This window comes from Pseudomonas sp. NPDC086581 (assembly GCF_044746165.1).
GTDB lineage: Bacteria > Pseudomonadota > Gammaproteobacteria > Pseudomonadales > Pseudomonadaceae > Pseudomonas.
Map to the genome: position 1 here is coordinate 1 of NZ_JBIVBR010000012.1, position 223,028 is coordinate 223,028.

Annotated in this window: 201 protein-coding genes and 1 pseudogene (1 of these 202 running past the window's edge); 108 read left to right on the forward strand and 94 right to left on the reverse strand. The window is 65.5% G+C overall.

The features are described 5' to 3' along the window. Window positions 1–205 precede the first annotated feature (205 nt). Entirely contained in the window at window positions 206–1,591 is a 1,386-nt protein-coding gene (locus ACIPK7_RS22755) for an NAD-dependent succinate-semialdehyde dehydrogenase (RefSeq protein WP_401090351.1), read from the reverse strand. A 142-nt stretch (window positions 1,592–1,733) separates the two neighbouring features. On the opposite strand from ACIPK7_RS22755, the gene ACIPK7_RS22760 reads away from it, so the two are divergent. From ACIPK7_RS22760 to ACIPK7_RS22770, 3 genes are all read left to right on the forward strand, one after another. Next, window positions 1,734–2,612, forward strand: a complete 879-nt coding sequence (locus ACIPK7_RS22760) for a LysR substrate-binding domain-containing protein (protein ID WP_401090353.1) — start codon at window positions 1,734–1,736, stop codon at window positions 2,610–2,612. 223 nt (window positions 2,613–2,835) lie between these two features. Beyond that, the gene (locus ACIPK7_RS22765; RefSeq protein WP_401090355.1) at window positions 2,836–3,822 is read left to right on the forward strand and encodes a hypothetical protein; all 987 of its coding nucleotides are present in this window, start codon (window positions 2,836–2,838) and stop codon (window positions 3,820–3,822) included. Further along, window positions 3,819–4,628 carry an N-acetylmuramoyl-L-alanine amidase gene (locus ACIPK7_RS22770; protein WP_401090357.1) on the forward strand — a complete coding sequence of 270 codons (810 nt, stop codon included), beginning with the start codon at window positions 3,819–3,821 and terminating at the stop codon, window positions 4,626–4,628. The genes ACIPK7_RS22765 and ACIPK7_RS22770 overlap by 4 nt, the downstream gene beginning before the upstream one ends. 50 nt (window positions 4,629–4,678) lie before the next feature. Here the strand turns inward: ACIPK7_RS22770 and ACIPK7_RS22775 are convergent, their stop codons facing one another. Continuing rightward, window positions 4,679–6,226: a nucleobase:cation symporter-2 family protein gene (locus ACIPK7_RS22775; RefSeq protein WP_192210855.1), complete on the reverse strand. Its 1,548-nt coding sequence runs from the start codon at window positions 6,224–6,226 to the stop codon at window positions 4,679–4,681. A gap of 379 nt (window positions 6,227–6,605) precedes the next feature. On the opposite strand from ACIPK7_RS22775, the gene ACIPK7_RS22780 reads away from it, so the two are divergent. Continuing rightward, window positions 6,606–7,499, forward strand: coding sequence for a LysR substrate-binding domain-containing protein (locus ACIPK7_RS22780; protein ID WP_401090359.1), 894 nt, complete (start codon window positions 6,606–6,608; stop codon window positions 7,497–7,499). Here ACIPK7_RS22780 and ACIPK7_RS22785 read toward each other — a convergent pair. Further along, entirely contained in the window at window positions 7,493–8,401 is a 909-nt protein-coding gene (locus ACIPK7_RS22785) for an MBL fold metallo-hydrolase (protein ID WP_401090360.1), read from the reverse strand. The two genes, ACIPK7_RS22780 and ACIPK7_RS22785, sit on opposite strands and share 7 nt — an antisense overlap. Window positions 8,402–8,826: 425 nt before the next feature. Between ACIPK7_RS22785 and ACIPK7_RS22790 the strand changes: the two genes are divergently transcribed. Further along, a complete protein-coding gene (locus tag ACIPK7_RS22790; RefSeq protein WP_401090361.1) occupies window positions 8,827–9,519 on the forward strand; it encodes a B3/4 domain-containing protein in 693 nt (230 codons plus the stop codon). Window positions 9,520–9,523: 4 nt separating this feature from the next. Here the strand turns inward: ACIPK7_RS22790 and ACIPK7_RS22795 are convergent, their stop codons facing one another. After that, the gene (locus ACIPK7_RS22795) at window positions 9,524–10,153 is read right to left on the reverse strand and encodes a TetR family transcriptional regulator (protein WP_192434418.1); all 630 of its coding nucleotides are present in this window, start codon (window positions 10,151–10,153) and stop codon (window positions 9,524–9,526) included. Between the two features lie 95 nt (window positions 10,154–10,248). Here ACIPK7_RS22795 and ACIPK7_RS22800 point away from each other — a divergent pair, with 95 nt between their 5' ends. After that, entirely contained in the window at window positions 10,249–10,914 is a 666-nt protein-coding gene (locus ACIPK7_RS22800) for an O-methyltransferase (protein WP_401090363.1), read from the forward strand. Between the two features lie 11 nt (window positions 10,915–10,925). Here the strand turns inward: ACIPK7_RS22800 and ACIPK7_RS22805 are convergent, their stop codons facing one another. Further along, window positions 10,926–11,849: a LysR family transcriptional regulator gene (locus ACIPK7_RS22805; RefSeq protein WP_192434423.1), complete on the reverse strand. Its 924-nt coding sequence runs from the start codon at window positions 11,847–11,849 to the stop codon at window positions 10,926–10,928. A gap of 160 nt (window positions 11,850–12,009) precedes the next feature. Here ACIPK7_RS22805 and ACIPK7_RS22810 point away from each other — a divergent pair, with 160 nt between their 5' ends. After that, on the forward strand, window positions 12,010–12,405 hold the full coding sequence (locus ACIPK7_RS22810; protein ID WP_401090365.1) for a RidA family protein: 396 nt from the start codon (window positions 12,010–12,012) through the stop codon (window positions 12,403–12,405). 83 nt (window positions 12,406–12,488) lie between these two features. After that, window positions 12,489–12,989: a GNAT family N-acetyltransferase gene (locus tag ACIPK7_RS22815; RefSeq protein ID WP_192434428.1), complete on the forward strand. Its 501-nt coding sequence runs from the start codon at window positions 12,489–12,491 to the stop codon at window positions 12,987–12,989. 11 nt (window positions 12,990–13,000) lie between these two features. Here the strand turns inward: ACIPK7_RS22815 and ACIPK7_RS22820 are convergent, their stop codons facing one another. Next, complete coding sequence (locus ACIPK7_RS22820) at window positions 13,001–13,420, reverse strand: transcriptional regulator (RefSeq protein WP_401090367.1); 420 nt, start codon at window positions 13,418–13,420, stop codon at window positions 13,001–13,003. A 201-nt stretch (window positions 13,421–13,621) separates the two neighbouring features. Between ACIPK7_RS22820 and ACIPK7_RS22825 the strand changes: the two genes are divergently transcribed. After that, window positions 13,622–14,011, forward strand: coding sequence for a hypothetical protein (locus ACIPK7_RS22825; RefSeq protein WP_225614961.1), 390 nt, complete (start codon window positions 13,622–13,624; stop codon window positions 14,009–14,011). 434 nt (window positions 14,012–14,445) lie between these two features. Beyond that, complete coding sequence (locus ACIPK7_RS22830; protein WP_401090369.1) at window positions 14,446–16,140, forward strand: amidase; 1,695 nt, start codon at window positions 14,446–14,448, stop codon at window positions 16,138–16,140. A 226-nt stretch (window positions 16,141–16,366) separates the two neighbouring features. Here the strand turns inward: ACIPK7_RS22830 and ACIPK7_RS22835 are convergent, their stop codons facing one another. The 3 genes from ACIPK7_RS22835 to ACIPK7_RS22845 all read right to left on the reverse strand — a co-directional run bounded on the left by ACIPK7_RS22835 (window position 16,367) and on the right by ACIPK7_RS22845 (window position 18,350). After that, window positions 16,367–17,380: a GlxA family transcriptional regulator gene (locus ACIPK7_RS22835; protein WP_192434782.1), complete on the reverse strand. Its 1,014-nt coding sequence runs from the start codon at window positions 17,378–17,380 to the stop codon at window positions 16,367–16,369. A gap of 63 nt (window positions 17,381–17,443) precedes the next feature. Continuing rightward, entirely contained in the window at window positions 17,444–17,578 is a 135-nt protein-coding gene (locus ACIPK7_RS22840) for a hypothetical protein (protein WP_263866459.1), read from the reverse strand. Between the two features lie 274 nt (window positions 17,579–17,852). Next, complete coding sequence (locus ACIPK7_RS22845) at window positions 17,853–18,350, reverse strand: MarR family winged helix-turn-helix transcriptional regulator (RefSeq protein ID WP_401090371.1); 498 nt, start codon at window positions 18,348–18,350, stop codon at window positions 17,853–17,855. Between the two features lie 116 nt (window positions 18,351–18,466). Here ACIPK7_RS22845 and ACIPK7_RS22850 point away from each other — a divergent pair, with 116 nt between their 5' ends. Together ACIPK7_RS22850 and ACIPK7_RS22855 are read left to right on the forward strand one after the other, a co-directional pair. Continuing rightward, window positions 18,467–19,636 (forward strand): MFS transporter, encoded by a 1,170-nt coding sequence (locus ACIPK7_RS22850; RefSeq protein WP_401090373.1) that lies wholly within the window; start codon window positions 18,467–18,469, stop codon window positions 19,634–19,636. A 63-nt stretch (window positions 19,637–19,699) separates the two neighbouring features. Beyond that, the gene (locus ACIPK7_RS22855) at window positions 19,700–20,359 is read left to right on the forward strand and encodes a glutathione S-transferase family protein (RefSeq protein ID WP_401090375.1); all 660 of its coding nucleotides are present in this window, start codon (window positions 19,700–19,702) and stop codon (window positions 20,357–20,359) included. 350 nt (window positions 20,360–20,709) lie between these two features. Here the strand turns inward: ACIPK7_RS22855 and ACIPK7_RS22860 are convergent, their stop codons facing one another. Both ACIPK7_RS22860 and ACIPK7_RS22865 read right to left on the reverse strand, forming a co-directional pair. Continuing rightward, complete coding sequence (locus ACIPK7_RS22860; protein WP_401090377.1) at window positions 20,710–22,203, reverse strand: aldehyde dehydrogenase family protein; 1,494 nt, start codon at window positions 22,201–22,203, stop codon at window positions 20,710–20,712. A 186-nt stretch (window positions 22,204–22,389) separates the two neighbouring features. Then, window positions 22,390–24,066, reverse strand: a complete 1,677-nt coding sequence (locus tag ACIPK7_RS22865) for an MFS transporter (protein WP_192434442.1) — start codon at window positions 24,064–24,066, stop codon at window positions 22,390–22,392. Between the two features lie 490 nt (window positions 24,067–24,556). On the opposite strand from ACIPK7_RS22865, the gene ccsA reads away from it, so the two are divergent. The 5 genes from ccsA to peaD all read left to right on the forward strand — a co-directional run bounded on the left by ccsA (window position 24,557) and on the right by peaD (window position 31,520). Continuing rightward, window positions 24,557–26,740 carry a cytochrome c biogenesis protein CcsA gene (ccsA, locus tag ACIPK7_RS22870; RefSeq protein ID WP_401090584.1) on the forward strand — a complete coding sequence of 728 codons (2,184 nt, stop codon included), beginning with the start codon at window positions 24,557–24,559 and terminating at the stop codon, window positions 26,738–26,740. A 197-nt stretch (window positions 26,741–26,937) separates the two neighbouring features. Further along, the gene (gene peaA / locus ACIPK7_RS22875; RefSeq protein ID WP_401090379.1) at window positions 26,938–28,509 is read left to right on the forward strand and encodes a quinohemoprotein amine dehydrogenase subunit alpha; all 1,572 of its coding nucleotides are present in this window, start codon (window positions 26,938–26,940) and stop codon (window positions 28,507–28,509) included. 77 nt (window positions 28,510–28,586) lie between these two features. Continuing rightward, entirely contained in the window at window positions 28,587–30,017 is a 1,431-nt protein-coding gene (peaB, locus tag ACIPK7_RS22880) for a quinohemoprotein amine dehydrogenase maturation protein (protein ID WP_401090381.1), read from the forward strand. Between the two features lies 1 nt (window position 30,018). Beyond that, window positions 30,019–30,342, forward strand: a complete 324-nt coding sequence (gene qhpC / locus ACIPK7_RS22885; protein ID WP_015477047.1) for a quinohemoprotein amine dehydrogenase subunit gamma — start codon at window positions 30,019–30,021, stop codon at window positions 30,340–30,342. A gap of 44 nt (window positions 30,343–30,386) precedes the next feature. Continuing rightward, window positions 30,387–31,520, forward strand: coding sequence for a quinohemoprotein amine dehydrogenase subunit beta (gene peaD / locus ACIPK7_RS22890; protein WP_401090383.1), 1,134 nt, complete (start codon window positions 30,387–30,389; stop codon window positions 31,518–31,520). Between the two features lie 64 nt (window positions 31,521–31,584). Here peaD and ACIPK7_RS22895 read toward each other — a convergent pair whose 3' ends face one another. Next, entirely contained in the window at window positions 31,585–31,722 is a 138-nt protein-coding gene (locus tag ACIPK7_RS22895; protein ID WP_277873433.1) for a PSPA7_2676 family Cys-rich small protein, read from the reverse strand. 336 nt (window positions 31,723–32,058) lie between these two features. Between ACIPK7_RS22895 and ACIPK7_RS22900 the strand changes: the two genes are divergently transcribed. After that, entirely contained in the window at window positions 32,059–32,862 is an 804-nt protein-coding gene (locus ACIPK7_RS22900; protein ID WP_401090385.1) for an SDR family NAD(P)-dependent oxidoreductase, read from the forward strand. Between the two features lie 255 nt (window positions 32,863–33,117). Here the strand turns inward: ACIPK7_RS22900 and ACIPK7_RS22905 are convergent, their stop codons facing one another. The 4 genes from ACIPK7_RS22905 to pbpG form a co-directional block, all read right to left on the reverse strand. Next, the gene (locus ACIPK7_RS22905; RefSeq protein ID WP_401090387.1) at window positions 33,118–33,684 is read right to left on the reverse strand and encodes a TetR/AcrR family transcriptional regulator; all 567 of its coding nucleotides are present in this window, start codon (window positions 33,682–33,684) and stop codon (window positions 33,118–33,120) included. A gap of 317 nt (window positions 33,685–34,001) precedes the next feature. Then, entirely contained in the window at window positions 34,002–35,135 is a 1,134-nt protein-coding gene (locus ACIPK7_RS22910; RefSeq protein ID WP_401090389.1) for a thiolase family protein, read from the reverse strand. 18 nt (window positions 35,136–35,153) lie between these two features. Beyond that, window positions 35,154–35,693 (reverse strand): PaaI family thioesterase, encoded by a 540-nt coding sequence (locus ACIPK7_RS22915; RefSeq protein WP_401090391.1) that lies wholly within the window; start codon window positions 35,691–35,693, stop codon window positions 35,154–35,156. Window positions 35,694–35,858: 165 nt separating this feature from the next. Continuing rightward, the gene (gene pbpG / locus ACIPK7_RS22920; RefSeq protein WP_192434453.1) at window positions 35,859–36,791 is read right to left on the reverse strand and encodes a D-alanyl-D-alanine endopeptidase; all 933 of its coding nucleotides are present in this window, start codon (window positions 36,789–36,791) and stop codon (window positions 35,859–35,861) included. Window positions 36,792–37,303: 512 nt separating this feature from the next. Between pbpG and ACIPK7_RS22925 the strand changes: the two genes are divergently transcribed. The 8 genes and pseudogenes from ACIPK7_RS22925 to ACIPK7_RS22960 all read left to right on the forward strand — a co-directional run bounded on the left by ACIPK7_RS22925 (window position 37,304) and on the right by ACIPK7_RS22960 (window position 47,273). Then, window positions 37,304–38,983 (forward strand): AMP-binding protein, encoded by a 1,680-nt coding sequence (locus ACIPK7_RS22925; protein ID WP_192434455.1) that lies wholly within the window; start codon window positions 37,304–37,306, stop codon window positions 38,981–38,983. Between the two features lie 51 nt (window positions 38,984–39,034). Continuing rightward, window positions 39,035–40,051 (forward strand): AraC family transcriptional regulator, encoded by a 1,017-nt coding sequence (locus ACIPK7_RS22930; protein WP_401090393.1) that lies wholly within the window; start codon window positions 39,035–39,037, stop codon window positions 40,049–40,051. Window positions 40,052–40,303: 252 nt separating this feature from the next. Further along, window positions 40,304–41,422, forward strand: a pseudogene (locus ACIPK7_RS22935) (HAMP domain-containing protein); the annotation flags it as partial. Window positions 41,423–41,524: 102 nt separating this feature from the next. Continuing rightward, the gene (locus ACIPK7_RS22940; RefSeq protein WP_401090586.1) at window positions 41,525–42,280 is read left to right on the forward strand and encodes a methyl-accepting chemotaxis protein; all 756 of its coding nucleotides are present in this window, start codon (window positions 41,525–41,527) and stop codon (window positions 42,278–42,280) included. A 200-nt stretch (window positions 42,281–42,480) separates the two neighbouring features. Next, complete coding sequence (locus tag ACIPK7_RS22945; protein ID WP_401090395.1) at window positions 42,481–44,145, forward strand: acyl-CoA synthetase; 1,665 nt, start codon at window positions 42,481–42,483, stop codon at window positions 44,143–44,145. A gap of 18 nt (window positions 44,146–44,163) precedes the next feature. Next, window positions 44,164–44,934 carry a 3-hydroxyacyl-CoA dehydrogenase gene (locus ACIPK7_RS22950; RefSeq protein WP_401090397.1) on the forward strand — a complete coding sequence of 257 codons (771 nt, stop codon included), beginning with the start codon at window positions 44,164–44,166 and terminating at the stop codon, window positions 44,932–44,934. 16 nt (window positions 44,935–44,950) lie between these two features. Beyond that, window positions 44,951–46,135: an acetyl-CoA C-acyltransferase gene (locus ACIPK7_RS22955; protein ID WP_401090399.1), complete on the forward strand. Its 1,185-nt coding sequence runs from the start codon at window positions 44,951–44,953 to the stop codon at window positions 46,133–46,135. A gap of 10 nt (window positions 46,136–46,145) precedes the next feature. Then, window positions 46,146–47,273 carry an acyl-CoA dehydrogenase family protein gene (locus ACIPK7_RS22960; RefSeq protein WP_401090401.1) on the forward strand — a complete coding sequence of 376 codons (1,128 nt, stop codon included), beginning with the start codon at window positions 46,146–46,148 and terminating at the stop codon, window positions 47,271–47,273. A 156-nt stretch (window positions 47,274–47,429) separates the two neighbouring features. Here ACIPK7_RS22960 and ACIPK7_RS22965 read toward each other — a convergent pair whose 3' ends face one another. Next, entirely contained in the window at window positions 47,430–48,362 is a 933-nt protein-coding gene (locus tag ACIPK7_RS22965) for a LysR family transcriptional regulator (RefSeq protein WP_184593259.1), read from the reverse strand. A 167-nt stretch (window positions 48,363–48,529) separates the two neighbouring features. Here ACIPK7_RS22965 and ACIPK7_RS22970 point away from each other — a divergent pair, with 167 nt between their 5' ends. Then, a complete protein-coding gene (locus tag ACIPK7_RS22970) occupies window positions 48,530–49,759 on the forward strand; it encodes an acyl-CoA dehydrogenase (protein ID WP_301534993.1) in 1,230 nt (409 codons plus the stop codon). 328 nt (window positions 49,760–50,087) lie between these two features. On the opposite strand, the gene ACIPK7_RS22975 is transcribed toward ACIPK7_RS22970, so the two are convergent. The 3 genes from ACIPK7_RS22975 to ACIPK7_RS22985 form a co-directional block, all read right to left on the reverse strand. Beyond that, window positions 50,088–50,288 (reverse strand): hypothetical protein, encoded by a 201-nt coding sequence (locus tag ACIPK7_RS22975; RefSeq protein ID WP_192434471.1) that lies wholly within the window; start codon window positions 50,286–50,288, stop codon window positions 50,088–50,090. Next, window positions 50,254–51,297, reverse strand: a complete 1,044-nt coding sequence (locus ACIPK7_RS22980) for a TerC family protein (RefSeq protein WP_401090403.1) — start codon at window positions 51,295–51,297, stop codon at window positions 50,254–50,256. The genes ACIPK7_RS22975 and ACIPK7_RS22980 overlap by 35 nt, the downstream gene beginning before the upstream one ends. Before the next feature lie 220 nt (window positions 51,298–51,517). Next, window positions 51,518–52,900 carry a substrate-binding domain-containing protein gene (locus ACIPK7_RS22985; RefSeq protein WP_192434475.1) on the reverse strand — a complete coding sequence of 461 codons (1,383 nt, stop codon included), beginning with the start codon at window positions 52,898–52,900 and terminating at the stop codon, window positions 51,518–51,520. A 198-nt stretch (window positions 52,901–53,098) separates the two neighbouring features. On the opposite strand from ACIPK7_RS22985, the gene ACIPK7_RS22990 reads away from it, so the two are divergent. The 4 genes from ACIPK7_RS22990 to ACIPK7_RS23005 all read left to right on the forward strand — a co-directional run bounded on the left by ACIPK7_RS22990 (window position 53,099) and on the right by ACIPK7_RS23005 (window position 58,239). Further along, complete coding sequence (locus ACIPK7_RS22990; protein WP_192434477.1) at window positions 53,099–53,341, forward strand: hypothetical protein; 243 nt, start codon at window positions 53,099–53,101, stop codon at window positions 53,339–53,341. 146 nt (window positions 53,342–53,487) lie between these two features. Then, window positions 53,488–55,854, forward strand: a complete 2,367-nt coding sequence (locus ACIPK7_RS22995; protein WP_401090405.1) for a hypothetical protein — start codon at window positions 53,488–53,490, stop codon at window positions 55,852–55,854. Window positions 55,855–56,074: 220 nt separating this feature from the next. Next, on the forward strand, window positions 56,075–56,725 hold the full coding sequence (locus tag ACIPK7_RS23000) for a response regulator transcription factor (protein ID WP_192434481.1): 651 nt from the start codon (window positions 56,075–56,077) through the stop codon (window positions 56,723–56,725). A 212-nt stretch (window positions 56,726–56,937) separates the two neighbouring features. Beyond that, window positions 56,938–58,239, forward strand: coding sequence for a hypothetical protein (locus tag ACIPK7_RS23005; protein ID WP_401090408.1), 1,302 nt, complete (start codon window positions 56,938–56,940; stop codon window positions 58,237–58,239). 57 nt (window positions 58,240–58,296) lie between these two features. Here the strand turns inward: ACIPK7_RS23005 and xthA are convergent, their stop codons facing one another. Further along, window positions 58,297–59,109, reverse strand: a complete 813-nt coding sequence (gene xthA, locus ACIPK7_RS23010; RefSeq protein ID WP_401090410.1) for an exodeoxyribonuclease III — start codon at window positions 59,107–59,109, stop codon at window positions 58,297–58,299. 129 nt (window positions 59,110–59,238) lie between these two features. On the opposite strand from xthA, the gene ACIPK7_RS23015 reads away from it, so the two are divergent. From ACIPK7_RS23015 to ACIPK7_RS23035, 5 genes are all read left to right on the forward strand, one after another. Next, entirely contained in the window at window positions 59,239–59,886 is a 648-nt protein-coding gene (locus ACIPK7_RS23015) for a GNAT family N-acetyltransferase (RefSeq protein WP_401090412.1), read from the forward strand. An 81-nt stretch (window positions 59,887–59,967) separates the two neighbouring features. Beyond that, window positions 59,968–61,695 carry an autotransporter assembly complex family protein gene (locus ACIPK7_RS23020; protein ID WP_401090414.1) on the forward strand — a complete coding sequence of 576 codons (1,728 nt, stop codon included), beginning with the start codon at window positions 59,968–59,970 and terminating at the stop codon, window positions 61,693–61,695. Window positions 61,696–61,709: 14 nt separating this feature from the next. Continuing rightward, the gene (locus tag ACIPK7_RS23025; protein ID WP_401090588.1) at window positions 61,710–65,375 is read left to right on the forward strand and encodes a translocation/assembly module TamB domain-containing protein; all 3,666 of its coding nucleotides are present in this window, start codon (window positions 61,710–61,712) and stop codon (window positions 65,373–65,375) included. A 114-nt stretch (window positions 65,376–65,489) separates the two neighbouring features. Further along, window positions 65,490–68,207 carry a magnesium-translocating P-type ATPase gene (gene mgtA, locus ACIPK7_RS23030; protein WP_401090416.1) on the forward strand — a complete coding sequence of 906 codons (2,718 nt, stop codon included), beginning with the start codon at window positions 65,490–65,492 and terminating at the stop codon, window positions 68,205–68,207. A 95-nt stretch (window positions 68,208–68,302) separates the two neighbouring features. After that, on the forward strand, window positions 68,303–69,109 hold the full coding sequence (locus tag ACIPK7_RS23035) for an ABC transporter substrate-binding protein (protein ID WP_192434494.1): 807 nt from the start codon (window positions 68,303–68,305) through the stop codon (window positions 69,107–69,109). Between the two features lie 3 nt (window positions 69,110–69,112). Here the strand turns inward: ACIPK7_RS23035 and ACIPK7_RS23040 are convergent, their stop codons facing one another. After that, window positions 69,113–69,580: a thermonuclease family protein gene (locus ACIPK7_RS23040; RefSeq protein WP_401090418.1), complete on the reverse strand. Its 468-nt coding sequence runs from the start codon at window positions 69,578–69,580 to the stop codon at window positions 69,113–69,115. 67 nt (window positions 69,581–69,647) lie between these two features. Continuing rightward, on the reverse strand, window positions 69,648–70,640 hold the full coding sequence (locus tag ACIPK7_RS23045) for an aldo/keto reductase (protein WP_192434498.1): 993 nt from the start codon (window positions 70,638–70,640) through the stop codon (window positions 69,648–69,650). A gap of 115 nt (window positions 70,641–70,755) precedes the next feature. Here ACIPK7_RS23045 and ACIPK7_RS23050 point away from each other — a divergent pair, with 115 nt between their 5' ends. Then, window positions 70,756–71,655 carry a LysR family transcriptional regulator gene (locus ACIPK7_RS23050; RefSeq protein WP_192434500.1) on the forward strand — a complete coding sequence of 300 codons (900 nt, stop codon included), beginning with the start codon at window positions 70,756–70,758 and terminating at the stop codon, window positions 71,653–71,655. 138 nt (window positions 71,656–71,793) lie between these two features. Further along, a complete protein-coding gene (locus ACIPK7_RS23055) occupies window positions 71,794–72,615 on the forward strand; it encodes an alpha/beta fold hydrolase (protein WP_192434502.1) in 822 nt (273 codons plus the stop codon). Window positions 72,616–72,658: 43 nt separating this feature from the next. Here ACIPK7_RS23055 and ACIPK7_RS23060 read toward each other — a convergent pair whose 3' ends face one another. The 14 genes from ACIPK7_RS23060 to ACIPK7_RS23125 all read right to left on the reverse strand — a co-directional run bounded on the left by ACIPK7_RS23060 (window position 72,659) and on the right by ACIPK7_RS23125 (window position 87,535). After that, window positions 72,659–73,588, reverse strand: coding sequence for a hypothetical protein (locus ACIPK7_RS23060; protein ID WP_192434504.1), 930 nt, complete (start codon window positions 73,586–73,588; stop codon window positions 72,659–72,661). A 374-nt stretch (window positions 73,589–73,962) separates the two neighbouring features. Beyond that, window positions 73,963–74,526, reverse strand: a complete 564-nt coding sequence (locus tag ACIPK7_RS23065; protein WP_225614963.1) for a VOC family protein — start codon at window positions 74,524–74,526, stop codon at window positions 73,963–73,965. A 151-nt stretch (window positions 74,527–74,677) separates the two neighbouring features. Then, window positions 74,678–75,352: a methionine ABC transporter permease gene (locus tag ACIPK7_RS23070; RefSeq protein WP_156160322.1), complete on the reverse strand. Its 675-nt coding sequence runs from the start codon at window positions 75,350–75,352 to the stop codon at window positions 74,678–74,680. Then, window positions 75,315–76,376, reverse strand: a complete 1,062-nt coding sequence (locus ACIPK7_RS23075) for a methionine ABC transporter ATP-binding protein (RefSeq protein WP_192434506.1) — start codon at window positions 76,374–76,376, stop codon at window positions 75,315–75,317. The genes ACIPK7_RS23070 and ACIPK7_RS23075 overlap by 38 nt, the downstream gene beginning before the upstream one ends. Before the next feature lie 159 nt (window positions 76,377–76,535). Beyond that, window positions 76,536–77,333, reverse strand: coding sequence for a MetQ/NlpA family ABC transporter substrate-binding protein (locus ACIPK7_RS23080; RefSeq protein WP_192434508.1), 798 nt, complete (start codon window positions 77,331–77,333; stop codon window positions 76,536–76,538). A gap of 20 nt (window positions 77,334–77,353) precedes the next feature. After that, window positions 77,354–78,751 carry an LLM class flavin-dependent oxidoreductase gene (locus tag ACIPK7_RS23085; protein ID WP_401090422.1) on the reverse strand — a complete coding sequence of 466 codons (1,398 nt, stop codon included), beginning with the start codon at window positions 78,749–78,751 and terminating at the stop codon, window positions 77,354–77,356. Window positions 78,752–79,046: 295 nt separating this feature from the next. Then, a complete protein-coding gene (locus tag ACIPK7_RS23090) occupies window positions 79,047–80,264 on the reverse strand; it encodes an SfnB family sulfur acquisition oxidoreductase (protein WP_401090424.1) in 1,218 nt (405 codons plus the stop codon). 9 nt (window positions 80,265–80,273) lie between these two features. Further along, complete coding sequence (locus ACIPK7_RS23095; RefSeq protein WP_401090426.1) at window positions 80,274–81,509, reverse strand: SfnB family sulfur acquisition oxidoreductase; 1,236 nt, start codon at window positions 81,507–81,509, stop codon at window positions 80,274–80,276. 174 nt (window positions 81,510–81,683) lie between these two features. Then, complete coding sequence (locus ACIPK7_RS23100) at window positions 81,684–82,454, reverse strand: MetQ/NlpA family ABC transporter substrate-binding protein (protein WP_401090428.1); 771 nt, start codon at window positions 82,452–82,454, stop codon at window positions 81,684–81,686. A 128-nt stretch (window positions 82,455–82,582) separates the two neighbouring features. After that, the gene (locus tag ACIPK7_RS23105; RefSeq protein ID WP_192434518.1) at window positions 82,583–83,248 is read right to left on the reverse strand and encodes a methionine ABC transporter permease; all 666 of its coding nucleotides are present in this window, start codon (window positions 83,246–83,248) and stop codon (window positions 82,583–82,585) included. Then, a complete protein-coding gene (locus ACIPK7_RS23110; RefSeq protein WP_401090430.1) occupies window positions 83,248–84,618 on the reverse strand; it encodes an LLM class flavin-dependent oxidoreductase in 1,371 nt (456 codons plus the stop codon). Before ACIPK7_RS23110 ends, ACIPK7_RS23105 begins: the two co-directional genes overlap by 1 nt. A 151-nt stretch (window positions 84,619–84,769) precedes the next feature. Next, entirely contained in the window at window positions 84,770–85,993 is a 1,224-nt protein-coding gene (locus tag ACIPK7_RS23115) for an SfnB family sulfur acquisition oxidoreductase (protein ID WP_401090432.1), read from the reverse strand. Window positions 85,994–86,345: 352 nt separating this feature from the next. Then, a complete protein-coding gene (locus tag ACIPK7_RS23120; RefSeq protein ID WP_192434524.1) occupies window positions 86,346–86,813 on the reverse strand; it encodes a YbaK/EbsC family protein in 468 nt (155 codons plus the stop codon). A 35-nt stretch (window positions 86,814–86,848) separates the two neighbouring features. Beyond that, entirely contained in the window at window positions 86,849–87,535 is a 687-nt protein-coding gene (locus ACIPK7_RS23125; RefSeq protein WP_192434526.1) for a hypothetical protein, read from the reverse strand. A gap of 242 nt (window positions 87,536–87,777) precedes the next feature. Here ACIPK7_RS23125 and ACIPK7_RS23130 point away from each other — a divergent pair, with 242 nt between their 5' ends. Then, a complete protein-coding gene (locus tag ACIPK7_RS23130) occupies window positions 87,778–88,203 on the forward strand; it encodes a YciI family protein (protein WP_192434528.1) in 426 nt (141 codons plus the stop codon). A 17-nt stretch (window positions 88,204–88,220) separates the two neighbouring features. Continuing rightward, window positions 88,221–88,637 carry a VOC family protein gene (locus ACIPK7_RS23135; protein ID WP_024765484.1) on the forward strand — a complete coding sequence of 139 codons (417 nt, stop codon included), beginning with the start codon at window positions 88,221–88,223 and terminating at the stop codon, window positions 88,635–88,637. A 189-nt stretch (window positions 88,638–88,826) separates the two neighbouring features. Here ACIPK7_RS23135 and ACIPK7_RS23140 read toward each other — a convergent pair whose 3' ends face one another. Next, entirely contained in the window at window positions 88,827–89,873 is a 1,047-nt protein-coding gene (locus tag ACIPK7_RS23140) for an AraC family transcriptional regulator (protein WP_192434530.1), read from the reverse strand. 111 nt (window positions 89,874–89,984) lie between these two features. Between ACIPK7_RS23140 and ACIPK7_RS23145 the strand changes: the two genes are divergently transcribed. Continuing rightward, window positions 89,985–91,733, forward strand: coding sequence for an amidohydrolase (locus ACIPK7_RS23145; RefSeq protein WP_401090435.1), 1,749 nt, complete (start codon window positions 89,985–89,987; stop codon window positions 91,731–91,733). Next, window positions 91,730–92,647: a GTP-binding protein gene (locus ACIPK7_RS23150; RefSeq protein ID WP_192434534.1), complete on the forward strand. Its 918-nt coding sequence runs from the start codon at window positions 91,730–91,732 to the stop codon at window positions 92,645–92,647. Before ACIPK7_RS23145 ends, ACIPK7_RS23150 begins: the two co-directional genes overlap by 4 nt. A 156-nt stretch (window positions 92,648–92,803) precedes the next feature. On the opposite strand, the gene ACIPK7_RS23155 is transcribed toward ACIPK7_RS23150, so the two are convergent. Next, complete coding sequence (locus ACIPK7_RS23155) at window positions 92,804–93,085, reverse strand: pyrimidine/purine nucleoside phosphorylase (RefSeq protein ID WP_192434536.1); 282 nt, start codon at window positions 93,083–93,085, stop codon at window positions 92,804–92,806. Between the two features lie 130 nt (window positions 93,086–93,215). Next, window positions 93,216–93,767 carry an exonuclease domain-containing protein gene (locus ACIPK7_RS23160; RefSeq protein WP_192434538.1) on the reverse strand — a complete coding sequence of 184 codons (552 nt, stop codon included), beginning with the start codon at window positions 93,765–93,767 and terminating at the stop codon, window positions 93,216–93,218. Between the two features lie 103 nt (window positions 93,768–93,870). On the opposite strand from ACIPK7_RS23160, the gene ACIPK7_RS23165 reads away from it, so the two are divergent. Then, window positions 93,871–94,749, forward strand: a complete 879-nt coding sequence (locus ACIPK7_RS23165) for an NAD(P)-dependent oxidoreductase (RefSeq protein WP_401090438.1) — start codon at window positions 93,871–93,873, stop codon at window positions 94,747–94,749. Between the two features lie 54 nt (window positions 94,750–94,803). Here ACIPK7_RS23165 and ACIPK7_RS23170 read toward each other — a convergent pair whose 3' ends face one another. Further along, on the reverse strand, window positions 94,804–95,145 hold the full coding sequence (locus ACIPK7_RS23170; protein ID WP_045208042.1) for a DMT family protein: 342 nt from the start codon (window positions 95,143–95,145) through the stop codon (window positions 94,804–94,806). Between the two features lie 111 nt (window positions 95,146–95,256). Between ACIPK7_RS23170 and ACIPK7_RS23175 the strand changes: the two genes are divergently transcribed. The 3 genes from ACIPK7_RS23175 to ACIPK7_RS23185 all read left to right on the forward strand — a co-directional run bounded on the left by ACIPK7_RS23175 (window position 95,257) and on the right by ACIPK7_RS23185 (window position 96,713). After that, window positions 95,257–95,520 carry a hypothetical protein gene (locus tag ACIPK7_RS23175; RefSeq protein ID WP_401090440.1) on the forward strand — a complete coding sequence of 88 codons (264 nt, stop codon included), beginning with the start codon at window positions 95,257–95,259 and terminating at the stop codon, window positions 95,518–95,520. A 208-nt stretch (window positions 95,521–95,728) separates the two neighbouring features. After that, a complete protein-coding gene (locus tag ACIPK7_RS23180; RefSeq protein ID WP_138216628.1) occupies window positions 95,729–95,983 on the forward strand; it encodes a YkgJ family cysteine cluster protein in 255 nt (84 codons plus the stop codon). Window positions 95,984–96,107: 124 nt separating this feature from the next. Beyond that, complete coding sequence (locus tag ACIPK7_RS23185) at window positions 96,108–96,713, forward strand: START domain-containing protein (RefSeq protein ID WP_192434543.1); 606 nt, start codon at window positions 96,108–96,110, stop codon at window positions 96,711–96,713. A gap of 162 nt (window positions 96,714–96,875) precedes the next feature. Here the strand turns inward: ACIPK7_RS23185 and gltA are convergent, their stop codons facing one another. Beyond that, window positions 96,876–98,159 carry a citrate synthase gene (gene gltA / locus ACIPK7_RS23190; protein ID WP_401090442.1) on the reverse strand — a complete coding sequence of 428 codons (1,284 nt, stop codon included), beginning with the start codon at window positions 98,157–98,159 and terminating at the stop codon, window positions 96,876–96,878. Window positions 98,160–98,513: 354 nt separating this feature from the next. On the opposite strand from gltA, the gene sdhC reads away from it, so the two are divergent. The 10 genes from sdhC (at window position 98,514) to brnQ (ending at window position 111,636) form a co-directional block, all read left to right on the forward strand. Further along, complete coding sequence (gene sdhC, locus ACIPK7_RS23195; protein ID WP_167523168.1) at window positions 98,514–98,900, forward strand: succinate dehydrogenase, cytochrome b556 subunit; 387 nt, start codon at window positions 98,514–98,516, stop codon at window positions 98,898–98,900. Next, window positions 98,894–99,262: a succinate dehydrogenase, hydrophobic membrane anchor protein gene (sdhD, locus tag ACIPK7_RS23200; protein ID WP_192434547.1), complete on the forward strand. Its 369-nt coding sequence runs from the start codon at window positions 98,894–98,896 to the stop codon at window positions 99,260–99,262. The genes sdhC and sdhD overlap by 7 nt, the downstream gene beginning before the upstream one ends. Before the next feature lie 3 nt (window positions 99,263–99,265). Then, window positions 99,266–101,038: a succinate dehydrogenase flavoprotein subunit gene (gene sdhA / locus ACIPK7_RS23205; RefSeq protein WP_192434548.1), complete on the forward strand. Its 1,773-nt coding sequence runs from the start codon at window positions 99,266–99,268 to the stop codon at window positions 101,036–101,038. 11 nt (window positions 101,039–101,049) lie between these two features. After that, window positions 101,050–101,757, forward strand: a complete 708-nt coding sequence (locus tag ACIPK7_RS23210; RefSeq protein ID WP_045208028.1) for a succinate dehydrogenase iron-sulfur subunit — start codon at window positions 101,050–101,052, stop codon at window positions 101,755–101,757. A gap of 250 nt (window positions 101,758–102,007) precedes the next feature. After that, complete coding sequence (locus tag ACIPK7_RS23215; RefSeq protein ID WP_192434550.1) at window positions 102,008–104,839, forward strand: 2-oxoglutarate dehydrogenase E1 component; 2,832 nt, start codon at window positions 102,008–102,010, stop codon at window positions 104,837–104,839. 42 nt (window positions 104,840–104,881) lie between these two features. After that, window positions 104,882–106,114, forward strand: coding sequence for a 2-oxoglutarate dehydrogenase complex dihydrolipoyllysine-residue succinyltransferase (gene odhB / locus ACIPK7_RS23220; protein ID WP_401090445.1), 1,233 nt, complete (start codon window positions 104,882–104,884; stop codon window positions 106,112–106,114). A gap of 81 nt (window positions 106,115–106,195) precedes the next feature. Continuing rightward, window positions 106,196–107,632 carry a dihydrolipoyl dehydrogenase gene (gene lpdA, locus ACIPK7_RS23225; RefSeq protein WP_192434553.1) on the forward strand — a complete coding sequence of 479 codons (1,437 nt, stop codon included), beginning with the start codon at window positions 106,196–106,198 and terminating at the stop codon, window positions 107,630–107,632. 160 nt (window positions 107,633–107,792) lie between these two features. After that, complete coding sequence (gene sucC, locus ACIPK7_RS23230) at window positions 107,793–108,959, forward strand: ADP-forming succinate--CoA ligase subunit beta (protein ID WP_015477516.1); 1,167 nt, start codon at window positions 107,793–107,795, stop codon at window positions 108,957–108,959. Continuing rightward, entirely contained in the window at window positions 108,959–109,840 is an 882-nt protein-coding gene (gene sucD / locus ACIPK7_RS23235; RefSeq protein ID WP_038803160.1) for a succinate--CoA ligase subunit alpha, read from the forward strand. Before sucC ends, sucD begins: the two co-directional genes overlap by 1 nt. 482 nt (window positions 109,841–110,322) lie before the next feature. Beyond that, on the forward strand, window positions 110,323–111,636 hold the full coding sequence (gene brnQ / locus ACIPK7_RS23240; RefSeq protein WP_401090447.1) for a branched-chain amino acid transport system II carrier protein: 1,314 nt from the start codon (window positions 110,323–110,325) through the stop codon (window positions 111,634–111,636). Between the two features lie 77 nt (window positions 111,637–111,713). On the opposite strand, the gene ACIPK7_RS23245 is transcribed toward brnQ, so the two are convergent. The 7 genes from ACIPK7_RS23245 to ACIPK7_RS23275 all read right to left on the reverse strand — a co-directional run bounded on the left by ACIPK7_RS23245 (window position 111,714) and on the right by ACIPK7_RS23275 (window position 120,853). Continuing rightward, window positions 111,714–113,069 (reverse strand): DUF1329 domain-containing protein, encoded by a 1,356-nt coding sequence (locus ACIPK7_RS23245; protein ID WP_401090449.1) that lies wholly within the window; start codon window positions 113,067–113,069, stop codon window positions 111,714–111,716. A gap of 14 nt (window positions 113,070–113,083) precedes the next feature. Continuing rightward, complete coding sequence (locus ACIPK7_RS23250) at window positions 113,084–114,934, reverse strand: DUF1302 domain-containing protein (RefSeq protein WP_401090451.1); 1,851 nt, start codon at window positions 114,932–114,934, stop codon at window positions 113,084–113,086. A gap of 114 nt (window positions 114,935–115,048) precedes the next feature. Further along, window positions 115,049–116,065 carry an MBL fold metallo-hydrolase gene (locus tag ACIPK7_RS23255; protein WP_401090453.1) on the reverse strand — a complete coding sequence of 339 codons (1,017 nt, stop codon included), beginning with the start codon at window positions 116,063–116,065 and terminating at the stop codon, window positions 115,049–115,051. A 59-nt stretch (window positions 116,066–116,124) separates the two neighbouring features. Next, entirely contained in the window at window positions 116,125–118,026 is a 1,902-nt protein-coding gene (locus ACIPK7_RS23260; protein ID WP_401090455.1) for an acyl-CoA synthetase, read from the reverse strand. Then, window positions 118,026–118,979, reverse strand: coding sequence for a fumarylacetoacetate hydrolase family protein (locus tag ACIPK7_RS23265; protein WP_401090457.1), 954 nt, complete (start codon window positions 118,977–118,979; stop codon window positions 118,026–118,028). Before ACIPK7_RS23265 ends, ACIPK7_RS23260 begins: the two co-directional genes overlap by 1 nt. Window positions 118,980–119,055: 76 nt before the next feature. Continuing rightward, window positions 119,056–120,159, reverse strand: a complete 1,104-nt coding sequence (locus ACIPK7_RS23270; protein WP_401090459.1) for a VOC family protein — start codon at window positions 120,157–120,159, stop codon at window positions 119,056–119,058. A gap of 79 nt (window positions 120,160–120,238) precedes the next feature. After that, the gene (locus tag ACIPK7_RS23275; RefSeq protein ID WP_401090461.1) at window positions 120,239–120,853 is read right to left on the reverse strand and encodes a TetR/AcrR family transcriptional regulator; all 615 of its coding nucleotides are present in this window, start codon (window positions 120,851–120,853) and stop codon (window positions 120,239–120,241) included. Window positions 120,854–121,116: 263 nt separating this feature from the next. Here ACIPK7_RS23275 and ACIPK7_RS23280 point away from each other — a divergent pair, with 263 nt between their 5' ends. The 5 genes from ACIPK7_RS23280 to ACIPK7_RS23300 are packed head-to-tail and all read left to right on the forward strand — an operon-like array spanning window position 121,117 to window position 127,129. Beyond that, window positions 121,117–122,742, forward strand: a complete 1,626-nt coding sequence (locus ACIPK7_RS23280) for a bifunctional 3-(3-hydroxy-phenyl)propionate/3-hydroxycinnamic acid hydroxylase (RefSeq protein ID WP_401090463.1) — start codon at window positions 121,117–121,119, stop codon at window positions 122,740–122,742. Next, entirely contained in the window at window positions 122,739–124,385 is a 1,647-nt protein-coding gene (locus ACIPK7_RS23285) for an FAD-dependent monooxygenase (RefSeq protein ID WP_401090465.1), read from the forward strand. Before ACIPK7_RS23280 ends, ACIPK7_RS23285 begins: the two co-directional genes overlap by 4 nt. A 2-nt stretch (window positions 124,386–124,387) precedes the next feature. Further along, entirely contained in the window at window positions 124,388–124,768 is a 381-nt protein-coding gene (locus ACIPK7_RS23290) for a hypothetical protein (protein ID WP_192295144.1), read from the forward strand. Window positions 124,769–124,796: 28 nt separating this feature from the next. Beyond that, complete coding sequence (locus ACIPK7_RS23295) at window positions 124,797–125,870, forward strand: amidohydrolase family protein (protein ID WP_401090467.1); 1,074 nt, start codon at window positions 124,797–124,799, stop codon at window positions 125,868–125,870. A gap of 29 nt (window positions 125,871–125,899) precedes the next feature. Then, window positions 125,900–127,129 carry an NADH:flavin oxidoreductase/NADH oxidase family protein gene (locus tag ACIPK7_RS23300; RefSeq protein WP_401090469.1) on the forward strand — a complete coding sequence of 410 codons (1,230 nt, stop codon included), beginning with the start codon at window positions 125,900–125,902 and terminating at the stop codon, window positions 127,127–127,129. Between the two features lie 7 nt (window positions 127,130–127,136). Here ACIPK7_RS23300 and ACIPK7_RS23305 read toward each other — a convergent pair whose 3' ends face one another. Together ACIPK7_RS23305 and ACIPK7_RS23310 are read right to left on the reverse strand one after the other, a co-directional pair. Continuing rightward, window positions 127,137–127,784 (reverse strand): TetR/AcrR family transcriptional regulator, encoded by a 648-nt coding sequence (locus ACIPK7_RS23305; RefSeq protein WP_192434583.1) that lies wholly within the window; start codon window positions 127,782–127,784, stop codon window positions 127,137–127,139. Window positions 127,785–127,848: 64 nt separating this feature from the next. Continuing rightward, window positions 127,849–129,429 carry a bifunctional 3-(3-hydroxy-phenyl)propionate/3-hydroxycinnamic acid hydroxylase gene (locus ACIPK7_RS23310; protein ID WP_192434585.1) on the reverse strand — a complete coding sequence of 527 codons (1,581 nt, stop codon included), beginning with the start codon at window positions 129,427–129,429 and terminating at the stop codon, window positions 127,849–127,851. Between the two features lie 264 nt (window positions 129,430–129,693). Between ACIPK7_RS23310 and ACIPK7_RS23315 the strand changes: the two genes are divergently transcribed. Then, window positions 129,694–130,455, forward strand: coding sequence for a DUF599 domain-containing protein (locus tag ACIPK7_RS23315; protein WP_192434587.1), 762 nt, complete (start codon window positions 129,694–129,696; stop codon window positions 130,453–130,455). Window positions 130,456–130,521: 66 nt separating this feature from the next. On the opposite strand, the gene ACIPK7_RS23320 is transcribed toward ACIPK7_RS23315, so the two are convergent. Continuing rightward, window positions 130,522–130,743 (reverse strand): hypothetical protein, encoded by a 222-nt coding sequence (locus ACIPK7_RS23320; protein WP_138216606.1) that lies wholly within the window; start codon window positions 130,741–130,743, stop codon window positions 130,522–130,524. A gap of 160 nt (window positions 130,744–130,903) precedes the next feature. On the opposite strand from ACIPK7_RS23320, the gene ACIPK7_RS23325 reads away from it, so the two are divergent. The 5 genes from ACIPK7_RS23325 to ACIPK7_RS23345 all read left to right on the forward strand — a co-directional run bounded on the left by ACIPK7_RS23325 (window position 130,904) and on the right by ACIPK7_RS23345 (window position 135,929). Continuing rightward, window positions 130,904–131,377 carry a PaaI family thioesterase gene (locus ACIPK7_RS23325; RefSeq protein WP_192434589.1) on the forward strand — a complete coding sequence of 158 codons (474 nt, stop codon included), beginning with the start codon at window positions 130,904–130,906 and terminating at the stop codon, window positions 131,375–131,377. Then, window positions 131,374–131,820: a PaaI family thioesterase gene (locus ACIPK7_RS23330; protein ID WP_401090472.1), complete on the forward strand. Its 447-nt coding sequence runs from the start codon at window positions 131,374–131,376 to the stop codon at window positions 131,818–131,820. Before ACIPK7_RS23325 ends, ACIPK7_RS23330 begins: the two co-directional genes overlap by 4 nt. Further along, window positions 131,821–133,065, forward strand: coding sequence for an MFS transporter (locus tag ACIPK7_RS23335; RefSeq protein ID WP_401090474.1), 1,245 nt, complete (start codon window positions 131,821–131,823; stop codon window positions 133,063–133,065). Window positions 133,066–133,207: 142 nt separating this feature from the next. Further along, window positions 133,208–135,106 (forward strand): molecular chaperone HtpG, encoded by a 1,899-nt coding sequence (gene htpG, locus ACIPK7_RS23340; RefSeq protein ID WP_192434593.1) that lies wholly within the window; start codon window positions 133,208–133,210, stop codon window positions 135,104–135,106. Window positions 135,107–135,197: 91 nt separating this feature from the next. Continuing rightward, entirely contained in the window at window positions 135,198–135,929 is a 732-nt protein-coding gene (locus tag ACIPK7_RS23345) for a dienelactone hydrolase family protein (protein ID WP_401090476.1), read from the forward strand. A 42-nt stretch (window positions 135,930–135,971) separates the two neighbouring features. On the opposite strand, the gene ACIPK7_RS23350 is transcribed toward ACIPK7_RS23345, so the two are convergent. From ACIPK7_RS23350 to ACIPK7_RS23370, 5 genes are all read right to left on the reverse strand, one after another. After that, window positions 135,972–137,252: a cytochrome c gene (locus ACIPK7_RS23350; RefSeq protein ID WP_401090478.1), complete on the reverse strand. Its 1,281-nt coding sequence runs from the start codon at window positions 137,250–137,252 to the stop codon at window positions 135,972–135,974. Further along, complete coding sequence (locus tag ACIPK7_RS23355; protein WP_401090480.1) at window positions 137,249–139,486, reverse strand: molybdopterin cofactor-binding domain-containing protein; 2,238 nt, start codon at window positions 139,484–139,486, stop codon at window positions 137,249–137,251. The genes ACIPK7_RS23350 and ACIPK7_RS23355 overlap by 4 nt, the downstream gene beginning before the upstream one ends. Continuing rightward, window positions 139,483–139,983 (reverse strand): (2Fe-2S)-binding protein, encoded by a 501-nt coding sequence (locus tag ACIPK7_RS23360; RefSeq protein WP_401090482.1) that lies wholly within the window; start codon window positions 139,981–139,983, stop codon window positions 139,483–139,485. Before ACIPK7_RS23360 ends, ACIPK7_RS23355 begins: the two co-directional genes overlap by 4 nt. Window positions 139,984–140,157: 174 nt before the next feature. Then, complete coding sequence (locus ACIPK7_RS23365; RefSeq protein WP_401090484.1) at window positions 140,158–141,411, reverse strand: sugar MFS transporter; 1,254 nt, start codon at window positions 141,409–141,411, stop codon at window positions 140,158–140,160. 146 nt (window positions 141,412–141,557) lie between these two features. Next, entirely contained in the window at window positions 141,558–142,424 is an 867-nt protein-coding gene (locus ACIPK7_RS23370) for a pirin family protein (RefSeq protein ID WP_401090486.1), read from the reverse strand. Window positions 142,425–142,554: 130 nt separating this feature from the next. On the opposite strand from ACIPK7_RS23370, the gene ACIPK7_RS23375 reads away from it, so the two are divergent. The 4 genes from ACIPK7_RS23375 to ACIPK7_RS23390 all read left to right on the forward strand — a co-directional run bounded on the left by ACIPK7_RS23375 (window position 142,555) and on the right by ACIPK7_RS23390 (window position 147,068). After that, window positions 142,555–143,028: a DUF3859 domain-containing protein gene (locus ACIPK7_RS23375; protein ID WP_151186696.1), complete on the forward strand. Its 474-nt coding sequence runs from the start codon at window positions 142,555–142,557 to the stop codon at window positions 143,026–143,028. A gap of 320 nt (window positions 143,029–143,348) precedes the next feature. Continuing rightward, window positions 143,349–145,310: a DUF1302 domain-containing protein gene (locus ACIPK7_RS23380; RefSeq protein ID WP_401090488.1), complete on the forward strand. Its 1,962-nt coding sequence runs from the start codon at window positions 143,349–143,351 to the stop codon at window positions 145,308–145,310. Window positions 145,311–145,323: 13 nt separating this feature from the next. Next, the gene (locus ACIPK7_RS23385; RefSeq protein WP_401090490.1) at window positions 145,324–146,694 is read left to right on the forward strand and encodes a DUF1329 domain-containing protein; all 1,371 of its coding nucleotides are present in this window, start codon (window positions 145,324–145,326) and stop codon (window positions 146,692–146,694) included. 74 nt (window positions 146,695–146,768) lie between these two features. Further along, the gene (locus ACIPK7_RS23390) at window positions 146,769–147,068 is read left to right on the forward strand and encodes a hypothetical protein (RefSeq protein ID WP_192434613.1); all 300 of its coding nucleotides are present in this window, start codon (window positions 146,769–146,771) and stop codon (window positions 147,066–147,068) included. Window positions 147,069–147,250: 182 nt separating this feature from the next. Here the strand turns inward: ACIPK7_RS23390 and ACIPK7_RS23395 are convergent, their stop codons facing one another. Then, window positions 147,251–147,688, reverse strand: a complete 438-nt coding sequence (locus ACIPK7_RS23395; protein ID WP_138216592.1) for an Lrp/AsnC family transcriptional regulator — start codon at window positions 147,686–147,688, stop codon at window positions 147,251–147,253. Window positions 147,689–147,818: 130 nt separating this feature from the next. Here ACIPK7_RS23395 and ACIPK7_RS23400 point away from each other — a divergent pair, with 130 nt between their 5' ends. Continuing rightward, a complete protein-coding gene (locus tag ACIPK7_RS23400; protein WP_401090492.1) occupies window positions 147,819–148,712 on the forward strand; it encodes a DMT family transporter in 894 nt (297 codons plus the stop codon). An 86-nt stretch (window positions 148,713–148,798) separates the two neighbouring features. Further along, window positions 148,799–149,935: a DUF1615 domain-containing protein gene (locus ACIPK7_RS23405; RefSeq protein WP_401090494.1), complete on the forward strand. Its 1,137-nt coding sequence runs from the start codon at window positions 148,799–148,801 to the stop codon at window positions 149,933–149,935. A 7-nt stretch (window positions 149,936–149,942) separates the two neighbouring features. Here the strand turns inward: ACIPK7_RS23405 and ACIPK7_RS23410 are convergent, their stop codons facing one another. Continuing rightward, complete coding sequence (locus ACIPK7_RS23410) at window positions 149,943–150,236, reverse strand: hypothetical protein (protein ID WP_192434617.1); 294 nt, start codon at window positions 150,234–150,236, stop codon at window positions 149,943–149,945. Between the two features lie 194 nt (window positions 150,237–150,430). Here ACIPK7_RS23410 and ACIPK7_RS23415 point away from each other — a divergent pair, with 194 nt between their 5' ends. The 3 genes from ACIPK7_RS23415 to ACIPK7_RS23425 all read left to right on the forward strand — a co-directional run bounded on the left by ACIPK7_RS23415 (window position 150,431) and on the right by ACIPK7_RS23425 (window position 152,756). Further along, window positions 150,431–150,922 carry a DUF1543 domain-containing protein gene (locus tag ACIPK7_RS23415; RefSeq protein ID WP_138216588.1) on the forward strand — a complete coding sequence of 164 codons (492 nt, stop codon included), beginning with the start codon at window positions 150,431–150,433 and terminating at the stop codon, window positions 150,920–150,922. Window positions 150,923–151,003: 81 nt separating this feature from the next. Beyond that, window positions 151,004–151,417: an arsenate reductase ArsC gene (locus ACIPK7_RS23420; RefSeq protein WP_401090496.1), complete on the forward strand. Its 414-nt coding sequence runs from the start codon at window positions 151,004–151,006 to the stop codon at window positions 151,415–151,417. Window positions 151,418–151,760: 343 nt separating this feature from the next. Further along, on the forward strand, window positions 151,761–152,756 hold the full coding sequence (locus tag ACIPK7_RS23425; protein ID WP_401090498.1) for an LLM class flavin-dependent oxidoreductase: 996 nt from the start codon (window positions 151,761–151,763) through the stop codon (window positions 152,754–152,756). Between the two features lie 244 nt (window positions 152,757–153,000). On the opposite strand, the gene ACIPK7_RS23430 is transcribed toward ACIPK7_RS23425, so the two are convergent. The 7 genes from ACIPK7_RS23430 to ACIPK7_RS23460 form a co-directional block, all read right to left on the reverse strand. Further along, window positions 153,001–153,369, reverse strand: coding sequence for a YajD family HNH nuclease (locus ACIPK7_RS23430; protein WP_192434623.1), 369 nt, complete (start codon window positions 153,367–153,369; stop codon window positions 153,001–153,003). Between the two features lie 59 nt (window positions 153,370–153,428). Further along, on the reverse strand, window positions 153,429–153,878 hold the full coding sequence (locus tag ACIPK7_RS23435; protein ID WP_318652910.1) for a YbaN family protein: 450 nt from the start codon (window positions 153,876–153,878) through the stop codon (window positions 153,429–153,431). Then, window positions 153,859–154,458: a biliverdin-producing heme oxygenase gene (locus ACIPK7_RS23440; RefSeq protein ID WP_192434625.1), complete on the reverse strand. Its 600-nt coding sequence runs from the start codon at window positions 154,456–154,458 to the stop codon at window positions 153,859–153,861. The genes ACIPK7_RS23435 and ACIPK7_RS23440 overlap by 20 nt, the downstream gene beginning before the upstream one ends. Window positions 154,459–154,650: 192 nt before the next feature. Further along, window positions 154,651–157,254 (reverse strand): TonB-dependent receptor, encoded by a 2,604-nt coding sequence (locus tag ACIPK7_RS23445; RefSeq protein WP_401090501.1) that lies wholly within the window; start codon window positions 157,252–157,254, stop codon window positions 154,651–154,653. 123 nt (window positions 157,255–157,377) lie between these two features. Then, window positions 157,378–158,301, reverse strand: coding sequence for a FecR family protein (locus ACIPK7_RS23450; protein ID WP_401090590.1), 924 nt, complete (start codon window positions 158,299–158,301; stop codon window positions 157,378–157,380). A gap of 107 nt (window positions 158,302–158,408) precedes the next feature. Further along, entirely contained in the window at window positions 158,409–158,930 is a 522-nt protein-coding gene (locus ACIPK7_RS23455) for an RNA polymerase sigma factor (protein ID WP_081516743.1), read from the reverse strand. 170 nt (window positions 158,931–159,100) lie between these two features. Continuing rightward, a complete protein-coding gene (locus tag ACIPK7_RS23460; protein WP_401090503.1) occupies window positions 159,101–160,459 on the reverse strand; it encodes an MFS transporter in 1,359 nt (452 codons plus the stop codon). A 333-nt stretch (window positions 160,460–160,792) separates the two neighbouring features. Between ACIPK7_RS23460 and ACIPK7_RS23465 the strand changes: the two genes are divergently transcribed. Beyond that, window positions 160,793–161,671, forward strand: coding sequence for a LysR substrate-binding domain-containing protein (locus ACIPK7_RS23465; protein ID WP_192434632.1), 879 nt, complete (start codon window positions 160,793–160,795; stop codon window positions 161,669–161,671). Between the two features lie 182 nt (window positions 161,672–161,853). On the opposite strand, the gene ACIPK7_RS23470 is transcribed toward ACIPK7_RS23465, so the two are convergent. Further along, window positions 161,854–162,714: a LysR substrate-binding domain-containing protein gene (locus ACIPK7_RS23470; RefSeq protein ID WP_401090505.1), complete on the reverse strand. Its 861-nt coding sequence runs from the start codon at window positions 162,712–162,714 to the stop codon at window positions 161,854–161,856. 149 nt (window positions 162,715–162,863) lie between these two features. Between ACIPK7_RS23470 and ACIPK7_RS23475 the strand changes: the two genes are divergently transcribed. Next, window positions 162,864–163,979 carry a 2-aminoethylphosphonate--pyruvate transaminase gene (locus tag ACIPK7_RS23475; RefSeq protein WP_401090507.1) on the forward strand — a complete coding sequence of 372 codons (1,116 nt, stop codon included), beginning with the start codon at window positions 162,864–162,866 and terminating at the stop codon, window positions 163,977–163,979. Between the two features lie 32 nt (window positions 163,980–164,011). Continuing rightward, window positions 164,012–164,839 carry a phosphonoacetaldehyde hydrolase gene (gene phnX, locus ACIPK7_RS23480; RefSeq protein ID WP_401090509.1) on the forward strand — a complete coding sequence of 276 codons (828 nt, stop codon included), beginning with the start codon at window positions 164,012–164,014 and terminating at the stop codon, window positions 164,837–164,839. Window positions 164,840–164,955: 116 nt separating this feature from the next. Here phnX and ACIPK7_RS23485 read toward each other — a convergent pair whose 3' ends face one another. Beyond that, window positions 164,956–165,558, reverse strand: coding sequence for a helix-turn-helix domain-containing protein (locus ACIPK7_RS23485; RefSeq protein ID WP_081516749.1), 603 nt, complete (start codon window positions 165,556–165,558; stop codon window positions 164,956–164,958). 52 nt (window positions 165,559–165,610) lie between these two features. Between ACIPK7_RS23485 and rhtA the strand changes: the two genes are divergently transcribed. Next, window positions 165,611–166,486, forward strand: coding sequence for a threonine/homoserine exporter RhtA (gene rhtA, locus ACIPK7_RS23490; RefSeq protein ID WP_081516750.1), 876 nt, complete (start codon window positions 165,611–165,613; stop codon window positions 166,484–166,486). Between the two features lie 133 nt (window positions 166,487–166,619). Here rhtA and ACIPK7_RS23495 read toward each other — a convergent pair whose 3' ends face one another. Continuing rightward, complete coding sequence (locus tag ACIPK7_RS23495) at window positions 166,620–168,023, reverse strand: MATE family efflux transporter (protein WP_081516751.1); 1,404 nt, start codon at window positions 168,021–168,023, stop codon at window positions 166,620–166,622. A 143-nt stretch (window positions 168,024–168,166) separates the two neighbouring features. On the opposite strand from ACIPK7_RS23495, the gene pdxB reads away from it, so the two are divergent. Then, on the forward strand, window positions 168,167–169,315 hold the full coding sequence (gene pdxB, locus ACIPK7_RS23500; protein ID WP_401090512.1) for a 4-phosphoerythronate dehydrogenase PdxB: 1,149 nt from the start codon (window positions 168,167–168,169) through the stop codon (window positions 169,313–169,315). 21 nt (window positions 169,316–169,336) lie between these two features. On the opposite strand, the gene ACIPK7_RS23505 is transcribed toward pdxB, so the two are convergent. Continuing rightward, window positions 169,337–169,519 carry a PA1571 family protein gene (locus ACIPK7_RS23505; RefSeq protein ID WP_045207896.1) on the reverse strand — a complete coding sequence of 61 codons (183 nt, stop codon included), beginning with the start codon at window positions 169,517–169,519 and terminating at the stop codon, window positions 169,337–169,339. Window positions 169,520–169,766: 247 nt separating this feature from the next. On the opposite strand from ACIPK7_RS23505, the gene ACIPK7_RS23510 reads away from it, so the two are divergent. The 8 genes from ACIPK7_RS23510 (at window position 169,767) to ubiM (ending at window position 178,201) form a co-directional block, all read left to right on the forward strand. Further along, window positions 169,767–170,906: an ATP-NAD kinase family protein gene (locus ACIPK7_RS23510; RefSeq protein WP_192211237.1), complete on the forward strand. Its 1,140-nt coding sequence runs from the start codon at window positions 169,767–169,769 to the stop codon at window positions 170,904–170,906. Window positions 170,907–171,086: 180 nt separating this feature from the next. Further along, window positions 171,087–171,488: a GFA family protein gene (locus ACIPK7_RS23515; RefSeq protein WP_192434646.1), complete on the forward strand. Its 402-nt coding sequence runs from the start codon at window positions 171,087–171,089 to the stop codon at window positions 171,486–171,488. Window positions 171,489–171,537: 49 nt separating this feature from the next. Further along, window positions 171,538–172,653, forward strand: coding sequence for a saccharopine dehydrogenase family protein (locus tag ACIPK7_RS23520; RefSeq protein WP_401090515.1), 1,116 nt, complete (start codon window positions 171,538–171,540; stop codon window positions 172,651–172,653). Window positions 172,654–172,818: 165 nt separating this feature from the next. After that, window positions 172,819–173,376, forward strand: coding sequence for an FMN reductase (msuE, locus tag ACIPK7_RS23525; RefSeq protein ID WP_192434650.1), 558 nt, complete (start codon window positions 172,819–172,821; stop codon window positions 173,374–173,376). 10 nt (window positions 173,377–173,386) lie between these two features. Further along, on the forward strand, window positions 173,387–174,532 hold the full coding sequence (ssuD, locus tag ACIPK7_RS23530; protein WP_192434652.1) for an FMNH2-dependent alkanesulfonate monooxygenase: 1,146 nt from the start codon (window positions 173,387–173,389) through the stop codon (window positions 174,530–174,532). 72 nt (window positions 174,533–174,604) lie between these two features. Beyond that, complete coding sequence (locus ACIPK7_RS23535; RefSeq protein ID WP_401090517.1) at window positions 174,605–175,789, forward strand: acyl-CoA dehydrogenase family protein; 1,185 nt, start codon at window positions 174,605–174,607, stop codon at window positions 175,787–175,789. After that, window positions 175,786–176,904 carry a sigma-54 interaction domain-containing protein gene (locus ACIPK7_RS23540; protein ID WP_401090519.1) on the forward strand — a complete coding sequence of 373 codons (1,119 nt, stop codon included), beginning with the start codon at window positions 175,786–175,788 and terminating at the stop codon, window positions 176,902–176,904. The genes ACIPK7_RS23535 and ACIPK7_RS23540 overlap by 4 nt, the downstream gene beginning before the upstream one ends. Before the next feature lie 124 nt (window positions 176,905–177,028). Beyond that, on the forward strand, window positions 177,029–178,201 hold the full coding sequence (ubiM, locus tag ACIPK7_RS23545) for a 5-demethoxyubiquinol-8 5-hydroxylase UbiM (RefSeq protein WP_192434658.1): 1,173 nt from the start codon (window positions 177,029–177,031) through the stop codon (window positions 178,199–178,201). Window positions 178,202–178,363: 162 nt separating this feature from the next. Here the strand turns inward: ubiM and sfnG are convergent, their stop codons facing one another. After that, entirely contained in the window at window positions 178,364–179,458 is a 1,095-nt protein-coding gene (sfnG, locus tag ACIPK7_RS23550) for a dimethylsulfone monooxygenase SfnG (protein WP_401090521.1), read from the reverse strand. A gap of 298 nt (window positions 179,459–179,756) precedes the next feature. Between sfnG and ACIPK7_RS23555 the strand changes: the two genes are divergently transcribed. Further along, the gene (locus ACIPK7_RS23555; protein WP_401090523.1) at window positions 179,757–180,077 is read left to right on the forward strand and encodes a DUF2025 family protein; all 321 of its coding nucleotides are present in this window, start codon (window positions 179,757–179,759) and stop codon (window positions 180,075–180,077) included. A 162-nt stretch (window positions 180,078–180,239) separates the two neighbouring features. Here ACIPK7_RS23555 and ACIPK7_RS23560 read toward each other — a convergent pair whose 3' ends face one another. The 4 genes from ACIPK7_RS23560 to ACIPK7_RS23575 all read right to left on the reverse strand — a co-directional run bounded on the left by ACIPK7_RS23560 (window position 180,240) and on the right by ACIPK7_RS23575 (window position 185,203). Continuing rightward, a complete protein-coding gene (locus ACIPK7_RS23560) occupies window positions 180,240–181,466 on the reverse strand; it encodes a c-type cytochrome (RefSeq protein WP_401090525.1) in 1,227 nt (408 codons plus the stop codon). Then, window positions 181,463–183,226, reverse strand: a complete 1,764-nt coding sequence (locus ACIPK7_RS23565; RefSeq protein WP_401090527.1) for a GMC family oxidoreductase — start codon at window positions 183,224–183,226, stop codon at window positions 181,463–181,465. Before ACIPK7_RS23565 ends, ACIPK7_RS23560 begins: the two co-directional genes overlap by 4 nt. A gap of 5 nt (window positions 183,227–183,231) precedes the next feature. Beyond that, window positions 183,232–183,975 carry a gluconate 2-dehydrogenase subunit 3 family protein gene (locus ACIPK7_RS23570; protein ID WP_192434666.1) on the reverse strand — a complete coding sequence of 248 codons (744 nt, stop codon included), beginning with the start codon at window positions 183,973–183,975 and terminating at the stop codon, window positions 183,232–183,234. Window positions 183,976–184,444: 469 nt separating this feature from the next. Then, window positions 184,445–185,203, reverse strand: a complete 759-nt coding sequence (locus ACIPK7_RS23575; protein ID WP_401090529.1) for an SDR family NAD(P)-dependent oxidoreductase — start codon at window positions 185,201–185,203, stop codon at window positions 184,445–184,447. Between the two features lie 128 nt (window positions 185,204–185,331). Here ACIPK7_RS23575 and ACIPK7_RS23580 point away from each other — a divergent pair, with 128 nt between their 5' ends. Next, complete coding sequence (locus ACIPK7_RS23580; RefSeq protein WP_192434670.1) at window positions 185,332–186,255, forward strand: LysR family transcriptional regulator; 924 nt, start codon at window positions 185,332–185,334, stop codon at window positions 186,253–186,255. On the opposite strand, the gene ACIPK7_RS23585 is transcribed toward ACIPK7_RS23580, so the two are convergent. Further along, window positions 186,252–186,893 (reverse strand): HD domain-containing protein, encoded by a 642-nt coding sequence (locus tag ACIPK7_RS23585; RefSeq protein ID WP_192434672.1) that lies wholly within the window; start codon window positions 186,891–186,893, stop codon window positions 186,252–186,254. The genes ACIPK7_RS23580 and ACIPK7_RS23585 overlap by 4 nt on opposite strands. A gap of 305 nt (window positions 186,894–187,198) precedes the next feature. Beyond that, window positions 187,199–188,434: an NAD(P)/FAD-dependent oxidoreductase gene (locus ACIPK7_RS23590; RefSeq protein WP_401090531.1), complete on the reverse strand. Its 1,236-nt coding sequence runs from the start codon at window positions 188,432–188,434 to the stop codon at window positions 187,199–187,201. A gap of 187 nt (window positions 188,435–188,621) precedes the next feature. Here ACIPK7_RS23590 and ACIPK7_RS23595 point away from each other — a divergent pair, with 187 nt between their 5' ends. The 3 genes from ACIPK7_RS23595 to ACIPK7_RS23605 all read left to right on the forward strand — a co-directional run bounded on the left by ACIPK7_RS23595 (window position 188,622) and on the right by ACIPK7_RS23605 (window position 191,932). Further along, window positions 188,622–190,820, forward strand: coding sequence for an OsmC domain/YcaO domain-containing protein (locus ACIPK7_RS23595; protein ID WP_192434676.1), 2,199 nt, complete (start codon window positions 188,622–188,624; stop codon window positions 190,818–190,820). Between the two features lie 195 nt (window positions 190,821–191,015). Next, window positions 191,016–191,516: a VOC family protein gene (locus ACIPK7_RS23600; RefSeq protein ID WP_192434678.1), complete on the forward strand. Its 501-nt coding sequence runs from the start codon at window positions 191,016–191,018 to the stop codon at window positions 191,514–191,516. Window positions 191,517–191,542: 26 nt separating this feature from the next. Further along, window positions 191,543–191,932: a VOC family protein gene (locus ACIPK7_RS23605; protein WP_401090533.1), complete on the forward strand. Its 390-nt coding sequence runs from the start codon at window positions 191,543–191,545 to the stop codon at window positions 191,930–191,932. A gap of 71 nt (window positions 191,933–192,003) precedes the next feature. Here the strand turns inward: ACIPK7_RS23605 and ACIPK7_RS23610 are convergent, their stop codons facing one another. Continuing rightward, on the reverse strand, window positions 192,004–192,570 hold the full coding sequence (locus ACIPK7_RS23610; RefSeq protein WP_401090534.1) for a hypothetical protein: 567 nt from the start codon (window positions 192,568–192,570) through the stop codon (window positions 192,004–192,006). A 321-nt stretch (window positions 192,571–192,891) separates the two neighbouring features. On the opposite strand from ACIPK7_RS23610, the gene ACIPK7_RS23615 reads away from it, so the two are divergent. The 6 genes from ACIPK7_RS23615 to ACIPK7_RS23640 all read left to right on the forward strand — a co-directional run bounded on the left by ACIPK7_RS23615 (window position 192,892) and on the right by ACIPK7_RS23640 (window position 203,045). Next, the gene (locus tag ACIPK7_RS23615; protein WP_401090536.1) at window positions 192,892–193,176 is read left to right on the forward strand and encodes a hypothetical protein; all 285 of its coding nucleotides are present in this window, start codon (window positions 192,892–192,894) and stop codon (window positions 193,174–193,176) included. Window positions 193,177–193,321: 145 nt separating this feature from the next. Next, window positions 193,322–193,822 carry a thiol peroxidase gene (gene tpx, locus ACIPK7_RS23620; RefSeq protein WP_024762304.1) on the forward strand — a complete coding sequence of 167 codons (501 nt, stop codon included), beginning with the start codon at window positions 193,322–193,324 and terminating at the stop codon, window positions 193,820–193,822. A gap of 217 nt (window positions 193,823–194,039) precedes the next feature. Next, window positions 194,040–195,338, forward strand: a complete 1,299-nt coding sequence (locus tag ACIPK7_RS23625; RefSeq protein WP_401090538.1) for an MdtA/MuxA family multidrug efflux RND transporter periplasmic adaptor subunit — start codon at window positions 194,040–194,042, stop codon at window positions 195,336–195,338. Then, window positions 195,335–198,457, forward strand: coding sequence for an MdtB/MuxB family multidrug efflux RND transporter permease subunit (locus tag ACIPK7_RS23630; RefSeq protein WP_401090540.1), 3,123 nt, complete (start codon window positions 195,335–195,337; stop codon window positions 198,455–198,457). The genes ACIPK7_RS23625 and ACIPK7_RS23630 overlap by 4 nt, the downstream gene beginning before the upstream one ends. Next, window positions 198,457–201,573, forward strand: a complete 3,117-nt coding sequence (locus tag ACIPK7_RS23635) for a multidrug efflux RND transporter permease subunit (RefSeq protein ID WP_401090542.1) — start codon at window positions 198,457–198,459, stop codon at window positions 201,571–201,573. The genes ACIPK7_RS23630 and ACIPK7_RS23635 overlap by 1 nt, the downstream gene beginning before the upstream one ends. After that, window positions 201,570–203,045, forward strand: coding sequence for an efflux transporter outer membrane subunit (locus ACIPK7_RS23640; protein ID WP_401090544.1), 1,476 nt, complete (start codon window positions 201,570–201,572; stop codon window positions 203,043–203,045). The genes ACIPK7_RS23635 and ACIPK7_RS23640 overlap by 4 nt, the downstream gene beginning before the upstream one ends. A gap of 7 nt (window positions 203,046–203,052) precedes the next feature. Here the strand turns inward: ACIPK7_RS23640 and ACIPK7_RS23645 are convergent, their stop codons facing one another. The 7 genes from ACIPK7_RS23645 to ACIPK7_RS23675 all read right to left on the reverse strand — a co-directional run bounded on the left by ACIPK7_RS23645 (window position 203,053) and on the right by ACIPK7_RS23675 (window position 206,967). Further along, entirely contained in the window at window positions 203,053–203,346 is a 294-nt protein-coding gene (locus tag ACIPK7_RS23645; RefSeq protein ID WP_192434689.1) for a hypothetical protein, read from the reverse strand. Between the two features lie 23 nt (window positions 203,347–203,369). Beyond that, the gene (locus tag ACIPK7_RS23650) at window positions 203,370–203,963 is read right to left on the reverse strand and encodes a C40 family peptidase (protein WP_192434691.1); all 594 of its coding nucleotides are present in this window, start codon (window positions 203,961–203,963) and stop codon (window positions 203,370–203,372) included. 147 nt (window positions 203,964–204,110) lie between these two features. Continuing rightward, window positions 204,111–204,755, reverse strand: coding sequence for a C40 family peptidase (locus tag ACIPK7_RS23655; RefSeq protein WP_192434693.1), 645 nt, complete (start codon window positions 204,753–204,755; stop codon window positions 204,111–204,113). Between the two features lie 145 nt (window positions 204,756–204,900). Beyond that, window positions 204,901–205,326, reverse strand: coding sequence for a VOC family protein (locus ACIPK7_RS23660; RefSeq protein ID WP_192434695.1), 426 nt, complete (start codon window positions 205,324–205,326; stop codon window positions 204,901–204,903). 20 nt (window positions 205,327–205,346) lie between these two features. Further along, entirely contained in the window at window positions 205,347–205,808 is a 462-nt protein-coding gene (locus tag ACIPK7_RS23665; RefSeq protein WP_192434697.1) for a hypothetical protein, read from the reverse strand. A 92-nt stretch (window positions 205,809–205,900) separates the two neighbouring features. Continuing rightward, a complete protein-coding gene (locus ACIPK7_RS23670) occupies window positions 205,901–206,224 on the reverse strand; it encodes an antibiotic biosynthesis monooxygenase (protein WP_192434699.1) in 324 nt (107 codons plus the stop codon). Next, complete coding sequence (locus tag ACIPK7_RS23675) at window positions 206,221–206,967, reverse strand: CTP synthase (protein WP_401090548.1); 747 nt, start codon at window positions 206,965–206,967, stop codon at window positions 206,221–206,223. Before ACIPK7_RS23675 ends, ACIPK7_RS23670 begins: the two co-directional genes overlap by 4 nt. Before the next feature lie 108 nt (window positions 206,968–207,075). Here ACIPK7_RS23675 and ACIPK7_RS23680 point away from each other — a divergent pair, with 108 nt between their 5' ends. Further along, window positions 207,076–207,948: a LysR family transcriptional regulator gene (locus tag ACIPK7_RS23680; RefSeq protein ID WP_401090550.1), complete on the forward strand. Its 873-nt coding sequence runs from the start codon at window positions 207,076–207,078 to the stop codon at window positions 207,946–207,948. Between the two features lie 47 nt (window positions 207,949–207,995). On the opposite strand, the gene ACIPK7_RS23685 is transcribed toward ACIPK7_RS23680, so the two are convergent. Continuing rightward, window positions 207,996–208,382 (reverse strand): hypothetical protein, encoded by a 387-nt coding sequence (locus tag ACIPK7_RS23685; protein WP_081516786.1) that lies wholly within the window; start codon window positions 208,380–208,382, stop codon window positions 207,996–207,998. Between the two features lie 225 nt (window positions 208,383–208,607). Between ACIPK7_RS23685 and ACIPK7_RS23690 the strand changes: the two genes are divergently transcribed. Next, window positions 208,608–208,934 (forward strand): I78 family peptidase inhibitor, encoded by a 327-nt coding sequence (locus ACIPK7_RS23690; RefSeq protein ID WP_192434705.1) that lies wholly within the window; start codon window positions 208,608–208,610, stop codon window positions 208,932–208,934. A 67-nt stretch (window positions 208,935–209,001) separates the two neighbouring features. On the opposite strand, the gene ACIPK7_RS23695 is transcribed toward ACIPK7_RS23690, so the two are convergent. After that, window positions 209,002–209,259: a hypothetical protein gene (locus ACIPK7_RS23695; protein WP_192434707.1), complete on the reverse strand. Its 258-nt coding sequence runs from the start codon at window positions 209,257–209,259 to the stop codon at window positions 209,002–209,004. A gap of 122 nt (window positions 209,260–209,381) precedes the next feature. Then, entirely contained in the window at window positions 209,382–210,305 is a 924-nt protein-coding gene (locus ACIPK7_RS23700; protein ID WP_192434709.1) for a LysR family transcriptional regulator, read from the reverse strand. 123 nt (window positions 210,306–210,428) lie between these two features. Here ACIPK7_RS23700 and ACIPK7_RS23705 point away from each other — a divergent pair, with 123 nt between their 5' ends. Beyond that, window positions 210,429–211,187: a 3-oxoacyl-ACP reductase family protein gene (locus ACIPK7_RS23705; protein WP_401090553.1), complete on the forward strand. Its 759-nt coding sequence runs from the start codon at window positions 210,429–210,431 to the stop codon at window positions 211,185–211,187. A gap of 31 nt (window positions 211,188–211,218) precedes the next feature. Here the strand turns inward: ACIPK7_RS23705 and ACIPK7_RS23710 are convergent, their stop codons facing one another. Together ACIPK7_RS23710 and ACIPK7_RS23715 are read right to left on the reverse strand one after the other, a co-directional pair. Further along, a complete protein-coding gene (locus tag ACIPK7_RS23710; RefSeq protein ID WP_192434713.1) occupies window positions 211,219–212,307 on the reverse strand; it encodes an FUSC family protein in 1,089 nt (362 codons plus the stop codon). Window positions 212,308–212,392: 85 nt separating this feature from the next. Next, window positions 212,393–213,823, reverse strand: a complete 1,431-nt coding sequence (locus ACIPK7_RS23715; RefSeq protein ID WP_192434715.1) for a glycosyltransferase family 39 protein — start codon at window positions 213,821–213,823, stop codon at window positions 212,393–212,395. Between the two features lie 115 nt (window positions 213,824–213,938). Here ACIPK7_RS23715 and ACIPK7_RS23720 point away from each other — a divergent pair, with 115 nt between their 5' ends. After that, a complete protein-coding gene (locus tag ACIPK7_RS23720; RefSeq protein WP_225614967.1) occupies window positions 213,939–215,009 on the forward strand; it encodes a metallophosphoesterase in 1,071 nt (356 codons plus the stop codon). A 75-nt stretch (window positions 215,010–215,084) separates the two neighbouring features. Beyond that, entirely contained in the window at window positions 215,085–217,148 is a 2,064-nt protein-coding gene (locus ACIPK7_RS23725) for a putative bifunctional diguanylate cyclase/phosphodiesterase (protein ID WP_401090555.1), read from the forward strand. Here the strand turns inward: ACIPK7_RS23725 and ACIPK7_RS23730 are convergent. After that, window positions 217,132–217,998 (reverse strand): LysR family transcriptional regulator, encoded by an 867-nt coding sequence (locus ACIPK7_RS23730; protein WP_401090557.1) that lies wholly within the window; start codon window positions 217,996–217,998, stop codon window positions 217,132–217,134. The two genes, ACIPK7_RS23725 and ACIPK7_RS23730, sit on opposite strands and share 17 nt — an antisense overlap. Before the next feature lie 109 nt (window positions 217,999–218,107). Here ACIPK7_RS23730 and ACIPK7_RS23735 point away from each other — a divergent pair, with 109 nt between their 5' ends. The 3 genes from ACIPK7_RS23735 to ACIPK7_RS23745 are packed head-to-tail and all read left to right on the forward strand — an operon-like array spanning window position 218,108 to window position 220,441. Then, window positions 218,108–218,743, forward strand: coding sequence for an ankyrin repeat domain-containing protein (locus ACIPK7_RS23735; protein ID WP_192434720.1), 636 nt, complete (start codon window positions 218,108–218,110; stop codon window positions 218,741–218,743). A 25-nt stretch (window positions 218,744–218,768) separates the two neighbouring features. Further along, on the forward strand, window positions 218,769–219,224 hold the full coding sequence (locus ACIPK7_RS23740) for a nucleoside deaminase (RefSeq protein ID WP_401090559.1): 456 nt from the start codon (window positions 218,769–218,771) through the stop codon (window positions 219,222–219,224). Window positions 219,225–219,232: 8 nt separating this feature from the next. Continuing rightward, entirely contained in the window at window positions 219,233–220,441 is a 1,209-nt protein-coding gene (locus ACIPK7_RS23745) for a CynX/NimT family MFS transporter (RefSeq protein WP_401090592.1), read from the forward strand. A gap of 54 nt (window positions 220,442–220,495) precedes the next feature. Here ACIPK7_RS23745 and ACIPK7_RS23750 read toward each other — a convergent pair whose 3' ends face one another. From ACIPK7_RS23750 to ACIPK7_RS23760, 3 genes are all read right to left on the reverse strand, one after another. Then, complete coding sequence (locus ACIPK7_RS23750; RefSeq protein WP_192434813.1) at window positions 220,496–220,696, reverse strand: hypothetical protein; 201 nt, start codon at window positions 220,694–220,696, stop codon at window positions 220,496–220,498. A 578-nt stretch (window positions 220,697–221,274) separates the two neighbouring features. Continuing rightward, complete coding sequence (locus ACIPK7_RS23755; protein WP_401090561.1) at window positions 221,275–222,702, reverse strand: efflux transporter outer membrane subunit; 1,428 nt, start codon at window positions 222,700–222,702, stop codon at window positions 221,275–221,277. Window positions 222,703–222,707: 5 nt separating this feature from the next. Then, window positions 222,708–223,028, reverse strand: the 3' end of a protein-coding gene (locus tag ACIPK7_RS23760; RefSeq protein ID WP_401090563.1) for an efflux RND transporter permease subunit. The gene runs 2,883 nt beyond the window's last position; the window shows 321 of its 3,204 coding nt (coding positions 2,884–3,204); its start codon lies beyond the right edge, outside the window; it ends in the stop codon at window positions 222,708–222,710.

Sequence of the window (223,028 nt, forward strand, 5' to 3'; positions counted from 1 at the left end):
TTGGGCTCCTACTCGTGCGACCAACACCGCGGACCTGCAGCTTGCCTCCCGTCGCTCTCACCTTCGAGCTTATCGAGCTTTGCAGACACAAGCGGACTCCGTCCGCGATGGGTCCGCATCGCGCCGCGGACCACCGCGGACAACGTCCGCCCCTACAAAAGCAAAGGCCCCTGCCGCGAACGGCAGGGGCCTTTTTGTGGGGCGCTTACTTGCGGTCGATCCACACGGTCTGCGGGTTGGTGAACTCGCGCAGGCCGAAGTGCGACAGCTCGCGACCGAAGCCGCTCTTCTTCACGCCGCCGATCGGTACGCGGGGGTCGGAGGCGGAGAAGCCGTTGATGAACACGCCACCGCTGACCAGGCGACGGGCCATGTGCTGGGCCTTGGTCTTGTCGGCGCTCCAGATCGCGCCGGAGAGGCCGAACTCGCTGTCGTTGGCCAGCTCCAGGGCGTGCTCGGCGTCGCGGGCGACGATCAGCGAAGCGACGGGGCCGAAGATTTCCTTCTTGAACGCAGTGTTGCCCGGCTTCACGTCGGCCAGCACGGTCGGTGCGTAGTAGTTGCCTTCGCCTTCGAGCTTGTGGCCGCCCAGCAGCAGGGTGGCGCCGTCGGCGATGGCCTGCTGTACCTGGCCGTCCAGTTCGTCACGCAGGTCGAAGCGGGCCATCGGGCCGACGAAGGTGTCGTCCGCCAGCGGGTCGCCGATCTTCAGCGCCTTGACGGCGGCCAGCAGCTTCTCGGTGAAGGCCGGGGCGATGGATTCTTCAAGGATCATGCGCTTGGCGGCAATACAAACCTGGCCGCAATTGCCGAAGCGGCTGGCGACGGCGGCTTTCACGGCGGCGTCGAGGTCGGCGTCGGCGAGCACGATGAAGGCGTCGGAACCGCCCAGCTCCAGCACGCACTTCTTCAGCGCGGCACCGGCCTGGGAGGCGATGGCGGCGCCGGCGCCGACACTGCCGGTCACGGCGATGGAGGCAATGCGGTCATCGGCGATGGCCTTGGAAACCAACGGCGGCTCGACGTTCAGTACCTCGAACACGCCTTCGGGCAGGCCGGCTTGCAGCCAGGCGTCGCGCAGCTGATAGGCGCAGCCCATGACGTTCGGGGCGTGCTTGAGGACGTAGGTGTTGCCGCCCAGGATGATGCTCACCGCGCCACGCATGACCTGCCAGGTGGGGAAGTTCCACGGCATCACGGCCAGCACCGGGCCAAGCGGCAGGTAGGAGATGTAAGCGCCTTCGATGCTGGTCTTCTCGTCTTCGAGCATGGCCGGGCCGTTGTCGGCGTACCACTCGCAGAGGTTGGCGCACTTGTTGATTTCGCCACGGGCCTGGGTGACCGGCATGCCCATTTCCTGGGCTTCCATGCGGGCCATCGGCTCGACGTTGGCACGCAGGACTTCGGCCATCTTGCGCAGTACGGCGACACGTTCCGCGATGCTGGTGTCGCGCCATTGGCGGAACGCGGCATCGGTGCGGGCCAGGGAGATTTCCAGCTGGGCGGCATCTTCGAAGGTGTAGCGAGCCAGTTCCTGGCCGGTGGCGGGGCTGCGGGAGATGGCAGCGGGGATGGCGGCGATCTGGTTCATGGTGAGTCCTGCTTGTTCTGTTTGAGGCGCAAGGCCGGTCATTCGTCCGGGCGGGTGGCTCCGGGATGGCGCAGAAATTAAGATGCGCAACTATTCATGTAAAATGAATAATCAAGAAAGACTCTTTCTCTCGGAGAGAATCATGGACCTCACCCAGCTGGAAATCGTCCGCGCCGTCGCCAATGAGGGCAGCATCACTGCCGCTGCGGCCCGTCTACATCGCGTGCCGTCGAACCTGACCACGCGGATCAAGCAGCTGGAAGCGGAGCTGGGCACTGAGCTGTTCATCCGCGAGAAGCTGCGCCTCCGTCTGTCGCCGACCGGCCGCAGCTTCCTCGAATATGCCGAGCGCATCCTCGATCTGGTGGAGGAGGCCCGGCAGGTGGCGGTGGGCGCCGAGCCTCACGGTGGCTTCTCTCTCGGCTCGATGGAGAGCACGGCGGCGGTGCGCATTCCCGAGATGCTGGCGCGCTATCACCAGCAGTGCCCGAAGGTGCAGCTGGACCTGTCTACCGGCCCCTCGGGCGAGATGATCGACGGCGTGCTCTCCGGCCGTTTCATCGCCGCCTTCGCCGACGGCCCGGCCAACCACCCACAGCTGGACGGCAAACCGGTATACCGCGAGGAGTTGGTGCTGATGAGCGCCAAGCACCATGCCCCGGTGCATGACGCGCGGGACGTGGCGGGGGAGACGGTGTTCGCCTTTCGCGACACCTGCTCCTACCGCAAACGCCTGGAGGGTTGGTTCGCCGAGCACCGCGTGGTGCCGGGAAAAATCATGGAGATGGAGTCCTACCACGGCATGCTCGCCTGCATCGCGGCGGGCGGCGGCGTGGCGATCATTCCGCGGGCGATGTTCGAGAGCCTGGCGGGCGGGCGCAACGTAGCGATCCACCGCCTGGCGCCGCAGCATGCCGACGCGATGACCTGGCTGTTCTGGCGACGCGGCACCGATACGCCGGCGCTGCGGGCCTTCATCGGTCTGCTGAACACACCGGGGGCGGAGACCGAAGCGGCTTGATTGCAGTGCTGGAACGGCACCTGTTTCAGCATTGCAACGTAACGTTGGCGAGAAGCGCGAATTTATCTGCAAAGCCCCCTTGCAGAGACTTGGCGCTGCGCTAACGTGAGCTGGACTGTCAGCCGTGCGAATGCGCGGAAGGCGCCCATGGTTGAGGCTTCGGGCGCATGCCGTGGCGCTTCGCGACAGGGATTGTTCCCATCCCTCGTTGCCCGGAGCCGTCATGGACACACGCACCCGGACTCGTCGCGCGAATCGTCTGCAGATATGGACGATGGGCGCCGGCCTGATCCTGCTTTCCCTCTTGCTGGCCTGGCTGCTGGTGTCGCTCTGGCCGCAGCATTATCCGAAGTTCCCGCTGGCCGGCGTCGAAGGCGATGTCGGCGCGCAGTGCCTGCTTGGCTGGTGCCCTGGCCCTGATGCCCGGCTGCTGGTGATGGTCATGGTCGCAGGCGGCCTGGGCAGCTTCGTGCATATCGCCAAGTCGTTCGGCGACTTCGTCGGTAACGACCGCTTCATGGCCAGCTGGATCTGGTGGTACATCCTCAAGCCCTTCATCGGCATGATCCTCGCGCTGATGCTCTATCTGGTCATCCGTGGCGGGTTCCTCACCGTCGGCACCACGGCGGCGGCCGATGATGGCGTGGTCAACGTCAATCTCTACGGCCTGGTCGGCATGGCCTGCCTCGCCGGCATGTTCGCCAAACAGGCCACCGACAAGCTGGGCGAGCTGTTCGACACCTTGTTCCGGACCCGCGAGGGTGACAAGCGCCGCGACGGCCTGGGCAACCCGGTGCCGACCCTCACCGACGCTCAGCCTGGCGCCGTGGATGCCCAGTCGCTCTACGTTTGCCTGCTGGGTAGCGGCTTCGTGCGCGGGGCCGTCGTTCAGGTCAACGGCGTGAGCCGTGAAACCACCGTCAGCGACAGTACCCGCCTGGCGGTCCAGCTCCTGGAGGAAGACCTGGAGACGGATCGCCCACTGAGTCTGGTGGTGGTCAATCCGCCGCCGGGCGGAGGTGCCTCAGCCCCGCTCATGCTGCCGCTGCTGGAGCACGCCGTGGCGCCACTCGCTGCCTCGGTGGGGTTGTCGGCGCCCGGCGTCGTCGTGCTGCACCCGGAGACTGAAATCGACGGCTGCGATTGCCCCATCGAGGAGGAAACCGCGGACGAGGACCTGCCCGCCGCCACCGGAGGAGTCCAAGCATGAGCTATGCATTGACCTGGTTGCCGGACGTGCTCGAAGCCGCCGGCCTGAAAGTCGCCCGCGTGGACGGCTGGAGCAGTCGCGGAGTAGGTGAAATGGGGCATGTACACGGCGTGATCTGCCACCACACCGCCGGTCCGTTGCGCGGCAACATGCCCAGCCTGAAGACCCTCATCGAGGGGCGCCGTGATCTGAGCGGACCCCTGGCGCAACTGGGCCTCGGGCGGGATGGCACCTACTACGTGATCGCCGCCGGCCGCTGCAATCATGCTGGCAAGGGCAGTTGGGAAGGCATCAGTTCGGGCAACAGCAGTTTCATCGGCATCGAAGCGGAAAACACCGGTCTTGATGAAGCCTGGAGCGACGTGCAGATGGACAGCTACCAGCGTGGTGTCGCGGCCATTCTCAGGTACCTGCAGCAGGACGAGCAGGCCTGTGCCGGCCACAAGGAGTACGCCTTGCCACCAGGGCGCAAGAACGATCCGACCTTCGATATGGACGGATTTCGCGTGCGGGTACGCGAGATCCTCGATGGCAAGGCGATCCTCCGGCCGATGATCCCGGCCCTGGAGCCGGACACCGCGCCTGGCCAGCTGCCGCGACCGACCTTGCGGCGCGGTGCGGTAGGCGATCTGGTTCGGTTGCTCCAGCGCGCCTGCGGGGCCGAAGAGGACGGCCATTTCGGCGTGAAGACCGAGGCCATGGTGCGGGAATTCCAGCGCCGCCACGAATTGGTGGCCGATGGCATAGTCGGACCGAAGACCTGGCGGCTGATCGATCAGACCATGCTGCAGGAGCAGGCACCCTGAACGGAAAAAGGCCCCGGAAGGGGCCTTTTTCATGGGCGTCTGACTGAGCGTCAGGCGCTGCTGTTCACCGTTTCGCGCTTCACCGTTCTGGCGGTTGGCGCGTGATGCTCGTCGTGGTCATGATCGTCGCCGACCACTTGGACTTCGTTGCCTTCGGCGTCGTACAGCTTGCCATTCTGGAAGTAGTCGCCCTCGTTCAGCGCGGCGATGTCGCGGTAGCGCAGGGTGCGCTCCTCAGCGGCGACGAACACCGACTGCTGGTTGGAGTTGCCGGTCTTGAGGTGGTTGAACAGCAGGTTCAGGCCGATGGCCATGATCGCCGCCGAGCTGATGCCGGAGTGGAAGATGGTGGCGAACCAGCTGGGGAAGTGCTCGTAGAAGCTGGGCGCGGCGATCGGGATCATGCCGAAGCCGATGGAGGTGGCGACGATGATCAGGTTCATGTTGTTGCGGTAGTCCACCTTGGACAGGGTGCGGATACCGCTGGCCGCCACGGTGCCGAACAGCACCACGCCGGCACCGCCGAGGACGGAGGAGGGCACTGCGGCGATCACCCGGCCCATCACCGGCAGCAGGCCGAGGGTCACCAGGATCAGGCCGCCGGTGGCGACCACGTAGCGGCTCTTCACGCCGGTCACGGCCACCAGGCCGACGTTCTGGGCAAATGCGCTCTGGGTGAAGGAGCCGAAGATCGGCGCCAGGATGCTCGACGCCATGTCCGCGCGCAGGCCGTTGCCCAGGCGTTTGGAGTCGACCTTGGTGCCGATGATCTCGCCGACGGCGAGGATGTCCGCCGAGGTTTCCACCAGGGTCACCATGATCACGATCAGCATCGAGATGATGGCGGCGATGTGGAAGGTCGGCAGACCGAAGTGGAAGATCGCCGGGAAGGCCACCATCGGGCCCTCGGCCACGCGGGAGAAATCGGTCATGCCCAGGGCGGCGGCAACGACGGTGCCGATCACCATGGCCAGCAGGATCGACAGCCGCGAGATGGACGCGTTGCCCAGCTTGCTCAGCAGCAGGACGAACACCAGGGTGAGGGCCGCCAGGCCGATGTTGGCCATGCTGCCGAAGTCCGGCGCCTTGGGGTTGCCGCCCATGGCCCAGCGCGCCGCTACCGGCATCAGCGTCAGGCCGATGGTGGTGATGACGATGCCGGTGACCATGGGGGGGAAGAACTTGGTGATGCGCGAGAACACCGGCGTGATCAGGAAGCCGATGAAGGAGGCTGCCATGACGGCGCCCAGGACAGCGGGCATGCCACCGCCTTCGTAGCCGCCGCCGAGGATGGCGATCATGGTCGCGACACCGGCGAAGGACACGCCCTGCACCAGTGGCATCTGCGAGCCGAAGAAGGGAAGACCGAGGGTTTGCAGCAAGGTGGCCAGGCCACCGGCGAACAGCGAGGCGGCAATCAGCAGGCCGATCTCGCTGGGGGAGAGCCCGGCCGCCTGGCCGAGGATCAGGGGCACGGCGACGATACCGCCGTACATGGTCAGAACGTGTTGCAGGCCGTACGCCAGGTTGGCGCCGATTCCGAGGTTCTCGTCTTCCGGGCGTGCTCCGGCGGACGCTACAGCTGAACGATCATTCATGGCTGAGGACTCGCTTGTTTTTGTTGTGGGGCCACTGTAGACAAAGTCCATGGTGAATATCCACTATTTTGTATACATGTTTTCGGCCGATGGTCCGGAATCTGACCGGTCGGTTATGTGATTGATCGGATTAGATTGCTCTGCAATAGGCGCTCTGCATGAAATCCTGACCCGAATTGTCTTGCACGAAATGTGTGCATGTTTGAATCCAAAAGCACCAGTTGGCTGCATGCAAAGCTCCGAAAGGTTCTTTCCGGCCCCCTGTATGCAGGTCATCGCAAATTGCGGGCCAGCGGTTTGCCGGACTCGCCGTTCTCCCCGGCGAAAGCAGCTCCTGCTATAACCATTCGCCTTGGTTTTCGTCGGATTTCGAAAAGACATGGCCCTCCCACCGCTGCACAGTTTCAGGGTGTTCGAAAGCGTGGCTCGCCTGGGCAGCCTGGCCGCGGCAGCCGTCGAGCTGCACGTCACCACGGGCGCGGTCAGCCAGCAGGTCAAGGCGCTGCAGGCCAGCCTGGGCGTGGAGCTGTTCGAGAAGCGCGGCCGCCAGTTGGTGCTGACCGACAGCGGCCGCCAGTTGCAGAAGCGCGTGGCCAGTGCCATGGGCGAGATCACCGAGGCCGTACTGGCGTTGCAGGCGGGGGCCCGGCCGGAAGCGGAAAGGGTGGATCTCTGCCTGTCGATCCCTCCAGCCGAAGGCGTGGAGTGGCTGACACGACCGCTGCTGCGCTTCATGGAGGAATCGCGTTCGGTGCGGGTGAGTGTGATCACCGCGCCGGGCATGCCGCAGGTCGACTGGCGCCGCGCCGACGTGGCGGTGATCTACGGCACGCCGCCGTGGCCGGGTGTCTGGTGGCGCCTGCTGCATGGCATCCGCATGACGCCGGTGTGCAGCCCGCAATATCTGCGCGGACCGCTGGCCATTGTCGAGGTCGCCGACCTGGCGCGACACCGGTTGCTGCACGAGGACGACGGCAGCCAGTGGCAGCAGTGGATGGCCGAGGCTGGATACAGTCGGGGTGGCGCCGAGGACATCCATTTCGAGGACTTCGGCATGATCCTGCAGGCGGCGCGCGATGGATTCGGCGTGGCGCTCAGCGATGAGACGGTGTCACAGCGCGATCTAGACGAAGGTCGGCTGGTTCGCCCGTTGGCTATCTCGGTGGCGGCGGTCCACAACTACTACGTCGTCTGCCCCGAGGCGAAACGCGAACGCCCGGAGGTCCGGGCGTTCATCGAGTGGTTGCTGTCGATCAGCGAGCCGGCTCAGTAACCGTAACCGCGCCCATCGGTGAACTGGATGTCGGTGAGGATGCTGATGCCCTTCTCGACCTTGTACAGCTCCGAGCTCCTGATCAGCTCCGGGTCGCTGAAGGCTTCGCCCTTGGCGCGGCCTGCCTGGATCTGCTGCATCTTGTCGCGCACCGCGACGACGTCGGCGTAGGTCATGGCCGGCACCTTGCTCGGGTCCTCGTCGGCGTGGGCGCCGTAGAGGGTGGTCTGCGGGTTGATCACCTTCAGCGTGGCGTCCAGCGAGGCGACGTAGTCCTTGAGATTCCCGGCCAGCAGCCAGGACGGGTAGAGGTGGTCGCCGGAGAGCAGGACGTTGTGCGCCTCATCGAACAGCGCCACTTCGTCCGGCGTGTGGCCGGGCATGCTCAGCAGGCGCAGCTTGAGGCCGCCCAGGTCGATCACCTCGTCGGGCTTCACCAGTCGCGCGACCTTGAAGGGCGCCAGGGTCATGTGGTCGATGTTGCCCAGGTAGACCGGCTCGGGCACCTGGTAGAGGCCGTCGGCACGGCGGAATTTCGCCGTGAAGGGCGTATCCACCAGATAGATGTTCTGGAAGTTGTGCAGCCCGCCCAGGTGGTCGAAGTGCAAGTGCGAGGGGAGCACCGCGAGTGGCTTGTCGGTGATCTGGCGGGCGACCTGGGTGATGTCTTCCTTCTGGTTGGCGCCGGAGTCGAACATCAGCGCCTGGTTCGCCCCCACCAGCAGGTACGAATAATTCTTCTGGTAGTAGTTCGGCTCGCCGATGGCGTAGAGGAAGTCCGTCAGCTTGTGTACCACGAAGGCCGGCTTTTCAGCCTTGGGTGCTTCGGCGGCGATCGCGGCGAAGGGCGCGCCGAGGAGGGTAGTTGAAGCCACGGCCAGGACTTTCATCAGTGTGCGCATGAGCGCGTACCTCTTTCTCGTTGTTGTCGGGGACGGCGGGTTGTCCGCCGGTCCATCTCACCGCTGGCGAGGGCGTACTTCAATGCACGATTTCTGCGGCCGACAGTTCAGCTCGGCTAAAGCCTGGCGGGATTAGCGACGCTGATTTTCGTGGTTGTGCATAAGCAGGGCTAATTGTTCATTCGGGGAATTCATGGCAGCGACGACGCTCTGCCGGTAGAACTGTGCGGGTCGGGCACGCTGTGCGCGCCCATTCCCCTGTTTGCGGAGCTATTCCAATGAAGTCCAGATGGACCGCTTTGCTGTGTGTGCTGAAAACCCTCTCCGTCGCCTGGGGCGACTACAACAAGCGCAACTTCGTCCGCCGCTGAGGCGGGCAACCTGAGAGTCCGAATCACCCCGTTTCACCGTACAAGGATTTCGCCATGCAACGTGTCACGCCACAGATCGATCCCGCCATCGCCGCCATCGCTCCCGGCTTTCGAGCCCTGAGCATCACGTTGGAAGCCGCACCGATCCTCCATCCGGAGGTGGCGGAGTTGGCGCTGCAGCGAGCTTGCGCGGCACTGGCGGCGGGCGAGCCGGCCTGGGGCGACGCGCACCTGGCGGCCTGGGCCGAGGTGTTCCGCCGCTTCGGCGCCAAGCCCCAGCGCACGCCCTGTTCGGCGGAAGCGCTGCGCAAACGCGCGCTGCGTGACGGCAGCCTGCCGAGCATCGATCCGGTAGTGGACCTCTACAACGCCATCAGCGTGCAGTTCGCCATTCCGGTCGGTGGGGAAAACCTCGCCGCCTACGCCGGTACTCCGCGCCTGGTGATCGCCGACGGCAGCGAAACCTTCGATACCCTGAAGGACGGTGCGCCGGCCCATGAATCACCCGATGCTGGCGAAGTCATCTGGCGCGACGACTTCGGCGTCACCTGCCGGCGCTGGAATTGGCGCCAGGGCGTGCGCACTCGCCTGGATGCAGAGGCGCAGCGCATGTGGTTCATCCTCGAATGCCTGCCGGAAATGCCGCTTGAGGCACTGCACCAAGCGGGCGACCAGCTGGTTGGCGGGTTGCAGGCGATGATGCCGGGAGCCAGGGCAGAAGTGCTGCTGGTGGAAGGCAGGGCGTGAGCCGTTACTTCACCCTGCTTTCCAGGTAAGCGCAGAACATATCCGCCATCGCTCCGCTGAAGGCTTCGGTCTCTTGCACGCTGCGCGGGGTCTCCGAGAACTGCTTGCCCACCGAGCCGAGGGTCGTGGTGATCAATTCGCGCGCCAGCGCACGCTGCTCATCGGATGCGAGAGGAAGAACTTCTGCGATGAAGGTCTGGAAGATGCCTTCGCCGGCAGCCTTGGCTTCCCTGGCCTCGGGGGCGTCGCGGTAAAGCGGGGCGGCGTCGCTCAGGGCGATGCGCATGCGCGCTTCCTCGCATTCGGAGCGGATGAACGCATGCACCAGATTGCGCAAACGTTGCAGCGGCGGCTGGCTTTCATCGACCAGCAGGCCGCGCAGCATTTCAGTGGTCTGTCGCCACTCATCACTCTGCAGGCGGAACAGGATCGCGGCCTTGTTCGGGAAGTACTGGTACAGCGAACCGACGCTGACGCCGGCGCGTTCGGCGACCCGTGCCGTGGTGAAACGCTGGGCGCCTTCCTTCTCCAGAACCTGAACAGCGGCGTCGAGAACGGCCGTCACCAGGTCGTTGGAGCGGGCCTGTTTCGGCTCCTTGCGCGTGGAAATACGCGGGCTGCGGCGTTCGCTCATGGCTGGCTCCGGCAATGCGAATAGTAAAACCTGACGAAAAGATCGCATTCTAGTCGGGCGTTATTCCGCACTCAAACTCCACACGGGAAACCACCATGACGACCCTCACTTCCGCCCCCGTGGCACCCCTTCTGCAGCAGCTTTTCGAGGAGGCCGACGCGGCTTCTCCGCAGGCCAGCCCGGCTTTCGCGAACCTCGATCAGGCCGCGCTGACCCGCCTGATGCAGAGCAAGACGCAGTACCGCGAGCTTTACGGCCAGCTCAAGGACCAGCCGCTGCCCGTCTCGCGGGAAACCGGTGCGCTGCTGTACATGCTGGCGCGCGGCATCGGCGCGAAAAACATCGTCGAGTTCGGCACCTCGTTCGGCATCTCTACCCTGCACCTGGCTGCCGCACTGCGCGACAACGGCGGCGGGCAGCTGATCACCAGCGAGTTCGAGCCTTCGAAAGTAGCGCGGGCGCAAGCCAACCTGGAGGCTGGCGGCTTGGCCGAACTCGTGGAAATCCGTCAGGGCGATGCGCTGCAGACCCTGGCCAGTGACCTGCCCGAGCACATCGACCTGCTGTTGCTCGACGGCGCCAAATCGCTTTACCCGGATATCCTTGCGCTGGTGGAAAACCGCTTGCGCCCCGGTGCGATGATCATCGCGGACAACGCCGACTATTGCCCCGAGTACCTGGCCGAGGTTCGCATGCCGGGCGGGCGCTACCTGTCGATTCCCTTCGCCGACGACGTGGAGCTGTCCATGCGCCTGGGCTGAGGCTGCGCGGGCTAGAGCGGCGGGTTAGACACTGGTGCATGCCGCGCCATCAGTTCGGCGACCCAGTCGATGAAGACCCGCAGCTTGGCGCTGACGTGGCGGTTGGGCGGATAGGCCAGGTAGAGCGGCATGCTCTGCATGCTCCAGTCGCCGAACAGTTCTACCAACTCGTTGCGCGCCAGGGCATCCACCGCCATGTAACGCGGCAGCCAGAGCACGCCCATGCCGGCGATCCCGGCGGCCAGGTAGGCGTTGCCATCGTCCACCGTGAGCACCGGGCGACCCTGGACCTGCACGGATTCGCCGTTCTTCTGCAGGGCGTACGAAAGCGGCTTGCCGGTCCGCGCCCAGAGGTAGCCGACGATGCGCTGCTGGCCGTCCTCCAGATCGCGCGGATGCCGGGGGACACCGGCGCGCCGCAGGTAGGCGGGAGCCGCGAAGACGCCCAGCGGCAGGTCGCCGACCTTGCGCGCCATCAGCGACAGGTCGGTGAGCTCACCGCCACGTACCACGCAGTCGACGTTCTCGTCGATCAGGTCGACCATGCGGTCGCTGACGCCCAGGTCGATCTGGATGTCCGGATAGCGCTCGTGGAAATCAGGCAGGGCAGGGATCAACAGCAGTCGCGCCAGCGGGGTGGGCACGTCGACCCGCAAGCGCCCGCGCGGCAGGGCTGCAGCACTGGAAAGGCTGGTCTCGGCGTCATCCATGTCCGCCAGCAGACGTGTCACCCGCTCGTAGTACGCCGCGCCATCGGCAGTGAGGTTCAGCTTGCGTGTGGTGCGGTTGAGCAGGCGCACGCGCAGCCGCGCTTCCAGCTGCTGGATCAGCTGGGTCACGCTGGTGCGGCTCATGTGCAGGGTGTCGGCGGCCTTGGTGAAACTGCCGGTTTCCACCACGCGGGCGAAGGCTTGCATCGCATCGAAACGGTCCATGGCGGCTCCGGCTGACGGCTGAAGAAGGCGGGAAAGGTCTGATTGTTTGGATTCTACAAACAATGCTGACCAGCGTTGCCCGATTATCGCGAGTGCCGTGCGCCGTAACCTGCCTCCATCGTTGAAACCGGGCCAGCGTGGCCCTCGATGGAGTAAGCAGATGAGTATCCGTGACGTGGTTTTCCCCGCTGGCCGCCAGGCCCTCTATGAACGCAATCGCTATTCCCCGGCGGTCCGCAGCGACGGCCTGCTGTTCGTCTCCGGCCAGGTTGGCAGCCGCGAGGACGGCTCGCCCGAGCCCGAGCTGGAAGCCCAGGTGCGCCGCGCCTTCGGCAACCTCAACGCGGTCCTGGTCGCCGCCGGTTGCACCTTTGAGGACGTTCTCGACGTCACCTTGTTCATGGTCGATCCGCAGGCGAACTTCGAGCGCGCCTGGCAGGTTGCCGCCGACTATTGGGGCGCGGCGCCTTATCCGACGGTAACGGCCGTGGGCGTGACCTGGCTGTACGGCTTCGACTTCGAGATCAAGGTCATCGCGCGCCTGCCGCAACCCTGAGGTGGCCGCAGGGCAGGGCGGCGAGACGGGATGGCCGGGTTTCTTTACCATGCCGTCCTGTTTCGTACCGCCAGGAATCCCCCATGACTGCTCCGACCTTCCGCACCGCCACCCTAGCCGACACCGACCGCTGCTTCGAGATCGAGATATCCGCTTACGAAGGCGACGAGGCCGCGACTCGGGAGAAGATCGCCACGCGCATCGCGCAGTATCCCGAGGGCTTCCTGATCATGGAGCTGGACGGCGAGATCATCGGCTTCATCAACTGCGGTTGCGCCTTCGAGGTGGAGATGTCCGACGAGGAGTTCAAGGAACTCATCGGCCATGACCCGGCGGCGCCCAACGTGGTGATTATGTCGGTGGTGATCGACCCGGCGCAGCAGGGCAAGAGTTACGCCACGCTGCTGATGCGCACCTTCATCGAACACATGGCCGGCCGGGGCAAGCGCACCATCCATCTGATGTGCAAAGACCGCCATGTACCACTCTACGAACGCTTCGGCTACCGCTACGTCAAGCCTTCGGCGTCCGACCACGGCGGCATGGCGTGGCACGAGATGGTGATGGAATTGCCCACAGCCTGACGCCGCAGTTCTCAGCGTTCCGGCCGGTCGTTCACCCGATCGCGGGTGGCGCGTTCGGCCAGCTGATCGAAGGTTTCCGGCAGCAGAGCGGCTTCGCCCTGTTCGTCGAGCAGCTGGCGGAACACCAGGTGATCCGGGAAGCTGCGGCTGATCAGCGTCAGCAGCTCGGTGCCGCGCTCGGTCAGCTCGAAGTTGTTGCCGGTGCCGCCGTGTTCGCGCGGGCGTTCCTGGATGTAGCCATTGGCGAACAGGTCGCCCTCCAGGTCGCCGGCGACCTTCTTCAGGTGATCGACGCTACCTTCCACCGGCTCGCCTTGCAGCCGGTGCTGCTCGGCCACTTCCTCACCGCATTCGCGGGCCTTGTAGGGTTCGTTGGCGCAATCCTGGGCGCGCAGCAACAGGCGTTCGATCAGGTCCCAGTCGTAGCTCATGGCGTGTCCTCCGGGTTGGGAAAGCAGGTGCTTCCTGATTTGCGACCCGGCGAGGCGGGGAGGGTTCGAACTTCCTGCGCGGCGGTGCGTGGCCATCGATGGCGTCGAGTTTCACTATCGATGCAATCGAGTGGTGCGCGGGCCCGGCGCGCCTGACTATCTGTCCCACGAGCTTGTCGAACCGAGCAAGGGACAGAATCGATGAACACTGCGCGCCTCACACCCAATCGCCTGACGACCCGTGTTGCCCTGGCTTCGCTGGTGTTGGCCGTGGCCAGCTTGAGCGGCTGCGCGGCGACCTCCGAAACCCGGCTGAGCTGGGACAGCCTGGGCGGCACCACCGCGCAGGACAGCAGCGCCTACCTGAGTTGTGTCGACGGCAGGCTCACCCCCGGTACCGCCACTTTCGTCAGCGACACCGGCGCCACCCGCCAGCTGCTCACCGGAAGCGCCGACCCGCTGCTGGCCAGCGGTATCGTCCAGGTGACTCCGATCGACGGCGGCAACCATTTCAGTGCCTACCAGCGCAGCGCCTGGCAGGACAAGGGTGAGCTGCTGGACGCCGCCTACCAGTGCGCGCAGCACAGTTGAATCCGCTTCGAGCGGGTCGCTCCCCCCAGCGACCCGCCCAGCGCCGGCAGGCGGCGAATAGCCTGCGTCAGTGTCTGCCATCGGGCCTACGCTGATTCACTCTCCAGGGGCGCTCCCCCCAGCGCCTCGCCTATCGCCTGTCGAGCCCCCACTCGATGGGCGTTTTTTTTAATTTACGACTGTTGTGTATTCTGATCGCGCATGCCAGTGTGTGCGCCCTGGCGGCTGTATTCGCCTTTCACAGCCTGTCGATGCGCATCCGGTTTGTCCGCCGGGCGCTGAACCTTGCCGCCGGCCGACGGTACACTCACTCCCGTCGCGTAACAGAAGTACAAGAGAATCGAGATGAACACGCATTTTCCGACTTGCGCCGTCTGGGTCCGTCGCGACGCAGACCTGCCCCTTCCCATCAACCTTCAGCCGACGGTGAAAGCATGATCGAGGTAACCGAAGTTTCCATTGCGCAGCTGCGTGAAGCCCTGGAGTCGGGCCGCACCACCGCGGTCGAACTGGTCAAGGCCTACCTCGCGCGCATCGACGCCTACGATGGCCCGACCAAGCTCAATGCCGTGGTCGTACGCAATCCCGAAGCCCTGAAGGAAGCCCAAGCCTCCGACGAGCGCCGCGCCCGTGGCGAGACCCTCGGCCCGCTGGACGGTATTCCCTACACCGCCAAGGACAGCTACCTGGTGAAGGGCCTGACCGCCGCCTCCGGCAGCCCGGCCTTCAAGGACCTGGTCGCCTACCGCGACGCCTTCACCGTCGAGCGCCTGCGCGCCGGTGGCGCCATCTGCCTGGGCAAGACCAACATGCCGCCCATGGCCAACGGCGGCATGCAGCGCGGCGTCTATGGCCGTGCGGAAAGCCCGTACAACCGCAAGTTCCTCACCGCGCCTTTCGCCTCCGGCTCCTCCAATGGTGCCGGCACCGCGACTGCCGCGAGCTTCTCGGCCTTCGGCCTGGCGGAAGAAACCTGGTCCAGCGGTCGGGGCCCGGCCTCGAACAACGGCCTGTGCGCCTATACGCCGTCCCGTGGCGTGATCTCGGTGCGCGGCAACTGGCCGCTGACTCCGACCATGGACGTGGTGGTGCCCTACGCGCGCACCATGGCCGACCTGCTGGAAGTGCTGGACGTAGTGGTTGCCGAGGACGCCGACAAGCGTGGTGACCTGTGGCGCCTGCAGCCGTGGGTACCGATCCCCGCCGTCGCGGAGGTGCGCCCGTCTTCTTACCTGGACCTCGCCGCCGGCCCTGAAGCCCTCAAGGGCAAACGCCTGGGCGTACCGCGCATGTACATCAACAAAGACGAACTGGCCGGCACCAGCGAGAAGCCCGGCATCGGTGGCCCGACCGGCCAGCGCATTCACACCCGCGCCTCTGTCATCGATCTCTGGGAGCAGGCCCGCAAGGCCCTGGAGGCCGCTGGCGCCGAAGTCATCGAAGTAGACTTCCCGCTGGTTTCCAACTGCGAGGGCGACCGCCCGGGCGCGCCGACCGTGTTCAATCGCGGCATCGTTTCCCCGGAATTCCTCCACGACGAGCTGTGGGAGCTGTCTGGCTGGGGCTTCGATGATTTCCTCCGTGCCAATGGCGATCCCAAGCTGAACAAGCTGGCCGACGTCGATGGGCTGAAGATCTTCCCGCACGACCCCGGCACCCTGCCGAACCGTGAAGACGACCTGGTCGCGGGCATGGACGAGTACGTCAATATGGCCAAGCGCGGCCTGAAGACCTGGGACCAGATCGAGACCCTGCCCGACGGCCTGCGCGGCCTTGAAAAGACCCGCAAGCTCGACCTGGAAGACTGGATGGACGGCCTGAAGCTGGACGCCGTGCTGTTCCCGACCGTGGCCGACGTTGGTCCGGCGGACGCCGACGTCAACCCGGAATCGGCCGACATCGCCTGGAGCAACGGTATCTGGGTCGCCAACGGCAACCTGGCGATCCGTCACCTGGGCGTGCCGACCGTCACCGTGCCGATGGGCGTGATGGCCGACATCGGCATGCCGGTGGGCCTGACCTTCGCCGGTCGCGCCTATGACGACTCCGCGCTGTTGCGCTTCGCCGCGGCCTTCGAAGCTACCGGCTCCAAGCGCCTGGTGCCGCCGAGCACGCCGCCGCTGGGCTGATTGGCTGCAGGATAAAAAACCGCGCCTCAGGGCGCGGTTTTTTTATGAGCGCGAAGAGGGGCGCGCGTTGTCGGTGCGGGTCCGTGGTTCGCGTTTACCCCCCCTAACCCTCTCCCAAGGGAAGAGGGTTAGGGTGAGGGGCGATCCGAACGCAGAGCTATCCGGTAGGAACGGGGTGTCCTGGCGATGCTCTTCTGCGAGCCGAACCATTTGCGGACAAGGTCCGCTACGGGAGCTGTGCTGACTTCGCCGACTTCACGTTGCCAAAGCGTGCTTCCTTCGAAGGCGAGTAGCCATAGAAGGACGTGTAGCACTTGCTGAAATGGCTGGGCGAGACGAAGCCGCAGGCCAGTCCGACCTCGTACATCGGCAGGCTGGAGTGCTGCAGCAGGCGGCGGCTTTCGGTGATGCGCAGCTCCAGGTAATAGCGCACCGGCGTGGTCCCCAACTGCTCCTGGAAAAGCCGTTCGATCTGCCGCTTGGATCGCCCGACATAGCTCGACAGCTGGTCCTGGCTCAGCGGCTCCTCGATGTTCGCGCTCATCAGGTTGATCGCCTCGCGCAGCGGCTCGCTGAGCTTCTCGTGCAGCGCCGGGCGGGTGCGGCGGAAACGCGATTCCTCGAAGGCGAGGATGTCGACGATGGCGTCCACCAGCTCGCGGCCGTGGTGGGCGTTGATCCACTCCAGCACCAGGTTGAAGGCGCCCGTGGGGCTGGCGGCGGTAAGGCGGTCGCGGTCGGCCTGGTAGCTCTCGCTGGTGACCTCGCTGTGCCGGGCAATCTCCGCCAGCGCCGCGCGGTTTTCCGGGTGGATGGCGCAACGGTAGCCGTCGAGCAGACCAGCCTGGCCGAGGAACCAGGCGCCGTTCCACAGGCCGGCGAGAGCGACGCCCTTGTCGGCGGCCATCTGCAGCAGACGCGTCAGTTCAGGTATAGCCCGCAGCTGTGTGCGCAGGCCGCCGCAGATGACCAGCAGGTCCAGCTCGGCGAGCTGCGCCGGGGCCAGCGCGGCGCCGGGGCAGATCACCAGGCCAAGGTCACTGGTGACGGATTCGCCGTTAAGGCTGAAGGTCTCGGTGGCGAAGGTCTGTGCGCGGATCAGGTTGGCGGTGACCAGCGTATCCAGCGCTTGGGTGAAGGCGGGCAGGGAAAAGTTCTCTAGCAGCAGGAAACCCACCCGCGCGAGGCGGGCCGGCTGCCGGGATTCACCGTCGAGGTAGCGCAGGTTGCGGCCCTGCATGGCCCCACTGAACTGGCGGCGTTCGACCAAGCGGCACCTCGTCTGCGTCTGTGGGTGACTGGCTCAGCCGCACATGGCGTGGCGGCCGATGAACGAACCTGCGCCGATGATTCCCGCGATGGAAAGCAGCGTGACCTCACGGGGCTTGGAGCCCTGCATCAGATCGCCATGGGCGCGTTTTGCGCTGGAAGCATTCATTTGTCGGCCTTTTATTGAAATTGTCGGCTCGGGCGCGGTGACGCAAGGTCGGGGGCGGCTCCCCGCCGCGCTGGGGTCTTCAACAGGAGCCGGGAAAACGGGGGGGCGCCGGTGCGTTTCACGCAGGTCTCAAGCTAAGGCAGTGGATGGGTAGCCGGTTGCTCGAAATCGCCATGGGCATGACCAAAAACGACATGGTCGGCCGGCGGAGGGCTCGCCAGGGGTAGCTCCGGGACCACGGTTCCTGTGCGCGGCTGCGCCGGAAAGGGACTGCTCAGCGGCCAGCTTCCGGCAGGCTGGCGAGGAGTTTTTCCAGCAGGGCGGAGAGCTTCTTCTGCTCGGCCACGCTCAGGCCACAGAGGACTCGGCGCTGGTTGTCGACATGGGCGCCGACGGCCTGGTCGATCAGCGCCAGGCCCGTCTCGCTCAGGCCGACCAGCGAACCGCGGCCGTCCTCGGGGTTGGGTGTGCGCTGGATCAGGCCCTGTTTTTCCAGGCGGTCGAGGCGGTTGGTCATGCTCCCGGAGGAGATCATCGCCGCCTCGTAGAGCACGGTGGGCGTGAGGCGAAAGGGTGGGCCACTGCGGCGCAGGGTGGCGAGCACGTCGAACTCGCCAGGTTGCAGGCCGTACTCGGCGAACAGCGGATTGAGGTGGTCTCGGGCGATGAGCTGCGCTGCTTCGCCGAGGCGGCCAAGCAGCAGCATGCCGTCGGTTTCCAGCTCGGGCAGTTGCTGGCGCCATTGCGCGACGGCGAACGCGGCTCTGTTCATGGGGGCTTCCTTTTTATCTTGATGTCGAGATACATTGGATTTGTCTTGATGCAGAGATATTCGCCTGCGCTGCCTTCGCGATCAAGTGCCGGCGCCCCACTGGAAGGATGTTTGTCATGTCTCGAACCCTCTCCCTTGCAGCCTGCCTGCTTGCCATCGTGCTGGCGGGCGTCAACCTGCGCCCGGCGCTGGCCTCCATTGGCCCGTTACTGGATGCTCTGCAGGCGCACGCACACTTGTCCGACAGCCTCGCCAGCCTGCTCACCAGTCTGCCGGTGCTGCTGATGGGCCTGGGTGCGCTGGGCGCTTCACGGTTGCTGCGCCACTTCGGCGTACTCCGTGGCGTGGCATTCGGCTTGTTGCTGATCGCGTGTGCCTGCGTGCTGCGTCTGTTGCCGGGGCCGTTCGGGTTGCTCGGCGGCGCGGTGCTGGCCGGTCTGGGGATCGCCGCCTGCCAGGCGCTGCTGCCGGTATTCATCCGCCAGCGTTTCGGGGCGCGGGTCGGCGGGGCGATGGGCGCCTATTCCACCGCGATCATGGGCGGCGCGGTGCTGGCCAGTGTCGCTTCACCCTGGCTGGCGCAAGCCTGGGGCGAACTGCCGGCGCTGGCCTTCTGGGCGTTGCCAGCTTTGTTCGCGCTGCCGGTCTGGAGCCGCGCGGCGCAGGGCGGGGTGCCCGTAAGTTATGCCGCTCCAGCCTTTGCCGGCATCGCCCGGCGCGCGGCGTGGCTGGCGCTGTTCTTCGGTCTGGGCACCGGCGCCTATGTGCTGGTGCTTGCCTGGCTCCCGCCGTACTACACGGCGCTGGGTTGGACGCCCGCCCAGGCCGGTGCGCTGCTCGGTGGCCTGACGTTGACCGAGGTGGTTGCCGGCCTCATGGTTTCCGCCTTCATCGATCGCCTGCCAGACCGCCGCCCAGCGTTGCTGCTGGCCATTACCCTGTTGCTCGGCGGGCTGATCGTACTGGTGATGTGGCCGCAGCAACTGGCGTTGGTGGCGATGGTCGGGCTCGGCCTGGGCATCGGTGCGCTGTTCCCGCTGTCGCTGATCGTCGCCATGGACCGTGCCCGCAGCCCGGCCGAGGCCGGTGCGCTGGTGGGCTTCGTGCAGGGTGTGGGTTACCTGATCGCCGCGCTGTTCCCGCTGCTGGCGGGATTGGCGCGGCAGTCCATGGCCAGCCTGGCACCGGCCTGGATCGGCATGGCGCTGGTATGCCTGGTGCTGCTCGCTCTCGCCAGCCGCTTTGCACCGCCGCGCCCGTTTGCAGGGCAGGCGCAGGTCGGCTGAGCAATCCATGGCGGGCTGATTCGAGGCTAGGCTGAGTACTTCCGTCTGCCCAGGTGACCCGCCATGTCCCTCGTCCTGTTCGGCCATCCGTTTTCCTCCTACACGCAGAAGGTGCTGATCGCCCTCTACGAGAACGCCACGCCGTTCGAATTCCGCAGTCTCGGCCCGGATCAGCCGGAGAACGGCGCGCACTGGCTGCGCCTTTGGCCGCTGGCGAAGTTCCCGGTGCTGCTGGACGGCGAGCACAGCGTGGCCGAGACCAGCATCATCATCGAGTACCTGCACCTCAAGCACTCTGGCCCGGTGCGCCTGCTGCCGGACGATCCGCTGAAGGCGCTGGACGTGCGCTTCCTCGATCGCTTCTTCGACTGGCACGTGATGACCCCGGTGCAGCATGCCGTTCTGGGCGCCATGAGCGGCGAAGCGGCCAAGCGCGCGGAAGGCCTGGCCCATGCGGTGAGCAAGCTCGAACTGGCCTATGCCTGGCTGGAAGAGGAACTGGCCGGGCGCACCTGGGCGACGGGCGACAGCTTCAGTCTCGCCGACTGCGCTGCGGCTCCGTCGCTGTTCTATGCGGACTGGACCCATCCCATCGGTGACCCGTACCCGACGCTGCGCGCCTACCGCTCGCGGCTGCTGGCGCGCCCCTCTTTTGCCCGCGCGGTGGAGGAGGCGCGGCCGCACCGGCCATTGTTCCCGCTGGGGGCGCCGGATCGGGATTGAGTTTTACAGAGCGCCGTTGCCTCCCGTTCTTGTAGGAGCTAGCTTGCTCGCGAATCCCTTGGCACGGCGCTCGGGATGTTCGCGAGCAAGCTCGCTCCTACAGGGGGCAATCGTTCGGCTATCGGACAGACCTCGCGCAACAGGCAAAAAAATCCCCCGTGCGCTGCCGCGACCGGGGGATGCAAGACCCACGCAGGGGGACCGCGCGGGGAGGTAGACAATCGAGTCCCTTGAAGATCAAGAGCTCCTCACCCCTAACCCTCTCCCGCAAGCGGGAGAGGGGACCGTTCGGCGCAGGACGAAGCCAAGACATCAGCCGGTGAGGGCGGCTCCTGCCCGGCCGTCGAGGCTTACAGGCGGATCAGCACCGACTTCAGTTCGGTGTAATGCTCGATCGCGGCGGCGCCCATCTCGCGGCCGACGCCAGACATCTTGAAGCCGCCGAAGGGCAGCGCCGGGTCCAGCGCGCTGTGGCAGTTGACCCAGACCGAGCCGGACTTGATGCGCGGCACCATGCGGTGCACCGCGCCCAGGTCGTTGGACCAGATGCTCGCGCCCAGGCCGTAGGGGCTGTCGTTGGCCAGGCGCAGGGCGTCCTCGATGTCGTCGAAGGGCATGGCGACCAGCACCGGGCCGAAGATCTCCTCCTGCACCAGTGGGTTCTTCTGGTCGACGTCGACGATCACCGTGGGTTTGACGAAGTAGCCGGGGCCGAACTGTTCGCCGCCGCAGGCGATGGTGGCGCCCTTGTCGCGGCCCAGTTCGATGTAGTCGAACACGCGCTTCTGCTGTTTGGCGGAGATCAGCGGGCCCATGTCGATGCTCGGGTCCAGGCCGTTGCCCAGCTTCATGCCGTTGGCGATGCCGGCAATGTCGGCGATCACGTTGTCGAAGTGCTTGCGCTGCACGTACAGGCGCGAGCCGGCGCAGCAGACCTGGCCCTGGTTGAAGAAGATCGCCTGGGCGGCGCCAGCGGCCGCGGTGGCGAGGTCGGCGTCGGCCATGACGATGGTCGGCGACTTGCCGCCCAGCTCCAGGGTCACGCGGGTCATGTTGTCCATGGCTGCCTTGCCGATTTCCTTGCCGACCGGGGTCGAGCCGGTGAAGGTCAGCTTGTCCACCAGCGGGTGGTGGGAGAGGGCGGCGCCCGCGGTGATGCCGGCGCCGGTGACGACGTTGAACACGCCGGCCGGGTAGCCTGCCTCCAGGACAAGCTCGGCGAGTTTCAGCGCGGACAGCGGGGTCTCGTCGGCGGGCTTGAGCACCACGCTGCAACCGGTGGCCAGCGCCGGGCCGAGCTTCCAGCAGGCCAGCAGCAGCGGGAAGTTCCAGGCGACGATGGCGCCGACCACGCCGACGGCTTCGCGGCGGATATAGCCGTGGAATTCGCCATCGGGCATCAGCGGCATGGACACGTCGACGGTGGTGCCTTCGATCTTGGTGGCGTAGCCGGCCATGTAGCGCAGGAAGTCGATGGCCAGTTGCACGTCCATCACGCGGGCGACGGCGGCGCTTTTGCCGTTGTTCAGGCATTCCAGCTCGGCCAGCAGGTCGGCGTCGCGTTCCATCAGGTCGGCGAGCTTCCACAGCAGGTTCTGCCGTTCGCGCGGGCGGGTACGGCTCCAGGCCGAGTCATCGAAGGCCTGGCGCGCGGCGCGCACGGCGCGGTCGACGTCGGCGGCGGTGCCGGCCGGCACCTGGCAGAGCACTTCGCCGGTAGCCGGGTTGCGCAGGTCCATCAGGGCGCCGTCGCTGGCGGAGGTCCAGTCGGCACCGATCAGCATCTTCGGGGCGCGCTGCAGGAAGGCGCGGGATTCGGGCTTGATGGGCAGGGAAGCGAGCATTGCGGTGGCCTCTTGTTGTCTGTTCGTGCTCCCGGTCTGGGAGTCGCTGAGGCGGAGCATCGCAACGGCTGTGCCAAGGCTGTCTGGTTGTTATAAATAATTGAATTAAAAGGATTTAATTTGATTTTTTGGCCAGCGGAAGAGAAGCCGCTGTCGCATTGTGCGACAGCGGCTGAGACGCAGGGCTCAGGTATTGGTGATATCCCGATCCTTGGTCTCCGGCAGGAAGAAGATGCCGAGGATGGCTGTCATCACGGCGATGACGATGGGGTACCAGAGGCCGTAATAGATGTCCCCGGTGGCGGCCACCATGGCGAAGGCGACGGTGGGCAGGAAGCCGCCGAACCAGCCGTTGCCGATGTGGTAGGGCAGCGACATGGAGGTGTAGCGGATGCGCGTCGGGAACAGCTCCACCAGCCACGCGGCAATCGGCCCGTAGACCATGGTCACGTAGATCACCAGGATGGTCAGCAGCACCAGCATCATCAGGTGGTTGATCTTCGCTGGGTCCGCTTTCTCCGGGTAGCCGGCTTCCTTCAGCGAGGCGGCGAGCTGCGCGGTGAAGACTTCGGACTGCACCTTGAACTCCGCCGCCGGCATGCCGGCCCCTTCGAAGCTGGCGATGACCTTGTCGCCGACGTGCACCTGGGCCAGTGCGCCGGTTTCCGCCTTGAGGTTCTCGTAGGGGATGGCGCGCTTGGCCAGCAGGCTCTTGGCCATGTCGCAGGAGCTGACGAATTTCGCCTTGCCCACTGGATCGAACTGGAAGGAGCAGGCGTTCGGGTCGGCGACCACCGTGACCGGGTTCTTCTCCTGGGCGGCGAACACGTCCGGGTTACCGAACTGGGTCAGGCCGTGGAAGATCGGGAAGTAGGTCAACGCGGCGAGGATGCAGCCGGCCATGATGATCTTCTTGCGGCCGATGCGGTCGGACAGGCTGCCGAAGAACACGAAGAACGGCGTGCCCAGCAGCAAGGAGCCGGCGATCAGCAGGTTGGCAGTCTGCGCGTCGATCTTCAGCGTCTGCAGCAGGAAGAACAGCGCGTAGAACTGCCCGGTGTACCAGACGACGGCCTGCCCGGCGGTGCCACCGAGCAGCGACATGATCACCACCTTGAGGTTCTCCCAGCGGCCGAAGGATTCGGTCAGCGGCGCCTTGGACGCCTTGCCTTCCTCCTTCATCTTCAGGAACACCGGCGACTCGGAGAGCTGCAGGCGGATGTACACCGAGACGATCAGCAGCAGGATCGACAGCAGGAAGGGGATTCGCCAGCCCCAGGCTTCGAACGCCTCGGTGCCGAGCACGGTGCGGCAGGCCATGATCACCAGCAGCGAGAGGAACAGGCCCAGGGTCGCGGTCGTCTGGATCCACGAGGTGAAGAAGCCGCGCTTGCCCTTGGGCGCGTGCTCCGCGACGTAGGTCGCCGCGCCGCCATACTCGCCGCCCAGTGCCAGGCCTTGCAGCAGCCGCAGGGTGATCAGGATGATCGGTGCGGCCACGCCGATGGTGGCGTAGGCGGGCAGCAGGCCGACCACGGCGGTGGACACGCCCATGATGATGATGGTGATGAGGAAGGTGTGTTTGCGCCCGATCATGTCGCCCAGGCGACCGAACACGATGGCGCCGAAGGGCCGCACCGCGAAGCCGGCGGCGAAGGCCAGCAGGGCGAAGATGAAGGCGGTGGTTTCATTGACCCCGGCGAAGAAGTGCTTGGCGATGATCGCCGCCAGGGAGCCATAGAGATAGAAGTCGTACCACTCGAACACCGTACCCAGGGACGAGGCAAAGATGACCTTGCGCTCCTCCTTGGTGATCCCGCTGTGAGGAGCGTTGCCCGCGGCCGGGCTGTATGTCTGCGCCATGTTCGTCTCCGTCTTGTTGTTGTTTTGGGCCGGAGTCCCTCGATTTTCCGTTACCGCACTCGAGCCCAGGGCTGATGTCAGGTCGTACGGATTGCGCAAAGCTTGAAAACAGGCGGCCCTGCGAAAGGCCGCAAGGTCATCTGAAAGCATAATCGTTCTCACGTATTCAGCCACCTGCCGGCCCCGGCAAAGCACCGGCTGGCGCGGATTGGTACCTGTTCCGGACAGGCCGGATAACGCGAGGCGTCTGGCTGGCGCCTCGTTGGTCGGCACTTCCTTGTGGTGAAGACGTGCAATTAGACCATCGTCTATAACGGCTGGGTCGTCTCAGACTGCTACAGCTGTCGCGATCTGCCACGTGCAGACGGGCTTGGGCCGCGCGCAGCCTGCTGTTTCGCAGGGATTTTTCCGCCTGGCACGCAACGTGAAACGCTCAGGGCTTCGCCCTGCGCCACGTCGGCGCTGCACAAGGAGGCCTGGCTTGAAGAGGATGCACCTATCGCTGCCGTGGATTGCGGGGCCGCTGGCTGCCGCGCTGACCGGCCTGTTGTTGTGGCTGCTGCCCGGCGCGGGCAATGGCTTGCTCTGGGCCCTGGCGGTTCTGATCGCCCTGGGCGCCATTCGCCCGGTGTGGCGCGGGCGCCTGTGGCCTGTTGCGCTGGGTGTGTTGTGCGGCGCCTGCCTGGCGCTTGGCCTGCACCTGGTGGCCGACCACTTCCAGTTGCGCTACGCGTGGCTCTACAGCAGCGCGGCGCTGCCGGACTACCTGAAGTTCTCCAACCTATGGGGCGGCGACGAAGGAACGGTGCTGCTGCTGGCGACCTTCTGCATGGCCATCGCCCTGAAAAGTTCGGCGCTGCCCGGCTGGGCGGGGCGCGGCATGGCGCTGATTGCCGCGTGGTACGCCGCCACTGCCGCCTGGCTTGGACCGTTCAGCGCGACGCCGGCGGACTGGCTGGCGGCGCAGCCGAGCCAGGGCATGAACGCCCACCTGCAGACCTTCTGGATGTCCCTGCACGCGCCGCTGATTCTCTGCGCCTACTCCTGGGTTCTGGCACCGGCCGGTGCCGCGCTGGAGGCGCTGGGGCGGGGCGGCCACGCCTACGCCTGGGTGATGCCGCGGTATAGCCGCCGTGCGTGGTTGATCCTCAGCGCGGGCATCGGCGTGGGCATGGCCTGGGCCATGGAGGACTTCACCTACGGCCAGTTGTGGCACTGGGACCCGGTGCAGACGTCGGCCTTCATCATCTGGGCGCTGCTCGGCGCGGTGCTGCACGGTGCCCGCCGCTGGCGCGCGGACGGCCCCTACACACGGCTGTTGCCAGTCCTCAGCCTGCTGGCCGCAGCCATGGCCTGCGGCGCCATGGCGGTGACACGCAGCACGGTGCTCGCCAGTTCGCACCGCTACATCGGCACCACCTCCTGGCTCAGCCACCTGGCGCTGGCGGCGATCCTCCTGGCGCTCGCGGCATTCCACCTGCTGGCCGGGTGGCGGGCGCGCAAAGGGGTAGGGCGGCGGCGCGGGGCCTCGGACTGGACGCTGGACGTGGCCATCTACCTGTTCGCCGGCACCGGGCTGCTGGCCCTCGGTGCGCTGCTTCAGGCGCACCTCTACGAATGGCTGGGGATGGAGCGGCCGAGCGAGCTGAAGCCCTTCTTCGAGACCCTGACCGCCTGGGCCACCACCGCCGAGATGGACAGCCTGCGCCGCGCCTTCGACCAGTGGGACGTCAATGGCTACGGCCTGGTGCACTGGGTAGTGCCGCTGCTGGCGGCACTCGGCCTGATGGGCGGCTACAGCTTCCTGCGCCGTTGCGGACGGCCCCGTCTGGCGCTGCTGGCGACCGTGTTGGTGGCCGCGCTGATGTTCTGGACCGGCTGGCGTGGCGGCTGGCTGAGCGACGGCTACAACGGCGACGGCATGCTCTCGCAGAACATCGTACAGGTGCTGCCGTGGCTGGATGCAGCGCTGCTCGGCGGTGCCTTCCTGATGTTCAGCTGCCTGCTCTGGGGCGTGCAAAGCCTGTGGCGCAGCCGGCGGGTGGGCAACCTGCGCTACAGCGGCGGGCTGGCGCTGGTGCACGGTGGCGCGGTGATCGCGCTGGTGGGCGGGCTGGCTGCCACGGCGCTGAACAGCTACCAGCAGATCAGCATCCCGCCGGGCACTTCCTTCGAGCAGTGGCACGCGGTGATCGGCGGCATGCAGCTGCGCGTCGCGCCGGAGGCCAGTCGCCCGGATTTCTCCGGCTACCACGCGGTGGCCAGGGTGGAGCTGCGCGACGGCGACGGCACGCTCGCCGGCCACGCGCTGTTCCAGGACAGCCGGGGCAGCACGCCGGCCTACCAGGGCCCGGTGCGCCAGCTCTGCGAGATCCTCGACTACCACTACGCACGCTTCGCCTCGGATCGCGGCTACGTGCTGCATCCCTTCATCGTCCGCGGCTGGAGCGGCGACCTGCAGATCTGGGTGCCCGCGTCGGCGCGGCTGCTCAAGCAGCCCGGTGACCACATCGAGAGCGTCGTGGTGGTAAGGCGCTTCCCGTTCCTCTCGCTGGTCTGGATCGGGCTGCTGACCATGCTGTTCGGCGCCTTGTTGCTGCCGGCGGGCGGCGCTTTGCGCAAGCCGGACCATACTGCTTCGCAGGCTGTCTCACCGGGCCTGTCTCAGAGTTAGACAGCAATCGCGAAATGTGACGACGCACCCCCGGCAGCCACTGCCGGGAGTGCCCGGAAATACCGCCGAAAGCCTGATTCGGCGGGGCATGCGTAGTAGTGGCACACAACCTGCAAAACCGATTTCAAGAGCTCGCTCTTTGCCCATCGGTGGGCGCCAATAACCAACAAGAATACCGAGGAGGCCTGACCTTGAAGATGACACGACTTCGGCACTATCTGGGTGCCGGAACCCTGGCCGCACTGGCCCTTGCGCTCCACCAGACGGCCCAGGCCGCACCCGAAGGCCAGGCGATCATCAACGCCAAGTGCCAGGCGTGCCACACGCCCGAAGGCAACAATTCCCTCAGCCGCATCAGCCACCAGCGCAAGACGCCCGAAGGCTGGCTGATGAGCATCGCCCGCATGCAGGTGATGTACGGCCTGAAGATTACCGACGACGAGCGCCGCTCGGTGGTCAAGTTCCTCGCCGACAAGCAGGGCCTGGCGCCCAGCGAGACCGAAGGCGTGCGCTACGCCCTCGAGCGCCGGCTGAACACCGTCGAGAAGTTCGATACGAACTTCGAGCAGATGTGTGCCCGTTGCCACTCGGGTGCGCGCATCGCCCTGCAGCGCCGCCCGGCGGCGGAGTGGGAGAAGCTGGTGAACTTCCACCTCGGCCGCTGGCCGTCGCTGGAATACCAGGCCCTGGCCCGCGATCGCGACTGGTTCGACCTGGCGAAAAAAGAGATGGTCCCGGAACTGGCCAAGCGCTACCCGCTGGACAGCAAAGCCTGGTCCGACTGGCAGAAGAACCGGCCCAAGGCCGAATCCCTGGCCGGTAACTGGAGCTTCGCCGGGCACATGCCGGGCAAGGGCGACCTGGCCGGCAGCATGAGCGTGAGCAAGGACGGCGACGATGCCTTCAAGGTCAGCGTGAAGGGCCAGTACGCCGACGGTTCGCCGTTCAGCGGCGAGGGCAGCGCGGTGCTCTACAACGGCTACGAGTGGCGCGGCGCAGTCAAGGTTGGCGACGTGACCCTGCGCCAGGTGTTCGCGACACTCAATGGCCAGATGCAGGGCCGCATGTTCGACAAGGCCCACGACGAGCGCGGCCTGGACTTCGTCGCGGCGAAGGATGGCACCAGCCATGTGCTGGGTGTGCAGCCGGCCTACATCAAGGCGGGCGCGGAGACCGAAGTCAGCGTGGTCGGCACCGGCCTGAAGGGCAAGCCGTCGTTCGGCAAGGGCGTGGAAGTGGTGTCGGTGGTTTCCGAGACGCCCGAGCGCGTGACCGTCAAGGTCAAGGCCAGCGATGTGGCCGCCGCCGGCGAGCGCGATGTCACCGTGGGCACCGCCAAAGGCGGCAGCCTCGCGGTGTACAAGGACATCGCCGAAGTGAAGGTGGTGCCGGAGTTTTCTATCTCCCGCATCGGCGGCAACGGCGGCTCCACGCCCAAGGTTCAGGGCAGCTTCGATGCCGAGGCCTGGGGCAAGGGCGCCGACGGCAAGCCGTTCCGCATCGGCGTGTTCCCGGCGCAGTGGTCGGTCGAGCCCTTCGATGACCGCGCCAAGGAAGACCAGGACGTGAAGTTCGCCGGCGCGATGGACGCCGCCACCGGCATCTTCACGCCGGGCGACGCCGGTCCGAATCCGGAACGCAAGATGATGACCAACAACGCCGGCAACCTGAAGGTGATCGCCGCGGTGGACGACGCCGGCCAGTCGCACAAGGGCGAAGGGCACATGATCGTCACCGTGCAGCGTTGGAACAACCCGCCGATCCCGTAATTGTCGGTATCGGATGAACTAAACCCCTGAACCCCGTCTGCGGACGGGGATTGGCAAGCAAGTTCCGGGAGGTCGCCATGGGCGCCATCTTGAATCTGGTCGAACGCAACCTGCACGAAGTGCAGGTCGACGCCGACCGCCTGTTGTTCCACATCCCCAGTTCTTCGCTGTTCGCCAGCGACGAGCTGACCGGCGGGATCATCGACGCGCTGCGCGGGCATGCCTGCTCGCCGGACGAGCTGACCCAACGCCTGGGCGGGCGTTTCGCCGCCGAAGAAATCGACGAGACCCTGCGCGAGCTGATCGCGCTGGAGCTGGTCAGCGACGGCTCGCCGCTGACCCCTGAGATTGGCATCAGGAAAGTCGATCGCACCGCGCTCAATACCGTGGTGCTGAACGTCAACACTGGCTGCAACCTCAGTTGCACCTACTGCTACAAGGAAGATCTGGACAAGCCCTCCGCCGGCAAGAAGATGGGCGCGGCGACCGCCGAGGCTTCGGTGGAAATGCTGATCCAGGAATCCCCCGACGAGCAGCGCTACACCGTGGTGTTCTTCGGCGGCGAACCGCTGTCCAACCGCCCGCTGATCGAGCACATGGTCGCCTACTGCGAGCGCCGTTTCGGCGAGCTGGGCAAGACCGTGGACTTCGTCATGACCACCAACGCCACGCTGCTCACCGAGGAAATCGTCGACTGGCTCAACGCCCATCGCTTCGGGCTGTCCATCAGCATCGACGGGCCGAAGACGGTGCACGACCGCAACCGCATCACCGTGGGCGGGCAGGGCACCTATGACGTGGTGCGGCGCAAGGCCGACATGCTGCTGTCGCGCTACACCGCGCGGCCGGTCGGCGCGCGGGTGACCCTGACCACCGGCGTCACCGACGTCGAGACCATCTGGAACCACCTGTTCAACGAGATGGGTTTTGCCGAAGTCGGTTTCGCGCCAGTCACCTCGGGCGACATCAGCAGCTACAACCTCACCGGGGATGAGCTGAAGGACGTCTTCGCCGGCATGAAGGCCCTCGGCCGCCGCTACCTGGACGAGGCGCTGCAGGGGCGCAACATCGGCTTCTCCAACCTGCACCAGCTGATCACCGACATCCATGAAGGACAGAAGAAGGCCCTGCCGTGCGGCGCCGGCCTGAAGATGCTGGCGGTGGACCACAAGGGCGAGCTGAACCTGTGCCATCGCTTCACCGGTTCTTCGCTGCCGACCTTCGGCAACGTGCATGAAGGGGTGAAGCAGGCCGAGCTGAACGAGTTCCTCTCGCAGCGCCTGGACCGCACCGACACCGGCTGCGCCAGCTGCCACATCCGCAACCTCTGCTCCGGCGGCTGCTACCACGAGAGCTACGCGCGCTACGGCGACCCGGCGCACCCCACCTACCACTACTGCGAACTGATGAGGGACTGGGTCGACTTCGGCATCGAGGTCTACAGCCGGATCATGGCTTCCAACCCCAGCTTCATCGACCGCCACATCACTCCGCGGAAGGCGCACTGACATGAAACATCTGAAAGCGATCAACACCAAAGCACAGAAGCTCGAACAGGCCGCCGCCGAGGATCGCATCGAGGACGTGGTGGCGATGAACTCCGTGGCCGGCTGCGCGGCGACCACCGATCCGGGCTGGGAAGTCGACGTGTTCGGCGGCGTGTCCTCGCTCTGCCAGCCGATGGAAGCGGACCTCTACGGCTGCTCCGACCCCTGCTGGTGGCCGGCCCAGGTGCCGGACATGATGAGCACCTACCCCGACTGGAACAAGGATGCGCAGGCCTCGGCCGAGAACTGGCGCAACCTCGGCACCGTATTCCCGGACGACAAATGATCGCCCTGAAACATATGGGACAGAAGAACAAGAGGAAAACCTGCATGTCCAGAAAAGCATTCGCCGCCGCCCTCGGCGGCCTCTCGCTGGCCTGTGCGCTGCAAACTGTAGCCGCCGACGCCGGCGCAGACGTGAGCAAAGCGCTGGAAAGTGGCCACGAGTACCTGATCAGCACCAACTACCCGAACAACCTGCACGTCATCGACATGCAGACCGACAAGCTGTTCAAGACCTGCACCATCCCCGGCGCCTACGGCCCGGGCATGACCCAGCTGTCGCCGGACCGCAAGACCGTCTACATCCTCAGCAACCACTACGCGGACATCTACGGCATCCAGCTCGATGATTGCAAACCGGTGTTCCACGCCACCATCGCGCAGAAACCGGGAGAGAACGCGCGGGCGATGTTCTCCATGACCGTCAGTCATGACGGCAAGGAGATCTACGCCATCGCCAACCCGACGCTGATCCTCGCCGAGCACTACGAGGTGCAGCAGCCGCGCCTGCAGGTGTATTCCGTCGCGGACGGCATGGACGCCAAGCCGGTGCGCACCTTCCCGGCACCGCGCCAGCTGACCATCATGCAGAGCGGCGACGACGGTACCCTCTATGTAGCGGGCCCGGACATCTACAAGGTGGACGTCAAAACCGGAAAGTTCGACGTGGTGATCCCCAGCCGCAACTGGAAGCGCCCCAACTATGCGCCGCCAGATGTGCTCTACGTGTGGAACCAGCAGACCTACCCGCGTGACTTCTCGCTGCTCTACACCACGGCGAAGTTCAAGGACGCCAAGCAGGACATGGCCACGGCCGACTTCCTCTACGGCTTCTTCAACATCGATCTGGCCACCGGCAAAACCGAGACCGTCGATTTCGGCCCGGTCACCGAGGTGTACTTCAGCGGTATCCGCTCGGCCAAGGACCGCAATATCGTCTACGGCGTGTTGAACCGCCTGGCCAAGTACGACATCAAGGAGCAGAAGCTGGTCAAGGCGGCGAACCTGGACCACTCCTACTACTGCCTGTCGACCAACAAGGCCGGCAACAAGCTGTACCTGACCGGCACCCTGAACGACGTGGCGATCTTCGACGCCGACAGCCTGGAGCGCATCGGCGATCTGAAGCTGCCCGGCGGCGACATGGCGATCACCACCAGCCAGGCGTTCGTGGCCAACTGAAAGCTGTCTGATTGACGAACTGCCCCGGAGCATTCGCGTGCTCCGGGGCAGTTTTGTTTCCGGCTCAGATTTCCGGTTCGGGGCTGAGGTACCTCTGTGCACCGCAGCGCGCACAGCGCTGGCACAGCATCGGTACGCGGCCGACTTCGGTCAGATTCCCTTCATCCCAAACACATCCCAGGAAAAAGCAGCGCAATCGCATGTGTCCTCCTCCGGATCGCTCCGGTGCGTAGGCAGGCAGCAGGGTGCAGGTGACGCTCCGGGATTGTTCTTGTGTGGAGACGCGGTGAGCCTCTCGCGAGCGCTCTGGAATGGGCAACCTAAACTGCCCAGCGGCGCGTGACGCCCATCGCACAAGGATTTCCACTGCCTACCTGGCCGTTCGTCAGCGCTGAACCTAAGACCTTGACAGATAATATTATGAGCATAATATTCACATTCAGATGACGGCCATCATTCAATTGGCCGGACATTCCAGACGGCCACCCGGCCCACTCAATCCTGCAAGCGAGGCGAATGCCTCCCTGGAGAAAGAACCATGAATGCCAAATCCGAACTGGGCCGCGCACTGATCACCGGTGCTTCCTCCGGCATCGGCGCCACCTACGCCCAGCGCCTCGCCGCCCAGGGCTACGACCTGCTGCTGGTGGCCCGCGACCAGCAACGCCTGGACGCCCTGGCCGCGCGCCTCGGTGAGGAATACGGCGTCTCGGTGGATGTGCTGAAGGCCGACCTGACCCGCCGCGAAGACCGCGCCCGAATCGAAGCTCGCCTGGCTGAGGACGCCAGCATCAGCTTGCTGCTGAACAACGCCGGCGTGGCGATCAACGGCACCCTGCTGGAAACCGACCTGGACCGCCTGGAAAGCATGATCGAGCTGAATGTCATCGCCACCGCGCGCCTGGCCGGCGCCGCCGCCAAGGCGTTCACCGGGCGTGGCCGCGGCACCATCATCAACGTGGCGTCCGTGCTGGCCCTGGCGCCGGAACTGTTCAACGGCAGCTACAGCGCCACCAAGGCCTTCGTGCTCAACCTGACCCAGTCAATGCAGCAGGAACTGGCGCCGCTGGGCCTGCGCATCCAGGCCGTGCTGCCGGGCGCCACCCGCACCGAAATCTGGGACCGTGCCGGTACCGATATCTCCGCACTGCCGGCGGAAATGCTGATGGACGTGAACCACATGGTCGACGCCGCGCTGGCCGGTCTCGCCCAGGGCGAAGTGGTGACCCTGCCGGCGCTGCCGGATGCGGGCGAATTCGAAGCCTTCACCGCCGCGCGCCTGAAGATGGCGCCGAACCTGTCGCGCAGCGCCCCGGCGCAGCGTTATGGCGTGGCGGTTTGATCGATTAACTGAGTGGCGAAAAGCTTGCCCCGGCCTTGCGCCGGGGCTTTTTTATGCACGGTTTTTGTAGGAGCGTGCCATGCGCGCGATCGCCGGCATGGCCCGCTCCTGCAGGTGTTGATCGGCGCTGAAATTGGTGCGTGGGAGCGTAGGACGAATAACCTGGAACAGGTTTTCCACCGGTCCTTGAACGGCGGATAACGCTGGTACGTTATCCGCCCTACAAAAGCGTCGCATGCGATTGCTGTGGGAGATTCACTCCGCCGCCCCAATCTCCCGCTTCAGATGCCGCCGCGTGCTCTCCAGGATACGGTCGGACATCTCGGGATCAGCCACGCTGCGAGCCAGCACCAGCGCACCGATCAGGGTGGCGAGCATTGCAACGCTCTCGTCCTCGGCATGCTCGCTGGGCAGCGCTTTCTCGATGGCGTCGATACGTGCCTGGACGATGGTGTCAGTGGTCGCGCTGGCATGGCCGCGCGCGCCCAACTCGGCGGATATGGTCGGCAGTGGGCAGCCCTTGCCGGGCGTATTGCGGTGGCCGGGGGAGAGGTACTGGTCTATGAAGCCGGGTAGCGGGTCGGCCTTCGCGAACTGCTGGTCGACGATGGGGCGCAGTTGTTCGGCGGCCTGCTGCAGGGCGATCTCCACCAGTTCGTCCTTGGACTTGAAGTGCGCGTAGAAGCCGCCGTGGGTCAGGCCCAGCGCCTTCATCAGCGTCTGCAGGCCAGTGGCGTCCACGCCTTCGCTGCGGAAGCGCTGCGCCGCTTCGTTGATGATGCGTTCGCGGGTTTGGGCCTTGTGGTCTTCGGAGTAACGCATGACCGGTCTCCTGCGGATCATGGAATGCTGGATGTCATTCTAACGCAGGGTGGGCGCGGGGAGGTGATTCAGGGCAGGCACGAAGGTGCAGTGGGCTGTAGGAGCGAGCTTGCTCGCGAACAGACTCCGTTGCGGGCTTTGGGTTCGCGAGCAATAACGACGGCGTCCCCCTCGCTCCTACAAGTTGGCTACGCGCCGGAGTCGTCCTGTACCACCGTAGGGCGGATAACCTGGAACAGGTTATCCGCCGGCTGGTTCGCGGCGGATAACGCTGGCGCGTTATGCGCCCTACGGGCTGCGGGTTACAGGTGTCGTCCTCAGCGAACGGCTTCGAGCAAGGTCGCCACGCCCTGCCCACCGCCGATGCACTGGGTGGCAATGGCATAGCGCCCGCCGGTTTCCTTCAGCAGCGCTGCCGCCTTACCAGTGATGCGAGCGCCGGTGGCGCCCAGCGGGTGGCCGATGGCCAGGGCACCGCCGTGCAGGTTGACCCGGTCGATATCCAGTTCCAGCCCGCGCAGGCAGGCCAGGGCCTGGCTGGAGAAGGCCTCGTTGATTTCCACCAGATCGATATCCGCCATTCGCAGCCCCGAGCGATCAAGCAGTTTGCGGGTCGCATATAGCGGGCCCATGCCCATGATTTCCGGCGGGCAGCCGACAACCGCGACGCTTTTCACCCGCGCCAGGATGTCCAGCCCGTTGGCGCGGGCGAAGTCCTCGCTGCATACCAGCACCGCCGCAGCGCCATCGGTCAGCGGCGAGGCGGTGCCGGCGGTGACGCTGCCGCCGAAGGCCGGTTTGAGCTGCGCCAACGCTTCCAGGTTGGTGCCGGGGCGGATGCAACCATCCTCGCTGACCACGCCACTGGGCGTATCGATGGGCACGATCTCCGCCGCCAGCAGGCCCTGCTCGCGGGCATGGGCGGCCTTGGCGTGGGAGTCCACGGCCATGGCTTCCTGGTCCGCGCGGGAGATGCCGAAGCGCTCGGCAACTATCTCGGCGGTCTGCCCCATGGGCATGTAGGCCTGGGGAAACTCCGCCAGCAGGCGTGGGTTGGGCGAGAGGTTGAAGCCGCCCATGGGCACGCGGGTCATGGACTCCACGCCCGCGCAAATGAAGGCGTCCCCGGCGCCGAGCTGGATCTGTCCGGCGGCGAAGTGAATGGAGGTCATCGATGAGCCGCAGAAGCGGTTCACCGTGGCGCCGGCCACCGTCTCCGGCAGTCCGGCGAGGAAGCCGGTGATGCGCGCCAGGTTCATGCCCTGTTCGGCCTCGGGGTAGGCGCAACCCATGATGAGGTCCTCGATCAGCCGGGCGTCGAGGCCGCTGCGCGCAACCAAGCCCTTGACCGTCTGCGCGGCGAGGTCGTCCGGGCGCACGTCGATCAGTGCGCCTTTTTTCGCGAAGTGGAACGGGGAGCGGGCATAACCCGCGATGACGACGGAAGTCATGGTCGTTCTCCTGAGAGATCAGCGCCCGAGGATCAGGCAAGTGGTGGAACCGGTGGCGTAGAGCCGGCCGTCCACGTCGTAGAGGCGGCCTTCGGCCAGGGCGGTGGAGCGGCCGATATGCACCAAGGTGCCTTCGGCGCGGATCGGCCCGGTGTCGCGGGTCAGCGCGCGGATGTAGCTGATGCGCAGGTCGGTGGTGGTGTAGCCCAGCCCCGGTTCGAGCATCGTGTGCACCGAGCAGCCCATGGCCGAGTCCAGCAGCGTGGCGGCATAGCCACCGTGCACGGTGCCCAGCGGGTTGTAGTGACGCATGTCCGGGGTGCCCTGGAAGATGAACCGGCCCTGGCCCCATTCCAGTGGGACGAAGCCGATCAGCGCATTGATCGGCGGGGCGGGCAGTTCGCCAGCGCCGATGCCGTCGAAGAATTCCTGGGGCGTCTTGCCGCGTAATTCCTCCAGCGAAACCACGCCGGGCTCGGCCAGACGCTGGCGCATGTCCGCCGCGGCGGCTTCCCAGGCAGCGATCTTCTGTTCACGGGTGAGGGTCAGGTCGGTCATCGCAAGGCTCCGGCAATCGAATATTACGATTATCATACTAGCATTGAATGACGACCAGCATATAAGTGACGGAAGCGCCATCCAGCAGGGCTGAAGCGACAGGGCGAGAAGACGGGAGCAGGAGAGGGTGGCTGGCGGAGCGGGCTCCGCCAGCGCGGGAGGAGTTTACTCGGCGGTGGCCGTGATGCTGGCCGCGCGCGCCTGGCTGCGCTGGGCCTTGTATTGCAGGGCAACGGCGGGCACCGGCGAGGCGACGCCGGTTTCCACCCAGCGGCGGATGCGCGCGGCGTCGGCCACGTGGGTGCGCTTGCCGAAGGCATCGAGCAGCGCCAGGGCGACTGGGCGGCCGTTCATCATGGTGACCATCACCAGGCAGTGGCCGGCATCGTTGGTGAAGCCGGTCTTGGTCAGGCGGATGTCCCACTTGCCGCTGCGCACCAGCGGGTTGGTGTTGAAGAAGCTCAGCGAGTAGCTGGGCTTGCTGAAGCGGGCGTCGCTGGTGGCGGTGGTGCTCATCGCGCGGATCTGCGGGTAGGTGTAGGCGGCCTTGGCCAGGCGGATCAGGTCGTTGGCGTCGGAGACGTTATGGATCGACAGGCCGGTGGGCTCGACGTAGTGGGTGCTGGTCATGCCCAGGGACTTCGCCTTTGCGTTCATCGCCGCGACGAAGGCCTTTGAGCCGCCCGGATAGTTGTGGGCGAGGCTGGCGGCGGCGCGGTTTTCCGAGGACATCAGCGCCAGCAGCAGCATGTTCTGGCGGCTGATCATGCTGCCCAGGTGGACGCGCGAGAACACGCCCTTCATCTCGGCGGTCTCGGAAATATCCACGGGGATCAGCTCGTTCATCGGAAGCCGGGCGTCCAGCGTGACCATGGCGGTCATCAGCTTGGTCACCGAGGCGATGGGCACCACCAGGTTGGGATTGCTGGAATAGAGGGTCTTGCCGCTCTCCAGGTCGATCACCAGGGCGCTGCCGGAAGCGAGCACCAGGTCCTTGGAAGAGGCCGCCTTGGCGGGGGAGGCGGCGAAGGTGTTCGATGAACAGACAACAGCGGCGCAGGCAAACAGCAGGCTCAGTATCGAACGACGGCTAGGCATGGATGTGATTCGCAAGCATGAGGTGGGAATGTGTCTACATCCATGTAGGCATTTTCGGCGAATTCTAATGCAAGGTCCGCCATAGCGCACGCGGCGTGAGGCGTCTCAGATTGCGACAGATTGAGACGTCGCGCCGCCCGCTGCGCAGAGGCCATGAACCGTGCTGGCAGTCGCGGCGCGGCCGCTTGTCCGAGCTGTTGCGAAATGCAACCGGAAGTGCTTCCCGCAGAGCGACTGAAAACCTTCTCAAAGCCCCGCCACATATGGCGTTCGGGCAGAGTGGCATGCTTTGTGAGTGGCTATCCTGAAATGAGCGGAGGCGCCCGGCCTGCTGCTTTGCCGATGGTCGGGGTTGCGTTTACCTTTACGTTAACGTAAACATGTTCCGCAGCCGCGACCGACCAGTCAGCCGCGCGGCTGCCGGTAAGCAAGCGCGGTTCCCGACGCTCTGCGTCGCTGCCCGAACCGATCGTTCAGTGTTGATCCCAGAACAAGCACAACAAGGGAAAGCCATGAACCACCTGAGTTACACCCGCGGCCCCCAGGACAAACCCCTGCTGGCCATGACCGTCGGCGCTGCCTTCGACGCCACCGTCGAACGTTTCGCCCCGCGCGAGGCGCTGGTCGTGCGTCACCAGAACCTACGCTACACCTGGGCGGAACTGGCCGAGGTGGTCGATGGCGTCGCCCGCGCTTTCCTCGCCCTCGGCCTGCGTCCCGGCGACCGCCTGGGCATCTGGGCGCCCAACTGCGCGCAGTGGTGCGTCACCCAGTTCGCCAGCGCCAAGGTCGGCGCCGTGCTGGTCAACATCAACCCGGCCTACCGGGTGAACGAACTTGAATACGCGCTCAAGCAGTCCGGCTGCCGCTGGCTGGTGTGCGCCGACGCCTTCAAGTCCTCCGACTATCACGGCATGCTCGCCGACCTGCTGCCCGAACTGGGGCAGGGGCGGCCGGGCGAGCTCTCCAGCGACCGCCTGCCGGAGCTGCGCGGGGTGATCAGCCTTTCCGATACCGCGCCCGCCGGGTTCCTGCGCTGGAGCCAGCTGGAGCCGCTGGGCCGGGGTATTGCCGCCGCCGAACTCACCGCGCGCCAGGCGCTGCTGCAGTTCGACGAGCCGATCAATATCCAGTACACCTCCGGCACTACCGGCTTTCCCAAGGGCGCCACGCTCAGCCACTACAACATCCTCAACAACGGCCTGATGGTCGGCGACAGCCTCGGCCTCACCGAGCACGACCGCCTGGTGATCCCGGTGCCGCTGTACCACTGCTTCGGCATGGTGATGGGCAACCTCGGCTGCCTGACCCACGGCTCCACCATGATCTACCCCGCGCCCAGCTTCGAGCCCGAGGCGACCCTGGCAGCAGTGGCGGAAGAGAAGGCGACCGCGCTGTACGGCGTGCCCACCATGTTCATCGCCGAACTGGACCACCCGACCCGCCGCGACTTCGATCTCTCCAGCCTGCGCACCGGCATCATGGCCGGCGCCACCTGCCCGATCGAAGTGATGCGCCGGGTCATCGACGAGATGCACATGGCCGAGGTGCAGATTGCCTACGGCATGACCGAGACCAGCCCGGTCTCGCTGCAGACTGGCCCGGAAGATGACCTGGAAACCCGCGTCACCACCGTCGGCCGCACCCAGCCGCACCTGGAAAGCAAGATCATCGACGCCGACGGCCGCATCGTCCCGCGCGGAACCATCGGCGAGCTGTGCACACGCGGCTACAGCGTGATGCTCGGCTACTGGAACAACCCGCAGGCGACTTCAGAGGCCATCAGCCCGGCACGCTGGATGCTCACCGGCGACCTCGCCGAGATGGACGAAGCCGGCAACGTGCGCATCGTTGGGCGCAGCAAGGACATGATCATTCGAGGTGGAGAGAACATCTATCCGCGTGAGATCGAGGAGTTCCTCTATACCCACCACGCAGTGGCCGACGCCCAGGTGATCGGCATACCCGACGAGAAGTACGGTGAGGAACTGGTGGCCTGGGTCAAGTTCCACCCCGGACACAGCGTCGTCGAAGACGAGCTGCGCGCCTTCTGCAAGAACGCCATCGCCCACTTCAAGGTGCCTCGCCACTTCCGCTTCTGCGACGAGTTCCCGATGACGGTGACCGGCAAGATCCAGAAGTTCCGCATGCGCGAGATCAGCATCGAAGAGGTGCGCAGCAAGCGTGGTTGACTGTTTCAGGCCTGCCCTCGCCCTGGCGCGTTTGCATAAAGCCGGGGCGCCATGGGCGTAGAGAAGGGCACCATCTCCATCCGCCTGGTCAGCGAAGCGCTGGCCGAGTTTCGTCGCGCCGGCCGCGACGACGGCCCGCTATTGGCCGCCGCCGGCATCGCCCCAGAGCTGTTCGGCAAGCCCTACGCTCGGGTGTCCTGCCAGGTCTATGCACGGCTCTGGTTGCGCCTGGCCAGGGAGATGGACGACGAATTCTTCGGCATGAACGCCCGGCGCATGAAGTCCGGCAGCTTCAACTTCATGGCGGCCGCAGCGGTGCGCGAACCGAACCTGGAGGCGGCAATGAACGCTGCGTTGCGCTTCATGGGCCTGGTGTTCGACGACTTCACCCCGCGCCTGACGCGCCAGGAAGGTTTGGCCGCCATCGTCCTCGACGAACCCGAGGGCCCGGCGCCGCGCGCCTTCTGCTATTTCACCCTGTGGCTGATGCTGCACGGCCTGGCCTGCTGGCTGGTGGGACGGCGGATTCCGATCCTGGCCATTGAGCTGCGCTGCCCGCAGCCGGACTTCATCGCCGACTACCGGGTGATGTTCACCGAGAACCTCAATTTCTCCCGCCGCCATTCGCGCCTGCTGTTCAACGCCGAGGCGCTTGATCTGCCGGTTCGCCGTGACGAGCGAGAGCTGCGCCGCTTCCTGAATGGCGCGCCGGCGAACATTCTGGTGCGCTATCGCGACCCGCAGAGCCTTGCCGCACGCACCAAGGCCTACCTGCGCAGCCTCAAGTTCGAACGCTGGCCGGACCTCGACGCCCTCGCCGGGCACTTCTACATGGCGCCCTCGACGTTGCGCCGCAAGCTCGCCGCCGAGGGGCAGTCCTACCAGGCACTCAAGGACCAGCTGCGCCGCGACCTCGCCATCGCGCGGCTGGACAGTGGCGACGGCAACTTCGCCGACCTGGCCGAGGAGCTGGGATTCGCCGACACCAGCGCGTTCTACAAGGCCTTCCGCAAATGGACCGGATCGACGCCCGGGCAATACCGCGCGCTGATCCGCCAGGAGCCCTGAAATTTAAGGGCCCGGCTCAAGTAGCCGCCTTACAAGCCGATAAAACCTCAAAGAATTGCTTGTTGCTCAAGGACGCCAACCATGCCCCTGTCCCGCCTCTCGATCCAGTGGAAGATCACGCTGCTGACCGGCCTCTGCCTGCTCTGCATCGTCTGCCTGCTGGTCGGCCTCTCGCTGTTCCGGATGAACCACGACGCGCAGCTGATCAAGGCGGCCAACGCGGACATGCTCAAGGACGCGGCCAAGTCGCGGATGCAAGCGCGCAGCGAGCAGCAGGCGGAGATCATCCAGCGCTTCTTCACCGACGTTTACCACTTCGGCAACCAGTTCTCCCGCCAGGTCGCCCAACTGCGCGAGCAATCGATCAAGCACGGTGCGGATGCCGGTGGCGTGCGCAAGGACCTCAACCAACTGGTACGCGACAGCCTGAAGAGCAACCCGAACCTGCTCAGCCTCTACGTGGTCTTCGAGCCCGATGCGCTGGACGGCCAGGACGCCGGCTTCCATGACCAGCCAGACGCCGGCAGCAACGAAAAGGGCCGCTTCGGCGCCTACTGGGCGCAGAAGACCTCCGGCGAGATGACCGGCCTGGCGGTGACCGAGGACATGATCGCCGACACCTCCGTCATGCTCGACGGCAGCCCATTCAACACCTGGCAATTGTGCCCGCTGCAGACCCGCAAGGCCTGCGTGCTCAACCCCTATTTCGACAGTGCCTCGGGCACCAAGGTGTTGATGACCACCGTGACCTTGCCGCTGATCGACCAGGGCAAGGTCATCGCCGTGATCGGCATCGATATCAGTCTCAGCCGCCTGCAGCAGCTCGCCGTCGACGGCGACCGTCAGCTCTACGATGGCGCCGGCAGCGTCAGCATCGTCAGCCCGGCCGGCCTGCTCGCCGGCTACAGCAGCGACGAAGCGCTGCTCGGCCAGCCGCTGGCCAAGGCCATTCCCGGCCAGGCCGCCGAGCTGTTGTCCCTGCAGGCCGGCGGTCGTCCGCAGGTGCTGGAGCAGGACGGCCAGCTGCGCGTACTGCAACCGCTGCTGCCGATCCCGGATGCCACCAAGCCCTGGGCCGTGGTGCTCGACGTCCCGCAGGACGTGCTGCTGGCTCCCGCGCTGGAGCTGCAAAAACAACTGGATGATCGCAACTCCAGCGGCGCACTGTGGCAGACCCTGTTCGGCCTCGCCGCTGCCGTCGTCGGGCTGCTGCTGGTCTGGCTCACCGCCCGCGGCGTGACCCGTCCGATCCTGGGCGTCGCCGCCATGCTGCGCAACATCGCCAGCGGCGAAGGCGACCTGACCAAGCGTCTGGACTACAGCGGCAAGGACGAACTGGGCGAATTGGCCGGCTGGTTCAACCGCTTCCTCGACAAGCTGCAGCCGATCATCCGCGACGTGAAATCCTCGGTGCAGGACGCCCGCGCCACTGCCGACCAGTCCTCGGAAATCGCCAGCCAGACCAGTGCCGGCATGCAGCAGCAGTTCCGCGAGGTCGACCAGGTCGCCACCGCTTCTCAGGAGATGAGCGCCACCGCCCACGACGTCGCCAACAGCGCCGCCATGGCTGCCGATGCCGCACGCGGCGCAGACGGCGCGACCCGCGATGGCCTGAGCGTGATCGACAACACCACCCGCCTGATCGACGAACTGGCCAGCGACATGAGCAGCGCCATGAGCCAGGTGGAAGGGTTAGCACAGAGCAGCGAGCAGATCGGCTCGGTGCTGGAAGTGATCCGCGGCATCGCCGAGCAGACCAACCTGCTGGCGCTCAACGCCGCCATCGAAGCGGCCCGCGCTGGTGAGGCCGGTCGCGGCTTCGCGGTGGTCGCCGACGAGGTGCGCAACCTCGCCAAGCGCACCCAGGATTCGGTGGAGGAAATCCGCCAGGTCATCGAAGGCCTGCAGAACGGCACCCGCGACGTGGTCGGCGCGATGAGCAACAGCCATCGCCAGGCGCAGGACAGCGTGAGTCAGGTCGAGCAGGCCGTGGCCGCGCTGAAGCGCATCGGTGACGCAGTGGGCGTGATCACCGACATGAACCTGCAGATCGCCAGCGCCGCCGAGGAACAGAGCGCGGTGGCCGAGGAGATCAACCGTAACGTCGCCGGCATCCGCGACGTCACCGAATCGCTGTCCAGCCAGGCGCAGGAATCGGCGCAGGTCAGCCAGTCGCTGAACAAGCTGGCGAATCATCAGCAGGGGTTGATGGATCAGTTCCGCGTCTGAGTTCCGGGCATGCCATCTACGGAAGGCAGTCCGGTTACACCGTAGGGCGAATAACCTGGAACAGGTTATCCGCCCTACAAACGTACTCACCGGGCTGTCCAATCCGCTCATCCAGATTGGCGGCTTTCGACATTGCCCGCGCGCCAGCGCGGCGGGAACATCAGGGGACTCCAGACAAGAACAAACCCAGGAGTTCCGCGATGCGTTCCCATACTGCCGCCACGGCCGAATTCGACTACCGCGCCACCGCCGACGCCGTCCTGGCCGGCAACCTCGATGCCCTCAATGCCTGCGTCGAATGCTGCGACCGCCACGCCATTCCCGGCCGCGTCGCGCTGTTCTGGGAGGGCAAGGACGGCGATAGCGCCTCCTACACCTTCACCCAGCTCAAGGAGCTTTCCGGCCGCTTCGCCAGCTTCCTGCACGGCCTCGGCGTGCGTCCCGGTGATGTCGTCTCCGGCATGCTGCCGCGTACCCCGGAGCTGCTGATCGCCGTGCTCGGCACCTGGCGCCTGGGTGCGGTCTACCAGCCGCTGTTCACCGCCTTCGGGCCCAAGGCCATCGAGCACCGTGTGAAGCTGGCCGGCAGCAAGGTGGTGGTCACCGACGGCGCCAACCGCGGCAAGCTCGACGAGGTGCCCGACGCGCCCACGCTGGTGACAGTCGGCGGGCCGAAGGGGCAGGGCATCCACCATGGCGATTACAGCTTCTGGGCCGAACTGGAACGCCACTCGCCGGACTTCGAACCGGTGCTGCGCAGCGGCGAAGACACCTTCCTGCTGATGTTCACCTCCGGCACCACCGGGCTGGCCAAGCCGCTGGCCGTCCCGCTGAAGGCCATCGTAGCCTTCGTCGGCTACATGCGCGATGCGGTCGGGCTGCGTGAGGAAGATTCGTTCTGGAACCTCGCCGATCCGGGCTGGGCCTACGGCCTCTATTACGGCGTTACCGGGCCGCTGGCCATGGGGCACCCGATCACCTTCTACGAAGGTGCGTTCACGGTGGAGAGCACCTGCCGCATCGTGCGCAAGTACGGCATCACCAACCTGGCCGGCTCGCCCACTGCCTACCGCCTGCTGATTGCTGCTGGCGAGGCGGTGTCCAAACCGCTCAAGGGCCGCCTGCGCGCGGTGAGCAGCGCCGGCGAGCCGCTGACCCCGGAAGTCATCCGCTGGTTCGCCAGCGAGCTGGGCGTGACCATCCACGACCACTACGGCCAGACCGAGCTGGGCATGGTGCTGGCCAACCACCACGAGCTGCAGCACCCGGTGCACATGGGCGCCGCCGGTTTCTCCATTCCCGGCCACCGCGTGGTGGTGCTGGATGAGCAGGGCAACGAGCTGCCCGCCGGCCAGCCCGGCGTGCTCGCCATGGATCGCCGCCAGTCGCCGCTGATGTGGTTCGCCGGCTACCAGGGCATGCAGACCAAATCCTTCGTCGGCGACTACTACCTCAGTGGCGACACCGTGGAGCTGAACGCCGACGGCAGCATCAGCTTCGTCGGCCGCGCCGACGACCTGATCACCACCTCCGGCTACCGCGTCGGCCCATTTGATGTGGAGAGCGCGCTGATCGAACACCCGGCGGTGATCGAGGCGGCGGTGATCGGCAAGCCGGACCCGGAGCGCACCGAACTGGTCAAGGCCTTCGTGGTGCTCTGTTCGTCCTACCGGCCGGGCGCGGAGCTGGCCGAGGAACTACAACAGTACGTGCGCAAGCGACTGTCGGCGCACAGCTACCCGCGGGAAGTGGAGTTCGTCGATGAACTGCCCAAGACCCCCAGCGGCAAGATCCAGCGCTTCCTCCTGCGCAACCAGGAGATCGCCAAACAACGCGAAGCGGCCGAGAAAGCGGCGGCTCACTAAGTACAGCGGAGAGACTTCATGCAGATCCAGGACAAGGTATTCCTCATCACCGGCGGCGGTTCCGGCCTCGGCGCGGCCACTGCGAAGCTGCTGGTGAGCGCTGGCGCCAAGGTGGTGCTGGCCGACATCAACGCCGAAGCCGGTGCGGCCCAGGCTGCCGAGCTGGGCGAGGCGAGTGCGCGCTTTATCCGCACCGATGTGTGCAGCGAGGCGGACGGCAAAGCCGCCGTGCAACTCGCGCTGGACAGCTTCGGCGCACTGCACGGCCTGGCCAACTGCGCTGGCGTGGCCCCGGCGGAAAAGGTCATCGGCCGCAACGGCCTGCACGGGCTGGAAAGCTTCACCCGCACGATCAACATCAACCTGATCGGCACCTTCAACATGCTGCGCCTGGCTGCCGAAGCCATGACGCAGAACGAGCCGGACGCCGGTGGCGAGCGCGGCATCATCATCAACACTGCCTCGGTCGCCGCCTTCGACGGGCAGATCGGCCAGGCCGCGTACTCCGCTTCCAAAAGCGCGGTGGTCGGCATGACCCTGCCGATCGCCCGTGAACTGGCGCGCTCGGGCATCCGCGTGATGACCATCGCCCCTGGCATCTTCGAGACGCCGATGATGGCCGCGATGCCCCAGGAAGTACGCGATTCCCTCGGCGCCAGCGTGCCGTTCCCGCCGCGCCTCGGCCGCCCGGACGAGTACGCTGCGCTGGCCCGCCACATCATTGAGAACACCATGCTCAACGGCGAGGTCATCCGCCTCGACGGCGCCATCCGCATGGCCGCGAAGTAAGCAGGAGGTCAGAGTCATGAACGATCCCATCGTCATCGTCAGCGCCACCCGTACTCCCATGGGCGGCTTCCTCGGCGACTTCAAGGACGTGACCGCAGCCACCCTTGGCGCGGCGGCGATCCGTGCTGCTGTCGAACGCGCCCGCCTGGGCGCCGAAGAAGTGGACGAAGCCGTGTTCGGCTGCGTGCTTGCCGCCGGGCAGGGCCAGGCGCCGGCGCGCCAGGCAGTGCTGGGCGCAGGCCTTGCGCGCGGCACGCCGTGCTCCACGGTGAACAAGATGTGCGGCTCGGGCATGAAGGCCGCGATGATGGCCCACGACGCCATCCTCGTCGGCAGCGCCAGCGTCGCCCTGGCCGGCGGCATGGAGAGTATGTCCAACGCGCCCTACCTGCTGGAGCGCGCCCGCAGCGGCTACCGCATGGGCCATGGCCGGGTGCTCGACCACATGTTCCTCGACGGCCTCGAAGACGCCTACGACAAGGGCCGCCTGATGGGCACTTTCGCCGAGGATTGCGCCGAGAAATACGGCTTCACCCGCGAGCAGCAGGACGACTACGCCATAACCTCGTTGACGCGCGCGCAAAAGGCCATGAGCGAGGGCCGCTTCAAGGACGAGATCGTCGCGGTGACGGTCAAGTCCGGCAAGGAACTGCGCGCCATCAGCGAAGACGAGCAGCCGCCGAAGGCCAAGCTGGACAAGATCCCCGCCCTGAAACCGGCGTTCCGCGACGGCGGCACGGTGACGGCGGCCAATGCCAGTTCCATCTCCGACGGCGCCGCCGCGCTGGTGCTGATGCGCCTATCCGAAGCTGAGAAGCGTGGCCTGACGCCGCTGGCGGCAATCCGTGGGCATTCGTCCTACGCCGACGCGCCGAACCTGTTCCCGACCGCCCCGGTGGGCGCAGTCGAGCGCCTGATGCAGCGCACCGGCTGGGCGCTGGGCGACGTCGACCTGTTCGAGGTCAACGAAGCCTTCGCCGTGGTTGCCATGGCCGCCATGCGCGACCTGGACATCCCCCATGACAAGCTCAACGTCCACGGCGGTGCCTGCGCCCTCGGCCACCCCATCGGCGCTTCCGGCGCGCGGGTGATCGTGACCCTGCTGTCGGCGCTCAAGCAGTACGACCTCAAGCGCGGCGTGGCCTCGGTGTGCATCGGTGGCGGCGAAGCCACGGCCATCGCGGTCGAGCGCCTGGCCTAAGGAGCGAGTGATGATTCCCAGCGAAGAAGACATCCAGATCCGCGACGTTGCCCGCCAGTTCGCCCAGGAGCAGCTGAAACCCTTCGCCGCCGACTGGGACCGCGAGCACCGCTTCCCGGCCGAAGCCATCAAGGAAATGGCCGACCTCGGTTTCCTCGGCATGCTGGTGGCGGAGCAGTGGGGTGGCGCGCAGACCGGTCACCTGGCCTACGCCATGGCCCTGGAGGAAATCGCCGCCGGCGACGGCGCCTGCTCGACCATTATGAGCGTGCACAACTCCGTGGGCTGCATGCCCATTGCCAAGTTCGGCAACGACGAGCAGAAGCGCCAGTTCCTGGTGCCGCTGGCCCGCGGCGAGATGATCGGCGCCTTCGCCCTGACCGAACCGCAGGCCGGCTCGGACGCCAGTTTCCTGAAGACCCGCGCGCGCCGCGACGGCGACCACTACGTGCTGAACGGCAGCAAGCAGTTCATCACCTCCGGCAAGCATGCCGGCCTGGTGATCGTCTTCGCGGTGACCGATGCGGCGGCGGGCAAGAAGGGCATCAGCGCGTTCATCGTGCCCACCGACACCACCGGCTACCGCGTGCTGCGCGTCGAGGACAAGCTCGGTCAGCACGCTTCCGATACCTGCCAGATAGCCTTCGATGACGTGCGCGTCCCGGCCAGATACCGGCTGGGTGAAGAGGGGCAGGGTTATGCCATTGCCCTGGCAAATCTCGAAGGCGGGCGCATTGGCATCGCCTCGCAGGCCGTCGGCATGGCCCGCGCGGCCTTCGAATACGCCCGCGACTACGCCCACGAGCGCGAGACCTTCGGCAAGCCGATCATCCAGCACCAGGCTGTGGCTTTCCGCCTCAGCGACATGGCGACCGAGATCGCCGTGGCCCGGCAGATGGTCCACCACGCCGCCAGCCTGCGCGAAGCCGGCCTGCCGTGCCTGACCGAAGCCTCCATGGCCAAGCTGTTCGCCTCGGAAATGGCCGAGCGCGTGTGCTCTGCGGCGATCCAGACCCTCGGCGGCTATGGCTATCTGCAGGACTACCCGGTGGAACGCATCTACCGCGACGTGCGCGTGTGCCAGATCTACGAAGGCACCAGCGACGTGCAGCGGCTGGTGATCGCGCGCAGTCTTTGAAGGGTTCGCCGGCAGACCCCGGCCTGTTCGTTGGACAGGCACTTCGGCAGGGCGGGGTCTGCGGGTGGCTTGTTTTTCCTACAGGGTTGGCTCGGGCATACCAATGTAGGATGGCGTGGAGCGAAGCGATACCCTCGATGGGTATCGCCGGAAGCATCAGGCGCGCTCTGCCGCCTCGCGCGCTTCCCGCGCCGTCACCTGCTGGCAAAGCTCGATGATCTGTTCGCGCATCCAGCGGTTGGCCGGGTCCTGGTCGGTGCTTTCGTGCCAGTACAAGTGGGTTTCCAACTTGGGCACGTCGTTCACCGGCAGGTCGACGAAATGTAGGCCGTGGTGGCGGGCGAAGCGCTCGGGCACGGTGACCACCATGTCGGTCTGCTGCACCACGGTCGAAGCCATCAGGTAGTGCTGCGAGCGCAGGGCGATCTTGCGCTGCAGACCCATCTTGCCCAGCGACAGGTCCACATAGCCCAGACCACTGCGGCGGCTGGAAATCTGAATGTGCGCCACCGATAGGTATTCTTCCAGGCTCAGCTTGTCCTTGGCCAGCGGGTGGCCCTGGCGCATGGCGCAAACGTAGCGGTCTTCCATCAGCTTGACGTGGCGCACCTGCGGGTCGGTGTTGAGTGGCGCGTCCACGGCGAAGTCCAGGCGACCGGCGGCCAGTTCCTTGGTGGTCTCGCGGCGCTTGGAGAGGAAGCTCTCGATGTGCACGTTCGGCGCCAGGCGGCGCAGTCGCTGAAACAGCGGCGGCAGGACGATGGCCTCGGTGAGGTCGGTCATGCTGATGCGGTAGGTCTTGCTCGCCTGGGTCGGCGTGAACGTGCGGCTCTCCTGCACCGAGACGCGCAGTAGCTGCAGCGCGTTGCGCACCGGCCCGATGATGTTCTGCGCCATCGGAGTGGGCACCATGCCCTGGGCGGTGCGCACGAAGAGCGGGTCATTGAAGGTTTCACGCAGGCGGGCGAGAGCGTTGGAAACGGCCGGCTGGGTGATGCCGACTATCTGTCCGGCGCGGGTCAGGTTGGCTTCGGTGTAGATCGCGTCGAAGACGATGAACAGGTTCAGATCGACCTTGCTGAGGTTCATTCCAGGGCTCCGCTTGTAGTTGTTCTGCGGTCGATCATACCCGAACGGACGCTCAGGTCCATACGGGTTATGAATGTTCATTGATTCGGATAATAGGCTGGGTAAATGGCTTTGGCTGTTCTAGCATCATCACCACATAAACAACCGCCGCCAGAAGGTTAGCCCCCATGGATTTCGCATATTCCGCCAAGGTTCAGGACCTGCGTGAACGCGTTACCGCGTTCATGGATGCCTATGTCTATCCCGCCGAGAAGGTCTTCGAGGAGCAAGTGGCGCAAGGCGACCGCTGGCAGCCCACGGCCATCATGGAAGAGCTCAAGGCCAAGGCCCGGGCGGAGGGCCTGTGGAACCTGTTCCTGCCCGAGTCCGAGCTGGGTGCCGGCCTGACCAACATGGAATATGCGCCGCTGGCGGAAATCATGGGTCGCTCGCTGATGGGCTCCGAGCCCTTCAACTGCTCCGCGCCGGACACCGGTAACATGGAAGTGCTGGTGCGCTACGGCACCGAAGAGCACAAGCGCACCTGGCTGGAGCCGCTGCTGCGCGGCGAGATCCGCTCCGCCTTTGCCATGACCGAACCGGGCGTGGCTTCTTCCGACGCCACCAACATGGAAGCCAACGCAGTACGCGACGGTGACGAATGGGTCATCAACGGCCGCAAGTGGTGGACCTCCGGTGCCTGCGACCCGCGCTGCAAGATCATGATCTTCATGGGCCTGACCAACCCGGACGCACCGCGTCATCAGCAGCACTCGATGATCCTGGTGCCCACCGACACTCCCGGCGTGAAAATCCTCCGTCCGCTGCCGGTGTTCGGCTACGACGACGCACCCCACGGCCACGCCGAAGTGCTCTTCGAGAACGTCCGCGTACCGTACGAGAACGTGCTGCTCGGCGAAGGCCGCGGCTTCGAGATCGCCCAGGGTCGCCTCGGCCCAGGCCGCATCCACCACTGCATGCGTTCCATCGGCATGGCCGAGCGCGCTCTGGAACTGATGTGTAAGCGCTCCGTCAGCCGTACCGCCTTCGGCAAGCCGCTGGCGCGCCTGGGTGGCAACATCGACCACATCGCCAACTCGCGCATCGAGATCAACCAGGCCCGCCTGCTGACCCTGCATGCCGCGTACATGATGGACACAGCCGGCAACAAGATTGCCCAGAGCGAGATCGCCCAGATCAAGGTCGTCGCGCCCAACGTCGCCCTGCAGGTGATCGACCGCGCCATCCAGATGCACGGCGGCGCCGGCGTCTCCAACGACACCCCGCTGGCGTACTTCTATGCCATGCAGCGCACCTTGCGCCTGGCCGACGGTCCGGACGAAGTGCACCGCGCCGCCATCGGCAAGTTCGAGATCGGCAAGTACGTGCCGCGTGACGCGCTGCGCAGCAGCCGCTGATCCCAGGCAACCATGAACAAGGCCCGCTGATGCGGGCCTTTTTCATGATCGCCCCTCACCCGCAGGGAAAGCGTACCGTTCGGTGCAGGATGAAAATATGACTTCAGCCGGCGCGCTCTGCCCCCTCTCCCTGAGGGAGAGGGCTGGGGTGAGGGGGAAACGTCGGCACAAACTTCCCGGAAAGAAGACAGAGGGTAGGGCGCATAACGCCTACGGCGTTATCCGCCATCGATGCCATCGGCGGATAACCCGTTCCGGGTTATGCGCCCTACGTGAGGTTCTTCGCCCCGCCCAATGAACAAGGCCAGCGCAAGCTGGCCTTGTTCGTTCATTGTTGCGGAGTGGGCTCCGGCCCGTCGCTCGTCGCCCGCTGCTCGATCAGCCACTCCCGCCGCGTGTGCAACTGGGCGGCGAAGGCGCGCGCGGCGGCCTCATGGGGGAAACGCAGCGCGCGACGACCGAGGCGGACCTGCCAATAGGCCCGGCCGCGAAACTCAACGGCTTCGATCCTCACCTCCAGCGCTTGCATGGGGCCTCTCCTGGCTGACGATTTCCAGCGGTTCCTCGCTGGTCCGGCGGGTCTTGAGCAAGGATAGCAGTATGCCACCTGCCAAAAGACCGAAGGTTACGCCAAGGGACAGGGCCGCGGGAACCTTGCCGATGAATCCATGCAGGAAAATCTTCGTGCCGATGAACACCAGCACCAGCGCCAGGGCGTACTTCAGGTAGACGAAGCGGTGGATCATCGCTGCCAGCGAGAAGTACAGGGCGCGCAGGCCGAGGATCGCGAAGATGTTCGAGGTGTAGACGATGAACGGGTCCTGGGTGATGGCGAAGATCGCCGGCACGCTGTCCACGGCGAACACCAGGTCAGCCAGTTCGATCAGGATCAGCGCCAGGAACAGCGGGGTGGCGTGGCGCACCAGCTTGCCCGAGGCATCCGGCATCTTCACAAAGAAGTGGTGCTCGTGAATGGTGTCGGTCATGCGGATGCGCTTGCGCAGGAATTTCAGCACCGGGTTGTTCGCCAGGTCCGGCTCGTCGTCATGCTTGCTGAACAGCATCTTCACGCCGCTGAACAGCAGGAAGGCGCCGAACACGTACATGATCCACTCGAATTCCTTCACCAGCGCAGCACCCAGGCCGATCATCAGCGCGCGCATGACAATGGCGCCGAGGATGCCCCAGAACAGCACCTGATGCTGGTAGCGGCGGGGGATGCCGAAGAAGCCGAAGATCATCGCCATGACGAACACGTTGTCCATGGAGAGCGACTGTTCGACGAGGAAACCGGTGTAGTACTCCACCGCGCTGGTGGCGCCGAACTCGTACCAGACCCAGCCACCGAAGGCCAGGCCGCAGGCGAAGTAGCCGGCGGAAAGCATCAGGCTCTCGCGCACACCGATTTCATGGTGGTCGCGTTGCAGGACGCCCAGGTCGAGTACGAGTAGAAGAATCACGATGGCCAGGAAGGCCAGCCAGAACCAGGTGGCGGTTCCGAGGAATGGTTCGGTCAAAAAGGCGTGCAGAGCTGTCATGTGGCCCCTCCCTTAGTGTCGTTGTCGAAAAGTGACTCCGACATGGCGGTTGGCAACCGTCAGAGGGGCCCGGCGTCACTGGCGGGAAAATAGCAGAGCGGACGCCTCAGGCAAGCGATGGAACGTAACAAGTTCCTACATGGATTCGAGACCGAGGAGTCAACGTCTGACGGAAAGTCTAGACGCTGATCCTCGGAAGGCTCGTTACTGGCAAGACGGCTCAGTACACCCAGACCTCGACGCGGCGGTTCTTCACCCGACCGTCGTTGTCGCTGTTGGCCGCCACCGGCAGGGCATCGCCCATGCCGCTGATCTCGCGGAACATCACGCCTTCCTTCGCCAGCTCGCGGCGCACGGCCATGGCGCGCAGCTTGGAGAGCAGTTCGGCGCGCGCCGGGTCCTGCTTCGGATCGCCGAAGCCGACCAGCACAGCCCGCTTGTTCATCTTGCCGTTCTGCTGCAGGTAAGCCAGCAGACGATCGATGTCGCGCTGGGCCTTGTTGTCCAGGGTGGCGCTGCCTTCGCGGAAGCGGAAGTTCACCGACAGGCGCTCGGCGTCGCGTGCCAGGGCCTGGTAGTTCTCCGGCATGCCGGCGCGCGGCGCCATCTTCACCGCCTGTACGCGTTGGCCGACGAAGCCGCTGGCGCTGACCAGCGCCTGACCTTTGTCGCCCTGAGCGAACTGCAGCAGGGCGCGGGCCCAGCGATTCGGCTCCTCGGGCTTCATGTAGAGGAACAGGCGGCGCGACAGCGGATAGTCCTCGGTGGCGATCAGCGTGGTCGACGGTGGCATCGCCTGGGAGTTGCCGTCTGCAATGCGCAGCGCCTTGGCCTTCTGGATGGAGGACAGGCCGACGAAGCCAATCCCCTGCGGGTCCTTGCTCACTTCGGCGGACAGCAGGTCACTTGATTCGAAACGCTGCGCGGCGCTGGCCAGTGCCTTACCGTTGCTGGCGAGCACCAGCTCCTTGAACGTATCGAAGGTGCCGGAGTTGTCGTCGCGGGAATACAAGTGGATGGCTCCGCCGCGTCCGCCGACTTCTTCCCAGGTCTTCACCTCGCCGGAGAAGATCTTCGCCAGTGTATCGGTGGTCAGTTCGTCCAGCGGATTGGCCACGTTGACGATGATCGCCAGGCCGTCGATGCCGATCACCTGTTCGGCCTTGGCGCTGCGCAGGTTGCCTGATGCCGACAGGCCCGCAACCTCGGCGTCCTTGATCGGGCGCGAAGCGGCGGCAAGCTCGGCACTGTTGTCCTTCAGGGCAACGAAACCGGTGCTGGAGCCGTGGGCAGCAAGGTCGATGATGGCCTCCTTGCCTTCCTTGCTGCGGCCGACGAGGCGCTGTTCATTCTCTGCCTTTCCCGGCTTGGCGCTGACGTCCGTGTAGCCCTCGCTGACCAACAGGCCCGTCACCAATTCCGGCAGCAGGTGGGCACCGATGGTGTTGGAGCCCTGGATACGCAGCACCGGCTCGCCGTCCTGGGATGAGGGCAGGGCGGCAAAGGCCGACCAGGGAAACGCGTAGCAGATAAATGCGATGGTGAGCCAGGCGATGGTGACGGGCCAGGGTTGCGCATCGCTGGGGCTCGACTTGTACTGCATGGGTCAACTTCCATTTGAGGCATCGTTGGCGCGGCAGATTAAGTCGGAATCATTGCATCGATATGACGCTTGGCTGCGGGGCAGGGCAGTTACCACTGCCTTCGGACATGACTGGTGGATTGGCGGAATTTTCTTATTTCTGCGCCGTCATGGCAGGGCTATACCTGTCGCCCGAATTTGGCTTTGCCGGAGTACCAAATGGACGAGATCCTCGATTTCGCGTCGGTTCTGATGAAGCTCGTGCTCATCCTGTTGGCCGTGCTGATGGCCGGATCGATGGCGGTCGCGCCGGACGGGACGCTCCCAGTGACGTCCTCTATGCTCATGCTGGTGGTGCCGATGTTTGTCCTGGTCACGGTGGTGGATCTCGCGGGCGTTGTGCAGAGCCTCTCTGCCAACAAACTTTCCCGAAAGAATTCGCACCATGTGGGCCACGACTGAGTCGATGCCAGCCGAGCGTTGCCGCCAACAAGAATCTTGATGAAGTGATAGGAAAAATCTCGGGGATCATCAGGAAAGCCTGATAACACCTGCATTCCGGCCAAGCGAAACTTGCGCCGTTTCAACGTTCCCGCCGGAAAGTGATCATGAACCAACCCCTCAGCGCACCAGTCCTGGCTGGCTCCGCGCATCGCGTGAAGCCTACCGCTCTAGCCCTGCACATCGCCTCTGCTCCTCACTGGGGGAGACCATGGCGGCGCCGTGCACTGAGCTTGCCATCTCCCCGGGACTTGTCCTTCCAGGGCGTCCAGTTGTCGTTTCAGCCTTTGCGCTCATGGCTGCATCTGCTGACCAACGCCGGAATGCTGAGTGCGCGGCCTTCGGCAGTTGCGGTTGGATCTGGCGCGCATTCGGCCATAAGCGTCCTGAGACGTCCGGAGGACGATGATGACGCTCCCGCCCGTATCGAGGAGCTTGGTTTCGAACTGACCACCGAGATGATTCTGGATTTCGCGAATTTCGCCCGACAGTCAAGGCTTCATGATGCATTGCAGCAGGTGCCGGTGGAGACCGAGGCAGAGGATTCCGGCGCCGAACTCGATGAGCTGCTCGCCGCGCGCGAGGCCGACGGTGCTCAGCCGGCACCGACGCTGAAGAGCCCCATCGAGGGTGGGGCTGCTTCGGAGCAAGGCATTTCCGAGGCGGCATCGATGCAGTCGCTCCAGGGCCAGGGCCCTCGAGAAGCCCCGTCCGCCGCGGAAGAGTCGCTGGACTCATTGACTACCGACGCTCTGCAATCCGTAACAGTTCTTGCAACGACATCGCCAGACAGGCCGGATACCTCGCTCCCATCGGAGACAAGTAAACACGACGAGGATGACTCCGCTGATGAAACACCTGAGAGCGTCGAAGTGTCGAAGGTTTCGCTGCCCCTAGCCGCAGCGTTAGTGCAGCTGTCCGAACTCGACGTGATGGAGGAGTCTTCGCCGTTCGCGGCAGAGTCCTCGGCGCAGTCGGCCTCAGTGGCAGATTCTGCGGAGCAGCTTGTTGAGCCACCATTACAGCGCGAGACCGTTCTCGACACTCCCGAACTGGCCGCGCCAGAGGCCAGCGCAGAAGCCGACCCCGAGAGTGCCTTCGAAGCAGTTGATGCAATGGATGGACAGGCGCGGGACGTTCCTGTACGCCATCCGCTGACAACGGTCGCCGACGAGCCTGCCCAAGCGGAAGGGGGTGGAATTCCTGAACTATCGGGGAGGACAGCCCCGGCATTTGTTGTCAGTGGCATTCGCGCCATCCGCAAGGTCGCGGCGAGGCCTCAACCGACTGCAGCGCCTGAGCCCGTTGTGCAACGTGTCGATGTGCCGGTTGCTGCGGAAGTGTGTGTGACCGCCACCGACGCCGCTATCGCGGAACCCTTGGCTATATCGGTGATCACGCCTGCTGCTCAGGGGGGCACCGAGTCGCTGAAGCCGGAGACTGCTGATGTCTGTATGGATCCTGGCCTGACTGGCGTGCACCTGGAAAACATGGGGTCGCCCCTGCAGCCCAATTTGCCCACTGGAAACAAGCTCGTGCTCGATCAGATTGGGGAGGACTTCGGTCCCGACGAGTTCAGTTTCGAACCAATGATCGCGAGTCTGGAGGATGCCCTGGCTGTTTTGTCTGCGGCCAGCGTCGATCACGATGCAGTGCCGACGGCTCAGGTCGACTCGGAGGCAGCGACTGGAGTTGCCGGCACTACTTCCGCGCCCCTTGTCGCCGAGGCCCGGCGGGCCGAATACCGTACCCCCGAAGCGGCGGCGCTTCAGGGAATCTTTATCCAGAAGGAAACTGAAATGACCGAAATGCGCGATGAGATATCCGAATCCGACGTACAGGGCTCCGCTCCCATAGCGTCTGTGGACCTGCTGGAGGTAGCGACCACACTGAGCGTGCCCCAGTTCGAGGCAGATTCGGACGATGTGCTGTCGGATGTCCAGAGCACCCTGAATTCTCTCGCGGGTATGGCCCAGGGGCTGACCCAGCAGAAGCAGGCAGCTGGTCGCCTGCAGGAAGAGCTGGAAGAGTGGGACGCGCAGCTTCAGGAGCGTGAGCGCCTGGCGGGAGACAAGGAAGAACGTCTTCTGCAACTGGAGACACATCTCAAGGAGGCCAAGACAAACCTCGATCGCATGGCCGCTGAGAACAACCGTCTGCTAAGCGAGCGCAGCGAAGCGCTCAAGGAGCTGGCTCAGACCGTCGATCTGCGCGACAAGAGCACCACCAAACGTGCTGAGTCGATCCAGTTGGAGCAGCAGCACATCGATGAACAGGTGGCTAGCTTGCGTATCCGAGCCAGTGAGTTGGATGAGCGGGAGAGCGCCCTCAAGCGCAAGAGTGAGGAACTGGGCGTACGGCTCAAGCAATTGCAGAGTGCCAAGGACAAGTTCAGTGCCATTGTGAAGAGCTTCAACGAAACAGTGCAGTTCAACAGCACCTTGTCCGCCATTTCCAAGGCGGTCAACGAGTGACCGAGGCGGTATAGCAGGCGCTGGCCGCAAGCACCTGTCGCAGAGAGGGATGGTCGAAACGGGGCGAGACATGGAACTGTCCGACCCCTTCGCTGCGCCAGCGATGCATTTAGCTGACATGGCCAGTCAGTGACATTCCTGCGGCATCGACCACTGCGCTAGGCCCATTCAACGCGCCATGCCGCACTCGACCCGCAGGGCTTTTGTTGCAAGGAAGATCATGGCCCGCATAGTACTCATCGAACCGTCTCGACGTGACTGCGTCACCATCCGCCGGTTTCTTCTGGAGCACGGCCACCAGTGCGACGTGTATTTCAGACTTGCACGGCAAGCCCTTAGTGATATGGACGCCAGCGACTGCGACCTATTGGTGGTTACGCTGGAGCTGCCGGACATTCATGGCATGCAGTTGGTCACCATGCTCCGGCGCGATGGCCGGCTCAAGCCCACCACACCTGTGCTGGTCTGCTCCAGCCTTGGTTCGCCGCTGAGCATTCAACGGGCGATTCGCACCGGCGTGTCTGGATTTTTGCTGATGAATGATCGACTGGCCTTGATCGGTCGGGCTGTCGATGCCGTTCTCGCTGGCGGCAAGGTGTATCCCGAGCATGGACGCTTGCCGCTGGATGGCGATCCCCGGCTGAAGTCGGCGCTGGTCCTCTCTGCCCACCTGGTCGCCATACTGCATGGCCTGCATCGTGGGCATTCAGTGGCCTCGCTTGCAGAAATTCTGGCGTTATCGGGCGAGAACATAGGTCAGCATAAGCGGCAGCTGATGCGAAAGCTGTCTGCTTCGACCCTGGAGGAACTGTTCACCATCTGTGAGGAAATCGGCCTGCTTCAGCGCCTGACAGCGCTTCCAGTTTTGTAGTGGGGCAGGTGGCCTTGGCAAAGTTGGATAGCCGTACGACTGAGTCGATTCGGCCTAATTGCCTTGCATAGTTTTCCTTCGTCTAAGCAGGAATTTACTGACATTCACAGTGGTTCCAAGTTGTAAGAATTCTCACTGCAACTTGCCCCTTACTTCCGCAGCTGAGAATTAGTGGGGCATTCCACCGGTTCTTTCAGTCGGCCTGATTGCGCTTGATCGCAACGGGCATCGAGCTTCCCGCCTCGTTCGCTATTGTCGAACTGTGCAATGGGGCGACGCGGCTGACCATCCTCAAGGTAGGACGATTCATGACTTCAGATACGAAGTGGTTCGAGGGACATCAGGATGAAGGATTGGCAGCCATGGCTGTCCCTCAGCCGTCCGATCAGGCGACTGCGCTTCGCTCTTCCGGTAACGAGGAAGAGTTGGCTGGCCAGATAACTCCCTCGTCCGAGCGCTCCGAGGGCATCGTTCGCCCGGTGTTATCGGCAGGCTATATCCCGATACAGGGCAATCTCTCATCGTCTTCCGGGCAACCTCAGGATCCGCAAACCTTCGAGGCCTTCGAAAACCTCGAAAGAGATCTCGCCGAACTGGCCTCGGCCTGTTCGGGACTGGACGCTGGCGAGCCCGACAGCTTCGAGTTTGTCGGGCCGCTGCCCAGAAATACTGGTGTTTCCACGGGTGTCAGCACGATTACCGAAGATGGCGCAGTCACCAACCTGCTCGATGCGCTTCTGTTACCGACACCAGTGCAGGGCATTGAATCCAATACGGCTGACGCGGCAACCATGCTGCTTGCCAGCCAGCCAAGCTCTCCTATTTCGAACGAGGCCCCTTTCGCCATGAACTCCCAAGCCCAACCCGCCAATTCCGAAACTGCGAGTTCCCAGGTGCCTGTGGAGTCCGCCGTTTCCGTGCGCCAATCTTCGGCCCTTGAAACCGATGGTGTACTTCACGATGTGCAGTCCACTCTCGACTCGTTGGCCGGCATGGCCCAGGGGCTGTCTCAGCAGAAGCTGGATATCACAAAGATGCGCGAGGCGCTGGAGGAGCGGCGTCTGGCGACGCAGGAGCGTGAGCGTCAGTTGGCCGAGCGAGAACAGCGCCTGAGTCAGCAGGAACAGCGCTTGCAGGAGGAAAAGCAGTGCATCGAGCGCGTAGCCGAACATAATGCTGCTGTGCTCGCCGAGCGTAGCAGTGCGCTGCAGGCCCTGGCCGAAACCGTCGATAGCCGCGACCGGGCGACCATCAAGCGCGCTGAGGTCCTGAGCCAGGAACAGCAGAGCATCGACCGCCAGCAGAACCAGCTGCGTGCGCGGGTTCAGGAGCTGGATGACCGTGAGGCCGGCCTGCAGCGCCAGAGCGGCGAGTTGGCGGACCGTTTCAAGCAGCTGCTCGATGCCAAGGAGCGCTTCGGTGCCATCGTCAAGGGTTTCAACGAGACCGTGCGCTTTAACACGACCTACAGCGCCATCAGCAAGACGGTCGCGACCGGCGCGGAAGACGCCTGATCGCTCACCGAGAAATGAAAAAGCCCGGCATTGGCCGGGCTTTTTCGTTCAGGGCGATTACTTCAACTGCAGCCAGATCGGCGCGTGGTCCGAGGGCTTTTCCATGCCGCGGATATCGTAGTCCACACCGGTCTCGGCGATGCGACCACGCAGCGCCTCGGAGGCAAGAATCACGTCGATGCGCAGGCCTCGCTTGGGCGTGTCCTCGAAACCACGGCTGCGGTAGTCGAACCAGCTGAAGCGGTCGTCCACGCTTGGGTTCTGCAGGCGGAAGCTGTCCACCAGGCCCCAGCCCTTCAGGCGCGCCAGCCATTCGCGTTCTTCCGGCAGGAAGCTGCACTTGCCGGTCTTCAGCCAGCGCTTGCGGTTCTCTTCGCCGATGCCGATGTCGCAGTCTTCCGGCGAAATGTTGATATCGCCCATCACCACTAGCGGCTGGTCGGGCTGGAAGCGGGTTTCCAGCAGGTCCTGCAGGTCGGCGTAGAAGCGCTGCTTGGCGGGAAACTTCACCGGATGGTCGCGGCTCTCGCCTTGGGGGAAGTAGCCGTTCATCACGGTGATCGGCTGGCCGTCGGCGTCCTGGAAGGTGCCCCAGATGAAGCGGCGCTGGGATTCCTCGCCGTCATTGGGGAAGCCGCGTTGCAATTCCAGCGGCTCCTGGCGGGAGAGCAGGGCAACGCCGTAGTGGCCTTTCTGCCCGTGATAATGCACGTGGTAGCCGAGGGCTTCGATCTCCTCGCGGGGGAACTGCTCGTCGGCGACCTTGGTTTCCTGCAGGCCGATCACGTCTGGCTGGTGGCGTTCGATGATCGCCTGGAGCTGGTGGGGACGTGCGCGCAAACCGTTGATATTGAAGGAGACGATTTTCATCCTGGGCGCCCTGGCAAAAGCACGATGCTAGCCCAGGTGGGCCGACCCTGGCGACCCCGGCGAGGCGCTGCTAGGGTTTTGTGGCTGGACTCATAACCATAAGAAGAACTCACCCGAAGAGGCGTCCGCATGCCTGATAACCTCGCCGAAGTCCGTCTGCTAGACGGCAACTACAGTCGTGAAGTCCGCTCGCTGCTTTATCACGCGTATCGCCACGAACCCACCTTCGCCTACCTGTTCGAATCCGACCGTGCCGGTTTCGACCAGCGCGTGCGGGCGACCGTCCGCGAATTGGTCAACCAGCACTTCCTCGAGGAACTGCCAGCCATCGGCCTGCTGATCGAGGGTCGCCTGGTGGGCGTGGCGCTGGTGGTGCCGCCGCAGCGTCGTCTGGACGTCACCGAGAGCTGGTTCTGGCGCATGCGCATGCTGCTCACCACCGGCCTGGGTTGCACCCGGCGCTATCTGGACTACCACGCCGCCGTGCTTGGCTGCCTGCCGCCGGGGCCTTATCACGTCCTGCCGCTGATCGGCGTGCATCCGGAGTTCCAGGGCAAGCACCTGGGCGAGCAGCTGCTCGATGCACTGCACGCCTGGTGCGCCGAGGATGGCGGCTCCCAGGGGCTGGTGCTGGATACGGGTAATGCCCGCTACCTGGAATTCTACCGGCGCCATGGTTACGAGGAGCTGGGGGAGGTGGCGCTGGGGCCGATTCGCGAGCACGTGCTGTTCCATCCCGTCCACGGGCGCGAGGCGGTGAAAGTGTCGGCGGGATAGCCGGTGCTTTGAATCCTCAGACGCGTCCTATGGCCTCTAAGAAAGGCAATACGGGGAAAACCCGTGCTAGCATTTCGCGCCATGAGAGTTGTCCAAGGATTGCTTGGGCTTCTGCTGGTACTGGCCTTCTGCTTGCAGAGGACACTGGCGGCCGAAGCCCATCTCGACGTTCGTATCACCCCCGCCAACGCTGCGCTCAAGGCCAATATCGAGGCCTATCTGGGCAGCCTTGGCGAGCGTGATCAGGCGGCCCTGCAAAGATTCCGGCGCAATGCCGTGGAGCAGGCGCAGAAGGCCGCCCAGGCTTTGGGTTACTACCAGGCGCGCATCCGTGGCCGGGTGACCGATGACAAGGTGCCCACCCTGCGCATCAACGTCCGGCCCGGCGAGCCCATTCATCTGCGTAACGTCACCGTGCGCGTCGAAGGCCCGGCCGCCCAGCTCAAGAGCTTCCGGGTGCCCGGTGGCGACGCCCTGAAGCCCGGCGCGCAGCTCAACCACGGCGCCTACGAGGACGCCAAGCGGCTGATCCAGAACCAGGCCTCACGCTTTGGCTTCTTCCGTGGCCAGTTTACCCAGCAGCAATTGCGCATCGACCCCGAAGCCGGCGTGGCGGACATCGAGCTGGTATACGCCAGCGGGCCGCGTTATCGCCTGGGCAAGGTCGAATTCGCTGGCGATTTCCCCTTCGACGAGGACCTGCTGCGGCGCATGGTGCCGTTCAAGGAAGGCGCCGACTACGACTCCGAACAGATCGCCGACCTCAACCAGGCGCTGCAGTCCAGCGGCTACTTCGATGGTGTGCGGGTGGATGCCGCGCCGACCAACGCCGATGGCGAAGTGGTGCCGGTGAACGTTCATCTGGAGGTGCGCAAGCCACGCACCATGGGCCTCGGCCTGGGCTTCTCGACCGATGTCGGCCCGCGCGCACGGGCGACCTGGACCCGCCACTGGGTCAACCCGCAGGGCCATAGCCTCGGCTTCGAGGCCGAGATTTCCGCGCCCCGCCAGAACGTCGGCGCCTGGTACGAGATTCCGCTGGACCCGCCGCTCACCGACAAGCTGCGCTTCACCAGCGGTTACCAGTACGAGGACCTGGTGGACACCGAAAGCAAGTTGCTGACCCTCGGCGGCGAGTGGCACCACAAACTCGACAGCGGCTGGCAGCGGGTCGTCTCGCTGAACTGGCAGCGCGAGGAGTACAAGCTCGGCGACGACAATGGCACCAGCAGCTTCCTGATGCCGGGTATCGGTTATTCGATCCTGGAGGCCGACAACAAGATCGATCCTGGGAAGGGCTATCGCCTGCAGTTCGAGGTGAAAGGTGCCAAGGAAGGGCTGCTGGCGGACGCCGACGTGGCCCATATCAACGCCATGGCCAAGGGCGTGACCAGTTTCTGGGGAGGACAGCGCTTGCTTGGGCGCATTCAGGTCGGCGCCATCGCCACCAATGACTACAGCGCGATCCCGCCGTCGCTGCGCTTCTTCGCTGGCGGCGACCAGAGCGTGCGCGGCTACGACTACCAGACACTGTCGCCGAAGAACTCAGACGGCGACCGCATCGGTGGCCGCTACATGGTCGCCGGCAGCGTCGAATACCAGTACCCCATCGCAGAGCGCTGGCGCATTGCAGCCTTCGTCGATCAGGGCAACTCGTTCAACTCGCTGGACTTCCCCTCGATCAAGACCGGCGTCGGTATCGGCATCCGCTGGATTTCCCCGGTCGGTCCGCTGCGTCTGGACCTCGCCGACGGCCTGGACGAAGACGGCGGCATCCGCCTGCACTTCTCCATGGGGCCTGAACTGTGACCCGCGCAGGCTGGATGCGCGCGCTGCGCTGGAGCCTGGGCGGCCTGCTCGGGCTGATCCTGCTGCTGGTCATCGTGGTGGCCGCCTTGCTCTGCACGCCTGCGGGCAGCCGCGCGGTGCTGAGCTGGGCGCCGGGCCTGAGCGTCGATGATTTTGACGGCCGCCTTGCCGGTGGTTTCAGCGCCAAACGTGTGGAGTGGACCGACGGAGCCACCCGCCTGGTGCTGGATCAGCCACAGATCGACTGGTCACCGGCCTGCCTGCTGCGCATGACCCTGTGCTTGCACAAGGTTGTGGCCAAGGAAGTGCTGCTGACCTTGCCGCCGAGCGAGCCGAGCGAATCGTCCGGCCCCATTGAGCTGCCCGATCTGAGCCTGCCGCTGTCGCTGGAGCTGGGCGATATCCGTATCGGTCGCTTCCTGCTCGATGGCCAGGAGCAACTGCGCGACGCCGAACTGGCCGCGCACTGGGACCACGAAGGCCTGCACATTGACTCGGTGAAGCTCGCCCGCGATGGTTTGAACCTGTCGCTCAAGGGCCTGCTGAAGCCGACCCAGGGCTGGCCGCTGGAGGCCGAGGGTACTCTTGGGCTGCCGGCGCCGGGCGAGAAGCCCTGGAACCTGCAACTGCAGGCCAAGGGCGAGCTGATGGGCCACCTCAAATTGCAGGCACAGAGCAGTGGCTACCTGAACGGCGACCTGGAAGGAGACCTGCAGCCACTGGCGGAGAACCTGCCGGCCACCGCGCTGGTCACCGCCGACGGCTTCAAGGCCGATGCGTCCTTACCCGACACGCTGACGCTGAACCAGTTGCGCCTGAATGCCAGCGGCAACCTCAAGGATGGCTACCAGCTGGCTGGTGCCGCTGTGCTGCCCGCCGAGGAAAGCCCGGTGGTGCTGACCCTGCGCGGCCGCGTCGACGCCGAGGGTGCGGATATCGCCGCACTCGACCTGAGCGCCGCCAAGGACCAGCGCGTGGCGGTCACCGGCCGTCTGGACTGGAAGGACGCATTTGCCGCCAACGCCCAGCTCGACTGGCTGGACTTCCCCTGGCGTCGCCTGTACCCGGAGATTGACGAGCCGCCAGTGAGCGTGCACACCTTCAAGGCCGAAGTGAGCTACAGCGACGGCGCCTACCTGGGCAATTTTGACGGGGCCTTCAAGGGGCCGGCCGGTGACTTCACCCTGGCCAGCCCGGTGTCGGGCAACCTCGTGGAAGTCTTCCTGCCGTCACTGAAACTGGTGGCGGGGCAGGGCAAGGCGGAAGGGCACCTGAAGGTCGGTTTCGCCGATGCAGTGACCTGGGACGCGGCGCTCGACCTGTCCGATCTCGACCCGGCCTACTGGCTCGCCGAGATGCCCGGCCGCCTCGGCGGGCCGCTGCGCAGCAAGGGCTCGTTCAAGGGCGAGGCGCTGAACCTCGATGCCAACCTTGACCTGCAGGGCCGTCTGCGCGGCCAACCCGCTGCCTTCAAAGCGAATGCCATGGCGGCGGGGCAGGCGTGGAAGCTCGACGGCCTGGTGCTGCAGTTGGGCGACAACCGCATCAGCGGACAGGCCGCGCTGGACCAGCGCCTTTCCGGCCGCCTGGACATCGCCTTGAATCGCCTCGGTCAACTGTGGCCACAGCTTTTTGGCCATGTGAGTGGCCGTCTTGACCTGGCTGGCACACTGCAGGCGCCGCAAGGCCAACTGAAACTCGATGGCCAGCGCGTCGCCTACGCCGACCAGGGCCTGCGCACGCTGGACCTGACGGCTGCCCTCGACGCCGCCCAGCGTGGTCGCATCAACCTGACAGCCCAGGGTCTGCACAGCGGTGAAACGGATTTCGGCGTGCTCAAGCTCGATGGCAGCGGCGACCTGAAGCGTCAGCAACTCGCCCTCAACCTGACGGGTAAGCCGGTGGCGCTCGACCTCGGCCTGGACGGCAACTGGAACGGCAAGGACTGGCGTGGACGACTGGCAAAAGGCGACATCCAGAGCGGTGGCCAGGACTGGCGCCTGCAACAGCCGGCACGCCTGGAGCGCCTGGCGGACGGTCGGATCAACCTCGGTGCCCATTGCTGGGCTTCCGGCCCCGCCAGCCTGTGCATGGAAGACCAGCGGCTGATGCCCGACCCACGCCTGCGCATGCACCTGCGCGAGTTCCCACTGGACAGCCTGGCGCGCTGGCTGCCCGAGGACTTCGCCTGGAAGGGCAAGCTCGACGGCGACGTGCAGCTCGACCTGCCCGCCAGCGGCCCCAACGGCTCCATCCTGATCAATGCCAACAACGGCACCCTGCGCATCAAGGAGCAGGAGGAGTGGGTCGACTTCCCCTACCAGCGCCTGCAGCTGGAGAGCCGCCTGACGCCCCGGCGCATCGACACCAGCCTGCAGTTCCAGGGCGACAAGCTCGGAAGCCTGCAGGCCCAGGTCCAGCTCGACCCGCGGCCGAGAGCCAAGCCGGTGAGCGGCACCTTCAACCTCAGTGGCCTGGACATCGCCGTGGCGCGGCCCTTTGCGCCCATGGTGGAAACCCTGAAAGGCCACCTCAACGGCAGTGGGCAGATTTCTGGCGGCCTGCTGGCACCACGGGTGGATGGCGAGCTGCACCTGAACGACGGGGAAATCTCCGGCGGCGACCTGCCGACCCGTTTCGAGCAGTTGCAGGTCACCGCGCGGATCGCCGGCGAGCAGGTCGACCTGAGCGGCGACTGGAAGGCTGGAGAGCATGGCAACGGCAGCCTTTCCGGACGTATCGCCTGGTTCAGTGGCTTGGATGTCGACGTGAAGCTGCGTGGCAGCCGCCTGCCGGTAACAGTGGAGCCCTACGCCAACCTCGAGGTGGAGCCTGATCTCACCGTGCAGATGGCGGGTGAAAGGCTCGCCGTTTCGGGCTCGGTGCAGGTGCCGCGCGGCGCCATCACTATTCGCCAGCTGCCGCCATCCACGGTCAAGGTATCCGACGACACCGTGATCGTCGGCGCGAAGCAGGAGCCGAAAAGCGCCCTGGCGGTGAACATGGATATCGACGTCAGGGTCGGCAGCGACAAGCTGACCTTCAGCGGCTTCGGCCTGAATGCGGAGCTGGCCGGCCAGGTGCACATCGGCGACAACATGGATACCCGTGGCGAACTGCGCCTGAACAACGGCCGCTACCGCGCCTACGGTCAGAAGCTGACCATCCGCCGCGCACGCCTGCTGTTCGCTGGGCCTATCGACCAGCCGTTCCTCGATGTCGAGGCGATCCGCAAAGTCGACGACGTGGTCGCCGGCCTGCGCCTGACCGGCAACGCAGAGCAGCCGCGCAGCGAGGTGTTCTCCGAGCCCGCCATGAGCCAGCAGCAGGCGCTGTCCTACCTGGTGCTGGGCCGACCGATGTCCAGCGGCGAGGACAGCAACATGCTCGGTGAGGCGGCCCTGGCGCTCGGCCTGGCAGGCAGCGCGCCGCTGACCGGTGAAGTCGCCCAGCGCCTGGGCATCCAGGACTTCCAACTGGACACCGAAGGCACCGGCAACAGCACCAGTGTGGTCGCCAGCGGCCAGCTTTCCGACCGCCTCAGCCTGCGTTACGGCGTGGGTGTGTTCGAGCCGGCCAACACCATCGCGCTGCGCTACCTGCTGAGCAAGAAGGTCTACCTGGAGGCCGCCAGCGGCCTGGCCAGTTCCCTGGACATCTTCTACAAGCGCGACTTCTGAGTGCTCGCTGTCAGCGGCGCATCCGCGCCGCTGACAGCCTTCATAGCCCCTTAAGGTACTCGGCACAGACTCCCCACCGCCGCCGGACGATGTGCGCACAAGGGGAACGTCATCATGCGCCTGGACCTCATCAGGACCCACCTGCTCGAATTCATCAACAAGGGCTTCCCGGCCCGTCAACTGCGCCGGTTGGCCGCTCGCGACCTGCTGCGTGGTTCGGCGGCCGGGAGGCAGGCGCCCAATGCACTGACCTCGGGGTTGCTGGAGTGGTCCGCGCTGGAACCGACATCGGTGCTGGAGCGCCTTGCAAGTCGACGTGACGGCCTCAACGAGACCGAGGCGGGCGAACGCCGCCAGCGCGACGGGCTCAACGAAGTGGACCAGGACCGCCCCATCGGCGCCTGGATGCACCTGTGGTACTGCTACTGCAATCCCTTCAACCTGCTGCTCACCGTACTGGCGACCATTTCCTGGCTCACCGAAGACGTCGAGGCCGCGGTGGTGATCGGCAGCATGGTGGGTATTTCCACGCTGCTGCGCTTCATCCAGGAGAAGCGCTCCAACCGTGCGGCCGAGAAGCTCAAGGCGATGGTCAGCAACACCGCCACGGTGTTCCGCAGTGCCGAAGGCGATGGCCCCGCGCTGCGGGTGGAAGTGCCGATCCGCGAGCTGGTTCCCGGCGACGTGCTGTGGTTGTCGGCGGGCGACATGGTCCCGGCAGACGTACGCCTGCTCAGCGCCAAGGACCTGTTCGTCGGCCAGGCCGCGCTCACCGGCGAATCGCTGCCGGTGGAGAAGTTCGCCCAACTGCGCGACGCCCGCCAGGGCAATCCGCTGGAGCGTGACAGCCTGTGCTTCATGGGCACCACGGTGGTCAGCGGCTCGGCCCTTGCGGTGGTGATCGGTACCGGCCCGCGCACCTATTTCGGTTCCCTCGCCGAGCGGGTGATCGCCAGCGATCCGACGCCGACGGCCTTCCAAACCGGCGTCAACCGGGTCAGCTGGCTGCTCATCCGCTTCATGCTGGTGATGGCGCCGGTGGTCCTGCTGATCAACGGCTTCACCAAGGGCGACTGGCTGGAGGCCGCGCTGTTCGCGCTGTCCATCGCCGTCGGCTTGACCCCGGAAATGCTCCCGATGATCGTCACCTCGACCCTGGCCAAGGGCGCGGTGGTGCTCAGCCGGCGCAAGGTGATCGTCAAGCGCCTGGACGCCATCCAGAACTTCGGTGCCATGGACATCCTCTGCACCGACAAAACCGGCACCCTGACCCAGGACCGCATCGTCCTCGAGCGCCACACCGACGCCTTTGGCCAGGTGCAGGACCGCGTGTTGCAGCTGGCCTTCCTCAACAGCCACTACCAGACCGGGCTGAAGAACCTGCTGGATGTCGCCGTCCTCGAGCACGTCGAACTGCGCCATGCGCTGAAGGTGGACAGCCGCTTCCGCAAGCTCGACGAGATTCCCTTCGACTTCGCCCGCCGGCGCATGTCGGTGGTGGTCAGCGAACGTGAGGACAACCACCTGCTGATCTGCAAGGGCGCGCTGGAGGAGGTGCTGTCGGTCTGCACCACGGTGGAGACCGCCGACGGCGTCGAGCCGCTCACCGGGGCGCGTCTGGAGAGCATCCGCGCGGTGGCCGATGGGCTTAACCAGGAAGGCCTGCGGGTGGTCGCCGTGGCCACCCGTGAGCTGCCGCCCACCCGCGATGTCTATGGCGTGGCCGACGAGAGTGATTTGTGCCTGGCCGGCTACATAGCCTTCCTCGACCCGCCCAAGGAAACCACCGCCCCGGCGCTCAGGGCGCTGGCGGAGAATGGCGTGGCGGTGAAAGTGCTGACCGGCGACAACGACCGCGTGAGCCTGAAGGTCTGCCGTGATGTGGGGCTGTTGGTCGAAGGCGTGCTGCTGGGCCCGCAACTGGACGAATTCGACGACGCCGAGCTGGGCGAACTGGCCGAGCGCACCACGCTGTTCGCCAAGCTCACTCCCAGCCACAAGGAGCGCCTGGTGCGGGTGCTGCGCGAGCGCGGCCACGTGGTCGGTTTCCTCGGCGACGGCATCAACGATGCGCCGGCCCTGCGCACGGCGGATATCGGCATCTCGGTGGATTCGGCGGTGGACATCGCCAAGGAAGCCGCCGACCTGATCCTCCTGGAAAAGAGCCTGATGGTCCTGGAGGAGGGCGTGATCGAAGGGCGCCGCACCTTCGCCAACATGCTCAAGTACATCCGCATGACCGCCAGTTCCAACTTCGGCAATGTGTTCAGCGTGCTGGTGGCCAGCGCCTTCATTCCGTTCCTGCCGATGCTCCCGCTGCAACTGCTGGTGCAGAACCTGCTCTACGACTTGTCGCAGATCGCCATTCCCTTCGACCATGTCGACGACGAACTGCTGCGCAAGCCGCAGCAGTGGAACCCGGATGGACTGGGGCGCTTCATGGTGTTCTTCGGGCCGATCAGCTCGATCTTCGACATCGCCACTTTCCTTGTGCTCTGGCACGTGTTCGGTGCGAATTCACCGGCGCACCAGACGCTGTTCCAGTCCGGCTGGTTCGTCGAAGGTCTGATCTCGCAATTGCTGGTCGTGCACATGATCCGCACCCGGCGCATCCCTTTCCTGCAGAGCCGCGCCGCCTGGCCGCTGCTGGGCATGACCCTGGTGATAGTCGCGGTGGCGATCTCCCTGCCCATGGGGCCGCTGGCGCATTCCTTCCGCATGGAGGCGTTGCCGCTGGGCTACTGGCCGTGGCTGGCAGCGATCCTGCTGGGCTACATGGCGCTGACCCAGACGGTGAAGGGCTGGTTCGCCCGGCGCTATGGCTGGCAGTGAGCGAAACGGAACCAACGTGCGAACCCGATCATCGCTGGTCACGCGAGTGCCGGGTTCACTACACTCACGGCATCCGTCTTCTCCTGCTGTGAGTCGTGATCTTGCCTTCGCAAGCCCATCGCCTGCCGTTGCCTCCGCATGCGCGCCTGAAGCGCCTGGTCCTGTTGGGTCTGGCACTGGCCAGCGTGCCGCTGGCCGCCTGCGAGAAGACCCTGCGCTGGGATGACGACCCGCCCTTCAGCATGCAACTGCCCGATGGCCGCGTCGGCGGGCTCTATGTCGATTTGAACCGTGCCGTGCTGGAGCGCCTGGGTTGCGAGGTGCGGATGATCAAGCTGCCCTGGGCGCGAGCGCTCAAGGAGCTGGAGCTGGGCCGCCTCGACGTGCTGCCCGGCGCCTTCCGCAAGCCCGAGCGCGAGGTCTACGCCTGGTTCTCCGGCACGGTGTTGCCACCCTCGCGCAACATCCTCTTCGTCCGTCGCGGTCTGCCCCAGCTCGACAGTCTGCGACAGCTTTCCGACCTGCCCGGCCGCGACTTTCGCCTCGGCGCGCAGATCGATGTGTCTTACGGCGAACCTTACCGTCAACTGATGGCCGACCCGGGCTACGCCGCGCGGGTGTTCTTCAACCCCAGCCGCAGCAACCTCTGGCACATGGTCGACAAGGGCCGCATCGACGGCATCATCGCCGACGAGCACAGTGGGCAGTACGAGCTGCAGCAGCTGGGGCTGGCCAGGCGTATCGAGCCCACCGGAGTGGTGGTGTCAGCGGAGTCGGCGGAAGTCGCTTTCAGCAAGCGCACCCAGGACGAGGACTTTGTCCGTCGCTATGCGCAGACGCTCAAGATGCTGGTGGAAGAGGGAGAGGACCGGCGCATCCTGCAGCACTACGTCAGCAATTGACGCTCAGGGCTTGCGCCAGAGATTGGTGCGTCGCGCCTTGGCCTCGTGTTCCTCGAATTGGTACTGACCGACTTCCTCAGGTGTCTGCGCGTCGCTTTGCCGCCAGCGTGCGAGGCCGATGCTTAGCTGTGCCCGGCCGATATCCAGGGTGTGGCCGCAGTTCGGGCATTCCGCCGGGGTGATCCAGACCGCCGCGCGCAGACTGCCGTCGGGCAACTGCTCGGCGTGCTTGAGCGTGGCGCTTTTGCCCAGTGCGAGCTGCACCAGGGCCGCGCGGGAGCGCTGGCCAAAGGGCTGCTCCAGTTCGGGAGCGGTGACGCCGCGCAGGTGGATGGTGGTATCGCCGCCGTCCGCACGCTGGCAGGTCAGTTGATCGCCGCTGAACACGGCCGTCACCTGGCATTCCTCATCCGCGTAGGCGGCGAGGGGAAGGAAGGAAAATACGAGCAGTGCGGCGGGAACGAATCGCATGGAGCCTCCGGTGGACCTCCCCAGCATAACCGCTGGGAGCGTCCATCGGAGCCCCGTTGCAGAGCTTTTACTGGATCAGCGCCAACACTTGTTCGCTGTAGCGACCGCCAGCGGCCGCACCGACCGGGAAGATCGCGTCCAGTTCCAGCAGTTCTGCCGGGGTCAGTGCCAGGTCCACGGCGGCGACGTTCTCTTCCAGGTACTTGCGCTGCTTGGTGCCGGGGATCGGTACCAGGTGCTCGCCCTGCGTCAGCACCCAGGCCAGCGCCAGTTGCGAGGGCCTCACCCCACGGGCGGCGGCCAGCTCGGCGACCTTGTCCACCAGCAGCAGATTCTTCGCGAAGTTCTCGCCAGTGAAACGCGGGCTGGAGCGGCGGTAGTCGTCCTCGGCGAAATCATCCGGGCTCTTCAGCGCTCCGGTGAGGAAGCCGCGGCCCAATGGGCTGTAGGGGACGAAACCAACACCCAGTCGTTCGCAGGCGGCCAGCACGCCGTTCTCTTCCGGGTCGCGGGTCCACAGCGAGTATTCGCTCTGCAGCGCGGTGATCGGGTGGATCTTGTACGCGCGCTCCAGCGTTTCTGCCGAGGCTTCGCTCAGGCCCAGATAGCGCACCTTGCCCGCCTTCACCAACTCCGCCATGGCACCGACGGTTTCCTCGATGGGCACCTTGGGGTCGACGCGGTGCTGGTAGTAGAGGTCGATATGGTCGGTGCCCAGGCGCTTCAGGCTGCCTTCAACGGCCTGGCGGATGTATTCCGGGCTGCCGTTGGCGCCGCGCACCTGCGGCTGGTCCGGGGTACGCACGATACCGAACTTGGTGGCGAGGAAGACCTGCTCGCGCTTGCCTTTCAGGGCTCGGCCGAGCAGCTCCTCATTGGTGTGCGGGCCATAGATGTCGGCGGTGTCGAGCAAGGTGACGCCCAGCTCCAGCGCGCGGTGCAGGGTGGCGATGGATTCGGCTTCATCGCTGCCGGTTGTGTAGAAGTCGGACATGCCCATGCAGCCGAGGCCGATGGCGGAGACGACGGGGCCTTGCGAGCCCAGGCGGCGGGTCTTCATGCGGGATTCTCCAGGGTGGGTCAGGGGTAGGACCATTCTTGTTGTTTGTCAGGCGTGGATAAACCGGCGGATTGCGGTTTAACTATTCGGCCTGGATGAATAATCGGAGTGCACCATGGACCGCTTGCAGGCCATGCAGGTCTACACCCGCATCGTCGAACTCAAGGCCTTCGGCAAGGCGGCGGACAGTCTGCAGATGCCGCGCGCCAGCGTGACCCAGCTGATCCAGCAACTGGAGACGCACCTGGGCGTGCAACTGCTGCGCCGCACCACGCGGCAGGTCAGCGTCACCGCCGATGGCCAGGCTTACTACGAGCGCTGCGTGCGTCTGCTGGAGGACCTGGAGGAGGCGGAAAACTGCTTCTCCAATTCGTCCGACAACCCGCGCGGCAAGCTGCGTATCGACCTGCCCAGCTCGTTGGGGCGGCTGGTGGTTATCCCGGCGCTACCGGGGTTCTGCCGGCGCTATCCGCAGATCGAGCTCGAACTGAGCCTCAATGACCGCCAGGTGGACCTGGTGCGCGAGGGCGTGGATTGCGTGCTGCGCGCCGGCGAGCTGCCGGACTCCAGCCTGGTCGGTCGGCGCATCGCCGAGCTGGAGCAACTGACCTGCGTGAGCCGCGCCTACGTGCAGGAGTTCGGTTTGCCCGAGCATCCGGACCGCCTCGAAGGACATCTCGCGGTCAATTACCAATCAGCCTCCAGCGGACGCATCTTCGACCTGGAGTTTCGCTTCGACGGCCGGTTGCGCACCCAGCGGTTGCCCAGTCGGATCGCGGTGAACAACGCCGATGCCTACATCGCCGCCTGCCGCGCCGGCTTCGGCCTGATCCAGGCGCCGCGCTATCACCTGAACGAGGGGTTGGCCAGCGGTGAGCTGGTGGAAGTGTTGCGCGCCTGGCAGCCGCCGCCGCTGCCGGTCAGCGTGCTGTACCCGGTGCGCCGGCAGATGTCGCGGCGTCTGCGGGTGTTCTCCGACTGGCTCGGCGGCTTGTTCGCGGCCGGCATCGGCTGAGCGGTCGCTCGTCGGAAAGCCGTCGGGCACAGCTGCCCGAGTCACTGCGCTGGCTATGCTAAAGGCCGCCGTAGAGCGGTCCGTAGTCGCTGAAATTGCGGCGTTTCTTTTCAACCATTCCCTGAAGGAAACGACCAAATGAGCTTCGTCAAAGCGAAAGATGGCACTGAGATCTTCTACAAGGATTGGGGCAGCGGGCAGCCGGTGGTGTTCTCCCACGGCTGGCCGCTCAACGCCGATGCCTGGGACGCGCAGATGCTGTTCCTGGTGCAGAAGGGTTACCGGGTCATCGCCCATGATCGCCGCGGTCACGGCCGCTCGGGCCAGCCTGCCAAGGGCAATGACATGGATACCTACGCCGACGACCTCGCGGCGGTGATCGAAGCGCTCGATCTGAAGTCTGCCACGCTGGTAGGCCATTCCACCGGCGGTGGCGAGGTAGCGCATTACATTGGCCGTCATGGTACCAAGCGGCTTTCCGGCGCCGTGCTGATCGGAGCGGTGCCGCCGCTGATGCTCAAGACCGCCGCCAACCCGGGCGGGCTGCCGATCGATGTGTTCGACGGCATCCGCAAGGGCGTGAAGGAAGACCGCTCACAGTTCTTCAAGGACCTGGCAATACCGTTCTATGGCTACAACCGGCCGGGTGCGAAGCAGTCCCAGGGTGTGATCGACAACTTCTGGCTGCAGGGCATGACGGGCGGGCACCTGGGCCTTTACCTGTGCATCCGCGAATTCTCCGAAGTGGACTACACCGAGGACCTGAAGAAGATCGACGTGCCGGCGCTGATCCTCCACGGCGACGACGACCAGATTGTCCCCATCGGCGCTGCTGGCCAGCGTTCGGTGGAGCTGGTGCAGAAGGGCGAGCTCAAGGTCTACAAGGGCGGTTCGCACGGCATGTGCGTCACGATGGCCGACCAGGTGAACGAGGACCTGCTGGGTTTCCTCAATCGCTGAAGCGAAGTCGCCGGGGCCGCCTGGCCCCGGCTTTCGCAAGGCTTCAGCGATCGCTGGACTGCCCGCCGACAGTCTTGTTGATGGCGCTCAACGCTGTGTTGAAGCGCACGGTCTCGTTGAAGCTGCGGACGATGGCGCTGAAGCGCTCCTTGGCGTCCACCAACTGCTTGAAGCGTTCGGTGAGCTCGTGGTCCTTCTGCTGCAGCATCGTCTCGCGACCATCGAGCTCGGTATGGCGGACACGCATCTGCGCCAGCTTCCTCTCCAGTTGCTCCTGCTCCGCCTGCAGTACCTCCGAACGCTTGGCGGTGGCGCGGTCGCGGCTGTCGACGGTCTCCGCCAGCGACTGCAGGGTGGCGCTGCGTTCGGCCAGCGTAGCGGCTTGTTGTTCGCCCAGTCGGGCCAGCGCGGCCTTCTCCTGCTGCAGGCGTTGCTCCCATTGGCGCAAGGCTTCCTCTCGCTCATTAAGCAGGCGCTCGCGCTCATCGGCCTGTTCGTGGCGCGCGTCCAGCGTCTCGCGCTCTTTGATGGAATCCAGCCGCTGCTGTGACAACCCCTGGGCCATGCCGGCCAGGGAATCCAGGGTGCTCTGCACGTCCAGCAGGACGTTCTCGGTGTCGCTGGCCTGCGGTGACAGGGCTTCTGCCAGCAAATGATCTGCCGAGCCCAGCGAGCTGACGGGCGCGGTAACGGGCTCGCTGCTGGTCCGGCTCGCCTCCTGATGCAGGGTCTCGTTCAACTGGTTGAGCTGATCCAGGGTGTGCTGCGCGCTTTGTTGCTGTTTCAGGGCGTAGTCGGTGACGCCTGGCGAATAGCCGGAGGACTGGTCGGGGGCGGCACCGGGGAAGTCCGGCAACTGGCCGGGAGGCAGGTCGTAGAGTTGCGACAGGTGATCATCCGGATTGGCGAATGGGCGCTGTGGATCGGGCTGGCCGGCGCCTTCAGCCGGTTCCTTGGAGTTGCGGATACTCATGGTGGTCTCCTGGGGCTGTTGCTTCGAGTCGCCCGGCTGTATCAGGGGAGATGGACTGGGCCGCGGTGCAAGCAGGCTGCCCAGACGCGCGGTGAACTGGCGAACCCGTGCCATGGCGGGCAGCCGCTGCGGCAGGGCCGGAGCCTGGGTATTCATCTGTGCCTGCAAGGACACGGACGGCGCGGAGGAGGAGAATTCGAGCGGCTCTGACATGGCGGTACTCACGCGGAATGCTTGCGCTGGCTCGGGCGTCGGACTGCCTGGCCCGCTCTCCCGTGGGTAGCTGACGAGCGCCCAGTAGCAGTTTAGGTCGTGGTCGATGTTTTGCTGGGCTGAGCGGATTTGTGGCGCCGTGGGTGACGAACGGTGGGCTGTCAGCGGTGTTCCAGCACGTTTACCAGCGTCCCCAGCGGATCACGCAGAAAGAACCGGCGCACGCCCCAGGGCTCGATAGTCAGCGGATAGGTGATTTCATGGCCGGCCACGACGGCGCGTTCGTGTACCTCCTCGAGATTGTCCACCTCGATGGACAGGTCCGGCACTGGTGCGCCGGAGCCGCCTTCGCTGGCCAGGCTCATTTGTGCGAGCGCACTGTCGGCGCTGGCAAGGGTGATCAGCCAGCCGTGGTCCATCACCACGTCCAGGTCGAACAGCTCGCGGTAGAAACGCGCGACGTCGGCAGGCTTGCCAGTGGCGAGGTTGGCGACGATGCGGCGGACGGTCATGGCAGAACTCCGTGGCTGGAGTCCGCCAGCATAGCCGCTCTGTGTGCCGGGCGTGCCGGTGGCATGCGCCGACGGTGGATGCGGTAGAACTGGTAGATCACGCCGACCACCAGTGCCAGCGACGCGACCATTGCTGCCATCTGCACTGGCGGCCAGTGGCACCAGGCTGATGGCGGCATGCACGATACCCTGGGTGGAGAGGGGATTGGCCATGGGCAACATCTGCGCGGTGAGCGGACACTCTCTTACGAGCAGGGACGCCACGCATCCACAAGCCGTGCCGGGGCATGGAGGGGCGGGTGTGTTGTCTGGTTAGACGCAACCCGCGTGGCAGCAGACTCGTGCGGATTTCAGCCGACGAACGTCACAGGCGCTTGTTGAGCCAGCGCGCCAGGCGGTCGCCGCCGAACTGGATCAGGGTCACCAGCGCTACCAACAGGATGATCACGGTGAGCATTACCTGGGTGTCGAAGCGCTGGTACCCATAGCGGTAGGCGAGGTCGCCGAGACCCCCGGCCCCGATAGCGCCTGCCATGGCGGAGGAGTTGATCATGGTCACCAGGGTGATGGTGAAGCCGGCGACGATGCCCGGCCGCGCCTCGGGCAACAGCACGTTCCAGATGATGTGCCGGGGCTGGCAGCCCATGGCCTGGGCTGCTTCGATCAGGCCGTGGTCGACCTCGCGCAGGCTGACTTCGGCGATGCGCGCGAAGAATGGCGTGGCAGCGATGGTCAGCGGCACTACCGCCGCCCACACGCCGTAGCTGGTGCCGACGATCAGCCGGGTGAAGGGGATCAATGCGACCATCAGGATCAGGAACGGGATCGAGCGCAGCACGTTGACCACGCTGCCCAGGCCCTGGTTGAGCAGGCGCGCCTGGAAGATCCCGCCGGGGCCGGTGGTGACCAACACCAGGGCCAGCGGGATGCCCACCAGCAGGACGATGGCCGAGGACGCGCCGATCATCAGCAGGGTATCGAGCAGGCCTTGCAGCAGGCGATCAGGCATGGGTGAGCACCTCCAGGCGATCGGCGACATCGCGGGCACGTTCGAGCAGTTGCGGGGCACTGGAGGCAGGCGCGGCGACGCTCAGCAGCAGGCGGCCGAGGGCGCGGCCCTGGATGCGCTCGATGCCGCCGTGCAGCAGGCTGATACGGCTGCCGAGGGCTTGGGCGATAGCCAGCAGGTCCGGCTCCTGTTCGCGCGCGCCGGTGTAGTGCAGGTCGAGGATGACTTCATTGTCCGAGGGATGCTCCAGCCGTGCCAGCAGGTCCGGCGGCAGGTGCTGTTGCAGCGAGCCGAGCAGGGTACGGCTGACCTCGTGCTGCGGGTTGCCGAAGACTTCCCAGACGTCGCCATGCTCGACGATGCGCCCGCGTTCGAGCACCACCACGCGGTCGCAGATTTCGCGGATCACCGCCATCTCGTGGGTGATCAGCACGATAGTCAGGCCGAGGCGGCGGTTGATGTCGCGCAGCAGGGCGAGGATGGCCTGGGTGCTCTCCGGGTCCAGCGCCGAGGTCGCCTCGTCGCAGAGCAGGATTTCCGGCTGGTGCACCAGCGCGCGGGCGATGCCGACGCGTTGCTTCTGCCCGCCGGAGAGTTGCGCCGGGTAGGCGTGGCGCTTGTCTTCCAGGCCCACGAGCTGCAGCAGCTCGTCCACTCGCTCGGCGATGCGCGCCTTGGGCACGCCGGCCACGCGCAGAGGCAGGGCGATGTTCTGCGCGACGGTCTTGGCCGACATCAGGTTGAAGTGCTGGAAGATCATGCCGACTCGGCGGCGCAGGCCGACCAGTTGCTGAGCGTCGAAGGCGCCGATGTCTTCGCCGTCGATCAGTACCTGGCCGACGCTGGGTTGCTCAAGGCGGTTGAGGGTGCGGATCAGCGAGCTCTTGCCGGCGCCGCTACGGCCGATGATGCCGAACACCTCGCCACGGCGGACGGAGAGTTCGATGTCGCTGAGTGCCTCCACCGGGCCGTGATGGCCGGCGTAGGTCTTGCCCAGCCCGCGCAGGGCGATGTGCTGGGTGGCGAGTTCGAGATTGCGGTTGAAGCTGACCATGGTGGGGGCCTGTTCTGTTGGTGCAAAGGTGCGGTCAGAACGTAGGGCGCATAACCTGGAACAGGTTATCCGCCGGCGGCTGCACGGCGGATAACGCTGGCGCGTTATGCGCCCTACGAATGGGCGCGCGACCGTTGAGGGGGCGGACGCCGGCAGTGGTTACTGCCAGCCCGGCTGGTAGAGCGAGCCGTGGGCCTTGTCCAGCGCGGCGCGCACCTGCGGCGAGTGCTGGTAGAGATCGACGAACTTCTTCAGCTTGCCGTCCGGGTCCTTGTAGTCGTCACGGGTGACGAACTGGATGACGTATTCCTTGTTCTCGATGCCGTCGAACAGCAGCGCGCTGTTCGGATCGATGGTCCCGGCCAGGCGGATGTAGTGCGGGTAGCCCTGGGCGAGGTCCACATCGTCCAGCGCGCGCACCAGTTGCACGGCCTCCAGCTCGATGATCTGGATGTGCTTCGGATTGGCCACGATGTCGTCCAGCGTCGCCTTGTAACCCACGCCATCCTTGAGCTTGAGCAGCCCGGCCTTCTGCAGCAGCTGCAGGCCGCGGCCGCCATTGATCGGGTCATTGGCGATGGCGACCTTGGCGCCATCGGGCAGGTCGGCGATGGCCTTGTACTTGGTTGAGTACAGGCCGACGTTGTTGATGATCCCCGGTGCGAACGCCTTCAGGTGCAGGCCGCCCTCGCGATTGGCGTTTTCCAGGAAGGGCGTGTGCTGGAAGTAGTTGGCGTCGATGTCACCGTGGTCGAGGGTGATGTTCGGCGCGTTCCAGTCGGTGAATTCCACCAACTCGACCTTCAGGCCCTGCTGGGCGGCTTCCTTCACCGCCACTTCCAGCGGCGGGGCGAAGGCGGCGGTGGTGCCCAGTCGCAGGGTGTCGGCGGCCTGGGCGAGGCCGGCGGCGAGGAGGCCCAGGGAGAGGCCGAGGGAAAGCTTGAAGCGTGCATGCATGGCAACGAATCCTTATGGGTTTAAACGGAGAAGGCTGGAGTCGCTCCAGTGGCGGTTGCCTGGCGGAAGCTCGCGCCGACGTGCCGCGCGGGCAGTCGGGCGCGGTCGGCGCCGAAGAGTTTTTCCCGCAGGGTGCCGTGGGCGTAGGCGGTCTTGTAGGCGCCGCGGTTCTGCAGTTCGGGCACTACGAGGTCGATGAAGTCGGCGTAGCTTTCCGGCTCCACGGTGCGGGTCAGGTTGAAGCCGTCGAGGCCGGCCTCGTTGATCCAGCCCAGCAGCTCATCGGCCACCTGCACGGAGTCGCCCACCAACGTGGTGTAGCGGCCGCCGAGGGTGAACTGCTCCAGCAGCTGGCGCACGGTGGCGTCGGTGCGGGCGACGGTCAGGGCCTTGGTAGCGGACTCGATGGCGTTGGTCTTCTCGTAGCGGATCGGCTCGTCCAGCGCGTAGCGCGAGAAGTCGATGCCGGTGGTGCTGGCGAAGTGCGCCAGACCCGCCTCGGCACTGGCGAAGCGGCGGTACTCGGCGAGCTTCTCGCGAGCCTCGGCCTCGGTCGGCGCGACGATGACGTTGATGCCCATGAACACCTTGATATCGTCCGCGCGGCGACCGGCATCCACGGCTGCCTGGCGGATGCGGTCCACCAGCACGCGGGTGGCTTCGCGGGTCTGTGCCGAGACGAACACGCACTCGGCGTGCCGCGCAGCGAAGGCCAGCCCGCGATTGGACGCGCCGGCCTGGAACAGCAACGGCGTGCGTTGCGGCGACGGCTGGCTGAGGTGGTAACCCTCGACATCGAAGAACTCGCCGTGGTGGCGGACCTTGTGCACCTTGCCTGGCTGCGCGTAGACGCGGCGCTGGCGGTCGGCGAGCACCGCATCGTCTTCCCAGCTGCCTTCCCAGAGCTTGTAGAGCACCTCCAGGTATTCGTCGGCGCGGTCGTAGCGGCGGTCGTGGTCGATCTGCCGCTCCTGGCCCATGGCGCGGGCGGTGCTTTCCAGGTAGCCGGTGACGATGTTCCAGCCGATGCGGCCATCGCTCAGGTGGTCCAGCGTGGAGAGCCGGCGGGCGAAGGGGTAGGGCGCCTCGTAGGTGAGGTTGGCGGTGACGCCGAAGCCCAGGTGCTGCGTGGCGCCGGCCATGGCCGAGACCAGCATCAGCGGGTCGTTCACCGGCAGCTGGATGGCCTCTTTCGCGGTGAGCTCGATGCCGTTCTGGTAGACGTCGTAGACGCCGAGGATGTCGGCGAGGAACAGGCCGTCGAACAGGCCCTTCTCCAGCAGGCGGGCGAGGTCGGTCCAGTGGCGGAGCTTGTTGAAGTCGCTGGAACGGTCGCGGGGGTGGGTCCACAGGCCGTGGTTGATGTGGCCGACGCAATTCATGCTGAAGGCGTTGAGGAGGATCTGCTTCTGGGTCATGGAAAATCCTTGCGCGCGCGGCTCGGAAACGGCTCGGTGGCAGCCGCAGAGCGAATAACCCGGAACGGGTTATCCGCCGCCTTGGCGGATAACGCCCTGGGCGTTATGCGCCCTACGGTGCTGATTCCGGGGACGACTGGAGCGAGCGTTTTCCCCTCACCCCAGCCCTCTCCCGGAGGGAGAGGGAGCAGGCCGTGCCGGCTGATGCTGTGGTTTCTCCCTGCACCGATCGGTCCCCTCTCCCTCCGGGAGAGGGTTAGGGTGAGGGGCTCTTGCTGGCGCAAGATGCGGGGCATCAGATCGTCCCCCGGCGCGGCGGCAACTGGTCGTTGAGGTAGTAGTTGCCCACCGCGAAGTACTTCCAGCGCGCGGGGTCGTGCAGGGTGTGCACGCGGGCATTGCGCCAGTGGCGGTCCAGGCCCAGTTCGGCGAGGCTGGCTCGGCTGCCGCCCAGTTCGATCAGCTTGGAGCCCGCCAGCAGCGAGACCTCGGTGGTGATCGCCCGCGCCTCGGCCACGGCGATGGACGCGGCGGCGATGCTCTCGGCGGTCGGCTCGGCGGTGGCGGCGTCGAGTACGCGGCCCGAGCGATCCAGCAGCGCTTCGGCAGCGTGCAGGCGGATCGCCAGGCGGCCGATTTCGTTGATCGCCAGTGGGTCGTCGCAGGCCTTGTCCACGCCCGAGTCGATCCACGGCCGCGCCTTTTCGCGCAGGAAAACCAGCGCATCTTCATAGGCGCCACGGGCGATGCCGACATCGATGGCGGCATGGAGAATCTGCGCGAAGGGGCCGACCGTGGTCGGGCGCTCGAAGGCGCTCTGGAACGGCACGATGTCGTCCTCGTTCACCGGCGCGCCATCGAACACCACGCTGCCGCTGCCGGTGGTGCGCTGGCCGAAGCCGGACCAGTCGTCGATCACCTCCACGCCCTGGTTGTCGCGCGCGATGAAGGCGAACTGATGGATACCGTCATCGTCGATCACCAGGGTCGGAATGCGTTGCGCGTAGAGCGCGCCGGTGCAGTAGAACTTGCGGCCGTGGATGCGCAGCTGGCCGTCCTCGCGCTTGAGGCGGGTGGTGCGGTCGTGAGCGGTGCGCGTGCCGATTTCCGCCAGTGCATTGCCGAAGCGCACACCGGCCAGCACCTCGGCGAACAGGCGGGCTTTCTGTTCTTCGTTACCATTCACCCGCAACAGTTCGACGGCGTAGAAGTGGTTCTGCGGAATCTGTCCCAGCGAGCCATCCGCGGCGGAGATGATCGCGATCACGCGGGCCACCGTGACGCGGGAAACCCCGGCGCCGCCGTACTCGCGGGGCACGGTGATGCCCCACAGGCCGGAGCGGCTGAAGCGTTCCAGTTCGTCCCAGGGCAGGCGACGTTCACGGTCGCGGGCGATGGCGCCTTCACGGAAGTCGGCGGCCAGGGCGCGGGCGACGTCCAGGGCTTCGTCGTCGCTGCGGATGGTGTGGATGGGGCTGCTCTTCTGCAGGGGAGATTGTACGAGGCTGTTCATCGGCGCTCCTCAAATCCAGGAATGACGCGCGGGGCGGGCGCCGTTGAGGTGGTAGGCGCCGACCGCCTGGACCTTCCAGCGGACCGGGTCGTGCAGGGTGTGCACGCGGGCGTTGCGCCAATGGCGGTCGAGGTTGAATTCGGCGAGGGTGGCGCGGCTGCCGGCCAGCTCGAAGAGCTTCTCGCTGGCGGCCAGGCTGATCTCGGTGGTCAGCACCTTGGCCTCGGCCACGGCGATGGACGCGCGGGCGGCGGACTCGTCGTCGATGGGCCGCGCGCTGACCTCGTCGAGCACGTGGCCAGCGCGCTCCAGCAGCGCCTCGGCGGCGTGGAGCTCGACCTGAAGGCGGCCGATCTCGGCGATGGTGAAGGGCTCTTCGCTGGCCTGCTCGACGTTGGCGTCGATGAAGGGGCGGGTGCGCGTGCGGATGAAGTCGATGGCGTCTTCCACGGCGTTCGCCGCGATGCCTGCATCGATGGCGGCCTGGATCAGTTGCGACACGGCGCCCTGGATATTCGGCACATCGGCGAGGCGGCCATTGTGGATCACCAGCGAAGCCGCGACGGGGGCGTTGTCCAACAGCACGGTGCCGCTGGCGGTCGTGCGCTGGCCAAAGCCGGACCAGTCGTCGACGATGCGCAGGCCTTCCACGCCGCGCTCGACGAAGCCCATCACCGCGCGGCCGTCCTCGTCGATAGCCTTCACCGCGACCCAGTGGGCGAACAGCGCGCCGGTGGAGTAGAACTTCTCGCCGCTCATGCGGAACTGCTCGCCATCGCGAACCAGCCGCGCCTTGAGTTCGAGGGTGTTGCGGGTGTTGCGTTCGGGGCCGGCATTGCCGATACGCCGGCCATTGAGCACGCCGCCGAACAGCACGCGTTTCTGCGCGTCGCAGGCGACGTTGTCGATCACGTTGAGCAGGCCGAACTGGTTCTGCGGAATCTGACCCAATGCCGGGTCGGCGGCGCAGATCACGCGGAAGACTTCCGCCACAGTGGCGTAGGAGACCTGCGCGCCGCCGTACTTGCGGGGAATGCTGATACCGCCCAGGCCGAGGGCGGTGAAATGCTCCAGCTCGCGCCAGGGCAGGGCGCGCTCGCGGTCGCGGGCGGCGGCTCCGGGTTTCGCCAGGCGGGCCACTTCGTGGGCGGCGTCGATGGCCTGGGCGTCATTGTCGATGCGGCGCGCCGGGAGTTGCCGGGGCGCCTGGTCACGAAGGTCCTTGGGTGCGGATTCGTAGGTCATGCGTTGCCTTCTGTTTTTGCTTTTGTTGCCACCTGTGAGACCAAGGTCTTGCGAGCTAGAGCCAGGCAAGGCGGGCAGGGACTCGGAAGCGCAGTTCACTCCAGTGAATGAGCATTACGAGTCCCTGCCCAACGCGGCATGGCCGACGCGCAGCAGACCGATTCCGGAACTCGATCAGAACGCCGGAGCAATCTCGCCCTTGTAACGGGTCAGGATGAACTGGCGAACTTCCGGCGAATTCAGCGCTTTGGCCAGCTTCTGGATGCCTGGGTCCTGGATGTTGTCCGGACGGGCGACGAGGAACTCGGCGTAGAGGTCCTTGCCTTTCTCCACGATCAGCGCGCTCTTGGTGTCGATGCCGGCCTCCAGCGCGTAGTTGGCGAAGATGAACGCCAGGTCTACCTGCTTCACCGCGCGGGCCAGCAGGGCGCCTTCCAGCTCGCGGATCTTCAGGTGCTTGGGGTTTTCGGTGATGTCGCGCTCGGTGGACTGCGGGTTGGTCGGGTCCTTGAGCTTGATCAGGCCGCTTTCGGCGAGCAGCACCAGGGCGCGGCCGGTGTTCACCGGGTCGTTGGGGATGGCCACGCTGGCGCCGTCGGGCAGGTCGGCGAGGGATTTGTACTTGGTGGAGTAGGCGCCGAACGGCTCGATGTGGATGCCCACGACCGGCACCAGGTCGGTGTGGCGGGTCTTGTTGAAGTCATCGAGGAAGGGGCGGTACTGGTAGTAGTTGGCGTCGAGGTTCTTCTGCGCGAGCTGCAGGTTGGGCTGGATGAAGTCGGTGAAGACCTTGATGTCAAGGTCGACGCCTTCCTTGGCCAGTTCCGGTTTGACGAATTCGAGGATCTCGGCGTGGGGCACCGGGGTGGCGCCGACCACGAGTTTCTCCCCCGCGTGGGCGGAGAAGGCGACGACGGCTGCCAGGATGGCGATGGCCTTTTTCATGGGTGTTGCTCCTTGAACAGTAGTGGGTGGGCCGTCGTGGGGTGGACGTGGGGCCTTGATGGCAGCGGGGCCGGCTGCCGGCGGCTGGATCGTAAGTGCCGCTCCCGGGCGGGGAGTGGGCGGGGAATTCAGCGCCTCGTGTAGCGCGCGACGAGGCGGTCGCCGCTCATCTGCAGGGCCTGCACCAGCAGAATCAGCAGAGCGACGGTGATGATCATCACGTCGGTCTGGAAGCGCTGGTAACCGAAGCGGATGGCCAGGTCGCCCAAGCCGCCGCCGCCGATCACGCCGGACATCGCGGTGTAGTCCACCAGCACGATGGCGGTGACGGTCACGGCGGCGATCAGCCCGGTGCGCGCTTCCGGCAGCAGGGTGTGCCAGATGATCTGCCAGGTGCTGGCGCCCATCGCCTGGGTAGCTTCCACCAGGCCGCGGTCGACTTCGCGCAGGGCGGTTTCCACCAGCCGCGCGAAGAACGGTGTGCAGCCCACCACCAGCGGCGGGATGGCCCCGGCGACGCCCAGCGACGTGCCAGTGATCAGCGTGGTGACCGGAATCAGCACGATCAGCAGGATGATGAACGGCAGCGAGCGCAGCATGTTCACTACCACAGACAGTGCGCGGTACAGGCCGGGTTTCGCGTGCAGCTGGCGCTTGCCGGTGAGGTACAGCAGCACGCCCAGCGGCAGACCCAGCAGCACGGTGAAGGCCAGCGCGCCGCCGAGCATGGCGAGGGTGTCCAGGCAAGCCTGGGCGAGGTCGTGCCAGTCGAGGTTGCGGAACCAACCGTCCATTACTGTTCACCTCGTCGCAGCTTCGCGGCGCGGTGCGGAGAGCGCAGGCGGTCGCCTTGGCCGAACAGCTTGTGGCGCAGGGTGCCTTGCTCGTACTCGCGCTTGAACAGCCCGCGCGCCTGCAGTTCGGGCACCAGCAGGTCGACGATGTCGACGAAGGTCTCCGGCGCCACCAGGCTGGAGAGGTTGAAGCCGTCGACGTCGGTCTCCTCGACCCAGGCCTGCAGTTGGTCCGCCACGGTCTGAGGCGAACCCACCAGCAGCGGGCCGTCGCCACCCAAGGCGCAGTAGTCGGCGATCTCGGCGGCGGTCCACTGGCGCTCCGGGTCGGCGGCGCTGAAGGCGTCCACCGCGGACTGGATGGCGTCGCTCTGTACGTGGCGCAGCACCTGGTCCGGCGCATACTGGCCGAAGTCGATGCCGGTCCAGCCGGAGACCAGTGCCAGGGCGCCTTCGCGGTCGCTGTAGCGGCGGTAGTCGTCCAGTTTGGCCAGGGCCTCTGCGTCGGTCGGCGCGACGATCACGGTGAGCTGGTTCAGCACCAGTACGTCGCTGGCCTGGCGCCCGGATTCCACGGCGAGGCGGCGCAGATCGGCGACCTGGTCGCGGAGGATGCGCTTGGTCGGCGCGGCGACGAACACACACTCAGCGTTACCGGCGGCGAACGCCTTGCCGCGACTCGATGCACCGGCCTGGTAGAGCACCGGGGTGCGCTGCGGCGACGGCTGGCTGAGGTGGAACCCGGGCACCTCGAAGTGTTCGCCCTTGTGCTCGATCGGATGCACCTTGCGCGGGTCGGCGTAGACGCCGGTTTTGCGATCAGCGACCACCGCGTCATCTTCCCAGCTGGCTTCCCAGAGCTTGTAGCAGACCTCCAGGTACTCCTCGGCCAGTGCATAGCGCTGCTGGTGGTTGAGCTGCTGCTTCAGCCCCAGGTTGCGCGCGCCGCTGTTGAGGTAGGAGGTAACGATGTTCCAGCCGGCGCGGCCGCCGGTCAGGTGGTCAAGCGTGGAGATGCGCCGGGCGAAGGGGAACGGGTGCTCGAAAGACACCGAGGCGGTGATGCCGAAGCCCAGGTGCTCGGTGGCCGCAGCCATGGCCGGGACCAGTTGCAGCGGATCGTTGGCCGGCACCTGCGCGCCGGCGCTCAGGGCTGCGTCGGCGTTGCCGTGATAGACGTCATAGACGCCCAGCACGTCGGCGAGGAACAGCCCGTCGATCTTGCCGCGTTCGAGGGTTTTCGCCAGCTCGATCCAGTAGTGGATGTCGGTGTAGCGCGCGGCCTGCTGGTCGCGCGGGTGGCGCCAGAGGCCGGGCGACAGGTGGCCGACGCAGTTCATGGCGAAGGCGTTGAGGCGGATTTCTTTCATAGCGGGTACCAAAACGGTGAATAGGCCGTCGCGAGCAATCCGAGAGCAAGGCAGACGGAGCGCAGCGACGAGACATATCGAGTTTGATAGGCGAGGAGCGAGCACCGCCCAACGCAGCTATCGGTTCGCGCAGCAGGCGTATTCACCGTTTTCAGTTCCAGTCGTGGCGCGGCGGACGCTTTTCGTTCAACAGCCAGTTGCCGACCAGGTGGTACTTCCAGCGCACCGGGTCGTGCAGGGTGTGCACGCGGGCGTTGCGCCAGTGACGGTCGAAGCCATGGCGGGCAAGGGTGGAGCGGGTGCCGCCGAGTTCGAACAGCTTGTTCGTGGCGTCGATGGCGACTTCGGTGGTCAGCACCTTGGCCTTGGCCACGGCGACCGAGGCGCGGGCGACGCTGTCTTCGTCCGGCGCCGGGCGGGCCGCGTCCATTACCTTGCCGGCGCGTTCCAGCAGGGCATCGGCTGCTTCGATGCGGATGCCCAGCTCACCGACCTGGATGATGGTCAGCGGGTCTTCGCTGGCCTTCTCCACGCCGGCGTCGATCCAGGGGCGCGCCTGCTCGCGGACGAAGGCGATGGTGTCGCGCAGCGCCGCGCGGGCGATGCCGGCATCGATGGCAGCGGTGGTGATCTGCGCGAACGGGCCGGCCAGGGTCGGCACGTCGTAGGAGCGGTGCGTGGGGAATACGTTGAACGCCGGCACGCGCAGGCCTTCCACCAGCACAGTGCCGCTGGAGGTGGTGCGCTGGCCGATGCTGGCCCAGTCGTCGACGATCACCAGCCCCGGCGTACCGCGCGGGACGAAGGCGAGCTGGGCGTTGTTCTGCTCGTCCAGGCCGAGCACGCCGATCCAGTGGGCGTAGAGCGAGCCGGTGCAGTAGCCCTTGCGGCCGTCGATGACAATGCTGTCGCCGTCCTGGCGCAGGCGGGTCTGGATGTCCTGGACGTTCTTGCCGCCGGTTTCCGAAAGCGCGTTGGCGAAGCGGTTGCCCTTGAGCGCGAGGTCGAAGAAGAAGCGCTTCTGCTCGTCGCTGCCCTGCAGGCGGATGTCTTCCAGCAGGCAGTAGTGGTTCTGCGGAATCTGCCCCAGCGACGGGTCGGCGGCGGAGATGATGGCGATGACTTCGGCGAGGGTGGCGTAGGACACCTCGGCGCCGCCGAATTCGCGGGGCACGGTGATGCCCCACAGGCCGCTGTTGGAGTAGACCTCGACAACCTCCGGGGGGACTTCGCGGTTGCGGTCGCGCTCGGCGGCGCCCTCGAGCAGGAAAGCGGCGACCTTGTGGGCGACGTCGATGGCCTCGGCGTCGGAGCCGATCCGGTGCGCGTTGGGTTCGCGGATGTCGTAATGGGCGGATTCGGGGAGTTGGGGCATGGCAGTACAGCGACCTCGGCAGATGAATCGACCCGGCGTTCGGGTCTGTCTGTTCAGGTCATTGCACAAGCTGTGCCGAAAATATAAATCCTTTTAAATCAGTGGTTTGAGAGTTTTGTCCAACAGTTGCGGCGCTGGGCAGACAGCAAAGTGTTGGGCGGGTGTTGCTGTAGCAACAGCGTTGGAGCAGGGGCGTAATCGACAGGTCATGGATGGTCCGGCGGGTTCGCGAGCAAGCTCGCTCCTACGAAGAGCGCGCCGTGGCTGACTTGTAGGAGCGAGCTTGCTCGCGAACCACACGGTTCGGCGGTTTTTGCAGACAGACTTTGTTCCCGCAGGTGGACCGGCGATCTCAGGCCAATTCCTGACAAACATCGATCCAATCGGCCGCCACCAGCTGCGCCATGCGCTTTGGCTCGATCCTTACCGCGCTGTGCACCGCGCCGGCCGCCGGCAGCACCTCGTCGAATGCCTGCAGCGAGACATCGCAATACACCGGCAACGGCGTCGCCAGGCCGAACGGGCAGACGCCCCCTACCGGGTGGCCGGTCAGGGCTACCACGTCCTCGGCGCCGAGCATCTTGGCCTTGCCGCCGAACGCTTCCTTGAGCTTGCGGTTGTCCAGCCGCGCATCGCCGCGCGCGACCACCAGCACAGTGCGTTCGCCGACGCGCAGGGACAGGGTCTTGGCGATGCGGCCCGGCTCAACGCCATGGGCCTCGGCGGCCAGGGCAACGGTGGCGGTGCTGGTTTCCAGCTCAATGATGGCGATGTCGGGGGCCTTTTCGGCGAAGAAGGCGCGAACCGATTCCAGGCTCATGGGCGATGCTCCGTGTCGTGCGAAAAGGATTGAATCTAGGGAGCGTGAGCGGAGCTGTCCAGAGCGGGCTTTCGGTGTCCGTGGATGAGCAGGGTCTCGATGTCAGGTATGCCCATAGCCTGGTTGGCGTTCAGCAGTTCCAGGCGGGCGGCGAAAATTCTCAGCTCGCGGTCGGCCGCCTGCACCGCGCGGGTCAGCGTGGACAGCGGCACCGTGACCGAGTGCAGGGGCGGCGGCGGTGTGAAGGCCTCGCCCGGTCCGTTGAAATCGAAGCTGGCAGATTGGTTGTGGTGGTTGATATCGGGCGAGGGATGGCCGCTGTACAGGTATGCCCCTTTGCCGGCGGCGATGCGCTTCCAGCTGTGCAGGTCGCCCAGGTCGCTGCAGCATTGCGGGAACAGGACGTCGAGATCGCCGACCCTTAACACATAGCCGCCCGATAGCGGAGGAACCTGGCGCCAGTCCCCGGAGCCGTCCATGCCCTCGGCGCAATGCAACTGGATCAACCGCGAAATATCCATGTCGCTCAGCTCGGCAATACGATGGAACGCACTGCCCGGTAGATACGGCCGAAGTCGTGTGCTGAAGCCGTTGGCCCGCAGATTGCGCTCATGGTAATCACGCCAGCCTGCCACGTGCTCCCAGTACGGCCCGTGGGACGGCAGGGGAACGGAGTCGACCAGGTAGAACATTTCGATGACGGGGATGAGCTGGACGTGCATGGGAATGCCGAGAATTTTCCGAGTGGCACGTTCTAAATGCGTGGGTTCTTGGCGTCCATTGCGAAATTTCCCATATCGCCGCCGATTAACCCCGACCCGACCTATGCTCAAAGCCCCCGTAAGTCCGCTCGAAAATTTTTTTCGCGAGGTCTGTCGATCTACCGTCACGCCTTTCGACTACTAGTCAGGAACCGGAAGTAACCGGCCGCCACGCTGAAAATGACAACAAGAGGAGAAAGACCATGCGTTTCATGGTGATCGTCAAAGCCACCGCCGACTCCGAAGCCGGTGTGATGCCCAAGGAAGAGCTGCTCGCTGCCATGGGAGCCTACAACGAGGAGTTGGTGAAAGCGGGTGTGATGCTGGCCGGCGAAGGCCTGCATCCCAGCGCGAAAGGCGCGCGCGTGCACTTCGATGGCGCGTCGCGGCAGGTGCTCGACGGCCCATTCGCCGAGACCAAGGAGCTGATCGCCGGCTTCTGGATCATGCAGACCGCGTCGCTGCAGGAGTGCGTCGACTGGGTCAAGCGCTGTCCCAACCCCTTCGACGGCGAGTCCGAGATCGAGATCCGGCAGATTTTCGAGGCCGAGGACTTCGGCGCCGAATTCACCCCTGAGCTGCGCGAGCAGGAAGAGCGCCTGCGCGCCGAAATCGCCAGCAAATCCTGAGCCTGGAGGGTACCGCCATGTTGATGAATGCTTATCTGGTCTTCGACGGCAACTGTGAAGAAGCCTTCCGTTACTACGCCGAAGTGTTGCGCGCCGAGTTGCCGGCACTGATGCGTTTCTCCGATGCGCCGGGCTGCGAGGACATGCCCGAAGCGCTGAAGAACCGTGTGATCCACGTGCGCTTGGAGGTGGACGGCCACGTGCTGATGGGCTCGGACGCCTCCCCGCAATGCGGTCAGTACGAAGGCGTGAAGGGCGTTTCGATCACCCTCAACGTTGACTCCAAGGCTGAGGCCCGGCGCCTCTTCGAGGCACTCGGCAAGGGCGGCAAAGTCACCATGCCGCTGGAGCAGACCTTCTGGGCCGAGCTGTTCGGTGCCGTAGAAGACCGCTTCGGGGTGCCGTGGATGATCAACTGCGAGAAAGAGGCCTGAGCGCGCTCCGGAGCTGATCGCGGACGTACTTCGATCCTGCGGAAGCCCATCCTGGCGTCGGAGCAGCTGTCTTTTTATGGATAGGTCTGTGTTTGTGCTTCCCCTCACCCCAACCCTCTCCCTAGGGAAAGGGTGAGGGGCGATCCGAGCGCAGAGCTATCCAATAAGCGGACTCTGTCCGTGATCGCTTCACTCAGACGAGATCCCACCCGCTACGCGAAACCGCTCCGGCGTCGTCCCGGTGAACCGCTGGAAAGCCCGGTGGAAACTGGTGACGTGTTCATAGCCAAGCAGGAAAGCGATCTCCTGCAGCGCCATCCGGCTGGCCAGCAGGTAACGCTGGGCCAGCGCCATCCGCACTTCCAGCACGATTCCCTTGAAGGTCAGCCCGTGCTCGCGCAGTCGGCGCTGCAGCGTATGCGGCGGCAGGCGCAACCAGGCGGCTGTCTGCTCCAGGTCCGGCAGTGGGATGCGCGCATTCTGCAGCAGGTAGTAGCGCACATCGTCCGGCAACGCCGGGCCACGCTCGAAGCTGGCCAGCGTGGCCGCCCCCTGGGCCTGGCACAGCCGGCTCACTGACGGGTTGGCCGTGGAGAAGGGCTGGTCATGGAAGGACTTCGGCATCCACAGCTCGGCCTGCCCGGCATTGAAGTGGCAGGGGCCGGGGAAGAGCTCGCCATACAAGGCCGCGTGGACCGGCGGCGGGTAGGGCAGGTGCAGTTGCATGCCGGCGCAGTTCTCCAGGTCCGGCAGGCGTTGGCACAACCAGCGCCAGGTGCTGCTCAGCCATTCCTCGCAGAGGGCGATGCGCTCCACCTCGCCGAAGGGCGGCAGCTGCAGCGTCAGACGGATGTGCTCGCCGACTTCCTCGCGGTGGGTGTGGATTGGGTGTGGCATCAGGCTCGACGGCTGGCCGAGGGAGATGTCCCAGGAGCGCCGCAGGTTGGCCGCGCTGATCAGCGCGTAGCCGATCACCCCCAGGTCGTAGAGGTTGTAGCGCTGGCCCAGGCGCAGGAAGAAGTCGCTCGGGCCGAGCAGCCCGGCGGCCTGCTGCAGCAGCCGGTAATAGCGGGCGAAGTTCATCTCGGCGGCTGCCGCTTCGCTGCCAGTGGGCAAGCCGAGGCCGCCTAGCAGCGGCGCCAGGGCCGGCAGGGCGGGGCGGGCGCGCCATTCGTCGAGGAAGTGGCGAAACAGCTGGCGGGCGGCGTAATCGATGTCGAAGGACGCTGTGGGCATGGGCGGACTCAAGCTGTCGTCTAGTGCTAGCTAGTTGTCATCTTATGCTAGTCAGTGGTTGGAAGCCGAGCCCTATACTGCCTTCACGGACAAGAACAACAAGGGCTTCCCATGACCGCTCCGGACCGCTTCCGCTCCACCCATTCCCCTGCCGATCGCTTCGCCGAACTGCTGCTGCACAACGGCCGTTTCTACACCCTTGACCCAGCCCAGTCCTGGGCCGAGGCCGTGGCCATCCGTGATGGCCGGCTGCTGGCGGTGGGCCGCCGGGAGGACATGGAGCAGCTGATCGGCCCGGATACCCTGGTGCGCGACCTCGAAGGCGCGTTCTGCATGCCCGGCCTGCACGATATGCACACCCACCCGGACCTGGCGCTGAACCCGCGCTACGCCGACGACCTCGATGTCGGCATCGAGGACCCGACCCCGGAGCAGCTTGCCAAAACCATCCGCGACTACGCTGACAGCCACCCCGGCGATGGCTGGGTCTACGGCCAGTACTGGGTGCGCTACACCTTCCGCGAAGCTGGGCTGAAGCCGGGCCGCGAGTGGCTCGACAGCATCCTGCCGGACCGCCCGGTGGCGCTGCTCGACCGCATGTGGGGCACCATGATGGTCAACTCCCGCGCGCTGGAGCTGGCCGGCATCGACGCCAGTACCCCTGACCCGCGCAACGGCTATCTGGAGCGCGACGAGCTGACCGGCGAGCCCAACGGCCTGATGATCGACGGCGCCTACGCGCTGATCCACGCCGCCATGCCGCCCACCCCGGCGAAGGTGCTGCGCCAGTCTTATCGCGAGGGCGTGCACTTCCAGAGCTCGCGCGGCGTCACTGCGGCCAAGTACCTGCACGTCTGCGAGAATCGCCTGGACGCGCTCAAGTACCTCGACGATGCCGGGCAACTGACCCTGCGCGTGGAAGCGGCGATCAGCTGGCAGGACGACATCTTCCCGGTGCGTCGCCGCTGGGAGCTGCTAAGCGGCGAGCGTCACTACTATCGCAGCGCACGGTTGTCGGCGAACGCTGTGAAGTTCCACTTCGACGGTACCGTCGAGCCGCGCTCCTCCTTCCTTATTACACCCTGGCCGGGCGAAGACGCCTGGCGCGGCAAGCTCAATCTGACCCCCGAGCACATCACCGACATGGTGGTGGACATGGACAACCGTGGCATCCGCGTCATCGCCCACTGCACTGGCGATGCGGCGTCCGACGTGTTCCTCGATGCGGTGGCCGAGGCGCGCCGGCGCAACGGTTTCAGTGGTGTGCGTCACCAGTGCGCGCACAGCACTATCCTGCATCCGGGCAATCTCAAGCGCTTCCGCGAGCTGGAAGTGATCGCCGAGTTCTCCCCGGCAGCCTGGTATCCGACGCCGTTTGCCAGCGGAGCGCGTTCGGGCTATGGCACGGATCGGCTGAAGCGCATCTACGATTTCAAGGGCGTGCTGGCCGCCGGCGGTATCGCAGTGTTCGGCACCGACTGGCCGGTGGCGTCCATCGACCCCTGGCTGGCGCTGGAAACCCTGGTCACCCGGCAAAACCCGTGGAATGACGACCCGGCCTGCTTCGGCGAGCCGATCAGCCTGGAGCAGGCGATCCGCGTGGCGACCCTCAATGGCGCCTATGCCATGGGCCTGGAGAAGCTCACCGGCAGCCTGGAGGCTGGCAAGTCGGCGGACTTCATCGTGCTCGACCGCAACCTGTTCGAGCAGCCGGCGCGCAACTTTATCCACCGCACCCAGGTGCAACTGACCTTCGTCGAAGGCCGCCCGGTGTACGACCGCCTCGGCCAGTTCAGCGATACCGCCCTGGCGGCGGTGTGGCAGGGCGAGCCGCCGCGCATCGAAGGCGTCAACGCATGAACGCCGCGAGCATCCCGGTGACGGTGGTCGCCGGCTTCCTCGGCGCGGGCAAGACCACGCTGCTGCGCAACCTGCTGGAGCGCTGCGAAGGCCGGCGCCTGGCGGTAATCGTCAATGACTTCGGCGAGCTGAATATCGATGCCGGGATGATCGCCGAGCAGACCGAGGCGGTGTACAGCCTGGAGAACGGCTGCATCTGTTGCAGCGTGCAGGACGACCTGCTGGCGCAGCTGGAGCGATTGGCGACTATGCACCCGCCGCTGGAACAGGTGGTGATCGAGTGCAGCGGGGTGTCCGACCCGCAGCGCATCGTGCAGACGCTGGGTTATCCGAAGCTGCGCAAGCGCCTGCATCTGGATGCGGTGCTCACCGTGGTCGATGCTGCCCGCCGGGAACCGCTGGAGGGCGAGTACGCGCGACTGGAGCGCATGCAGGCGGCAGCCGCCGATCTGCTGCTGCTGAACAAGTGCGACCTGCTGGCCGCTGACGAACGCGCCCGCCAGCGAGAGCGCTTTGGCCGCGGCGCGCGGGTACTGGAGACCATCCAGGCGCAGGTTCCCGATGAGCTGCTGCTCGGTGAACCGTCACGCAAGCTGCGGCCCCGCGGACAGGACGGTATCGACCATGGCGACCTGTTCGACAGCTGGAGCTGGCAGGGCGACGCGACCTTCGATGGCACGCGGCTGAAGCACTGGCTGGAGACGCTGCCGCGCGGCCTGCTGCGCCTGAAGGGGCTGATTCGCCTGGCGGGGCAGGGCGAGGCGGTCTGGCTGCAATATGTGGGCGGGCGTTATCAGTTACGCACAGCGACGGCAGGCGAGGCTGAGCAGGGTTCGCGGCTGGTGTTCATTGCGGAGAAGGATGCTGGGTTGCGGGCGGATCTCGAGGTCGGCCTGCGTAGCTGCTCTTCGTAGGATCGAGGGGGACGCCTAGTTCTTGCTCGCGAACCGCCCAGCGCCGGAGTTGCCTGTGAGGAGTTCGCGAGCTAGCTCGCTCCTACAAGGTCAGCTCCCAAGCAGCAGACAATAAAAAACCGGCCACTAGGGCCGGTTTCTCATCACGCCCCGAACTCAGCGGTATTCGCAGAGGTAGGCGGTATCCTGGGCGACTTTCAGCTGGAACTTGCTATTGGCCGGCACGGTGAAGTTGCTGCCGCCTTCGAAGGTTTCCCAGCTGTCGCTGCCCGGCAGCTTGACGGTCAGCGCGCCGGCGACGACGTGCATCACCTCCAGCTGGCTGGTGCCGAATTCGTATTCGCCGGGAGCCATCACGCCAATGGTGGCGGGGCCTGCGGCCATGTCGAAGGCGATGGATTTGACAGTGCCGTCGAAGTACTCGTTGACCTTGAACATGGGCTTCTCCTGCTAGAGGGGTGAAAAATGGCCCGCCAGTATGCCCAAGGCCGCAGGCCCCGTCACTAGAGCGGCGCAGGCGACCGTGCAGTCAGTGCCAGGTTGGTGCTGAATCGATGGATCGGTGCTTTCAGCCGGCAACGGGCAGGGTCAGCGGCAGTAGGCGGGCGGTATTGCGGGCGTCTTCCAAGGCACGGTGCGGCTGCCCCTGGAAATGCAGGCCGGCCAGATGCAGCGCGGCGTTCAGGCCCACCGGGCGCTTGAGTTGGCGGGCCTGGGCGAAGCGCTGCTTGAGGTTGACGTGGGGGACGCGGGACAGGTGGCTGTCCAGGTGCTGGCGGCGCCACTCCAATTCCAGCTGGTGGCGGTCGTAGTCGCCCCAGCTGGTCCAGCCGGCCAGGCGCGGGCTGTGCTGGGCGAGCCAGCGCTCAAACTGCGGCCAGACCTCGTGCAGCGGCGCGGCGGCATCGACGTTGGCCTGGGTGATGTGGGTGAGTTCGCGACAGAAGGTCGTCAGTAGCGGGCGCCGCTGCGGGCGGACGAAACGCTGGAAATGGTCCAGCTCGCGGCCGTCGGCCTCGGCCACCAGGCTTGCGCCGATCTCGATGATCTCCATTTCCTCGACCGGCCAGCCGCCTTCCTCGGTGGTGGCTTCCAGGTCGATCACCAGCCAGTGGGGCATAGTCGGTGCTCTTGGTTGGGTTCGAATCGAGTATGGAAGGCGTTTGCGGGACCGGCAAACCGCTGTGCTAGGCTGAGCGACTCGATCGGACAAGGGGACTGCGATGGCGAAAGTGGCTTTCATTGGCCTGGGCGTGATGGGTTATCCCATGGCCGGGCATCTGGCGCGTGAAGGACATGAGGTGTGCGTCTACAACCGCACCGCGAGCCGCGCCGCCCAGTGGGTCAAGCAGTTCGGCGGTCGCTCGGCCGAGACCCCGCGTGACGCCGCACAGTGGGCCGACTTTGTGATGTGCTGCGTGGGTAACGATGACGACCTGCGCAGTGTGGTGCTGGGCGAGGACGGCGCGCTGGCTGGCATGCAGCCCGGCGCGGTGCTGGTGGACCACACCACAGCCTCGGCCGAAGTCGCCCGCGAACTGGCGGTGGCGGCGGCCGAGCGCGAGCTGGGCTTCCTCGATGCGCCGGTGTCCGGCGGCCAGGCCGGCGCCGAGAATGGCGCACTGACGGTGATGGTTGGCGGTGACGCGAACCTCTACGCCCGCACCGAGCCGGTAATTGCCACCTATTCACGCATGGTGCGGCGCATGGGGCCGGTGGGCAGCGGCCAACTGACCAAGATGGTCAACCAGATCTGTGTCGGCGGCCTGCTTCAAGGTTTGTCCGAGGCGCTGCACTTCGCCCAGTGCGCCGGCCTCGATGGCATGGCCGCGATGGAGGTGATCAGCAAGGGCGCCGCGCAGTCCTGGCAGCTGGAGAATCGTCACCAGAGCATGCTGGAAGGGCGTTTCGACTTCGGCTTTGCGGTGGACTGGATGCGCAAGGACCTGGGCATCGTCCTCGACGAAGCCCGCCGCAACGGCGCGCAACTGCCGGTCACGGCGCTGGTCGACCAGTTCTACGCCGAAGTGCAGGCCGCCGGTGGCGGACGCTGGGACACCTCCAGCCTGATCACCCGCCTTCAGGACTCACCCAAGGCCTGATCCATTTTCCTCCCCTCAGGTGGCGCCATCGGTCGCGCGCCACTCCTGATCGCTTCAGGCGCGGAAGATAAAGTACACCGCGCCCAGCAGGCACAAGCCGGCCCATAGATAGTCGAGCTTCAGTGGCTGTTGCATGAAGTACACGCTGAATGGCACGAAGACCGCCAGCGTGATGACCTCCTGCATGATCTTCAGCTGCCCCACCGACATCACCGTGTACCCGATGCGGTTGGCCGGCACCTGCAGCAAATACTCGAACAGTGCGATGCCCCAGCTGACCAGCGCCGCGATGATCCATGGCTTGCTGCTCAGGGTTTTCAGGTGGCCGTACCAGGCGAAGGTCATGAACAGGTTTGAGAGCGACAGAAGAAACGCGGTTTGCAGCCAGACCGGCATGACAGCGACTCCAGTGAGGGACTGCGCCAGAGCCTAGTGGATGCGCGACGCGACAGCCAAGGGGGGAAATTGATCAGGTTCCTATTGCGGGGAGCAGCAATGGTACCGGTCATGGCGGCCGAGCAGACCTGGCGTCCGGGTGACTATCGCCTGGAGTGGGATAGTGCGTCCTTCGCTCTGCGCGCGTATCGCGTGCAGACGCTGTGGCAAACCCGTTGCGGCGCGATGTTTGTCCACGAACACCATGAGCTTCTGTGTCGTCAGCAACAGTTGGACTCCGTGTACGCTGATCCGGCCAGCTTGGCGGAATCGCCGACGAGCTATATGCTCGGCGACCAATTTCTGGTGGCCCCGGTGCTGGAACCCGGTGTCTAGCGCCTGAGCGCGACTTTGCCCGAGGACCGCTGGGTGTACCTTTGGGGCGGTAGCGCCTTCGAGGTGGCTTCCGGTGGTGCAGTCGAAGTCGCTGTACCCATTGGTGAGCCGGCGGTGTTCTACCGTGCTGGCTAGCACCTGGTAGCGGCGCTGCGCGAGCAGGGGCTGCTGCGCTCCAATCCTTGACGTCGAGTAGAGAATTCATCCCATGCAATGCCGTATCGGCTGTGGCGCCTGCTGCATAGCACCGTCGATTTCCTCGCCCATCCCCGGCATGCCTGACGGCAAGCCGGCGGGCGTACGCTGCGTGCAACTGGATGAGCGTAATCTGTGCAAACTATTCGGCGACTCGCGGCGTCCAAAGGTCTGTGCGGCCTTCGAGGCGGACGCGGACGCCTGCGGCAGCAGCAACGAGCAGGCCCTGCAGATCCTCACCGAGTGGGAACGCATCACCGCCGCCTGATGTGACTTGGAAGTCACGTTTTCGCGGTCCATACTGACGCCCCGACCCGCTCAAGACCGCGGATTGCGACAGGGCGGCGGCTTTTGCTGCCCCCACAAGATCAAGAATAAAGAGAGGTAAGACGATGCGTGGTGTATTGCGTATGACCCTGCTGGCCACTGCCGTGATGGGCTTTGCCGGTACTGTCCTGGCGGAAGACTGGAAGCTGGAGAAGGAAGACGACGGCGTGAAGGTCTTCCTCAGCCCTGTGGCAGGCTCCAAGTACAAGGCTTACCGTGGCGTCGTCGACATCAAGGCCGATGTGGCCAAGATCAACGCCCTGCAGGAAGACGTGACCGGGTCCTGCAAGTGGATCCACGCCTGCGCCGAAATGCGCCTGCTGAAAACCGAAGGCGACAATTCCTGGACCTACTCGAAGATCGACATGCCCTGGCCGGTGACCGGCCGCGACGTGGTGATCCACGTGACCACCGAGAAGACCGCAGACGGCGGCCTGATTCGTCATCTCAAGGCCGAGCCGACCTACATCCCGGAAGAGAAGGGCGAAATTCGCGTGCCGAAGCTGATCGGCGAGTGGAAGCTGGTGCCCAAGGGCGCCGGCGTGACCGAAGTGACCTACCAGGTACAGACCGAGCCGGGTGGCAGCATCCCATCCTGGCTGGCCAACAGCTTCGTGGTGGATGCGCCGATGAACACCCTGAAGGGCCTGCGCAGCGCTGCCGAGAAATAACAGGCGCTGACGTTCCCCCCTCATGAAAAGCCGCCTTCGGGCGGCTTTTTCGTTCATGTCGTGGCGCGTCGGTGAGGCTCGCTCCTGCTGGAAGGCGAAGCCTTGTCCATGGCAATAAAAAAAGGCCGCCCGAAGGCGGCCTTTTCTCGTACGCCGTAGCGCTTAGCGGGCCTTGAGGTCCATGAAGTCGCGCTGGGTGGCGCCGGTGTAGAGCTGACGCGGACGGCCGATCTTGTACGGACCGGAGAGCATTTCCTGCCAGTGCGAGATCCAGCCCACGGTACGTGCCAGGGCGAAGATCACGGTGAACATGCTGGTCGGAATGCCGATGGCTTTCAGGATGATGCCGGAGTAGAAGTCCACGTTCGGGTAGAGGTTGCGCTCCACGAAGTAGGGATCGTGGCGGGCGATTTCTTCCAGCTTCATGGCCAGTTCCAGTTGCGGGTCGTTGATGCCCAGTTCCTGGAGAACCTCGTCGCAGGTCTGTTTCATGACCTTGGCGCGCGGGTCGAAGTTCTTGTACACGCGGTGGCCGAAGCCCATCAGCTTGAACGGATCGTTCTTGTCCTTGGCCTTGGCCACGAACTTCTCGATGTTCGATACGTCGCCGATCTCGTCAAGCATGCGCAGAACGGCTTCGTTCGCGCCGCCGTGAGCCGGACCCCACAGGGCGGCGATGCCCGAGGCGATACAGGCGAACGGGTTGGCACCCGAGGAGCCCGCCAGACGCACGGTGGAGGTGGAGGCATTCTGCTCGTGGTCGGCGTGCAGGATGAAGATGCGGTCCATGGCCTTGGCCAGCACAGGGCTGATCGGCTTGGTCTCGCAAGGTGTGTTGAACATCATATGCAGGAAGTTTTCTGCATAGTTCAGATCGTTGCGCGGGTACATCATCGGCTCGCCCTTGGAGTACTTGTACACCATGGCGGCGATGGTCGGCATCTTGGCGATCAGACGATGCGCCGAGACTTCCCGGTGCTTCGGATTATTGATGTCCAGGGAGTCGTGATAGAAGGCGGAGAGGGCACCGATCACGCCGCACATCACGGCCATCGGGTGCGCATCACGGCGGAAGCCGTTAAAGAAGGTCTTCAGCTGTTCATGAACCATGGTGTGGTTCTTGATGGTGCCGACGAACTTTTCCTTCTGCTCGGCAGTGGGCAGTTCGCCGTTGAGCAGCAGGAAGCAGGTTTCCAGGTAGTCGGACTTCTCGGCGAGCTGTTCGATCGGGTAGCCGCGGTGCAGCAGTACGCCTTTATCACCATCGATGTAGGTGATCTTCGACTCGCAGGAGGCGGTGGACATGAAGCCGGGGTCGAAAGTGAAGTGACCCGTGGAGGTCAGGCCACGCACGTCGACTACATCGGGACCCAGCGTGCCGGAGAGGACAGGCAGTTCGACGGGGGCAGCGCCCTCGATGATCAACTGCGCTTTTTTGTCAGCCATGATGGCCTCCTATTTATGCTTGAAATCATCTGTACGACCCCCCACGCAGGGCCCGCACCACTATAGAGAGATAAATCCGAATGTCAATTTGCACAATCGGAGAAGTTTGGCTCCTCCAAGCCCCTGTTTTGCCGGAAAAATTTGCCTGTTTACGCCTTTTCGGGGGGTGCGGCAATTAGTCCTTAGGTGGAGGTCTTTCCGTTGTCATTAGGAGCCTAACTGTCTATACTCGGCGACCAGCCGCCAAGGGCCGTCCGGCCTAGCTTGATTGGTGGTTGTCACTCCCGAAGGTGATGGGTACCTGACAAGTGCACCTCCCGACAACTAGCCCCGATTCATAGAAGGGCTCTCAGTGTGAAAAAAGCCGTGAATAGCAAACGACCCGTAAACCTAGACCTAAGGACCATCCAACTCCCTATCACTGCTTACACGTCGATTCTCCACCGTATCTCTGGCGTCATTCTGTTCGTGGGCATCGCAGTGCTGCTGTTCGCACTGGATCGTTCCCTCGCTTCGGAAGAAAGCTTCGAGCAGGTGAAGGCGTGTCTGACCCATCCGTTGGTCAAGCTTGTGATCTGGGGCCTGCTGTCTGCGCTCCTGTACCACCTGGTAGCCGGTATTCGTCACCTCGTCATGGACGCAGGTATTGGCGAAACGCTGGAAGGCGGTAAGCGTGGTTCGAAAATCGTCATCGCTGTCGCAGTGGTGCTGATCGTTCTGGCGGGGGTATGGGTATGGTAACTAACGTCACAAACTTGTCGCGTTCGGGTCTCTATGACTGGATGGTCCAGCGCGTCTCCGCGGTCGTTCTCGCGGCTTATGTTCTCTTCCTGCTGGGCTTCCTGATCGCTCACCCGGGTGTTACCTACACCGAGTGGCATGGTCTGTTCTCCCACAGCCTGATGAAGATTTTCAGCCTGTTGACGCTGGTTTCCCTGAGCGTGCACGCGTGGGTTGGTATGTGGACCATCACTACTGACTACCTGACTCCGATGGCGCTGGGCAAGTCCGCGACCGTCGTGCGTTTCCTCGTCCAGGCGGTATGCGGCATGGCCATGTTCGCATTCTTCGTCTGGGGTGTGCAGATTCTCTGGGGTAACTGATCCATGGCTAGCATTCGTACTCTTTCCTTCGACGCCATCATCGTTGGTGGTGGCGGCGCCGGCATGCGCGCTGCGCTGCAACTGGCCCAAGGCGGTCACAAGACTGCCGTGGTGACCAAGGTCTTCCCGACCCGTTCGCACACCGTGTCCGCCCAGGGCGGCATCACCTGCGCCATCGCTTCGGCTGACCCGAACGACGATTGGCGCTGGCACATGTACGACACCGTCAAGGGCTCCGACTACATCGGTGACCAGGACGCTATCGAATACATGTGCTCCGTCGGCCCGGAAGCCGTGTTCGAGCTCGAACACATGGGGCTGCCGTTCTCCCGTACCGAGCAGGGCCGCATCTACCAGCGTCCATTCGGTGGCCAGTCCAAGGACTTCGGCAAGGGTGGCCAGGCTGCCCGTACCTGCGCCGCGGCTGACCGTACCGGTCACGCCCTGCTGCACACTCTCTATCAGGCCAACCTGAAGAGCGGTACTTCTTTCCTTAATGAGTGGTACGCGGTTGACCTGGTGAAGAACCAGGACGGTCATGTGGTTGGCGTCATCGCCATCGACATCGAAACCGGCGACACCGTTTATATCCGCTCCAAAGCCGTGGTCCTGGCCACTGGCGGTGCCGGCCGTATCTACGCCTCCACCACCAACGCCCTGATCAACACCGGTGACGGCATCGGTATGGCCCTGCGTGCTGGCGTGCCGGTGCAGGACATCGAGATGTGGCAGTTCCACCCGACCGGCATCGCCGGCGCAGGTGTACTGGTTACCGAAGGCTGCCGCGGTGAAGGTGGCTACCTGATCAACGCCCATGGCGAGCGTTTCATGGAGCGTTACGCTCCGAACGCGAAAGACCTGGCAGGCCGCGACGTGGTTGCCCGCTCCATGGTCAAGGAAGTGATCGCCGGCAACGGCGTTGGCCCGAACAAGGACCACGTACTGCTGAAGCTCGACCACCTCGGCGAAGAAGTTCTGCACAGCCGCCTGCCCGGCATCTGCGAACTGTCCAAGACCTTCGCCCATGTTGACCCGGTCGTCGCTCCGATCCCGGTTATCCCGACCTGCCATTACATGATGGGCGGCGTTGCCACCAACATCCATGGACAGGCCCTGACCATGGACTCCAACGGCAACGAGCAGATCATCGAAGGCCTGTTCGCCGTCGGCGAAGTGGCTTGCGTATCGGTTCACGGCGCCAACCGCCTGGGGGGCAACTCGCTGCTCGACCTGGTTGTGTTCGGTCGTGCCACCGGCCTGCACCTGGAGAAGGCGCTCAAGGATGGTATCGAGCACCGCCAGGCTTCCGAGTCCGACCTGGAATCCGCTTTCAAGCGTCTGAACGGCGTGAACGAGCGCACCAGTGGCGAAGAAGTCGCTCCGCTCAAGCGCGAACTGCAATCCTGCATGCAGAACTACTTCGGTGTATTCCGTACCGGCGAATACATGCAGAAAGGTATCGCTCAGCTGGCTGATCTGCGTGAGCGCATCGCTGCGGTCAAGATCAACGACAAGAGCCAGGCATTCAACACGGCGCGTATCGAAGCGCTGGAACTGCAGAACCTCCTCGAAGTGGCCGAAGCCACTGCGATTGCGGCTGAAGCCCGCAAAGAGTCCCGCGGCGCGCATGCCCGTGAAGATTTCGAGGAGCGCGACGACGAGAACTGGCTGTGCCACACCCTGTACTTCCCGGGTGAGAAGCGTGTAGCCAAGCGTGCCGTCAACTTCGCGCCGAAAACTGTTCCGGCATTCGAACCCAAGGTTCGTACTTACTAAGGGTGCCCGCCATGTTGCAAGTGAGTGTTTACCGCTACAACCCTGAGAAGGACGCTGCACCTTACATGCAGGACTTCCAGGTCGATACCGACGGCAAGGACATCATGGTCCTGGACGTGCTGGCGCTGATCAAGGAACAGGACGAGGGCTTCTCCTACCGTCGTTCCTGCCGTGAAGGCGTGTGCGGTTCCGATGGTATGAACATGAATGGCAAGAACGGCCTGGCCTGCATCACGCCTCTGTCGGCCGTTGGCCTGAAGGGCGGCAAGCTGGTCATTCGCCCGCTGCCCGGCCTGCCGGTCATCCGTGACCTGGTCGTCGACATGCGCATCTTCTACAAGCAGTACGAGAGCGTGAAGCCGTTCCTGCAGAACAAATATGCAGCGCCGGCCATCGAACGTCTGCAAAGCCCGGAAGAGCGCGAGAAGCTGGACGGTCTGTACGAGTGCATCCTGTGCGCCTGCTGCTCGACCTCCTGCCCGTCGTTCTGGTGGAACCCCGACAAGTTCCTGGGTCCCGCCGCACTGCTGCAAGCCTATCGCTTCCTGGCCGACAGCCGTGACACCGAAACTCAGGCGCGCCTGGCGAGCCTGGATGACCCGTTCAGCGTCTTCCGCTGCCGCGGGATCATGAACTGCGTGAACGTCTGCCCGAAGGGTCTGAACCCCACCAAGGCAATCGGTCACATCCGTAACATGCTGCTGCAGAGCGGCACTTGATCCGAGGGCCGCGCGCCCAAAGATCATTGCAAGAGCGACACCTGTACCGCCGGAACATTTTCCGGCGGTACAGTCCCTAGGACCCAAGCCCACAAAGCGGGGGTCCTGTTTTGAAAACGTATATATGACCAGCAGGGGCATCCGGGCTGGTACCCGGACTATCTGCGGGGATCGGTGGCTTGAAGTCGCTGTGTATGACTTCGCGCCAGAGATTCCACAGGTGGAGTCCCCTTACCGAGGGTGACCAAGCATGCACGAAAGCGTAATGCAGCGGATGTGGAACAGTGCCCATCTATCCGGTGGAAACGCTGCCTACGTCGAAGAGCTCTACGAGCTCTACCTGCACGACCCGAACGCTGTGCCAGAAGAGTGGCGCACGTACTTCCAGAAGCTCCCCGCCGACGGCAATCCTGCCCCCGACGTCTCGCATTCCTCTATCCGTGATCATTTCGTACTCCTGGCCAAGAATCAGCGCCGCGCCGCGCCTGTTTCCGCTGGCAGCGTAAGCACCGAGCACGAGAAAAAGCAGGTTGAAGTCCTGCGTCTGATCCTGGCATACCGTCTGCGTGGACATCAGGCAGCATCGCTCGATCCGCTGGGTCTCTGGGTGCGTACCGCTCCCTCCGATCTGTCGCTCGAACACTACGGGCTCACCGCTGCAGACCTCGACACTACTTTCCGTACCGGTGAGCTCTACATCGGCAAGGAAGAGGCGACCCTGCGTGAAATCATCGATGCGCTGAAGCAGACCTACTGCAGCACTATCGGCGCCGAATTCATGCACATCGTCGATTCCGAGCAACGCCACTGGTTCGCCCAGCGCCTGGAAAGCGTGCGCGGCCGTCCGACGTACTCTGTCGACGCCCGTTCCCACCTGCTCGAGCGCCTCACCGCCGCCGAAGGCCTGGAAAAGTACCTGGGCACCAAGTATCCAGGCACCAAGCGTTTCGGCCTGGAAGGTGGCGAGAGCCTCATCCCGATGGTTGACGAGATCATCCAGCGCTCCGGTTCCTACGGCGTCAAGGAAATCGTCATCGGTATGGCCCACCGTGGCCGTCTGAACGTCCTGGTCAACACCCTGGGCAAGAACCCGCGCGAGCTGTTCGACGAGTTCGAAGGCAAGAAGCTGGTAGAGATGGGCTCGGGTGACGTGAAGTACCATCAGGGCTTCTCCTCCAACGTCATGACCACCGGCGGCGAAGTCCACCTGGCACTGGCGTTCAACCCCTCGCACCTGGAAATCGTTTCCCCGGTGGTCGAGGGCTCGGTACGTGCCCGCCAGGACCGTCGTAAAGATGGCAGCGGCGACAAGGTCGTACCGATCTCCATCCACGGCGATGCTGCTTTCGCGGGGCAGGGCGTGGTCATGGAAACCTTCCAGATGTCGCAGACCCGTGCTTACAAGACGGGCGGCACCATCCACATCGTGATCAACAACCAGGTCGGCTTCACCACCAGCCGTCAGGACGATGCTCGTTCCACCGAGTACGCGACCGACGTGGCGAAGATGATCCAGGCGCCGATCTTCCATGTGAATGGCGACGATCCGGAAGCGGTCCTGTTCGTGACCCAGCTGGCCATAGATTACCGCATGCAGTTCAAGCGTGACGTGGTCATCGACCTGGTCTGCTACCGCCGTCGCGGCCACAACGAGGCCGACGAGCCGAGCGGCACCCAGCCGCTGATGTACCAGCAGATCGCCAAGCAGCGCACCACCCGCGAAATCTATGCCGATGCATTGATCGCCGCTGGCGTGCAGACTGCCGAGCAGGCCCAGGAGAAAGTCGACGAATACCGCGACGCTCTCGACAACGGCCTGCACGTGGTGAAAAGCCTGGTGAAGGAGCCCAACAAGGAGCTCTTCGTCGACTGGCGTCCGTACATCGGCCACGGCTGGACCGCGCGTCACGACACCCGTTGCGACCTGAAGACCCTGCAGGACCTGTCCAACAAGCTGCTGGAAACCCCGGACGGCTTCGTCATGCAGCGTCAGGTCCAGAAGATCTACGAAGACCGCGCCAAGATGGCTGCCGGTGGTTTCCCGATCAACTGGGGCTTCGCCGAGAACCTGGCCTACGCCACCCTGCTGTTCGAAGGTCACCCGGTCCGCATGACCGGTCAGGACGTCGGCCGCGGCACCTTCTCGCACCGCCATGCGGCGCTGCACAACCAGAAGGACGACTCGGTCTACATCCCGCTGGCCAACCTGTTCGACGGCCAGCCGCGCGTCAGCCTGTACGACTCCTACCTCTCGGAAGAAGCTGTACTGGCGTTCGAATACGGCTACGCCACCACCACCCCGGATGCACTCGTGGTGTGGGAAGCGCAGTTCGGTGACTTCGCCAACGGTGCGCAGGTCGTGATCGACCAGTTCATCACCAGCGGCGAAACCAAGTGGCAACGCCTGTGTGGTCTGACCATGCTGCTGCCGCACGGTTACGAAGGCCAGGGTCCGGAGCACTCCTCCGCGCGTCTGGAGCGTTACCTGCAGCTGTGCGCCGAGCAGAACATCCAGGTCTGCGTGCCGACTACCCCGGCCCAGGTCTACCACATGCTGCGCCGTCAGGTGATCCGACCCCTGCGCAAGCCGCTGATCGTGATGACTCCGAAGTCGCTGCTGCGTCACAAGCTGGCCATCTCGACCCTGGAAGATCTGGCCGACGGTTCGTTCCAGACTGTGATCAACGAGATCGACAGCCTGGATCCGAAGAAAGTCGACCGCATCGTGCTGTGTAGCGGCAAGGTCTACTACGACCTGCTGGAGAAGCGTCGTGCCGAAGGTCTCGAGAACATCGCGATCGTTCGTCTCGAGCAGCTGTATCCGTTCCCGGAAGACGATCTGGCGGAGGTCCTGTCGCAGTACAAGAACCTCAAGCACATCGTCTGGTGCCAGGAAGAGCCGATGAACCAGGGCGCCTGGTACTGCTCGCAGCACCACATGCGTCGTGTCATCGCCGCGCACAAGAAAGGTCTCAACCTGGAATACGCGGGCCGCGAAGGCTCGGCAGCTCCGGCTTGCGGCTACGCTTCGATGCACGCCGAGCAGCAGGAAAAACTGCTGCAGGACGCCTTCACCGTTTAACGCCAACGCGCAGTTGATACCGAATTTAAGGAAACACACATAATGGCTATCGAAATCAAAGCCCCAACCTTCCCGGAATCGGTTGCCGACGGTACCGTCGCAACCTGGCACAAGAAGGTCGGTGAAGCTGTCAAGCGTGACGAGCTGATCGTCGACATCGAAACCGACAAGGTCGTGATCGAAGTACTGGCCGAGGCCGACGGTGTCCTGGCTGAGATCGTCAAGAACGAAGGCGACACCGTTCTCTCCAACGAACTGCTGGGCAAGCTGAGTGAAGGCGGTGCTGCCGCTGCCGCTCCGGCTGCTGCCTCGGCTCCGGCTGCCGCGCCGGCCGCTGCTGCCCCGGCTGCCGCCGCTGGTGACGACAACATCCTCTCGCCGGCCGCCCGCAAGCTGGCCGAAGAGAACGGCATCGACCCGAACAGCCTGGCCGGCACCGGCAAGGGTGGTCGCGTGACCAAGGAAGACGTCGTAGCTGCTGTTGAAGCCAAGAAGAACGCCCCGGCTGCCGCTCCGGCCGCCAAGGCTGCCGCTCCGGCTGCTGCCGCCGCTCCCGTGTTCGCCGCTGGCGACCGCGTCGAGAAGCGCGTTCCGATGACCCGCCTGCGCGCCAAGGTTGCCGAGCGTCTGGTCGAAGCCCAGTCCTCCATGGCCATGCTGACTACCTTCAACGAAGTCAACATGAAGCCGATCATGGACCTGCGCAACAAGTACAAGGACCTGTTCGAGAAGAAGCACAACGGCGTTCGCCTGGGCTTCATGTCCTTCTTCGTCAAGGCCGCCACCGAAGCCCTGAAGCGCTTCCCTGGCGTCAACGCCTCGATCGACGCCAACGACATCGTCTACCACGGCTACCAGGACATCGGTGTGGCAGTTTCCAGCGACCGCGGTCTGGTCGTACCGGTACTGCGTAACGCCGAGTTCATGAGCCTGGCCGAGATCGAGAACGGCATCGCCACCTTCGGCAAGAAAGCCAAAGACGGCAAGCTGTCCATCGAAGACATGACCGGTGGTACTTTCACCATTTCCAACGGTGGCGTATTCGGTTCTCTTCTGTCGACTCCGATCGTCAACCCGCCGCAGACCGCGATCCTCGGCATGCACAAGATCCAGGAGCGCCCGATGGCCGTTAATGGCCAGGTCGTGATCCTGCCGATGATGTACCTGGCGCTGTCCTACGATCACCGCATGATCGATGGCAAGGAAGCGGTCAGCTTCCTGGTCACCATGAAGGATCTGCTGGAAGATCCGGCTCGCCTGCTGCTCGACGTCTGATACGTCAGTTCACACGACGGCCCCGTACTACACGACGGCCCCGAAAGGGGCCGTCCGCTTCACCGGAATAAGGATTGAGACATGAGCCAGAAATTCGACGTGGTTGTGATTGGTGCCGGCCCTGGCGGTTACGTAGCCGCCATCCGTGCCGCCCAACTCGGCCTGAAGACCGCTTGCATCGAGAAGTACATCGGTAAAGAGGGCAAGGTCGCTCTCGGCGGTACCTGCCTGAACGTAGGCTGCATTCCGTCCAAGGCGCTGCTGGACAGCTCCTGGAAGTACAAGGAAGCCAAAGAGAGCTTCGACGTTCACGGTATCTCCACTGGCGAAGTGAAGATGGACGTTCCGGCGATGATCGGCCGCAAGGCCAACATCGTGAAGAACCTGACTGGCGGCATCGCCACCCTGTTCAAGGCCAACGGCGTGACCTCCTTCGAAGGCCACGGCAAGGTCCTGGCCAACAAGCAGGTCGAAGTGACCGGCCTGGATGGCAAGACCCAGGTTCTGGAAGCCGACAACATCATCATCGCCTCGGGCTCGCGCCCGGTGGAAATCCCGCCGGCCCCGCTGACCGACGACGTCATCGTCGACTCCACCGGCGCCCTGGAATTCCAGAGCGTACCGAAGAAGCTGGGCGTGATCGGCGCCGGCGTCATCGGCCTGGAACTGGGTTCGGTCTGGGCTCGCCTGGGCGCTGAAGTCACCGTCCTTGAAGCCCTGGACAAGTTCCTCCCGGCCGCCGACGAGCAGATCGCCAAGGAAGCCCTGAAGACCCTGACCAAGCAAGGTCTGAACATCCGCCTGGGCGCTCGCGTCACCGGTTCGGACGTGAAGAAGAAGCAGGTCACCGTCACCTTCACCGACGCCAATGGCGAGCAGAAGGAAGTCTTCGACAAGCTGATCGTGGCCGTGGGCCGTCGCCCGGTGACTACCGATCTGCTGGCTGCCGACAGCGGCGTGACCCTGGACGAGCGTGGTTTCATCTTCGTCGACGACCAGTGCAAGACCAGCGTTCCGGGCGTCTACGCCATCGGTGACGTGGTCCGCGGCGCCATGCTGGCGCACAAGGCCTCGGAAGAGGGCGTGATGGTTGCCGAGCGCATCGCCGGCCACAAAGCCCAGATGAACTACGACCTGATTCCGTCGGTGATCTACACCCACCCGGAAATCGCATGGGTCGGCAAGACCGAGCAGCAGCTCAAGGGTGAAGGCGTCGAAGTCAACGTCGGTACCTTCCCGTTCGCTGCCAGCGGCCGCGCCATGGCTGCCAACGACACTGGCGGTCTGGTCAAGGTCATCGCCGATGCCAAGACCGACCGCGTACTGGGCGTCCACGTGATCGGCCCTAGCGCCGCCGAGCTGGTTCAGCAAGGTGCGATCGGCATGGAATTCGGCACCAGTGCCGAAGACCTGGGCATGATGGTCTTCTCCCACCCGACTCTGTCCGAAGCGCTGCACGAAGCGGCCCTGGCAGTGAATGGCCACGCCATCCACATCGCCAACCGCAAGAAGCGCTAAGGAACGGGACCACGGCGGGCAGGGCGGCAGTCTTTTGCGAGGGGCTGCCGTCCATCCCGCCGGATCGTTTCTCCCCCGAGGGGGATTCGGTCACAGGTGGCGTGGTGCCACGAGCGCCGCGCCGAATGCGCAATACCCAAGACGAAAACGGTAGACAAGCATGAATCTCCACGAATATCAGGGTAAGCAGCTGTTCGCTGAGTACGGCCTGCCCGTATCCAAGGGCTTCGCCGTCGACACACCCGAAGAGGCCGCAGAAGCCTGTGAAAAGATCGGTGGTACCGAGTGGGTCGTTAAAGCCCAGGTACACGCCGGTGGCCGCGGTAAAGCGGGCGGTGTGAAGCTGGTCAAGAGCAAAGAGGACGCCAAGGCGTTCGCTGCCAACTGGCTGGGCAAGCGTCTGGTGACTTACCAGACTGACGCCAATGGCCAGCCGGTCAGCAAGATCCTGGTGGAATCCTGCACCGACATCGACAAGGAGCTGTACCTCGGCGCCGTTGTCGACCGTTCCAGCCGTCGCATCGTCTTCATGGCCTCCACCGAAGGTGGCGTGGACATCGAGAAAGTTGCGCACGAGACTCCTGAGAAGATTCTGAAGGCCACCATCGATCCGCTGGTTGGCGCTCAGCCCTACCAGGGCCGCGAGCTGGCTTTCCAGCTGGGCCTGAAAGGCGACCAGATCAAGCAGTTCACCCACATCTTCGTTGGCCTGGCCAAGCTGTTCCAGGACTACGACCTGGCTCTGCTGGAAGTGAACCCGCTGGTGATCAAGAAAGACGGCAACCTGCACTGCCTGGACGCCAAGATCAACATCGACTCCAACGCCATGTACCGTCAGCCCAAGCTGCGCGCCATGCACGACCCGTCCCAGGACGACGCTCGTGAAGCCCATGCGCAGAAGTGGGAACTGAACTACGTTGCGCTGGAAGGCAACATCGGCTGCATGGTCAACGGCGCTGGCCTGGCCATGGGCACCATGGACATCGTCAACCTGCACGGCGGCAAGCCGGCCAACTTCCTCGACGTTGGCGGCGGTGCTACCAAAGAGCGCGTGACCGAAGCGTTCAAGATCATCCTGTCCGACAGCAACGTCGCTGCCGTTCTGGTGAACATCTTCGGCGGCATCGTTCGCTGCGACATGATTGCCGAAGGCATCATCGGCGCCGTGAAAGAAGTCGGCGTGAAAATCCCGGTTGTCGTTCGTCTGGAAGGCAACAACGCCGACCTCGGCGCCAAGGTCCTGGCCGAAAGCGGTCTGAACATCATCGCGGCGACCAGCCTGACCGACGCTGCCCAGCAAGTCGTCAAGGCCGCGGAGGGTAAGTAATGAGCGTCCTGATCAATAAAGACACCAAAGTCATCTGCCAGGGCTTCACCGGCTCGCAGGGTACCTTCCACTCCGAACAAGCCATCGCCTACGGCACCAAGATGGTTGGCGGCGTGACCCCCGGCAAGGGCGGCACCACCCACCTCGGCCTGCCGGTGTTCAACACCGTCAAGGAAGCCGTGGAAGCGACTGGCGCTGACGCTTCGGTCATCTACGTTCCGGCTCCGTTCTGCAAGGACTCGATCCTGGAAGCGGCCTTCGGCGGCATCAAGCTGATCGTCTGCATCACCGAAGGCATTCCGACCATCGACATGCTGGAAGCCAAGGTCAAGTGCGACGAGCTGGGCGTACGCCTGATCGGCCCGAACTGCCCGGGCGTGATTACTCCCGGCGAGTGCAAGATCGGCATCATGCCGGGTCACATCCACCTGCCGGGCAAGGTAGGCATCGTGTCGCGTTCCGGCACCCTGACCTACGAAGCCGTGAAGCAGACCACCGACGCCGGCTTCGGCCAGTCCACCTGCGTGGGCATCGGTGGTGACCCGATCCCGGGCTCCAACTTCATCGACATCCTGAAGCTGTTCCAGGAAGACCCGAAAACCGAAGCCATCGTCATGATCGGCGAAATCGGTGGTTCGGCCGAAGAAGAAGCGGCTGCCTACATCAAGGCCAACGTGACCAAGCCGGTGGTGTCCTACATCGCTGGTGTGACCGCACCGCCCGGCAAGCGCATGGGCCACGCCGGCGCCATCATCTCCGGTGGCAAGGGCACTGCGGACGAGAAGTTCGCCGCCCTGCAGGACGCTGGTGTGAAAACCGTGCGTTCCCTGGCTGACATCGGCAAGGCCCTGGCCGAGCTGACCGGCTGGCCGGTCAAGTAAGCGCCTCGCTTATTTAACCGCCCGTCAACAGAGGCCACCTTAGGGTGGCCTCTGTCGTTATGGCGGCGTCTACAAAGTGTCGTTCAGGCGACACCCGCTTTCATTCCGCGGACGATCTGACGTATGTCAGTGCAGTTCATCGGAATAGATCGTTAGGCTAGCAACTATATGAAGCGTCGCGTTCCCCACAAGGGAAGGCTCGCTCACCGTCCATTCCTACCCGGAAGCGACGGCGATTCCTGACCGGCACGGATGCCGGGATAACCAGAATGCAGGAGCAACCGGGCCACGAGCCCATGGAAAACCTCTGCTATCGGACTTCCAAGAACAAATCACCGTACCGATGACAGCAGCATCACAGGATGCGCAGGCTCACCCGCCGTGAGTTGGCCAATCCCGTTCGATGCGGCTTTGTCACGTCTGTACGGGCGAGGTGCCTTGGGAGACCACGAAACCGTTTCAGCACTGTGGTATTTCCCTTCATGAAAGTCTTGAAAGGCCAGGACATCCTGGCACTTGGTTTTATGACCTTCGCGCTGTTCGTCGGCGCGGGCAACATCATCTTCCCGCCGATCGTGGGCCTGCAGTCGGGGCCGCACGTGTGGATGGCCGCGCTGGGCTTCCTGATCACCGCAGTCGGCCTGCCGGTGATCACCGTCGTCGCGCTGGCCAAGGTTGGTGGTGCGATGGACACCCTCAGCCATCCTATCGGCAAGGTCGCCGGCGGGTTGCTGGCGGCTGTCTGCTACCTCTCGGTCGGGCCGCTGTTCGCCACCCCGCGTACCGCCACCGTCTCCTTCGAAGTCGGCATGGCGCCGCTGACCGGGGAGGGCGCGCTGCCGCTGTTCCTTTACAGCCTGGTGTACTTCGCGGTGGTGCTGGTGATCTCGCTGTATCCGGGCAAGCTGCTCGATACCGTCGGCCGCTTCCTCGCGCCGCTGAAGATCATCGCCCTGGCCGCACTGGGCATCGCTGCCTTCATGCTGCCGGCCGGTCCCATTGGTGTCGCCGAACCGGCCTACCAGGCCGCAGCGTTCTCCCAGGGCTTCGTCAATGGCTACCTGACCATGGATACCCTCGGCGCGCTGGTCTTCGGCATCGTCATCGTCAATGCGATCCGCTCGCGTGGCGTGCAGTCGCCGCGCCTGATCACCCGCTACGCCATCATCGCCGGCCTGATCGCCGGGGTCGGCCTGGCGCTGGTGTACATCAGTCTGTTCCGCCTGGGCGCTGGCAGCCACGACATCGCCGCTGGTGCCGCCAACGGCGCAGCCGTCCTGCACGCCTATGTGCAGCACACCTTCGGCTCGCTGGGCAGCACCTTCCTCGCCGTACTCATCGCGCTGGCCTGCCTGGTGACCGCCGTCGGCCTGACCTGCGCCTGCGCCGAGTACTTCTGCCGCATCCTGCCGCTGTCGTACCGCAGCCTGGTGGTCATCCTGGCCGGCTTCTCGCTGCTGGTATCGAACCTGGGCCTGACCAAGCTCATCCAGTTCTCGATCCCGGTGCTGACCGCCATCTACCCGCCGTGCATCGTGCTGGTGGCGCTGAGCTTCTGCGCCAGCCTGTGGCGTTCGCAGACCCGCATCGTCGCCCCGGTGATGGTGATCTCCTTCGTCTTCGGTCTCATCGATGCCCTGAAGGGCGCCAAGCTCGACGCCTGGATGCCGGCGTGGATGGAACACCTGCCGCTGGCCGAGCAGGGCCTCGCCTGGCTGATCCCCTCGGTGGTCATGCTGGCCGTGATGGTGGTCATCGACCGCCTGCTGGGCAAACCGCAGGAAGCGATGGCCTGATATCCCGCCATCGACGAAAAAGGCCGCCCACAAGGCGGCCTTTTTCATGCGCGGTCGGTTTATCCCGCTCGTTGAGATCAGCGGATTCCCTGGTTCCTCAGCGCCGTCGGGGTGTAGTCGACGCTACTGGCCTTGAGGCCGAACTCGACCTGGGACTTCTCCTGGTTGGTCAGGCCGGACACCAGGTAGCGACCATTGATGAGGTCATAGATGGCCTCCACGCCCAGCCAGGGAATCTGCTTGTCGTACAGCGGGGTCATGAAGCTCTCGCCGACGCGCCAGAGGGTGCCGCGGCCGTCATAGTGGTCGGCGAGCACGGCCTGCCAGGTGTCCTCGTCGAGGAACAGCACGCGGCGTGCATAGATGTGTCGCTCGCCGGCGCGCAGGGTGCCTTCGACCTGCCAGACGCGGTGCTTCTCGTAGCGGACCAGGTCCTGATTGAGATGGCCGGGTTTGACGAGGTCGTCATAGCGGTGGGCGGTGGAGTCGAGGGCGAAGCTGTTGTAGGGCACATAGATTTCCTTTTTGCCCACCAGCTTCCAGTCATAGCGGTCCGGCGCGCCGTTGAACATGTCCAGGTTGTCCGCCACGCGCAGGCCGTCGGAGGCTGGGTAGGGGCCGTCGTAGGCGATCTGCGGGGCGCGCCGCACGCGGCGCTGGCCGGCGTTGTAGACCCAGGCCATGCGCGGCTCGCGGACCTGGTCGAGCGTTTCGTGGACCAGCACCACATCGCCTGCCAGGCGCGCCGGCGCGGTGACCAGCTGCTTGTAGTAGAAGAGGACGTTGTTGTCCTTGTCCGGGCTGTAGTCGGTGAGCTGGTCGCGATAGCTGAACTGCTGCTGGAAGTAGGTGGGCGTGTAGGTGCCGCTGGCGGTGGGCGTCGCCTGCACGTGCAGGCGCTGGGCGCTGCCGCCGCGATAGCGGGTGATGTGGTTCCACAGCGCCTCGACGCCGCTCTGCGGAATGGGGAAGGGAATCGCCGTCTGGAAATCCTTCAGGCCATTGCCGCCCTCGACCAGGCTGGCATGCCGCGCATTGGCGGCCACGGCTTGTAGTACTACTGCCGGGTAGGTCGCCGAGCGATGCGCGGGATAGACGTTGAGGTGGTAATCCGGGTAGCGCTGCAGCATCGCCTGCTGGCCCGGCGTGAGGTTCGCCGCGTACTGCGCCATGTTCTTCGCGGTGATGGTGAACAGCGGTTTTTCCGCGGCGAAGGGGTCGCTCAGGCGGCCGTCGGCGCCGCGGCTGCCGGCGTTGCTCGGCAGGCCGCCGTCCCAGGCGGGAATGCTGCCGTCGGCATTGCCGGCACGCTCCGCACCCAGGGGCGTGAGCGCGTTGCCCAGTTTCGCCGCTTCCGTTTCGGGAACGGCGGCCTGGAGGTTGAAGGGCAGGGCCAGGAACAGCAGTGAAGCGCACGCAAGATTCTTGTTCATCGGGTTTTCTCCGCTTAGAACGACACGCCAAAGCTCAGGGCAAGGAAGTCCCGGTCGGTATTCACGTTGTACTTACCGCCGAAGAAGTTGGTGTAGGAAAGGCTCATGTTGTAGGTGTTGAGGTAGGTGCCATCGACGCCGACGCTGATCGCCCGCGCGCCCTGGTTGAAGCCCGGCTCCGGGGCGTAGCCGTGGACGTCGTGGGACCAGGCCAGGTTGGGCCGCACCGTGGCGCCGTCGATGAGGTCGGCGTATTCCCAGATCGCCCGCGTCTGGTAGCCCCAGGCGGTGCTGGTGACGAAGCCGGAGTCGTTGCAGTACTGCGGCGTGACGCTGCTGCCGCTGCACAGGCTGTTGTCGGGGTACAGCGCGCCCTGGCCGAACACCGGGCTGCGGCCATAGCGCAGCTCGTCATCGCCACCCAGGCCGCCGACGTGGGTGACGCCGATCTCGCCGATCAGGGTCAGGCGGTCGGCGCCCATCACCTGGTCGAAGAAGTGCGTGGCGGTGACCTGCGCCTGGGTTACTTCCTTGCGCCGGTAGCCCTTGAGGACTGCGTCGTTGGCCGGTGCCGGCGCATCGCCGTAGACCGGTGTGAGCGCCGGTATGCCCAGGGTCGAGGTGACCAGGTCGACCGGGTTGATCTGCACCGGCATGTTCGGCCGGTAGCTGATCTCGCCGGCCAGGGTGGTGCCGGTGGGCAGGCTGGTGCTGAAGCTCAGCCCGTAGAGCTGGATGTCCTCGGGGTAGTCGGCGAAGTATTGCGCGCTGCCCAGGCGGTAGGCCTGGGTGAGCTGCTGGCCAGCGCTGCTGCCGATCACTGCGCTGCAGAGCGTATTGGGGATGCCGAGGTTGCCGCACAGCTGCGGGGCGAAGCCCAGGTCGGCCGCGTGCGGGCCGCTGCGCACGCTGAGGTAGGGCTGGCGGCTGTGGTAGTTGATGAAGTAGCCGGCGAATTCGCTGTCCAGTTCCGGGGCGAACCAGCGCAGCGCCGCGCCCCACTGGCCGTTGTCGCGCGCTTCGTTGTCCTTGCCGCGAGGGATGACGATGCCTTCGTCGGTCAGGTTGATTCCGGCCGGCGCCAGGGCCTGTACCGCCAGCGGGTTCTGGTTGATTACCGGGCCGGCGGCGAGACCGTTGCAGCCGTCGGCCATCACGTCGGTGGTGGAGAAGAAGGTGCCGCAGTTGTCGATCACCGTCTTCTGCCACTGCAACTGGTAGAAGGCCTCGGCGGACAGGTGCTCGCTGAAGTTCTGCGAGACGTAGAACATGTTCACCGGGATCAGGCCTTCCTTGATCTCCGAGCCAGGCCGGCGGAAGGCGGCGACGTCGATCGGGTTGATGGCGTTGATGCCGCCCTGGATGAAGGTGCTCTCGCCCCAGCTCACCACCTGTTTGCCCAGACGCACGGTGCCGGGCAGGTCGCCGATGCTGTAGTTGTGGTAGAGGAAGGCATCGAGGAACTCGGCGCCCGACGCCTTGGCGCCTTCCTCGCGGCCGTGGTCGTCGATGTTCTTGAAGTGCAGGTCGTCGTCCTTGAGCTTGAAGTCGTACCAGTACTTGCCGCGGACGAAGGCGCCGGAGTCGCCGTACTTGAGTTCCAGGTCGTGGATGCCCTTGAACACCTTGGAGAAGGTGTCGCCCTCGCGGAAGTTGCGCTTGCCGTCATCCGAGCTGTGGCTGTGCAACAGTGCGGCGTCGGCGTTGCGCATGGCCCAGCTGGCGCCGACTGACAGGCTGGAGTCGAACTGCCCTTCGATTTCGCCAAGGGAGAAGGTGAAGGCCTGCGCGCCATTGCCGTAGAGGGCCAGGCCGATGGCGGTAGGTAGCGCGAGCAGGTGCAAGGCGGGTGATCTGCGGTTCATCTGAAACGACCTCTTGTTGTTGTTCTGTCGTTTGCCGGCCCTTTTTCGGGCGCAGCGGCTCCTCTCTGGCCCGCGATCTGCGGGTCAGTTGATGAAGGTGGGGAGGTGGAGGCGCTAGAGGTTCAGGTCGAGGGCATCCTCCCCGAGCGTGATCTCGCCCGAATACTCATCGGCCATGCCGCTGACGAATATTCGCCGCGCGACGAAGTTATCCGGGGCGGGGATCAGGTGGGTCAGCAGCAGGTGGCGGACGCCCGCGCGCTGCGCCATGCGCGCCAGCTCCAGGGTGTCGGCGTGGTAGTCGAGCACGCGCACGGCCTGCGCGCCGCGATCTGGCTGCCCGGTGCGTTCCAGCGCGGCGGCGCCTTCGCGTAACAGATGGACGTTGATCGCCTCGTGTACTACCAGGTCGGCATCGCGCATGGCTTCGAGGTAGCGCTCGCTGACGCGGGTGTCGCCGCTGATGAACAGCTTCTTGCCCTGGTAACGCAGCACATAGCCATAGGCGGGTTCCACCGGGTGGTGATCGACACGGTAGGCGTCGATGGTCACGCCGCCCTGGTCATAGACGCGCACCGACTCCTGCCCCTCGGTGATATCCACCCGGCGCGGCTCGGCGAACGCCAGCTGCCGGTTGGTCGGCGGCAGGGCGTGGGCGCTGCGGTAGCCGGCGTCCTGGGCGTAGGCCATGGCCAGACCCTCGACGACCTGCTCGACGCCGGGCGGGCCGTAAACCAGAAAGGGCGTCTGCCGGCCGTAGATCCAGCTGTGGTTGATCAGCGCGCCGAGCCCATTGAAATGATCGGAATGCCAGTGGGTGATGAACACCTGGTTCAGCGCCTGCACCGGCACGTGGTTGGTCTCCAGGTTGCGCATGGCATTCTCGCCGGCATCGAAGAGGAACAGTCGACCGCCGGCAGCCACCAGGGTGCAGGCCTGGCCACGGGTGGCGTTGACCTGCGGCGTGCCGGTGCCGCAGAGGATGACGCGGATGCCGTTGCCGCCCTGGATCAGGGACTGGTCGGTGTGGTCCTTGACCATCGTATCCAGGGCCGCGTGCTGGATGCGTTCGCAGCCGGGCAGGGCGAGGACGAGCAGCAGGGCAAGGGCTCGGGGCAGTCGGGGTCGCATGGCACTTCCTTCGTTTTATTGTTGTTTCGGGTGCGAGCGGGGCGGTGCTGCGGTCGGGCTCAGCCGTGCCAGTCCACCGCGAAGCTGTAGCGGCCCAGCGCGCGGGCCAGTTCATCGCGCCCCGTGCCGGCGCGCACCTGCGCCACCAGCCCGCGACGGGCGTCCTGCACCACTTCCACGGCGATGCCGGCCAGGCCCTGGTTGTCTGCTTCCTGATGGATTACCCGGGCGATCTCGCGTTGCTGCAGCGCGGGCTTGAAGATCTTGCCCACCGGTGTGACCGGCAGGGCGTCGAGAATCTCGATGCGCTTGGGCACCGCGGCGCGTTCGCTGATCCGCTGGTTGGCGAAATCCAGCAGCGCGGCGCTGTCGGCACGCTGGCCGGCGGCGAGTTGCACGTACGCCACGGGAATCTCGCCGGCATGCGGGTCGGGGCTGCCCACCGCGGCCACCAGGGCAACCGCCGGGTGGGCCTGCAGGGCTTCCTCGATCTGCTTCGGGTCGATGTTGTGGCCACCGCGGATGATCAGTTCCTTCTTGCGCCCGGTGAGCCAGAAGTAGCCCTGGGCGTCCTGTCGCCCGAGGTCGCCAGTGTTCAGCCAGCGCTGTCCGCCGATGTCGATCCACAGGCCCTTGTTGTGGCTGTGGTCGAGGTAGCCGAGGAACACGTTCGGGCCGTGGATGGCGATCACCCCGACTTCGTCGGCTTCGGCGTCGCGCAGATAGTCGCCGTGGTCATCGAGGATCACCGCGCGCATGCCCTGGTAGGCCAGGCGCAGGCCGATGGAGCCGATCGGGCGCTCGCCGGCGGGCGGGTTGCTCGATGAGACGCAGGCGCCTTCGGTGAGGCCGTAGCCTTCGAGGATGCGCACGCCTACCACGCGCTCGAACTCGCGGAACAGCTCCACCGGCATAGGCGCGGCGCCGCACAGCGCGTACTGCAGGCTGGACAGGTCATGCCCGGCAGTGGGTTGCTGCAGTAGCGCCGAATAGACGGTCGGCACGCCGGAAAAGAAGTTGATGCCAAAGTGCTGGACCATCGCCCAGAAGGACGCAATCACCCCCTCGCCGCGATAACCCTGGGGCGTGCCGATGATCACCCGGTCGCCGTGGGTCCAGGGCATAAGCCCGGTGACCAGCTGGCCGTTGACGTGGAACAGCGGCAGCCCGCAGAAGATCACTTGGCCGCTCTGGCGCGGCTGCAGGTTGGCTGCCATGGCCCAGGCGTTGAAGACTTCCGAGCCGTGGCTGCGCTTGGCGATCTTCGGCAGACCGGTGGTGCCGCCGGTGCAGAAATAGGAAGAGGGCTCCTCCGCGCGGATCAACCGGCCGCTGCTGAGCTGCTTGCCGTTCTCGCGGCGCATCAGGCGGCGCAGGTCGTGGATGCGCAGGCGCGGGTGGCGAGCGCGTTCGCGCCGGGCCATCCAGCGCAGCGCCAGGGACGCCACGCTGCCGACGTAGGGCGCCATGCTCACCCACAGCACATTGCGCACGCCGGGCAGGCTGTCGAGCTGGCTGGCTAGCTTGGGCCACAGGTCGCTGCCGGGTGTCGGCGCCAGGGTCACCACCAGCCGCGCGTTGGCGGCGCGCAACAGGTCGCCGATCTGCGCGGCCTCCAGCAGCGGGTTGATCGCCAGGACGATGCCCGCGGCCTCGCCGCCCCAGATCACGAAATGGGTCTCCGGCAGGTTCGGCAGGAGGAAGGCAACCACGTCCTTCGGCCCGATGCCGAGCCGGTGGAAGGCGTTGGCGGCGCGGGTGATGTCGGCGAACAGCTCGGCATAGGTCCAGTCGTGGGTGCGGCGGAAGTCCTTCGCTTCGAGAAAGAAGCTCAGTGCCGTCGCCTGGCCATGCTGCGCGGCGCAGCGCCGCAGCGCCTCATAGGTGCTGGCGGGCAGTTCGCGGCGGGCCAGCGGGACGCTTTCCAGTGCCTGGATGTCGGCGAGGGTCTGCACGGCCATCAGGCTTGCTCCACCACGCGGTTGCGCTGCACGCCTAGGTCTATCACTCCGTCGGTGCTGCGGATGCTGGCTTCCACCAGGTCACCGGCCTTGAGGTACTGGCCGCGTCCCGCCTGGGTCTTGAGGAAGGCCTTCCACTTGATGTGCTCGGGCAGCAGCGCGGCGATGCGCTGCTTGGCGGGCGACGGCACCGACAGCGCACAACCGGCCGGCGTACCGGTGGCGATCAGGTCGCCGGCGGCGAAGTCCTGCACGCCGGACAGCTCGCTCAGGGTCTCTGCCGGGCCGTGTACCAGGTTGGCGGTGCTGTCGCTCTGGCGCACTTCGCCGTTGACCGTCAGGCGCAGCTGCAGCTCCTTCAGGTAACGCATGTCGTTCTTCTGCAGCAGGCACAGGTACGGGCCGACCGGGCCGAAGGTGCGGAAGCTCTTCCCCTTGTAGAACTGCATCTGCGGAATCTGGATATCCCGCGCCGAGTAGTCGTTGACGATCACCACGCCGGCGATGAACTCGTGCAGGTTGGCGTCGCTCACCGCGACCTTGCCGGTGATGTCGCGGCGCAGCACCAGGCCCAGCTCGATCTCGTAGTCGAGGAAGCGCACCTGGCGCGGTTTGATCAGGTCGCTGTCGGCGGCGACGATGCAGCTCTGCGCCTTGGTGAAGATCATGTTGAAGTGCTTGGCGTCCGGGTCCATGCCCGACTCGATCATGTGTTGGCGGTAGTTGGCGCCCTGGCAGACGAACTGCTGGTCGCGGGTGATGGGCGAGAGCAGCTTCACCGAGTCCAGTGCCAGTTCATCACCTCGCAGCTCACTCAATTCCTCGGCCTGCACCTGACGGATCAGCTCGCCGGTGCTGGCGTAGCGGCCGGGCAGGGGGCTGATGCGGCCCTGGCGCAGCACGCCCCAGCAGGTTTCGTTCTGGTGTTCGAAGCGGACAAGGTGCACGGGCATGGGAGCGACTCCTGGTGCTGCTGTGGGCCGCCTTGGGGGCGGCAATTTTTGTTGTGCTTTCTGTGGTGCTGCGGGCCTAGCCGAACATCCGCGCCAGCGTGATCAGCTTGCGCAGCGTCAGGTCCGGGCTGTGCCGCAGGTTGTGCAGCAGGATGCGCAGCTTCTGCAGGTTCATTGCCGGCTTGGTGAAGCTTTTGGGCATGCGCTGGCCCCATTGCGACATGGCCTCGGGGCTGACGCCGTGCACGCCGGTGGGGCGCTCGGCGGTGAACAGGTCGCCGTCGCAGTAGTGCTCGTGCTTGTCGCCCCAGGGGTCCTGCCAGTAGTCGAAAATCTGGCTGCCGAGGATGTGTCGGCCCATGCCCCAGGCATGCTTCCAGCCGCGCTCGCGCAGCACCCGCTGGCCCATGCCGACGGCGTCGGCATCCACCACTTCATAGGCGCTGTGGCTGTAGGCGGCCATGAAGCCCTGGGCGAGTGCGAGGGTGTGGTGGTCGGCGGGCGTGTCGCCCAGGTCAAGGCGCAGGAAGGCCACTGCCGGGGAACCATCGGGCAGCACCTGCACGTCGCTGGGAATGAGACCGAAATGCTCGGTGTACCAGGCGCAGGTGGCCTGGTAGTCGGCCACTTCGAGCACCAGGTGGCCGAGCTTGATGATATCCGGCGGGGCCAAGGGTGGGCGCTGGGTGGCGTTGATCCGCGGTGCGTCGTCGACCTGGTTCAGCGGCAGGGCCGGGCGGTGCGCCAGTTTGCTGGCCGGCTGCTGGCCGTGGAGCGCCTCGACGACGAAGCCGGAAGGGTCGCGCAGGCTGATGAATTCGCCGCCGCCGGGAGTATTGAGCTTCTGGATCGGCGAGGCGCCCGGCAGGCGTGCCAGCCGTTGCAGGTCCTCGCGTGTCTCCACCGCCAGGCCGAAGCCGACAAAGCGCGCCTGTTCCGCCCGTTGTACCCGATAGCAGTAGGGCGCCGGGCCGGTGCCGCGCAGGTACAGGCAGTCGGCATCGCGGCGCGCCAGGTTCAGGCCGAAGTCGCCGAGAAAGCGCTCAGCCTGTTCCAGGTCCGGGCGCTCGAAGATCAGGTGCGTCAGTGCGCGGGCCTTGACCGTCGGCCGCGGGTGGCGGGCCGGCTGCGGCGTTGCCAGGGCAGTGGGCTGGCGGGTGGAAATGGGCTGACGGCTCATGTTTGTTGTTCTCCGTGGCTTTCGCCAGGCAAGGCTTCGCCATCGCCCCTGAATAGGAGCGTTGGCAGGTTCGGTTGGATCAGTCCGCGGGTGGCAGCGGTGGCAACTCACCGGTGGACAGGCTGCGCGCTTCTTCCGGTGCCACGCCGAGCGCGCGCAGGGTCAATTCCGCGGCGTCGCTGCCGGCCTGGCGCCAGGTGCGGTGGCCCTCCAGGACCAGGAAGATCGAACTGAGCACCGAGCCGGCAATCATCGAGATCACCGACGGCAGCTGCTCCTGGCGGAAGCTGTAGCGACCGCCGGCGAGCCCGCTGAGCAGGTCGGCGGTGGGCGGACCGAACCACATGCCGCGCAGCGATTCCTCGCTCATCGAGAAGCGGCTGATGAAGGCGCCCCAGTGCGGTTCCTCGTGGGCCCGGCGTATGAAGAAGCGGATGCCGTTGGCCAGGCGCAGGGCCGGGTCCGACGTCTCGCCGAAGCTCTTCACCACGCGCTGGTGCATCTCCGCCGACAGGTGGCTGGCCACATGCTGGAAGAGGTCGTCGATGGACTGCAGGTTGTTGTAGATGGTGCCCCGGGCCACACCGGCCTCCTGCGCCAGGTCGCTGATATTCACCTGGCTGGCGCCCTTCTCGGCGAACAGGCGCAGGGCGGCCTGGTGGATACGGCGTTGTACGGGGTTGAGGGTTTCCATGAAGAAATGGCTCCAAGGTCAAGCTTGAAGCGATTGAACACGTGCGTTCAAAATAAGTCAACAGGGTCTATTGATCGTTATTTTCTCAAATTTCTTCCCGGCTTCTCCCGTCTTTCGTGCCCTCCCGGCCCTTGGACGGTTCTTCGGAAAGGCTCTGGCTGGCGGCTTTGGCTAGGAAAATCGAAGCAAAATTGATCTCCAGTTGACTGAATTGAACACTGGTGTTCAAAATATTTCGGCGATGTCTTCCCCTGGAGCAAGCAATGCAACAGTCCACAACAACAACGACAACTTGTGACGTGATCATCGTCGGACTCGGCCCCACCGGGGCGGTGCTGGCCAACCTGCTGGGCCGCTATGGCTGGTCGGTGGTCGGCCTGGAGCGCGACGAGGACCTTTACTATGCCCCGCGTGCCGTGCATTTCGACGACGAGATCATGCGCATCTTCCAGTTCGCCGGCCTGGCCGACGACATCGGCCGCACCAGCGAATCCTTCACCGACATGGAGATCATTCTGCGTCCCGGACGCAAGCCGGTGACCCGCTCGCGCATCGGCAGCCAGGACCGGCGCTACGGCCATCCTGGCGCCTGGTGGTTCCATCAGCCGACCCTGGAGCGGCATTTCCACGACGGCCTCAAGCGCTACCCCAATATCACCCCGGTGTACGGCTGCCGTGTCACCGGCGTCGAGCAGGATGCCGAAGGCGTGCGCGCCACCGCCGTGCAGCGGGACGGCAGCGAACGGGTGTTCCAGGGGCGCTACCTGATCGGCTGTGATGGCGGCAAGAGTTTCGTCCGCCGCGAGGCTGGGCTGCGCCTGGAGTCAGCGGATTTCGACGAGGCCTGGGTGGTGGTCGATACCAAGACCCGCTCCGGTGAGAAGGATGCGCTGCTGCCGGCCAACCACTCGCAGGTGTGCAACCCGGCGCAGCCAGTGACTTACGTGCCGATGGCCGGCCCGTACTACGAATGGCAGTGCATGGTCACCGGCGGCAAGTCCGAGCGCGAGGCCACCGATCCCTACCTGGTGCGCCAGCAACTGCGCGACTTCGTCGACCTCGACAAGATCGAGATCACCCGCATCGCCTACTACAAGTTCCATGGCCTGTGGGCCAATGACTGGCGCAATGGCCGGATCATTCTCGCTGGCGACTCGGCGCACCAGATGCCGCCGTTCCTCGGCCAGGGCATGTGCTCGGGCGTGCGCGATGCCAACAGCCTGTGCTGGCGGCTGGACATGGTGCTGCGCGGCGCCGCGCGGGAGAAACTGTTCGACGACTATGAGGCCGAACGCTCGGCCCATGTGCGCGAAATCATCAATGGCGCGATGTTCCTCGGCAACGTTATCCAGACTCGCCACCGCGGCGTGGCCTTCCTGCGCGACTGGCTGCTGTTCCGTATCGCCGGGATGCTGCCTTTCGCCAACAAGGCGTTCGCCGACAAGGCCAACCGCAAGAAACCGTTGGCTGCCGGTTTCTGCGGCTGGGGGCACCGGCTGTCCGGTCACCTGGCCCTGCAGCCGAAAGTGCTGCGCGAGGAGGAGAGCGAGCGCGTGCTGCTCGACGAAGCCTTGGGCCACGGCTTTGCCTTGCTCGCCCGGCGCGGTTGCCTCGATAGCCAGCGCGCGCAATTGGAGCGACTGGCGCAACAGGTGGACCTGCGCGTGCTGGAGTTCGCCGAAGATCCGGCCGGCCCGGTGCTGGGCGACCCCACCGGCGCGCTGCAGGACTGGTTCGACGAAGCCGACATGGACTTCGTGCTGATCCGTCCTGATCGCTACGTCTTCGACGCTGGCCGCGCTGACCAGCTGGGCCGCGTCGCCGAGCGCTTCCTCGCCGGCCTGTCGCTGGTAAGCCAGAGCCATCAACCCCAAGGAGTGGCGGCATGATCGACACCCCCGTTCTCATCAGCGGCGCCGGCCCGGTAGGCCTAACCCTGGCGCTGAACCTCAGCCGCCTGGGCATTCGCTCGGTGCTGCTCAACGACCGTCGGCAGACCACCACGCACCCCAAGCTGGACGTAGTGAACTGCCGCTCGATGGAAATCTTCCGCCAGCTGGGCCTGGCCGAGCGCATCCGTACCGCCGGCAACCCGACCGATGCCAACCAGTACTCGGCAATGGCGGCAAGTGCCAGCGGGCCGTTCTACAGCGTGATGTCCGACCGCCACCTGATCTACCAGCCGGTCAACCAGGCCGCGCAGGCCATCCGTGCCTGCCGCGACGGCAGCCTGCCCCTGGAGTCGATGCAGCGCATCGCGCAGATGCATCTGGAACCGGTGTTGATGGCCGAAGTGGAGGCCGACCCGAACATCGAGTTGCGCATGGGCTGGCGCCTGTATGGCTTCGAACAGAGCTCCACCGGCGTGGTGGCGATGGCCCACGAAGTGGATAGCGGCGAAGCGCAGCAGTTCTTCGCCCAATACCTGGTCGGCTGCGACGGTCCCAACAGCCGCGTGCGCAATTTCCTCAATATCGATTACGACGGCACCCGCGACCTGGTCGGCGAGCTGTTCATCATCCACCTGCGCTCCGACGAGATCGCCGGGCTGTTCCCGAACAACCAGCCCTATTGGCACACCTGGCTGACACGGCCGGGATTCGCCGGCCTGCTGGTCTCGCCCGACGCCAGCCGCAACGACTACGTGCTGCACCGGCCCTTCGCGCCGCGCCCCGGCGAGTCGCTGGAGAGCGTGGTGGACGCCGCTCTGGGCTGCAAGCTGCGCTATGAAATCGTCCAGTCCGGTCCCTGGCGTCCACAGTTCTTGGTGGCTCGCTCGTTCGGCCGGCAGCGGGCATTCATTGCCGGCGACGCTACCCACCAGTTCATGCCCACTGGCGGCCTGGGGATGAACACCGGCGTGGCCGAGGCGCATAACCTGGCCTGGAAGCTGGCGGCCTGCCTGGCCGGCTGGGGCGGCCCGCGCCTGCTGGAGAGCTACGAGGCGGAGCGCCTACCCGTTGCCCGGCGCAACCGCGACCACGTGAAGAAATGTGCGGCGGCGACCTTTGAGGCGCAGATGCGGCGTGACGAGGCGCTGCTCGCCCAGGGGGCGGGCGGCGATGCGGCGCGCGAGGCAGCCGGGCGTGAGTTCGAGCGCAAGGTCTCGCGGCTCTACGAGTCGCTTGGCGTGGAGATCGGCTACCGCTACCACGGCTCGCCGGCCATCGAGACGGACACCGCCAGCGAGCCGGCTTACGAGGAGATTCGCTACACGCCCACCACCTGGGCCGGTGCGCGTCTGCCCAGCGCGTTCCGCGAGGATGGCACGGCGGTCTTCGACCAGTTGGCCCTGGGCGGCTATACCCTGCTGGCCTTCGATATGGACACTAAGAGTTACGCACCGCTGCAGGAGGCCGCCGAGGAATGCCGCGTGCCGCTGAGCGTTCTGCCGATCCATGAGAAGTACCTGGCCAACCTGTACGAGCGGCGCTTCGTGCTGGTGCGGCCCGACCAGCATGTGTGCTGGCGTGGCGACAGCCTGCCGGTCGATTGCTATTCGCTGTTCAACCGTCTGCGCGGAGTTCGCTGACCATGAGCCTGTTCATCGATTCGCTGAAACTGCGCCTGCTCCTGCTGGCGTCCATCCCGCTGCTGCGCCGGGCGGAACGCCGCTCGGCGCGCCTGCGCGAACTGCTTCACGAGGACTCCTTCGTGCTGCAGATCCGCACCGGCGATGGTGTCGGCGGCTATTACCAGCTGCGCGGCGGCGTGCTCAGCCTGCACCGTGGCGAGCACCGCCGGCCAGACTTCATCCAGCACTGGCAACGCAGCGCAGATGCGCTGCGGGTGATGCTCAGCCGCGACGAAACCGACATGCTGCGCGCCGTCGAAGGCGGACAGTGCCAGCTGCAGGGACGCTTCGCGGTGGCCCTGTGGTTCAACGAAGCCATGAAGATCGCCCGGGCTGCCTAGCCCCTCACGGATCACAAGGACAACAAGAATGACGATCCAACAAGGTCGAGTCGACGTGCACCATCACATCATCCCGCCGGCCTTCGTCGAGGTCATGGCGAAAAAAGGCCTGGACATGGTCGCCGGCGCGCCGCTGCCGAAATGGTCGCCGCAGAAGTCCATCGAGGTGATGGACCTCAACGGCATCCAGACCGCCATCACCTCTCTGTCGGCGCCGGGCGTGCATTTCGGCGGGGGAGTAGGGCAGGCCCGCGAGCTGGCGATGCGCTGCAACGACTTCGCCGCGCAGATGCGGGGCGATTATCCGGGGCGCTTCGGCAACTTCGCCGTGCTGCCCACGCCCTTCACCGAGGCTGCCTGCCGCGAAGCGATCCGCGCGCTGGACGAGCTGAAGGCCGAGGGCGTGGTGCTGCTGGGCAGCACCGACGGGGTGTTCCTTGGCGACGAGCGTTTCGACGAGCTGATGGCCGAGCTGAACCGCCGCGCCGCCATCGTCTTCGTCCACCCGAACATGCACGAAAGCAGCGAGAAACTCGGCATCGCCGCGCCGGGCTTCCTGGTCGAATTCCTCTGCGACACCACCCGTGCGGCAGTGAACCTGATCCTCACCGGCACCCTGGAGAAGTACCCGCGCATCCGCTGGATTCTCGCCCACGGCGGAGGCTTCCTGCCCTACGTGGCCTGGCGCGTGTCCCTGGCCAACGCCTTGCCGCAGTTCCAGGACAAGGCCCCGCAGGGAGTGATGACCTACCTCAACCGTTTCTACTTCGACACGGCGCTGTCGCCTTCGCGCTACTCCATGGCGGCGCTCAAGGAGTTGGTGGAGCCCTCGCAGATCCTCTTCGGCAGCGACTTCCCCTTCGCGCCGGCGCCGGTCACCACCCTGACCTGCCAGACTCTGGAGCAGAACACCTTGTGGACCGATGCACAGCGCTATGGGATCAATCGTGGGCACGCGCTGAGCCTGTTCCCGCAGTATCGCGATGCCCACGAGCAGGTGGTGGCCGCGCCGATCCATAGTGGCGAGTCGTTCGCCAGCCGGCTGAAGCGCAGCCTTACCCGTCCGCTGGGCGCCTACGTCGAGCGCGTACGCAGCCGCTGAGCCAGGACCATTCCCGGAGACGCGAATCCATGAGCACCCTGTTCGAACCCTTGCGCCTGCCCAACGGGCAGGTGATCCGCAACCGCATCGCCAAGGCGGCGATGGAAGAAAACCTCGCCGATGCCGACCACGCGCCTGGCGAAACGCTGCTGCGCCTTTACCAGCGGTGGGCCGAAGGCGGGGCCGGGCTGATCATCACCGGCAACGTGATGGTCGACCGCCGCGCGTTGACCGGCCCGGCCGGCGTGGTGCTGGAGGACGACCGTCTGCTGCCGCGCTTCAGGCGCTGGGCCGAGGTCTGTCGCAGCCAGGGCGCGCAGGTCTGGATGCAGGTCAACCATCCTGGCCGCCAACTGATGGCCGACCTTGGCCAGCAAGCCCTCGGGCCATCGGCTATCGCCGTGGACATTCCCGGTTTGAAGGGCGTCTTCGCGCAGCCGCGTGCCTTGTCCGGCGCGGAAATCGACGGGCTGATCCAGCGCTACCTGAACACCGCTCTGCTGGCTGAGAGCGCCGGGTTCACTGGCGTGCAGGTACATGCCGCGCATGGCTACCTGTTCAGCCAGTTCCTCTCTCCGCTGAGCAATCAGCGCAAGGACGACTGGGGCGGTAGCCTGGAGAACCGCGCGCGTATCCTGTTGCGCACGGTGGAGGCGATCCGCGAGCGGGTGGCTCCGGAATTCTGCGTGGCGGTGAAGCTCAACTCCGCCGATTTCCAGCGCGGCGGTTTCGAGGCGCGGGACGCCGAGGCCGTGGTGCGTCTGCTCAACGAGCGCGGCGTGGACCTGGTCGAGCTGTCCGGCGGCAGCTACGAAAGCCCGGCGATGCAGGGGCAGACTCGCGACGGCAGCACACTGGCGCGGGAGGCCTACTTCCTCGAGTTCGCCGAGCGTATCGCCGCGACGGCACGCATGCCGCTGATGGTCACCGGTGGCATTCGCCGGCGCGAGGTCGCCGAACGCGCCCTGCAGGGCCCGGTGGCGATGGTGGGGATGGCCACGGCCCTGGCAGTCGATCCCACGCTGCCACGGCGCTGGCAGGCCGGCGAGGGCGCACAGGTCGAACCGATAGTCGTGGCGTGGAAGAACAAGGCCTTCGCCGCCGTGGCGACCCAGTCGGTGGTGAAGAAGCAACTGACGCTGCTCAGCCAGGGACGCCCGACCAACCCGCGTACGTCCCCGCTGCTGGCGCTGATCGGCAACCAGCTGAAGTTGCGCAAGCTCTCGCGCCGCTACCGGCGCTGGGTCGCGCAGGCCTGAAGCGCTTTCAGCCGCCCTGGGGCAAGGCCAGGGCGGCTATCTTCGCGGCCTTCGCGGGTGTAGCGCCCAGCGCGCGCAGGAGCATCTCGGCGAGCAGGATGTCCTGGCCTTGCGGCGCCCGGCCTTCGAGGCTGGCGCGGATGGCGCCGGTGACGCCGGCGATCACCAGGTCCAGGGCGAGGTCTTCGTTGGCGTAGTTGAAGACGCCTTCGACCAGGCCGGCGCGCAGGTCGTCGCGGACATGCCCGGCCAGCGTCGAATGCATGGCCTGGTCGTAATGGATCACCCGCAACAGTGCACTGGCCCATTGCGAGTCGGACTGTGCGTGCAGGACGAACATGCGCACGCCGATGGCCAGTCGCCGGGCGCCGCTGGAAATGCCGGCGCTGAGCTGGGTGATGGTCTCGGAGAAGTCGCTGGCCAGCGAGATACCCACGGCTTCGGCCAGCTCCTCCCGCGTCTTGAAGTAGTTGTAGATGGTGCCGGTGGACACCTGCGCCTCGGCGGCCAGGTCCTGGAACACCGTGGCCGCGATGTCCTGCCGGGCGAACACCCGCAGCGCCGCATCGAGCAGGCCCTGGCGGGTGCGGGCGCGCTTCTTGTGGCCGCGGGTGAGCGGTTCGCTTTCTTCTTCGCTTGGCTGGCGGTCGGTCATGGCGGTCATTCGTCTGCGGGGCTGCGACGATGATACGGGATGCCCAGGGCCGACCGGTACCCGCTCATGCCCGCAGTAGTGCCTGGCAGTGGCGCAGCAGGTCGGCGGCCTGCTCGGGTCGGCCCTGGTGCATGATGATGCGGTCCGGGCGCACCACGGCCAACGCCGGGTCGGGCCAGGGCGCGAGCAATGAGCCGTCGAGGGTTTCGGCGAGGTCCGCGCGGCTGTCGTCGCGGGCATGGCCGATCTGCAGGAAGCTGCCGCCCAGCTCCAGCCATTGCTGCTGTTGCGCAGTGTCGAGCCAGTGGCGCGGGTCGGTGCCCAGGCCGACCAGTTGCAGGCGGTCGCCCAGTAACTGGTCGCTCAGACAGATGCGCCCGGCGCTGCGCACCCAGGCCTGGGGGAACAGCCCGCCGCTGACCAGCCGGGCACGCCGCGGGCTGCGCACGAACAGGCCGCGGCGGAAACGGTGCTTGGGCTTGATGTCCAGCTCCTCGAAATGCCGCCGCGCCGCCGGGATCAGTCGCAGCGTCTTCATCAGACCATGGATCAGCGCAGCCGCCAGGGCGTTGCCGGGCATCACCAGGCGGCCCATGAGCTTGGCCAGGTCGATCATCTCCCGTGCGTGGGGCTGGCGCTCCTGGTCGTAGCTGTCGAGTATTCGCGGCGTCGCGCGTTCCTGTAGTACCCAGGAGAGCTTCCAAGCGAGGTTGGCCACGTCGCGCAAACCGGCCACCAGGCCTTGTCCGACGAAGGGCGGAGTGATGTGCGCGGCGTCGCCGACGAGGAATACCCGGCCCTGCTGGAAGCGCTCGCAGCAGCGGGCGTGGAAGCGGTAGACCGCCTTGCGCTCGATGTTCAGTTGCTGCGGCGCGATCCAGGGCGCCAGCAGGGCGCGGATGCGCTCCTGGTCTTCCATCTCGTCGCGGGTTTCACCGGGTCGCAGCATGAATTCCCAGCGCTCGCGGCCGCCGGGGGCGGGCATGTGTGGTGTCGGGCGGCGATGGTCGCAGAGGAACTCGACGTGGTCGATGGCCTTTCCCTGACGCGCTCCGGCGTCGACGATCAGCCAGTCCTCGGAATAGCTCTGGCCGTTGAACTCCTGGCCGATCAGCCCGCGCACCCTCGAACTAGCACCGTCCGCGCCGACCAGATAGCGGCAACGTACGTGATGCTGCACGCCGGCTTCGTCGACCAGAGTGGCGCTGACACCGGTGCCGTCCTGGGCGAACTCCTGCAGCTCCAGGCCTCCCCGACAGCGCAGGTTCCCGTAGTGCTGCGCCTGCCGCCGCATCGCCTGCTCCAGGTCCGGTTGATAGAAGGTCACCAGCTTGTGATGGCCATCGATGCGGCCGCTGGTGTTGGCCTGGCCGAACTGGCCGACAATGGGGCAGTGCATCTTCACCTGGGGGATGACCACGGTTTCGAACGCGTCTTCCTCCAGCCCGGCGAGCTGGAGGATACGCAGCGCTTCGTTGTCCAGGGCGATGGCGCGCGGCATGGGAAGGATGTCGTGGTCCTTGTCGATCACCAAGGCGTCTACGCCATAGCGGCCGAGCAAAGCAGCCAGCGTCGCGCCGACCGGACCATTGCCGATCACCAGAACGTCGACCGATTCGGGGAGGAGCTCATTGTTGTTATGCATTGGGAGATCCGCAGCCAGAAGTGGGCCCGGATTCTTGCTGATCCGGGTGAGGCGGAATCTAACAAAAATGACGGGTACGTCAATATTGGCTTTTTATTCAGAAATTCTTCCGATCTGATCGGGTCCCTGGGCAGGCAATGTCGATGGCGGGGCGCAGCGGAGGAGGGCGTTGCCCTGGGAAGCGGAAATCGTGTCTTGAGGGTAGGATCTGGCGTCTATCGGCTGCGTACTGACTTCATCCCGTCTCGAATCGCAAGGAAATCCATGACCGACGTCGTCGACCTGTTCGACATCCAGTATTTCTGGAACCTGATTGCCATGCTCTGGTTCCTCTTCTGCTGGATTGGCTACACCCGCTACGCCAAGACCAAGGCCCGCGACACCGCGTGCCTGGCCAGCGTGCTGCACCTCTACCGCCAGGACTGGATGCGCCGCGTATTGCTGCGTGACAACCGCGTGGCGGACGCCAGCGTGATCGGCAACCTGGAGCGCAACGCCTCGTTCTTCGCATCCAGCACCCTGATCATCCTGGCCGGCATCCTCACCCTGCTGGGCTCCGCCGAGCGCACGATCTCCGTGCTGGCCGACCTGCCTTTCGTCACGGCGCCGACCCGTGGGCTGTCGGAGCTCAAGCTGCTGTGCCTGGCGGTGGTCTTCGTCTATGCCTTCTTCACCTTCAGTTGGTGCATGCGCCAATACAACTTCGCGGCGGTGCTGATCGGCTCCGCGCCCATGGTGGGTGAACGCAACGTCGGCGAGCTGGAGCGCAAGTCCTTTGCCGAGCGCGCAGCGCGCGTGGTGTCGCTAGCGGCGCACCAGTTCAACCAGGGCCTGCGGACCTATTATTTCGCCCTGGCCATGCTCGCCTGGTTCATCAACCCGTGGATATTCATGCTGGTGACGGCTGGGGTGGTGGGCGTGCTGTACCAGCGCGAATTCCACTCCAGCGTGCTCCACGTGATGGTCTATACGCCGACGCTGCAGGGCGACGCGCCGCGGGACAACGACATTCCCCCCAGCGGTTGACCGGCAAACGACAGAAACGACAAGGCCCGCAATATGCGGGCCTTGTTCTGTGCGGTAGAGGCGCTGTTACTGCTGCTTCTGCTCGCCAGCGGGTTCCTGCGGCGCGGTGGCCGGGGCAGCCGGAGCAGCCGGGGCGGCTTCGGGTGCCGGTGGAGTGGTCGGCGCCGGAGTGGCCGGCTGCTCGGTGGCGGCGGGCGCGGCAGGCGCTTTCGGCTCTTCTTTCTTGTCGCAGGCGGCAAGGCCGAGACCGGCAACGATCAGCAGAGCGAAGGGAAGGGTTTTTTTCATGCGGAGCCTCCATGTGCGGCTTTCCTGGTGTTAGCCCTTTGAGCAGGGGTTGTGTGAATTAGTTCAACGAATATTCCGAAGGCCCTGTAATCCATCACTGCAGGAGTGCCAACGCACGGGGTATCATGCGGCCCCGTGCAGTCAATCGGTCGCCCCTCCCATGTCCGAAAACCCACTCCTTGAGCGCGCCCAGCGCTTCCTGTCGGCGCTGCGCCACTGCCAGTTGCTGGGCATCAGCGCACACGCGGCAGATGCTTCCGGCCTGACCTTGCGGCTTCCCTACAGCGAGGCCATCGTCGGCAACCCGGAAACCGGCGTGATCCACGGCGGCGCCATCACCACGCTGATGGACACCACCTGCGGCATCTCCACCGTCTGCGTGCTGCCGCAGTTCGAGATATGCCCGACCCTGGACCTGCGCATCGACTACATGCACCCCGCGCAGCCGCACAAGGACGTCTACGGATTTGCCGAGTGCTACCGGGTCACCCCGAATATCATCTTCACTCGGGGCTACGCCTACCAGGACGACCCTTCCGAGCCCATCGCCCACGTGGTCGGCACCTTCATGCGCATGGGCAAGTCGGTTTCCGCCGGCGCCGTGAAGCGTGATGTCGAGGGAGGTCAGGGATGAGCGCGGTGAATATCGAGGCGATGGTGCGCGCGGCGCACGAGAGCAAGAACTACGATCCGCTGCTGGACATGATTCCCTACGCCAGGCTGCTGGGCATCCGCTGCCTGCGCCTGGGCGACGACGCGATCTTCCACCTGCCGGCCAACCCCGACAACATCGGCAACCCGACGCTACCAGCCCTGCATGGCGGCGTGATCGCCGGCTTCATGGAGCAATCGGCGCTGCTGCAGCTGCTGATGTTCATGGGTATCCCGCACATGCCCAAGATCATCGACTTCTCCATCGATTACCTACGCGCCGGGCATTTCCGCGACACCTACGCGCAATGCCAGGTCTGGCGCCAGGGCCGGCGCGTGGCCAACGTCGCCATCACCGCCTGGCAGACGACCCGCACCGAGCCCATCGCCACTGCGCGCGCGCACTTCAAGGTCGACGGCGCCTGAATGGATACGCTGCTGATCCTGCTCGGCCTGCTGCTGATCCTCGCCGGGTACGTCTGGCTCATCGCCCGCGCCTTCGAGCGCAGCCTGTTCTGGGGCGTCGCCAGCCTGCTGCCGCCGCTGGCGCTGCTGTTCGTCCTGATTCACTGGCGCCACGCGCGCAATGCCGTCTCCCTCGGTGGGCTGGGCTGCATTCCGCTGGTGGTCGGCCTGACCCTGCTGGCCAGCCAGGACAGCGCGCGTCTGGAAGCCATTCTTCGCTTCGAATGGCTCAAGCCCGAACCGGTCGTACAGCCTGAACTGGCCATCGACCTGCGTGGCGAACTGAACGGCAAGCCGTTCGAGCCCGAGCAGGCCGAGTTCATCGATGGCGTGCTCAGCCTGCGTGAAGGGCAGGATTTCTATGCGCATCGAGAGGTCCAGGTGCGCCTGGTCGCGCCGGTCAACGGCCCGGTCCGGCTCGACGTGTTGCCCGACGACAAGGGCCGCCTGCCGGAAATCGAAGTCAGTTGGCTCGCGCCAGGCCAGGACCTGCCCGAGGCGGTGCGCCTGCAGCGTGGCTACAGCCTGCACCTGGACCTGACGCCCAAGGCTCCCAACCGCATGGAAGGCGTTTTCCACCTGGTGCTGCCAGCGGAGATGCAGACCACGTTGTCGGGCAGTATCGAAGTCTTCACCGACCGACTGCGTTACCGCGAGGGCGAGGTGGATACCCACTTCGACTCCCGCGACACCCTGCGTTTTGTGCTGCAGGACTACCTGCAGCGCCGCTTCTCTCGACGTGACGTCGCCATTACCCGCCTGCCGACCCTGGATACCCAGCGGGCGTCACAGGAGGTCCAGTTGACCGTAGAGACGGACGGCGAGACGCAGGACCTGCAGGTTAAGCTGGAGAAGAACCCGACGCGCGGCTGGGGTGTGAGCGGCGACCACTATCCGCGATTGAAGGCGGCAAGCGTCTCCACCGCCCCAGTACAGGCTCCTGCTGCTGCCACGGTCAGCACCTCGGCACCGGCGGCGACGGAAAGCGGCCGCCTGTCCGTGGAGCGCCTGCTGGCCGCTCCCCAGCGCTACGTCAACCGCAGCATGCGCGTGACCACCGAGCGCGGGCGTACGGCCGAGGGTGTCTTCGTCGGACTGAATGCCGATGGTCGTGTCGTCATTCGTCGGGTCATCGAGGGTCCGGGCGAGGCCAGCTACACGCTGCGCCCCAGCGAAATCACCGATATCGAGCTGCCGGCGCACTGACCACCCGCCGGCGCTCTGCCACCGCCTTGGCCGACGATGTGGCGGTGATTTTTCGCCAACCCCTTGAATTGGTTCGGGAAGCCCCCATCTCGCTGACAGTGGCCGCATGACGCGGCATTTGTCATCCTCGGAGCGAGAAACAATGAGCGCGGAGACTCAAAAAGAAACACTGGGCTTCCAGACCGAAGTGAAGCAGCTGCTTCACCTGATGATTCATTCCCTGTATTCGAACAAGGAAATCTTCCTTCGCGAACTGATTTCCAACGCCTCCGACGCCGCCGACAAGCTGCGGTTCGAGGCCCTGGCCAAGCCGGAGCTGCTCGAAGGCGGCGCCGAGCTGAAAATCCGTGTGAGCTTCGACAAGGACGCCAAGACCGTCACCCTCGAAGACAACGGCATCGGTATGAGCCGCGAGGAAGTGATCGCGCACCTGGGCACCATCGCCAAGTCCGGCACCGCCGACTTCCTGAAGAATCTCTCGGGTGACCAGAAGAAGGACTCCCACCTGATCGGCCAGTTCGGCGTGGGCTTCTACAGCGCCTTCATCGTCGCCGATAAAGTGGACGTATTCACCCGTCGCGCCGGCGCTCCGGTCAGCGAGGGCGTGCACTGGTCGTCGAAAGGCGAGGGCGAGTTCGATGTGGCGAGCATCGACAAGGCCGAACGCGGCACCCGTATCGTCCTGCACCTGAAAGACGGCGAAGAAGAGTTCGCCGACGGCTGGCGCCTGCGCAACATCGTCAAGAAATACTCCGACCATATCGCGCTGCCCATTGAGCTGCCGAAGGAATCGACCGGCGAAGAAGCCCCGGCCGAGACCGAGTGGGAAGTGGTCAACCGTGCCAGCGCCCTCTGGACCCGTCCGCGCACCGAGGTGAAGGACGAGGAATACCAGGAGTTCTACAAGCACATCGCCCATGACTTCGAGAACCCGCTGACCTGGAGCCACAACAAGGTCGAGGGCAAGCTCGAGTACACCTCGCTGCTCTACGTCCCGGCCCGCGCGCCGTTCGACCTGTACCACCGCGAGGCTCCGCGCGGCCTGAAACTGTACGTGCAGCGCGTGTTCATCATGGACCAGGCCGACCAGTTCCTGCCGCTGTACCTGCGCTTCATCAAGGGCGTGGTGGACTCCAACGACCTGTCGCTGAACGTCTCCCGCGAGATCCTCCAGTCCGGCCCCATCGTCGACTCGATGAAGTCTGCGCTGACCAAGCGTTCCCTGGACATGCTGGAGAAGCTGGCGAGCAACGACGCCGAGGCCTACAAGGGCTTCTGGAAGAACTTTGGCCAGGTGCTGAAGGAAGGCCCCGCCGAGGACTTCGCCAACAAGGACAAGATCGCCGGCCTGCTGCGCTTCTCTTCCACCAGCGACGAGAGCGGCGAGCAGAGCGTGTCCCTGGCCGACTACATCGGTCGCCTGAAGGAAGGCCAGGACAAGATCTACTACCTCACCGGCGAAAGCTTCGCCCAGGTGAAGAACAGCCCGCACCTGGAAGTCTTCCGCAAGAAAGGTATCGAAGTGCTGCTGCTCACCGACCGCATCGACGAGTGGCTGATGAGCTATCTGCCGGAGTTCGACGGCAAGCAGCTGGTCGACGTTGCCCGTGGCGACCTGGACCTGGGCAGCCTGGACTCCGAAGAGGACAAGAAGGCCCAGGAAGAGATCGCCAAGGCGAAGGAAGGCCTGGCCGAGCGCCTGAAAGCCGCGCTGGGCGATGAAGTCGCCGAGGTGCGCGTGTCCCACCGCCTGACCGACTCGCCGGCGATCCTCGCCATCGGCGAGCAGGACCTGGGCCTGCAGATGCGCCAGATCCTCGAGGCCAGCGGGCAGAAGGTGCCGGAAGCCAAGCCGATCTTCGAGTTCAACCCGTCCCACCCGCTGATCGAGAAACTCGACGCGGAAGCCGACGAGGACCGCTTCGGCGAGCTGACCCACATCCTCTTCGACCAGGCCGCCCTGGCCGCGGGAGACAGTCTGAAGGACCCGGCCGCCTACGTGCGCCGCCTGAACAAGCTGCTGGTGGAGCTGTCTGCCTGAGTCACCGCCTGAAAAACAAAGCCCGCTTCGGCGGGCTTTGTGCTTTCTTTATGCGCTCCACCCAACCGATAAGCGAAAAGGGGATTACCCAATGAGCCAGATCCGCGTGCAACCGGTCGCCTACAGCCAGGATGGCGTGCCCTTCGAGGGCCAGTTGGTATTCGATGCTGCCAGCAACGCGCCGCGTCCCGGCCTGCTGATGGCGCCGAACTGGATGGGCGTCAGCCAGGGCGCCGTGGATATCGCCCGCAAGGTCGCCGAGCGCGGCTACGTCGTGCTGGTGGCGGACCTTTATGGCAAGGACGTCCGCCCAAATGGTACGGAACAGGCGGCGGCCGCCATGATGCCGCTCAAGAATGACCGTGCGCTGCTGCGCAAGCGCATGCAGCTTTCCCTCGCCACCCTGTTGGAGCAGGCCGGCCACGCGCCGCTGGATACCAGCCGGCTGGCGACCTTCGGCTTCTGCTTCGGCGGCTGCTGCGCGCTGGAGCTGGCCCGCGACGGTGCGCCGCTGGAGGCTGCCGTGTCCTTCCACGGCACCCTGGATACGCCTAACCCGGCCGATGCGAAGAACATCAAGGGGGCGGTGCTGGTTCTCGACGGCGCCATCGACCCGTTCGTCCCGCGTGAGCAACTGACCGCGTTCGCCAAGGAAATGATCGATGCCCAGGTCGACTGGGCCCTGACCAGCTACGGCGGCGCTGCGCATTCCTTTACCGATCCGCATGCGCAGATCCCGGGCAAGATGCAGTACGACGCCAAGATCGCGCGTCGCGCCTTCGCTGCGATGTTCGACCTGTTGGACGAGCGCTTCGGCGCCTGACCGGATCGGGGGAGGGCGTCGCGCCGCTCCCCCGCGCCGGATTCAACGCAGCTTGGCCACCTTGAACTCCAGGTCCGGCCAGGCTGGCAGGCCGGCGAACTCCTCGCGCAGGTACCGCGTCAGCGCGACTACCTGCTCATCGCTCAGGCTGTTGCCGAAGGCCGGCATGTAGCCCAGCTCCGGTCGTGCGGGATCGCCGATGCCATGCAGGATCACCTGCAGCAGGTTGTCCGGCGTGGCTGCATGCAGGTTGTTGCTCACCGCCAGCGATAGCCGCACACCATTGAGCTTCGGGCTGTCGCCGTCATGGTGGCAGGCCATGCAGGCACCATTGAATATCCGTCCACCGCGGCCACTGGCGGGCTGCAGCGTGCCGTAGGTGCGCTTCTCCAGTTCGACGGCCCTCTGCTCCGGCGAGAAGTCACCGGCCTGCTCCGGGAGGAAGGTCGCGAGGTAGCGCGCCATGGCCTGCAGGTCCGCTTCCGGTTGCTGCGTGAGCCCGGAGGCTACGGGCGCCATCGGGCCGGCGGCGGCGCCGTGGTAGCGCGAGAAGCCGTTGCGGAAATAGTCGTACAGCAGCGCCTGGTTCCAGGGGATGGGCGGCTTGCTGTTGGCGTTGAGCGCCGGAACCTGCCAGCCGTCCACCGTCGCGCCGGCGAAGCGATCCTTGCCGGTACGCTCGGCGCCCAGCGCGTTGCGCGGTGAGTGGCAGGCGCTGCAATGTCCCAGCCCTTCCACCAGATAGGCGCCACGATTCCACGCGGCATCGCGCTGCGCTTGCGGCTGGAAGGTGCCCTTGTCGAAGAACAGGAAGTTCCAGCCCGCCATGATCCGGCGCTGGTTAAAGGGGAAGGGTAGGCGATTGTTCGGCGTATCTGCCTTCACGGCCGGACGGCTCATCAGGTAGGCGTACAGGTCGCGCAGGTCTTCGTCTGCGATGCGGGTGAACGCTGTATAGGGGAAGGCCGGGTAGAGGTAGTCGCCCTCTCGGGAGATACCCGCGCGCATGGCCCGCTTGAAGGCTTCGAAAGACCAGGCGCCGATGCCGGTATCGCGGTCGGGTGTGAGGTTGGAGGTGTAGAGCGTGCCGAAGGGCGTCACCATGGCGCGACCGCCGGTCAGTGGCGCGCCGCCGTCACGGGTGTGGCACACCGCGCAGTCGCCGAGGGCAGCCAGCTGTTGCCCGCGGGCGATGGCTTCGTTGCTGAAGCTTTGGGGAGCCGGCGGGTCGATCGGAGCGATGCTCGGTTGCCCGGTGGCGATCATTCCCACCACGACGAGTGCAGCCAGCCCGCCGATAATGGCCAGAGAGGTCTTGTTCATGACGCTTGTTTCTCCTGCAGCGCGGCGCGAACCCGCTCGGGCGTGAACGGTGGACGGGTGAAACGCACGCCGGTGGCGTCGTACAGGGCATTGGCGATGGCTGCGGCGCTGGGCACCGAGGTGGACTCGCCGGCCCCCAGCGGCGGGGTGCCGGGGCGGTCGAGCAGGAGCGCGGTGATCTTCGGCACCTGTGGGAACCCGAGGATCGGATAGCCGCCCCATTCCAGGCTGGTGACCCCGCTGCGGTCGAAGGTCGAGTACTCCATCAGTGCCCGGCTGGTCGCCTGGATCACGTTGCCGTGGACCTGATGGCGCACGCCGTCGGGGTTGACCATCTGCCCGCAGTCCTGCGCGACGTGGACGTCGGTCACGCGGACGGCGCCAGTGTGCGGTTCGACCTCGACGTCGACGATCCAGGCGGCCCAGGCCGAACCGAACCCCGGGAAGGCGCTGTGGAAGTACCGCGCATAGGCGAAGCCGCGGCCGACCAGCAGATTGCCCTGGCGCGCCTGCGGATTGGGTGAGGAGCGCGGCTTCCAGTGGGCGGACGCGGCCAGTGCCCTGATCAACGTGACCGCGCGCTCATCGTGCAGGTAGCGCAGGCGGAACTCGATGGGGTCGGCGCCGGCCATTTGCGCCAGTTCGTCGATGTAGGACTCGTGGGCGAAGACGTTGGGCAATGCCGACACGCCGCGCATCCATGACGCCCGAACGATGGGCGCGGCGTCGTTGCAGACCACGCGCATGTGCGGGTAGGCATACTGCGGCACGGCAGTGCGGTCGCCCATCCGCGTCACCTGGGGCTTGGCGTCAGTCTTCGACGTGAGCAGCAGCGCCAGGTTGATGCCTTTGTTGGAGGGGTAGCAGGTGGCGAAGTCGTAGGCGGCCACGTTGCCGTCCTTATCCAGCCCACCACGGACCTCGATGAGCTGCGCCGAGCCCTTGGGCTCCCAGCCGTGTTCCTGTTCGCGCATCAGTTGCACACGCACCGGGCGGCCGACGGCCAGGGCGAGCAGGGCGGCATCGGCGGCCACGTCGTCGGCACAGTTGCGCCCGTAGCAGCCGGACGCTTCCATTCGAATGACTTCGACCTGCTCGGGTCGCATGCCCAGCAGCGTCACCAGGTCGGCGCGCAGGTCGTGGGGATTCTGGCTTCCGGACCAGACCTTCAACTCGCCGTCCTCCAGGTTCGCCAGCGCGCAGGACGGGCCGATAGAGGCGTGCTGCTGGTAAGGCCAGACGTAGGTGCGCTGCAGCGGACGGTCGATCTGCCGGAGTACGGCGTCCATCTGCTGGTCGTCCTGCAGCATGCGCGATTGCTTGGGGTGGGCGCGCAGGGTTGCTTCCAGGTCGTCGAGGCCCAGCGGCGGCAGGTCGCTCCAGCTCTTCCAGCGCACCTTCAGCGCCCGAGCGATGCGGATCGCCTGCTCCTCGCGTTCGGCCACCACGCCGATGAAATCACCGATCACCACCAAACGGACAAAGCCGGGCAGTTGGGATACCGATGATTCGTCGACTTCCAGCCGGCTCCGGCCCAGGGGCGCGTTGACGTCGGCGCCAGTGTAGGGCGGACGCACCACGCGGCCGTGGAGCATTCCCGGCAGGCGCATGTCGTGCACATAGGTCAGCCCGCCGGTGACCTTGGCCGGGATGTCCAGGCGCGGCACCGAGTGGCCAACCACCCGGTACTCACTGTGCGGTTTCAGCGGCGCGCCAGCATCGATCTTCAGTTCGAAGCGTTCGCCACGCAGCAGTTCGCCGTAGCCGATGCGGCGGGCCGGCTTGCCTCTGACGAAGATTTCCCCGTCTGCGCAGTCGAGTTGACGGATGTTGCTGCGGAGATGTTGCGCGGCGCGCCGCATCAGAAACTCCCGCGCCTCGGCCGCGGCACGGCGCAGCGGAGTGGCGCTGACCTGGATGCTGGAGCTGGCGATGGTCGGGCCCTGGTCGGGGGTGAAGCGGGTGTCGCCGAGCAACAGGGTGATCTGCTTGAGGTCGACGTTCAGTTCCTCGGCGACTATCTGCGTCAGCGCGGTGCGGATACCGGTGCCGAGGTCGACGTGGCCACAGGCGGCGGTGATGGTGCCGTTGCCGGCGATGGCGATGAAGCTGTCGACCTGATCGAGGTGCAGGGCGCTATCGGCGCCCAGTGCCATCAACGGACGCGGCAATTGCACGCTGACCAGCAGCGCGGCGCTGGCCTTGAGGAAGTGGCGGCGGCCGAGCAGGCTCATGCCGGGGTCTCCTGGTCGCCATTGCCGCGCTGATCGCTCCTGCCGGCCGCCCGCCGCACCGCAGCGAGGATCTGCACATGCGCACCGCAGCGGCACAGGTTGTAGGCCAGCTCCCGGCGAATCTCGTCATCGCTCGGGGTGGGATTGCGGGTGAGCAGGGCCGCGCTGGTCATCACCATGCCGTTGGTGCAGTACCCGCACTGCGCGGCCTGCTCGTCGATGAAGGCCTGTTGCACCGGGTGCAGGGCATCCAGCGTGCCGAGGCCTTCCAGTGTGGTGACCTGGCGCCCCTGTGCCGCGGAGACCGGCGTGATGCAGGCTCGGGTGGCGACGCCATCGAGGTGGACAGTGCAGGCGCCGCACTCGCCCAGGCCGCAGCCGAACTTGGGGCCGTTGAGTTGCAGGTCATTGCGCAGGACGTACAGCAAGGGCGTATCGGCTGCCACGGTGAGCTGCCGGGTCTGGCCGTTGACGACCAGCGAGAGGGGATAAGCCATGGAGTGGGCTCCTTCCTGGGAGAGTGATGCCCGACACCCTGGCCATGGCCGGATGCAGGGAAAAGGAAGGAAGTCTTCGGGAGCAGCCTGACGCCAGCTAGGGCGAGCAGGCCGAAAGTGCTGTAGGAATCAGGTGATAGGGGCGCAGGTACCGCGCCCCGTCAAGACACGGCGTCAGGCGTTGCCAGCGGGAGCCGTGGAGGGGTGGTCTGCGCGGTATCCGCGTACGCCGAACCAGACGATGTACAGGTAGCACACCAGCGGCACGGCGAAGGAGGGCAGCAGGCCTATGCGGTCGGCAAAGAAGGCCTGCACCAGCGGCATCACGGCGCCGCCGACGATGGCCATGCAGAGCAGGCCGGAGCCTTTGCTGGTGAGGTTGCCCAGGCCTTCCAGGGCAAGGGAGAAGATGGTCGGGAACATGATCGAGTTGAACAGGCCGATCAGGATCAGCGCCCACATCGCCACATGCCCGCCGACACTCAGCGCGATGCCGATCAGCACCGCGATCGCCACGGCGTTGAAGGCCAGCAGGCGGTTCGGCGCAATGGAACGCATCAGCGCACTGCCGATGAAGCGGCCGACCATGGCGCCGCCCCAGTAGAACGACAGGTACTTGCCGGCCTGGTCGGCGGGCAGCCCGGCGATTTCCGGCTGGCCCATCAGGCTGACCAGGTAGCTGCCAATGGACACCTCGGCACCGACATAGCAGAAGATCGCGATGACCCCGAACACCAGGTGGCGGTGGGCAAGGATAGACTGACGCCCAGCCACTCCGTCGGTGGGCTCGCCGTGGTGGATCTTCGGCAGGCGGAACAGGGCGATCAGCACCGCAATGGCGAACAGCAGGCCGGCCAGCACCAGGTAGGGCGTCTTCACCGAGTCCGCTTCGCTGGCGGCGGAGCTGCCGATCTGCGAGGCGGCACCGGCGCCGATGGCGAGGATGGTCACCGAGCCCACCAGCGGGCCGACCGTGGTGCCCAGGGAGTTGAAGGCCTGGGTCAGGTTCAGCCGGCTGGCAGCGGTGGCCGCCGGCCCGAGCACGTTCACGTAGGGGTTGGCCGCGACCTGCAGCAGGGTAATGCCGGAGGCGAGGATGAACAGTGCGGCGAGGAAGAACGGGTAGGACTGCGCGCCGGCCGCGGGGTAGAAGAGCAGGCAGCCGACGCCGGCAGTGGCCAGGCCAACGATGATGCCGCTCTTGTAACCGACCTTCTCCACCAGCCGCCCGGAAGGGAAGGACATGATGAAGTAGGCGCCGAAGAAGCAGAACTGCACCAGCGAGGCCTCGACGTAGGACAGGGTGAAGACCGCCTTGAGGTGCGGCACGAGAATGTCGTTGAGCGAGGTGATCAAGCCCCACATGAAGAACAGCAGGGTCAGCACCGTGAGGGCGCTGGTGTGGCGGTTGGTGGTCGACTGGTCCATCGCGGACTCCTTGGGCCAGAAGTATCGGGTTTGCCATCGGCAAGGGTTCGGGGCGCGTGATGTTGCGGCAAGCCGCCGCGCGAATCCTCAGTCATTCGCCGATTTCTACAGCGAGGCGGCGATTTCTGATCGGTGTCTCTGTACGGCTAGCGCGGCAGCTCGATGCGCTCCTGCTCGCCTGGCACCGTCGGCCAGTCACGGGCGGCCCAGCGCGCGCGGGCGCTGTCGATCAGTTCTGGGTCGCTGGCGACGAAGTTCCAGTTCATCCGCCGCGGCCCGTCCAGCGGGTCGCCGCCGATGATCACCGCGTGGCAGTCGCCGCAGGCGGACAGAGTGAAGTCCACACCTTCGGTCAGCACCACCAACTGGTGCAGCGGCAGTGGATCGTCGTCCAGCAGCGCTTCGCCTTCGATCAGGTATAGCGCGCGCTCGGGATGTTCGTCCGGGATCGCCAGGGTTGCGCCTGCGCTGAGCTGCAGGTCGGCGTAGAGCGTCTTCGAACGCACCGGCACCGGCGACTCCAGGCAGAAGCCGGAGCCGGCGATCATGCGGATGCGTACGCCCAGGCTTTCGCTCTCCGGCAGGCTGGCGCTGGCGTGGTGGCTGTAGCTGGGCTCGCAGCCTTCCAGTTCACGCGGCAGGGCCAGCCAGACCTGCAGGCCGTGCAGGCGCGAGCCGCTGTGCAGCAGGTCGGCCGGGGTCCGCTCGACGTGGGCGACGCCGCGCCCGGCGGTCATCCAGCTGACGTCGCCGGGCAGCACGAGCTGGTCCGAGCCGAGGCTGTCCTTGTGCTGTACCTGGCCTTCGAACAGGTAGGTGAGGGTGGACAGGCCGATGTGCGGATGCTGGCGGATGTCCATGCCGTGCTCCGGCTCGAAGCTGCTTTCGAGCATGTGGTCGAAAAACACGAAGGGGCCGACGCTGCGGCGCTGGGCCGAGGGCAGGGGCCGCAGGATGGGCACGCCCTCGACGTCTTCGGCGCGCGGGCGGATGGCTAGCAGGCTGTCGCTCATGATGGTGTCCAGTGGTCCGATCCACGCATGATAGACGCTTGGCGCCGCACCGACCCGTGTGGCGTCAAGCTGTCATCAGGCTGTCACGGCGATGTCATAGCCTCGCGCGGACCCCAACAAGGAGCGCGACATGTCCATTTCCCGCCTGCCAGCAGTCCTGGCTCTCTCCCTGACTTGTGCCTTCGCTTCCTCGGCGTTCGCCGAAGTGCGCGTCAACGGCCCGGTGGAGTACGGCGTCTTCGTCAGCAACTACAAGGATTACCAGCCCGGTGAGCGCGTGCTGACCAGCAGCAAGGAGCAGCTGGAGTCCACGACCCGCGTTCCGGCGAAGCTGGGCACCAAGTTCGGCATGCGCTACCAGCTCAGCGGCAAGCAGGAAGGCGACACGCCGCTGACCTTGCTTTATTTCACACCCGGCGTAGTGACCCCGGACGGCCAGCGCCACGACAAGCTCGAGGTCGTACAGAAGCTGGTTGTGGGTGCGCCCACCGACGTGATGGCCTACCAGTTCACCGAGAACCACGAGGTGGTCCAGGGCCAGTGGCGCTTCATGGTGTTCCAGGGCGACCGCCTGCTGGCAGAGAAGACCTTCACCGTCGAGTGAATCTCGCTGTGTGAACTCTCTGTAAGAGAGAAGCCCGGCCATGTGCCGGGCTTTTCTTTGCCTGTTGAAAGGCACGGATTACATCCTTTCCATTGGCAGGGGAGAAACAGTTTGTTACTTTGCCTGCACGATAGTCCCAACTCCCGGCGTGCAAGCAGAAGAGGAGTGGGGGCCAAGGCGCCCGCAAGCGCTCTGGCAGGAGTGTTACTGCACGATGATCCGTCCTGGTACGAGGTCGTCGGCAGCCGAGAAACGAATAAGAACAGCGCCGGCCGCAATGACCGGGGCGATAAATCTTGGCCATGGAGGTAATGCTGTCTATGAACAGTCGATTGGGTGCGCGCTCGTCCATTTTCTGGGCGCCGCGGCGGGCGGGGGCGGTGATGGGACTCTTACCGCTGCTGGTGGCGGGGTCGGCCCAGGCCCTTGAATTCAAGCTGGCCGAGAACGAGATCACCGGCTCGCTCGACAGTACGTTGTCCTACGGTGCCATGTGGCGCGTACAGGGTCGCGACAAGAGCAACATCAGCGACATCAACGCCGACGACGGTAACCGCAACTTCGATACCGGCCTGGTTTCCCAGGTCTTCAAGCTTACCTCCGACCTCTCGGCCAAGTACCAGAACTACGGCCTGTTCATGCGTGGCACTGCCTATTACGACACGCAGATCATGGACAAGCGCAACGACTACTACGACACCACCAACGGCGTGGAACGTCCCAGTCAGTCGTTCCCGCAGGACGATCACTTCACCGATGACACCCGCCACATCGCCGGACGCAAGGCCGAGTTGCTGGATGCTTATCTGTCTGGCAGTTGGGACGTCGCCGAGCACCCGCTGACCGGCCGCGTCGGCCGGCAGGTGCTGAACTGGGGCGAGGGCGTGTTCTATCGGGGCGGCATCAACACCATCAACCCGGTGGACGCCGCGCGCTTCCACCTGCCGGGCTCGGAACTCAAGGAAGTGCTGGTGCCGACCGAGGCGCTGAGCCTCAACTTCGGCCTGACCGACGACCTGTCCATGGAGACCTTCTACCAGTGGAAGTGGAAGGAGACCCGCCTGGACTCGGTGGGCACCTACTTCTCCGACACCGACCTGTTTAGCGACGGCGGCAACACCGCGTACACCACCGAGGACAACCCGCTGATTAAGGAGCTGCTGGGCGGCTACCCGCTGGTGTCCTCCCTCGGTCTGGTCGGCAACGGCCCGCACGGCCCGAACGCCTACCTGAACCCGGAGACCGGCACCTTCAAGGTGGCTAACGTCGGCAAGGACATCGACGCCCGCGACAGCGGTCAGTTCGGCGTGGCCTTCCGCTATATCGCCGAGGAGCTCAACTCCACCGAATTCGGCTTCTACTTCGTCAACTACCACGCCAAGGAGCCGCAGATCGCCGTCGACCTGCGCGGCTACCAGGGTGTCGACGTCGACCAGTTGAACGCGCTACTCGGCCCGCTGGGCCTGGGCGAGGCGGTGCCGGGACTGGCCACGCTGGATATGGCCAGCAACGCCGAGGCGCGCCGCGACTATGTCGAAGACATCCGCATGTACGGCTTCAGCTTCAACACCACCCTGGGCGATGCCTCGGTGTCCGGCGAGATCGCCTACCGGCCGAACATGCCCATCAGCATTTCCGCCACCGACGACCTGCTCGGCGACCTGCTGACCCAGGGCGTGCTTGGCCAGACCAACCTGTTCGATGCCAACACACCGGCAAGCCAGGCCTGCGCGCCGGTGGCCGGCAAGCAGCTGTGCCGCGGCGAGCTGTTCGAGAACTACGAGCGCGCCGAGACCTACAACATCTCGCTGTCGACCATCTACAACTTCGGCCCGCACCTGTCCTTCGACTCCATGACCGGCGTGGCCGAGCTGGCTTCCGAACACATCCGCGGCAGCAGCCTGAAGTACACCGCCTGGGACGGCAGCGAACGCAAGTTCGTCGGCGCCCAGGACAAGGCCTACGTCGGCGGTAACGACGACGATGTGCAGATCAGCCGCGACAGCTACGGCTACACGCTGTTGCTCACTGGCAGCTGGAACGACGTCTACGCTGGGGTGAAGCTTTCGCCCTACGCCGTCTACCAGGAGGACTTCAGCGGCAACTCGGACCGCACCGGCAACTTCATCGAAGGCCGCAAGGCCTACACCCTCGGTATCGACGCCAGCTACCTGAACACCTTCGAGGTCGGCACCCAGTACACCAACTACTACGGCGCCGGTTCCAGCAACTCCATGCGCGACCGCGACAACGTCTCGATCACCGCGAAATACTCGTTCTGATCCGGAGAGAACCATGTACAAGAAGAGTTCCCTGATCGTCCTTGCCGCGCTGACGGCTCTGGCCGTCACCGATGCGCGTGCTGCCGTCTCGGCCGAGCAGGCCGCCCAGCTCAAGAGTAAACTGACGCCCATGGGCGCGGAGAAGGCCGGCAACGCCGCCGGCAGCATTCCCGCCTGGAGCGGCGGCCTGACTTCGGCACCCGCTGGCTACAAGGGGCCGGGTGCGCACCATGTCGACCCGTTCGCCGGCGAGAAGCCCAAGTTCGTCATCACCAAGGCCAATCTCGACCAGTACAAGGCGAACCTGACGGCGGGGCAGATCGCGCTGTTCAACGCCTACCCGGACAGCTACCAGATGCCGGTCTACGAGACCCACCGCACCGGCTCGGCGCCGCAGTGGATCTACGACAACATCTACAAGAACGCCACCAGCGCCAAGCTGGTCGAAGGCGGCAACGGCTTCTCCGACGCCTACGGCGGCGTGCCGTTCCCGATCCCGCAGAGCGGCGTGGAAGCGGTGTGGAACCACATCGCGCGCTACCGCGGCACCTACATCGTGCGCCGTTCGTCTCAGGCCGGTGTGCAGCGCAACGGCGCCTACGCGCTGGTGACCTCGCAGGACGAGGCGCTGTTTCGCTTCTACGACCCCAAGGGCAGCTTCGAGAAGCTCGGCAACACCCTGTTCTACTACATGACCTTCACCACCGCGCCGGCCCGCCTGGCCGGTAACGGGGCGTTGGTGCAGGAGACCCTCGATCAGGTCAAAGAACCGCGCCAGGCCTGGGGCTACAACCCCGGCCAGCGCCGCGTGCGCCGCGCCCCGACGCTGGCCTACGACACGCCGATCGAAGACTCCGATGGCCTGCGCACCGCCGACGACACCGACATGTACAACGGCGCGCCGGACCGTTACGACTGGACCCTGGTGGGCAAGAAGGAAATCTACATCCCCTACAACAACTACCAGATCACCAGCCCGGAGGTTAAGTACAAGGACCTGCTCACCCCCGGCCACGTCAATCCCAAGTACACCCGCTACGAGCTGCACCGCGTGTGGGTGGTGGACGGCAAGCTCAAGCCCGGCGCGCGGCACATCTACTCGCGCCGCACCCTGTACCTCGACGAGGACAGCTGGGGCGCCGCCGTGGTGGACCAGTACGACGGTCGCGGTGAGCTGTGGCGGGTGTCGCTGGCGTACCTGAAGAGCTTCTACGAGCAGCCGATGGTGTGGACTGCGCTGGATACCTTCCATGACCTCCAGGCGCACCGCTACAGCATCCAGTGGCTGGATAACGAGGAGCCGGGTACTGCCGACTTCAGCCAGCCGTCGCCGGATGAAGCCAACTTCAGCCCGTCGGCGTTGCGCCGTAAGGCATCGCGCTGAGTCTGCGAACGATGAAGGCCCCGCAAGGGGCCTTTTTTGTTTTGCAAGTGATGCGGTTCGTGCAGGAACGGGCCATGCCCGCGATCAGCCTGCAGGGCCGGCAATTTCTTTGGCCCTGGTGTTGCAGGTTTGCTGCGTTGGCTTGGGTGTATCTGCGCCGCTTTGGCGTGTGCGCGGACTTCTCGTTTCGCCCCCTCGGTCGAGTCACTTCTTCCAAACGCCGAAGAAGTAACCAAGAAGGCTTGCCCCGGACATCCGGTTTTTCGCTTGGGGCGAAAAATACCCTCGTTGAAGCGAAGTTTCAGGGGCACGTCGCGAAGGGCCATCCCTGGCCCATCGCGACTCTCGCGACATCCATGTCGCTCAACCCCTGAAACTCCGCTTCAACGAGGCCTCCTGAACGGGGCATTCGGCGCGCGCGGATGTTTCTATGGAAGCCTTTAGAGCCGGAGTCGGAGCCGTAGCCGGAGAGGTGGTGCTCTTCGTAGGACCGAGGGGGACGCCTAGTCCTTGCTCGCGAACCGCCCAGCGCCGACCCTCCTGTAGGAGCAGGACCTCAAGCCATCGGCGGCAACCGCCGCTTCACCGGGCTCTTCTTGACGATGGCGGTGTTGGTCTCGGCGAAACCATTGAGGTGATCGAGAATCTCGTCCAGCTGCTCCATGGAGCGCACGCACATCCGCGCATAGAAGCAGTCCTCGCCGGTGACCTTGTCGCACTCGGTGAATTCGGGGATCGCCAGGATCTGCTTCTCCACGTCCTGCAATTTCCCCGGCAGCGGGCGTACCCGGACGATGGCCTGCAACTGGTAGCCAAAGGCGCGCGGGTCGACGTTCACCGTGTAGCCGGTGATCACCTGGCGCTCCTCCAGCTTGCGCAAACGCTCGGCGACGCTGGGCGAGCTCAGGCCGCTGACCTGGGCCAGGGCCTTGAGGGAAAGGCGCGAGTCTTCCATCAGCGCGGAAATCAGCAATTGGTCGATGTCGTCGGTCATCGTGGCCTCGAAAGGTGAAGTCGAAGAGTTGCCTTGATAATAAAGGTGATCGATGGGATTTGCCTGCGTCAGGCGATGGAGTGCCCGAATCCCCCTGTTCATACTGGTCACCAACAAGCGGAGGTGATCCATGAACGATTCAATCAGACGCGGCACCCTGGAAATGATCAGCGCCATGCTGATCTGCGGCACCATCGGCTGGCTGGTGGTGGTATCCGGTCAGCCGGTGCTGGACGTTGTGTTCTGGCGCTGCGTATTCGGCGCTGCGACGCTCCTGGTGATCTGCGCGGCCATGGGCTTCCTGCGCCCCGGTATTCTCACCCGCGCCACCTTCGGCCTGGCGCTGCTCAGCGGCGCAGCCATCGTCGGCAACTGGGTGCTGCTGTTCGGCTCCTACTCGCGGGCGTCCATCGCCATCGGCACGGCGGTCTACAACGTGCAGCCGTTCCTGCTGGTGCTGCTGGGCGCGCTGTTCCTCGGCGAGAAGGTGACCGCGCAGAAACTCGCCTGGCTCGGCGTTTCCTTCGTCGGCATGCTGGCTATTGTCAGCGCGCACGGTGAAGCGGGGCAGGTGGGCAGCGACTATCTGGGTGGCATCGCCCTGGCCCTCGGCGCGGCGGGCCTGTATGCAGTGGCGGCGCTGATCATCAAGCGCCTGACCGGCGTGCCGCCGCACCTGATCGCGCTGATCCAGGCGGTGACCGGCATCCTGCTGCTGGCGCCCTGGGCGAACCTCTCTCCGCTGCCGCAGGCAACCAGCGCCTGGGCCAGCCTGGCAACCCTGGGTATCGTGCACACCGGCATCATGTACGTGCTGCTCTATGGCGCGATCCAGGAGCTACCTACGGCGCTGACCGGCGCGCTGTCGTTCATCTATCCGATTGCCGCGATCTTCGTCGACTGGTTCGCCTTCGGCCACCGCCTGACGCCGCTGCAATGGCTGGGCGTGGTTGCCATCCTGCTGGCCGCCGCCGGCATGCAACGCGGCTGGAGCCTGAACCTGCGGCGCCTGGCCTGGCGCTGAAATCCGTGCTTGCCTGACAATGCCGGGGAACCTGGGCCGCCGGGCGCAGGTCCTGTAGGCGGCAGAAATCAAGCAAGGAACGGACTATGACTGCGGCTGCCCTGACGGCAGATTCACTCAGCCTGAAAAGGCCTTCTTCACGATACATTCACCTGCTGGGCCTGGCCGCGCTGCTGGCCCTGGCCGGCTGCGGCACCCGCGCGCCCAGCGTGCCGGAGCCGACTCCGGAAGAGGTGCGCGGCAAGCTGGCCAAGCTGATCCCCGCTGGTGCGTCCGACCGCCAGGGCTGGGCGAAGGACATCCAGGTCGCCTTTACCACCCAGCGCATTCCGGCCACCACCGAGAACCTCTGTTCGGTAGTGGCGATCACCGAGCAGGAGTCCAACTTCAAGGCCGACCCGCCCGTGCCAGGGCTGGGCAAGATCGCTCGCGCCGAGATCGACCGGCGCGCGAGCAAGGTGCACGTGCCGGGCTTCCTAATCGATACCGCGCTGGCGCTGAAGTCGCCGAACGGCCGCACTTACAGCCAACGGCTGGCGAGTGCGAAAACGGAGAGGGAACTGAGCGCGATCTTCGATGACTTCATCGGCGGTGTGCCGCTGGGCCAGCAACTGTTCGGCCGTTTCAACCCGGTGCATACCGGTGGGCCTATGCAAGTCAGCATCGAGTTCGCCCAGGCCCATGCCGAAGGCTATCCATACCCGGTGGACGGCAGCATCCGCCGTGAGGTGTTCAGCCGTCGCGGCGGCATGTACTTCGGCATCGCCCACCTGCTCGGCTACCCGGTGAACTACCCGCGTCAGCTCTACCGCTTCGCCGACTTCAACGCCGGCTGGTACGCCAGCCGCAACGCGGCGTTCCAGCGCGTGGTGGCGGACCTCACCGGTATTCCCCTGGCCCTGGATGGCGACGTGATCCTCTACGGCAGCTACGACGCCGGCAGCACCGAGAAGGCGGTGCGTACCCTGGGACCGAAGCTGGGCATGAGCGAGCGGGAAATTCGCCGTGACCTGGAGCTGGGCGACAAGCCGGAGTTCACGAAGTCGGAGCTCTACACCAAGGTCTTCGCGCTGGCCGAGCGCGCCGCTGGCAAGTCGATGCCGCGGGCGATGCTGCCGGGCATCACGCTGCACAGCCCGAAGATCACCCGCCAGCTCACCACTGCCTGGTTCGCCCAGCGCGTCGACGAGCGCTACCAGCGCTGCCTTGGGCGAGCGCCGTAGTGCTTGATCAGTCGCCCTCGGCGGGATCGCAGACACCGCTGTCGCCGTTCGGGCCGGTGTAGGAGACGCTGACGGTGCCGTCGTCGTTGGTGCTGATCTGCACGGTCACGCCTTCACCCTTGGCGACCACGGTGCTGTCGGTGTTCTGCGTGACCTTGGCTTCCTGGCCGTTGATGTAGACCGGCCCGTTCTCGTCGGTGTGGATCTGGATATCGTTCGGGCAGTCGTAGTTGAGCATGGGAATGGCGGCAAAGACGGGCTGCACGACGATCAGCGATGCGGCGATCAGTAGCGATTTCATGGCGTCTCCCAGACGAATACAGGCACGGCGCGAGGTCGTGCGGACATTTTCAGCGTAGTGCACGCGCCGCCGGGCGCTACAAAGGGGGCTGGCCCGCCGGCCGCGCTGGCGGATAGCCATTTATCCGCCACTAGATTGAACCTGTCGTATGACGCATCTGTCAGACCAAATCTGAAACCTGGGAAGGGTCTGAAATGCTGTTCGTAGTCATGCTGGGGGGACGCCATCCGCGCGCGCGGATCGAGGTCCATGACGTGGCCTTCGTCATTGGCGACAACCTGAAATCCACCTATCCGCAGTTGCGCGAAGCTTGGTTCGGCAGCCCGGACGGCCTGCACATCGACTCCTGGCTGGAGGTGGACGGTGTCGAGGCCTACCGCGTCGAGTTCAGCGCGGCGATGCCGGCGCCGGGCGAGCAACGGCTGTTCTTCGTTAATCTGGGCGGTTACGAGCTGGGCAGCTTCGGCGAGGCCCACCAGTATGTACTGGTCGCCGCGCGCGACGCTGCCGATGCCAAGGTTCGCGCCAAGCGGCGCATGCCACGCAGCTGGGACAAGGCGCACACCGACGCGGTGATCGACGTCGATGACTGCATCGCCATCGACCAGATCGGTGGGCGCTACGTGCACCTGGTGGAAGGCGAGAGCCGTGGCATCGTGCAGCGCAGTGACTACATCGTGCTGTGAGCCTTCATGGCGCTGACACGGCCCTGTCATAAAACCTGACGTATAAGGAGCGCATAGCCGACCCCCCGTGCCGAGGTAACAATGACCGAGAAACGCCGCGTCCTGTTCGTCTGTGTCGCCAACGACGCCCGCTCGCCGATGGCCGAAGCGTTGCTGCGGCACACCGACGGCGAGCACTTCGAAGCCTTCAGCGCGGGCATCCACCCGACCGCCATCGACCCTCGCGCGCGCAACGTGCTGGAGCACGCCGGGATCTCCGCCCAAGGGCTGCGCAGCAAGTCCATCGACGAGTTCCGCGGCCAGCACTTCGATTACCTGATCGACCTGTGCGACAAGTCCACCGACGAGGGCGACGAACTGCCGACCTCCAGCGAAGTGATCGTGTGGAACTTTGTCGATCCGGCCCACAGCGAACAGCACGACCCGTTCCGCCACACCCTGCAGGAAATCAGCGATCGCCTGAAGCTCTTCGAAATGGTGAAGAACCGCGACTGAAGCTTCCGGCGATGACAAAGCAAAAAGCCCGCATGGATGCGGGCTTTCTGCTTCGTAGGCCACAGGATTTCGCCGTTGCCTGGGGAGGATTTTCGGCGGATTCCCGTAGAGATGGGGCGCTGGTCCTTCAGCGCAAGGGCATTCTGGCTGCCCGGCATGACAGAGTGGTGACCATCTTGTGAACGCGCCATGGCAATGCGCTGTCACTGCTGTATCACTCGCCGGCATGAGCACTATCAATCCCGACAAGTGGCCAGGCGCAGGGTGCGTCGATAGAGTCACGGTCAAAGTCATGTCCGCGGCGTTGTTTTTAAGCGTCTGCGTGACCCGAACCGGAGTGCCTATGAAGTCCCTGTCAGAAATCGCCTTCTCCATGCTCGACCTGGTGCCCGTGCGCGACCAGGGCAGCGCTGCCGAGGCGCTGAACAACGCCGTTGAGGTTGCCCGGCACGTCGAGCGCCTGGGCTTTACCCGCTATTGGCTGGCGGAGCATCACAACATGGACGGCATCGCCAGCTCGGCCACCGCCGTGCTGATCGGCCATATAGCTGGCAAGACCGAGCGCATCCGCGTCGGCTCCGGCGGGGTAATGCTGCCCAACCATCCGCCGCTGGTGGTGGCGGAGAACTTTGGCACCCTGGAAACCCTCTATCCCGGCCGCATCGATCTGGGGTTGGGTCGCGCGCCCGGCGCCGACCAGGCGACCATGCGCGCGCTGCGCCGCGATCGCCTGGGCGATGGCGCGGACTTCCCCGAGCAGGTTGCCGAACTGGAAATGCTCCTTGGCCCGCGCCGTTCGCAGCAGTCGCTGCTGGCGATTCCGGGTGAGGGAACCAACGTGCCGATCTGGTTGCTGGGCTCCAGCCTGTTCAGCGCCCACCTGGCCGCGCAGAAAGGCCTGCCCTACGCCTTCGCCTCACACTTCGCCCCGCGCTACCTGCATGACGCGTTGCGCATCTATCGCGAGAACTTCCAGCCCTCGGCGGTGCTCGACAAGCCCTACGCCATGATCGGTGTGCCGCTGGTGGCCGCGCCGACCGACGAGGAAGCCGAGTACCTGGCGACCACAGCCTTCCAGCGTGTATTGGCGCTGATTCGTGGCGACAGCCTGAAGCAGAAACCGCCGGTGAAAAGCATGGCCGGGTTGTGGCTCCCCCACGAGCAGGAAGCGGTGGGTAATTTCTTCGGCCTGGCGGTAATCGGCGGCCCGGAGAAGGTGCGCAGCCGCCTGGAAATCCTGCTGGAGCAGACCGGCGTGGACGAGATCATCTTCACCAGCGACATCTACGACCACGAACTGCGCCTGCGCTCGCTGGAGATTGTCGCCGGCCTGCGCTGATCGAGGTTCTTCGCAGGACTGAGGGCGTGTCTGGCCCTTGCTTGCGAATGGCTTTGCAGCGGGGCCTGGTTCGCGAGCAAGCTCGCTCCTGCAGGTTCAGGCCAAAGTTTCGGCGTGGGTGGACTATAGGGCGGATAACCCGGAACGGGTTATCCGCCGATGGCCTCGCGGCAGATAACGCTGACGCGTTATGTGCCCTACGCACTGCATCGGCAGAAACCCGCGGCAGCAAATAGGGGAGGCCTCACGCCTCGCCGTCGTCCTTCTTCTTCAGCAGATCCGCCAACCCGGCCAGTCCCTTGTGGGTGACCTTCGGCCCTTTCGCGCCCGCGTCGTTGCTGTTCTGGTAGTGCAGGTCCACCTGCCGCTGGTGCTCGTTGTCGTGGCAGAACAGGCACAGCAGCTCCCAGTTGGAGCCATCCTCGGGGTTGTTGTCGTGGTTGTGGTCGCGGTGGTGGACGGTCAGCTCGCGCAGGCGCACGCCGCTGAACTCGCGGGCGCAGCGGCCGCAGATCCAGGGGTACATCTTCAGGGCTTTTTCGCGGTAGCTGGTTTCGCGGCGGCGCTGGGCCTCGGCGAGGACGGCGTTGACTTTGCTGGTGGGCTGGTTCATGGCTCGCAGAAGAGAGTGTGGAATCGGACTTCCAGCATAAGTCCGCTGCCCCGCGCTGGCTATGGCCTGGGCGTGTCCGGTCGCGACCAGATCCACAGATTGCCAACCGCCATGCCCAGGATCACCGCATACAGCCAGAGCCCGTGGGGCAGGGTGATCAGCATGATCGCAAGCGCCACGAGCATCGCGAGGCTGGCGCTGATCTTGGCGCGGCGCGCGACGGCGCGGCCATTGCGCCAGTTGTCCAGGATGGGACCGAACAGCCGGTGGTTCTCCAGCCAGGCCGACAGGCGCGGCGAACTCTTCGAGGCGGCCCAGGCGGCGAGCAGGACGAACTCGGTGGTCGGCAACCCCGGCACCACCAGCCCCACCATGCCCACGCCGAGGCTGGTGTAAGCCAGCACTGCAAAGGCCAGGCGCGCCAGCCGCGAGCGGGCGGGGCCGAACGGCTTGGCGCGCGCCGCATCGGCAGGCGCGCGCTCGAGGGCCTCAGACGGTGGCGGGGGCACTGTCGTAGCTGTGTTGCAGCAGGTGGGCAAAGCGCTCGAAGGCGGCCACGGCGCCGGCTTCCGCCTCGCGTTCCTCGGCTTCGCTCAGTTCCAGGCCGTCGAGGGTGCGGGTGAAGCGCTTCCAACCTTCGGCACGGCCGCCTTCGGGCTCGCCCAGGTGACGGGCGCCGGTGTTCTCGTCCAGGCCCAGTGCGGCAACACGCTTGATCAGGAAGGCAGCGCCGAGCTTGGAGCCTTCGGAGACGAACAGCCAGCCCAGGGCGTGGGCCTGGCTCGGGTTGCTGATGGCGCCGGCAACCGGGGCGGGCACTTCGGTGTCGAGGTCGGCCAGGTCCAGGCGGGCCTGTTCGGCGCGGCAGCGCTGCGGCAGGTCGGGGAAGATCCTGCCCAGTTCGGCGTCCTGGTACAGGGCCTGCAGCTCGGACTGGAACAGGTACTGGGCGACCACGAAGCGGGCGAAACGCTCGCGGCTGGAGAAGGGCTCGCGGGCCTTCACGGCGTGGTCGAGACGCTCGTGGGGGGCGTGGGTCAGCGCGTTCAGGCGCTGCGAGCGCAGGGCGGGGAGTTCCAGGGTGGTCATGTCCAATTCCTTGAAATTACAGGTCTTTACAGACGAGACGAACGAGTTCGGGGAAAGCGTAAAGATTGTCGGCGTTCACTGTGCGGGCCCGCTTTTGTAGGGTCCATAACGCGCCAGTGTTATCCGCCGCGCCAGGCGGCGGATAACCTGTTCCAGGTCATGCGCCCTACGCTCAGCGAGGGCGCGTGAGCATCAGATATCCCACACCAGGTTGATCGCGAAGTTGCGGCCCGGCTGGGTCAGGCGGTCGAGGTTGGCCGGGGCCAGTACCGCCGCCTCGCCGACGCCGTCGTAGCCGCGCACGTCATCCCACAGCCAGTACTTCTTGTCGGTGAGGTTGTACAGGCCGGCGTTGAGGGTCAGGTCGTCGGTCAGCTTGTAGTAGCCGGTCAGGTCGAGGATGCCGAAGCCCGGGGTCTTGAACTGACTGCTGGTGCCGTCGGGGGCGTTGAATTGGCTGTCGTCGACGCGGGTCTTGCGCTTGACCAGGGTCCAGTCGAGCAGCGCGCCGTAGCGACCAGCCTGTTCGTCATAGCCCAGGCCGAACACGCCGGTGAGCGGGTTGACGCTGTTGATCGGCTCGCCGGTGTCCTTGTTGCGGCCGTAGGCGTAGGCCACCGAGCCCTTGGTGTAGAGGCCCTGCGGCGCGCCGAAGGCACCCAGCTCCAGGCGGCCTTTCAGCTCCACGCCCTTGATGATGGCGTTCTTGATGTTGTTGCTGGTGAAGGTCGGCTCGTCGTAGCCGGGGGTGATGGCGTCTTCATTGATGAAGTCGCGGTACTTGTTATAGAAGACCGCCACGTCGAACGAGCCTTCCTCGAAGTTGCCGCGCAGGCCGGTCTCGTAGCTCTGGCTGCGTTCCGGGTCGAGGTCCGGGTTGGGCTCCACGCGGTAGCCGGTGGTGGGGTTGTCGAAGCGGCCGTAGAGCGCCTTGGCGGTCGGGGTGCGGAAGCCCTGGGCGTACTGGCCGTACCACAGATAGTTGTCGTTGAACGCGTAGGTCACGCCGAGCTTGGGCGAGAGCTGGTGCCAGCTCTTGCTTTCGCTGCTGACGTCGCCTTCGCCGCTCTGGTCGACCGTGCGCAGGAACTCGTCGGTGACGTGCGGTTTCAGGCGGGTGTGGTCGTAGCGCAGGCCGGGCAGGAAGGTCCAGTCGTTCCAGCGGATCTCGTCCTGGGCGAAGAGAGCGTAGGTGTCGATGGTCGGGTCCGGGAAGTCGCTGCTGCGGGCCAGGCGGTCGGAGGCCACCGAGCTGGGCCCGCCGATGGTGGTGCAGGTGCGGCTGACGGCCAGGCAGGTGGCGTCGCCTTCGCGGTAGCCGGTGACCTTCTGGCGCTTGAGAGTGGTGCCGTAGGTCAGCAGGTGGTCGGTGTCGCCCAGGGCGAAGGCCTTGTCCATCTGCAGGTCGAGCACCCACTGGCGCTCCTTGTACTGGGTCTCGCGGGTCCGCAGCACCTGGCGGGTGATCGGGTAGTAGAACTCGTCGGTGCTCTGGTCGGTCTTGGCGATCTGGTAATTGAAGGTCCACTTCAGGTGATCGGCCACCACGCTGTCCAGCAGCATCTGGTGTTCCAGGCCGTAGCGTTCGCGGGTGATGGTGTCGTTACCGGTGCGCCACTGGTACATGCCGCCGGGCAGCACGCTGTCGGGGATGGTCGGTGCGCCGTTGAAGTACGGGCCGCCGTAGGCGCTCTTCTGGTCGGTGTCGACGTCGTCCTTGTACTTCTCGTAGACCAGGCCGAAGCGGCTGCCTTCTGCATAGTTCCAGCCCAGTTTCGCCAGCACGTTGGTGGTGCGCACGTCTTCGGGGTTGGCTTCGGTGCGCGACAGGCCGGTGCCGCCGGTGCTGCCGTAGGACTCGGTCTCGTGGCCGTTGCGCTGGCTCAGGTGCAGCAGGCCGTCGAAGTCGTCGTGGCGGCCGGCGACGGTGGCGGAGGTCAGCCAGCTGTCATCGGCGGAGCTGTAGCCGGTCTTCAGGCGCGCGCCGACGTCCTGACCGTCCTTGATGATGTCGTCCGGGTCGAGGGTGAAGTAGCTCACCGCGCCGCCGATCGCGTTGCTGCCGTAAAGGGCCGAGGCCGGGCCGCGCAGCACTTCCACGCGCTTGATGATTTCCGGGTCGACATAGTTGCGCTCGGTCTGCGCATAGGGGCCGTTGAAGAAGCTGTTGGGGATCTCGACGCCGTCGATCTGCGTCAGCACGCGGTCGCCGTCGATGCCGCGGATGTTGTAGCCGGTGATGCCGGCACGGTTGCCGGTGCCGCCGACGGAGACGCCGGGCATGTCGCGCACCAGCTCCTTGATGCTGTTGACGTTCTTGCGGTCCAGTTCCTCGCGGCCGACGACGTTCACCGTGGACGGAACCGAGGTGACGCTCTGCGCCTGGCGGGTCGCGGTGACGGTGAGCGGCTGCATCTCGGCGACGGAGGAGAGATTGCGCTCCAGCACCACATTGCGCGGGCCGAGCTGGCGCACGCTCAGGCCGGTGCCGCCGAGCAGGGTCTTCAGCGCGCGCTCCGCCGGCAGGCGGCCGCTGACGCCCGGAGAGACCACGCCGTCAGCCAGGTCACCGGCCACGCCAACCTGCCAACCGGTCACCGCGCTGAAAGCGTTGAGTGCCTGGGGCAGTGGTTGGCGGGCGATGTCGAAGCTGTAGCCGGCCTGGGTCTGGCTCGCTTCCGCCGCGAGAGCGGAAGTGACCGGCAGGCTGGCGATGCCGATGGACAGGGCGAGCAGCGAGATGCTGGCCGGCGCGGACAGCCGGCGCAGAGGGGCACGCGAAGAAGCAATGGTCATCGAAGGGCTCTCTTAGTCAGTCTTTGTTCGCATTCGTAAATGCGAATCTGTTGCATTGGCTTCTGACTAAACGAACGAGCCTTTCGGATCGCGTAAAAAAACTTTCTGCCGTGTAGCGGGGGCTCAGTTGAGGATCAGCAGTTTCGGGTATTCGTGCAGCTCGGCGGAGGTGATCTGCGCCAGCGAGCGGGCCACGCCCAGCGGGTCGTCCAGTCGCCAGTTGCCGGTAACGCTGAGGTTCTCCAGGCGCTCGTTGGTATTCACGATCCAGCCGGGGTAGTAGCGGCGCAATTCGGCCAGCACCTGGCTGAGCGGGCAGTTCTCGAACACCATGCGGCCTTTCACCCAGGCCAGCTGGGATTCGGCCTCGGCGCCGTGCTGGCGCTCGCCGAAGCCCTGCGGGCCGACGCGGATGCTGTCGCCGGCGCCGAGGCTGACGCGCGCGTCGTCCAGCCGCGTGCGCAGGTCCACTTCGCCACGCTGCACGCTGACTTCCGCCTCATTGCCGAGGTAGCGCACGGCGAACGCGGTGCCGCGCACCGTGACCTGTACCGGCCCGGCCTCCACCTCGAAGGGGCGGCTGCGGTCATGGGCGACGTCGAAGAAGGCCTCGCCGCGGTAGAGGCGGGCGACGCGCTGCTGGTCATCGACCTTGCTGGAGAATGCGGTGTCGGTGTTGAGCAGCACGTTCGAGCCGTCGGCCAGCTGGACTTTCTGGCGTTCGCCGACCGCGGTGAGATGGTCTGCGCGCAGGCGCGTCAGCAGGTCGCTCTGCACCACGACACCGATGGCGAGTACCAGCGCTGCAGCTGTGGCGACGGGTTTCCAGAAGCGCCGCGGGCGACGCAGAGGCCGGACTTTTTCCTGTGCCCGTTTGCGTTCCAGGCGCGCAGCGGCGACCGGCAGCAACGGTGACTGCCAAGCATCACGCACGCGCTGGTAAGCGCGCGCGTTGCCTTCGCTGACGGCGAGCCAGGCATCGAAGCGCGCGCGGGTGGCGGCGTCCATGTCGTCCTCGAGGATCAGCCAGTCGAGGGCTTCGGCCATCTGCTGGTCGTCGGGCGGCGCGGCGTGGGGCAAGGGGCGATCCTCGGGGCGGTGCTGGGGTGGTGAGCCGCGCATTGTTGTCGAATCGGCCGGCGAACGGTAGTCCGTCATACCGATTCCTCGAGGCGGCTGACCAGTCCGACACAGATCGCCATGATCAGTTTCAGTTCCTTCTGCACGGTGCTGGGCGAGATGTCGAGCTGCTCGGCGATCTCCGCGTAGCCGCAGCCGTGCAGGCGGCTGAGGATGAAGATGCGCTGCTGGCGCTCGCTGAGCTCTTCGAGGGTGGCGCCCAGGCGTTCGAGCAGCTTTTCCGCGTGCAACTGGTCCTCGGCGCTGGAGCCCGGCGCCGGTACCGCCTGCACCACATCGAAAGGCACGTCCTCGAGCATGGTCCGCGACTGCATGCGCAGGTGGCGCAGGTGGTCCAGGGCGAGGTTGCGGCCGGTCTGGAAGAGGAAGGGTTCCAGGTGATCGATGCGGCGTTCGAGCAGGGTACGGGCGACGCGCAGGTAGGTTTCCTGCACCAGGTCTTCGGCGATGCTCGGGTTCTTCACCATCCGTACGAGCGTGCGCAGCAAAGGTAGGCGCTGGGCCAGGAAGACCGCGTCGAGGTTGGAAGTGCTCACAAGGGCGTCCAGCAGGAATAATTTTTAAATGATAATCAATGTTATTCAGAGGAGGCGCATGGCACAAGTCCATCCGTGGTTCCGGATGTGTAGGCGCCAACGAAAAAAGGGCGAGGCGCGCGGGGCGCCTCGCCCATTCCCTCAGCCGGCCGGTGAGGGGTAAGCGGGACTCAGGAGCGCACGGGGCGTGCGTTCAGGCGGGGCTGGTCGTTGGCCGGTTGTGCCTGGTCGGCTGCTTCCGGGCGGCTGTTCCAATGCGGGATGAGGATGCCGGCGGCGATCAGCGCGGTGACGGTGAAGCCGATGAACACGGTGTAGGTGTCGAAGTAGCCTGGCAGCAGGCCACCGAGGATCGCGCCGACTGAGCCGCAGCCGTTGACGAAGCCCGCCGCGGTGCCGGCCGCTTCGCCGGTGCCGAAGTCCACGGCGGCGGAGCCGCTGATCATCGAGTCCGGTCCGTACAGGGTCAGGCCCATCATGAACAGCAGGGCCAGCACCAGCAGGCTGCTGCCGGTCTGCATGGACGGGACGAACAGCGCCAGGCAGACGGTCAGGCCGAGCAGGCTGATCACGCAGGCGGGCATGCGCCGCGCGCCGAAGATGCGGTCCGAGGCATAGCCGATCAGGATCGGCCCGAGCAGCCCGGCAACCTCGAAGGCCGACGGCAGGATCGCCGCGCCGACCTTGCCCAGCCCCGGCATGCGTTCGTAGACGATCACCGGGCCCCACAGCAGGATCGCGTAGCGCGCCGGCTTGAGCAGGAAGTACGCCAGCCCCAGGGTCAGCACGGTGCGGTTGCGCAGCACCTTGCCGAGGATGCGCAGGGACTTGCCGTTCGCGCCCTCCTGCTTGAAGCCGGCGTAGTTCACCGCCCCGGGTTGCTGCACATCGGCTTCCACCGGCGGCAGGCCGACGTCCTGCGGGCGGTTGCGTTGCAGCAGCAGGAACAGGATGGCGACCGCACCGACCACCGCGGCGGTGGAGTAGAACGCCGCATGCCAGGTACCGAACACCTCATAGGCCCACCAGCCGGCGAAGGGCGAGGCGACCAGTCCGCCGAAGGCGTAGCAGGTGCTCCACAGCCCGAGCACGCGGCCGCGCTCATGGGTGGCGAAGAAGCTGCCGATGTTCTTGCACAGCCCGGACCAGCCGGTGGATTGCGCCAGGCCCTGGACCACCATGCAGGTGGCGAAGATCGGCAGGGTGGCGAAGCTGCCCATCACCAGCGCGGCGACGGCGGAGATCAACAGGCCGCCGAACACCACCACGCGGGGGCCGTAGCGGTCGGCGAAGACACCCCAGGTGAACTGGCCCACCGCGTAGGCGGTGAGGTAGATGGCGTCGAGGTTGGCCATCGCGATCTTGTCGAGATGGAAAGTGGGGTCTTCGGCGATGCCGAGCTTGGCCACCGAGAAGGCTTTGCGGGTGAAGTAGAAGGCTGCGTAGGCCAGCCAGGTGATGGCGAAGATCTGCCATTTCCAGCGCGCCAGCGAAGCGCGCGGCGAAGCGGTGCCGTGAGGGTTGAGCATGATCTGACCTCGTTGTTGTTGTGCTGTGCCGGCAGTCAGTGGGTAACGCCTTTTTTATTTTTGTTTTCGAAGCACGTCGCACCGTCTTTGCGGTGCGGGTCAGAAGCGCTGGAGCTGTTCTGTACCGCCTTGCCGAACCCATCAAGTTCGGCGGCGGTGGAGGGATGGAAACAATTTCGAATAAATAACTGAAATCGATTTATCAGATTTCAAAAATAAGCTGAGCTTGTATGACAGAGGGCCATGACGTTAGTGTTCTGCGCGAATGACTTTGTAGTCGCTTTCCGTCTGCTGGTGAAAAGACGGTCAGAACCTTCCCGCCGAGGCGTGCCCATGTCCGTTTCCCACGCTCAACTCAAGGCCTTCCATGCCGTTGCCGTACACGGCAGCTTCACCCGCGCCGCCGAGCGACTGTTCCTCACCCAGCCGGCGGTTTCCGACCAGGTGCGCAAGCTGGAGGAGCGCTACGGCGTGCTGCTGTTCCATCGCAACAAGCGTTCGGTGCGCCTGACTGAACTGGGCGAGCGCCTGCTGGCGGTGACCCAGCGGCTGTTCGTGATCGAGGCGGAGGCGCAGGAGCTGCTGCAGGAATCCAGCGCGTTGCAGACCGGCAGCCTGACCCTGGCGGTGGACGCGCCGGTGCACGTGCTGCCGCAGATCGCGCGCTTCTGCCAGCGCCATCCGGGCATCCGCGTGAAGCTGGAAACGGGCAATACCGACGAATCCTTGCAGCGCCTGTTCGACTACCAGGCGGACCTGGCGCTGCTCGGCCGCGAGGTGCAGGACGAGCGCCTGCTGACCTTCACCCTGCGCAGCGACCCCATCGTCGCCTTCGTCGGTCGCAGCCATCCCTGGGCCGGGCGCGAGTCCATCGAACTGGCCGACCTCGACGACACGCCGCTGGTGTTGCGCGAGCAGGGCTCGGTGACCCGGCAGATGCTCGAGGCGGAAATGGCCCGCGCCGGGCTGCGCATCCGCCCGGCTATCGAGGTGGAGGGCCGCGAAGCGTCGCTTGAAGCAGTAGCGGTGGGGATTGGCGTCGGCGTGGTGTCGGCTGCCGAACTGGGGGCCGATGCGCGTGTGCATGCGCTGCCGATCCTCGACTGCCACTGGCGTATGAGCGAGACGCTGGTGTGTCTGCGTGAGCAAAGCACCCGGCGGATCGTGGCGACTTTTCTCGATCTGGTGAAGGAAGATTTGCCAGCGGAGTAGGGCGGTTGTTCGCATCCTTCCGAACGTTCCGTCAGCACCCGTAGGGCGAATAACCCGGAACGGGTTATTTGCCAGGACGTCGCATAACGCCGTAGGCGTTATGCGCCCTACAGGGGATATCTGCGCGCGCTGTTGTAGGAACGGCCATACCCGTGATCGCGCGAATGGCGCGTTCCTAGAGTTCAGCCCTGCGCCAACTCCAGAAACGCGCTCACCACCCGCAACCCCCGACGCCGCTCCAGGCAGCCGATGGCGTGGCGGTTGAGCAGTCCATCGCCGCCCAGCGGAATCGCCTTCACCCGTGGGTCCGGGCTGACTTCCAGCGACGACACGATGCCGATCCCCAGCTCCGCTGCCACCGCTTCGGTCACGGCCTCTCGACTGTCCAGCTCCAGCAGCACGCGGGGCTCGACCGAGGCCGCCGAGCAGGCCGCATCGAAGGTGCGCCGGGTGATCGAGTCGGGCTCGCGCAGCACCATGATCTGCTGGTCCAGCTCGCCCAGCGGCAGCTCGCCAAGGTGCTCGCTCCAGGCATGGCTGGCCGGCACCAGGGCGCAAATGCGCGACTCCACCAGCTCGCGCAGGAACAGCCCGGCGCGCGGCTCCACCTCGGTCAGCACGGCGATATCGACGTGCTCGTCCATCAGCGCGGCGAGCGTTTCCTGTGCGTTGCCCAGACGCAGGTTGACGGTGATGCCGGGGTAGCGCGCGCGCAGCCGGGCAAGCATCGGCATCACCAGGTGCGGGCCGTCGGCGGCCACTTCGATACGCCCGGTCACCAGCTCGCGGCTGGCGTCCAGCACGGCTTCGGCTTCCTCCTCCAGGGCAAACAGGGTGCGACTGATGGCCGACAGGCGTACGCCATCTTCTGTCAGCTCCACGCCGCGCGCGGTGCGGCGGAACAGATTGACCTGGTAGTGCTCCTCCAGCGCCTTCACGTGCCCGGTCACGGCCGGCTGGCTGATGAACAGGCGCTCGGCGGCGCGGGTGAAGCTGCGTTCGCGGGCGACGGCGTCGAAGGCGCGGAGCTGGAAGAGGTTCATGAGGTATATGTCCGGCTTATGCAGTGCATCGTGATAAACAATTTGAACGATATCTGCCCGGCCGGCAAGTTATGCCCAGGCCGCCGCGAACCCGCCCTGGCCCAACCGAATTCAGCCCTGACGACGTTCCCAAGAAAGAGGAATCGAGCATGAGCACTGCCGAGCGAGCCCCCATCCTGCTGACTCCCGGTCCGCTGACCACGTCCCCCCGCACCCGTCGCGCCATGATGGTCGACTGGGGCTCCTGGGACCGCGACTTCAACGACCTGACCGCCGACGTCTGCAAGCGCCTGCTGGCGATCATCCACGGCGAGGCGAGCCACACCTGCGTGCCCCTGCAGGGCAGCGGCACCTTCTCCGTCGAAGCCGCCATCGGCACCCTGGTACCGCGTGACGGCAAGGTGCTGGTGCTGATCAACGGCGCCTACGGCAAGCGTCTGGCGAAGATCTGCCAGGTGATCGGCCGCGAGTTCAGCACCTTCGAAACCGAAGAAGACGTGCCGACCACCGCCGCCGACGTGGACCGCCTGCTCAGCGCAGACCCGAGCGTCACCCATGTGGCGCTGATCCACTGCGAAACCAGCACCGGCATCCTCAACCCGCTGGCCGAGATCGCCAGGGTCATCGAATCCCACGGCAAGCGCCTGATCATCGATGCCATGAGTTCCTTCGGCGCGCTGGACATCGACGCCCGCCACATCCCCTTCGATGCGCTGATCGCCGCTTCCGGCAAATGCCTGGAAGGCGTACCGGGCATGGGCTTCGTCTTCGCCCGCAGCACCGCCCTGAACGCCAGCGCCGGCAATTGCCACTCGCTGTCCATGGACCTGCAGGACCAGCACGCCTACATGGCCAAGACAGGTCAGTGGCGCTTCACCCCGCCGACCCACGTGGTGGCCGCGCTGCACGAAGCGCTGAGCCAGTACGAGGAAGAGGGCGGTCTCGCGGCCCGTCATCAGCGTTACGCAAACAATTGCCAGACTCTGCTGGCGGAGATGGCCGAACTGGGGTTCCGCAGCTTCCTGCCGGCCGAGATCCAGGCGCCGATCATCGTCACCTTCCATGCCCCCAGTGACGCCCGCTACACCTTCACCGAGTTCTACAACCGGGTGCGCGAGAAGGGCTTCATCCTCTACCCGGGCAAGCTGACCCAGGTGGAAACCTTCCGCGTCGGTTGCATCGGCCAGGTCGACGCCAGCGGCATACGCGCCGCCGTCGCGGCCATCGCCGAGACGCTGAAGGAAATGGAAGTCTTCGAAATCTGACGCCCGCCCGAATTCTCACAGGATTGAACGCCATGAATTACCAGCAACCCAAGCAACTGCAAGCCGTCATCCTCGACTGGGCCGGCACCGTGGTCGACTTCGGCTCCTTCGCGCCGACCCAGATATTCGTCGAGGCCTTCGCCGAGTTCGGCGTCCAGGTCAGCCTGGAAGAAGCCCGTGGCCCGATGGGCATGGGCAAGTGGGACCACATCCGCACCCTGTGCGACATCCCGGCCATCGCCGAACGTTACAAGGCCAAGTTCGGTCGCGTACCGAGCGACGATGACGTCACCGCCATCTACGAGCGCTTCATGCCGTTGCAGATCGAGAAGATCGCCGAGCACTCGGCGCTGATTCCCGGCGCGCTGGATGCCATCGCTGCGCTGCGCAAGGGCGGTCTGAAGATCGGTTCCTGCTCCGGCTACCCCGCAGTGGTGATGGAGAAGGTCGTCGCCCTGGCGAAGATCAACGGCTACGTCGCCGACCATGTGGTCGCTACCGATGAAGTGCCCAACGGCCGTCCGCACCCGGCCCAGGCACTGGCCAACGTGATTGCCCTGGGCATCAACGACGTGGCGGCCTGCGTGAAGGTCGATGACACCTGGCCGGGCATCCTCGAAGGCCGCAGTGCCGGCATGTGGACCGTGGCGCTGACCTGCTCGGGCAACGCCCTGGGTCTGACCTATGAGCAGTACAAGGCGCTGCCGGCGGAGAAACTGGAGCAGGAACGTCGCCGCATCGGCCAGATGTTCGAAGGCTCGCGCCCGCACTACCTGATCGACACCATCGCCGAACTGCCGGCGGTGATTGCCGACATCAATGCGCGCCTGGCGCGGGGTGAGATGCCGCAGGGCAACTGACGCCTGGTGTTCATGAAAAAGGCCCGCTTTGTGCGGGCCTTTTTCATGGGGGGTAGTGCATACGGTCGCGGGCCATGCGCGCGATCAGCGCCGACAGGCGCGACTGTCAGCAGTAATCAGTTCACAACGTTCCGCACAAACCGCACCAGCACATCCCCATGGTTCTGGTAGGAAAACGGCTGGTTGCTCTTGAATACGTGGAAACCGCCGGCGTCGACCTCCACCGTTTCCTCGGCAAGGACGATGGTCAGCCGGCCTTCGATGACATAGGCCATGTCGTACCAGCCTTCGGCATCGGGCTCGGCGTTGTAGCGGTCGCCGGGGGCGAGCGTCCAGTGCCAGAGCTCGGCCTGACGGGTGGCGGGGGTGCTGGCGAGGAGGGTGCCGCGGCTGTCGGCCTGTTGGCCGCCCCAGGCGACGGCGTCGACGCGGGACAGGCCGCCGGTGGACGGCGGGCGAACCAGGTCGGCGAAGGTGACTGTCAGGGCGGCGGCGATGCGGTCGAGGGTGGCGAGGCTGACGTTGGTGTCGCCGCTCTCGATGCCGACCAGCATCCGCCGGCTGACGCCCGATGCCTTGGCCAGCGCGTCCTGGCTGAAGCCGGCATTGCGGCGGTGCGTCTTCACGTTATCGGCGACGTGCACCAGCACGCTGGGACGTTCGGAAGGAGTGGGCAGTATATTGCTCATTCTGGCCTTTTTGCGCATTATGTTGCGCATAACAGTCAACCAAGAAATCCCAACCGTTGCAACGCCTGTTCAGGTCCGCATCATGCCTCGCTCTCGCTTTATTTCCACTGCCTTCCCCATTCTCATCCTGATCGTGTCCATGGCCTCGATCCAGACCGGCGCATCGGTCGCCAAGAGCCTGTTCCCGGTGCTCGGCGCCGAAGGCGTGACCTCCATGCGCCTGATCTTCGCGGCCATCCTCCTGCTGGCGATCCTCCGCCCGTGGCGCACCTCGCTGCGCGGCAAGCCGCTCAAGCCGCTGTTCATCTACGGCGTGACGCTGGGCCTGATGAACCTGACCTTCTACATGGCGCTGCAGACCATTCCGCTGGGCGTTGCCGTGGCGCTGGAGTTCACCGGGCCGCTGGCAGTCGCGCTGTTCTATTCGCGCAAGCCGATCGACTTCCTGTGGATCGCCATCGCCGTGGTCGGCCTTGGCCTGCTTCTGCCGATCGCCGACTTCGGCCACGGCATCGACCCCAAGGGCGCCGCGCTGGCGCTGGGGGCGGGCGTCTGCTGGGGGCTCTACATCATCTTCGGCCAGCGCGCCGGTAACGACCTGGGCGCACAGGGCGCTGCGCTGGGTATCAGCATCGCGGCGATCTGCGTGGCGCCCATCGGCCTTGCGCACAGCGGCATGGCGCTGTTCGACATCAGCCTGTTCCCGGCGTTGCTGGGCGTGGCGATCCTCTCCAGCGCCTTGCCCTACACCCTGGAAATGGTGGCGCTGACTCGCCTGCCGGCGCGGACTTTCGGCACCCTGATGAGTATCGAGCCGGCCTTCGGCGCGCTGTCCGGCCTGGTGTTCCTGGGCGAGCAGCTGACTTCGCATCAGTGGATCGCCATCGGCGCGATAATCGTCGCCTCGGTGGGCACGACGCTGAGCAGCCGGCCGAAGCCGGCGCTGGTTACCGACTGATCCTCCCTGCGCTACGAAGAAGCCGCCCTTGGGCGGCTTTTTGCTTTTGTAGGATGGGTGGAGCGCAGTGTTTTTCCTGCACGACTCCCAAATAAAAAAGCCGCCCTCGGGCGGCTTTCTGCGTTGTGGGCGATCAGCCCGCCGTGCGCATCTCGTTCAGCACGATCTGCCGCCTGGCGCTGCGCGACAGGCGGATGCACAGCATCACCGCGGCGCAGGTCAGACCGACGATCAGGCCCTCCCACAGGCCGCGCGGGCCGGTGGGCTCCTGCAGCCAGTGGGTGAGGCCGAGGCTGTAGCCCACCGGCAGGCCGATGCCCCAGTAGGCGAACAGGGTCATGATCATGGTCGCGCGGGTGTCCTGGTAGCCGCGCAGGGCGCCGGCGGCAGTGACCTGTACGGCGTCGGAGAACTGGAACAGCGCCGAGAACACCAGCAGCGTGGCGGCCAGCGCCAGCACGTCCGGGTCCTGCGTATAGAGCCCGGCGATATGCTCACGCATCAGCAGCATGCCGCTGGCGGAAACGCAGGCGTACGCCAGTGCCGCGCCCATGCCCACGCCGGCAGCGAAACGAGCATCGCGCGGCGCACCGGCACCGAGCGACTGCCCCACGCGGACGGTCACGGCCATGGCCAGCGAGTAGGGGATCATGAACACCAGTGCGCTGAAGTTCAGCGCCACCTGGTGGCCCGCCACCACTTTCTCGCCGAGTTCGCCGATCAGCAGGGCGATCACCGAGAAGATGCTGGACTCGGCGAACACCGCGATGCCGATGGGCAGGCCGACCCCTACGAGGCTGCCGATCACCTGCGGCTTCGGCAGCTCCCAGTGGCTGAACAGCTGGCTCGGCTTGTAGACCTTCGCCCAGTTCACCCAGACCAGCATGCCCAGCAGCATGAACCACATCACCGAGCCGGTGGCCCAGCCGCAGCCGGGGCCGCCCAGCGCCGGGAAGCCGAGGTGGCCGTAGATCAGCACATAGTTGATCGGGATGTTCAGCATCAGTCCGCAGATGCCCAGCACCATGCTTGGCCGGGTGCGCCCCAGGCCATCGCTGAAGCAGCGCAGCACATGATACAGCGCCACCGCCGGCAGGCCGCAGGCGATGCCGCGCAGGTAGAAGCAGCTCGGCTCGATCAGCGCTTCCTCGACCTTCATCGCCCGCAGCACCGGCTCGGAGAGCAGCCACAGCGTCGCCCCCGCCAGCGGGCCGACCAGCAGCGCCAGCCACAGCGCCTGGCGCACCAGCGGGCCGGTGCCGGCCTGGTCGCCGGCGCCGTAGCGCTGGGCCACCTTGGCGGTGGTGGCGAGCAGGGTGCCGGTCATCAGCAGGAAGATCGGAATCCAGATCGAGTTGCCCAGTGCCACCGCGGCCAGATCGCGCGGGCCCACGCTGCCGGCCATCACCGCATCGACGAAGCCCATGGCGGTGGTTGCCAGCTGGGCGATCATGATGGGCGCTGCGAGGGTCAGCAGTTCCTTGAGTTCGGTGGCGGTGCGCCGTCCGCGGGAGACGGGCTGGGTGAGGCTGGTCACGGCTTTCCTTGGCAGAAGAAATGAACGGGAAGCCGGCCAGTTTAAGGGCTGTCCGCCCGGGCAGCAAAGCCTGGCGTGTGTGGCGCGGGACCGCGCGCAACGGCGCTGGTAAAGTAGCCGGTGACGATTTCTGGAGTCAGTCCATGCGTATCCTTGCCGATGAAAATATTCCCCTGGTCGAAGCCTTCTTCGGCGCCCATGGCGACATCCGTCGCCTGCCCGGACGCGGGATCGACCGCGCCGCCCTGGGTGATGCCGAAGTATTACTGGTGCGCTCGGTGACGGACGTCAGCCGTGAGCTGCTCCAGGGCAGCCAGGTGAAGTTCGTCGGCACCTGCACCATCGGCACCGATCACTTGGACCTGGACTACTTCGCCGAGGCCGGCATCGCCTGGTCCAGCGCGCCGGGTTGCAACGCCCGCGGTGTGGTGGACTGGGTGCTGGGCAGCCTGCTGGCGCTGGCCGACGTACACGGCGCCAAGCTCTCCGAACGCCGCTATGGCGTGATCGGTGCCGGGCAGGTGGGTGGTCGCCTGGTGGATGTGCTGCGCGGATTGGGCTGGGACGTGCGCGTCTGCGACCCGCCGCGCGCCGCTGCCGAAGGGGGTGATTTCCGCAGCCTGGAAGAAGTGCTGCGCGAGTGCGACGTGATCAGCCTGCACACGCCGCTGACCCGCGAGGGTGAGCACTCGACGCGCCACCTGATCGACGCCGCGCGCCTGAAGGCGTTGCGTCCGGGGACCTGGCTGATCAACGCAAGCCGGGGTGGCGTGGTCGACAATACGGCGCTGCGTATTCACCTGGAGTCCGGCGCGGATATCGACGTGGCACTGGACGTCTGGGAGGGCGAGCCGGAAGTGAACGTGCAACTGGCCCAGCACTGCCGCATCGCTACCCCGCACATCGCCGGCTACAGCCTTGATGGCAAGTTGCGCGGCACGGCGCAGATCTACGAGGCTTTCTGCGCCTGGCAGAAGTGCGCACCGACCGTTGATCTCGACGACCTGCTGCCAGCTCAATGGCTGGCAGAACTGAGCTTGAAGGAAGAGTGCGACCCGGGCTGGGCGCTGGCCATGCTCTGCCGCGCGGTGTACGACCCGCGCAGCGATGACGCCGATTTCCGTCGCAGTCTGATCGGAGACACCCAGACCCGGCGGGCGGCTTTCGACGCGCTGCGCAAGCACTACCCGCCGCGCCGGGAAATCACCGGGCTGTGGGTAGACATCCAGGGCGATTCGCCGCGCCTGGAAAGCCTGCTGACCGCGCTGGGGGCCAACCGGGTCGGGGAGTAGGGCGTACGTGCTGCCGCGCTGTTATTCCGCTTGGCGGCGTGGCGGCTCGCAGGTCTTGTCCAGTTCCTGGCAGGCGCGCTGGATCATGTCTTCGGTAATCGGCACTTCACGGCCCTGGGCATCGATGATCGAGCCGCCGACCGGCTGTTGCGGCTGGCGCGGAGTGGGGCGGGGGGCGGATTCACGGTGGGTTTGCAGGCTCATGGCCAATCTCCTCTACATCAGTGCATTGCAGTCTAGGCAGATCAGATGAAACCCCGGTGACAGAGGCGGCCAAGGGCAGCGCCTGAAAATCGTCACCGAAGACAGACGACCCGATCGCTCGCAGATTGCGTGCCAATCGCGAGGTCCCCGGTCGTTTGCTTGTCGTTATAGTCAGTGGAGTTGCCGCTTCCCTGGTCCGACCCGGCGTTGCGCCGGTGGTTCGAAGAAGTTTCCCTCGAGGTTGAGTATGGACAGGATTCGCATAGGGCTGATCATCAATCCGCTGGCCGGTATCGGCGGCCCGACCGCGCTCAAGGGCAGCGATGGCGTGGCCGCGCTGGCCCTGGCCCGCGGCGCCGAACCACGGGCGGCGGAACGCACGCGGGTTGCCCTGGAGCACCTGCTGCCGGTGCGCGAGCGCCTGGAGTTCCTCACCTTTCCCGGCCCGATGGGCGCCGACCTGCTGGCGGACATGGGCTTCGCCCATCGCCTGGTTGGGGCGCTGGAGAAAGAGCAGAGCAGCGCGGCGGATACCCGTCACGCCGTGCAGGCGCTGCAGGAGGCCGGCGTGGCGCTGATTCTCTTTGCCGGTGGCGACGGCACCGCGCGGGATGTGGCCGAGGTGGCCCGCGAAGGCCAGCCGGTGCTGGGCATTCCCGCCGGGGTGAAGATCCATTCCGGGGTCTACACCATCAGCCCGCGCGCGGCCGGGGAGCTGGCGCGGCGGCTGGTGGATGGCGGGCTGGTGCGCCTGACCCAGGGTGAAGTGCGCGATCTCGACGAAGCCGCGCTGCGTGAGGGACGCGTCGCCGCGCGCTGGTACGCCGAACTGACGGTGCCCGAGGAAGGCCACTTCATGCAGCACGTGAAGCAGGCCGGCATGGAGACCGAGGAGCTGGTGCTCGCCGATCTCGCCGCCTGGCTGGAGGACAGCTGGGAGGACGATGTGCGTTACGTCTTCGGCCCCGGCTCGACGCTGCACGGGCTGGCTGCCGACCTGCACCTGGACACCACCCTGCTGGGCGTGGATGTGATCGAGAACGGCGAAGTGATCGCCCGCGACGTCACCGAGGCGCAGCTGTTCGAGCTGGTGGACGGGCACCCGGCCTTCCTGCTGGTGACTGCCATCGGTGGTCAGGGCCACATTCTTGGGCGCGGCAACCAGCAGATCAGCCCGCGCGTGCTGCGCGCCATCGGCATCGAGCGACTGCGGGTGATTGCCACCAAGCGCAAGCTCGGCACCCTCGAGGGCCGGCCGCTGCTAGTGGACAGTGGTGACGCCGGGCTGGACGCGAGCTTCCCGGCGGCAGTGCGGGTGTGGGCGGGCTACAAGGAAGAGCTGCTCTATCCGCTGGGTTGGGGCAGCGAAGACGAGCTGCCAGCGTAGGGCGAATGACGCCTGAGACGTTATCCGCCCTACGGGTGTGGTGGTGCTGGCATCCATAAGGCCGCACGCGGTGAGATCGGGGCCGAGAAAACTCAACAACCACTCCTCGGCACGGTGGTGCAGGTAACCAAGCCTGATCTAGACTCCTTCGCTCCGTGAAACCGGAAGAGGGGGCAGGGCATGCATTCGGGCGGTTGTCTGTGCGGCGCGGTGCGCTACGAAATCAGCGGTGAGCTGGCGCCGATCCAGGTCTGCCATTGCAGTCAGTGCCGCAAGGCGCAGGGCGGGCCGTTCGCCACCAATATCCCGGTGCAGCGCTCGGCGTTCCGCCTGCTCAGCGGTGAGTCAGCGCTGGCCGAGCACCGTGCCACGCCGGAAAAGAAACGGGTCTTCTGCAGCACCTGCGGCTCACCGATCTACAGCGCTCGTGATGCGCTGCCGGAAACATTGCGCGTGCGTGCGGGAACCCTGGACGAGCCTTTGCGGACAAAGCTCGAAGCGCATTACTACGTCGATTCCCGCGCCAATTGGTGGCCGCTGGAGGACAATCTGCCCCGCTACGGCGGTGCCAAGCCGGGATAAAGGAGCTGGCCCCGCCAGCAGCAGTCAGGGAGTTACAGGGTCAGTGGGAATGGAACGGAAATTTCGCGTGCTGGTGCTCGGCGGTTACGGCAACTTCGGCAGCCTGATCGTCCGCCGCCTGAGCGGCATCGACGGCGTCCGCGTGCTGGTGGGCGGGCGCGACCAGCGCCGCGCCAATGAACTCGCCGCGCAGGTGGGCGGCGAGCCGGTATGCCTGGACATGAACCAGCCGACGCTGGCCGGTCGCCTCAATGAACTGAAGGTCGACCTGGTGATTTCCACCGCAGGACCTTTCCAGGGCCAGGACTACCGCGTTGCCCGCGCCGCCATCGGCGCCCGCGCGCACTACATCGACCTGGCCGACGCCCGCCAGTTCGTCTGCGGCATCCAGGAACTCGACCGCGCCGCGCGCAGCGCCGGGGTGCTGGTGTGCAGCGGCGCCAGCTCGGTACCCGCGCTGGCCGCCTCGGTGATCGACGAACTGCTGCCACGCTTCCAGCGCCTGGACAGCATCCATCACGGCATCAGCTCATCGGCGAAGATTCCCGGCCAGGCCACGGTCTCCGCGGTGCTGGGCTATTGTGGCAAGCCATTGCGCCAGTGGCGCCAGGGCCGCTGGCAGGACGTGCATGGCTGGCAAGGACTTAATCACCACCGTTTTCCCGCCCCACTGGGCAAACGCTGGCTGGCCCACTGTGATGTGCCGGACCTCGACCTGTTCCCGCAGCGTTACCCCGGCGTACAGGACGTGCGCTTCTCCGCCGGTCTCGGCCTGAAGCTCACCCAGTTCGGCACCTGGGGCCTGTCGTGGCTGGTGCGTGCGGGACTGGTGAAGGATGCCGCGCGCCTGGGCGCCGGTCTGCATCGCATGGCCGTGGCGATGGAGCCGTTGGGCGACGGGCGCAGCGGCATGTTCGTCCACCTGCAGGGCATCGATGGTGAAGGCAAACCGCTGGCGCTGTGTTGGGAAATCCTCGCGCAGCAGGACCATGGCCCGAACATCCCCTGCATGGCGGCGGTGGCGCTGGCACGCAAGCTGGCCGCCGGGCAGCTGCGGCAGCGCGGCGCGACTCCCTGTATCGGCCTGCTCACCACGGATGAATACGTGGCGGAACTGGAAGGGCTGGACATCTCCCACGGTCTGCGCGAGCTGGCTGTGCATTGATCACAGACTGTTGCCCAAGCAACAGTCGATCAGCAGCGTTGTTGCCTGAGTGACATGAAACGCCGGAAAAACCGGCTGAAGTGCCCGAAAATCATACATTTCCCTGTTGGTACGGCCCTTGCTCAAGGCTTCTGTACCTAGCGCAACAGTCAACAGGGAAAACCCATGACCAGCCCCATCAAAGTGGTCGCCGTCTCCGGCGGCACCTATCGCCCCTCGCGCACCCTGGTGCTCACCCAGGCCGTGCTCGACGCCCTCGGCGGACAGCTTCCGGTGCAAGCCCAGATCATCGAACTGGCCGACATCGCCCGCCCGCTGGGTGCTGCGCTGTCGCGCCAGGAGCTCTCTGCCGAGCTGGAAGCCACCCTGCGCGAGATCGAGACCGCCGACCTGCTGGTGGTTGCCTCGCCGGTCTACCGCGGCTCCTATCCGGGCCTGCTCAAGCACCTGTTCGACCTGGTGGACATGAACGCCTTGATCGACACCCCGGTACTGCTCGCCGCCACCGGCGGCAGCGAGCGCCACGCGTTGGTTCTCGACCACCAGCTGCGCCCGCTGTTCAGCTTCTTCCAGTCGATCACGCTGCCGATCGGCGTGTATGCCAGCGAAGCGGATTTCGCCAACTACCAGATCACCAGCGATACCCTGCGCGCCCGCATCCAGCTGGCCGCCGAGCGCGCCGCGCCGCTGTTCGCCCGCCCGCAATTGCGCAAGACCGCCTGAGGAGCCCGCGATGAACGTGTTCTGGTTCCTGCCCACCCACGGCGATGGCCACTTCCTCGGCACCAGCGAGGGCGCACGCCCGGTGTCGCTGCCTTATCTGAAGCAGATCGCCCAGGCCGCCGATTCCCTCGGCTACTACGGCGTACTGATTCCCACCGGCCGTTCCTGCGAGGACTCCTGGGTCGTAGCCTCGGCCTTGGCGCCGCTGACCGAGCGCCTGCGCTATCTGGTGGCGATTCGTCCTGGCATCATTTCGCCGACCGTGTCCGCGCGCATGGCCGCGACCCTGGATCGCCTCTCCGGCGGCCGGCTGCTGATCAATGTGGTCACCGGGGGTGACCCGGATGAAAACCGTGGCGATGGCATCCACCTCAGCCACGCCGAGCGCTATGAAGTCACCGACGAATTCCTGCGCATCTGGCGCCGCGTGCTGCAGGGCGAATCGGTGGACTTCGCCGGCAAGCACCTGCAGGTGGAGAACGCCAAGGCGCTCTATCCGCCGATCCAGAAGCCCTATCCGCCACTGTATTTCGGTGGTTCCTCGGCCGAAGCCCACGACCTGGCTGCCGAGCAGGTGGACGTCTACCTGACCTGGGGCGAGCCGCCGCAGGCGGTCGCTCAGAAGATCGCCGACGTGCGCGAGAGGGCCGCGAAGCAGGGTCGCAGCGTGAAGTTCGGCATCCGCCTGCACGTGATCGTCCGCGAAACCGCTGAAGAGGCCTGGCAGGCCGCCGACAAGCTGATCGCCAACATCTCCGACGAGACCATCGCCAACGCGCAGAAATCCTTCGCCCGCTTCGACTCCGAAGGCCAGCGGCGGATGGCCGCGCTGCACGGCGGGCGCCGCGACCAGCTGGAAATCTACCCCAACCTCTGGGCCGGCGTCGGCCTGGTGCGTGGCGGCGCCGGCACCGCGCTGGTGGGCGATCCGCAGCAGGTTGCCGAGCGCATCAAGGAGTACGCGGACCTGGGGATAGACAGCTTCATCTTCTCCGGCTACCCGCATCTGGAAGAGGCCTACCGCTTCGCCGAACTGGTGTTCCCGTTGCTGCCCGAGCCCTATGCGAGCCTGGCCGGGCGCGGGGTGACCAACCTCACCGGGCCCTTCGGCGAAATGATCGCCAACGACGTGTTGCCCGGACGTAAAGCCGGCTGAACCGGCGCACCGCGCCCCGACTTGCCGGGCATGGGCCCGGCTTGCCCTGAACAGACTCAAGAGGAAGAGCGCGTGAATGCCAAGACGCATCTCGACGCACAGACACCTGGGCAGATAGCCCAGCGCCTGGCCGCGGGCTTCGCCGAAACCGCCGCCGAGCGCGACATCCGTGGCGGCACGCCGAAGACCGAGCGCGACGCGCTGCGCCAGAGCGGCCTGCTGTCGCTGATCATCCCCAGCGAATATGGCGGCCTGGGCGCCGACTGGAGCACCACGCTGGATATCGTCCGTCAGTTCGCCGTGGTCGACAGCTCCATCGCCCACGTATTCGGTTTCCAGCATCTGATGCTGGCCACCGTGCGCCTGTTTTCCCGCCCCGAGCAGTGGCAGCCATGGTTTGAGCTGACCGCGCGCAACCAATGGTTCTGGGGCAACGCACTCAACCCGCTGGATACTCGCACGGTGTCGCGCACCTTCGCCGGTTGGCGTGAGTTTTCCGGGCGCAAGAGCTTCTGCTCCGGCGCGCTGGATTCGCAGATGCTCATCGCCTCGGCGCTGGACGGCGAGGGCGGCAAGCTGCTGATCGCCGCCATCCCCACCGCGCGCAGCGGCATCAGCCTGGCCCACGACTGGGACAACATGGGCCAGCGCCAGACCGACAGCGGCAGCGCCACCTTCGAGCGGGTGCGGGTGGAGGAGAGCGAGCTGTTGCTCGACCCTGGCCCGCTGAGCACGCCTTTCGCCTGCCTGCGCCCGCTGATCGCCCAGCTGATCTTTACCCATGTCTTCCTCGGCATCGCCGAAGGTGCATTCGAAGAGGCGCGGCAGTACACGCTCAAGGAAGCCCGCCCATGGTTCCGTTCCAGCGCTGCGACGGTGGGAGAAGACCCCTACGTGCTCGCGCACTACGGCGAGTTCTGGGTCGGCCTGGAAAGCACGCGCCTACTGGTGCGCCGTGCCGCGCAACTGCTCGACGAAGCCTGGGGCAAAGGGGCCGCGCTGGATGCCGAAGAGCGTGGACGCCTGGCTGTGGCCATTGCCACCGCCAAGGTCGCGGCGACCCGCAACGGACTGGAGATCTGCAACCGCCTGTTCGAAGTCACCGGCGCGCGCTCCACCCATGCGGCGCTGCGCATCGACCGCTACTGGCGCAACCTGCGCACACAGACCCTGCATGACCCGGTGGACTACAAGGTCCGCGAACTGGGCGACTGGGCGCTGAACCAACAATTGCCGCAACCGACTTTCTACTCATGAACGCAACCACCCCCGAGGGTCTCCTGACCCTGCCCAAGTCCCCCGCGCTGGCGACCTCCATCCGCGCCACCGCCCAGGTCTTCGAGGATCCCAAATCCCAGGCGCTGCTCGACCATCTGCAGCAGGTTGCGCCCAGCGAAGCGAGCGTGCTGATCATCGGCGAGACTGGCACTGGCAAGGAGCTCGTGGCGCGGCACATCCATAACCTCAGTGCGCGGCGCGGGGGACCGTTTGTCGCGGTGAACTGCGGGGCTTTTTCCGAATCTCTGGTGGAAGCGGAGCTGTTCGGCCACGAGAAGGGCGCTTTCACCGGCGCGCTGGCGGCCAAGGCCGGTTGGTTCGAGGAGGCCGACGGCGGCACGCTGTTCCTCGATGAGATCGGTGACCTGCCGATGCCGATCCAGGTCAAGCTGCTGCGCGTGCTGCAGGAGCGCGAAGTGGTGCGCCTGGGCTCGCGCAAGAGCATCCCGATCAACGTGCGGGTGCTGGCGGCCACCAATGTGCAACTGGAGAAGGCGATCAATGCCGGGCATTTCCGCGAGGACCTCTACTACCGCCTCAACGTGGTCAGCCTGGAGCTGTCGCCGCTGCGCGAGCGGCCCGGCGACATCCTCCCGCTCACCCGCCACTTCATCGCCGAGTACAGCCGGCGCCTGGGCTACGGGCAGAGCCAGCTGAGCGCGGAGGCCGCGCAGAAGCTGCGCAGCTATTCGTGGCCGGGCAACATCCGCGAGCTGGAAAACGTCATCCACCATACGTTGCTGATCTGCCGCGACGGCGTGGTGCGCGCGGAAGACCTGCACCTGTCCAACCTGCGTATAGAACGCAGCGAGGAGCCACGGCTGCAGTCCCTGGGCGCCGAGCAGATTCTCCAGCAGGCCTTCCAGCGGCTGTTCGAGGAGCAGGGCGGCAATCTGCATGCACGGGTGGAGGATGCGTTGCTGCGCGCAGCCTATCGCTTCTGCCACTGCAACCAGGTGCACACCGCCAATCTGCTCGGCCTGAGCCGCAACGTCACGCGCACGCGGCTGATCGAGATCGGCGAACTGGTGGTGAACAAGCGCCGGGGCGCGACGGCGATTGATCCGCAGCGAGGCGTGCGGCTGTCCATCTAGGCCGGTCCGTTCAGGCCCGTCTATTTGGAGGTATTCGCCGCGGGCCACTGATCCACGGCAACGAAACCGGCCAGTGGCCAGCCTAGACTCCGGGACCGCCCATCCCTCGCGAAAGGAGTCTTCCATGCACGTGGACATCGCCATCGTCGGTGCCGGCCCTGCCGGGCTTTGCCTGGCCCGCTCACTGTCGGGCAACGGCCTGTCGATCCTGCTGATCGACCGCCAGCCGCTGGCCGCCGTGGCCGAGCCCGCCGAGGACGGCAGGGAGATTGCGCTGACCCACGCTTCCCGGGCCGAGCTCCAGCGGCTGGGCATGTGGTCGCGGATCGACCCGCAGGAAGTCTCGCCGCTACGCGATGCCCAGGTGCTCAATGGCCCCTCGCTGTTCACCCTGCGCATCGAGGCCGAGCAAGCCGGCGCCGAGCAGTTGGGCTACTTCGTGTCCAACCAGATGATCCGCCGCGCTGCCTTCGACGCGGTGCACGACTGCCCGGACGTCTCGTTGGTCTGCGGCCGCGCGCTGCGTACGCTGCAGGTGCAGCAGGACGGTGTGTCGCTGACCCTGGACGACGACAGCCGCGTCCATGCGCGCCTGTTGGTGGCGGCCGACAGCCGCTTCTCCGAGACCCGCCGCATGCTTGGCATCGGCGCGCACATGGAGGACTTCGGCAAGACCATGATGGTCTGCCGCATGGCCCACGATAAACCGCACCACAACATCGCCTGGGAATGGTTCGGCTACGGCCAGACCCTGGCACTGCTGCCGATCAACGGTGACCGCTCTTCGGTGGTGCTGACCTTGCCGCAGCGCGAGATGGCGCCGCTTCTGGAGCTGGACGAGAAGGCTTTCGCCCACGAAATGGAGCGCCGCTTCGACCGTCGCCTGGGCGGCATGCAGTTGCTCGGCCCGCGCCACAGCTACCCGCTGGTGGGCGTGTATTCGGATCGCTTCGTCGGCCCGCGCAGCGCACTGATCGGCGATGCCGCTGTCGGCATGCACCCGGTCACCGCGCACGGCTTCAACTTTGGCCTGCAGAGCCAGCGGCGGCTGGCCAACGAAATCCTCTCGACCCATCGCCGTGGCGGCGATATCGGCGGCGTTTGGCCGCTACGTCGCTATGCCATGGCCCACCGTCTAGCGACTTGGCCGCTGTACCAGGCCACTCGGCTGATCGTCGGCATGTACACCGACCCACGTCCGCCGGTACGCCTGCTGCGCAACGCCGGCCTGCGCCTGGCGCAGAACCTGCCGCCGCTGCGCACGGCGATTGCCCGGCACCTGACACAGGGCGCCTGATCACAGGTGCTTGCCTGTAGGGCGGATAACGCCGTAGGCGTTATGCGCCCTGCGGGGCTGACGTAAAAGCGTTCGCTAGCAAGCTCGCTCCTACGAAAAGCGCACCGGATATTCCGGGAACGGTAGGAGAGCTTGCGCGCGAACGGCGTGGCACCTGACGCCTCAGGCCGCCTCGGTCCGCCGTGCCTTCTTCTGCTCCAACTCGCGCACCAGTGGTAGCACCTTCTCGCCGAAGTAGCGCACCTCTTCCTGAAAGTGCAGGAAGCCCGCCAGCACCAGGTCCACGCCCACCGCCTTGAGCGCGACGATGCGCTCGGCGATCTGCTGCGGCGTGCCGATCAGGTTGGTCTTGAATCCATCGTTGTACTGCACCAGGTCCTCGAAGCTGGACTTCGCCCAGTTGCCTTCGCCTTCCGGCGAGGCGGCGCCAGCCTGCTTGGCGGCATGGCCGAAGGCATTCACCGCTTCCGGGTCGGCCTTATCGATGATCTCGGCGAGCACTGCGCGGGCTTCCTCCTCGGTATCGCGGGCGATGACGAAGGCGTTCACCCCGATCTTCACCGAGTGACCGTTGGCCGCGGCCTTTTCGCGGATGTCGTCCACCTGTGCCTTGATCCCTTCCACGCTGTTGCCGTTGGTGAAGTACCAGTCGGAGACTCGTGAAGCCATGTCACGCGCGGCCCGCGAGCTACCGCCCTGGAAGATTTCCGGGTGCGGGCGCTGCAGCGGCCTGGGCTTCAGGTTGTAGTCGTGGAAGCGGTAGAAGTCGCCGTGGAAGCTGAAGTTGTCCTGGGTCCAGATGCCCTTCAGGGCGCGGATGAATTCCTCCGAGCGGCGGTAGCGCTCGTCATGCTCCAGCCAGGGTTCGCCGATGGCCTGGAACTCTCCCTTGAACCAGCCGCTGACGATGTTCACTGCGATGCGCCCGCCAGTGAGCTGGTCGATGGTCGCCAGTTGCTTGGCCGCCAGCGCGGGCGTCCAGGGGCCGGGGAGGATGGCGGCGATCACCTTGAGCTTTTCCGTGGCGCCCAGGAGGGCGTGGCTGAAGGCCACCGACTCGTGCTGGTACTCGGCGCCGTAGCCGGCGGTGAAGCGAATCTGCGTTAGCGCGTAGTCGAACCCCGCGTCCTCGGCGATGCGCGCGAGCTGGCGGTTGTAGTCGATGTCCCAGTGGGTGCGCTGCTCGATCTTGCTGACCACCAGGCCGCCACTGACGTTGGGGACCCAGTAGGCGAAGCGGATCGGTTGTTGGCTCATGGCTCGGGCTCCTCGGGGCTGCACAGCGGCGAAGGTGCCGCAGGGTGTGCAGAGCGAAAGCCGTGCCACGCGGGGAAATTCACGCAGGATCAGCAGCTTGGCGTTTGGCCGGGACAGCGGCGGGTGTTCCGCACGGCGCATCGCTGCTGGGCAAGTGTTGGTCAGGCAACAGTACCGGGTGCGACAACCGGCCCCTGAGCAGGCGCCGGCAAGGCTGTCAGAATTCGAAGTTCACCCGCTCACAGAAGCGGGGACCTCCTGCGTGCGAATCCATAACAGAACAAATCCAGGGGGCAGCATGGCCATCACTTCCAGCGATATCTGCAACGCCGCCGACGGGCTGTCCGGCTTCGTCGGCTTCAACCTCAAGACCGGCAAGTACATCGTGCGCTTCAGCGAAGACTCCTTCGGCATGGACGTGGCCGAGGACAGTATCCGCCCGGCCTGCGAGTTCGTCTGGGCACCGAAAAACGGCGTAGTGATGACCCTGAGCCGCGAGTGCCTGCAGATTCTTGCCGAGCAGAACATCCACGACCGCCTGAACCTCAACGAGGCGCTGCTCACCTACCTGCGTCGCACCGACCTGCCGGAAATTGCCGCCGAGCGTCGGTTGAAGTGAGCACCCGGCGAGCAGGATTCGCAGGAGCAACTGTCCTTATCTGAAGCCGCGCGCCAGCGATTTCGAGCTCCCTGACCGTAGCGCGCGCCGCTCCAACATGCGTAGGGCGGATAACGCGCCAGCGCTATCCGCCCTACGCTGCCACTTCGGGGCGAGTCCCACCTACTGCGCCAGCTCCTTGCGCAAATCCGCCACCTGGCTGGCCGTCACCGCTGGTGCGGCGTTGCCCCAGGTGTTGCGCACGTAGGTCAGTACATTGGCGACGTGCTCGTCATCGAGGTTCCAGGCGAACGCCGGCATGGCGGGTGAGGTAGGCGCGGCATCGGTGCCGCCCGCTCGGCTGCCGGCCAGTACTACGTGGATCAGCGAGGTTGGATCGTCGTTGTTGACCAGCGGCGCGGCAGCGAGGGTCGGGAACAGGTTCTTCACTCCGGCCCCGTTGCTTACATGGCAAGCCGAACAGCGGTCGGCATAGATCGCCTTGCCCGCGACCATCGCCGCGTCGGTGGCAGCCACTGGTGCCGGTGCTGATTCATCTGTCGCGCCATCCTTGAGGTACACGGCCACCGCCAGCAGGTCTTCGTCCTGCCAGTGCTGCGTGGAGTTCTCCACCGCTTCAGCCATGGGGCCGGAGGCGATATCGAAGCGGTTGGCGCCGGTCTTCAGGTACTGGACGATGTCCTCGATGCTCCACTGGCCGATGCCGCTGTGCGGGTTGGCGGTGATGTCCGGGGCGACCCAGCCCTGCAGGTTGGCGCCAGCGAGGAAGCGGTCGTTATAGTCGCCGCCGATCAGGTTCTTCGGCGTGTGGCAGGTACCGCAGTGGCCCAGGCCTTCCACCAGGTATGCGCCGCGGTTCCACTGCGGCGATTTGTCTGGCGAGGGCACGAACTCGCCTTGGGTGAAGTTCAGCCAGTTCCAGCCGATCAGGCTGGTGCGCACGCTGAAGGGGAAGGGCAGCTGGTTGGTTTCCACCGGGTTGCGCACCGGCTCCAGGGTTTGCAGGTAGGCCCAGAGCGCCAGGTTGTCCTCGCGCCGTACCTTGGTGTATGCGGTGTAGGGCATGGCGCCGTAAAGGCGTTTGCCGTTTCGTCCGTGGCCGGTGGACATCACCGCCTGGAAGTCGTCGAAGCTCCAGCGGCCCAGTCCGGTTTCTGCATCCGGCGTGATGTTGGCGCCCACCAGCTTGCCAAACGGCGTATCGATGGCCACTCCACCGGCAAAGGGCGCCTGGCCGGGCACGGTGTGGCAGGCTGTGCAGTCGCCGAGCACGGCGAGGTAGCGGCCTTTTTCCACCAGGTTGTAGGAGTCCGCGCCTGTTCCGGCGCAGGCCTGCTGCAGGTTCAGGCCGAGCAGCGCGAGGGTGCCGATGCGAAGGAGAGTCTTCATACGCTGATCATCTCCCCGGGGCGCTTGAGGTAGAGCCGGCGGATCGCGTCGGCTGCCTTGAAGGCCAGCGCGCCGACCGTGCCAGTGGGGTTGTAGCCGGGGTTCTGCGGAAAGGCCGAGGAGCCGACCACGAACAGATTGGGCACGCCCCACACCTGCAGGTGCTTGTTCACCGAGCTGTTCTTCGGATCGGCCCCCATGATGAAGCCGCCGACGATGTGCGAGGACTGGTAGGAAATATTGGACCAGGGGCCTTTGCGCGGGGCGGGGATTATCTGCTGCGGGTTCATGCTGCGGGCGATCTCGGCCACCTTGTCGGTGCAGTACTGCGCCATGCGCAGGTCGTTCTCGGGAAAGTCGAAGGTGATGCGTAGCAGCGGTCGGCCATGGGGATCGTTGTAATTCGGGTCCAGCGACAGGTAGTTGCCGCGCGTGGTGTAGCTGCTGGCTTCGCAGCCGATGGACATGGTGCTCAGGTAGTTCTCCACCGTGGCCTTCTTCCACTGCGAACCCCAGGCGGGAGTTCCGGGCGGGGTCGGTCGCGAGTCGATGGGGGCGGCGCCGATCGGCGTCACGCGGGTGCTGCCGCCTCCAACGAAGCCCAACCCGGAGTGGTCGAAATTGTCGTTGTTGAACTCGTCGATGCCCATGCCGATGGCGCCGCCGCCGATGAAGGGATTGAAGTTCTTGTCCTTGAAGAACATCTGCACGCTGTTGGCGGTCTGGTAGGCGAAGTTGCGCCCGGTGGTGCCGGTGTTGGCGATCGGGTTGTAGGGCTCGCCGATGCCGGAGAGCAGCATCAGGCGCACGTTTTCGAAGATGAACGCGGCGACCACCACGATATCCGCCGGCTGTTCCCATTCCTCGCCGCTGGAGTCGACATAGATGATGCCGGTGGCGCGGGTGCCGGTGCTATCCAGCGTGACCTTGAGCACCTCGGAGTTGGTCCGCGCCGTGAAGTTGGGCTTGCGGATCAGCGCGGGCATGACATTGACGATGGCGCTGGCCTTGGAATAATTGGCGCAACCGTAGTTGGTGCAGAAACCGCAGAACGTGCAGGGCCCCATGGTCACGCCCAGCTGGTTGGTGTAGGCCTGGGAAGCCAGCGCAGAGGGCACCGGGAAGGGCTTGTAGCCCAGGTTGCGCGCCGCCTCGGCGAACAGGGTCGGAGCGTAGGTCTGCGCGGTGGGGGGATTGGGGTATTCGCGCGAGCGCGGGCCTTCGAAGGGGTTGCCGCCTTCGACGATATTGCCGCCCAGGTTGCCGGCTTTGCCGGAAACGCCGGCCAGCCGCTCGAAGGCGTCGTAATGCGGCTCCATCTCTTCCCAGGTGGTGCCCCAGTCCTGCAGGGTCAGCTCTTCGGGTACTTCCTTGCCGTAGCGCTCCTGCAGGTGGCTGGCCAGGCGGAATTCCTCGGGCTGGAAGCGGAAGGTGATGCCGGCCCAGTGGTTGCCCGCGCCGCCGGTGCCGTTGCCGGGGTGGAAGGAGCCCCATACGCGCATCGGCAGGGCGGTTTCTGCTTCCTTGTTGCGCATGGTGCAGGTGTTCTGGCGGGTGCGCAGCATCAGTTCCTGGCGGCGGTTGTAACGCAGTTCGTCGGCGGCGGAGGCGACGTTGAAGTCGCTTGCCGTGTCGCGCCAGGGGCCGCGCTCGAAGCCGATGACGTTGAGCCCGGTATCGGCGAGTTCGTGGGCGATGATCGAACCCGCCCAGCCGAGTCCGACGACCACGACGTTGGTGGTAGGTAGTTTCCTGGTCATGCGATTCAACCCTTCTTGTTCCAGGCGGAGCTGCCGATGATCGAGAGCGGCACGAGGTCCAGCTTCTGGTTGTGCAGCGCGATGTAGTCGCGGTAGTCGTAACGCGCGCCGGGGAAACCGAGCATCTTCCACGACACCATGTCGCGGTTGCCGCCGTAGATCGGGTCGGCGAAGAAGCCTTCCATGGTGTTGCTCAGGACCTGCTGGAAGAACATCCTGGCGTCGATCCCTTCAAGGCTGATGGAGCCTTTCTCGAGGTCGGTGAGCACCTGGTTGCGCTGCTCGCCGGGCAGGGCGCTGAAGGGCTTCTGGAACTGCGCCTGGCAATACTTGCCCAGTGCGGCGAGGCCGATGCGGTAACGCTCGCGCGGCACCAGTGGCGACTGGTCGGCCTGCGCGGGCGTACCGGGGGTGAAGGGACCGGTCATGTACAGGCGGCCAGAGTCGCCATAGTCGCTCACCAGCTGGCGGTCGATGAACACCGCGCAGCCGGCGTCCTTGCCGCTGACGCTCAGCTCGTCGGCGGGAATCAGTTGCTCGACGATCGCCTCGACTTCCTTGGCCTCCTCGGCGGTGAAGAACTGCCAGCCGGGGCTGTCGTAGTGCAGCGGGCCGTTGTGGTCGAAGGGCAGCCATTTCGGCGTGCCGATCACGGTGGCGGCCTGGGCGCTGGCAGCACCGACGGCCAGGGACGCGGCGGACGACTTCAACAGCTGGCGCCGGGTGAAGCCCTTGGGGTGTTCGGTCATTTCGGCTCCTGAGGCAATAGCGGTTCGCTCGTTGTCGAGGAGGCAGGGACGCATATCGCCGGGTCGGTTCACGGTGGTCTGCACTCCCGGCCTGTGCCGGATGAGTGGAGCGGGGTGCGAAGTCGCCTCAGGGGCGCCCTGCGGATCAGCCGTCGACGGCGAGATCTGCGGTTCGTCTTTTCCACGCGCGTTTTTAGACTAGGGGTCGTTACAGAATGTTGCAGGTTTTTTTGCGGTAAAGACTTATTGCGGATTTTGAGAGAGTCCGCGAGCCAGACGCGCCGCGGACTGGCGACACAGGTAGGAGCAAATGTCTTCCTCTGAAAGTCTGTACCTCGGATTTCCGACTCCCTGAAGGGGGAGAGCGCAAGCCTCGGCACGATATTCAGGTAAGAGCGGACTCCGTCCGCGATGCGGACCGATTCCGGACGGAGCCCGCTCCTACGCCAAGGTCACACCTTGGTGCGGATCAGAGGAACATCCCGCCCGAGGCCTCCACGCGTTGGCCGTTGATCCAGCGGCCTCCGTCGGAGAGCAGGACGGCGATCACTGCGCCGATGTCGTCCGGCAGGCCGACGCGGCCCAGGGCGGTGTTGCTGGCGATCTGCTGGTTCAGCTGAGCGTTGTCGCGCACCGCACCGCCGCCGAAGTCGGTCTCGATGGCGCCGGGAGCGAGGATGTTCACCGCGATGCCGCGCGCGCCCAGTTCCTTCGCCTGGTATTTGGTCAGGGTTTCCATGGCACCCTTCATGGTGGCGTAGGCGGCGTAGCCGGGCAGCGAGAAGCGCGTCAGGCCGCTGGAAACATTAAGGATGCGGCCGCCGTCGGCAATCAGCGGCAGCAGCTTCTGGGTCAGGAAGAACGGGCCCTTGAGCTGGATGTTCATCAGCTGGTCGAACTGCTCCTCGGTGGTCTCGGCGAAGCTGGCATGCAGGCCGATGCCGGCGTTGTTCACCAGGAAATCGAAGTGCTGGCGGCCGAAGGTTTCGCCCAGGGTGGCGCGGATCTGCTCGGCGAAGGCAGCGAAGCTGGCGCTGTCCGCCACGTCCAGGGGCAGCATCACGGCGCGGCCGCCGTGCTGCTCGATCTCGGCGGCGACGGCGCGGGCTTCGTCAGCCTGGCTGCGGAAAGTACCGATGATGTCGACGCCGGCAGCGGCGAGGTGCAGGGCGGCGTTGCGGCCAAGGCCACGGCTGGCGCCGGTGATGAGAGCGATCTTGCGGGTCATGGTAAAGCTCCTGTGCGGGTTGGAGAGCAGGTGGGATTGTGGGAAAGCTTATTGTTCGATTGGTTGGTGATAAACCGGCAAGAATCGGAAATACTGGTCGGTAATACCGAACAGTGAGTGAGCCGCCCATGATCCGCCCCGACCTGCTGCGCACCTTCGTCCGCGTCACTGAGCTGGCCAGCTTCACCCAGGCCGGCGAGCAGCTCGGCCTGCCGCGCTCCACCGTCTCCGAGCACATCCAGGCGCTGGAGGAGCTGCTCGGCACGCGCCTGCTGCAGCGCACCACGCGGCGTGTCACCGCGACCCAGGACGGGCTGGTGCTCTACGAGCGCAGCAAGGACATGCTGGCCCAGTTGGACGAGTTGCACGGCCTGTTCCGCCAGGAAGACGAAGCCCTTGGTGGCCGCCTGCGGGTGGACATGCCGACAGTGATGGCGCGCAAGCTGGTGATGCCGCGCCTGGGCGAATTCCTCGCGCGGCACCCGGCCCTGGAGCTGGAGGTGAGCTGCACCGACCGCCGCGTCGACCTGGTGCGTGAGGGCTTCGACTGCGTGGTGCGGGTCGGTTCGGTGAACGATCCGTCGGTGGTGGCGCGCAGCCTCGGGCAGTTCCCGCAGGTAACCTGCGCCAGTCCGTCCTACCTCGCCAAGCACGGTGTGCCGCAGTCACTGGACGACCTCGCCGAGCACCAGCTGATCCACTACGTGACGGTGTTGGGCGCGCGGCCTCCGGGCTTCGAGTACCTGCACAACGAAGAGGTGCGCTACGTGCCGATGGGCGGGGCACTGTCGGTGAACAACGCCGAGGCCTACGAAAGCGCGGCCATGGGTGGACTGGGGATCATCCAGGTGCCGATCCATGGCGTGCTGGATGACTTGGAAGCGGGGCGGCTGGTGGCGGTACTTGAGCACATCCCGCTGCCGCCCATGGAAATTTCCCTGCTCTATGCCCACCGCCGCCTGCCGCAGCGGGTACGGGCGTTCATGCAGTGGCTGGCGCAGTTGCTGGGGGAGCCCGGAGTGCTGGGCACGCCCGTAAACGCCAGGGATTAGCTGGCCCAGTCCGAATTCAGGATCACTTCGCAGAAGTTGCCGCGCACGAAGTCCGCATCCTTCATTGCCAGCACGTCGGCCTTGACGTTGCCGAAGGTAGTTTCCGGCTTGGCTTTGATGCCGTCGTAGAAGGCTTGCAGGATGTCCTGCTTGAACTGCCCGCCGCGCGGGTGGGCGGCGACCACGGCGTCACGCTGGGCGTCGGGGAAGTGCGGGTAGGCGATACCCAGCACATCCATTTCCACCCCGGCGGTGACCAGCGCGATCTCCGGTTTCATGTGTTGCGGGATTCCGGGCGTGGTGTGCAGCGCGATGGCGGTCCATACCGTGTCGATATCGCTTTCGGCGATGCCGTGGCTGCGCAGGAACTCTGCCGCGCAGTCGGCGCCATCCACCTCGAAGCGTTCGCACTGGCTGCAGTAGCGTGGCATCAGGCCCATGTCGTGGAACATCGCGCCGGCGTAGAGCAGCTCGGCGTCGTACTTCAACTCCTTGCGCGCGCCGGTCAGTGCGCCCCAGTAGTAGACGCGAGAGGAATGATGGAAGAGCAGCGGGGTGGCGTTGTCGCGGACCATCTCGGTGATGGCCTTGGCGAGGGTACTGTCGGGGACTTTGACGCCGTTCAGGTCGAGGCTCATGGCGGGCTCCGGGGCTGGATTCCAAGGTGCGACGCGGGCTGCGTCGCGCTCCATGTCATTGGAAATCCGCGGCCCCCGAAGGACAACGAGGGCGAGGGAGCGAATCCGGACAGCCATGCATCTTTTGCTGCCGGGAGCCCGTAACGGCTGAAGTCGGGCTCGTAGGGCGCACAACGCGCCAGCGTTACCCGCCGCGGGGCAATCGGCGGATAACCCGTTTCGGGTTATGCGCCCTACGGTCCTGAATGGAGTGCTGGGCGGTTCGCGAGCAAGCTCGCTCCTACGGGGAAACTCTGGAGCAGGGCCTAGACGAACTGCGCTGCCGCGTAGCCTGAGGCCCAGGCCCACTGGAAGTTGAAGCCGCCCAAGTGACCGGTGACGTCCAGCACTTCGCCGACGAAGTACAGTCCGGGGGACTTCAGCGATTCCAGGGTCTTGGACGATACCTCGCGGGTGTCGACGCCGCCCAGAGTGACTTCCGCCGTGCGATAGCCCTCGGTACCGGCCGGTACCAGTTGCCAGTCGCCCAGGCGCTCGGCGATCGCCTTGAGCTCGGATGGCGTGTACTGCTTCATCGGTTTGGAGACGAACCATTGCTCGGCCAGTAGACCGGCCATCTTCTTGGTGAACAGCTCGCCCAGCAGCGTCTTCAGCTCGCTGTTGGGGCGCTCGCGCTGCTGTTCGACAAGCCAGACGGGCAGGTCGATGCGCGGCAGCAGGTCGATGCTGATGGTGTCGCCGGGCTGCCAATAGGAGGAAATCTGCAGGATCGCCGGGCCGCTGAGGCCGCGGTGGGTGAACAGGATGTTCTCGACAAAGCTCTGGCCGTTGCAGCTTACCCGGCAGTCCTCCACCGAGGTGCCGGACAGCTCGGTGCATAGGGCCTTGAGCTGCGGATCGGTAATGGTGAAGGGCACCAGGCCGGCGCGGGTCGGCAGCACGCTGTGGCCGAACTGGCGGGCGATCTGGTAGCCGAAGCCGGTGGCGCCGAGGGTCGGGATGGACAGGCCGCCGGTGGCGATCACCAGGGATTCGCAGCGCACCAGGCCGAGGCTGGTCTGCAACTGGTAGCCGCCTTCGTCGAGACGGGCAATCTCGCTCACCGAGGTGTCCAGGCGCAGGTCGACGCCCACCTGCTCGCACTCATCCAGCAGCAGGCCGAGGATGTCGCTGGACTTGTTATCGCAGAACAGCTGGCCGAGCTTCTTCTCGTGATAGGGCACGCCGTGCTTGGCCACCAGGGCGATGAAGTCCCACTGGGTGAAACGCGCCAGCGCGGACTTGCAGAAGTGCGGGTTCTGCGAGAGGAAGTTGACCGGCTCGCAATACATGTTGGTGAAGTTGCAGCGCCCGCCACCGGACATGAGGATCTTCTTGCCGGCCTTGTTGGCGTGGTCGATCAGCAGGACCTGACGACCGCGCGCGGCGGCGCTCATGGCGCACATCAGTCCCGCGGCGCCGGCGCCGATGATGATGACCTGGGAGGTGAGCACGGTGGATTCCTCGTGGACGAGCGCCTGGGCGGCGCAAAAGCCGCGCATCTTACCCCAAGGGCGGCCGCGCCGGCTGCCCGCGCCCGACCGGGCGTCGTCCGGGCCTGTGTCGCCAGAGCAGGGCTTCCCGACCAGCGCCGGGCACGTCGGGATATCCCCGAGGCGCTTTTGTCCGGATAATGCCGGCCCGTTCGCTTTCTACTTTTTCGCGCTACTTTTTCGTGGTGATGCCTGCATGGAAATCAAGGTCAATTTTCTCGACAACCTCCGACTCGAAGCCAAGTTCGACGACTTCACGGTGATTGCCGACCAGCCCATCCGCTACAAGGGCGACGGTTCGGCACCGGGGCCGTTCGACTATTTCCTGGCCTCGTCGGCGCTGTGCGCGGCTTACTTCGTCAAGCTCTACTGCCAGACCCGCGACATCCCCACGGACAATATCCGCCTGTCGCAGAACAACATCGTCGACCCGGAGAACCGCTACAAGCAGATCTTCAAGATCCAGGTGGAGCTGCCGGCGGACATCTCCGAAAAGGACCGCCAGGGCATCCTGCGCTCCATCGATCGCTGCACGGTGAAGAAGGTGGTGCAGACCGGTCCGGACTTCATCATCGAGCAAGTCGAGAACCTCGACGCCGACGCCCAGGCGCTGCTGATGCCGAGCACCGCCGCCGGCGCGAGCACCTATATCCAGGGCAAGGACCTGCCGCTGGAACAGACCATCGCCAACATGTCGGAAATCCTCGCCGGCCTGGGCATGAAGATCGAGATCGCCTCGTGGCGCAACATCGTGCCCAATGTCTGGTCGCTGCACATCCGCGACGCGCAGTCGCCGATGTGCTTCACCAACGGCAAGGGCGCCACCAAGGAAAGCGCGCTGGCCTCGGCGCTGGGCGAGTTCATCGAGCGCCTGAACTGCAACTTCTTCTACAACGACCAGTACTGGGGCGAGGAGATAGCCAACGCGCCGTTCGTGCATTACCCCGACGAGCGCTGGTTCAAGCCGGGCGCGAAGGACGCGCTGCCGGAGGAAATCCTCGACGAGTACTGTCTGGAGATCTACAACCCGGACGGTGAGCTGCGCGGCTCGCACCTCTACGACACCAACTCGGGCAACACCGAGCGCGGCATTTGTTCGCTGCCGTTCGTGCGCCAATCCGACGGCGAGACGGTGTACTTCCCGTCCAACCTGATCGAGAACCTCTACCTGTCAAACGGGATGAGTGCCGGCAACACCCTGGCCGAGGCACAGGTGCAGTGCCTGTCGGAAATCTTCGAACGCGCGGTGAAGCGCGAAATCCTCGAAGGCGAACTGGCGCTGCCGGACGTGCCGCAGGAGGTGCTGGCCAAGTATCCCGGCATCGCCGCCGGCATCAAGGGCCTGGAAGAACAGGGCTTCCCGGTGCTGGTCAAGGATGCGTCGCTGGGCGGCGAATTCCCGGTGATGTGCGTGACCCTGATGAACCCGCGCACCGGCGGCGTGTTCGCCTCCTTCGGCGCGCACCCGAGCTTCGAAGTGGCACTGGAGCGGAGCCTCACCGAGCTGCTTCAGGGCCGCAGCTTCGAAGGCCTCAACGACCTGCCGCGGCCGACCTTCGAAAGCCAGGCGCTGACCGAGCCGAACAACTTCGTCGAGCACTTCATCGACTCCAGCGGCGTGGTCTCGTGGCGCTTCTTCAGCTCCAAGGCCGATTACGACTTCGTCGAGTGGGACTTCTCCGGCCACGGTGACGATTCCAACGTGCAGGAAGCGCAGACCCTGTTCGGCATCCTCGAGGAGCAGGGCAAGGAGGTCTACATGGCCGTGTACGAGCACCTGGGCGCCACCGCCTGCCGCATCCTGGTGCCGGGTTATTCGGAAATCTACCCGGTGGAAGACCTCATCTGGGACAACACCAACAAGGCGCTGGCGTTCCGCGCCGACATCCTCAACCTGCACAGCCTCAACATCGTCCGCCTCAAGTCGCTGCTCAAGCGCCTGGAAGCCTGCGAGGTGGACGAGTACACCGACATCACCACGCTGATCGGCATCGAGTTCGACGACAACACCGTCTGGGGCCAGCTAACCATCCTCGAGCTCAAGCTGCTGATCAACCTCGCGGTGAAACGCTTCGAAACCGCCAAGGAACAGGTGGAGATGTTCCTCCAGTACAACGACAACACCGTCGAGCGCGGGCTGTTCTACCAGGCGCTCAGCGCGGCGCTGGAAGTGCACCTGGACGAGGAACTGGAAATGGCCGACTTCGAGGCCAACTTCCGCCGCATGTTTGGCAACGAGCGTATGGACGCGGTGTTGGGTTCGCTGGGCGGTAGCGTGCGCTTCTACGGGCTGACGCCGACCAGCACGAAGCTCGAAGGCCTCGACAAGCACCTGCGCCTGATCGAAAGCTACAAGAAGCTGCACCAGGCTCGGGCCAGGGCCGTGGCGCGCTGATCTGGCAGTTGGTCAGCAAAGGCACCTACGGGTGCCTTTTTCATTTGCGTTGCTCGCGGCCAGCCCCGGCATGCCGCTCGACCGGTCGTCCGGTAAAGCGCGAAAGTCGGCCTAGACTTGTCGATTCCGCCGTCGCCCAGGCGACCAAGCTGCATGCCCGGTCAAGCCGACCGCGCGAAAATCAGGAGATTCACCATGTCCAGCCTGCAACGCGTCACCCCCTGCCTGTGGTTCGACGGCAAGGCCGAGGAAGCAGCCCAGTTCTATGTCGCCATCTTTCCCAACTCGAGGATCGTCCAGGCCGCCTATTACCCCGAGGCCGAGAAGGACCGCCACGGTGGCGAACCCGGCTCGGTGCTGACGGTGGAGTTCGTGTTGGACGGCCAGACCTTCATCGCCCTTAACGGCGGCCCGGCCTTCAATTTCACCGAGGCCCTGTCGTTGCAGGTGATGTGCGACAGCCAGAAGGAGATCGACCACTTCTGGGACAAACTTGGCGCCGGTGGTCCGGAGGAAGCGCAAATCTGCGGCTGGCTGAAGGACCGCTACGGGGTGTCCTGGCAGATCTGCCCGCGCCACGTCGGCGACATGGTCGCCGATCCGAACCCGGAGAAGGCCAGCCGCACGCTGCAGGCAGTGATGGGCATGAAGAAGCTGGACATGGCCGCCATCGAGCGCGCTCACGCCGGCAACTGATTCCCACAGGCAGAGGAGGGCGCGGCATGTTCAGCCACATCACGGTTGGCACCAACGACCTCCCGCGTGCCATCGACTTCTACGGCAGGGTGCTCGGCACGCTGGGGATTGTCCTCAAGGCGCATCGCCATGAGCCTGAGCGGGCGATCTTCGCCCACCCGGACAGCGACGTGGTGTTCTGCGTGTACCAACCCATCGACGGCCGGCCGGCCAGCATCGGCAATGGCAGCCTGGTGGCCTTCGAGGCGCGTACACGGCACCAGGTCGACAGCTTCCATGCCCGCGCCGTGCAACTGGGCGGCGTCGACGAAGGGCCGCCCGGCCTGCGCCTGAATTACTCACCGACCTACTACGGCGCGTACGTGCGCGACCTGGATGGCAACAAGCTGTGTTGCGTCTGCCACCTGGAGGAGTGACGGCGCGGGTGCTTGTTCACCTGCGGTCTGTATCCGGCGCGCTGATGGATCGGTGGGATGGCAGTTGAAGGCTACTGGTCCGGGAGCTCGGGTTCACCATCGACTACGACAAAGGCGCCCTCTATCCGCCGGCCATTCTTGTCGGGGAATCCCTTAATGAACTTGCGCAGGTCGTCGATGATGGCGATCACCCGGCGACGGCTGGGCAGGTAATCAATCATCTCCTGATCGTCGGGCAGGCTGGTGCAGGGATTGAAACAGCCCACACTGGCAACAAAACCGATGCCAGGGTGGATGAGGATTTCCGTTCGTTCTCCCGTGTCCTTCAGTTCCAGACCGGGTTTGGGTTTGACCGATGGACTCTCGCTGTCCTTGTAGCCATTCGTGACGTACTTGGCGCCATCCTGGGTATACAGCGGGTATCGACCGGCTTCTATCCGCCGGTTGTTGTTCTCGGGTGCATTGGCACCTGGCCCTCGCGTTTCGGCAATGGTCCCCGATAGCCCGGTGCCGTCCTGTGCCTTGCCATCGTGATAGACCTGGTAGGTGCCGACGGTCCGGCGTTTGCCATTCGATGGCCTGCGTTGTTCGGAGTGCCGGATGACGTGAAGTTCCCAGCCTGTTCCTGTGATGGGCATGTTCGACCTCTTGGGATTCCGGTCTGAAAAGTGTTGGTGGCCCGCTGCCGTGGATGGAGAGGGTAGGCCTGGGCGCGGCTGCCAGGGTGAATGCTAGAGGAGCCGGCGGTGCCGCTCCCGCCAGTCCTGAGAAGGGTTTTTCATAAGGCTTATCGCGGCGCCCAAGCGCTGATCGGCGGCTACCGCAGCAGAAATTTCGAACCCGTAAGCGCAGCGGCTCGTCCAACTCCCTGAGCGCCGCAGTCACCGGGTACGCACCGATTGCCGACTGTGGCACCGCCAAGCGGCGAGGGTGCGCTCGCCGGACAAGGAGAATCTGCGATGGTCACTCACTACAAGGTCAAGGGGCACCTGGCCTGCGGTCATGCCGGCAAGCACCTGGAATCCACCAGCGAACTGAACCGGGTGAAATGCCGGAGCTGCCGCAACACCGAGGTCTACAAGGAAGCCCGCCGCGATGCGCGCAACGCCGCGCGCCGCGCCCAGCGCAAGACCCGCGCGGAAGTCGTGCACAACGACTGGCGCAGCTTCTGGGAGAAACGCCTGGCCGCCATGCCGGGCAGCCAGCGCCTGCCGCGTGGGTTCCAGGAGCAGCCCTTCGTTTGAGCCGGGTGTGGGCAGGAGGAAAGAGCGGATGCATGCCCGAGCGTTAAGCTCGGGAAAGTCGTGCTAGCATCTGCGACGGCCCCGAATCCTCCTGCGCCGTTGGCACCCCGCCGGCGTCGCCATCCCTCATAGAAGGACCCATGCAATGGCTCAAGTCACCCTCAAGGGCAACCCGGTTTCCGTCGACGGCAAGCTGCCGCAGAAAGGCGAGCAGGCTCCGGCCCTGTCGCTGGTCGCCGGCAACCTGTCCGACGTCACCCTGGAAACCTACGCCGGCAAGCGCAAGGTGCTGAACATCTTCCCCAGCGTCGACACCCCGACCTGCGCCACCTCCGTGCGCAAGTTCAACGCCGAAGCGAGCAAGCTGGCCAACACCGTGGTGCTGTGCATCTCCGCTGACCTGCCGTTCGCTCAGGCGCGCTTCTGCGGCGCCGAAGGCCTGGAGAACGTGGTGAACCTGTCCACCCTGCGTGGCCGCGAGTTCCTCGCCAACTACGGCGTGGCCATCGCCGACGGTCCCCTGGCTGGTCTGGCTGCCCGCGCCGTCGTGGTACTGGACGAGCAGAACAAAGTGCTGCACAGCGAGCTGGTAGGCGAGATCGCCGACGAGCCGAACTACGCCGCCGCCATCGCCGCCCTGGCCTGATGGAAGGATCGGGCCAGTTCATCAGGACTGGCCCCAATGGCGCGGGAACCTCCCGCGCCATTTCCGGGTCGCAATGCCCCGGTAATTCGTAACTCCCGGTAAATCAAAGGTAAATAGCGGGTAAAGAGACTTTGCCTGCGGCCTGGCTGTGCTTATCGTTCAGCCTCGCTATTCTCACTTTTTCGCGCCAAGCCCCTTTTCAACAAGACGAAGCCCCATGACTGCAAGCAACGGATCGCCCTCGAAACTTCGCACCCTGCGCCCCTGGCTCATCACTGCGCTGCTGTTCGCCGCTGTGGTCGGGCTGATCATGTGGCTGCACTCGACGTCTTCGGGAGCGCCGGCAGCCCAGGGCGGACGGGGCGGGCGACCGGGGCCGGGACAGATGGCCGCGGGGCAGGGCGGTGCGGCGGTGACCGTCAGCGTCGCGCCGGTGGTCAAGGGCGACCTCCCGGTGCACTACCACGCACTGGGCACGGTGACGGCCTATAACACCGTCAACGTCCGGGCGCGGGTCAGCGGCCAACTGGTCAAGGTGCCGTTCCAGGAAGGCCAGGAAGTGAGGGCCGGCGATGTGCTCGCGGTGATCGACCCGCGTCCGTTCCAGGCCGCGCTGGACCAGGCCCAGGGCACGCTGCTGCAGAACCAGGCGCAGCTGAAGAACGCGCAGATCGACCTGGCCCGCTACAAGGGCCTGTACGCCGAGGATTCCATCGCCAAGCAGACCCTGGACACCCAGGAAGCCCAGGTCCGCCAGTACGAAGGCACCCTGAAGACCAACCAGGGCCAGGTCGCTGACGCCAAGCTCAACCTCGAATTCACCCAGGTGCGCGCGCCCATCTCCGGCCGCGTCGGTCTGCGTCAGGTGGACGTGGGCAACCTGGTCACCTCCGGCGACACCACGCCGCTGGTGGTGATCACCCAGGTCAAGCCGATCTCCGTGGTGTTCAGCCTGCCGCAGCAGCAACTGGGCACCATCGCCCGCGAGCTTTACAGCGGCAAGCCGGTGCCGGTCGAGGCGCTGGACCGCAACCAGAACCAGACCCTGGCCACCGGCGTGCTGAAGACCCTGGACAACCAGATCGACACCACCACCGGTACCGTCAAGCTCAAGGCCGGATTCGAGAACGACGACCACAGGCTGTTCCCCAACCAGTTCGTCAACGTACGCCTGCTCGCCGAGACCCTGCCGGGCGTGCTGACCATTCCGGCCAACGCCGTGCAACGCGGCAACGACGGCACCTACGTGTACCTGGTGGGCGAGGAGAGCAAGGCCAAGCGCCAGCTGGTCACCCTGGGCACCAGCGAGAGCGAGCGCGTGGTGGTCACCGAGGGCCTGAAGGAAGGCGACCGTGTCGTCGTCGAAGGCACCGACCGCCTGCGCGACGGCACCCGCATGAACATCGCGACCTCCGACGAGAAGGCCCGCGCGGCCGCCACAGAAGAGGGCGACAAGTCCACCGCCAAGCCGTTCGGTTCGGACATCCCGGTCCAGGACAGCGGTAAGAGCGAATGAACCCGTCCCGCCTGTTCATCCTGCGGCCGGTCGCCACCACGCTCCTGATGGTGGCGATCCTGCTGTCGGGGATCATCGCCTACCGCTTCCTGCCGATCTCGGCGCTGCCGGAAGTGGACTACCCGACCATCCAGGTGGTGACCCTGTACCCCGGCGCCAGCCCGGACATCATGACTTCCTCGGTGACCGCGCCGCTGGAGAACCAGCTGGGGCAGATTCCCGGCCTCAACGAGATGTCCTCCACCAGCTCTGGTGGCGCCTCGGTGATCACCCTGCAGTTCAGCCTGCAGATCAACCTTGATGTGGCCGAGCAGGAAGTCCAGGCGGCGATCAACACCGCGCAGAGCCTGCTGCCCAAGGACCTGCCGAACCAGCCGGTGTACAGCAAGGTGAACCCGGCGGACGCGCCGATCCTGACCCTGGCGGTGATGTCTCCGGACATGCCGCTGCCGCAGATCCAGGACCTGGTCGACACGCGCCTTGCGCAGAAGATTTCGCAGATTTCCGGCGTCGGCCTGGTCAGCATCAGTGGCGGCCAGCGCCCGGCCGTGCGCATTCGCGCCAACCCCGGCGCCCTCGCGGCCGCCGGCCTGAGCCTGGAAGACCTGCAGACCACCGTCACCAACAACAACCTCAACGGCCCCAAGGGCAGCTTCGACGGCCCGACCCGCTCCTCGACCCTGGACGCCAACGACCAGCTCAAGTCCGCCGACGCCTACCGCGACCTGATCATCGCCTACAAGAACGGCTCGCCGCTGCGCGTGCGCGACGTGGCCAGCGTGGAAGACGACGCCGAGAACGTGCGCCTGGCCGCCTGGGCCAACACCTCGCCGGCCGTGGTGCTGAACATCCAGCGCCAGCCGGGCGCCAACGTCATCGAGGTGGTCGACAGCATCAAGAAGATGCTCCCGCAGCTGCAGGCGACACTGCCCGGCAGCCTGGAAGTGACGATGCTCACCGACCGCACCACGACCATCCGCGCCTCCGTGGCGGACGTGCAGTTCGAGCTGTTCCTCGCCGTCTGCCTGGTGGTGATGGTCACCTTCCTGTTCCTGCGCAATATTTCCGCGACGCTGATCCCCAGCTTCGCCGTGCCGCTGTCGCTGATCGGCACCTTCGGCGTGATGTACCTCGCCGGCTTCTCGATCAACAACCTGACGCTGATGGCGCTGACCATCGCCACCGGCTTCGTGGTGGACGACGCCATCGTCATGGTGGAGAACATCGCGCGTTACCTGGAGCAGGGCGACGAGCCGCTGGAAGCGTCGCTCAAGGGCTCGAAACAGATCGGCTTCACCATCATCTCGCTGACCTTCTCGCTGATCGCCGTGCTGATCCCGCTGCTGTTCATGGGCGATGTGGCCGGGCGATTGTTCCGCGAATTCGCCATCACCCTGGCGGTGGCGATCCTGATCTCCGGCTTTGTTTCCCTGACCCTGACGCCGATGCTCAGCGCCAAGCTGCTGCGCCACGTCGAGCCGGAGAAGGAGGGGCGCTTCGCCCGCGCCGCCGGGCGCTTCATCGACAACATGATCGAGCGCTACGCCGCCGCCTTGCGTGTGGTGCTGCGCCATCAGCCGCTGACCCTGCTGGTGGCCATCGCCACCGTGGTGCTCACCGCGCTGCTGTACATCTTCATGCCCAAGGGCTTCTTCCCGGTGCAGGACACCGGGGTGATCCAGGGCATCGCCGAGGCGCCGCAGTCGATCTCCTTCCAGTCCATGGCCAGCCGCCAGCAGGACCTGGCGAAGATCGTGCTGAAGGACCCGGCGGTGGACAGCCTGTCCTCGTTCATCGGCGTCGACGGCACCAACGCCACCCTCAACACCGGGCGCCTGCTGATCAACCTCAAGCCCCACGCCGAGCGTGACGTGACCGCCAGCGAGGTGATCCATCGCCTGCAGCCGGAGCTGGACCAGATCGCCGGCATCAAGTTGTACATGCAGCCGGTGCAGGACCTGACCATCGAGGACCGTATCGCCCGCACGCAGTACCAGTTCACCCTGCAGGACGCCGACCCGGATGTCCTCGCCGACTGGGTGCCGCGCCTGGTGGACCGCCTGCAACAACTGCCGGAGCTGGCCGACGTGGCCACCGACTGGCAGGACAAGGGCCTGCAGGCCTACATCAACATCGACCGCGATACCGCCTCGCGCCTGGGCGTGAGCCTGTCGAGCATCGACAGCGTGCTGTACAACGCCTTCGGCCAGCGACTGATCTCCACCATCTTCACCCAGGCCACGCAGTACCGCGTGGTGCTGGAAGTGGCGCCGGAATTCCAGATCGGCCCGCAGTCGCTGGAGAACCTCTACGTGCCGTCCAGCGACGGCACCCAGGTGCGCCTGTCGAGCCTGGCGAAGGTGGAGGAGCGCCACACCCTGCTGGCGGTCAACCACATCGCCCAGTTCCCGGCCGCGACCATCTCCTTCAACCTGGCCAAGGGCGTCGCCCTCGGCGAGGCGGTGCAGGCGATCCGCGACGTCGAGGCGCAGATGGAAATGCCCGTCAGCCTGCAGGGCAGCTTCCGCGGTGCGGCGCAGGCCTTCGAGGCTTCGCTGTCCAACACCCTGCTGCTGGTGCTGGCGTCTATCGTCACCATGTACATCGTGCTGGGCATCCTCTACGAGAGCTTCATCCACCCGGTGACCATCCTCTCCACGCTACCCTCTGCGGGCGTGGGCGCGCTGCTGGCGCTGATGCTCTCGGGGCAGGACATCGGCATCGTGGCGATCATCGGCATCATCCTGCTGATCGGCATCGTGAAGAAGAACGCGATCATGATGATCGACTTCGCCCTGGACGCCGAACGCAACGAAGGCAAGCCGCCCCATGAGGCGATCTACCAGGCGTGCCTGCTGCGCTTCCGGCCGATCCTGATGACCACCATGGCCGCACTGCTCGGCGCGCTGCCGCTGATGCTCGCCGGTGGCGCCGGCGCCGAGCTGCGCCAGCCGCTGGGCGTCACCATGGTCGGCGGCCTGCTGGTCAGCCAGTTGCTGACGCTGTTCACCACGCCAGTGATCTACCTGTACTTCGACCGTCTGGCCACGCGCTGGGCCAACTGGCGTCAGCGCCACGGCCTTGACGTGAACAGCATCGACCCGGCGGAGCGTGGCTGATGGGCGGCCTGTCGCGCCTGTTCATCCTGCGCCCGGTCGCCACCTGCCTGCTGACCCTGGCGCTGATGCTGGCCGGCGCACTGTCGTTCAGTTTGCTGCCGGTGGCTCCGCTGCCCAACGTCGATTTCCCGACCATCCTGGTGCAGGCCTCCTTGCCCGGCGCCAGCCCGGAAACCATGGCCTCCACGGTGGCAACACCGCTGGAGCGCTCGCTGGGTCGCATCGCCGGGGTCACCGACATGACCTCCAGCAGCTCCCTGGGCAACACCACCATCATCATCCAGTTCGACCTGTCCAAGGACATCGACGGCGCCGCGCGCGAGGTGCAATCGGCGATCAATGCGGCCATGAGCCTGCTGCCCTCGGGCATGCCGAACAATCCGACGTACCGCAAGGCGAACCCGTCGGACATGCCGATCATGATCCTCACCCTGACCTCGGATACCTACACCCGCGGGCAGATGTACGACCTGGCCTCGACCATCGTCTCGCCCAAGCTGGCGCAGGTGAAGGGGGTAGGGCAGGTGAGCATCGGCGGCTCCTCGCTGCCGGCGGTGCGCGTCGATGTCAATCCGGACCAGCTCAGCCAGTACGGCATTTCCCTGGACACGGTGCGCAACGCCATCAACAACACCAACGCCGACGGCCCCAAGGGCTCGCTGGAGTTCGGCGAGCGGCACTGGCAGGTGGACTCCAACGACCAGCTGCGCAAGGCCAGCGAGTACGCCCCGCTGATCGTCCACTACAACGCCGACACCGGCGCAGCGGTGCGCCTGCGCGACGTGGCCAAGGTTACCGACTCGGTGGAGGATGTGCGTAACGCTGGCTTCTCCGACGACCTGCCGGCAGTGCTGCTGATCATCACCCGACAGCCCGGTGCCAACATCATCGAAGCCACCGACGCCATCCACGAGCAGCTGCCGATCATCCAGGACGTGCTCGGCCCGCAGGTGAAGCTGTCGGTGATGGACGACCGCAGCCCGTCGATCCGCTCCTCCCTGGAAGAAGCCGAGCTGACCCTGATCATCTCCGTGGTGCTGGTGATCCTGGTGGTCTACCTGTTCCTGCGCAACGGCCGCGCCACGCTGATCCCCAGCCTCGCGGTGCCGGTGTCGCTGGTGGGCACCTTCGCGGTCATGTACCTGTGCGGCTTCTCGCTGAACAACCTGTCGCTGATGGCGCTGATCATCGCCACTGGCTTCGTGGTGGACGACGCCATCGTGGTGGTAGAGAACATCGCCCGGCGCATCGAGGAAGGCGACCCGCCGATCCAGGCAGCGATCCGCGGCGCGCGGGAAGTGAGTTTCACCGTGCTGTCGATGACCCTGTCGCTGGTGGCGGTGTTCATCCCGCTGCTGCTCATGGGCGGCATCACCGGGCGGCTGTTCCGTGAGTTCTCGGTGACCCTGGCGGCGGCCATCCTGGTGTCGCTGGTGGTCTCCCTGACGCTGACGCCGATGCTCTGCGCGCGCCTGCTCAAGCCGGTTGAGCGCGGGCCGAAGAAGGCCTCGGTGGAGCGCCAGAGCAACCGCTATTTCGTTGCCTTCATGCAGCGCTACCGCGCCAGCCTGAGCTGGGCACTGGAGCACTCACGGCTGATGGTGATGATCATGCTCGGCTGCATCGCGCTGAACCTGTACCTGTTCGTGGTGGTGCCCAAGGGCTTCCTGCCGCAGCAGGACTCCGGGCGCCTGCGCGGCTTCGCGGTGGCCGACCAGAGCATCTCGTTCCAGGCGCTGGACAAGAAGATGGCGCAGTTCCGCCGGATCCTTTCCGAAGACCCAGGCGTGGAGAACGTGGTGGGCTTTGTCGGCGGCGGCAAGTGGCAGTCGAGCAACACCGGCTCCTTCTTCGTCACCCTGAAGGACATCACCGAACGCGACTCCGCCGAGACCATCGTCAACCGCTTGCGCAAAAAGCTGGCGGAGGTGCCCGGCGCCAACCTGTTCCTGGTCGCCGGCCAGGACGTGCGCATCGGCGGCCGCCAGGGCAATGCGCAGTACGACTTCACTCTGCGCAGCGACGACCTCACCCTGCTGCGCGAATGGGCGCCCAAGGTCGAGGCGGCGATGAACAAGGTGCCGCAGATCGTCGATGTGAACAGCGATGCGCAGGACAAGGGCGTGCAGAGCCGCCTGGTGATCGACCGCGACCGCGCGGCGAGCCTGGGGGTGAACGTCGCCGAGGTGGACGCGGTGCTGAACAATTCCTACGGCCAGCGCCAGGTGTCGACCATCTTCAACCCGCTGAACCAGTACCACGTGGTGATGGAAGTCGCCCAGCCGTACCAGGAAACGCCCGAAGAGCTGCGCCAGGTCTACGTGATCAACAGCGAAGGGCAGCGCATTCCGCTGTCGGCCTTCACCCACATCGAACCGAGCCGCGCGCCGCTGGAGGTCAACCACCAGGGCCAGTTCGCCGCCACTACCTTCTCCTTCAACCTGGCCCAGGGCGCGCAGATCGGCCCGGCGCGCGATGCGATCCTGGCGGCGGTGGAACCCATCCACCTGCCGATGGAAATCCAGGCCACCTTCGAAGGCAACGCAGGCGCGGTGCAGGACACGCAGAACGACATGCCCTGGCTGATCCTGCTGGCGCTGATCTCGGTGTACATCGTGCTGGGCATTCTCTACGAGAGCTATGTGCATCCGCTGACCATTCTCTCGACGCTGCCCTCGGCGGGGGTCGGCGCGCTGCTCACGCTGATGCTGTTCCGCACCGAGCTGTCGCTGATCGCGCTGATCGGGGTGATCCTGCTGATCGGCATCGTGAAGAAGAACGCCATCATGATGATCGACTTCGCCCTGGACGCCGAACGCACCCAGGGCCTGTCACCTCGGGACGCGATCCTGGAGGCGGCGATGAAGCGCTTCCGGCCGATCATGATGACTACCCTGGCCGCCATCCTCGGCGCGCTGCCGCTGATCTTCGGCATCGGCGGCGACGCCGCGCTGCGTCGCCCGCTGGGCATGACCATCGTCGGCGGCCTGATCGGCAGCCAGTTGCTGACCCTGTACACCACCCCCGTCGTCTACCTCTACCTCGACCGCCTGCGCCATTGGGTCAACAAGAAGCGCGGCGTGCGCACCGACGGCGCCCTGGAGACACCCGTATGATCCGTTCCCGTTCACTTCTTCCCTTGGCGTTGGCCGTGGCACTGGCCGGTTGCGCCATCGGCCCGGGCTACCAGCGCCCCGAGCTGACGGTGCCCGCCAGCTTCAAGGAGGGCGAGGGCTGGCAACTGGCGAAGCCGCAGGACGGCTTCAACCACGGTGCCTGGTGGGAGCTGTACGGCGACGCCACGCTGAACGACCTGCAGACCCGCCTGGTGGCTGCCAACCAGACCCTGGCGCAGTCGCTCGCGTCCTACCGCCAGGCCCAGGCGCTGGCCAAGGGTGCGCGCTCGTCGTTCTTCCCCAGCATCAGCGCCGACGCCGGCAAGACCCGCTCCGGGCAAGGCACCGGCAGCGGCGGCAGCGTGCGCCTGCCGGACGGCTCCACCGTCAGCAGTGGCGGCGGCAGCAGCTCGATCAGCAACAGCTACTCGGCGAGTCTCGGTGTGAGCTGGGAGCTGGACCTGTGGGGCAAGCTGCGCCGCCAGCTGGAAGCCGACAACGCGAGCATGGACGCCAGCGCGGCGGATCTGGCTAACTCGCGGCTTTCCCTGCAATCGCAGTTGACCCAGAACTACCTGCAACTGCGCGTGATGGACCAGCAGATCAAGCTGCTCAACGACACGGTCACGGCCTACCAGCGCTCGCTCAAGCTCACCGAGAATCAGTACAACGCTGGCATCGTGACCAAAGCCGATGTCGCCCAGGCACGCACCCAGCTGAAAAGCACCGAGGCCCAGGCCATCGACCTGAAGTACCAACGTGCGCAGCTGGAGCATGCCATTGCCGTGCTGGTCGGCGTGCCGCCGGCGCAGTTCTCCCTGGCGGCCGTGGACGGCGTGCCGAACCTGCCGAATGTGCCGACGCTGTTGCCGTCGGAATTGCTGCAGCGCCGCCCCGACGTGGCCTCCGCCGAGCGCCAGGTGATTTCCGCCAACGCCAAGATCGGCGTGGCCAAGGCTGCGTGGTTCCCCGACCTGACCCTCACCGCCGCCGGCGGCTACCGCAGCGGCAGTTTCCAGAACTGGATCGAGACGCCCAACCGCTACTGGTCCATCGGCCCGCAGTTCGCCATGACCCTGTTCGACGGCGGGCTGATCGCCTCCCAGGTCGAGCAGGCCGAGGCGAGCTACGACCAGACCGTGGCGAGCTACCGGCAGACCGTGCTGGACAGCTTCCGCGAGGTGGAGGACTACATGGTCCAGCTCAAGGTGCTGGAAGAGGAAAGCGGCGTGCAGCAGGAAGCGCTGGACTCCGCCCGAGAGGCGCTGCGCCTGACCACCAACCAGTACAAGGCCGGCACCATCGACTACAGCAACGTGGTCACCACCCAGACCAGCGCGCTGTCCAACGAGCGCACGCTGCTGACCTTGACCGGCAGCCGCCTGACCGCCAGCGTGCAGCTGATTGCGGCTCTGGGCGGCGGTTGGGATGCGGCGAAAATCGCCGAGGAAGGGCAGGCGCAGCGGGACTGACGCAGGGTCAGTCTTCGTGCAGCGCGCTCACGGGAATGCGGAAGCGATTCTCGCCGTCCAGTGAGCGAATGCCGCGCGGCTTTACGGTGCTGACCAGCACCGTGCCGTCTAAGCGTTCCAGCACTTCGCAGGCAATACGCCCGCTGGCGGGCAGGCGACCGTCGTCCGGGCCGTGAATGACCGCCGAGCGCTTCTTCAGGAAGCGCCAGTCGCGGCCGTCGGAGTCGATCAGCCGGCACTCGGCCCAACCGGGAAAGCACTCTTCGGTGTAGCGGACGATCTCGACCAGGATGCCGGGCATCGCGAGCCTCTTGCGGATGGATGTCAGCCGTTGAAACGGCGTGCGGTAGTGAAGCTGCGATCCCAATAGCGATTGTCCAGGGAGTCCTGGCGTATGCGGCCGCCGCTGCTGGGGGCATGGATGAACTGGTTATTGCCGATATAGAGCCCGACGTGGCTGATGTTGCCGCGGCCGTTGCGGTTGAAGAACACGGCATCGCCGGGTTTGAGCTCGTCACGGTGGATGCGCAGGCTGTCGCTGTCGATCATCTCGCCTGTGGTGCGCGGCAGCTTCATGCCCGCCTCGGTGCGGAACAGGTAGACCAGCAGGCCGCTGCAATCGAAACCGCTGGCCACCGTGGTGCCGCCGAATCGATAGGGGATGCCGATGAGCTCCCGGGCGCGGGAAACTACGCGGGAGTTGCTGCCCGGTTTGATCTTGTGCAGGTTGGCGCGGGGCGCTCGCTTGGCATTCGGATGCTGGTGAACGATGTTTCGATTGGCCGCTTTGCCTTGTGAGGCACGCGCAGGCTTTGCACTGGCTTTGTGGGCGGTGGGGCTCTTCGTCTCGCGGGCTTCGACCGCCATAACGGAAAGAGTGAGCAGCAGTGCGGTGCTCAGGATGATCAGGGGATGCATTTGGGGGACATCTGGGAAACGGGACAATGGAACGGGGCGCTATCTTAGAAATCTCGTTGCAAGAATTGACGTGGGAAAGATGCAAAAGCCGGTAGGCATTTTCTGATTGAGCGGTGAGCTGTGACTCGCTCGTGGAACCGCATCCGCTCAGCCGCTGAACCTGCGCGCCGTGGTGTAGCTGCGCTGCCAGTAGCTGTTGTCGAGGGAGTCGATGCGGATGGTTTTGCCGGTGCTGGGCGCGTGAATGAAGCGGTCGCCGCCGATGTACAAGCCCACATGGCTGGTGGCTCCCTCGCCGTTGTGGTTGAAGAACACGGCGTCGCCGGGCTGCAGTTCGTCACGGTCCACCTGATTGTGGCGCTGGGCAATCATCGAGGCGGTGGTTCTCGGTAACTTGCGATCGGCGATGCTGCGGTAGAGATAGACCAACAGGCCGCTGCAATCGAAACCGTCTTCCTCGGTCTGGCCGCCCCAGCGATAGGGTGTGCCGATCAGTTCGTGGGCGCGAGCAACGATGCGTGAGGTGTCCACCGGACTGAAGCGCCGTCGGTCTTCATGGCGCAGCCGGGCGAGCGTGCTCGAACGCTCGCCCAGGCGGGAGACCTGCACGGATTCCGAGTTGCGACGCGCACCTGCTTGGCGTGCAGTGGAGCTGGCGGCGGGGAAGAAGCTCCGGTCGATGGCCGAGGCCTCGCTGCGACGCCAATCCGGGGCGTCCAGCTTATCGGCTAGCGCAATGGGCGCCGCCAGGGTGCAGAGGAGGCAGAAGGGAATCAAGCGGGAAGGGCGCACGTCGAGTCACCTCAGGGTGAGCAGGGAAGACGGGCGCCATCGTAGGAATGGCTAGAGAAATGCTATGTAGGATGATTCCGCATGGAGTGAAGGGTGATTCCACGGTGGATGACTGGTCATCTGGCCACGCACCGAAAGCGAAGGCTCAGCGCGCGAACAGCTGGCCGATATCCTTGAAGGCCTTGAACTCCAGGGCATTGCCACAGGGATCGAAGAGAAACAGCGTGGCCTGCTCGCCCACCTGCCCCTGAAAACGCACGTGGGGCTCGATAACGAAATGCATGTTGCGTGCGCGCAGGCGCTGCGCAAGCCGCTCCCAGTCTTCCCAGGGCAGCACCACGCCGAAATGCGGTACTGGCACATCGTGGCCGTCCACCGGGTTGGTGTGCGCCGCCTCCTGGCTGGCGGTGCGCGGGTGCTCATGGATCACCAATTGGTGGCCGAAGAAGTCGAAGTCCACCCACTGGGTGCTGCTGCGGCCTTCGCGGAGGCCCAAGACTTCGCGGTAGAAGCGGCGCGCCAGGGACAGGTCGTAGACCGGAATGGCCAGGTGGAAAGGCGATAGTGGCATGGACGTGCTCCCTGTCAGGTTCAGGCCGGTACGCTCAGTAATCGCGTGATGCTGGCTTGGGCCGCGTTCATCTCACCCTCGCGGGCCAGGCGGGTGAACTGCAGCAAAGCATGTTCATGCTCGGCGAGATCCTCAAGGATGTCGCGGTCATCGTCGTCGCCCTCGTCAGCCAGGCTGTCGTAGCGCTGTACATAGGGCTCCACCAGCATTTCGAGCTTCTCCAGGGTCTGTGGCCAGTCCAGCCCCAGCCAGTCCATTGCGCGCTGGCGGCCTTGCTTTGCGGCGTGGGCTGTGTCGCCCAGCGGCAGGCCGTGACGCTGCAACAGGCGCGCCATGCGCAGGCCGGTCTGGCGCTCCAGTCGCGCCAGCAGGAGCATCGATGACGCCCCCTCCGGCAGTTGCTCGGCCAGGCCGAGGAAGAAGTTTTCGCCGCGGACTTCGCCCAGGTAGGCGGCCTGCAGTTCACTGGCTTGTCGGTGCATGCGTCGGTCCCCCTTTGCTGAATGGGACCAGCCTAGACGATGTGCGCCGGGCATCGAACCCGGCATGTCGTGTCTGGGCCAGAACGGGTCGCTCAGCGTTCGAAACCGTATTCACGCTCGACGCGGCTGATGCGTACGCGGAAGACGCTGTACCAGTCGCGACGGCCGGCCTGCTGGGCCATGCGGTGCTCGGTCTGCTGCTTCCACTGGCGGATGGCGGATTCGTCGCGCCAGTAGGACACGGTCAGCCCTAAGCCGTCGGAGCCGCGAGCCGACTCGACGCCGAGGAAACCGTCCTGCTGCGTGGCCAGCTCGAGCATGCGTTCGGCGGTGGCGCCGTAGCCTTCGTCCAGCTCGGTACGCAGGGACGTGAAGGTCACCGCGTAGTAGGGCGGTTGAGGTGTGCGGGCGATCATGCGGGGCTCCTGAGGCGGCTGGGCTCTTGGCTGGATTGATGGCGGAAAGCGGCGGACAGGAGCGCTTCGGCCAGCGGCACAGCGATTCCGGCCAGCGCCTTGCGCTCGGGCTGGAACAGCGTGGCGACGAAGAACGGATGATCGCTCGCTTCCAGTGCGCGGATGTTGCCGTCCTCGCCATGGGCGCAGGCGCGCAACGAGCCACCGAACAGCTCGTCCTGAAACTCCGGGTTGACCCCGTAGCGGCAGCGATAGCCTTCGCGGATTTCCGGCAGGCCATAAATGGCCGCCAGGTGCGAGCCGGCGCTGAGGCGGATGGTCTCGCTGACTTCCACCAGCGAACAGGGCAGGGCATGCACCACCGGGCGCGCCGCTTGAGGATCCAGCTCGGAATGGGCCGCGTCGCTCCAGCCGAGGACGTTGCGGGCGCGCTCCAGCAGGGCGTGCTGGAAGCCGCCGCAGGTGCCGAGGAAGGGCACTTGGTTTTCGCGGGCAAAGGTGATCGCCTGCAGGGCGCCTTCGGTGTTGAGGTAAGGGCTGCCTGGGATGCACCAGAAGCCGGAATACACCTCCAGGTCCAGGCCTTGGGCGAGGCGCGGAGTGTCCAGCCAGTCCACGCGCAGGGTGCCCGAATGCGGCAGCAACGATTGCTGGAGGGCCAGGGGAATCGCCCAGTGGGCAGTGACGCGACTGTCACGGTCGCCGATCAGGCCTATGCGCAGTGCTTTACGACGTTTTCCCATCCTGTGTTCCCCCTGGCGTCGTGGCCCATTGGCGGGCCCATGGGAGGCAATTTATAGTTGCGCAGGTGCAATCGAAAATGGGCGGTTGCGCAACCTTGGAGTGCGTCGATGCAATACCGTCTGGAATACGCCGATCTCGCTCTGGTGCTGGCGCTGGTGCGTGGGGGCAGCCTTGCGCGCGCCTCGGAATTGCTCGAGGTAGACGTCTCCACCGTTTTCCGCGCTGTGCGCCGGCTGGAAAAGGCATTGGGCACCGCGCTGTTCGAGAAGGGCCGCAATGGCTACCTGGCCACCGCCACCGCGCAGCAACTGGCGACTCAGGCGGAACTGGCCGAACAGGCGCTTGAGGCGGCGCGCCTTGGCTTGGAGCAGGGCCACGATGTGCTCAGCGGCACCGTGCGCCTGACCTGTTCCGATACCGTGCTGCAGGGGTTGCTGCTCCCAGCCCTGGCGCGCTTCATGAAGCGCTACCCGGCGTTGAACCTGGAGCTGACCACCTCCAACGCCTTCGCCAACCTCAGCCGCCGCGACGCCGACATTGCCTTGCGCCTGACCAACGCGCCGCCGGAGCATCTTGTGGGACGCAAGCTGGGAGAGGTGCACTACGTCCTCTGTGCCCACCGCGATTACCTGGCCGAGCAGGGCGACCGTCCCTGGCAGGATATGAGCTGGATCGCACCGGATGACTTTCTGCCCGACCACTCCAGCGTTGCCTGGCGCCGCCAGGTGTTCCCGACGGTACTGCCGGCGTATCGCTGCAACAGCATGCTGTCGGTCCTCGATCTGTGCCGAGCGGGCCTGGGGCTGGCGGCGCTGCCGGCGTTCCTGCTGCGCCCGGACGACAGGTTGCAGGTGCTGGAGCCGGAGCTGCCCGGCTGCAGCATCCATCTCTGGTTGCTGACCCGGCCGGACTGCCGGGCGTTGCGGGCGGTGGTGACGCTGTTCGAGGAACTGGCTGGGAGTATTCGCTTGCCGGCCTGAACGAAAAGACCCCGCTACGAGGCGGGGTCTTTGGTCTGTAGCAGTACTTACCAGTGACGGTAGTGCCCCGGCGGGCCGTAGTAGCCGGGGCCGTAATAGCGCGGCGGACCATAATAGCGGGGCGGGCCGTAGTAGCGCGGGCCGGGCACCACCACGACCGGTCGGTAGACTGGCTGATACACCGGTTGATACACGGGCTGGTAGACCGGCGCCGGCTGGTAGTACACCGGTGGCGGCGGGTAATAGGCGACCGGTGGCGGCGGAGCGTAATAAGGCGCCGGCGCGGGTTGCGAGCCGGCGACCACTGCACCCCCGACAACGGCGCCGACCACCGCGCCGATCGCGGCGGCATCGGTGTTGCTGTTGGCCGCGGCCTGGCCGGCGAGGGCAAGGCCGGCGCAGAGCAGGGCGATCTGGGGGAGACGGTGAAGCATGATGCACCTCCTGAGGAACCCGGCGAGAAACCAGGTATCTATGAGACATCGGCCTCGAAAGAATCGTAACGCCGCCGGTGTAAAGGTTGTGTAAATGGCGCCGTACGGCTCTGCCACGGGCATCGGGTGTATCAGCCTGCAATACATCCATCTGCTGCCGCAGCCTTCGGGCTGGTAAGGTGGCGCCTTTCGCATTTTTTCCATGAAGAATCAGGGAGACTTTCCATGCCCTTCAATCGAGTGACTTTCCTGTCGCTTCTCGCTGTCGCCGCCCTTGCCGGTTGCAGTTCCAAGGATTCCTCGTCCGACGCCGCCCAGCCGGCCGCGGACGACTCGTCGGCCATGACCGGCACCTGTCACGCCAAGGCGGTGCAGTCGATCATCGGCAAGGTCGTCAATCCGACCCTGACCGAGGAAGCTCGCCGCGACGCCGGCGCCAGCGTTGCCCGCGTGCTCACCCCACACCAGCCGGTGACCATGGAGTACAACTCGCAGCGCCTGAACATCGATGTCGATGATAACCAGGTGGTGAAGCAGGTCTCCTGCGGCTGAGCCCTCCGCCAGCCAGCGCCCATGAAAAAGCCCCGCCTAGGCGGGGCTTTTTCGTTTCCAGTGTGGATCAGCGATTGGCGGGCTTCTTGATTACGCGCAGCGCCTGGCTCGACTGGTTGACGCACTCCTTGTAATCGCCGGCCTTCTTCGCCGCCTCGGCCTTGGCGACATACTCGTGAACCACATTGACCTTCACGCCGGTGGCGTTGGGATTGGCGGTCTTGAGGAAGTCGGTGATCTGCTGCAGGTTGCCGTCGCACAGTGCGCTATCAGCGAAGGCGGGTACGGAAAACACCATGGCCAGGAGCAGGGCATACTTTTTCATCCAGGTTCTCCTCGATTTTCGATGCGCAAGTCTCGCGGCTGCGTAGCTTGCTAAGTGTCGACCTGCTGGCGACCTGCAAGATTCATTTCAATTTCCGCAACAAGGGTTGAGGTCGTAGCGCTTCATAGCGCACTGAAGCGCTGCTCCAGGCCTTGGTTGCGGAAGTGCTCGATGACGTAATCGACGAATACCCGCGTCTTTGCCGGCAGTAGTTTCTGCGCGGCGTAGTAGAGCGCGGTGTTGCCGGCGTTCACGTACCACTCCGGCAACACGCGCACCAGGCGCCCGCTGTCCAGGTAGGGCACGGCGTGCTGCATGCTCACCAGGGTCACGCCCAGATCCATGAGGGCGGCGACGCACGCGGCTTCCGGGTCACTGAAGGTCATGCGCTCCTTCAGCGCGATCGGCGCCTGGGCCTGCTGGCGATTGGTCAATGGCCAGGGGCGCACGCGGCCAGTCTGCGGCGAGCGGATGCGGATGCCATCGTGGCTGGGCAGGTCCGACGGATAACGGATTGCCGGACGGCCGTCGAGGTAGGCCGGCGAGGCCAGCAGCACCAGGTGCGCGGGGCTCAGCTTGCGCGCCACGACGCCGGGCGGCAGCTCGAAGCCGCCACCGATGGCCGCGTCGAAGCCTTCGGCGATGAGGTCGACCTGGCGATTGTCGAAGTGCCAATCCGGGCGAATTGCCGGGTAGCGCCCGAGGAATTCTCCCAGCAGCGGCAGGATGTAGTCGCGGCCGAACACCAGCCCCATGCTGACCTTCAGCATGCCGCTGGGCTGGCCGTCGGCGCTCGCCAGGTTGGCGATGGCGCTCTGCAGGCTGGCCAGGCCGCCGCTGGCCTCGACGAGAAATCGCTCGCCGGATTCGGTCAGGGTCAGGCTGCGGGTACTACGCTGGAACAGCCGCACGCCCAGGTTGTTCTCCAGCCGCGCCACGTTCTTGCTCACGGCCGCCGGGGTCAGGCCCAGGCGCCGCGCCGCGGCGGCAAAGCTGCCGGCCTCGGCGCTGCGGACGAAGCATTCGATACTGATCAGGCTTTCCATGGGTGGTATTCCGGACGTTTGGTATCGACTGAATATAGCGATTACTGGCTACCGAGTGACGAGTCCGAGAGGGAAACTGGCCCCGTCGAACTTACTCCCCCACTAGATTCCTGGAGACATCAAATGACCACCACGCAAACCACTCAATCCCTCGCCGGCAAAGTCGCTTTCGTACAGGGCGGCTCCCGCGGCATCGGCGCCGCCATCGTGCAGCGCCTGGCCCGCGAAGGCGCTGCCGTGGCCTTCACCTACGTCAGTTCGGCGCAGAAGGCCGAAGACCTCGCCGCCAGCATTGAGGCCGCTGGCGGCCGCGCCCTGGCCCTGAAGGCCGACAGCGGCGATGCAGCTTCGGTGCAGCAGGCCATCGACACCGCGGCTCAGCGCCTGGGCGGCATCGACATCCTGGTGAACAACGCCGGCGTGCTGGCCATCGCCCCGGTGGAAGAATTCAGCCTGGAAGACCTCGACCGCACCCTGGCGGTGAACGTGCGCAGCGTCTTCGTCGCCACCCAGGCCGCCGCGCGGCACATGGGGCAGGGCGGACGCATCATCACCATCGGCAGCACCAACGCTGACCGCATGCCCTTCGGTGGCGGCGCCGTCTACGCCATGAGCAAGTCGGCCATCGTCGGCCTGACCAAGGGGCTGGCCCGTGACCTCGGCCCGCGCGGCATCACCGTGAACAACGTGCAGCCCGGCCCGGTAGACACCGACATGAACCCGGCCGACAGCGACTTCGCGGCCTCCCTGATGGACCTGATGGCGGTGGGTCGTTATGGCCGGGCGGAAGAAATCGCCGCCTTCGTCGCCTACCTCGCGGGTCCGGAGGCCGGTTACATCACCGGTGCCAGCCTGACCATCGACGGCGGCTTCGGGGCCTGATCGACTCTTGGTAAAAACGGCGCGGCCGGGCTCAGGCCCGGTCGCGGCTCTGGATGTTCCAGTGCTCGGAGGTGGCGGCGAGTTTTTCCGAGAGCATCTCCACTTGTTCATACAGACGCAGGGTGAGCCAGTAGAAACCCTGCTTCTCGAAGGAGTCGGTGAGGTTGTGCGGCCGTACCGGCAGGTTGTCCAGGCCCTGGCAGGCCTGTACCAGCTTACTGGTGCGACTGAACTTCAGGGCGTGGGCCGATTGCAGCAGCAGGCGGCCGATGATCTGCCGGTGCGAGTCGAGGCTGGCCGGCACCGGTTCTATCTCCCCGGCCTCGGCGGCGAACTGCCGCGAGGCGATCAGCGATTCCAGGGTGCCCATGATTGCGCGGTGGATGCGCTGGAGAATCTCCAGCTCGCGTAGCGGCATCGCAGTCTCCTTCGATACCGGCCCCAGATGAGCGCGGGATGCCACCAGGCGGTGGTCCAGTTCCTCCAGTTGGCGGGCGAAATGCTCAGGCGTGAAGTCGTGGTTGGACGACAGCTGTCCGTACATCCGCGCGCAGGCCCGCAGGTTGTCCGAGAGCAGGTAGCGCCAGACGTAGACCGCCCGCAGCGGGTAGATCTGCGAGAACAACAGCGCCACCGCGACGCCGATCAGCACGTTGGCCGAGCGCCACAGCCCTTCGGTGAAACCCGTTTCACCGGGGCCGGCGACGATGCACATGGTTATACCCGCCAGCAGCGCGACGTAGCCGGGCCTGCGGATCGCATAGAAGGCCGAGGCCGCACCCAGCACCGACATGGTCAGGTAGGTGAGGGTGAGCGAACGGGTCTGGTCGTAGATCGCGATCACGCACAAGCCCAGCGCCGCGCCGACCAGGGTGCCCATCACGCGCTCGTAGGATTTGCCGCGAATCGTCCCTTGGTGCACCAGCCCGCCCATCACCACCAGCACCGTCACCGAAGCCCAGAGACCGTGGGGTAATTTCAGAGCGCTGGTCAGCAGCATCGAGGCGAGCAGCGCGAGGCCGACGCGCACGCAGTGAATCCAGGCGGCATAGCGATAGCGTGTGTAGGGATTGGCCAGGCGACGGAACGGCAGGGTGAGGATCGAGGGTTGCTTCGCCAAGGGAAGCGGCTCCTGTGCGGGTGCGGCGATGCAGCAAGGTTAGCCGCTCCCAGCCGGCAGGGGCGGCCTTGAGTCAATCTCCTGGTTATTGCCGGCCGACGAAGTAGTAGTCGCGCTCGCCGACGCGGAAGTGCTGCAGCACGCTCAGCGGCGCCAGCGGCACGGTCTTGCTTTCCAGCAGGGCGATGTGTTCGTCTGGCTGGCCGAGGAAGTTCATCAGCTCCTCGTGGGTCTGCAGCGCGGGGAGCAGGCTGCGGCTATAGAACACGCTGGCGCCGGCGAGGCGCTCGCTGGGCTGGAACAGCGCCACCTGGCGCCCGGCCATCTGGTGCTGGCGAATCCGCTCGGTTAGCGGCAGGAAGGATTCGTGCTGGTCGGCGCGGGGTTCGATCCATATCGCATAACCCAGGTAGCAGGCGGGTATCAGTAGGACCAGTAACACCGCGGCGCGGCGCATCCATTGCGAGGCCCGGAAATGCCAGCGCGTCAGCAGGGCGTGGCCGTATTCCGCGGCGATCACCGCTGCTGCCGGAGCCAGCGCCATCAGGTAGACCATGCGCTTGCTGGAAGCGAGGGTGAGCAGGACGAACTGCGCCGCCAGCCACAGGATGAAAAACAGCAGGTAACGGTCCTTCGCCAGGCGCTTGCGGAAATGCCAGAGCCCGAGGTAGAGCAGGATGTTCCACGGCAGGAAGGCCTGGGGCAGGCGCACCAGGTAGTAGTAGAAGGGTTCGAAGTGCCCCGCTTCGCTGAACGAGCCGCTGAAGCGCCCGACGCTGTTGGTCCAGAGGATTTCCTGCAGGGCCGCGCTGCCACCGTTGCGGTAGAGAAACAACAGCCAGATCAGCAGCGGCACCAGACCCGGCAGTGTCCAAAGCAGGGGGCGCAGCCAGGTGGACACTTCCAGCCGGCGCCTTGCCAGGCTGTCCCACAGCAGGCAGGCGAAGATCACCACCCCCGGCAGCGCCAGCCCCAGCACACCCTTGCTCAGGGTGGAGATGACAATCCCCAGGGCGAACGCCAGCCAGTCCTGCGTGCGCCCCGGCGGCCAGAGCCAGGTCTTCAGGAAGGACAGCAGTGCCAGGGTCACGCCCAACGTGAGCAGTGCGTCTTCGCCCACCTGCCGGGCGTTGGCCCAGAAGCTTGCCAGGGTCATCAGCATGAGTGCGGCAAGCAGCGCCAGAGTCGCCGGTCGGCCAATGCGTCGGAGCGCGCTGTAGAGCAGCAGCACGCTGAACAGCCCGGCGAACGCCGACGCCAGCCTGACGGCAAAAGTGGTGGGGCCGAACAGGCGGATAGCGACGACGTCGAGCCACAGGCTCAGCGGCGGTTTCTCGAGAAATGGCACAGCGTTCAGACACGGCGTTACCCAGTCGCCGTCCAACTGCATCTCCATCGCGATGCCCGCCACCCTGGGCTCGGTGGAACCCTGCAACTGATGATTGCCCAGCGCGAAGAAGAACAGCAGGCCGCCCAGCACGAACAGGAGGAGAAAGTGGTGGCGTGGTCGGAGCATTGCAGGTCCAGGGGAGGCTTGTTGCCTGCATGTATAGGCGACATTTCGTTAACGCGGAATTAACCTTTGCGGTGCTTCACTGCATCCCTCGCCCGGTATTCCCCTGGGGGTTGCCATGTCCGCTCGCCTGCCTGCGTCCCGTCCTGCCTCTCCGCGCCGCTTGCGCCGCCGTTACCTGCTGTTGGCGCTGGTCGTGCTGATCCTGGTGGTCGGCTGTCTGGCCGGATTCATGGTGCTGGTTCCGCCTTCGCCGTATACCCCCTTGTCGGGCCAGAACCCCGCGCAAATTACCCTGCTGGCGTTGGGCGACCAGGGCAGCGGCGACCTGCAGCAATGGCGCGTGGCCGAGGGCATGGAGCAGGTTGCCGAAAGCGAGGGCGGGGTGAACATGGTCCTGCTGCTGGGCGACAACTTCTACGGTAAGGCCCTGAGCGGAGTCAACGACCCGGCCTGGCAGCTCAAGTTCGAACGTGTCTATCACGGACACTGGCTCAGTCACGTGCCGTTCTATGCGGTGCTGGGCAATCACGATTACCCGGACTCATCTGTCGTCGAACTGGATTATGCCCGCCAGCACATGGGTTCGGGACGCTGGCAGATGCCGGCGCCTTTCTATACTCGCGACTTTGGCGAAGTGGAGGGGCGCCCGTTGCTGCGCGTGGTATTCCTGGATACCAATGCCGATACCGCCGGCCGCCAGGGCCAGGCGGATTTCCTGCAGACAGCCTTCGCCGCCGGCCCCGCGCCGATCTGGAAAATGGTGGTTGCGCACCACGCGCTACGCAGCAGTGGCGGCAAGCACGGCGAAGACGCCAAGCGGCTCCGGGAATTGCTGCCAGCCATGCAGCGCAGTGGCGTGGACCTCTATCTGTCCGGCCACGAGCACAACCAGGAGGTACTGGTTCGCCCTGGCGAACCGGCGTGGCTGGTGTCCGGTGGCGGCGGCCAGACCCTCGACGGGCTCAGGCCGGCCGAATCGGCCGATGGCACCCTGTTCGCCGTCGAGCAACACGGTTTCACGCGTCTGGCCTTCAGCGCCGAACGGTTGCAGCTGAGCTATTACGATCCGGAGGGAACGCGTGAGCAGAGTTTTCTCTGGGCGCGGAGCTGCCCCTGGATGGCCCAGGGCTGCCTGAAACAGAACGGCGGAGAGAGTTTGGCGACGAACAGGGCCACTGGCCAGTAGTTGCGGGGTAGGGGTTTTCGCTAGAATCCCGGACTTTTGCGCGCAGGGACCGCGCGAGTCCATCAGAGAGCCCCCATGCTTGTCGGCAGTTACGATCCCGCCCTTGTCCTGATTTCGCTGTGCGTCGCCATGCTGGCGTCCTACACGGCCCTGGACCTGGCCGGACGCATCGCGACCACCCGCGGCTGGCCGGTGCTGCTGTGGATCGGCGGCGGCGGGGTGGCCATGGGCATCGGCGTTTGGTCGATGCACTTCATCGGCATGCTCGCCTTCAGCCTGCCCATCGCGCTGGGCTACGACCTCACCCTGACGCTGCTGTCGCTAGCCATCGCCGTGCTCAGCTCGGGCTTCGCCCTGGCGCTGGTCAGCCAGGATCGCCTGCCGCTCTGGCAATTGGCCTGCGGTGCGCTGGCCATGGGCGCCGGAATCAGCTGTATGCACTACCTGGGCATGTACGCGATGCTGATGCAGCCGGGCATCGACTACGATCCGACGCTGTTCGGCCTGTCCCTGCTGATCGCCGTGGCGGCTTCCGGCGCAGCGCTGTGGATCGCCTTCAAGCTGCGACAGAACACGCCCTACGTGCGCCTGGTCCGCGCCGGCGCGGCGCTGGTGATGGGCGTGGCCATAGTCGGCATGCACTACACTGGCATGGCGGCCGCGCGTTTCCCTGAGAGCAGCTTCTGTGGTGCCTCCCCCAGCGGGCTGAACAGTGACTGGCTGGCGCTGCTGATCATCATCGTCACCCTGGCGGTGATCGGCATCGCACTGCTCACCTCGGTGCTGGATGCCCGCATGGAGTCGCGCACCGCGCAGCTCACCTCGTCGCTGGCCCTGGCCAACCAGGAACTGACCCAACTCGCCCTGCACGACAATCTCACGCGCCTACCCAACCGCATCCTGCTGGAGGACCGCATCGAGCAGATGATCGGCAAAGTGCAGCGCGGCGGCGGGCACTTCGCGCTGATGTTTCTCGACCTCGACGGCTTCAAACCGGTCAACGACGCCTTCGGCCACCATGTCGGCGACCTGCTGCTCATGGCCGTGGCCCAGCGCCTGCGCGACAGCCTGCGCAGCGAAGACACCGTGGCACGCATCGGCGGCGACGAGTTCGTGGTACTCGCCGAACTGGCCGAAGCCGAGGACGCGGTGACCGTCGCCGGGCAGCAGATCAGCCTGCTGGCCCAGCCGTTCCAGATCGCCGGGCAGGAATTGCGCATCGCCGTCAGCATCGGAATCGTCGTCTACCCCGGCGACGGCGCCAGCCAGCACGAACTGCTGCGCAATGCCGACGCGGCGATGTATCACGCCAAGGGCAATGGCAAGAACGGCTACAGCTTCTTCGAGCAGTCGATGAACACCAACGCGCGCAATCATCTGCAGTTGCTGCACGACCTGCGCGCAGCCCTGGAACGCCGCGAGTTCATCCTGCATTACCAGCCCAAGTTCGCCGCCAGCGGTGAGCCCATTGGCGCTGAGGCGCTGCTGCGCTGGCAGCATCCGCAGCGTGGCCTGCTGATGCCCGACACCTTCATCGCCCTGGCCGAGCGCACCGGGCTGATCATCCCCATCGGCGACTGGGTGCTGGACGAGGCCTGCCGGCAGATGCGCGAGTGGTACCTGCAGGGCCATGAAAACTGGCGTGTGGCAGTGAACCTCTCGGCGCTGCAGTTCTGCCATGCGGCTCTGGTGCAGTCGGTGGCTGACGCGTTGCAGCGCCACCAGTTGCCGGCGCGCTGCCTGACGCTGGAGATCACCGAGACCACCGCCATGCGCGACGCCGATTCCAGCCTGGAGATACTCGGCAAGCTGTCGGAGATGGGCGTGGATCTGTCCATCGATGACTTCGGCACCGGTTACTCCAGCCTGCTGTACCTCAAGCGCCTGCCGGCCAACGAGCTGAAGATCGACCGCGGCTTCGTCCGCGACCTGGAGCAGGACAGCGACGACGCCGCCATCGTCTCGGCGATCGTCGCCCTGGGCCAGGCGCTGGACCTGCGAATCGTTGCCGAAGGGGTGGAAACTTCCGGCCAGCAGAGCTTTCTCACCCGCCTGGGTTGCGACTCGCTGCAGGGCTTCCTGCTCGGCAAGCCGGTGCCGGCTGAACAGTTCCTCGAACGCCTCAACGCTCCGGCGTAGGTGTCGCCAGCTGCGCACACAGAGCGCGCAGCTGCTCGCAGAGGCTGCGCCCCGCGCTGCCCAGTTCAGGGCGTGCATAGAGCGCAAGCTCCAGTCCCTCGATGGGCGCGAAACCTTCCTCGGCGGTCAGCACCCGGTGGCCTTCTTGGCGGCCGCGCAGGGGCAGAAGGCTGACGCCCATGCCTGCGGCAACAGCCGCTGAAAGACTTGCCAGGCTCGCGCTGCTGTAGCTGATGCGCCAGCGCCGGCCGCTGGCTTCCAGGGCGTGGATCATCTCCTGGCGATACAGCGCTCCCAGCGGGAAGACCACCAGCGGAAGCGGGTCACGGCCGGCAGCGGGTGTGGCGGCGCTGTCCTGCCAGGCCAGCGGTTCGGGCCAGTGAGCGAGGCAGTCGCTGTCCGCGCCCCATTGCTTGACCAGCGCCAGGTCCAGCTCGCCGCTGCGGTACTGGCGCAGCAGCTCCTGGCTCAGGCCGCTGGAGACTTCCAGGCGTAGCCTCGGGCGTTCCGCGCTAAAGGCCGCCAGCAGCGGCATCATCCGTTCGCCGGCGAAGTCCTCCGGCATCCCCAGGCGCAGCACGCCTTCGCTGTGCTCGCTGCTCAGCGCCTCGCGCGCCTCCGAGCCGAGCTCGAGGATGCGCCGCGCGTAGCCCAGCAGCCGCTCGCCCTGTTCGGTGGGTAAAACCTGGCGCTGGCTGCGGTCCAGCAGCCGGCAGTCCAGGCTTTGCTCCAGACGCAGGATCTGTTGGCTGACGGTGGACTGGGTGAGGTGCAGCAACTCAGCGGCTCGGGTGAAGTTGCCGGCGTCCACCACCATCACGAAGCTGCGCAGCAGGTTGGGGTCAAGCATTGAGATTCCCACTTAAAGTCATGTTTCTATTTAATTTCAGCATAGAACATCCCTTCGTCATACTGGCTGCATTGATTAGAGGCACGACAGCCATCACGGGGGAGCGCCCATGGATATGCCGACTGTTCAGACCGAGGACGTGCACAGCCGCGCCGCCGCAGACGCGCTGCTGAGCGCGGCCAGCGATGGGCGCGAAGCCGAGGTGGCGGCCCTGCTCAAACGCGGCGTACCGGCGGATGTGATCGACGGGCAGGGCAATACGCCGCTGCTGCTGGCCACTGTGCGCAACCGCGTGGAAGTCGCGCGGCTGCTGATTGCCGCTGGCGCCGACGTCAACCGGCAGAACCGCATCCATGACAGCGCCTACCTGCTGGCCGGCGCGTTGGGGCACCTGGACATCCTCCAGCTGACCCTGGCCCATGGCGCCGAACTGCGCAGCACCAACCGCTACGGCGGCACGGCGCTGATCCCGGCCTGCGAGCGCGGCCATGTGGAGGTGGTGGCGGCCCTGCTCAAGGCCGGCGTCGATCCCGATCACGTCAACAAGCTGGGTTGGACCGGGCTGCTCGAAGCCATCCTGCTCAGCGACGGCGGCCCGCGTCACCAGGCCATCGTGAAACAACTCATAGAAGCCGGGGCGAACCTGAACCTGGCCGACAACGACGGCGTCACGCCGCTGCAACACGCCCGCCAGCGCAACCAGACCACCATCGCCAGGATGCTGGAAGTAGCCGGCGCGCATTGATCGAACCGATTCGCTGGAAACTGCCATGTCACACGAAGTCTTCATGCGCGAGGCCTTGCAACTGGCCCGCGACAATATCGAGGCCGGCGGCCGCCCGTTCGGCGCCTTGCTGGTCAAGGACGGCCGGGTGATCGCCCGTGCCGCCAATTCCATTCACGTGGATTTCGTTCCCACCGCTCACGCCGAACTGCTGGCAATCCGCCGTGCCTCTGCGGTGCTGGGCACGTCGCGGCTGGACGGCTGTGTGATCTACGCCAGCGGCCACCCGTGCCCGATGTGCCTGGCGGCCATGCACCTGTGCGGGGTGGAGGGCGCGTACTTCGCCTATTCCAACGACGATGGCGAGCCCTTCGGGCTGTCGACTGCCGCGGTGTACCAGCAGATGACCCAGCCGCCGCAGTGGCAGTCGGTCCCGCTGCGCGCGCTGCGTCCGAGCGGTGAAGAGGGTCTTTACAACCATTGGCAGGAGCAGCGCTCGTGAGCCGCGGCATGACGCTGCCGGCCCAGGGTGAAGCGGCGGGGCAGAGCAGCCACGCCGGCTGGATCGGCCTGCTGGTGATCGTCGCACTGGGCATCAACCTGCGGCCGATCCTCACCTCCATCGGCCCGTTGCTGGCCGATATCCACGATGCCACCGGCCTGGGCTTCCAGGGCCTGTCGATGCTGACGGTGCTGCCGGTGCTGTGCATGGGCCTGTTCGCCCTGGGCCTACCGTGGGTCGGGCCGCGCCTGGGCGAGAGCCGGGGCATGGTGCTTGGCCTGCTGGCCATCGGCGCGGCCTGCTTCTGGCGATTGCTGCTGGACAGCGGCTTCGCTTTGATCGCCAGCGCGGTGCTGGCGGGCTGCGGCGTGGCGGTAATCCAGGCGTTCGTGCCGGGGGTAATCAAGCGCTGGTTCCCGCACAAGGTGCCGTCCGCCATGGGGCTGTACTCGGCATCGTTGATGGCTGGCGGCGGCAGTGCGGCGGTGCTCGCGCCGGTGGTGTCGGAGCACTTCCACCGCTGGCAGGACGGGCTTGGCGCCTGGCTGCTGCTGGCCGTTGTCGGGCTGCTGCTGTGGTCCGTCGCCCGTCCGCGCGAAACGCCGGTGGCCGCGCCGCCCAAACAGAAGGTGCAACACTATTTCGGCAGCCGCCGCGCCTGGCTGCTGGCCCTGTACTTCGGCCTGATCAACGGCGGCTACACCAGCATGGTGGCCTGGTTGCCGGTGTATTACCGCCAGCTTGGCTGGACGGCTCAGGCCAGCGGCCAGCTGATCGGCCTGATGACCATCTTCCAGGTGATCGCCGCGCTGACCATCCCGCTGCTGATCCGCCGCTCGTTGGATCGCCGTGGCTGGTTGTGCCTGTGCCTGCTGATCCAGCTCGCCGGCTTCGTCGGGCTGATCTGCGCGCCGCTGCACCTGTCGGGCGTCTGGGTGGCGATGATCGGCTACGGCCTGGGTGCCTGCTTTGCCCTCAGCTTGACCTTGACCTTGGATCACCTCGCTGACGCCGGCGCGGCCGGGCGCCTGGCGGCCTTCGTGCAGGGCATTGGCTTCATCGTCACCGGGATCGTGCCCTACGTCACCGGCTGGCTGCGCGATAGCACCGGCAGCTTCCAGGCTTCCTGGGTCCTGCTGGCGGTGTCGGTGGTGCTGATGCTGGGCGTGACCCTGCGCTTCTCGCCCAAGGGCTATGCGCGGGCGATGCAGCACTGAGGCTGGATGAAACGAAAATGGCGCCCCGAGGGCGCCATTTTTTTGCCTGCATCGTTACACGGATGTAGCGATGTAGATCCGGTAGGCGATGATCGACAGCATGCTCAGCGTGCCGACCCACATCAGGAACACGCCCACTGGTCGATGGCGGATGGTGAAGCCGATGCCCAGCATGAACATGCCGAAGATGATGATGCCGAGAGTGATGAAGAGGGACGTGGGGTCCAGCGGGATGAAATGGGCAGTGGCGTCCACGGCGTGTCCTTGTCTGAAAGATCCGATATAGAAAGTCTAGGCCAGAGTAGGACCGAACTGCGTTGATCCCTGGCAAGCCGGTCCGGATCATAGCGGCCCGATGCGTTCAGCCCAAGTTCAGGTCTCCAGCAGGAGCCGGCCCTTGGCCGTGAGGGCGAGTTGCAGGCCGCGCCGTTCGGCAAATCCCAGGTGCACCAGCAGTAACTTGAGTTGGGGATGGATGACGTCCCCGCGCCTGACGCACAGGAGAAGCTGGCACAACTCGGTATGGTTGGACGTGGGCGGACTTCTCTCGACCTTGTTGTTATGCACTGAGCGGATTTCCCTGATTTCTGACGTCAGTGAATGCTGAATTCAAATCAGCTTCAGCCTATTTTCGATTGCTATCGGAAAAAGCTGATCGATATCCCGGTTTCTGACAGGTTCTGGGGCCAGTGTGCTGATGATCCTGCCTTCGTGCAAAAGGAAGGTGGTGACGATGCCGTAGCGCTTTGTCGCAGGCATAAAAAAGCCCCGCGGTCCGGAGCGTCAGACCGCAGGGTTAGAAGGTCGGGAGATTCCCGACCGGGGAGGATCGATCAGGCTGCCGGCGTCGGCTGCCAGCCGCCGCCAAGGGCCTTGTAGATCGCCACGATGCCGCGATACACGTCGACTTCCGCCAGGGCCTGGGCGTCCTCGGCGGCCAGCTGTTCGCGTTCGGCGTCCAGCAGGTTGAGGAAGTCCACGGTGCCTTCGCGGTATTGCAGGCCGGCCTGTTGTGCGGCGTTGCGGCTGGCTTCGGACTGGCGCACCAGCGATACCAGGCGTTGCTGGCGCTTGCCGTAGTCGCTGAAGGCGTTCGACGACTCTTCCAGCGCCAGCAGGACCTGCTGCTCGTAGGTCGCCAGGGCGCCGTCGGCGTCGGCCTTGGAGGCGCGCAGGCGGGCCCGCACGCTGCCCAGGTCGAAGGCCGCCCAGGTGATGCTTGGGGCCACGCCCCAGGCGCTGGCGGCAGACGAGCCGATCTGCGAACCGCGGCCGGCGGTGTAGCCGAGGAAGCCGCCGAGGCTGACTTTCGGGAACAGGTCGGCGGTGGCCACGCCCACGTCCGCGGTGGCTGCGGCCAGGCGGCGTTCGGCGGAGGCGACGTCCGGCCGGCGGCGCAGCAGCTCGCCCGGATCGCCGATGGGCAGGGCCTTGGCAATGGCCGGCAGCTTCTTCGGCGACAGGTCCACGCTCAGCGCGTCCGGGCGCTGGCCGAGGAGGGTGGCGATGCGGTTGCGTTGGCGCACTTCCTCGGCCTGCAGTTGCGGCACGCTGGCTTCGGTGGAGGCCAGGCGCGCTTCGGCGCGCTGCACGTCCAGTTCGCTGCCGACGCCGGCGTCGCGCAGCTGGATGGTCAGGTCGCGGGACTCGCGCTGGTTGTCCAGGTTGCTCCTGGCGATGCTCTCGCGTAGTTGCGCACCACGCAGCTGTCCATAGGCATCGGCCAGCTCGGCGATCAGGCTGACCTGCAGCTGCTGCAGGTCGGCGACTATGGCTTCGCTCTGCGCGTCGCTGGATTCCAGCTGGCGACGCACGCGGCCAAACAGGTCGACTTCCCAGATCATGTCCAGGCCCAGGTCGTAGCGCTCCTGGTTCACCCGGTCCTCGGTCTGGCCGGGCACCTGGCCCTTGCCGACCTGGCCCTCGGCGCGGCTGGTGACCGTGGGGAAGCGGTCATTGGCCACGTCGTCGCGGATCGCCCGCGAGGCCAGCACGCGGGCATAGGCCACGCGCAGCTCGCGGTTTTCCTTCAGGGCCTGGTCGACCAGTTGGGTCAGCACCGGATCGTCGAACTGCTTCCACCAGGCGTCTTCGAAACGAGTGCGGTCGTAGTTCTGCGCCTGGGCGTTGCTGTCCAGTTGGGCCGGCGCGGTGTCCGGCTTCTGGTAGTCGGGGCCGACCATGCACGCGCTGAGGGCCAGCGCGAGCAGGGAAGGGACGAACAGTTTCACGGCACTCTTGCTCACAGCATTGATGGTCATGACGCTCATGCCTGGTGGGCCTCGTTATTGGTCGTGTGGCTCAGGGCGGCGCGTTCCTGTTTCTTCGCCTCACGGGCTTCCATGAAGCGGCGGATCAGCACATAGAAGACCGGGGTCAGCAACAGGCCGAAGAAGGTCACGCCGAGCATCCCGGAGAACACCGCGACACCCATGGCATGGCGCATTTCGGCGCCGGCGCCGGACGACAGCACCAGGGGCACCACGCCCATGATGAAGGCTATGGAAGTCATCAGGATCGGCCGCAGACGCAGGCGGCAGGCTTCCAGTACCGCGCTCAGGCGGTCCATGCCTTCGTCCTGCTTGTC

What these genes read in the sequence shown, in the direction of transcription:
- ACIPK7_RS22755 (WP_401090351.1), bottom strand. Translation starts at nt 1,591, where the DNA reads ATGAACCAGATCGCCGCCATCCCCGCTGCCATCTCCCGCAGCCCCGCC.
- ACIPK7_RS22760 (WP_401090353.1), top strand. Translation starts at nt 1,734, where the DNA reads ATGGACCTCACCCAGCTGGAAATCGTCCGCGCCGTCGCCAATGAGGGC.
- ACIPK7_RS22765 (WP_401090355.1), top strand. Translation starts at nt 2,836, where the DNA reads ATGGACACACGCACCCGGACTCGTCGCGCGAATCGTCTGCAGATATGG.
- ACIPK7_RS22770 (WP_401090357.1), top strand. Translation starts at nt 3,819, where the DNA reads ATGAGCTATGCATTGACCTGGTTGCCGGACGTGCTCGAAGCCGCCGGC.
- ACIPK7_RS22775 (WP_192210855.1), bottom strand. Translation starts at nt 6,226, where the DNA reads ATGAATGATCGTTCAGCTGTAGCGTCCGCCGGAGCACGCCCGGAAGAC.
- ACIPK7_RS22780 (WP_401090359.1), top strand. Translation starts at nt 6,606, where the DNA reads ATGGCCCTCCCACCGCTGCACAGTTTCAGGGTGTTCGAAAGCGTGGCT.
- ACIPK7_RS22785 (WP_401090360.1), bottom strand. Translation starts at nt 8,401, where the DNA reads ATGCGCACACTGATGAAAGTCCTGGCCGTGGCTTCAACTACCCTCCTC.
- ACIPK7_RS22790 (WP_401090361.1), top strand. Translation starts at nt 8,827, where the DNA reads ATGCAACGTGTCACGCCACAGATCGATCCCGCCATCGCCGCCATCGCT.
- ACIPK7_RS22795 (WP_192434418.1), bottom strand. Translation starts at nt 10,153, where the DNA reads ATGAGCGAACGCCGCAGCCCGCGTATTTCCACGCGCAAGGAGCCGAAA.
- ACIPK7_RS22800 (WP_401090363.1), top strand. Translation starts at nt 10,249, where the DNA reads ATGACGACCCTCACTTCCGCCCCCGTGGCACCCCTTCTGCAGCAGCTT.
- ACIPK7_RS22805 (WP_192434423.1), bottom strand. Translation starts at nt 11,849, where the DNA reads ATGGACCGTTTCGATGCGATGCAAGCCTTCGCCCGCGTGGTGGAAACC.
- ACIPK7_RS22810 (WP_401090365.1), top strand. Translation starts at nt 12,010, where the DNA reads ATGAGTATCCGTGACGTGGTTTTCCCCGCTGGCCGCCAGGCCCTCTAT.
- ACIPK7_RS22815 (WP_192434428.1), top strand. Translation starts at nt 12,489, where the DNA reads ATGACTGCTCCGACCTTCCGCACCGCCACCCTAGCCGACACCGACCGC.
- ACIPK7_RS22820 (WP_401090367.1), bottom strand. Translation starts at nt 13,420, where the DNA reads ATGAGCTACGACTGGGACCTGATCGAACGCCTGTTGCTGCGCGCCCAG.
- ACIPK7_RS22825 (WP_225614961.1), top strand. Translation starts at nt 13,622, where the DNA reads ATGAACACTGCGCGCCTCACACCCAATCGCCTGACGACCCGTGTTGCC.
- ACIPK7_RS22830 (WP_401090369.1), top strand. Translation starts at nt 14,446, where the DNA reads ATGATCGAGGTAACCGAAGTTTCCATTGCGCAGCTGCGTGAAGCCCTG.
- ACIPK7_RS22835 (WP_192434782.1), bottom strand. Translation starts at nt 17,380, where the DNA reads ATGCAGGGCCGCAACCTGCGCTACCTCGACGGTGAATCCCGGCAGCCG.
- ACIPK7_RS22840 (WP_263866459.1), bottom strand. Translation starts at nt 17,578, where the DNA reads ATGAATGCTTCCAGCGCAAAACGCGCCCATGGCGATCTGATGCAGGGC.
- ACIPK7_RS22845 (WP_401090371.1), bottom strand. Translation starts at nt 18,350, where the DNA reads ATGAACAGAGCCGCGTTCGCCGTCGCGCAATGGCGCCAGCAACTGCCC.
- ACIPK7_RS22850 (WP_401090373.1), top strand. Translation starts at nt 18,467, where the DNA reads ATGTCTCGAACCCTCTCCCTTGCAGCCTGCCTGCTTGCCATCGTGCTG.
- ACIPK7_RS22855 (WP_401090375.1), top strand. Translation starts at nt 19,700, where the DNA reads ATGTCCCTCGTCCTGTTCGGCCATCCGTTTTCCTCCTACACGCAGAAG.
- ACIPK7_RS22860 (WP_401090377.1), bottom strand. Translation starts at nt 22,203, where the DNA reads ATGCTCGCTTCCCTGCCCATCAAGCCCGAATCCCGCGCCTTCCTGCAG.
- ACIPK7_RS22865 (WP_192434442.1), bottom strand. Translation starts at nt 24,066, where the DNA reads ATGGCGCAGACATACAGCCCGGCCGCGGGCAACGCTCCTCACAGCGGG.
- ccsA (WP_401090584.1), top strand. Translation starts at nt 24,557, where the DNA reads ATGCACCTATCGCTGCCGTGGATTGCGGGGCCGCTGGCTGCCGCGCTG.
- peaA (WP_401090379.1), top strand. Translation starts at nt 26,938, where the DNA reads ATGACACGACTTCGGCACTATCTGGGTGCCGGAACCCTGGCCGCACTG.
- peaB (WP_401090381.1), top strand. Translation starts at nt 28,587, where the DNA reads ATGGGCGCCATCTTGAATCTGGTCGAACGCAACCTGCACGAAGTGCAG.
- qhpC (WP_015477047.1), top strand. Translation starts at nt 30,019, where the DNA reads ATGAAACATCTGAAAGCGATCAACACCAAAGCACAGAAGCTCGAACAG.
- peaD (WP_401090383.1), top strand. Translation starts at nt 30,387, where the DNA reads ATGTCCAGAAAAGCATTCGCCGCCGCCCTCGGCGGCCTCTCGCTGGCC.
- ACIPK7_RS22895 (WP_277873433.1), bottom strand. Translation starts at nt 31,722, where the DNA reads ATGCGATTGCGCTGCTTTTTCCTGGGATGTGTTTGGGATGAAGGGAAT.
- ACIPK7_RS22900 (WP_401090385.1), top strand. Translation starts at nt 32,059, where the DNA reads ATGAATGCCAAATCCGAACTGGGCCGCGCACTGATCACCGGTGCTTCC.
- ACIPK7_RS22905 (WP_401090387.1), bottom strand. Translation starts at nt 33,684, where the DNA reads ATGCGTTACTCCGAAGACCACAAGGCCCAAACCCGCGAACGCATCATC.
- ACIPK7_RS22910 (WP_401090389.1), bottom strand. Translation starts at nt 35,135, where the DNA reads ATGACTTCCGTCGTCATCGCGGGTTATGCCCGCTCCCCGTTCCACTTC.
- ACIPK7_RS22915 (WP_401090391.1), bottom strand. Translation starts at nt 35,693, where the DNA reads ATGACCGACCTGACCCTCACCCGTGAACAGAAGATCGCTGCCTGGGAA.
- pbpG (WP_192434453.1), bottom strand. Translation starts at nt 36,791, where the DNA reads ATGCCTAGCCGTCGTTCGATACTGAGCCTGCTGTTTGCCTGCGCCGCT.
- ACIPK7_RS22925 (WP_192434455.1), top strand. Translation starts at nt 37,304, where the DNA reads ATGAACCACCTGAGTTACACCCGCGGCCCCCAGGACAAACCCCTGCTG.
- ACIPK7_RS22930 (WP_401090393.1), top strand. Translation starts at nt 39,035, where the DNA reads ATGGGCGTAGAGAAGGGCACCATCTCCATCCGCCTGGTCAGCGAAGCG.
- ACIPK7_RS22940 (WP_401090586.1), top strand. Translation starts at nt 41,525, where the DNA reads ATGCAGCAGCAGTTCCGCGAGGTCGACCAGGTCGCCACCGCTTCTCAG.
- ACIPK7_RS22945 (WP_401090395.1), top strand. Translation starts at nt 42,481, where the DNA reads ATGCGTTCCCATACTGCCGCCACGGCCGAATTCGACTACCGCGCCACC.
- ACIPK7_RS22950 (WP_401090397.1), top strand. Translation starts at nt 44,164, where the DNA reads ATGCAGATCCAGGACAAGGTATTCCTCATCACCGGCGGCGGTTCCGGC.
- ACIPK7_RS22955 (WP_401090399.1), top strand. Translation starts at nt 44,951, where the DNA reads ATGAACGATCCCATCGTCATCGTCAGCGCCACCCGTACTCCCATGGGC.
- ACIPK7_RS22960 (WP_401090401.1), top strand. Translation starts at nt 46,146, where the DNA reads ATGATTCCCAGCGAAGAAGACATCCAGATCCGCGACGTTGCCCGCCAG.
- ACIPK7_RS22965 (WP_184593259.1), bottom strand. Translation starts at nt 48,362, where the DNA reads ATGAACCTCAGCAAGGTCGATCTGAACCTGTTCATCGTCTTCGACGCG.
- ACIPK7_RS22970 (WP_301534993.1), top strand. Translation starts at nt 48,530, where the DNA reads ATGGATTTCGCATATTCCGCCAAGGTTCAGGACCTGCGTGAACGCGTT.
- ACIPK7_RS22975 (WP_192434471.1), bottom strand. Translation starts at nt 50,288, where the DNA reads ATGCAAGCGCTGGAGGTGAGGATCGAAGCCGTTGAGTTTCGCGGCCGG.
- ACIPK7_RS22980 (WP_401090403.1), bottom strand. Translation starts at nt 51,297, where the DNA reads ATGACAGCTCTGCACGCCTTTTTGACCGAACCATTCCTCGGAACCGCC.
- ACIPK7_RS22985 (WP_192434475.1), bottom strand. Translation starts at nt 52,900, where the DNA reads ATGCAGTACAAGTCGAGCCCCAGCGATGCGCAACCCTGGCCCGTCACC.
- ACIPK7_RS22990 (WP_192434477.1), top strand. Translation starts at nt 53,099, where the DNA reads ATGGACGAGATCCTCGATTTCGCGTCGGTTCTGATGAAGCTCGTGCTC.
- ACIPK7_RS22995 (WP_401090405.1), top strand. Translation starts at nt 53,488, where the DNA reads ATGAACCAACCCCTCAGCGCACCAGTCCTGGCTGGCTCCGCGCATCGC.
- ACIPK7_RS23000 (WP_192434481.1), top strand. Translation starts at nt 56,075, where the DNA reads ATGGCCCGCATAGTACTCATCGAACCGTCTCGACGTGACTGCGTCACC.
- xthA (WP_401090410.1), bottom strand. Translation starts at nt 59,109, where the DNA reads ATGAAAATCGTCTCCTTCAATATCAACGGTTTGCGCGCACGTCCCCAC.
- ACIPK7_RS23015 (WP_401090412.1), top strand. Translation starts at nt 59,239, where the DNA reads ATGCCTGATAACCTCGCCGAAGTCCGTCTGCTAGACGGCAACTACAGT.
- ACIPK7_RS23020 (WP_401090414.1), top strand. Translation starts at nt 59,968, where the DNA reads ATGAGAGTTGTCCAAGGATTGCTTGGGCTTCTGCTGGTACTGGCCTTC.
- ACIPK7_RS23025 (WP_401090588.1), top strand. Translation starts at nt 61,710, where the DNA reads ATGCGCGCGCTGCGCTGGAGCCTGGGCGGCCTGCTCGGGCTGATCCTG.
- mgtA (WP_401090416.1), top strand. Translation starts at nt 65,490, where the DNA reads ATGCGCCTGGACCTCATCAGGACCCACCTGCTCGAATTCATCAACAAG.
- ACIPK7_RS23040 (WP_401090418.1), bottom strand. Translation starts at nt 69,580, where the DNA reads ATGCGATTCGTTCCCGCCGCACTGCTCGTATTTTCCTTCCTTCCCCTC.
- ACIPK7_RS23045 (WP_192434498.1), bottom strand. Translation starts at nt 70,640, where the DNA reads ATGAAGACCCGCCGCCTGGGCTCGCAAGGCCCCGTCGTCTCCGCCATC.
- ACIPK7_RS23050 (WP_192434500.1), top strand. Translation starts at nt 70,756, where the DNA reads ATGGACCGCTTGCAGGCCATGCAGGTCTACACCCGCATCGTCGAACTC.
- ACIPK7_RS23055 (WP_192434502.1), top strand. Translation starts at nt 71,794, where the DNA reads ATGAGCTTCGTCAAAGCGAAAGATGGCACTGAGATCTTCTACAAGGAT.
- ACIPK7_RS23060 (WP_192434504.1), bottom strand. Translation starts at nt 73,588, where the DNA reads ATGAGTATCCGCAACTCCAAGGAACCGGCTGAAGGCGCCGGCCAGCCC.
- ACIPK7_RS23065 (WP_225614963.1), bottom strand. Translation starts at nt 74,526, where the DNA reads ATGGCCAATCCCCTCTCCACCCAGGGTATCGTGCATGCCGCCATCAGC.
- ACIPK7_RS23070 (WP_156160322.1), bottom strand. Translation starts at nt 75,352, where the DNA reads ATGTCGCCGATCGCCTGGAGGTGCTCACCCATGCCTGATCGCCTGCTG.
- ACIPK7_RS23075 (WP_192434506.1), bottom strand. Translation starts at nt 76,376, where the DNA reads ATGGTCAGCTTCAACCGCAATCTCGAACTCGCCACCCAGCACATCGCC.
- ACIPK7_RS23080 (WP_192434508.1), bottom strand. Translation starts at nt 77,333, where the DNA reads ATGCATGCACGCTTCAAGCTTTCCCTCGGCCTCTCCCTGGGCCTCCTC.
- ACIPK7_RS23085 (WP_401090422.1), bottom strand. Translation starts at nt 78,751, where the DNA reads ATGACCCAGAAGCAGATCCTCCTCAACGCCTTCAGCATGAATTGCGTC.
- ACIPK7_RS23090 (WP_401090424.1), bottom strand. Translation starts at nt 80,264, where the DNA reads ATGAACAGCCTCGTACAATCTCCCCTGCAGAAGAGCAGCCCCATCCAC.
- ACIPK7_RS23095 (WP_401090426.1), bottom strand. Translation starts at nt 81,509, where the DNA reads ATGACCTACGAATCCGCACCCAAGGACCTTCGTGACCAGGCGCCCCGG.
- ACIPK7_RS23100 (WP_401090428.1), bottom strand. Translation starts at nt 82,454, where the DNA reads ATGAAAAAGGCCATCGCCATCCTGGCAGCCGTCGTCGCCTTCTCCGCC.
- ACIPK7_RS23105 (WP_192434518.1), bottom strand. Translation starts at nt 83,248, where the DNA reads ATGGACGGTTGGTTCCGCAACCTCGACTGGCACGACCTCGCCCAGGCT.
- ACIPK7_RS23110 (WP_401090430.1), bottom strand. Translation starts at nt 84,618, where the DNA reads ATGAAAGAAATCCGCCTCAACGCCTTCGCCATGAACTGCGTCGGCCAC.
- ACIPK7_RS23115 (WP_401090432.1), bottom strand. Translation starts at nt 85,993, where the DNA reads ATGCCCCAACTCCCCGAATCCGCCCATTACGACATCCGCGAACCCAAC.
- ACIPK7_RS23120 (WP_192434524.1), bottom strand. Translation starts at nt 86,813, where the DNA reads ATGAGCCTGGAATCGGTTCGCGCCTTCTTCGCCGAAAAGGCCCCCGAC.
- ACIPK7_RS23125 (WP_192434526.1), bottom strand. Translation starts at nt 87,535, where the DNA reads ATGCACGTCCAGCTCATCCCCGTCATCGAAATGTTCTACCTGGTCGAC.
- ACIPK7_RS23130 (WP_192434528.1), top strand. Translation starts at nt 87,778, where the DNA reads ATGCGTTTCATGGTGATCGTCAAAGCCACCGCCGACTCCGAAGCCGGT.
- ACIPK7_RS23135 (WP_024765484.1), top strand. Translation starts at nt 88,221, where the DNA reads ATGTTGATGAATGCTTATCTGGTCTTCGACGGCAACTGTGAAGAAGCC.
- ACIPK7_RS23140 (WP_192434530.1), bottom strand. Translation starts at nt 89,873, where the DNA reads ATGCCCACAGCGTCCTTCGACATCGATTACGCCGCCCGCCAGCTGTTT.
- ACIPK7_RS23145 (WP_401090435.1), top strand. Translation starts at nt 89,985, where the DNA reads ATGACCGCTCCGGACCGCTTCCGCTCCACCCATTCCCCTGCCGATCGC.
- ACIPK7_RS23150 (WP_192434534.1), top strand. Translation starts at nt 91,730, where the DNA reads ATGAACGCCGCGAGCATCCCGGTGACGGTGGTCGCCGGCTTCCTCGGC.
- ACIPK7_RS23155 (WP_192434536.1), bottom strand. Translation starts at nt 93,085, where the DNA reads ATGTTCAAGGTCAACGAGTACTTCGACGGCACTGTCAAATCCATCGCC.
- ACIPK7_RS23160 (WP_192434538.1), bottom strand. Translation starts at nt 93,767, where the DNA reads ATGCCCCACTGGCTGGTGATCGACCTGGAAGCCACCACCGAGGAAGGC.
- ACIPK7_RS23165 (WP_401090438.1), top strand. Translation starts at nt 93,871, where the DNA reads ATGGCGAAAGTGGCTTTCATTGGCCTGGGCGTGATGGGTTATCCCATG.
- ACIPK7_RS23170 (WP_045208042.1), bottom strand. Translation starts at nt 95,145, where the DNA reads ATGCCGGTCTGGCTGCAAACCGCGTTTCTTCTGTCGCTCTCAAACCTG.
- ACIPK7_RS23175 (WP_401090440.1), top strand. Translation starts at nt 95,257, where the DNA reads ATGGCGGCCGAGCAGACCTGGCGTCCGGGTGACTATCGCCTGGAGTGG.
- ACIPK7_RS23180 (WP_138216628.1), top strand. Translation starts at nt 95,729, where the DNA reads ATGCAATGCCGTATCGGCTGTGGCGCCTGCTGCATAGCACCGTCGATT.
- ACIPK7_RS23185 (WP_192434543.1), top strand. Translation starts at nt 96,108, where the DNA reads ATGCGTGGTGTATTGCGTATGACCCTGCTGGCCACTGCCGTGATGGGC.
- gltA (WP_401090442.1), bottom strand. Translation starts at nt 98,159, where the DNA reads ATGGCTGACAAAAAAGCGCAGTTGATCATCGAGGGCGCTGCCCCCGTC.
- sdhD (WP_192434547.1), top strand. Translation starts at nt 98,894, where the DNA reads ATGGTAACTAACGTCACAAACTTGTCGCGTTCGGGTCTCTATGACTGG.
- sdhA (WP_192434548.1), top strand. Translation starts at nt 99,266, where the DNA reads ATGGCTAGCATTCGTACTCTTTCCTTCGACGCCATCATCGTTGGTGGT.
- ACIPK7_RS23210 (WP_045208028.1), top strand. Translation starts at nt 101,050, where the DNA reads ATGTTGCAAGTGAGTGTTTACCGCTACAACCCTGAGAAGGACGCTGCA.
- ACIPK7_RS23215 (WP_192434550.1), top strand. Translation starts at nt 102,008, where the DNA reads ATGCACGAAAGCGTAATGCAGCGGATGTGGAACAGTGCCCATCTATCC.
- odhB (WP_401090445.1), top strand. Translation starts at nt 104,882, where the DNA reads ATGGCTATCGAAATCAAAGCCCCAACCTTCCCGGAATCGGTTGCCGAC.
- lpdA (WP_192434553.1), top strand. Translation starts at nt 106,196, where the DNA reads ATGAGCCAGAAATTCGACGTGGTTGTGATTGGTGCCGGCCCTGGCGGT.
- sucC (WP_015477516.1), top strand. Translation starts at nt 107,793, where the DNA reads ATGAATCTCCACGAATATCAGGGTAAGCAGCTGTTCGCTGAGTACGGC.
- sucD (WP_038803160.1), top strand. Translation starts at nt 108,959, where the DNA reads ATGAGCGTCCTGATCAATAAAGACACCAAAGTCATCTGCCAGGGCTTC.
- brnQ (WP_401090447.1), top strand. Translation starts at nt 110,323, where the DNA reads ATGAAAGTCTTGAAAGGCCAGGACATCCTGGCACTTGGTTTTATGACC.
- ACIPK7_RS23245 (WP_401090449.1), bottom strand. Translation starts at nt 113,069, where the DNA reads ATGAACAAGAATCTTGCGTGCGCTTCACTGCTGTTCCTGGCCCTGCCC.
- ACIPK7_RS23250 (WP_401090451.1), bottom strand. Translation starts at nt 114,934, where the DNA reads ATGAACCGCAGATCACCCGCCTTGCACCTGCTCGCGCTACCTACCGCC.
- ACIPK7_RS23255 (WP_401090453.1), bottom strand. Translation starts at nt 116,065, where the DNA reads ATGCGACCCCGACTGCCCCGAGCCCTTGCCCTGCTGCTCGTCCTCGCC.
- ACIPK7_RS23260 (WP_401090455.1), bottom strand. Translation starts at nt 118,026, where the DNA reads ATGGCCGTGCAGACCCTCGCCGACATCCAGGCACTGGAAAGCGTCCCG.
- ACIPK7_RS23265 (WP_401090457.1), bottom strand. Translation starts at nt 118,979, where the DNA reads ATGCCCGTGCACCTTGTCCGCTTCGAACACCAGAACGAAACCTGCTGG.
- ACIPK7_RS23270 (WP_401090459.1), bottom strand. Translation starts at nt 120,159, where the DNA reads ATGAGCCGTCAGCCCATTTCCACCCGCCAGCCCACTGCCCTGGCAACG.
- ACIPK7_RS23275 (WP_401090461.1), bottom strand. Translation starts at nt 120,853, where the DNA reads ATGGAAACCCTCAACCCCGTACAACGCCGTATCCACCAGGCCGCCCTG.
- ACIPK7_RS23280 (WP_401090463.1), top strand. Translation starts at nt 121,117, where the DNA reads ATGCAACAGTCCACAACAACAACGACAACTTGTGACGTGATCATCGTC.
- ACIPK7_RS23285 (WP_401090465.1), top strand. Translation starts at nt 122,739, where the DNA reads ATGATCGACACCCCCGTTCTCATCAGCGGCGCCGGCCCGGTAGGCCTA.
- ACIPK7_RS23290 (WP_192295144.1), top strand. Translation starts at nt 124,388, where the DNA reads ATGAGCCTGTTCATCGATTCGCTGAAACTGCGCCTGCTCCTGCTGGCG.
- ACIPK7_RS23295 (WP_401090467.1), top strand. Translation starts at nt 124,797, where the DNA reads ATGACGATCCAACAAGGTCGAGTCGACGTGCACCATCACATCATCCCG.
- ACIPK7_RS23300 (WP_401090469.1), top strand. Translation starts at nt 125,900, where the DNA reads ATGAGCACCCTGTTCGAACCCTTGCGCCTGCCCAACGGGCAGGTGATC.
- ACIPK7_RS23305 (WP_192434583.1), bottom strand. Translation starts at nt 127,784, where the DNA reads ATGACCGACCGCCAGCCAAGCGAAGAAGAAAGCGAACCGCTCACCCGC.
- ACIPK7_RS23310 (WP_192434585.1), bottom strand. Translation starts at nt 129,429, where the DNA reads ATGCATAACAACAATGAGCTCCTCCCCGAATCGGTCGACGTTCTGGTG.
- ACIPK7_RS23315 (WP_192434587.1), top strand. Translation starts at nt 129,694, where the DNA reads ATGACCGACGTCGTCGACCTGTTCGACATCCAGTATTTCTGGAACCTG.
- ACIPK7_RS23320 (WP_138216606.1), bottom strand. Translation starts at nt 130,743, where the DNA reads ATGAAAAAAACCCTTCCCTTCGCTCTGCTGATCGTTGCCGGTCTCGGC.
- ACIPK7_RS23325 (WP_192434589.1), top strand. Translation starts at nt 130,904, where the DNA reads ATGTCCGAAAACCCACTCCTTGAGCGCGCCCAGCGCTTCCTGTCGGCG.
- ACIPK7_RS23330 (WP_401090472.1), top strand. Translation starts at nt 131,374, where the DNA reads ATGAGCGCGGTGAATATCGAGGCGATGGTGCGCGCGGCGCACGAGAGC.
- ACIPK7_RS23335 (WP_401090474.1), top strand. Translation starts at nt 131,821, where the DNA reads ATGGATACGCTGCTGATCCTGCTCGGCCTGCTGCTGATCCTCGCCGGG.
- htpG (WP_192434593.1), top strand. Translation starts at nt 133,208, where the DNA reads ATGAGCGCGGAGACTCAAAAAGAAACACTGGGCTTCCAGACCGAAGTG.
- ACIPK7_RS23345 (WP_401090476.1), top strand. Translation starts at nt 135,198, where the DNA reads ATGAGCCAGATCCGCGTGCAACCGGTCGCCTACAGCCAGGATGGCGTG.
- ACIPK7_RS23350 (WP_401090478.1), bottom strand. Translation starts at nt 137,252, where the DNA reads ATGAACAAGACCTCTCTGGCCATTATCGGCGGGCTGGCTGCACTCGTC.
- ACIPK7_RS23355 (WP_401090480.1), bottom strand. Translation starts at nt 139,486, where the DNA reads ATGAGCCTGCTCGGCCGCCGCCACTTCCTCAAGGCCAGCGCCGCGCTG.
- ACIPK7_RS23360 (WP_401090482.1), bottom strand. Translation starts at nt 139,983, where the DNA reads ATGGCTTATCCCCTCTCGCTGGTCGTCAACGGCCAGACCCGGCAGCTC.
- ACIPK7_RS23365 (WP_401090484.1), bottom strand. Translation starts at nt 141,411, where the DNA reads ATGGACCAGTCGACCACCAACCGCCACACCAGCGCCCTCACGGTGCTG.
- ACIPK7_RS23370 (WP_401090486.1), bottom strand. Translation starts at nt 142,424, where the DNA reads ATGAGCGACAGCCTGCTAGCCATCCGCCCGCGCGCCGAAGACGTCGAG.
- ACIPK7_RS23375 (WP_151186696.1), top strand. Translation starts at nt 142,555, where the DNA reads ATGTCCATTTCCCGCCTGCCAGCAGTCCTGGCTCTCTCCCTGACTTGT.
- ACIPK7_RS23380 (WP_401090488.1), top strand. Translation starts at nt 143,349, where the DNA reads ATGAACAGTCGATTGGGTGCGCGCTCGTCCATTTTCTGGGCGCCGCGG.
- ACIPK7_RS23385 (WP_401090490.1), top strand. Translation starts at nt 145,324, where the DNA reads ATGTACAAGAAGAGTTCCCTGATCGTCCTTGCCGCGCTGACGGCTCTG.
- ACIPK7_RS23390 (WP_192434613.1), top strand. Translation starts at nt 146,769, where the DNA reads ATGCCCGCGATCAGCCTGCAGGGCCGGCAATTTCTTTGGCCCTGGTGT.
- ACIPK7_RS23395 (WP_138216592.1), bottom strand. Translation starts at nt 147,688, where the DNA reads ATGACCGACGACATCGACCAATTGCTGATTTCCGCGCTGATGGAAGAC.
- ACIPK7_RS23400 (WP_401090492.1), top strand. Translation starts at nt 147,819, where the DNA reads ATGAACGATTCAATCAGACGCGGCACCCTGGAAATGATCAGCGCCATG.
- ACIPK7_RS23405 (WP_401090494.1), top strand. Translation starts at nt 148,799, where the DNA reads ATGACTGCGGCTGCCCTGACGGCAGATTCACTCAGCCTGAAAAGGCCT.
- ACIPK7_RS23410 (WP_192434617.1), bottom strand. Translation starts at nt 150,236, where the DNA reads ATGAAATCGCTACTGATCGCCGCATCGCTGATCGTCGTGCAGCCCGTC.
- ACIPK7_RS23415 (WP_138216588.1), top strand. Translation starts at nt 150,431, where the DNA reads ATGCTGTTCGTAGTCATGCTGGGGGGACGCCATCCGCGCGCGCGGATC.
- ACIPK7_RS23420 (WP_401090496.1), top strand. Translation starts at nt 151,004, where the DNA reads ATGACCGAGAAACGCCGCGTCCTGTTCGTCTGTGTCGCCAACGACGCC.
- ACIPK7_RS23425 (WP_401090498.1), top strand. Translation starts at nt 151,761, where the DNA reads ATGAAGTCCCTGTCAGAAATCGCCTTCTCCATGCTCGACCTGGTGCCC.
- ACIPK7_RS23430 (WP_192434623.1), bottom strand. Translation starts at nt 153,369, where the DNA reads ATGAACCAGCCCACCAGCAAAGTCAACGCCGTCCTCGCCGAGGCCCAG.
- ACIPK7_RS23440 (WP_192434625.1), bottom strand. Translation starts at nt 154,458, where the DNA reads ATGACCACCCTGGAACTCCCCGCCCTGCGCTCGCAGCGCCTGAACGCG.
- ACIPK7_RS23445 (WP_401090501.1), bottom strand. Translation starts at nt 157,254, where the DNA reads ATGACCATTGCTTCTTCGCGTGCCCCTCTGCGCCGGCTGTCCGCGCCG.
- ACIPK7_RS23450 (WP_401090590.1), bottom strand. Translation starts at nt 158,301, where the DNA reads ATGGCCGAAGCCCTCGACTGGCTGATCCTCGAGGACGACATGGACGCC.
- ACIPK7_RS23460 (WP_401090503.1), bottom strand. Translation starts at nt 160,459, where the DNA reads ATGCTCAACCCTCACGGCACCGCTTCGCCGCGCGCTTCGCTGGCGCGC.
- ACIPK7_RS23465 (WP_192434632.1), top strand. Translation starts at nt 160,793, where the DNA reads ATGTCCGTTTCCCACGCTCAACTCAAGGCCTTCCATGCCGTTGCCGTA.
- ACIPK7_RS23470 (WP_401090505.1), bottom strand. Translation starts at nt 162,714, where the DNA reads ATGAACCTCTTCCAGCTCCGCGCCTTCGACGCCGTCGCCCGCGAACGC.
- ACIPK7_RS23475 (WP_401090507.1), top strand. Translation starts at nt 162,864, where the DNA reads ATGAGCACTGCCGAGCGAGCCCCCATCCTGCTGACTCCCGGTCCGCTG.
- phnX (WP_401090509.1), top strand. Translation starts at nt 164,012, where the DNA reads ATGAATTACCAGCAACCCAAGCAACTGCAAGCCGTCATCCTCGACTGG.
- ACIPK7_RS23485 (WP_081516749.1), bottom strand. Translation starts at nt 165,558, where the DNA reads ATGCGCAACATAATGCGCAAAAAGGCCAGAATGAGCAATATACTGCCC.
- rhtA (WP_081516750.1), top strand. Translation starts at nt 165,611, where the DNA reads ATGCCTCGCTCTCGCTTTATTTCCACTGCCTTCCCCATTCTCATCCTG.
- pdxB (WP_401090512.1), top strand. Translation starts at nt 168,167, where the DNA reads ATGCGTATCCTTGCCGATGAAAATATTCCCCTGGTCGAAGCCTTCTTC.
- ACIPK7_RS23505 (WP_045207896.1), bottom strand. Translation starts at nt 169,519, where the DNA reads ATGAGCCTGCAAACCCACCGTGAATCCGCCCCCCGCCCCACTCCGCGC.
- ACIPK7_RS23510 (WP_192211237.1), top strand. Translation starts at nt 169,767, where the DNA reads ATGGACAGGATTCGCATAGGGCTGATCATCAATCCGCTGGCCGGTATC.
- ACIPK7_RS23515 (WP_192434646.1), top strand. Translation starts at nt 171,087, where the DNA reads ATGCATTCGGGCGGTTGTCTGTGCGGCGCGGTGCGCTACGAAATCAGC.
- ACIPK7_RS23520 (WP_401090515.1), top strand. Translation starts at nt 171,538, where the DNA reads ATGGAACGGAAATTTCGCGTGCTGGTGCTCGGCGGTTACGGCAACTTC.
- msuE (WP_192434650.1), top strand. Translation starts at nt 172,819, where the DNA reads ATGACCAGCCCCATCAAAGTGGTCGCCGTCTCCGGCGGCACCTATCGC.
- ssuD (WP_192434652.1), top strand. Translation starts at nt 173,387, where the DNA reads ATGAACGTGTTCTGGTTCCTGCCCACCCACGGCGATGGCCACTTCCTC.
- ACIPK7_RS23540 (WP_401090519.1), top strand. Translation starts at nt 175,786, where the DNA reads ATGAACGCAACCACCCCCGAGGGTCTCCTGACCCTGCCCAAGTCCCCC.
- ubiM (WP_192434658.1), top strand. Translation starts at nt 177,029, where the DNA reads ATGCACGTGGACATCGCCATCGTCGGTGCCGGCCCTGCCGGGCTTTGC.
- sfnG (WP_401090521.1), bottom strand. Translation starts at nt 179,458, where the DNA reads ATGAGCCAACAACCGATCCGCTTCGCCTACTGGGTCCCCAACGTCAGT.
- ACIPK7_RS23555 (WP_401090523.1), top strand. Translation starts at nt 179,757, where the DNA reads ATGGCCATCACTTCCAGCGATATCTGCAACGCCGCCGACGGGCTGTCC.
- ACIPK7_RS23560 (WP_401090525.1), bottom strand. Translation starts at nt 181,466, where the DNA reads ATGAAGACTCTCCTTCGCATCGGCACCCTCGCGCTGCTCGGCCTGAAC.
- ACIPK7_RS23565 (WP_401090527.1), bottom strand. Translation starts at nt 183,226, where the DNA reads ATGACCAGGAAACTACCTACCACCAACGTCGTGGTCGTCGGACTCGGC.
- ACIPK7_RS23570 (WP_192434666.1), bottom strand. Translation starts at nt 183,975, where the DNA reads ATGACCGAACACCCCAAGGGCTTCACCCGGCGCCAGCTGTTGAAGTCG.
- ACIPK7_RS23575 (WP_401090529.1), bottom strand. Translation starts at nt 185,203, where the DNA reads ATGACCCGCAAGATCGCTCTCATCACCGGCGCCAGCCGTGGCCTTGGC.
- ACIPK7_RS23580 (WP_192434670.1), top strand. Translation starts at nt 185,332, where the DNA reads ATGATCCGCCCCGACCTGCTGCGCACCTTCGTCCGCGTCACTGAGCTG.
- ACIPK7_RS23585 (WP_192434672.1), bottom strand. Translation starts at nt 186,893, where the DNA reads ATGAGCCTCGACCTGAACGGCGTCAAAGTCCCCGACAGTACCCTCGCC.
- ACIPK7_RS23590 (WP_401090531.1), bottom strand. Translation starts at nt 188,434, where the DNA reads ATGCGCGGCTTTTGCGCCGCCCAGGCGCTCGTCCACGAGGAATCCACC.
- ACIPK7_RS23595 (WP_192434676.1), top strand. Translation starts at nt 188,622, where the DNA reads ATGGAAATCAAGGTCAATTTTCTCGACAACCTCCGACTCGAAGCCAAG.
- ACIPK7_RS23600 (WP_192434678.1), top strand. Translation starts at nt 191,016, where the DNA reads ATGTCCAGCCTGCAACGCGTCACCCCCTGCCTGTGGTTCGACGGCAAG.
- ACIPK7_RS23605 (WP_401090533.1), top strand. Translation starts at nt 191,543, where the DNA reads ATGTTCAGCCACATCACGGTTGGCACCAACGACCTCCCGCGTGCCATC.
- ACIPK7_RS23610 (WP_401090534.1), bottom strand. Translation starts at nt 192,570, where the DNA reads ATGCCCATCACAGGAACAGGCTGGGAACTTCACGTCATCCGGCACTCC.
- ACIPK7_RS23615 (WP_401090536.1), top strand. Translation starts at nt 192,892, where the DNA reads ATGGTCACTCACTACAAGGTCAAGGGGCACCTGGCCTGCGGTCATGCC.
- tpx (WP_024762304.1), top strand. Translation starts at nt 193,322, where the DNA reads ATGGCTCAAGTCACCCTCAAGGGCAACCCGGTTTCCGTCGACGGCAAG.
- ACIPK7_RS23625 (WP_401090538.1), top strand. Translation starts at nt 194,040, where the DNA reads ATGACTGCAAGCAACGGATCGCCCTCGAAACTTCGCACCCTGCGCCCC.
- ACIPK7_RS23630 (WP_401090540.1), top strand. Translation starts at nt 195,335, where the DNA reads ATGAACCCGTCCCGCCTGTTCATCCTGCGGCCGGTCGCCACCACGCTC.
- ACIPK7_RS23635 (WP_401090542.1), top strand. Translation starts at nt 198,457, where the DNA reads ATGGGCGGCCTGTCGCGCCTGTTCATCCTGCGCCCGGTCGCCACCTGC.
- ACIPK7_RS23640 (WP_401090544.1), top strand. Translation starts at nt 201,570, where the DNA reads ATGATCCGTTCCCGTTCACTTCTTCCCTTGGCGTTGGCCGTGGCACTG.
- ACIPK7_RS23645 (WP_192434689.1), bottom strand. Translation starts at nt 203,346, where the DNA reads ATGCCCGGCATCCTGGTCGAGATCGTCCGCTACACCGAAGAGTGCTTT.
- ACIPK7_RS23650 (WP_192434691.1), bottom strand. Translation starts at nt 203,963, where the DNA reads ATGCATCCCCTGATCATCCTGAGCACCGCACTGCTGCTCACTCTTTCC.
- ACIPK7_RS23660 (WP_192434695.1), bottom strand. Translation starts at nt 205,326, where the DNA reads ATGCCACTATCGCCTTTCCACCTGGCCATTCCGGTCTACGACCTGTCC.
- ACIPK7_RS23665 (WP_192434697.1), bottom strand. Translation starts at nt 205,808, where the DNA reads ATGCACCGACAAGCCAGTGAACTGCAGGCCGCCTACCTGGGCGAAGTC.
- ACIPK7_RS23670 (WP_192434699.1), bottom strand. Translation starts at nt 206,224, where the DNA reads ATGATCGCCCGCACACCTCAACCGCCCTACTACGCGGTGACCTTCACG.
- ACIPK7_RS23675 (WP_401090548.1), bottom strand. Translation starts at nt 206,967, where the DNA reads ATGGGAAAACGTCGTAAAGCACTGCGCATAGGCCTGATCGGCGACCGT.
- ACIPK7_RS23680 (WP_401090550.1), top strand. Translation starts at nt 207,076, where the DNA reads ATGCAATACCGTCTGGAATACGCCGATCTCGCTCTGGTGCTGGCGCTG.
- ACIPK7_RS23685 (WP_081516786.1), bottom strand. Translation starts at nt 208,382, where the DNA reads ATGCTTCACCGTCTCCCCCAGATCGCCCTGCTCTGCGCCGGCCTTGCC.
- ACIPK7_RS23690 (WP_192434705.1), top strand. Translation starts at nt 208,608, where the DNA reads ATGCCCTTCAATCGAGTGACTTTCCTGTCGCTTCTCGCTGTCGCCGCC.
- ACIPK7_RS23695 (WP_192434707.1), bottom strand. Translation starts at nt 209,259, where the DNA reads ATGAAAAAGTATGCCCTGCTCCTGGCCATGGTGTTTTCCGTACCCGCC.
- ACIPK7_RS23700 (WP_192434709.1), bottom strand. Translation starts at nt 210,305, where the DNA reads ATGGAAAGCCTGATCAGTATCGAATGCTTCGTCCGCAGCGCCGAGGCC.
- ACIPK7_RS23705 (WP_401090553.1), top strand. Translation starts at nt 210,429, where the DNA reads ATGACCACCACGCAAACCACTCAATCCCTCGCCGGCAAAGTCGCTTTC.
- ACIPK7_RS23715 (WP_192434715.1), bottom strand. Translation starts at nt 213,823, where the DNA reads ATGCTCCGACCACGCCACCACTTTCTCCTCCTGTTCGTGCTGGGCGGC.
- ACIPK7_RS23720 (WP_225614967.1), top strand. Translation starts at nt 213,939, where the DNA reads ATGTCCGCTCGCCTGCCTGCGTCCCGTCCTGCCTCTCCGCGCCGCTTG.
- ACIPK7_RS23725 (WP_401090555.1), top strand. Translation starts at nt 215,085, where the DNA reads ATGCTTGTCGGCAGTTACGATCCCGCCCTTGTCCTGATTTCGCTGTGC.
- ACIPK7_RS23730 (WP_401090557.1), bottom strand. Translation starts at nt 217,998, where the DNA reads ATGCTTGACCCCAACCTGCTGCGCAGCTTCGTGATGGTGGTGGACGCC.
- ACIPK7_RS23735 (WP_192434720.1), top strand. Translation starts at nt 218,108, where the DNA reads ATGGATATGCCGACTGTTCAGACCGAGGACGTGCACAGCCGCGCCGCC.
- ACIPK7_RS23740 (WP_401090559.1), top strand. Translation starts at nt 218,769, where the DNA reads ATGTCACACGAAGTCTTCATGCGCGAGGCCTTGCAACTGGCCCGCGAC.
- ACIPK7_RS23745 (WP_401090592.1), top strand. Translation starts at nt 219,233, where the DNA reads ATGACGCTGCCGGCCCAGGGTGAAGCGGCGGGGCAGAGCAGCCACGCC.
- ACIPK7_RS23755 (WP_401090561.1), bottom strand. Translation starts at nt 222,702, where the DNA reads ATGACCATCAATGCTGTGAGCAAGAGTGCCGTGAAACTGTTCGTCCCT.